We start from the raw sequence: 230,686 nt of genomic DNA on the forward strand, positions 1-230,686 counted from the left end.
TGAACCACATTATCATCCCCTTTCCTCTTCTGCTTGTAAGGGTAGCCTCAGGAAAAAAGTGCTTCCTTGTCCTGGTGTGCTCAAAACGTCGATCTTCCCACCATGGTCTTTGGCGATGCCAAGGCTTACAGACAGCCCCAAACCGGTACCTTTTTCACGGTCTTTAGTCGTATGAAAGGGATGGAATATGAAGGGCAGGCGTTCTTTTTCAATCCCTGTTCCGTTATCAGTCACCTGAACCACCAAGAACTCGTTTTCTGAATAGGTAGTGATCGCAATCGATTTTTTCGTTTGTTCGGACTCATCCAATGCGTCCTTTGCATTCAATAGCAAGTTGATGATGATTTGTTCGATCTGCGGCTGGCTGCCCTTTATGTAAGGAAGGTCTTCCTGAAGGGTAAGATGGAGGGATATCTGCTGCTTCCCAAGTTGGAACTTCAAAAGGTTCAGGACCTGGTGAATGGCTTCGTTAATAGAGTAATACTGGAATCTATACTCATCCTGCCTTGAAAAGGTAAGCAGGCTTTTCACTATTTGCCTGCATCGGTCCCCGCAAATCTTGATATCGTCCAATAGCATATAATCGAGATTGTCCTGAGGGGTTTTCCGCAATAAAATTTGCGAGTTACCAAGAATGGCCGTTAATGGGCTATTCAATTCATGGGCAATCCCTGCTGCCATTTCACCAATCGCCCCAAGTTTTCCGGCATGTAATAGCTGGACTTCCATCTGTCTTCTTTCGGTGACATTTTTATAATAAGCAATGACCCCATATACTTGTTGCTCATTATTCTGAATCGGGTAAGCGTGCATTTCCAAGATGGCATCATGTTGAAGGAGAATTTCCTGAAACCCTGGCTTATTAAATGAAAAGGTATCTTGAATCAGAGATTGGGATTTTTCAATTAAAGCAAGCAGGTCGGAAAAGTCCCTTGCTGAATCATTGGATCGATAGACGGTTCCTTTGTGATCAAAGACGATGATCATGTCTTCAACTGCCTTGAATGTATCCTCCCATTCCTGTTTGGAATGAAGAACTTCCTTATAAAGCTGGGCATTCTCCAAAGTTAACGCAAGCTGGTTGGATAGTTGTTCAAGAAATTCGAGTTCATCTTCAAGCCATGTTTTCTTTTTCTTCCTGCCGAAAGTCCAGATTCCGATTTTTTTACTTTTTCCGTATAAAGGGACTAATAGAAGTGATTCGATCTCAAGGGATAATAGACGTTCTTTTTCCCGGAAGTCCGGTAACCGTTTAACTTCCACTTGAATCGGCTGTTTATCCTTCAAGGCTGACGAGAAATCCTGAAAAGGGTGTAACAAGTTTTTGGTATCCATTTCAAGTTCGCAGTGACCATTAGGGCAGATGTGAAGCAGGGCAGGTTCTTCCTCATACAATATGACAAAATGACTGTCATCGAAGGTAATGAGATGCTTAAGTTTTGCAATAACATTTCGGAGAATCTCTTGGATGTCGATGTCCATATCCATATTTTTTGTGATGTCATTCATGATTTCAAGCTGCATATTCTTCTTTTTCAGCTGATCCACGGTTTTCTTAAGTTCCGTGTAATACGTTTTCTTTGCAGATTTCACACCTGTCATTAAATCTATCAATTCAAGTTTGTTCATGCGTTTCACCTCTTAAAGGGCTGTAAGAAGCAGCTGATTAATCTGTTCTAATGACATATCACGAGGATTCGTGATCATGCAGGCATCCTCAAGAGCGGTCATCCCAATGGGATCTATCATTTCTTTCGTAATGCCGACATCACTTAAACTTTTGGGAGCCCCTATATCCTGTGATAATTCCCTTACGAAGCTAATGGCTGCCATTCCTGCTTGCTGCTCGGTCAATGCCCGTGTATCGATGCCCATTATGTTTGCAATCTCGCTGAATCGCCTTGGTGAGGCAATTCGATTGAAGTCCATGACATGGGGAAGAAGTATCGCATTGATTTCTCCATGCGGAAGGAGGTACTTGCCGCCTATGGCATGTGAAATGGCATGGGCAGCTCCCAAAATGGCATTGGAAAAAGCCAGACCAGCCTGCAGGCTCGCCATGGCCATCGCTTTTTTTGCTTCCTCATTATGCCTGGATGCAACAGAGGGGCGTAAGTGGCGGGCAACGATGGAAAGCGCGTTTTTAGCTTGTACATCTGTCAATGGTGTCGCAGCGATTGAAACATAGGATTCAATTGCGTGAGTTAAAACATCCATTCCCGTGGCTGCGGTCAAATCCGGTCCCAAGGTGGTTAAGGTACCAGGGTCGACTATTGCAATATCGGGGACGAGTGATTTTGAAATGATCGTCATTTTTTTCTCGCGGAATGAATCGACGATCACCGAAAACTGTGATACTTCCGAACCCGATCCTGCAGTGGTCATGATCATCACCATGGGCGGGAGGGGAGAGTGGACTTTATCAACACCTTCATAATCACTGATGATGCCGCCATTCGTTACTAAAAGGGCGACCCCTTTGGCGACATCCAAAGCACTGCCTCCACCCAAACCGATGATGGCATCACATTCTTGTTCTTTAAATGCCAAACAGCCGGCTTCAATCTCCCTGTCCTTCGGATTGGTAGTCATTTCAATGAAGGTAGCAAAAGCAAGGCCTGCATCTTTGCAGGATTCACTGACTATTTCTAACCAGCCGGCATTGGCCACGCCTGAGTCGCTGACTATCAAGGCCTTTTTGGCGCCTAGCCGCAAGCATGCCTCGCCAGCTTGTTCAATCGAACCTTTTCCAAAAATCACTTCCGGCATCACGAATTTAGTTATCGACATATTTGCGCCTTCTCCCTGTAGAAATTCTATCTCTTCTGTATTATTTTCCCGAAAAAGAGCGAAAATCCTGTTTGGATTACAGGTATTTTTATATAATATGACAAAATATCGATTGATAGAGAACTTTTGGCATAAGTCAGAAATCCTGTTAATTTCTTTAATTTGTAAATTTGTTACTTTAGTCATGTGTGAATAAGGATAAACCTACCTAGTTGAGATTTTCTATATATTGTAAAATTATGATGAAATCTATTAAACTGGGAGGCAATCTATGAAAAAACAATTTCTATCGGTAACCATGATCGCAGCATTGACACTCGGGACAGCAGGGTCAACCACCGCTTTAGCAGCGCCACATTCATCGACGGTGCTATCTGCGCCATCCACGGACAAGCAAGTCATTAAAAGAATCGATGCCGATAAAATCTACAGGAATATTGAATACCTCTCACAAACACCTCGGGTGGCCGGTACGGATTCTGAGTATAAAGCCGTCCAATTCATCAAAAAGCAATTCCAATCTTATGGCTATAAAGCCGATATTGAAGAGTTCAATTTTTTATCTTATACAGACCCAAATCTGGTCGAGCTGTCCGTTGCCGGAGTTGATGGCGAAATCAAAGCGAACCATTTAACCTATTCAGTTAATGGGGACCTATCCGGTGAAGTGGTATATGCCGGTTTAGGAACGAAAGAAGAGCTTGAGGAAACCGACGTTGCAGGGAAGATTGCCCTTATACAAAGAGGCAGCCTCACTTTTGCAGAGAAAGTATTGAATGCAGCAGAAAAAGGAGCAGTGGGTGTCATCCTGTTCAATAATGCCGATGGGGAATTAAATGGGACACTCGGAGGGGCTAATGACAAGTATATTCCATCCGTCACGATCACCAAAAAGGATGGGGAAGCCCTGCTGGGAAAACTGAATGCCGGAGTTAAATTGACAGCATCATTAAAAATCGAAGGAGCTTATTCCGGAGAAAAAACCTCTTATAATGTAGTGGCAACGAAAAAGGCAACAAAGAACAATAAAGCAAAAAAGAGCGATATCATTTACATTACTGGACATCATGATTCCGTCGCGGGGGCACCCGGAGCGAATGATGATGCATCAGGAACATCCGTCACCCTTGAACTTGCCCGTGTTCTGAAGAATCTTCCTACAGATACGGAAATTCGCTTCGTCACCTTTGGGGCAGAGGAAAATGGATTGCTAGGTTCAGAGCATTATGTGAGCAATCTCCCTGATGATGATATCAAGCGGACCATTGCCAACTTTAATCTCGATATGGTGGGAAGCAGGGATGCCGGGGATTTGGTCATTTTGACTAATGATGGAGAAATGAACCTTGTAACCGAGCTTGCCCAGGCATCAAGTACAAGACTGAATGGTGAGCCGACTCCATATGGACAAGGCGGGAGAAGTGACCATGTATCCTTTGCTGAGGCTGGAATACCCGCTGCTTTATTCATCCACAGTCCATCAGAACCTTGGTATCATACTCCTGATGATACCATTGATAAAATCTCAAAGGAAAAGCTTCAAGATGTTGCTGAAATTGTCGGCACCGCCGTCTATGACCAAGCTAAAATCGAAGCTAAAAAACCTGATCTCAATCATAAAAAAGGGAAAAAGGTGAAGGTTCCACATTTATTTGACGAAAAGGAATACAAATAATGCAGTAAGTATTTAGAGGGTGCAGCCTGCATCCTCTTTTTATGTTTAAAAATGGAAAACAAGGGGTAATAAGTCTAATCCGGAATTGGTGCCTATGGGAAGGATTCCCTAAATACCTAGCGTAAATAGCTTATTTATCCCTATTTAACTCTAAGACTATAATCCTTATAATGAAAATTATGAAAAATATGACAGTCTACATAATGAGAAAAGGTATGTATGAGGTGATTTTTTAAGTGTATGCAAATTCATTGAGTGAAATTCACTCTGCCCTCTCCAGTAAAATGTCCGATGTGAATGAAAAAATCAATCGTTTGGAGCAGGCTAAAAGACAAATCAAAGACGAACAGAATGCTTGTCTGGGGGAAATTGCTAAAATTAAAAATCCGGACTTGGGTAAAAGCTGGACGGGAAACCGTGCAGAAGACTTTCAAGATGCCCGCAGTGATGCATACAAGGCAATGTCAACGATCATTCATGATGATTATGACGACTATCAAGAGAAAATCGACGGTAAAATCATGATGCTTAATATAGAAAAAAAGGCTCTGAGTGCAGCAGGCACCATAGCACATGAAGCGGATGTTCTATTAGGTAAAGGGGAAGCCGTCATAGATCAATTGGAAAGTAAAATATCATATTTAAAAGGGTGGTTGTTTTAATGACGACAATCAAACTGAATCATCCTGCCGTAATGAAGCAAGTAGATCAGGTGAAGACGGCACTTGGTACAGTCACGCTTGGAAATTTGCCGGCAGGCGAGCTTGGCAGCAATAAATTGGAATTCACCTCGAAATGGATCGATCGGGAAACGAACCTGGAAAAGGTCTTTGAGCAATATATTAAAATCGTCCAGAAAAATGTGGAAGATACCCGAGCCAACATTGACTTATTAAAAGAACAGGATGAAGCCATCGCCCATACGTCTTCACATGGGTATCCTACGCGATGAAAATATATGAAGCCAAGACATTGACGGCCGCAACCAAGTCGCGCGCCAAGCAATATGAAGAACTAAAGAAGGAAGTCACAGCCCTGAAGAAAGAATTTCAGGGCATCGTCGGTCTGGATAACGAGTTTCAAGGAGCCGGTGCCGCCGCCATCAAAAGCTTCTATGAAGCGCAAATCGAGGTGGCGGACGCCTGGATGGAACTATTCACGACCCAAATCAGTTTTTTGGAAAGCATTCCAGCCACCCTGGAAGAGGCGGACCTCTACGGAAACACGGTGGTCGAGGTTCCCTTTTTAGATGGGGAAGTCTCGAACGGCATCAACCAAGCGAAGTCGCTTGTCGATCAACAAGCAAACGATCTTCAAAGGGTCCTCGACAGCATTGACGATATCCTGCCTCTTGATATGTTCGACCAAAAGGACTTTAATGAAAAAATCACGCTGGCAGGGCACAGGCTGGATGACACCGTGACAAAGGTCGAGAATGTCGACCGGCAATTGGTCGAGGAATATGATGTATCCGTCGGGCAGGAAAACGTGGCCGTTGGCCTCTTCCGCGCTTTGCTCGATGCCACCAAACAGGACGGCAACGTTTCGCCGATGACGTTCAACCAATCGGCATTCAAGAACAGTGACGTCTATCAAGTGAAGGATGAAGTCGCCGGTCAGATGAAAGACTATCAAACCTTCAAAAAGCAGCAAGCCGAAGCGCGGAAAATCGAACAGGAAATGGAAGAACTTGAAAACCGCCCATGGTACGAAAAAGCCTGGGATACGACAAAAACCTTTACAGGGGAATTCACGGGATATTATGATTCAATCAGGGCCTCGACCGGAGTCGATCCAGTAACGGGCCGCAAGCTGTCCGATGCCGAACGAATCGCAGCAGGCGCCATGGCAACCGCTGGATTCATCCCCGTCGTCGGCTGGGCCGGACGGGCCATCAAGGGCGGCAGCGCCATCTACAAAACGGCCAAAGGAATCAACGCAGCGAACCACGCGCTCGATGCCTATAAAACGACAAAAGGCTTTAGCCTCCTCCAGAAAACCGAATACGGGATATACGGGCTCCTCGCAGCCAACGGCCTCGGTGAAGCAGTCACCGGCAAGGACATGTTCGGCAACCAGCTGACCGAGGAACAGCGCCAGAACGGACTGTTGATGGCACTCGGAATCGGCGGTGTGGCAGGTGCGGCCAAGGTCGCTGATAAAGTAGCGAGTGGTACAAAGTTCGTCCCTTACAGCAAGGAATTTGCGCAAAAGCAGGTTCAGAAGGTTCAAGCTACAATAACAGACATAGCTAGATCAGGAAAATCCACGTTAAAAAATATAGGTGAAGAAATAGGTAAAAAAGAAATTCCTAAACGTATAAGTGTGGAACAAGTTTCCCTCGCAGGAGGACCAAACCTTCCCCAAGTAGTGATGGAAAAACAGACAATTAAGGAAGCCTATCAAAAATTTACGGTGAAGGATAGCAAAGTAGAGGGTGTTTCAGGGGAGAGTATTCCTAAGGGGACGAGTAAAGTTGAAACCTTTGGTAAATATTCAACGAATATCGATGAAAAGGTTAAAGTAATTGAAAAAGTAGATTTACCTGATTGGATAAGTGAATCATTTACTGATGGGATTTATAGAACTGTAATTACAGAAGAAAATATTACATTTTATAGAACTTATGGTGGTGGAGCAAAAGTTAATGGAGCATTTGTCACTACTAGCCCAGCTGGAAATAGAATAAATGCAAAAATAAATACTGCATTAGTACCTGATTGGAAAAATTCTAGACAATATGAAGCTGTTATAGAAGTACCGAAGGGACAAGTTTTAAATATAGGTAGAGTTGAAAAGCAATATACAAAATCAGGAGCATTACTAGAAGGTGATGGAGATCAAATACTATTACCCCAAGGGTGGTCTTCAGAATGGATAAAGGAAATTAGAGGGGTTCCAAGTAGATAGGGGGATAAAATGGATAAGAAAAAGCAGTTAATCAACCAAATAAAAGTTGTAATAAATAATCTTGAAAATGATTATTATAATGAAATTACTAGTGGCGTTTTACAACTTATATATAAAAGATATAAGAATGCATTGTCAGTATTGGAGAATAATAAAGATATAAGAGAGTTAAATATAATTGGTGGCATAAGGGCTTATATGGATAGTTATAGTGACTATCAAAACCCACTATTAGGAGAGTTACATAAAGCTGAAAAATTAAATAAAGAATTATTATAAAAATAGTTGTTACAAAAGTAACTAGAGTTAGCTTTATGCCTTACTTAGACCTTGATTGGATATTTATGCCATTCAAGGTTTTTTAATGAAATTGACAGTATAAATTTTTGTATAAGAAATATAAGCAAGTAATTTGAAATACTTTATGATTTTTCCTTAGTGATTAAATGGAAAAATATTATAGGGGTTGTAGTATAGATGTTAGTATAGAAGCACATTTGAATTAATCAAGGAGTACTTAAGGTGTTCTTAAAAAAAGTAGGTGTAATGAATGACAGGCAGAAGAATGGTAGACAGATGGGAAGACGATAGTAAAAGTTTTTTGAGATTTAATCTAAAAAAAAGAATGTTACCAAGTCTGTATGGCAGTATTATTGGAGACATGCTCGGTGTCCCGGTTGAATTTAAAAAAAGAGGGACTTTTATTATTAATGATATAACGGGATATGGTACCTATAATCAGCCGCCAGGCACTTGGTCGGACGATACTTCATTAACTTTATGTTTAATTGAAAAATTAATTGAAAAAAGCGATTCAGCGGAGCTCATGCAAAAATTCGTTCAGTATATGGAATCTGGTTATTGGACACCACATCATGAAATGTTCGATATTGGCAGAACGACTAGTGAAGCCATCATCAAGTTTAAAAATGGAACGCCAGCACAAGAATGTGGCGGAGATGCCATGTTTGATAATGGGAATGGGGCTTTGATGAGGATCGCCCCAGTGGCATTTATCCTTTTTAATAGCTTTAATTTCATTGAAAAAATCCAAACCATTAAAAAATATACGGAAGTTACCCATGCACATCCGCGTTCTGTGGTAGGTTCTATTATTTATGTCGAGTTTTTACTTAGACTTTATTATAATAATTCTCCTGAAGTTTCAAAATGGGAAATAAAAGAACTTTTTGATGAGAATTTTGATAAAGATCATATATACCAAAAAGAGCTGCAATCCTATTCAAGAATTTTTGAGGACGATTTCTTTTCATTACCACAAGAAGAAATTCAGTCAGATGGATATGTCGTTCATACGTTGGAAGCAGCCATTTGGTGCTTAGGAAATTCAGATTCGTTTAGCGATGCCGTTTTAAAAGCAGTGAATCTAGGGGATGATACGGATACAGTAGGTGCCATTACGGGAACAATGGCAGGTATGTACTATAAAATGGACGACATTCCTAAAGAATGGTTAGAGAAAATCACAAGAAAAGAAGATATTGATCAATTAATCAAGCAATTCCATAGTTTTTGTGCAGATAAAGCAATTAAAGAAGAGTATGGGGATTGATGGAAATCACCCATATAAAAACCCCCTATAAAAGACTTTTATAGGGGGTTTTTATGTCCAGAGTCCAGTATATGCTATGTTAAACGGGAAGCGAAGCAGTTTGAATTTGGGTGATAGAAAATTAAATAATGGAGTGGGAAAATGATAAGAAAAGGTGAGTATACGATCTATAATGGAAAAGAGTATAGATTCATAGAATCTGATTCAGTGGAAGCTATTGAATTAATTAGTAATGATAAAAATGAAATGGACAATGGATTTACTTATTACAAAAATAATATTTACACGAAAATGGTAAGTGTAAGTGAAGTTAAAGAATTATATTTTATTCATCCCTATGCTGTATATAAGGGAGAGGTGTTTCCAGCATCTGAAGAAAGAAGAACTGGAAATGTATTGTTGGCTACAACAAACACTGAGCTTGCTAAAAAGATGGGGTTTGAACGGACAGATAAATATATGTACTCCAAATCAGTGGAATGGGATGAAGTGGAGATTATCGAGGAGAGGAAACCCTATACATTAGATTAATTTCCTGATTTAAAGCGCCAACATAAAGTAAAAGCGATTATTGTTCAAAAAGTGGGTATAAAGTATTAAGCGGTCTTTCATTTAATATCTAGCACTAAGTTTTCTTTATGTTGAATAAGGAGAATTTGGTGGGAGGTGATTAAATGAGGAAAGCCTATGGTATAAAAAGTTTGATGATTTACTTTGAGTCGGTAAATTATCCAATTACCGAAGAGGAAATCAATGATCTAATAGTAAATAAAAAGATACCCCATCTCAGACCCATCGATAATTTGCTGATTTTTAATTTAGATCATATTGATGGCTGGCTTAGTGATCAGCAATTCAAGCCTTAGTTAATTGAAGCCCTGCTTTAAGTGGGGCTTTGATGAATATGTTGTACAAAAGGAAAAGCTAGCCAAGGTGTTTCTTGAAACCCTTGGCTAGCTTTATGTTTAAAAAAGGCTCTTTCGTAAAGGTTGTTGTTTTTAAAACGAAACGATTTAAGGTTGATTGGAGCGGAAGTGCGAGACTCCTGCAGGAGCAGCGGGACAGGTGAGACCCCACAGGCGTTCACGCCGAGGAGGCTCACCGCCTGCTCCGTGGAAAGCGAGCATCTGGAGGGGAAATCAACCACACCGCATTATTGGGTAAATAGCAACAAAGTATGCGAAAACAGCCTTAAAAAAAGAGGGCCCTGCATATTAACGGCATACTAACTATAACGAATCAGCACCAGTTGATTTGGTAACGACTGTATACTGCCGTTATGCCTGGATTATAATAGCCTAAGCAGAGCCTGTGCCCCTGTTAGGATAAGCCCTATGATAAAACCACAGACCGCCCCATTCACGCGAATCCATTGCAAGTCTTTTCCTACACCGTTTTCCATCATGTCAATCAGCGTTTCATTGTCTAGCTTATCTAAGTTTTCTTGTACAAGATTGCCAATTTGCGTATGATTTTTTTCAATGAGAACAGTAATTTGTTTCTGTATCCATTGATCGATGCGGGTGCTATTTTCCTTAATATTGTCCAGTATATGATGAATCATTGGAGTCAGGTAAGCATCCATGAAATGTTCATCATCGACGAAATCCAATGCTTCTTGCTGAATTTGTTTTAGGATTCCCTCTATTGTCGCCTCAGGCTCCCATTTTGTCAGAAGTTGATTTTTCCATTTTTCAACTCCTTCCAACAGTTCCCGGTTATGGTTAATGCCTTGTATCTCTTTCCTGATATATAAGATTAAAGCCTCTCTATTTGGTTCTTTCTCGTTTTGTAAATTATTTACGACACTTAATAACAGGTTTTGGATGATATTCCCAAGTTTCTCTTCGTTAAGTAGACTTTGAATCGATTTAACGGCGAACTGAAGCATACCTTCCAGTTCAATCTTGCTGAGCACATCCATGGAAACAGTGCCAAGTCGGTGACTGGTTTCTTTTTTTCCTAACCAATCTTCCGCTTTTTTCAAAACATGATCCAAAGCCTTCTTATCGAACTCTTCGTTAAGTAACTCTGAACTTACCAAATGTAGAATCTTGCTCATGTCTATGCCAGAAAGTGATGCTTTAATTTTTTTTGCAACGAAAGGTGTAATCTTTTCTATATCCATATAACCAATCATTTGCTTGATCAGTTTAATCAGGACTTTTCTAAAAGTATCACTTTGAATCTCTTTTTCTAAAATAGGGATCAATTTTTCAGTAAAAGGAATATGTTTTACTTTGTCCTGAATGCTTTCCTTAGAAAGCCAGTCGTTTTTTAGCATCGAAACAAGTGCATTTGTCATTCTTTTACGATTGTTGGGCAAAAGGGCTGTATGGGGGATTGGTAATCCAAGCGGATGGCGGAATAATGCAGTGACTGCAAACCAATCTGCCAATCCGCCGACTAAACCAGCCTCAAACCCTCCATGTAATAAATCTAACGGCAGTGAACCTTGAAATGGAGTGGTTGCAATATAACCTGCCCCCATGATAATTAGTGAATATCTAGCTATTTTTCTTGAAGATTTTATTTTTGGTGACATTATATTCCCTCATCCTTAAAATGATAGTCAATTACTATAACCCGAATCATTAGCAAATTTTATAACTTACTTTCATCTAGTAGTATAGCAGGTAGTACAAAAAAATAACCACAACAAGGCAGTAAGTTCATTATTTTTGGGCTTTGAATATTGTCATTTTCCCTTGAATGTTCAATATTCAGATGGTTAATTCACAAAAAAAAACCGATTTATTCAATCGGCTTTTTTTATTGGTTCATCTCCAACCTATTATGATGCGTCTGTTTTTATCGAATTATTTTTATCGGTGCCTACATTTTTTTTATCTTTCATGAGACTGAAGATATAGGCCAGAACGGAACCTGATATGTTATGCCAAACACTGAAAATGGCACTAGGAACAGCGGCCAAAGGCGAGAAGTGGGCTGTTGCTATGGCTACACCTAAACCAGAGTTCTGCATACCGACCTCCATTGCAACAGCTTTCTGTTTAGCTAAATCCATTCCGCATAAACGAGCAAAGAAGAAGCCGAGTAAAAAACCAAGAACATTATGAAGAACGACGACTGCAAAAATCAGCAAGCCTGTTTTAGCCAGCTGAGCCTGGCTGCCAGCTACTACGGCAGATACGATCAGAACGATGGAAATGACAGATACTAGAGGTAAAGCCTTTGCACCGGCCTCTGCTTGTTTGCCGAAAAACTTTTTAACAAGAAATCCTAGTATCAGTGGGATAATCACCACTTGAATGATAGAAATGAATAATGACCCAATACTGATATTGACCCATTTACTTGCCAAGAGCAGAATAAGCAGGGGCGTTACGATTGGCGCTAGAATAGTGGAAACAGAAGCAATGGCAACTGCAAGCGCAACATTTCCTCTCGCAAGAAACACCATGACATTTGAAGCCGTTCCACTAGGGCAGCATCCTACCAAAATAACACCAACAGCGACTTCTTTGGGCAAATCGAACCCTATTGCTAATCCGAATGCCAATAAGGGCATAATGATAAAATGACCTGCTACCCCTAGTGCGACCTCTTTCGGCCGTCGGAATACTTCTTTAAAATCCGCTGCTGATAGTGTAAGTCCCATGCCAAACATGACAATTCCTAATAATGGAACAATATAGTCTCCGATCCATATAAACTGATTAGGTAAGATATACGCAATAACTGCAAATAAAATGACCCATAAGGTAAACGTTTTACCAGCAAATCCGCTGATTTTCTCTACTACTCCCATAGTGACCCTCCTAGATGTTTTAAAATAAAACAATTATAGTTTATATTCAGAATATTTTAAACCTTCTTTTTGAGAAATCAATACATTCTAAACGTCCTTTTGGGTATTTTCATATGGGCAGTCATTAAGGTGATTGTTTGAACTGTATTTCTCAAGCACTGAAATTTGAAGATTAACAAAGAAAATGGCGAAAGTTTTTAGAAATTCTGTCCGTCTTTACTCTTTTCGTAAAGATTTTTTTTAAAAAAAACGAAACTATATAAGGTTGATTGGAGCGGAAGTGCGAGACTCCTGCGGGAGCAGCGGGACAGGTGAGACCCCACCGGCGTTTACGCCAAGGAGGCTCACCGCCCGCCCCGCGGAAAGCGAGCATCTGGAGGGGAAATCAACCACACCGCACTACTTGGTAAATAGCAACAAAGTATGCGAAAACAGCCAAAAAATAAGAGGTTCTGCAAAACTAATTATATGGAAGGTAGATCAGGAATTAGTATTTGTTGTTTTACAGGATTGATTATTGCTATTGTATGTTTAGCAAGGGCTATAAAAGAAGTGGAGATGTGGTTTCTTTGATACATATATTAATTGCGGATGATGACCTGCATATTCGGGAGTTGCTTAAATTTCACTTGGAAAAGGAAGGGTATATGGTAACGGAAGCGAAGGACGGGAATGAAGCTTCCTTGTTACTGGAGAAGGAACGGATCCATCTGGCTGTTGTCGATATTATGATGCCGTATAAAAACGGGCTGGATCTTTGTAAGGAAATCCGGGATCAATATGATCTGCCCGTCATTTTATTGACAGCTAAAGATCAACTTATCGATAAGGAAAAGGGGTACTTTGCAGGTACGGATGATTATCTCGTAAAGCCATTTGAGCCAAGGGAACTTCTATTTCGGATAAAAGCGCTATTGCGAAGGTACCGTATGGTGAATTCTGAATCCATCTCATTGAATCAAACGGTGATTGACCGTAAAAGTTACGAAGTTCGAATTAAGGGGAATACGCTGCTCCTGCCGCTTAAGGAATTTGAGCTGCTGGCTCAGCTGGGGAGTTTTCCTGATCAGGTCTTTACGCGTGAGCAGCTTATTGAACTGGTGTGGGGTGCTGATTTTGAAGGGGATGATCGAACGGTTGATGTCCATATTAAACGATTGAGGGAACGTTTTGCCGGGCGGACCGATGATTTTGTCATAACGACTGTCCGTGGCTTAGGTTATAAACTGGAGGTCAACAAGAAGTGAAAACACTTTATTTCAGGATAGTTATTCAAACCATTTTGATCATGGTGCTTGCCAGTGTCATCGCTTTTTTAATTTCCAATGTCTATTATCATCAGGTTCAAAAACCCTACAATGGTGAGAAGATAAGCAAAGTCGCAAGTGAGATCGTTTCCTTATATGAGGAGAATCCTGATCAGGATATTGATGCGTATTTAAATCATATTGCAGGTTTGCACTATCAAATGTATCTATTTAATGAGCAGGGTGAAGGAACTTTATATGGTGAGCCGTTTCGGGACACGAGTTTGGATCGCGACACGATTTCAGGAGTTTTGAATGGGAATACCTATCAAGGGATCGCCAATTATAATAATGGGTTATTTATTACCGGTTTTTTTGAAGATGTTTTAATTAATAGCATTGGGGTCCCGATGAACGTGAATGGCGAAAAGCATGCATTGTTTGTAAGGCCGAATATAGAGCTGCAGTTTGGTGAATTTCGCTTTTTCCTTGCTGTTTTGCTCGTACTGACGCTACTTCTTAGTTTTTTATTTGTGATCATTAATACGCGTTTCCTCGTAAAGCCGATTACGAAATTAACGGAAGCTACAAAAAGAATCGCCGATGGGGATTATAGTAGTGAATTGAATGTCTCCCGAAGAGATGAAATAGGGGACTTGGCACAGCATTTCTCGAAAATGACTCAAAGTATACAGCGGTTAGATGATATGAGGCAGGAGTTCGTATCGAATGTATCTCATGAAATTCAATCTCCGCTTGCATCCATCCAAGGTTTTTCTCAAACCCTTCAATCGGAGGAATTAACAAAAGAACAAAGAAATCAGTACTTGTCCATCATTGAAAAAGAAAGCAGGCGCATGTCGTCGTTAAGCAAACAGCTGCTCATGCTTGCTTCGTTGGATAAAGTAGATGATCCGCTGCAACGGTCCAATTTTGATTTAGCACAGCAAATCCGGCAAGTGTTGTTCATGCTGGAATGGAATTGGCGGGAAAAAGATATGGTGATCGAAATGGATTTGCCGTCAACCGTCATTTCTGCAGATGAGAAACTTTTAAATCAAATTTGGACGAATTTGATAACCAATAGCATTAAATACTCGGAAAGCGGCAGTTCGATTAATATTCGGATTAAAAGTATTGGCAGTACTGTTGAAGTGATGATCGCGGATACGGGCATCGGAATTCCAGAAGAAGACCTCCCTTATATCCTTGATCGCTTTTATAAAGTAGACAAAGTGAGGAATAGGAGTGAAACAGGCAGCGGATTAGGACTTTCGATTACGAAGAAGACGGTTGATCTTCATGGGGGAACGATCGAAGTTCAAAGCGAACTTGGTAAAGGGACCACTTTTTATATACGGCTGCCCCTTATGTAATCAGTTGTTCATCTTCCATTCATATTGATTGTTTACAATCGAGTCATACCGAATCAAGTAGGGCTTGATAGGTAAAAAAGGAATGGGAGATGAAATAATGTTTTTGGCAATACGTGAACTAAAGCATTCAAAGTTACGTTACCTGCTGATTGGACTGATCATGGTATTGGTCGCTTTGCTTGTCTTTATCATTTCAGGATTAGCTAATGGACTTTCTTCGGATAATGCTTCATCCATACAAAACATGAAGGCCGACTATTTCGTAATGGAGCATGACTCCAAAAATAAATTGAACCGATCGATCATATCCATGGAAAAGCTGGATGAAATCCGGGCTTCTGCGGATGTTAAAGCAGCCGAAGGTCTGGGGCAAATGATGATCACATTGAATAAGATCGGCTCATCGGAGAAAACGGATGTCACCATTTTTGCGACCGATGCCAGTGGTATTTTAGCACCGAAGGTCATTGAAGGTACGAATTATGACAATGAGAAACAAGGTGAAGTCGTAGCAGATCGTTCTTTAAAAGAAGTGGGTTATAAATTGGGTGATTCACTTAAAGATGACCTATCAGGTAAGGTTTTCACCATTGTTGGTTTTACTGAAAAGCAGTCTTACAGCCATTCACCTGCAGTTTACATGAATGTTAAGGGATGGCAGGAGATTCATCCTGGATTGAAAAATCAGAAGAAGAATTCAATTAGCACGATAGCCGTGCAAATGGATTCCAAGGCAGAAGAAAAGGTACGTAAATCATTGCCTGAAGGCTTAACGCTCATTTCGAAAGAAGAATCGCTTCAGAGTATACCAGGGTTTAAAGAGGAACAAGGTACATTGACGATGATGATTGCCTTCTTGTTTGTCATTGCTGCATTCGTTTTGGCTGTATTCTTTTATGTGATTACCTTGCAGAAGACGAATCAATTTGGAGTTCTTAAAGCACTCGGGGCCAATACGGGCTATCTGGCAAAAAGTATCGTTGGTCAAGTAATGCTGCTTGCCGTGACATGCATAGCCATCAGTGTTGCCCTGACATATGGCGTCACTTTAATCATGCCAGAAGGAATGCCATTTGAATTGAGTACCGACTTGGTCATTAAATATTCCGTGTTACTTTTGGTTGTATCCGTATTAGGTTCGCTGTTATCACTATACCGAGTGGCGAAGATAGACGCAATCGAAGCAATAGGGAGGGTATCATGATGGGGAATAAACTATTATTTGAAAACGTCAGTAAGATTTATGGGGAAGGCGTTAATAAGGTGACAGCCCTTGATAATATTTCCCTGAATGTGAGAGCGGGGGAATTCGTCGCGATCGTGGGTCCTTCAGGCTCAGGAAAAAGTACTTTTCTTTCAATAGCGGGCGCGTTATTATCTCCGAGTGAAGGTCGCTTACTGCTGAATGATGAAGATATAACAACACTATCACCAAAGGAATTGACTAGAGTTCGCCTTGAAAAGATCGGATTTGTATTCCAATCGTCTAATCTTGTACCATATCTCACCGTACGAGATCAGCTTCTGCTACTTTCTGAACTGATTGGCAAGCGAGATAAAAAAACTGTGAAAAAAGCGGACGAATTGCTTAGCCACCTTGGACTTGGACATCGGGCAGATCACCTGCCAGAAGCACTGTCGGGCGGTGAGCGGCAGCGTGTAGCCATCGCCCGTTCGCTAATGAACGATCCAGAAATCATTTTAGCGGATGAACCGACCGCAAGTCTTGATTCCAAAAGAGGCAGGGATGTTGTTGAAATGCTTGCACATGAGGTGAGATCAAGAAATAAAGCGGCCATCATGGTAACTCACGATGAAAGAATGTTAGATTTATGTGATCGAGTGGTCAATATTATGGATGGCAAGGTATTTGGATGAAAGTTATACGTAAATGGCCGCCGCCTCTCCAATGGAATTAGGAGTGGCGGCGGCCTGAATTGCCTGAATGGGAACCTGGTTAATCGACAGTAAGCGGTTGGAATACAGTCGTTACTTTATATAAACGATTTGCATTATGTATAATTTTTTGCTTGTATCCCAGATGGTCATCTTCGGATTAATCATGTTTTTTTATTTTAGTCTGTTTTCGCATACTGTGTTGCTATTTACCAAGTAAAGCGGTGTGGTTGATTTCCCCTCCAGATGCTCGCTTTCCGCGGGGCGGTCGGTGAGCATCTTCGGCGTAAACGCCTGTGGGGTCTCACCTGTCCCGCTGCTCCCGCAGGAGTCTCGCACTTGCGCTCCAATCAACCTTAAATCGTTTTGTTTTAAAAACAACAATCTTTACGAAAAGAGCCTTATTTTAAAGAACAAACAGTGATAGGTTGCTTTCACACCTGATTCATTTCGGTAGTCTGTGTCGTATATGTTGATTAACTCTCGAAAAAAGGATGGGCGCTGGCAGTAGTTTTCTTTGTTGCTGTTCGCAGCACCAATCTTTTTAATTGAAGTGAAGAATTCACGTACTGTCTGAAAGTACTCCAGTTCAACCTTTTCCATTTTTGTAACCTCGATTGGAACTGCTGATGAATAGGGCATTGCTGCTTCACAAACTTGTGATAATTCATCCAGAGTGTAAAACATCTGGCCTGGTGAACTATCCATGGAAAGCTGAAGCTTTTCTTTCGCATGTTCATATGACCTATGAAGCTCTTGAAAGGTATCGATTCCGAACGTTGAAAATATCAGGCTTCCTTCAGCCGTTAATCGTGTACACAGTTTTTCAAGGGTTGCAGGAAGATCATTCAGCCATTGAAATGTTGCATTGGAAATAATCAAGTCGTAATTTTCATTTAGCGCCATTTCTTCAATATCCGTACATAAAAATGTAACACGGTCTCCCTTTGTCATTCCTTTCGCCACTTCAACCATTCCTGGTGCAATATCAACAGCCGTAATGACGGCATTAGGGAATATTTTGACGAGTAACCTGGTTAAGTAACCGGTGCCGCAGCCAATTTCAAGAATATTGATTTTATGATTGGTGTTTTTTTGAGGAAGCAAATCCACTAATTGTTTTGCCATGTTTTTTTGAACATTGGCATATGCATCATATGTTTTCGCGCGTTCACTGAACCGCTTGCTTAACAATCGTTTATCTATCATGAACGTACTCCTTTTGAATAAATGTTTTTATATGCTCCGTACATTCCTGTGGTTTTGTGAAAAATGGAATATGACCAGCACCTTCAATAATATGAAGCTCGGCTTTCCCACCAAGATTTTCTTTAATGAAGGAGGAGGCTTCAAATGGACAAATTTTGTCTTCCCTCCCATGAAGCAATATAAAAGGGGCTTCAATCCGGTTGAGTCTTGCTCTAGCATCTTTCTGAAGTAAATAATCCAAACCAATCAGAAGCGAAAACACATCATCTCCTTGAAACTCGCGTTGAATGGTCTTGATGAATTGATGATAAAAACCTGCTTCTTTTTCAGCATCGGAAAACATGGCTTCATAGAAGGAAGTCAAAGTCTTCTCTTTATTGCGCTGCAGTTGTTTTTTCATGCGCTCGACCATTCGCGGATCCCAGCCAAATGAATAATTTTCTCCTGTGGTGAACCGACTTGTTGCACCAAAAAGGATAAAACCTTTTATTTTTTCCCGATACGAACTTGAAAGTTCAAGTGATACTAGTGATCCTAATGACCAGCTCAGTAAATAAACAGGACCATCGAGGGAAGTGATTGTGTCTATGACTCGTTCTTCAAAGTCATTTAGTGCCTTCATATCTCTCCAATCTATAATTGAAAGGTGAAATAGTTCTGACAGCGGTTGGATTAACGGTTGAAACACCTCTTTTTCCATTCCCCAGCCAGGAAGCACGACTAAATTCGGCTGTTTCATTCAACAACACCCATTTCCTTTCCAATGATTGAAACTTTTTCAACTGCCCAATCAAGATCTTTTTTATCGTGGAGAGCCGTTACGGTAAACCGGATTCTCGCTTCATTTTCAGGAACGGTCGGCGGCCTGACAGCAATAGCCGCAATCCCTTCTTTCTGCAAACGTGCAGCAAATTCCATCGCTTTTTCGTTTTCGCCGATGACGATAGGAACAATTTGTGATTGGCTTCCGCAAATATTAAACCCGTAATATGTGAGTTCTTGTCTAAAGTGTTCTGAGTGTGTTTGGAGCAGTGAGCGGCGTTCCGGTTCTTGCTGTACAAGTTCAATCGCTGTTTTTATAGCACCGAGTATGGCCGGGGGGAGTGCAGTTGAATAGATGAATCCGCGCATGCGATTTTTTAAGTAGTCGATAAGCCATTTTTTCCCGACAACATAGGCACCGAATGAACCGAGCGCTTTACTGAATGTACCCATTTGGATATCTATATTATTTTGAAGATGGAGGTGACCGGCATAGCCTTCACCGTTTTTACCGTAGATGCCGCTTCCATGTGCTTCATCTGTCATTAACAGTGCGTTATAACGTTCCTTTAACCGAACAAGGTCTTCAAGAAAAGCGAAGTCACCATCCATACTGAAGACCGTATCCGTCACGATTAATTTACGTGCTTCAATCGGTGATTTTTTCAAAAATGCTTCTAAATGATCTAAATCATTATGACGATAGCGCATATGCTTTGCACGGCTTAAAAGAGCTCCATCGACAATGCTTGCATGATTCAGTTTATCGCTATAAATAATATCGTTACGGGACAGAAGGGTGGAGATTATTCCAAGGTTTGCGTTATATCCACTGTTGATGATGAGTCCTGCTTCGGCTTTCTTCCAATTGACAAGAGCTTGTTCCGCCTGCTCGTGAAGAGGATGATTGCCAACAATTAAACGTGAAGCCGTTGCTCCTGCACCATATGTATGTACGGCATTAACCATAGCCTTTTTCAGCCGCTCATCTCCTGCATATCCTAAATAGTTATTAGAAGCTAGATTAAGCATCCTGCACCCGTTGATCGTAAGCCAAGGCTGCTCGGCACATACAGTTGATACGAGTTCACGCTTTTGCGAAATCTCTTCTAAATGAGCCAGTTCATTTTTTATTTTTTCTTCCCAACAAGGTAATTGTTTTTCACTGTACATGGCCATTCTCCTTTTTATATGTCAACTAAAATTGATATAGGTTAACATATAGAACATTCTAATTCTGACTCAATGAAACTGTCAAGCTTTGAAAAGGTGCATGAGCATAAATTAATAATCCATTAATCTCGGAGAAATCTAGGAAAAAAGCTGGCTGGTTATAATAATGATCCAAGCCAGGAGCATTTAAGGAGAAACGGTCAACGGCTTTGTTAAGCTAATGTATAAAAAAGCTTAATGAAAATTGGTGCCTTTATGTATTAAGCTCGTTCATTGAAGATAATCTAACTTGCAAGGTAGTCTTTTTGTTAAACCTTCAAATCTTTGAAGGATTAAATGGAATTCCATGTTACTATAGAGCAGTGAAATTTAACAGAATTCACATTAACCATTACATAAAGGAAGGGTATAAGTATGAAAAAGATTTCTTTGGATGTTTTCTTTATATTAATAGGAGCTTTTATTTTCGCTTTGGCAATAAATCTTTTCGTCATTCCCAATGAGCTTGGTGAGGGAGGAGTCACGGGGATAACCATCATTCTGTTTTATCTTTTTGAATGGTCACCAGGGCTGTTAAGTTTAATCATTAACGCTGTCCTGCTCATTGTCGGTTATAAATTTTTGTCGAAAATGACAACGGTATATACAATCGTAGCTGTTGCATTTAATTCACTTTTCCTTCATTTAACCGAAAGTTGGACGATTTCTTCAGATGAATTGGTCATCAATGCGATATTTGGCGGGGTTTTTGCCGGTGCCGGAATTGGCATGATCATCCGTGTGGGAGGCACTACTGCCGGTACGACGATCCTGGCGCGAATTACGAATAAGTATTTGGGATGGAGCTTAAGCTATGGACTTCTGTTTTTCGATTTAATCGTTGCGTTCTCATCTTATTTCATCATTGGTGCAGAAGGCCTGATGCTCACTATCCTTATGCTTTATATTGGTACAAAAACGATGGAATTCATCATTGAGGGATTGAACCCGAAAAAAGCAATTACCATCATTTCAAATGAAGCGGACCAGATTGCAAAACAAGTAACCGAATTGATGGATCGGGGCGTCACTGTTTTTAGTGGGCATGGATACTATACAAAAGCATCCAAGGATATTTTATATATCGTTATAAGTAAGCAAGAGGTACTAAAGTTAAAGAGAATAGTGCAGTCAACGGATAGCAATGCTTTTATAGCCATACATGACGTTCGGGACGTATTTGGTGAAGGGTTCCTGGATATCTCGAAGTCCTGATGGCAATAAGGTATTAACGAAATGAAAAGGCCTAATTAGGCTTTTTTATTTTGCAATGCAAAAAATCTGTAAATTTAGAATAATTTGTTATATTATGTAAGTAAGAAACCACACACCCTGAGGAGTGCAGCCATTAAATGTGGAGGTGTCCAAGATGATCCTTTTAAAAGTGGATGACAGAAAGTTTGGGAAAAGCAATATCAAGTACAGTGTCGTTGATAAGGAAACGAATGAATTGATCATTAGCGGTGTGTTTAAGGAATTTGGACAAGCAAGCGATAAATATTATGAATTGAAGGATGAATACGGTCCTTCCAATGTGAAAATGATATTGAAGTGAAAAGGGGGGACCGTCGGGTTTCCCTTTTTTCGTATAATGCCAGGAATGAAAATGGCCCGTACGATAAATAATCGGATAAAGGAATAATCAAAGGTTTCTGAATCATATAATTAGATTAAGAGAGTTCCTAACATCCTTTTTTTACAATATACTACAATTTTATTGTAAAGTATGGAATTTGGTGGTAATATAAAGCGCATAAATGTAAACGTTTGCAATGATTTTTGTGAGGAGGTGATGTAAAAAAAGTACGCTAGACTATCAATTTTATAGAATGAATGGCTTTTATTTTACTTATTTTATGCAAACGTTTTCTTAGAATTGCATGAATATTATGAGAAAAAGGGAGTGTGTAGGCATGAGGCGTAAAAAATGGTACGGGGGAATTCTTACTGTTTTATTGATTTTTAGTGTGATTTTGGCTGGATGCTCTTCTTCAACTGGCGGAAACAGCGACTCAAAGGATGTCGTGACGCTCGATATATTTCAATTCAAGGTAGAATTCAAGTCGCAATTCGAGACATTGGCAAAACAATATGAAAAAGAAAATCCAAATGTGAAGATCAAGGTATCGACAGTCGGCGGCGGAAATGATTATAAATCTGCCATAACGGCAAAGTTCGCTTCAGGTGAGGAGCCAGCGGTTTTTAACATTGGCGGACCGGTAGATGTCGCACAATATAAAGATAGATTAACAGATTTAAAGGACACGAAGGCTGCTGCTGCAGCGCTTGACGGTACTCTGGATGGTGTGGAAGAGGACGGGCAAGTCCTTGGACTTCCATTTAACCAGGAAGGATACGGCTTGATTTATAACAAACGAATATTTAAAGAAGCCGGAATTAACCCTGATGAAATTACAAGTTATGAAGCCTTAGAGGAGGCAGTTAAGAAAATCGATTCACAAAAAGACAAATTGAAGATCGAAGCAGTTTTCGCATATCCGGTAAAAGAGAAGTGGGTGACAGGAAACCATTTATCCAATGTATTCTTATCACCGGAGTTTGATGGGAATGTGTTAGAAGCAAGTAAGGCACCAACGGTTAAATTCACGGATGGTGACAAGTTTAAACAATTGGTCGATATCCAAAATGAGTATTCCGTTCAGCCGACAGCGAGTCTTGATTACTCCCAGCAAGTGGAGGAGCTGTTCTCGCTTGAAAAGGTTGCAATCATTCAGCAAGGTAACTGGGTGTATAACACAGTCTATGATATGGACCCTGAGTTAGCTGAAAAGGGAATTGGCATCATCCCGATTCCTAATGGAGACAATGCAGGCATGCCGGTCGGCGTACCAAACTATTGGGCAGTGAACAAAAAATCGGATGAAAAGGTACAAGAAGCAGCAAAGAAGTTCCTCGACTGGATGTATACATCCGAAGCAGGGAAAAAAGCCGTTTTGGAAGACTTTAAATTCATTCCTGCTTATGAAGGATATGATGTAGAAAAAATTGCCGATCCAATTTCAAAAGAAATTTATAAATACTCCCAAGAAGGAAATACGATTGGATGGGTGTTTAATGGATATCCGGTCGGTTGGAATGATGATCTTGGTGCAAGTGTCCAAAAATACGTAACTGGTAAATTGACTTGGGAGGAACTTGTCCAACAGAACATTGAAAATTGGGAGAAGATTCATAGTAAATAAGTGTTTGGGAAAGGCAAGTGACCAATCGGCATGAAAAATGTGTCGATTGGTTGTTCCTTATTATAGAAAAGCCCTAAGGGGATTTGCCTCAACAAGGGATTCATCAAATAACACAGTCATGATCTAAATCCATTAACTATTAAATCATTTCAAGGAGGTCGGTTTCGTTGAGAAATCGGGATGCCGCATATTGGCTGTTTTTGACACCTGTTCTTGCTGCACTCATTTTGGTTGTGATCGTGCCGCTCATCTACGGATTTTATTATTCCTTTACGAACTGGAACGGTTTAGGGACTCCGGATTTCATTGGTCTTAAGAATTATATTGACTTGTTTACCGATAAAGGGTTCCTTGATACATTTTGGTTCACCATTAAATTTTCCGTAGCGGCAATTGTGGTAATCAATATCATCGGATTAAGTTTGGCCCTCATCGTGACTTCGAAAATTAAATCAAGCAACATATTACGGACGGTTTTCTTTATGCCCAATTTAATTGGCGGCTTGATTCTCGGCTTTATTTGGCAGTTCATTTTTATTAAGGTCTTCGGTGCGATTGGCGATTTGACTGGGATCGAAGCATTTAATGGGTGGTTATCAACGACTGATACAGGTTTTTGGGGATTGATCATTTTAACGTCTTGGCAGATGGCCGGATATATCATGATCATTTATATTGCCTATCTGCAGGCTGTTCCTGAAGACTTGATAGAAGCGGCAAAAATTGACGGAGCGAACAGCTTCCAGCGTTTTCGCCATATAACTTTTCCACTAGTGGCACCTGCTTTTACCGTCAGTTTGTTTTTGACGCTTTCCCACTCGTTCAAGATCTATGATCAAAACCTTTCTTTGACGAATGGAGCTCCCTATAATTCAACTGAAATGGTTGCGATGAACATTGTAAAATCCGCCTTCACCGAAAACGATATGGCATATGCACAGGCAAAAGCCGTTATCTTTTTCGTAATCGTGGCGGTCGTTTCGCTGACACAAGTCTATATCAATAAAAAACGGGAGGTTGAGCTGTAATGAGGGGAAAATGGAAATTGTGGCTGATTGGATTCATCGGATTCATTTTGGCCATATTATGGCTCACTCCGTTTTATTTAATGCTTGTCAATGCTTTTAAAATGAAACGGGATATATTTGCCGATACACTGGGACTGCCTGAGACCTGGACATTCGAAAACTTCACTCAAGCTTTCGAGCAATTGGATTTCCTCCGGACTTTATTCAATTCTTTATTGATATCGGGCGTCAGTGTAGTCATCATCATCATCTTTTCTGCGATGGCAGCATACGCTCTTTCCCGAAACAAAAGTAAAATAAGTTCCCTGCTTTTCTTTGTGTTTGTAGCAGCAATGCTAATCCCGTTTCAGTCTGTGATGATACCTCTCGTTGCCCAATTCGGACAGCTGGGGATGTTGAACAAGGCAGGACTGATTTTCATGTATTTAGGTTTTGGCTGCAGTCTTTCCATATTCCTTTATCATGGTACTTTAAAAGGGATTCCCCTCTCACTTGATGAGGCAGCAAAGATTGATGGTGCAAACCGCTTTCAAGTATTTTGGTATATCATATTTCCATTATTGAAACCGATGTCCATTACAGTTGGGATTTTAAATGTCATTTGGATATGGAACGACTATTTGCTGCCATCCCTTGTTATTGGCGGCGCGGGATCGGAGACCATCCCACTTAAATTATTCTTCTTTTTCGGTCAATATACGAAGCAATGGCATCTTGCCTTGGCTGGACTTACTTTATCCATCATTCCAGTCATCATTGCGTACTTTTTTGCTCAGAGGCAAATTATCAAAGGAATTGCAGATGGAGCCGTTAAATAACTATTTAAATATAGGGAATATTAAACCATGTGCGGTGAACGGGGAGTGTTGATGAATTTGTCTGTTACTATAAAAGACGTTGCCAAAAAAGCAAATGTCGCTCCATCAACGGTATCGCGTGTAATCCATAACAGCCCGACAATCAGTGAAAAGACAAAGCGTAAAGTACGCAAGGTATTAAAGGAAATGGGCTATCATATGAATGAAAATGCCCGGAACTTGGTCACGAAGTCAACTAAGGCCATAGGGATCGTCATGAAAAGTTCCGCAAGAGAATCACTTTATAATCCCTTTTTTCCAGAAGTGATCCGAGGAATCGGGGATTTCTGTAATAAAGAAGGGTACAGTCTTTCCCTGACAACCGGCGAGACGGAGGATGCCATCTTTGAGGATGTCGTGAAAATGGTTCAGGGCAGAAGAGTGGATGGCATGATTGTTTTGTACTCTAAAAAGGACGATAAAGTGGTGCCGTATTTATTAAAGCAGGGTTTCCCGTTCGTGTTGATCGGGAAGCCAAGTACGAACATGAGCGGAATCACGTTCATTGATAACGATAATGTTCAAGCGGCCAGGGAAGTATCGGAGTTTGTAATAAGTCTTGGACATGAGAGAATCGCCTTTTTAGGGGGCAGTCCCGAGTTTGAGGTGATCCAGGACCGCTTGACAGGTTTTCAACAAGCGATGGAACAGGCCGGGCAGGATGTGCGACAGGAATATATCAAATTGATTCCTTTAAATCGAATGGATGGAATAAAGGCCATTGACGAATTGCTGGAATTGAAAGAGGCACCAACCGCATTTTTGGTTATGGATCTTTTATTGGGTGTTCTCTTGCTTGGGGTGTTAGCTGAAAAGAATTTAAAAGTGCCACAGCAAATAAGCGTCGTCTGTTTTAACCACTCAGAATTCATAGAATTTTTAAGTACACCGCTGACAACGGTTGATATCCATACGTATCAGTTAGGGTATGAGGCGGCAAAATGTGTGTTCGATTTAATTGCAAATCCGGAAATGATGGAAAAGAGTATCAGTATTCCTACCAAAATCATAAAGCGGGAGTCACATTTTGTTGCCGAAAAGGAAATTAAATGAAAAATGTAGAAATGTTTTACCAATTAAAGCTTGATTTTTGCTAACATAAATTTACAATATAGATTATCACTATTATTTTTGAAAATTCATACTTACTGAAGTCAATAAGTATGTTCTTATATTTTGATCACACCGAACGCAAACGTTTGCGTTATGGATAAAGAGGTATAGTTTAACATACAAAGCAAGTTGCCTTGAAATGAATCTTGAATGGAGGAGGGTGTTCATGAGGGTCCTGGTTTGGAATGAGTTTCGCCACGAGAGAACAAAGCCTGAAGTAGCAAAAATATATCCGGATGGTATCCATGGTGCAATTGCAGGCTTTTTACAAAGTGAGCAGGTCGAGGTGAGGACGGCTACTCTCGATGAAGAAGAGCATGGATTAACCGAAGAAGCATTGGAACGAACCGATGTACTACTTTGGTGGGGGCATGTTGCACATGATGAAGTTCAGGATGAAATCATTGCAAGGGTCCACAAGCGAGTACTCGAGGGCATGGGTCTCATCGTCCTCCATTCCGGTCATTTTTCAAAAATCTTCAAACGGCTTATGGGCACGACTTGCGATTTGAAATGGCGGGTCGCGGATGAAAAGGAACGGCTTTGGGTTGTCGATCCCAGTCATCCTATTGTTGATGGAATCGGAGAATATATAGAGCTTGAGAAGGAAGAGATGTACGGGGAACATTTTGATATTCCTGCACCAGATCAATTAATATTCGTCAGTTGGTTTGAAGGCGGGGAGATATTCAGAAGCGGTTGCACATATCAGCGGGGAAAAGGGAAGATTTTCTATTTCCGTCCAGGGCATGAAACATATCCTACTTTCCATAATCCGGAGATTCAACGAGTAATTAAGAATGCCGTTGATTGGGTCAAGCCGGAATCTGGAGTCGTAACGAAATATGGGAAAGCCGAACCGTTGGAATCCATCTCAGGCAAAGAGTTGAAGTGAAGGAGAGAACAAAATGGGCAAAGTGAAGGTAGGAGTCATTGGATGCGGGAGTATCGCGAAAAACAGGCATTTTCCGGAGTATGATGCACATCAGGAAACGGAGATCATTGCCGTTTGTGATATTGTGCAGGACCGGGCGAATGCAGCAGCACAAAGGTATGGCGCCCAAGCATATACTGATTATATAGAACTTTTGAAGAATGAGGAGATTGAAGCGATCAGTGTATGTACACCGAATTACCTGCATGCACGCATTACGGTTGCGGCCTTGGAAGCTGGTAAACATGTCCTTTGTGAGAAACCAATGGCCACTTCTTTGGTGGACGCTGAAAAAATGAATGCAGCAGCAGCGAAAAGCGGCAAAATACTAATGATTGGTCATAATCAGCGTTTTGTTCCTTCTCATCAAAAAGCGAAACAGCTTATTGAGAGCGGGGAGCTAGGGAAGGTCTATAGCTTCCGGACGGCTTTTGGACATTCCGGGCCGGAAACCTGGAGCGTGGACGGACTGGAAAGCTGGTTTTTTAAGAAGGATCAGGCAGTCATTGGTGCAATGGGCGATTTAGGCGTTCATAAAGCTGATTTATTACGGTATATCCTTGGAGAAGAATTTATTGAAGTGGGAGCCTTTGTGGAAACGACTGCCAAGAAAAATACAGACGTTGATGACAGTGCGGCCTGTATCCTCCGGACGGAGAGCGGTATCATCGGAACTCTTACCGCCAGCTGGTCTTATGCAAAAGAAGACAATGCTACGGTCATTTATGCGGAAAAAGCGGTATTGCGCCTTGAAGACGATCCGAAATACTCACTGATCATCCATCATGATAATGGAAAGACAGAAACCATCCAATTAGGAAGCATCCAGACTAATGACTCAGAAGGACAGCATGATTCCGAAGTGATCAGCCACTTTGTAAAGTGTGTGGTGGACAATGAGGAGCCTCTTGTCTCAGGAGTTGAAGGGTTAAAATCATTAAAAGTCATTCTTGGCGCGATGGAATCAAATGCATCCCGAAAAATCATCCGCTTATAAAGGGGTTAAAAGTCATCATGTACAAATTAAAAATGGGTATTATCGGTGCTGGCGGAATTGCCCAAAAAAGGCATATCCCAGCTTTTCAAAAATTTCAAGATAAAGTGGTTTTATACGCCATTCAGGATATAGATGAAATGAAGGCGCGAGAAGTGGCGCGTGAATTTCATATCGAAAAGGTTTTCACCAATTATGAAGAAATGTTTGCTGAAGTGGATGCTGTTACGATTGCAACGCCAAACAAGTTCCATGCGGAGATTTCCATTGCTGCTCTGCAAGCGGGTGTTCATGTGTTATGCGAAAAGCCGATGGCCATTACAACTGAGGAATGTTTAGCAATAACCGAGGCTGCAAACATATCGGGTAAAGTGTTATCAACTGCTTATCATTACCGCTTCATGAAAGAGGCCCAGGCTGCAAAGAAAATGATTCAGGCTGGTGAAATCGGTGAACCGTATGTAGCGCGTGTACAGGCAATCAGACGACGCAAAGTTCCTGGCTGGGGAGTTTTTACAAGCAAGGAATTGCAAGGCGGGGGAAGCGTGATCGATTACGGCTGCCATCTGCTTGATTTGGCATTATGGCTGATGGATGACCCAGAACCGATTGAAATCGTAGGTTCGACATATAATTATGTCAGTAAGGGTGTCGATCAGGTCAATTTATGGGGGAATTTCGATGCCTCGGTATTTGAAGTGGATGACCATGCCACGGCATATATCAAATTTGCCAACGGAGCATCTCTATTATTCGAAACATCATGGGCAGCGAATATCCGTGAAGAAGCAACTGTTTTGAGTTTATCCGGAACGCAGGGCGGACTTGATGTGTTCCCTTTAGTCTTGAATCAGGCTAAGCACGGCATGCTTTTAAATAGTGAAGCAGTATGGATGCCAGGGGAGGATACACCAGACCTGCAACAGGCAGAGAACTTTATCAATAGCTGCCTGGGGTTGGCAGAACCATTGGTAAAACCATCGGAAGCCATGAAAGTATCAAAAATAATCGAAGCCATTTATCAAAGCTCGGCAAGTGGGAAGGTCATGAGTATAAATTAATGAAAAGGTGAGGTGGGGCATGTGAAATTAGGGATCTTTACAGTGCTATTTGCTCAAAAATCATTCGAGGATATGCTTGATTATGTCGCGGATTCCGGATTAAAAACAGTTGAAATCGGTACAGGCGGGTATCCAGGGAATATCCATTGTCCACTCGATGAACTGCTGGAAAGTGAAGAAAAGCGCCAAAAATACCTCGAAGCCGTTCAAGCAAGAGGGTTAACGATCAGTGCATTCAGCTGCCACGGCAATCCAATCTCTCCAGATGAAGCATTCGCTAAAGAAAGTGATGAAACACTGATTAAAACAATCAAGCTTGCTTCCTTACTGAACGTCCCGGTCGTCAATACCTTTTCCGGTACAGCAGGTGATCACGAAGGAGCTAAATATCCAAACTGGCCCGTCGCCCCATGGCCGAATGAGTATACAGATGTGCTCAAATGGCAATGGGAAGAAAAATTGATCCCCTATTGGAAAAAGACGGCCGCCATCGCCGATGAACACAATATAAAAATCGGCCTTGAACTGCATGGGGGCTTTCTTGTGCACACACCCTACACCTTGTTAAAACTTCGGGAAGCTACATCTGATGCAATAGGCGCCAACCTTGATCCAAGCCATCTTTGGTGGCAGGGCATCGAACCAGTCGGGGCCATCAAAATCCTCGGGAAAGCGGGAGCAATCTACCACTTCCATGCAAAAGACACATACTTGGATCAGGATAACATCAATATGTATGGATTAACCGACATGCAGCCATATGGAAATATCCAGAGCCGTGCCTGGAACTTTCGCTCTGTAGGATGCGGCCACAGCCTGCAAGAATGGTCCGACATCATGAGCGCCCTTCGCACATATGGTTACGATTACGTCGTCAGCATCGAACACGAAGATCCGCTGATGTCAGTTGAAGAAGGGTTTCAACGGGCTGTAACCAATCTGAAAACTGTACTCATCAACGAAAGCCCAACTGATTTATGGTGGGTATAATTTAGAGCCGATAACGAGCAGCCTAATGCAGGTTGCTTTTTATTTTTTCGCCCTTACTCGTGAAAAAGAGGAATTCACGAGTAAAAGTGGAAAACTCACGAGTAAAAGCATGAAACTCACGAGTAAAAGCATGAAACTCACGAGTAAACAGGATAATTTACATCGGATGTATCCAATGGAGAGAGCTGATTTTTTAAAAAAATCAATTTGACAGTCACCCTACTGCGTGTTACAGCATACCTTGTAGTAAGTAACACAAGATACCAATATCACCGAGTAGTGAAGTTGCAAAAATATTTTTAAGAAAAAAAGTTGACACCTCCTCTACTCAGTGTTACAGTTTAGTTGTAATAAGTAATACTGAATAGTGTGATTACATTTCCAAAAGCTATTCAGTATAAAAATTCCTCTCGGAACACGTTATAATATAAGTCACAAAATAGAGGAGGCTCTGAACTTGGAAAATTTAACTGAAATGCTGAAAGGTTCGCTGGAAGGCTGCGTGTTGGAAATCATCAGCCGCAATGAAACCTATGGCTACGAGATTACCCGCCGCCTGAACGACCTTGGGTTTACTGAAGTCGTGGAAGGGACGGTCTACACCATACTCGTGCGATTAGAAAAGAAAAAACTGGTGAACATAGAGAAGAAACCGTCAGATATGGGGCCGCCCCGTAAGTTTTACTCACTGAATGAGGCTGGCCGCCAGGAACTTGAAATTTTTTGGAAAAAATGGGATTTTGTATCATCGAAAATCAACGTCTTAAAGTCAATCTAGCTTCATAAGATATTCCGTACGATATTTTGGGAGTGTCTTGTTCAGCTTTATCAATAAGGAGGAAAATTAACATGTTGGAAATGTTCAAAAAAATGATTGGTGATAAAAAAGAGTATAAAATGATGATGGCACGAGTTGAAGCCCTGCCAGAGGACTATCAGTTTGTATTTAAGAAAATTCAAAGCTACATGTGGAATTTCTCAGCGGGCAACGGGATGGATATGCTGCACATGCAGTATGAATTAATCGATTTGTTCGAAGCCGGTGCGGCGGAAGGCAGACAAGTGCTGGAAATCACTGGGGACGATGTGGCATCCTTTGCCGACGAACTAGTGGCAAATGCTAGAACCTATTTCGCCAAGTATCGTGAAGATTTGAATGAAAGTATCATGAAGCGATTGGGAAAAAATAAATTCGATAGATAATTCCGACTGAATAGCTGGTTACAAATGTGAATTGCCACCTTCGCTATTCAGTTATATTTTTAACTCGGTAGTAAGTAATACAGATTATCAGTCAGACTAAATAGAAGAGAATAGGATAAGGAGGAAAAAAGTATGAGCATTGCAGCGATTTCTGTAAAAGGGTTAAAAAAATCCTTTAAAGACAATGAAGTTTTAAAGGGGGTGGATTTTGAGGTACGGCGTGGCGAAATTTTCGCACTGCTGGGCTCAAATGGAGCGGGCAAGACGACGATGGTCAATATCCTCTCGACGCTGATGAAGGCCGATGGCGGCGAAGTAGGCATTTGTGGCTTTGACGTCCAGCGTCAACCGGATCATGTTCGCCAGAGCATCAGCCTGACAGGGCAGTTTGCAGCTTTAGACGGTATGCTCACCGGGCGGGAAAACCTGATGATGATCGCCAAGTTGAGGGGAGTTTCCAATCCTGCTCAAGTCGCCGACAATCTGCTTGCGAGATTCAGCCTTACTGATGCGGCCAACCGCCGGGCGGATAAATATTCCGGCGGGATGAAGCGCCGTCTTGACATCGCCATGAGCCTTATCGGGACGCCAGCAGTCATTTTTCTCGACGAACCGACGACAGGGCTTGACCCCGAAGCGCGGATTGAAGTCTGGGATACCGTCAAGGAGCTTGCCGATGGCGGCACGACAATCTTGCTGACGACCCAGTACCTGGAGGAAGCCGAACAACTGGCGGACCGTATCGCCATCCTGCATGGCGGAAAAATCATCTCGACCGGGACCCTTACCGAACTCAAGGAGATGTTCCCGCCAGCGAAAGTGGAGTACATCGAGAAGCAGCCGACATTGGAGGAAATTTTCCTCGCGATCATTGGCAAAAAGGAGAAGATGTAAATGAAAAGCAAAACATGGGTATTACTAGGACGTTTAATGAGCAACATCATGCGCAGCCCGGATACAATTATCACGGTGGCGATTACGCCGATTATGATGCTGCTGCTGTTTGTCTACGTATTTGGCGGCGCCATTGAAACAGGCACGGACAATTACGTCAATTATTTATTGCCAGGAATTTTACTGATGGCTATCGCATCCGGGGTCGCTTACACTTCCGTGCGGCTGTTTACCGATGTCAAGAGCGGTCTGATGGCGCGTTTCATTACCATGCCCATCAAGCGCTCGTCCGTATTGTGGGCTCACGTGTTGACCTCGCTTGTTTCCAATGCGCTTACTGTCGTGGTGGTAATCCTGGTCGCGCTCTTAATGGGCTTCCGTTCCAACGCTGATATCCTGGATTGGCTCGCGGTAGCTGGGATACTCGGGCTGTTTACGCTAGCGCTGACATGGCTTGCTGTCATACCCGGATTGACAGCGGGGTCTATGGAAGGTGCTACAGCCTATTCATATCCGCTGATTTTCCTGCCGTTTATCAGTTCGGCCTTTGTCCCCACCGAAACGATGCCTAAAATTGTTCGTGCGTTCGCTGAGAACCAGCCCGTGACTTCAATCGTGAATGCGATTCGTGCCCTCTTGTATGAAGGGTCTGTTGGCAACGATATTTGGATCGCGCTTGCCTGGTGCGTCGGCATAATGGTCATCGCTTACTTCTTCGCCAGTAAAGCATTTAGACGCCAGTTAGGGTAAGAACAAAAAAACGAGTAAATCCGCAAAACTCACGAGTAAAAGTGCAAACTCACGAGTAAAAGTGCAAAATTCACGAGTAAAACAGCAAAATTCACGAGTAAAACCGCAGAATTCACGAGTAAAAGTGCAAAACTCACGAGTAAATTCCCAAAACTCACGAGTAAAGTAGAATTCACGAGTAAAAGCGTGAAACTCACAAGTAAAATCGCCAAACTTACGAGTAAATCCGCAAAACTCACGAGTAATCGTTGCAAACTACACTTGCTGAAGATTCTTCTGATTAAAAAAACGATGCCCCCGGAACTCTGGGGGCATCTTCATTATCATCTTTGCCTTGGGGTGTAATCCAATTCATTAAATAGTTCTGTCAATTCATCCTCGGTCAGGTCGCGCCATTGTCCGTTCGCCAGTCCGTCCAGATGGATGTTCATGATCCGGATTCGATGTAAATCACGGACTTCATACCCCAGTGCGGAGCACATCCGGCGGATTTGTCTGTTCAGTCCTTGCATCAAAGTGATGTTAAATGTATATTTGGTCAACTGCTCAACCTTGCAAGGAAGTGTTTTCGTATCCAAAATCTCCACTCCGGAGGACATATCTTGTATGAAGGACGCGGTAATTGGCTTATCCACGGTTACGATGTATTCTTTTTCATGCTTGTTTTCTGCCCGAAGGATTTCATTTACGATGTCTCCGTCATTTGTAAGAAGGATCAGACCGCTTGAGTCTTTGTCCAGCCGTCCGATATGAAAAATGCGAAGCGGATGATTTACAAAATCAACGATATTCCCTTTAATGTGTTTTTCGGTCGTACTTGTAATCCCTATCGGTTTATTCAATGCAATATAGACATTTTGCTGTTCGACTTTTATCGGCTTGCCGTCTACACGGACATCATCGCCGGGTTCAGCTTGGCTGCCGAGCTCAGCTACAGTGCCATTAATCGTCACACGGCCCTCGGCTATCCATTTGTCTGCGCCTCGTCGCGAGGTAATTCCCGATTCACTGATATATTTATTGATCCTCAACTAAAGCACACCTTTACATTCAGATTTTCTTCTTTAAAGAATAACGTAAATCATGGTGCATAGACAAGGGGAAAAGACAGAAAGCGTTCGTTGGTGAGAATTACTGGATGTTCTTTACATGTTCTTCGTGACAGCTGCCGGATATGCCTTTTTCTTTTTGCTTGTCAGGTAGACGCCAATAAAGACAAGGATGCCACCGATGATTTGGATGATCGTAATCGCATGACCTAAAACTAGGCTAAGGATGGCGGTAAATACAGCAATCAGATTCAGGTAAATTCCAGCCTGGCCGGCATTAATATGGCGAAGGGAGATATTCCAGAAAATAAATGAGCCGACAGACGGGAAGATTCCTATATATAAGAGACCCGTGATGGCTTTACTGCTTAAATCAAGGTTCATTCCCGAGCCAATGGCAAATGGAGCGACGAGAATCAATCCGAGAAATACAGAAACGGCAGTAGCAGAGATGATTGGAATGCTTTTCAGTTTTTTACCGGTTATTGAATAGAAGGTCCAAACGAGAATCGCCAGGATCATCAATAGGTCGCCTTTATTGTAAGTGAGCTGGAAAATATCTAGAAGGTGTCCTTTTGTCAAGACTAATAAAACGCCGAATAAAGATATGATAAGTCCGAGTGCATGAAGGAATGAAATTTTCTCCTTTAACAGCAAAGCGGAAAAAAGGACAATTAAGGCAGGGTTCATGGAATTGACAAGAGCGGCATTCATGGAAGTTGTATAGGTCAAAGCCCAATAAAGGAAAAAGTTATAACTGATGATTCCGAGCACACCCAAGACTAATAGTAATTTCCAGGCTTTCCATACACTCTTCCAGTCTGGCCTTTCAATCCATTGGGCTAAAGGAAACAATAAGAAAATGGCAATTAGCCATCGCATGAATGTTAGCTGGATCGGGGAAAGCTCGGTCACAACGTACTTTCCGAATATGTAATTACCGGCCCAGAACAAATTTGCCAAGATAAGAAATAAAATAACAATAGATTTTTTCATCAGACTGCCTCTTCCTTAATTTATGGAATATTCACTAAATATAACAAAGTGGAAGTACCTAAGCAATATAGAGAGCCTAGCAATCAATTTTTGTACAAGGATGAGCCACAGAGCAGGATAAAAAGGCCGTTCAGCAAAATCTGAACAGCCTTTTCACATCTCTAATTAAGCGAAAATGGCACTGATTTCGGCGATTTCATCCATGGTTAGATCGACATCCAATGCTTGTAAGTTGCGTGTGACCTGTTCTGGCTTTTTCGCTCCGGGAATCAGTACATCGATCGAGTGCCGAGTTAAATACCAAGCTAGTACGACATCGGCGACTTCGGTATGCTTCCTGTTGGCAATCGCCCGCACTTCTTCCACTTTTTGCAGGTTGCTTACAAAGGCTTGTCCTTGGAAAAGCGGACTTTTTGCCCGGCCGTCCTCGAATGTTGATTCCTGATTATACTTGCCGCCGAGCAGACCGGAAGCAAGGGGGAAATAAGGAATGAAGGAAATATCATTTTCGGCTGTATATGGCAGCAGGTCTTGTTCTGCCTCCCGTTTGAATAGATTGTACTCGGATTGCAGGACATCGACATAGCCGTCTTTATTCGCTTCCTTCAATTGTTCGTACGAAAAGTTCGAGACGCCGATTGACTTGATTTTGCCAGCATCCTTCAATTCCTTTAAGGCACCTACTGCTTCATCTTTAGGGGTATCGCCATCGGGGAAATGGATATAAAATAAGTCGATGTAGTCCGTTTGGAGCCTTTTTAGACTTGAGTCCACGGCATTTTTCAGAAAAGCCGGAGAGTTATCAAAGACGATGCTGCCATCGACAAATTTATGTGCCCCTTTAGTGGCAAGGACTATGTCATCGCGTCTGCGGCTCTCTTTAAGGATTTCACCGATAAGTTCTTCTGAACGCTCAGGACCGTAAATGTATGCTGTATCCCAAAAGTTGATTCCCTCTTCCAATGCCGTTCGCAAAACATCCCTTCCTGTATCCTCGCTTAGATTAGGGAAGAGGTTATGTCCTCCAATTGCATTCGTGCCAAGTCCAATCGGATTTACATACAGATCTGTTTTACCAATACGGGTTTGCTTAGACATATTACTTATCATCTCCTTTGACCCCATCATAACAAAAAGTGGATGCTGATTTCTAAAATAAAGCAATGCAGGCGTGCACAAAATAAGCAGATGATCTGTAAAATCACCTGCTTACTTCATTATTATAGTGTCTCGATTTCCAACTCCTCAGCTGGAGCTGTTTGTCCGATTTGACTGAGCAGAACGCCAAGGGCTGTACCGACGAGAGCAGGGATGATCCACTCCATGCCATAGGCGGAAAGGGGAAGGATATCACTCAAGGTTTGCACGGGTCCTAATTGTAAGCCGAAAGCATTCAGTCCGTCCATCAAGGCGAAAACTCCTGTGAAAGTCATTGCACTGCGATAAACCTTCTTCGGGTTTTTGAAATGACGGCTGAAGAATGTCAGGATAATCAAGACGATCGTTAACGGATAAGCCATTACAAGGAATGGTACCGATACTTTCAGAATTTGATTCAGACCCATATTTGAAAGGATGAAACCGACGATTGTTACGATCAGAATGACGGTTTTATAGTTTAGCTTCGGGAAAAGTTTTGAGAAATACTGTCCGCAAGCAGTCGTCAATCCGACGACGGTGGTGAAGCAGGCTAAAGTGAAAATGATGCCAAGAAGGACCTTTCCGCCAGTTCCAAGTAAAAGGGTCGATGCGACAGTGAGGATATCCGTTCCGTTTTCGAATGAACCATCGGCTGCCATGCGTGCCCCGATTACTCCTAAGGAGATATAAACTAAAGAAAGCAAAACACCAGCGATGAGACCCGCTTTTACTGTATATCTCGTCAATTGCTTTCGTTCGGAAATCCCCCTTTGCTGGATTGAAGTAAGGATGACGATCCCAAAAGCCAGAGAAGCTAGAGCATCCATCGTGTTGTAGCCTTCAATGAACCCTTTTGAAAATGCTCCTGCAGCATATGCTTCGGTTGGAGCTTGGAAAGGAGCATCAAGCTTTACGAACCCAACGACACAGAGAATGACCATCGACAAGAGAAGAACGGGTGTAATCCAGCGTCCCATGAAGGTTTCCATTTTTTCCGGATTCAACGAAATGGCATAAACGATGATGAAAAATACGGTTGTGAACAAGAATAGAAATAGTGATTGATTCATTGAATCGCCAAGATACGGCTTGAAGCCCATTTCATAGGCAACATTCGCATTCCGAGGAATGGCCAGAAACGGCCCGATGCTTAAATAGATGGCAACCATGAACAACGTGCTGAATAGTGGATGTACACGGGCACCGATGGTTTGTGCCCCGCCTTTAACAAGTGAGACTGCAATAAGCACCAAAACTGGCAGGCCGACTCCGGTGGCGACAAAACCGGCAATGGCCGGCCAGAAAGAAGTTCCTGAGGATGCTCCTAAAAATGGAGGGAATATAAGATTTCCCGCTCCGAAGAACATTGAGAAAAGCATAAGGCCGATAAATAATGTGTCTGTTTTTTTCATGGTGATTTCTCCTTTTTTTAAAATGATAACTCTCGCCGACTGGCCTGAAAAAGGCTAATGAAAGTGTTTTGTGCAAATAAAAAACTCGCCCCTGAAAATCAGGGACGAGTTTGTGCTCGCGATACCACCCATATTCCGCACTACAAAGAAGCTGCGGCACTCAGTCAACGTACGAATTCATACGTGATCCATTGTAACGGCGGAAACCCGTCAAAGCCTACTGCATTTTCAGCTTTGCATCTCAGAGATGATTTTCGGATAGGCCTTGGACATCGACTTCCACCACATGTCGACTCTCTGTGGAACAGGGTTCTCATCTTACTCTTTCTCTTCATAGATTTTATAATATAAAGACAATTTAGCAAATTCTGATTATGAAGTCAACATAATTTATCATTAATCCTTTAAAAGGAGCAGGAAATTAGTCCCTCGTTGGCGAAATTTCCTTTATCCAGAGGATTTTTTAAAGAAGAATGGGCTATTACTCCCTATTATCTTTCTAATCGCAACTATATTATAATAGAAGGCAGAACACTAAAGGAGACAACAGTATGTCTGAAAATAAAAAATTAAGCCTGGCGGATGCAGTCAAACAAAAACTGGCTCAAAAGCAAGCGGGATCAAGTAAAGATAAACTGGAAACAGGCGTTGTGAAGAAAACGAAACAGCTTAAAAGCCAGTTGACCAAAAAGCCGAATAACCAACGTAAGCGTACAGGGGTATAATCCTAATTTGTCAAAGGACAAGTACTGTTCGGAGCTTATCAGTGAGCAGTTACCTTTTATGAATGAGGGTACTGCTTTTTTATATGGATGAGGCAGGGTGATTTTGCTTTTTACCGTTTATAGGTAAGTTGAAGGGGTGGGCTTCTGGTAATTTAGAGGGATAATGAATGGTGCGCTCACCTCTAGAAAAAACATATTTTCTCGAATATGGAAATGACATCTTTGTATCGGTTTATTAAAAACATTACAGTTCCAATTGTTTCTGTTTTAAAATTGTAAGAGTGGTGACATGTTGTTACCATATTGTTTTGCTAAAATAACATTTTAAGGTTTTGTAAATGATTTTTTAACTAAAGGAACCTATAGATTGAATGTTAGGTCTACTAGAAGGCTTATAGAATCAGTGATTATCCTTTAATTGAAAATATGAAATATATCGGGGGAATAAAGATGGACGAACGTCTGATCGGAAAAAAATATTATGAAACGATGATTGAGGATACAAGGAAGCACCCCATTCAAGCTTTGGGTGAAATGTTTCTCGTGGAACAAAAAAAGGAAAGAGCGGATTTAACCGCAATTCGATTTGCTCAAGGAGAAGTATATTTTCAGCATCATGACTATGAGGCAGCCATTTTTAAATGGGAAAACATAGAAGGGGAACTTGGTTCATGGGCGAAGAAAAACATCGCTGATGCTTATTTTGAACTGGAAATGTATTCAACCGCAGAGGATATCTATAAATCCGTCGATACGGATGAAGCGGTCTTGAAAACAGAGGTTCTCTTGCAACTGTTTTCCCTGTACATAGTGGAATCGAGAAATGACCTGGCTTCCAATGTCGTGAAAGAAGCAGTCGAGTTCCAACCGGACTACCCGAATGTCACGGAAATTGCACGCGCCTTTTTTGAAGAGCAAAAGGATTGGAACAGTGCGGTTGTATTAGCGGCGAATGAAAGTATCCGTACAGAATCAATGGGCTGGTTCGATGTGCTGAAAACGTATATCCAGCAAGGTGTTGCCCAATCGATGGATCCGGATTATTTTTCAACCGTCCTTGGTTCGCTATACAACCTTGACCAGGAACGTTTCGAAAAGGTGACGGTTGCCCTGTGGAAAAACTATAAATATACGGATTCTTATTTTGAATGGCTGAGAGTGATTAATAACTTGATAGATACCATCGAGTTGAACCATGCGGATGTATGGGATGAGCTTTCCGTCTATTACAGGGATGCATATGCAGGTCTTTTAGAAGGAACGCACCTAATCAAAGATTTAAGTCCTGTCGTGCCAAGGTTGCTGGAAAACTGGCTCAAAATCGCAGACGGGGAGCTCTCGCTGTTTGCAGCGGCATCCGCGTTGTCCTGGAATGAAATCTTCCCGGATACAATCAATGCCTTGGTCATTCAGGATGCAGAGAGCCTGCTTTCGAAATCACCTAAATTGGGTGGCGGACTGGAAGCGGGAGAGAAACTGTTCAATTCCATTATCCAGTGGGCTGAAGATAATGATTTAAAGGTTGGCAATAAGCTTAAATGGATGGTAGACGGGCTTAAGGATACCCGGAATTTCAATCTTCTTCTTGCAGGAAGTACAGGAAATGGAAAGACATCCTTTATTCAGTCAATCGTTGGCGAGAGCATTGCCGCTGAAGATCATTCGTCACTAGTCAGTGTTAAAGATGGAGATGATCTGGAAATCCTTGAAATTACCGATACAGATAGCAAGGTTGTCATGGAGCTAACTGATTTGGATGAAACACGCCGCCAGCGCGGGACTATTGTCGATGTGACCATAATCAGTGACTACCTAAGAAATAATCATCTGCGCTTATTGGATACTCCGGGGTTCAATGGGGAACAAAGCGTGGAATCCGATTTCCAGGGCTATTTACATGGCAGTGATGGTTTGATGTTCGTTCTTGACGCCAGGGCGCCTTTCACCGGCAGCGAACGGGATCTGTTATTGGAAATTCAAATGATGGCTCCGAAACTGCCGATTCATTTCTTATTAAATAAAATGGATACGATATACAGTGATCAGGTCGCAGTCCGGATGGAAGACGAAACATGGGATAAAGTGAATGCATATTTCCCGAATGCGAAAGTATTCGCTTTCTCTAAACATTATGACAGCCGACAGCAATTGAAGGACCTTTCAGCCTTCCTTCAATCGAATTATCAAGATGATAATTGGAAGGAAAGAAGATCTGAAAAAATCCTGGCATTCATTCGTAAAACTTTATCTTATCTATTAGAAAAACGGGCAGCCAATGAGCGGAAATGCGAGCATTCCATCTCTTGGAATGAACAGATGGAAGTCAAGCTGAATGGAGCGGTCAATCAACTGGCTGATTTGGAAAAAGAAAAAAGTGAAAATATCATAAGGTCGTATCGTTCGCTTAAGGACGAAGTGAAAAATCAGCTTTATTCAAAAATTCCTGAATTACTGAGGGATTGCTCTAAATCGTTAACGGAAAGCAGTGATTTCAGTCAGGTCCATGTACAGTTAAACCAGGAAATGAATGAGCGGATTCAGAACTTCATTTCTGACAAAATCATGCCTCAATATTACCGTTCTCTTCAAGACTGGATTGCCAGTTCCCAAATGGAGTTCTCACAAAGCCAGCAGTTCATGGATGAAATGAGTGCCGGATTCAATGAATTATACAAAGAAGAACGGATTACACTGGCAGGTGACTTCAGGGTATTGGATGACTGGCGCCGTGATGCCGACCGGATGACAAGCAGTATCCGCATCGAAAACGTCAATATCCTTTTGCGCAGGACTCCATCACAATTGCTGCTTAAAGGAGCAGGGAAGCTATTTGGGGCGATACCGCAAAATAAAGCCAATATGTACAATCGTTATAAGAAATACCTGGAAAGTGAAGATTACCTGGATGTTGCGGAAATGATCACGGAACGTTTCCTTACCCAATTTGGATTGTTTGAAAAATCATTGGATCGTGACATCTCCCTTTTCTATCGCGGTTCATTTGCCTTACTTCAAAAAACGATAGAGCAAACGCAGACTGAAATTAAAGACTACCAGGCTGCATTGGAGCATATGAAAGAAAATCCGGAAGTTTACCGTGACCCTATCACCTTGTTCGAAGTGAAATTAAGGCAGTTGGAGCGGCTTGAAAAGATTGAGAAAAAGCGTCTAGCCCAGCTACAAAGAAAATAAAAAATAACGGGGAACATTTCAAATATTCAAAAATCTATTGACTTTACGACTATATCCCTATAAAGTGATAATTACGAAAACGTAACACATATATCTCTTATCAAGAGTGGCGGAGGGACTGGCCCTAAGATGCCCAGCAACCGTTCCATTAGGAATTGGTGCTAAATCCTGCAAAACAGAAATGTTTTGACAGATAAGAGAGGGACAAGTCTGCAAAACAGCCGATTAAACCTCTCTATATTAGAGAGGTTTTTATTTTGGGATTTACACCAACTTAACTGATAAGACTAATAAGTAATAATGGAGGGAAACAAAATGAAAAGGTCTATTAAAGGGATATTCATTTCAACCATCGCTTCGGCTTTGCTTTTAACGGGTTGCTCTACAGGTCAGAGTTCCACAGAGTCGAAGAAAGAAGAAAAAGTATCATTTGAAAATGTTCCGGAAAGATTTGCTGATGGAGATGGAGCCAGAATCAAAGTGATTCGTAAAATTGGCGGTGATGATCATACGGCCCAATACCTGGCGGGGGCGAAGGAAGAAGGAGAAGCACTGGGGTTTCAAGTGGATACGTACACAGCCAATGGTGATACGGCTAAATTCCATGATGCGATAGCGCAGGCTTTGGAGGAAGATTATGACGGCTATATCATTTCACATGGTGATGATGCCGCAACTGTGAATGACGTTCAAAAGTTGGTTGATGCAGGAAAAAGTGTTGTTACATTCGATTCAATAAGCGATCTATCTAAAATAGAAGGCGTGACATTAACTTCACAAGATGATGAAGCGTTGGCAACTCTGGCTTTTGATAAACTGATAAAAGAACAGAAAGGTGAAGCGTCAATTGCCTATCTTTGGGTGGATGGATTTCCTCCAATGGTACGAAGAAATGCAGTCTATCAGGAAAAATTAAAAGAAAATCCTGGGATTAAAGAAGTTGAAAGATTCGGAGTGGCCTCTGCTGATACTTCGGTTCAGACACAAAATGCTGTAGCAGCCATGCTGAATAAATACCCTAAAGGTAAATTGGATGCCATTTTCGCAACATGGGATGCCTTTGCTATCGGTGCAGCCCGGGCGATTAAAGAGGCGGGCCGAGATGAAGTTAAGATATATGGAATAGATGTTTCGAATGCAGATCTCCAGGAAATTCAATCGGCTGATAGCTCATGGTCCTACACGGCAGCAGTCGATCCCAAGTTGATCGGTGCAGTGAATATGAGGATTCTGGCTAAAAAATTAGCGGGCGAAGAAACGCCGCAAACCTATGACTTGGAGGCTTCACTTATTTCACAAAAGCAAATCCAAGCGTCAAAAGAAGCGGTGAACATGGCAAATCTATCTGGTATTGTCGATGGCTGGGGTGTATCGACTGAATTTGAAGAAGATTGGATGAAAGTTTTGAAAGATCATTATAAGAAGTAAAAAGAGACACTCTCTTTCCAGTGAAGGGAGTGTCTGTTCAATAAGGAGGAATGGACATGGGCAAGCAACTAGAAATGAAGAAGATTTCGATTGAATTTCCGGGGGTGAAGGCACTGAGTGATGTTGATTTTTCCGTAAAATCAGGGACAGCCCACGCATTGGTCGGTGCAAACGGAGCAGGGAAATCGACGTTAATGAAAGTTTTATCCGGAGCCCATGTTCATTATTCAGGTGACATTTTTATTGATGGGATGAAGCGGGATATCCGCTCGCCAAAAGCGGCTCAAGAACAAGGCATTCAAATTGTATATCAGGAAGTGGATACCGCCCTCATCCCTTATTTAACGGTTGGGGAAAATGTAATGTTGAATGATATGGTTCAAAACATGGGAAAAAAACAGATGGTCCAATGGAAAGAGCTGCACAACACAGCGGCTTCTATTCTTGAAGATATGAAAATTCGTGTCCCTTCGAAAAAGCTGGTAAGAGACCTTACTTTGGCTGAAAAACAGATGGTCCTGATAGCAAGAGCCGTTTCGACAGAATGCAAATTCCTGATTCTCGACGAGCCAACTGCTCCGTTAAGTCATACGGAGACGACAGAACTTTTTCGAATTGTAAATGAATTAAAGCAAAAAGGCGTGGGAATCATTTTCATTTCACATCGTCTGCCCGAAATTTTTGAAATCTGTGAGGAAATTACGATCATGAGGAATGGGGAGCGTGTCACTTGTCGAAAGACGGAAGACATGACCCGTACCGATGTGGTAGAGAGCATGCTTGGGAAAACCATGGATGAACAGTTTCCTGAAGTGAATGCTTCGATTGGCGACGTTATTCTGGAAGTGAATGGATTGTCAGATGCGGAGAAAGTTAAAAATGTCAGTTTGAATATTAAAGCAGGCGAGATAATAGGCTTGGCAGGGTTGGTCGGGGCTGGGAAAACGGAGCTGTGTAAAACCCTTTTCGGTCATACCTCGATCACAGCTGGTGAAGTCATCCTGAATGGTCGAAAGCTTTCCTTGAAATCACCGCACGAAGCAGTGAAAAGCGGTCTGGCACTTGTACCTGAGGAACGCAGGAAAGAAGGGGTCCTTGTTCAGGAATCAGTCTCGGCTAACTTGACGGCAGCTAGTCTTGGCAAATTCTCCAAGACATTCAGCTTCGTGAATCGCCAGGCGGAAAAGGAAAGAGCGAAGGAAATGATCGCAAGTCTCGGCATTAAAACTCCTTCTGGGGAAGTGAATGTCGAAAACCTTTCAGGTGGCAATCAGCAAAAAGTTGCCATCGGGAAATGGCTTATGGCCGATGCGGATGTATACATATTCGATGAACCAACGAAAGGGGTCGATGTTGGAGCCAAGAAGGATATATTCGAATTGATTGCAGAGCTTGCAAGGAATGGGAAAGCGATCATTTATGCATCATCAGAGCTTTCCGAAATCATTGGCATTACCAACCGGACATATGTGTTATATGACGGGAGCACTGTCATCGAATTAGAAACAAGTAAAACGAATGAAGAAGAACTACTATTCTATTCAACAGGAGGAAAATAGAATGAGCATACCCATTCCTGTTACAAAGACAGCGAAAGCGAAGAAAAGGGTGGAACTATTCGACTTTTTCTATAAATACGGCACCATATTGACGATTATCATTCTAATTGGAATTTTTGCCGTTTCCAACCCATCTTTCATTCAAACTACGAATCTGGTCAACATCCTGCGTTCCATTTCAATCGTGACCATCATTGCGATCGGCATTACGATATCCCTGACCTTGGATGGCTTCGACCTTTCGGTCGGCTCCGTCGCATCATTGGCCAATGCCATCGTCATCTCGATGTTTGTCTGGTTTTCACAGGATACATTAATTGCTATATTAGCTGCAATCGGCGCTTCACTTGTCGTAGGGGTTTTGAATTCATTCATGATCGTTAAATTGAGAATTCCCGACATGCTGATGACATTGGCTACCATGTTCATTATCCAGGGAATTGCCCTTACTTATACAAAAGGGGCAACGGTTTCGCAAAATATGGTCATGCCCGACGGGACATTCGCAACAGGACTGATCAGCCCATTTTTCGCCAAAATTGGTCAGGTGCCATGGATAATCTTGATCATGGCCGTCATTGTGATTGCGACCCATATCTTTTTGACTTATACGAAGCACGGTCGTTATATGTACATTATTGGGGGAAATAAGGAAGCGGCGAGACTTTCAGGGATATCGGTCAATAAATACAAAATCCTTGCCTATCTGCTTTCGGCACTATTAGCTGCAATCGGGGGGATCGTCCTTGCTTCAAGGGTCATGACATCGGAAATCAATTCGGGGTCCCCCTATTTAATGGATGCCGTCGCGGCAGCCTTCATTGGATCATCCGTTTTAGGAGCGGGAAAACCGAATGCCTTTGGAACCTTTGTCGGAGCAGTCCTGATTGGAATCCTACAAAATGGGCTGATCATGATGTCCGTTCCGTATTATGCGATGGATATCGTCAAAGGAACAGTGCTGGCCCTTGCGCTCGCTGTAACTTATTACAAACAAAAACACTAAAATGAATCCGTTACGTTATTGGGGAAATCCAAAATAATAAAAAAATCCTGTTGAATATGCAACAGGATTTTTCCTTTTTAAAAAGGGATGGGTTATGGGTATACATTATCTCCATTTTTACTTAATAATATTTATTAACGCTAATATGGGCAGCCACGGTAGCAAAATTTTATAGGAAACTTACTTTACCTTTCAATAAGATTGATTATGATCTATTGTAAAGTATGAACATTCATATCCTATACTTAACCAAAGGAGAGAGGAAACTTATGCGCGAAACCTGTGTTCCGACTGGCGTGAAACCAAATGACACTGGCTTTGGATATACGTTGTCCTTAATAGGCGGCAAATATAAAATGATCATTATGTATTGGCTGTCTGAAAATAAGGTTATGCGGCATAATCAGCTGAAGCGGAGTATCGGTACCATTTCCTTTAAAACGCTAAGCATCATGTTAAAGGAGCTGGAGGCAGACGGTCTTATCATACGCAAGGAATTTCCCCAAATACCTCCGAAAGTAGAATATTCATTATCTGAACGCGGTCTATCTCTCATTCCATTGTTAAATATGATGTGCGAGTGGGGAGAGAAAAACAGTTTGCCAGCTCAGGAGACTGTACGGCCGTAGGTGTAGCGATTTTGATTAAATCAAAAGAAGTATTTCCCTAACAAGGAAATACTTCTTTAATGAAACTGCCTATTAAAGGTTGTCGACAAAATTCAAATAATCTTGTGCGCTGCTTTCCAATTCACTTGCGGACGGCTCATTTTCAGCACCATAAAACGCAAAGAATGAACGATAGTCTGCATTGCAGTACTGGAAGGTAGTTTCAAAGGGAGATAATAAATGTTCAAGTGTATAGCGATATCTTCCCTCTTCACTATAATCCACTTGGTCAATTCCGGCAGATACAGCTAAAGCAGCTTTGCGATTCTTTAATTTATCGCCTCCATTTGAACCATATGCCCAACCATAAGTAAAAACATCGTCAAGCCATCTTTTGAGGAGTGGCGGACAATTGAACCAATAAAAAGGGAACTGTAAAACAAGATTACTATGCGATTCGATTAATTGCTGTTCTTTTTCCACATTAATGTTTCCGTCAGGGTAAACCCTATTCAATTCGTGTACTGTATACTTTTCCGGATATCTCTTGAGTTCTTCCACCCATCGCTTATTTATGACCGATGTTTCAAGACTTGGGTGTGATACGATAACAAGGGTTTTCAAAGATTTCTCCTCCTTAATTATTATTTATTTTAAGTATAAAGTGCACTCTGCAAGTACGTAAGTATGCACTTTTAGTATAGGTACTTACCTAAAGGAGAGTGTAAAGCAGGCATAAAACATTCAATCTATTGGATTAGTTAATCATTGGGATATTTGATATATTATTTATTCGGAAAAAGAAACGAATATTAATAAACTTGAATTTTCACGTTACGTTAGGAAATTAAAAGTGGTAATACCGGTTTTCTTTATGAACTGACGAGTGGTGAGATCAGGGCTGTCTTTAGACAACTGAGTTTGTAGACAAAAGGATATCCATCTAAATTTCAAAGCAAAGTTGATTGGAACGGAAGGTCGAGACTCCTGCGGGAAAAGCGAGTCCAAGGGAGACCACGCAGGCGCAAAGGCGCCGAGGAGGCTCCCGGACCGCCCGCGGAAAGCGTGTGCCTGGAGAGGAAATCAACGATTTTTGCAAACTCAATTAATATCGAGATAGTCACCCCTTGTGGTATCACTCGTCACTTCCAGAGTTTCTGCATTAAATGTTATATCATTAATAATTGCGTAACAGGATGTTCTTGCTACGATATACCTTACTATTTAGGAGCAGAATCTTCTTAATGATCAGTAGCGATCGTTCTTTGTCGTTCAGCTCTTTTTCTTATGGGTTTAAAGGAATCGGAAGTTGCATAAGATTTTTTTTGCTTTATAATTAGTACCAGGTGTTAATATCAAGTTATAAAATGATGCAATTCATACACACGAGGTGGCTATTCTATGTTCAAATCCAAAGCACGTATTACTGCAATAGGTTCGTATGTTCCTGAAAAAAGGTTAACAAATAAAGACTTAGAAAAAATGGTTGAAACCAATGATGAATGGATTGTTAAACGTACTGGTATTAAAGAGCGAAGAATTGCACATGAAGAAGAGTTTACTAGTGATATAAGTTATAAAGCTGTAAAGGATTTAATGGAACGGTATGATAAATCTGTCGAAGATGTTGATATGATCATTGTCTGTACCTTTACACCTGATTTCAACACTCCAAGTGTAGCTTCTTTAGTCCAAGCGAAGCTTGGTATTAAGAATACTGGAGCTATTGATTTAAACGCTGCCTGTGCAGGATTTACTTATGGGCTGCATGTAGCTAATGGATTAGTAACATCTGGCTTAAACAAGAAAGTTCTTGTTATTGGAGCTGATACTTTATCTAAACTTATGGACTATGAAGATCGAGCCACTTGTATTTTATTTGGAGATGGCGGAGGAGCAGTTCTTGTAGAATATGATGAAAAAGAGCCAAGTTTTATTTCTTCACATTTATATTCTGAAGGAGAAGGCGGGAAACATTTATATAGTACAAACCTATCGACACGTATAAATGGTGAAGACTTGAATAATAGTGGCAACCTTGTACAAAATGGGCGTGAGGTTTATAAATGGGCTGTTACGACTGTTCCAAAAGGAATGCAAACTGTGATGAAAAATGCTGGATATCCATTGAATGATGTTGATTGGTTTGTACCGCATAGTGCAAATTTAAGAATGATTGAGTCTATATGTGAAAGAAGCGGCTTTCCAATTGAACGAACTTTATATAGCTTAGTGGAGTATGGAAATACTTCTTCAGCAACCATACCATTAGCTTTAGATCAAGGAGTAAGTGAAGGAAAGCTCAATAATGGTGAGAAGGTTTTATTATATGGCTTCGGCGGTGGATTAGCTCAAGCTGGATTGCTTATCAATTGGACCTTATAACACTTTTTTCTACAACTGATAACTGAGTTTGTACTTTAAGAAGGCCTCTCATTGGGGGCCTTCTTAAAGTATGATTCTTTGCAGAATTATATATTCAAGATAAGGTAAAAAATATCTTTAAAACGATGCAGAAACATGACCTTCATTTGAACTGCAAATAAAGAGGAAATGATATCTATATAGAACAGTTTCCGTTATGTTTTTTACTCACGGAATCATCCTGAAGATGGGGAATTGCAAAAGCCACAAGAGCAAAAAATGTTTCGTGAAATTAAGGAAGCGATCTTACAAGGCTTTCCTCTGCCACTTTCGTGTTAACTGGCTGCAATTTTTAATAATTTCACCTTTCTACAGCAGTTCCGGAAAATTAAGCTGATTCCCTTGATATATCTAGGTTTTCTTCGGTGTCACCCTTAAGTTGCATAGTAATGCGCTTATTACTATCTTTACTTTGCATAATTCATCTCACAATACTAGGAGTAGGAAAGGCGATGAACTGATCATGATTTTTAGCGAACGATTAAAAAAAGAACGGGAAAAAAGAAATTGGTCACAAAATGATCTTGCAGAGAAAATTCATGTGAGTCGCCAATCTGTGTCCAAATGGGAAACGGGAAAAAATTATCCCAGTATTGAAGTACTCATTAATTTAAGTGATTTATTTCAAATTACGGTAGATGAATTATTAAGGAGTGACGAGGAATTGAAAGAAAAAATAATAAGGGAAAGTAAGCAGTTAGCATTTCCAAAAAGGAAAATGTTTTTTGATATCCTGTTAATAATAGGAGCAATTTTGTTAGTGTCTAAATTGATTATTTTTGGACTTAATAAATTTGCCGGCACAGATATTACCATATTAAAAAGCATGCCAGTTGTATCGAATTTTTTACCATTAGCTTTGATGGTTATTGGCGGTATCGGTTCAGATTCTTTGAAGGATAAATATGTAGATTGAAAGAACTTGCTTATAAAACTTTATAATGAATGACAAAACGGAATCTTGTATTTCCCTTTTATCGGGGGCAGAAAACTTTTTGATTGAACTTGATCATAAAAGAACAGAACCTTTGAATTTCAGGTTCTGTTCCTATTTCTTATTTGAACTTTTGCACTTCTTCTCGTCCCTCGAATTTGTTATCTTTTAAAATGCCGATTTCTTCAATATGGTTTCGTGCCGTTTCATCCCCTAATTTATAAATGAGGGCATAAAGCCTTTTCATGGCTGCATCGTATTTATCATTTGCCCGGTCATGATGATAGAGAAGGTAGGGCACATGTGAACGGGCATATGCCTCCAGGTCATCTGTCCGGTGTTCCTCCAAGCATTGTTTCAATTCTGCAAGTTCCTCATCAGTTGCATGTACAGTGAAGCTTGGATTCTCTTCAAGTTTTTGTCCGAGTACGTCGCCGCTGACCAAATCGACATGATAGGTCTGTTTTTCCTGTATCATTCTGTGATCATCCTTTCAAGCGTTTATCTATTCTGTACCACTATTTGTAAAAAGTTAATCATCAATGTAAACATTTCCTTAATGAAAAAGATAGGAAATAGAGGTATCGGATTTCTTATCAAATGGTATAAGATGAATTTACAGAATAATATGGAAAATCAAGGAGTGATATAGTGAAGAGGTCAATCATGATTATTTTTTTGGTGTTGATTGCTTCAGGCTGCGTAACAAGGAATTATGATTCCAATATGGATTTAGGGAAAAGTCAGTTGAATGAGGAAAATTATTTAGAAGCCCATGAGGCATTCGAATTAGCTTATAAAGAGGCAAAAACACCGGAAGCAAGGGAGTTAATGGATCTTTCAGGTTTTCTGGCGAGTGGAATGAAGAAATACGAGGAACAGGATTTTGATTCAGCCAAAAGCGAATTTGAAGAAGCAACCGCATATAAAGCGAAATACCGGGAAGGTAAACGAATGGTTTCAAAGGCGGTGGAAATGCAACCGGTATCAGATTCCGCCACGATAGAAGCAGTAGAGGGAAATGACGAGGCGGAGCCGGCGAAGGAAGCAACCAATGGATCCAAACTAGAAGATGAGGCGGCAACGGGTACAATAGGCAAAGAAGATAGTAAGGCTTCGGTTAGTACATTAAGTAAATCTCAGGCAGAGAAGCTAGTGAAGGATTATGTGGACATGGAGAATTTACCTAATTTGCATATTGAATATGATCATGATGCTGAAAAGGGAGATTACATTTTTCATGTTTTCGAGGTGGATGAACCTAGTCAGAAAAGTGGCCACAAAACCACTTGGGGCTGGTATGGCGTGAATAAGAAGACTAAAGAAGTTTATGAAGTCTTGTAAGGATAACTGTATGGACGAATTGAAGGCCCCTGTTGAGGCCTTTTTCTTTTGCAGCCCGGCAAAGTACAGGATTCGATAAAATTTTATACTTTTTGTAAAAAAGTCGACCTATTCTTTATTTCTTAAGAATTTTTTAATATTTCCTGTTTATGATGGACTCAAGTAAAGGATAAAGGACAATCATAGGAGGGATAAAGATGGAAAATTATAATGGTGATGAGCAAGTCAGAGTGAAGGCAGAACGGAAAAAGGGTAAGTCTCTTTGGCTAACTAGCCTTGTTTCCGGAACGGTTGCTGCTATGGTTACATCGTCTGTATTTCTATTTGGCGGGGACTTTATAGATCAAGGGAATAGTTCAGTGAATGAGTCAACCGAAACGGCAGGTGTACAGCAAACTGAAAGTGTTGAAAAAGATAAAAGTGTCACGGCGGAAAAGTTATCGACGAGTACGGATTCAAATGATAGGGCAGAGATGGTCGAATCAGCATCCAAATCGATTGTCGGGGTCGTGAATTTACAGGAGATGCAAAACCAGAACCCGTATCAGCGGCAAAGCACGGAGAGCGAAACGGTTGAGAGCGGCACTGGTTCAGGGGTCATTTACAAAAAAACTGGTGGGAAAGCCTATATCATCACGAACAATCATGTTATTGAAGGAGCTAAGGAAGTCGAAATTTCATTGTATGATGGACAAAAGACAACGGCAGCTGTTGTCGGGGCTGATGCTTTGACGGACTTAGCGGTTTTGACAATTGATGCCTCGATGGCACCTGAGGGAATTAAATTCGGGAATTCCGATAGCATGCGTCCAGGTGAAGAAGTATTGGCAATTGGCAATCCTCTTGGACTTGATTTTTCACGATCGGTTACACAAGGGATCGTCAGTGCGACTGGACGCTCCATTTCAGTCGATACAACGGACGGGGAATGGGAACTTGATGTCCTTCAAACAGATGCAGCGATCAACCCCGGCAACAGCGGCGGTGCATTGATCAACACCGCTGGGGAAGTGATCGGGATAAACAGTTTGAAGATTTCCGAAAATGGTGTGGAAGGCTTAGGGTTCGCCATCCCTAGTAATGATGTGATTCCAATTGTTACGGAACTGATTAAAAATGGAAAAATCACGCGGCCATATTTAGGAGTCAGCTTGGCCAGTATAGAAGAATTGCCACAATATTACCTTCAAAATGTTCCAGAAGCTGCAAAATCCGGTGTAATGGTGATGAGTATAGAGGCGGGCTCGGCTGCGGCGAATGGAGGGCTTATGCAACAGGATATCATCGTTGAGATTGATGGAACGAAAATAAATTCTGCTGCAGCATTAAGGAAATACTTATATTCAGATAAGAAAATTGGCGATAAAGTAAAGGTTAAAGTATATCGAGGCACTGAAGAGAAAACGGTAACGATGACCTTGCAAAAACCATAGAAGGAGGTAAGGCCCCTGATTATTCATCAGGGGTCTCATTTTTTTAGACAAAAGTGGTTCGAAGTTAATAATTCCCAAGCATTTTTTGAACTCTCTTTGAATTTTAGGCGATTTTTGGAACTTACCATGTCCGTTTGGTCATCATCTTTAAATTAAAGACAGCGAAATTAAGCATCGCCTGCATCGACAATTTTTTTAGTCTTCTTGAAGTAGTCCAACATATACCATACTTTTCTTTTGTACCAATAAAGATTTAGGCAAAAAGTTTTTATCTAAAAGTTAAAACAATGATTGGAACGAAAGCTGCGAGACTCCCGCAGGGAAAGCGAGTGCCCTACGTTCCAATCTTTGTTTAAATTAAACACTCTTCTATTTAAATAGGATACAAAAGGTTAATACCAGAAAAAAAGATAGTGTATTTGCACTGTTTTTGCAGTTTGTTCATATAGTCTTTAATGCCTAAAAGTGAATGGTGGCGCCTTCTATTTGTCAAGGTTTTCATCGTGGATATGTTAAAAAATAGAAAAGATTTGACAAATTTGTGAAATGTCATAAAATAGAAAGAAAGGGGATGAAATTATGGAAGCTAATCAGAAGATGTTAGATGCAGTGAAATGGGTATCAGGCACAGGTTGTGTAATCGGAATTATTATTTTTGCTTTAAGTTTCTTTGTAAGCGATTACAATAAGGATTATATATTTACCGCTGTTGGAATCGCCATCACATTAAGCGCAGCTGCCATTTTTCTAGTTGGTATATTTTTTGTCCTGACAGAAGAAATGGTAATGAATACACATAAAGGAAAAAGAATTGAACCGGAAACGACTAAAATCATAAAAATGAAAACAAAGGCTAAAGCTCCAACAAACAGAAGTACAGAATTCAGTAACTAAAAAGAGGAATATAGCGCAATATACTGTTTTTCTAAACAGAACTAGTCGTTCCTTTGCCTAACTTGCTGAATTTGAGTAAACTTGATCTCAATCAATGAATGCGCTTTCATTTTATATTATCAGAATCGAATTTTAAACTATATCCACGAGAAAAGGACACTTTTAAGAAGTCCTTTTTTTGTGGGTTTTTTTCTATGTACCTTTAATTAAAAATTCAAAAGGGATACAGGTATCAATAAGGGGTTATAGGTCAGTGGGTTTTGCTAAAGGACGATTTGATAGAACCACCAAACCTGAATTACTTCTACCACGACTATTGCTACACGGCGGTTTAAAAATACCGACAGGGCATAAGGATTTGTGAGAGAACCGATTTCAAACTCGTTGTTTCCTTATATATATATAATATTGACCTGCGCTGGATCATAAGGGGATTGAAGCATGGATACAACATCGTGTCCAATGTGTCCACCATTTACCAACCTCCATGGCTGAGTGAAAAAATTCCGTTTTAAATCATGTTTTCTAACGATAAATACCTAATTGACAGGATAGGTAATATAATTCATAATCTTTATGAGTTTTGAGGCAATATACACGGTGAATATAATGTGAAATTTTTATTTCATTATATTAGAGTAATATTAAACGGAAAGAGGATTGGTACTATCTGCAATACTGTACTGATAAGTGAATTTTCATAGGCAAGATATGAAACATTTATTATATTTCATTTGCTGAAGATTTTCGAACATTTCAGTTCATTTACCATCTTCTTACTGCTCTTTAATGAACTTTATGTGACAGATGTCACTTTGTATTGTCTTTTTTTAGACTTGGGATTAATATTGGTATGTCGGGGTTTGTGAACATGGTAACACTTTGTCCGAATAATTACCAATTGGAATTTTATTATGTAAGAAAGGGGTAGTACTATGAAAATAAAATGGGCTCTATTAACTATACTTTTTACTATTGCCACTGTGCTAACCGGTTGCGATAACCCATTAATGGTCTTGGACCCTAAAGGGCCAGTAGCTGCAACACAAGCAGATGTTATTATGATTTCGATATGGACAATGGCCTTTGTCGTTCTTGTCGTTATGGTACTGTATATCTTCATGATAATGAAATATCGTGCTTCCAAACAACGTGATGATTATGAACCGCCTCATATTGAAGGAAGTAAGGTTCTTGAAATAATTTGGGTTGCGATCCCAATTTTAATCGTCGCTTTCCTATCCGTTGTTACTGTTAAAACAACAAATGAAGTTGAGGCAACACCTAAAGGATACGGAGATCAAGAACCTTTAATTATTTACGCTTCATCTTCCAACTGGAAGTGGCATTTTAGTTATCCGGAAGAAGATATCGAAACAGTCAACTATCTGTTTTTACCTACTAACCGACCAATTGAATTTAAACTTTACTCATTCGGTCCAATCTCAAGTTTCTGGATTCCGCAACTTGGAGGACAAAAATACGCGATGTCGGACATGGTCAATACGTTGCACTTAGCAGCTGATGTACCAGGAGAGTATATGGGTCGAAATTCAAACTTCAGTGGTTCAGGTTTTGCTCAGCAAACGTTCAACGTTAATGTTCTGTCTGCTGAAGAATACGATAAGTGGGTAGATGAAATTAAAGCTACTGCTAAACCGATCACTGAGGAAAAATTCAATGAATTATTAAAACCTGGTCATGTGGGACAATCCACTTACACGGGAACTCACTTAGAGTTTTCACCAGCTCCTGAAGGGGAAAATGCTGGTCATGACCACGGATCTTCCGATACGGAAGAAAATGATTCCAAGGATTCACACGAGGAACATTCAGAACACAGCAACATGAATCATGATCACTAAGAATTAATTTCGTTCGATAAAACAACTAGGTTTACAAGATAAGGAATATTTTCCTGAAAGGAGTCACAAAAGTATGGATTACTTTGATCGATTTGCCGTACCTCATCCAAGTCCTGCGATTTATGCATCCATGGTTGCCATTGGTTTAACCATGATTGCGGTTGTTGCCGGAATTACCTATTTTAAAAAATGGGGTTACTTATGGCGTGAGTGGTTAACAACGGTTGACCATAAACGTATCGGTATCATGTACATCTTGGCAGCACTGCTTATGCTTTTCCGTGGTGGCGTCGATGCTCTTATGATGCGTGCTCAAACGGCTATTCCAGATAACGGTCTTTTGGATGGACAGCATTATAATGAGGTATTTACAACACACGGGGTCGTCATGATCCTGTTCATGGCTATGCCATTTATCATTGGGTTAATGAACATTGTTACACCATTGCAAATTGGAGCGCGTGACGTAGCATTCCCACGTCTGAACGCAGTAAGCTTCTGGTTATTCTTCATGGGGGCAATGCTATTTAACATCTCTTTCGTAGTCGGTGGTTCTCCTGATGCAGGTTGGACATCTTACTTCCCGCTGGCAAGTAACGATTTCAGTGAATCAGTAGGTTCGAACTATTACGCGATTGCAATTCAAATAGCTGGTATCGGTACATTACTGACTGGTATCAACTTTATCGTAACAATCTTGAAAATGAGAGCACCAGGCATGAACTTAATGAAAATGCAAATGTTCACATGGTCTATCTTGATCACAAACTTCATCATCGTTTTCGCTTTCCCTGTATTGACAGTGGCACTTGCGTTGATGACAATGGATCGTCTATTCGGAACTCAATTCTTTACGATGGCCAATGGCGGTAGCGATATGCTTTGGGCGAACTTGTTCTGGGTTTGGGGACATCCTGAAGTTTATATAGTAATTCTTCCGGCTTTCGGTATTTACAGTGAAATCATTTCGACATTTGCACGTCGTAACCTGTACGGGTATAATTCGATGGTTATCTCCATGGTAGCTATTTCTACTCTATCTTTCATTGTATGGGCTCACCATTTCTATACAATGGGTCACGGTGCAATGGTTAATGGTATCTTCTCGATTACCACGATGGCAATTGCCGTCCCGACCGGTGTTAAGATTTTCAACTGGTTGTTCACACTTTGGAAAGGTAAAATCGTATTTACCGTTCCAATGCTTTACTCTTTAGCTTTCATTCCGATTTTCACGCTCGGTGGGGTAACAGGGGTTATGCTTGCAATGGCAAGTGCTGACTACCAATACCATAATACAATGTTCTTAGTAGCTCACTTCCACTACGTTTTAATCCCTGGTACTGTATTTGCCGTACTAGCCGGTTTCACGTACTGGTGGCCAAAAATGTTCGGTTTCATGTTGAGCGAAAAAATTGGGAAATGGTCGTTCTGGTTCATTACAATCGGCTTTAATGTAACATTCTTCCCGATGTTCATCACTGGTTTAGATGGGCAGGCACGCCGTATGTATACGTACTCTGAATCAACAGGGTATGGTCCATTGAATATGCTCTCTTTCGTTGGAGCGATTGGCTTGGCAATAGGTTTTGCACTTATTGTGTACAATATCTATTGGAGCACTCGTTATGCGTCAAGAAATATTTCAAACGATCCATGGGATGCACGTTCTCTAGAGTGGGCTACACATACACCAATCCCTGAATATAACTTTGCAGTAGTGCCAACAGTTGACTCTACAGAAGCATTCTGGGATTCAAAGAAAAAAGGCTTTAAGTTATTTGGCGGTAAAGTAGAAAAAATCCATATGCCAAATAACAGTGGTGTGCCGTTTATCATGAGCTGTATCTTCTTCGTTTGGGGCTTTGCGATGGTATTCAGCATGTGGATCATTGCAATCATTGCAACGATCGGTATCTTTGCTTGTATGATTCACCGTTCATTCGAAAAAGATCACGGACGTTATATCTCTGTTGAAGAGATCGAAGAAACTGAAAATAAATTGCGAGGTGCTAAGTAATGAAAATAGATAACTCGCTGCCACTAGAATATAGCACGGAAGAAAATCGCTTAAAGATTTTTGGATTCTGGATTTTCCTAGGAGCAGAAATAGCTCTTTTCGCTACACTGTTCGCCACTTATTTTGTATTAGTTGATGGAACTGGAAATGGTCCAACGGGAGAACATCTTTTTAAACTTCCAACCTTGATGTTCCAAACAATCTTTCTTTTAACCAGTAGTTTTACCATAGGTCTTGGAATCAATGCAATGAGACTTGGCAGACAGAAAGCAACGATTGGTTTCTTCATTATCACCCTTATTCTTGGTTTAGGCTTCTTGGGAGTCGAAATTTATGAATTCGTAGAGTATGTTCATGAAGGAGCAACCATTCAAACAAGTGCTTTCTTATCTAGTTTGTTTACATTACTAGGTACGCATGGAGCTCACGTTACACTTGGTTTATTCTGGGGAACCTTCATCGTCATGCAGATCAAAAAGCGCGGTATGACTCCAGAAACAACAAACAAGGCTTTCATCTTTTCACTTTACTGGCATTTCTTGGACGTTGTCTGGATTTTCATCTTCAGTTTCGTCTACCTGAAAGGAATGATGTAATATGAAAGAATTATTCCCACGGGGCCAAGTTATGGGATTTGCGTTTTCTCTAGTCCTGACTTTGGTCGCACTATCAGTTATTATGTATGATCTCTCACTAAAAATGGCTATGATCATCCTTCTTGTTACAGCTTTCATGCAAGCTGCACTGCAATTAGTTATGTTTATGCACGCAGGTGAGTCTGAAGATAAAGCATCGATTTACACAAACGTTTATTACGGATTGTTCGTTGCATTGGTTACAATTTTCGGTACAATGCTAACAATGATTTGGGGATATCAATAATCGATTCCGGAAAAGCTGGGCGTCTTGATGACGCCCGGTTTTTTTGTATTTTAATAAGTATAAATTTGTTAAGAAGGATTTTGATGCATTTAGTTTAGTATAACCATTTCGGAACATTATATTTATAAAGTGGAAATTTGTACAATGTTTTACCAAAGTAAAACGTTAATAGAACGGACACATCTTCTAAGAAAAACTGCCTGCCATATTGATATAATAAGTTATATAAGAAAGAATTAATTTAAAATGTAGCGGAGATGATGAATTGACATTACCGGTTTTGATTTTGACAATTATCTTAAGTTTGTTAAAAATATTGGTTTCCTGTCTTCCAACCGATGCTGTTAATTGGATTATCAGCAAATTTAAAATACACTCAGAAATTAGTGGCGGGAATGCGATCGTATCCTTTGACGGAAAACGTTTGGAAGGTGATGAAAAAATTCAAGTTATTAATCATTTTAATAACGCCAGATTTTTGAAGAAAAATCATATATTCCCGGGTAACGAGCAATTGTTTTTACATCCAGAGGACAGTGGGACTCCATTAGTCATTGATACTAAAAAAGGCAAAATTGATGTTAAGTTATTTGTGTACATTTACAATGACCGCGTGGATGTAGTTAAACAGTTCAAAAAGAAACTCATTTCTTATAGTCTGTTTTCCGATAACCTCCAAGAACGTTCCATGCCATTAATAAGAAATTTAGTTTAAAAGAACATTAAGAGGACGTTCCTTAAAAGAACCTAAAATCAAAACAATGTTGATTGGAACGGAAGGTTGCGAGACTCCTGCGGGAAAAGCGCTGAGGAGACTCCAGCTCCCGGGCCGCCCGCGAAAAGCGAGTGCCTGGAGTGGGAATCGGCGTTCGAGGTTTTATAAACCTTCATAAAAACTGAGACATACTTGATTTTCATCGAGTTTGTCTACAGTCTGAAAGAAGGCCCTTAAAAAGACCGTCTTTTTTTATAAGTCTTTTATTGTATAATCCCATTTCATTAAGGTGCTTAGTTCATTAAATAAAATTATAAATTACTTGTTATTCAGAGGTTAACGTACACAAACTGACGACTGAATGTTAGTGTCTTTGTGTTTTTTAGTAGGAGGGAATTGCTGCAAGAGGGTCTTTCATCGTGCATATGAAAAATATTTCGGATATGATTTAATGGTAATAAAAAAGCAGGTATCTATTGCGATGCCTGCTTTTTTATGCTTTCCATTGCTTTTCAACTTGATGAAGGGCTTGTTGTAAAATTACTTCATGATCTGTACCCGGTTTAGTAAGGACGTTAGTTTGATAAGATTTTCCTTGGAAATCAACTGTTACTGTAACTTTTACCATTATGCATCTTTCCTTTCTTGATTCAGAATTAAATGAGGTGGTTGTCCCTATTTCTTTAATACCCGTGGCAGAGGATTTTTCAAACATTTCAAAAGCTGTAAAATCTAAAGAATTAATATTCAAAATTATCTGATATTTTTATGGATGTGTCAACACTTTTTTTTACTACCTCATTTCACGGTTAAATAAAAAACGACCTGGCTTTTACAGATGGCAGCCAGGTTGATTTTTTATAAACGAACTATATTCATATTTTAGTTAAAATAATACCGATTAATGCTGCAAGAACACCGGCAATTTGATAGGTTTTTAGTTTTTCCTTGAATAAATAACATCCAGCGAATACGACAACTAAGCAGTTCAGGCTGACGACAGGAAAAATAATGCTTGCGATTCCGGTGTTCAATGCAAAGAAATAACATCCATAGCCTATCATGCTTAAAAAACCTACTAATGAACCGATTTTGACTTCCTTTAGCTTGATTTTTTCTTTTTTAAAGGCCAGAGCCGAAAGAAGATAAAGCATTCCGCCTCCATACATCGATACTAAGATATCAAGGGAGTTTAAATGAAGACGTGTTGATGTCGTCATTAGAATTCCGAGCACACCAAATGATAAGATGGAGAGTAATGTGTGCATGATCCAAGGGACATATTGATGGTTACCTTTGGCGTTAGGTGTATACTGGATGACTAATGTAGCGAGAAACATGCAGACTATTCCACTCCACTGCAAGGAAGAAATATGTTCGTGAAAAATTAAAGCTGCACAGAGTATGGGGAATATTGCATTCGCTGCGATTAATGGTGATGTCAAGCTTGCCGGCCCTTTTTCAAAGGCGCTTGCCATCTGGATGTTACCATTAGCGTTCAGTACACCAATTGCTGCACCAAGCATGATGGACAGCCAGTTCAGTTGCAAACCATCCATAAATACTCCATAAACAATGGACAAAATAAAAGCTGAAAAATAAAAGAAAAATTGGATATGTATCTTGGAATAGCCTTTTCCGCTGCTCCATTTGAAAATGCTGTTATTGATTCCGAAACATAAGCTGGTGATGAGTGCTGCAAAAATCCACATGTGTATATTCTCTTCTTTCTAATAGGTTGTACTGCTTTTTTCATTTTAAACTGAAAATATAAACGAATCAAACCCAATTTAAGAGAGTTGCATTGACAGATTGACTATTTTTTTTTATATTTACTAAGACAATTTTAAAATATTTCCCGATAAACGGGAGAGGTTCATAGCATCACCCTCTTAAAAAAACTATGGCTTTGATATTTTTCGCGAATCAACCATATCTTTGAGGAGATATGGTTTTTGTTATATAGAGGCCCATTTTATGAATCTCCCTGAAACGTGGGATTAGGAGGACTTTTCATGTCTGGAAGAAAAGAAGAAGAATTAAAAAAAGATATCACACTGCTTGGGAATCAAGGAACAAAATATACATTTGACTATGCGCCTGAAATCCTTGAGTCATTCGATAACAAGCATCCGAACCGGGATTATTTCGTCAAATTCAATTGCCCGGAATTCACTAGCTTATGTCCGATAACGGGCCAGCCGGACTTTGCTACCATTTACATCAGCTATATTCCCAGTGTGAAAATGGTGGAGAGCAAGTCTTTGAAACTTTATTTATTCAGCTTCCGCAATCACGGTGATTTCCATGAAGACTGCATGAACATCATCATGAATGATTTAATCGAATTGATGGATCCTAAATATATTGAAGTCTGGGGCAAGTTTACACCTAGGGGCGGAATTTCCATCGACCCTTACACGAATTATGGAAAACCAGGTACGAAGTATGAGGAAATGGCGGATTACCGCTTGATGAACCATGACTTATACCCGGAAACCGTGGATAATCGCTAAAGAAAGGGAGAGACAATGGGCATATGCCCGTTGTCTTTTTCTTTGTTTTAGCCATTCTTGATCAGCCTTCATGATGATTTGTCCTTTTTAAAAATACAAATGTCCTTCTATAATGGAATTTCCACTTGATTGTTTCGAGAAAAAGCGTAATAATAGGGAGAGTTGATTTTGACAGAATATTTACGAAAATAGGGGATGTCTAGATGAAAGTTGCAAAGTTTGGTGGAAGTTCACTTGCGTCAGGTGAACAGTTGAGGAAGGTATTCGAAATTGTGGTTTCTGATCCAGAGAGAAAGATTGTAGTCGTTTCGGCTCCAGGGAAACGCAATTCCGATGATATAAAGGTGACGGATTTATTGATTGAAGCTGCGGAACAGCAGCTGCGCGGGGATAACGGAGAGCATTTGATAGAAGATGTCGTATCCCGCTATGCGAGCATTGCTGAAGAGCTGGATATATCGGAGAGTGTCATCACTGGGATTCATGAAAATTTAATGGCACTGCTGCATGCAGACCAAACTAATCCGAAGCGCTATCTGGATGCCTTGAAGGCCAGCGGCGAGGATAATAATGCGAAGCTGGTCGCAGGCTATTTCCAAAGCCGTGGTGTAGAGGCGCAGTATATAAATCCAAAGAAGGCCGGCTTGATCGTAACGGATGAAGGTGGATTTACCAAGGTGCTGCCAGAGTCTTATGATCGGTTATATGCTCTGCGTGATGAGCCTGGAATCGTAGTATTCCCAGGGTTCTTCGGTTATACGTTAGATGGTGATGTGTTAACTTTCTCAAGAAGCGGGTCCGATATTACTGGTTCGATTCTTGCGAATGGGGTCAAAGCTGATTTGTATGAGAACTTTACGGACGTTGATGCCGTTTACGCGGTGAATCCAAATGTGGTTTCCAATCCGAAGGGAATCCGGGAATTAACCTATCGTGAGATGCGTGAGCTTTCTTATGCAGGTTTCTCGGTATTTCATGATGAGGCGCTTATTCCGGCATTCCGTGCGGGAATACCTGTGCATATCCAGAATACGAACAATCCGGCGGCACAAGGGACCCGCATTGTGAGTACACGGGATAATACGAACGGGCCCGTTATTGGGATTGCGAGTGATAAAGGATTTTGCAGCATTTACATTAGCAAATATTTGATGAACCGAGAAGTTGGTTTTGGCCGGAAACTGCTGCACATCCTTGAAGATTATGGAGTTTCATATGAGCATATTCCATCAGGCATCGATGATGTGACGCTAATTCTAAGGCAGGACCAGATGAAAGGTGAAGCCGAGAAGAAAATCATTTCCCGAATCAAGAAAGAGCTTCATGCCGATGAAGTGAATGTGGAGCATGATCTTGCCTTGATCATGGTTGTAGGGGAAGGAATGCGTCATAATGTCGGTACAACGGCAAGAGCGTCAAAAGCCTTGGCCGAAGCTAAGGTGAATATTGAGATGATCAACCAGGGCTCTTCGGAGGTAAGCATGATGTTCGGTGTGAAAGGGCATAACGAAGAGACGGCAATTCAGGCGTTATATCACGAGTTCTTTTGAGTATCGGCGTACAGGGACCTCGTTGAAATGAAAGGCACCCCATTGTTAGACATCATTTAACAAGGGAGGTGCAGTTTTCCTCTAAAAAAGAATAATTTATATAATCATCTTTCAGGCATTATGATAACCGGAATGCAACATTTCCCCGCTAATCATTGTGTTTCTCATAAAATATAAAAGGAAAGCCTCCAATTTTCTATTTGGAGGCTTTCCTTTTATGTTAGTCCATAATGGTCAGGAGTTGATTGATCGCGTTCCTTGGACGCGGGGCAGGGATCATATCCGGATAGCCAACGTGAAGGCTGCCGACGATCTTCTCGCCAGGTTTCACGCCTAAAGCTTCACGAAACTCGATGCTGTGTATCATGCCGTATGTTTCCCATATCATCCCGATTCCCTGTTCCCAGGAAAGCAGGCTGAAATTCTGGATCAAGGCACTTGTAGCCGCATAATCTTCTTCACGTGTCAGGGGATTCGGATTCTCTTCCATGATCACTGCGACAAACATCGGTACACCTATAAGTTTATTATATCCTCGCTGTCCGGCTGCTTTTTTCTTTTCAGGGTCCTTCTCTTTGCCTTCCATGAATGCACGGGTTGCTTCTGCGAGTTTTAAGCGGCTATCACCTTGCACTAAGACGAAGCGCCAAGGTTGGGTCATTTTATGGTTCGGTGCCCATGTTGAAGTTTCCAATAATGATTGGATGGTATTGATAGGAACAGGAATGTCCTTAAATCGTTTGATGCTGCGCCGTTCTTTAATGATATCTTCTAGTTTCATGATCATCCTGCTCCTTTATTCATATATGTAAGTTTATAGTTGAAAAAAAATAATCCCCGGCTGCCTAATATGCTTCCAACGTGAATAAATTACTTGAATAAAGAGGGGGCAATATTCTAGTGACTTGCATTCGCTAATGAGCATATAATTTTACTAGGCACAGAGAAGCCGGGGCGACATTGTATCTATGTACAATATCAAAAGGGTACGATAAGAGAATATCGTAATTGCTTATCAAATTTCAGAGATCGATAATGAAATTGAAAATCATTATCAATTAGAATTTTCGCTTATTTCCTGTTATTTGTCAAGGGTATTTATAAAAAAAAATCAAGATATTTACCAATCTCTTAAAACAGTTAAATTCTTTTAAAAAATCTGTATAAAAATGTATAATGAGAGGATAAAAAAATGCTATCTACATAAGAAGAATCGAAGGTGTCATAGATGAAAAAATTGTCCTCTTTTCTTAAGCCGTACTGGCTTTTGATCATTCTTGCTTTATCCTTAATGATTGTCGAGCTCGGGGTAGAGCTGTTACAACCTTTATTTATAGCAAAAATAATTGATGATGGCATTTTGCAGAAAGATTTATCGGTGGTGATTAAATGGGGAAGTGTCATGGTTGGGCTTTCCGTTTTTTCATTTCTTGGCGGGATCGTTAATTCCTTTACGGCATCACATGTAAGCCAAAGCTTTGGACATGATGTGAGGAAAAGCCTTTTTGGTAAAATACAGGCGTTTTCTTTTGCGAATTTGAATAATATCCCGACATCCTCGCTGATAACAAGGATGACAAATGATGTGACACAACTTCAAAATACGGTTTTTATGGGCTTGCGTATCATGGCAAGGGCGCCATTGATCGTAATCGGCGGAGCAATAATGGCAATTGCGGTGGATTTGAAACTATCACTTGTTTTGGTCATTTCAATTCCGGTTCTTGTTTTCTTCCTGAGATGGGTTATGAAACGAGCAGCCAAGCTGTTTAAGCTCGTACAGAAAAAACTCGATAATGTCAATGGCGTCATGAGGGAAAACCTGATAGGCATGCGCTTGATCAAGGCTTTTCTTCGTAAGGAGCATGAAATCGGCCGATTTGACGATGCGAATGAAGAGTTGAAAAGAAAGACCGTCACTTCGCTTCGTCTAATAGAAACGACAATGCCTGTACTGATGCTGGTCATGAATGTGGCGATTCTGATCATTCTCTGGCTTGGAAGCGAATTTATAACAACGGGAGATATACAGGTAGGGGAAGTTGTGGCGATTGTCAACTATGCCACAAGGATTGCCGCTTCCCTTTCCGTTTTTTCATGGCTGATCATGGTCATTTCCCGTGCAAAGGCTTCAGCGGAGCGTGTGACGGAAATATTTGAAACCCCGATAGATATTGATGAAGGTAAGGCGGAAAGCAAGAGCGGGTCCGTCAATGGGGGAGGCATCAAGTTTTTGGATGTATCTTTCCGCTATCCTGGATCCGATACACCGATATTGAAAAACCTGACCTTTTCCATCGATCCGGGAGAATCGCTTGCCATCTTAGGGGCGACAGGATCGGGGAAAACATCTCTGTTTCAGCTGATTCCGAGATTATACGAAGTTGAAAGCGGCTCCATTCAAATTGATGACCAGGATCTGAAAGATATTCCCTTGAATTCGCTGCGGAAAAGGATTGGCTATGTACCGCAAGAGGCGCTGCTTTTTTCAGGAACCATAAAAGATAATGTCGCTTGGGGAAAAGAAGGTGCCTCGATGGAGGAAATCATGGCAGCGGCAAAGCATGCTCAGGTGCATGAGACCGTAATGAAACTTCCGAAGCAATATGAAACCCAGTTAGGTCAAAAAGGGGTGAATCTGTCCGGAGGGCAAAAACAGCGCTTATCGATCGCAAGAGCATTGGTGCGCAGACCGAAGATTCTCCTTCTGGATGATAGTACGAGTGCGCTTGATTTGAAAACGGAAAGTAAATTGCTTGCCGCTTTAAAGGACTATACATGCACAACACTCATCATTACACAAAAAATCAGTACAGCCATGGAGGCGGACAAAATCTTGTTGCTGGAAAGCGGTCGGGTCCTTGCGCTGGGGAAACATGAGGATTTGCTTCAAACAAGCGATCTTTATCGAAAAATCGTTCACTCACAGTATGGGGAGGAGGGGATTTCGCTTGAGTCAAAGAATAGTTCCCGATAAGGCAAAGTCTAAGCCGGTCAACTCCTGGAATACGATAAAAAGGATCATTCCGTATTTAGCGACGAATAAAAGCCTGCTATTTTGTGTCCTATTCATGGTTCTGATCAGCTCGGTTTTGGGATTGCTTGGTCCCTTTCTTGTGGGGATGGCCATTGATGATTTTATTGTCACAAGAGATAGCGGGGGGCTGATCAGCCTTCTTTTCGGACTTCTCGGAGTCTATATATTCTATTCGCTATCCATGTGGCTTCAGAATTATTGGATGATCGGAATCGCGCAGGATACGGTTTATGAAATGCGCAATCAATTATTCAAAAAGCTTCACCAGCTGTCCATCCCCTTTTTTGACAGGCGCCAGCATGGGGAATTGATGAGTAGGGTCACGAATGATATAGAAAATGTCAGTTCCACTTTGAATAGTTCCGTCATCCAGATTTTTTCAAGTGTGCTGACACTGGTCGGGACGATCGGAGTCATGCTTTATTTGAGTCCTTTATTAACTGTTTTAACCTTATTCATCGTTCCTCTTATGTTCTTCGGCCTGAGGTGGATAACGAACCGGACGGGAAAGCTTTTTAAACAACAGCAGAAGAACCTTGGGGAACTGAATGGGTTTATAGAAGAAACGATTTCCGGACAACGGATCGTAAAGGCTTTTTCACAGGAAGATAAAGTGATCCGGGACTTTATCATCCGGAGTGAAAACTTGAAGAAGGCCGGCTTCCTATCACAATCATACTCTGGGCTGATTCCAAAACTGATGAATTTACTGAACAACTTAAGTTTTACCGTAATAGCTGCTGTCGGCGGGTTTTTGGCGCTGAGTGGCATAGGAACGGTCTCCATCGGGGTTATTGTCATCTTCACAGAGTATTCAAGGCAATTCACGCGTCCGCTCAATGACCTGGCTAACCAATTCAATACACTCCTCTCAGCTGTTGCCGGTGCTGAGCGGGTTTTCGCCATACTTGATGAAGGAGAAGAGGAAGTGGATGAGAATCAGGCCTCTGAACTTCGTGATGTCCGCGGTGAGGTGGTCTTTGAGGGTGTGTCCTTTTCGTATAATGATGAGGAGCAAACGATATATGATGTTAATTTCCATGCGGAAAAAGGGGAGACCATCGCGCTTGTAGGTCCCACTGGTGCCGGTAAGACTACGATCATTAATCTTCTTGCCCGTTTTTACGAGCCGAACAGCGGCCGGATAATGATTGATGGCCAGGATATCCAACAGGTGACGAGATCCAGTCTCCGTAAGCATATGGGCTTCGTTTTACAGGATTCCTTCTTGTTTCAAGGTACGATTCGTGAAAATATCCGCTACGGCCGACTGGAGGCGGAAGATGAAGAAGTGGTGAATGCAGCCAAGCTTGCCAATGCCCATTCCTTTATCATGAAACTGCCAGATCGATATGATACCAACTTGAATCAAGATGGCAGTGGAATAAGTCAGGGACAGCGCCAGCTATTATCGATTGCCAGGGCTATTTTAGCCGATCCCGTTCTATTGATTTTGGATGAAGCGACAAGTAGCATAGATACGATTACCGAACTAAAAATCCAGGAAGCATTACACCGCTTGATGGAGGGAAGGACCAGTTTTGTCATTGCCCACAGATTGAATACAATTCAGCAAAGTGATCAAATCCTTGTACTTGATGAAGGAAGGGTCATTGAAAAGGGATCCCATGATGAATTGTTGCGGCAGAGGGGTTTTTATTACGACCTATTTCGTAGTTCTTTAAGGGGAAATCAGATTGGATGAAGAAAGGATGTGTGCCGTCAGGCGCACATTTTTTTGTGTTGGTCCCATAATAAGTACAACTTCCATTTCATTCAATGATGCACCTTCCGAAAATGTTTTTTTGCCTGATGCGGTTTTTATAAAGAGTGTAAATTCAAAAATCCATATTGGTGGGAAAAGAGGTAATTATCGACAAAATAATGGAAAATACTTTACAAATTGACTAATTTGCTATTGCTAAAAATCCTTATGGTAACATATAATTCAGAATATATATAAAATTCTTTAAATTTATTGGGCGTGGGGTGGAATACAGTCCAGGCCCCTTATAAATGAAGGTTTTTATAGTTGTAAAATAGTTCAATGGAGGGGAGATGGAAAAAATGAAAGCGCTTAAGTCGGTTATACTTTGGGGAATCATTTCTGCTTTGGGTGCGGTGAGTTTTGGTTTCGTCGCGCTAAACCGGGGGGAAAGCATCAATGCCATGTGGATTGTCACTGCAGCACTCTGTGTTTATTCAATTGCATACCGCTTTTATAGTAAATTCATTGCACGGAAAGTGTTTGAGCTAGATGACAATCGCCAGACCCCATCGGAAGCGAATAACGATGGGAAGGATTATGTGCCTACAAACAAATGGGTATTGTTTGGCCACCATTTTGCGGCAATTGCCGGAGCTGGCCCTCTCGTAGGTCCCATCCTTGCAGCGCAGATGGGATATTTGCCAGGGACGCTATGGCTTGTAGTCGGAGTTGTATTGGCTGGTGCCGTACAGGATTTCATCATTCTCTTCGGTTCGATGCGCCGTAACGGCAAATCATTGGGAGAGATGATCAAAGAGGAAATTGGACCGATTACTGGATTGATAGCGATGATCGGTATCCTGGGTATCATGATCATTTTATTAGCTGTACTTGCCCTAGTTGTCGTAAAAGCGCTGGTGGGCAGTCCGTGGGGGATGTTCACGATTGCCTCGACCATACCGATCGCGGTCCTTATGGGCATTTACATGCGTTATATAAGGCCGGGTCGGGTTGGTGAAGGATCGATTATCGGAATCATACTATTGATGCTGGCTTTATATTTAGGCCGCTTTGTAGCTGAGAGCGCAACATGGGCGCCAATGTTCACATTCAGCGGGGAAACGATTGCCATCATGTTGATTGTATACGGATTCGTTGCCTCCGTTTTGCCTGTATGGATGTTATTGGCACCGCGTGATTACTTAAGCACATTTTTGAAAATCGGTACGATCATCGGACTTGCACTTGGTATCTTCATTGTCATGCCGAGCCTTGAAATGCCGGCCGTCACTCAATTCATCGATGGAACAGGACCTGTATTTTCCGGGAATTTATTCCCGTTCCTATTCATTACGATCGCTTGCGGAGCGGTATCCGGATTCCATGCACTCGTTTCATCAGGTACAACTCCTAAAATGATTGAACGTGAATCGCATTCACGTCCAATCGGATACGGGGCGATGTTGACTGAATCCTTTGTAGCCATCATGGCGATGATAGCGGCCTGTGTATTGACGCCAGGGATCTATTTTGCCATTAACAGCCCGGGCGCCGTTATAGGAACGGAACCTGCGCAAGTGGCTGCAACGATATCGGATTGGGGTTTCATTTTGACGCCTGAGATGATTACCGGCCTTGCAGAGGATGTTGGGGAAGAGACCATTATATCCCGTACTGGAGGAGCTCCAACCTTTGCTATCGGCATGGCCCATATCTTCTCGCAAGTGATTGGCGGAGCGTCCCTGATGGCATTCTGGTATCATTTCGCGATCCTGTTCGAGGCATTGTTCATATTGACCACCATTGATGCGGGAACCAGGGTAGGGCGTTTTATGATACAGGATATCATCGGCACCTTTTACAAGCCATTTGCCGAAACGAATAAATGGCTGCCCAATATTATTGCGACTGCCATTTGTGTAATCGGTTGGGGGTACTTCCTTTATCAAGGGGTCATTGATCCTCTTGGCGGAATCAATACCCTTTGGCCGTTGTTTGGAATTGCGAATCAGATGCTTTCCGCCATTGCATTGCTGCTTGGGACGACGGTCCTTTTCAAAATGGGCAAAAAAGCGTACACATGGGTCACACTCGTTCCTACTACATTCTTATTGATAGTGACCATGACCGCTGGATGGCAAAAGCTGTTCCACGAAAACCCGGCGATAGGCTTTTTAGCGCATAAGGATAAATTTAAAGCGGCCTATGATAATGGGGAAGTTCTTGCTCCGGCAGCCAATCTGGCCGAAATGAAGCGGGTTATCGTAAATGATTATGTGGATGCTGCCCTTTGTGCCATCTTCATGATCGTGGTGATTACGGTCCTGATTTCCGCCATTAGGTTATGGATAAAGGTCTTGAAGAACCAGAAAATAGATTTACATGAAACACCTTATGTTTCAAGGTCATCATAAGGGAGGGAAGGCAATGTTGAAAAGATTAATTAAAATTCTAAGCTACAGGAAGCAGTTCGTCAGTTTGCTCGTCGGCGTGCCAAGTTATGATACGTATGTGGCACATATGAGAATGCATCATCCTGGGGATCCCGTGAAAACCAGGAAAGAATTTTTCTGTGAAGCCCAGGATGAACGGTATAATGCAAAGGGTGGGAAAGTGTCTCGTTGCTGTTAATTGAATATTTTTTGTGGGTCCTCTATAGGAGGGCCCTTTTTTTATTGAAGCGGGACATAAGTAGAGGGGGAAATGTAACAGTGATGGAGTCGTAAAAATGTGGAAAAGTAATTATAAAACCAAAAAAATCAAATTATCTAAGTCTTTATTCATATTGATGTTATATAACCTAACATTTTTTTGAAAAATATAAAAATTAAGTTGAATTATTAGAAAATTAAGTATATGATAAAAAACATAACATAATAGTGTTAATAAACATAACATATACAAAAAACAAGGGGGAAAAGAACAGTATGGAAATGGCAGATTCGGTATTCATGTTTTTGGCGACAATGATGGTTTGGTTAATGACTCCAGGGATTGCCCTATTTTATGGAGGGATGGTAAAAAGTAAAAATGTCCTGAATACGGCAATGCATAGTTATATGCCATTGGCTGTCATTTCGATTCTTTGGGTTTTGATTGGGTATTCATTATCATTTTCACCTGGTAATACACTTCTGGGCGGTCTGGACTGGGTTGGCTTAAAGGATGTAGGCTTTGCACCTGGACCATACAGCGAAACAATTCCTCATAGCTTGTTCATGTTATTCCAAATGACTTTTGCCGTTTTAACCGTCTCGATCATTGCAGGTGGCATTGCCGAGCGGATGAAGTTTTCAGCATTCCTGATTTTTACGATCCTTTGGTCTTTATTCGTATACGCTCCCGTTGCACACTGGGTATGGGGAGGCGGCTGGCTAGCGGAACTGGGTACACTTGACTTTGCAGGCGGCAACGTTGTTCATATTTCTTCAGGGGTTGCAGGTCTGGTTTTAGCGATCATGTTAGGTAAAAGGAAAGAGTCGGGGGTCAGTGCGCCGCATAATCTTCCTTTAACATTCCTTGGCGGATCATTAATTTGGTTCGGTTGGTACGGCTTCAATGTCGGAAGCGCACTGACAATCAATGAAGTGGCGATGAATGTATTCGTCAACACAGCTGTTGCAGCCGCTGCTGGTATCATAGGCTGGCTCATCGTTGAATATATGGCTAATAAAAAAGCAACATTGCTAGGTGCGGTATCCGGAGCTATTTCTGGCTTGGTGGCCATAACACCTGCTTGCGGATTCGTAACCCCTGCCTCTTCCATCATCATCGGGGTCATTGGCGGTGCCGTATGTTTCTGGGGCGTATTCTTCCTGAAGAATAAACTGGGTTACGACGATGCACTTGATGCTTTTGGATTGCATGGGATCGGCGGGACATGGGGGGGCATCGCTACAGGTTTATTCGCGACCACTTCCGTTAACGAAAACGGTGCAGATGGTTTATTCTATGGAGATTTCAACTTGTTGTGGAAGCAGCTTGTAGCGATCATTGCGACATATATCTTTGTTGCCGTGGTCACTTATATCGTTGCTAAAGCCATTAACCTTTTCGTACCGTTGCGTGTCAGTGAAGAAGATGAGTCAATGGGGCTTGATCTAACACTTCATGGAGAAAAAGCTTATCACGAATCCATTTAAAAGGGGGTTGCTCATATGTCCGAGGTTTTAACGAAAATAGAAATCATTACACGTCCGATCAAGTTTGAACAATTCAAAGCGGAACTTGCAAAAATAGGGGTAAGCGGAATGACTGTATCGGAAGTAAAAGGAACGGGTCTTCAGAAAAGTTATGTGGAAACCTATAGAGGCAGAAATCGTGAAATGTCACTACATGACAGAATGAAAATCGAAATCGTCGTATGTGAAGTGCCAGTTCAGGATGTTGTGGATGTAGCAAGGAAATTCTTGAGTACAGGTAAACCAGGGGATGGAAAAATATTCATTTATGAATTGGCGAATGTTGTGAATATCCGTACCGGTAAAGAAGGTCATGACGCGTTAAAGAATGACATCTGATGCTGTGATTATTTCGGCCGAATAAGCCGGATACAGTAGATTAAGGAAAGGGAGCTGAAAATGGGGAGACTGGTCCGAATTGTTAATGCGAAAAAACAGAAGATCGTTAATACGCTCATTTCAGAGGATGTATATCAACCTGATGACCGACCCTTTTTATTGGAATTGCCACTAAAAAACTTAGAAGAGATATTATCCCTTCGAATAAAATCCTCGTTTCAAAATCCCCGTTTTAAAAAATAACCTTTCGGCCGTTATCCCATTTTGGGAGAGCGGCTTCTTTATGCGTATGATGCCCAAACCCGGCTGTGGAGTTTAAATGTTAGCCATAAGGAAACCTTTTTCTAGAATCCCCCATGGAAATCAGGGAGCTTTCCAACTATAATAAATAAGGATATAAATTTTAATACGATTTTTTTGCTTTTTTTGACACTTTTCGCTTAGTTACTTCCATTTTTCTTTATTTTACGAAAAGTAAATTCAAAAAAATGTAAGTTTTCCAAAAAACGATGAATTATTTCATGCATGCCCTGTTTAATAATAAGGGAAATTATTAATATGTTCTTTTAAGAGGTGAAAGGAAATGGATCAATTTACGGTCGAATCCGTTTTGAATATCATCAGGGAGTTTGTACCGAAGGATGCTTCAATTTCTGTGGCTGATTCTGAAAAATACATTTATTATCAACCGAGCAAACAAGTTGACTTAAGAATAAAACCGGGTGATTTATTCAGTGAAAAAACAGCGACATATAAAGCGCTGAGCGTTCGTAAAAAAATAGGGGTGCAGGTTGAAAGCAATGTATTTGGCGTACCTTACTATGGGCTGAGTGTTCCTATCATGGACGAGGGCAATCCTTTAGGAGCGGTAACGGCCATCTTGCCGTCAAAGCCATTAATCTTACCTACATCATTCTTGACCATTAAAACAGATGACCGCTGGATACCGCTTCCATATGATGAAATTATGTATTTGGAAGCTCAAAATAGGAAAACTAAGATTCAGTCCGAACGTGTGAGTGGATTTCATAAAATGAACTTAAGTGAATTGGAATTCATTTTACCTAGTGATTTATTCATTCGTGTGCATCGTTCGTACATCGTCAATATAAATTATATACAAGAAATCCTTCCCGATTTTCATTCTACATTTTTATTGATAATGAAAGACAACTCCAAAATCCAGGTCAGTCAAACTTATGCGAGTCAATTTAGAAGGGCTTTGGGGTTTTAGTGATTCTCCTTTGTGTGAAAAAAATGCTGGTTTATGCTCTATTTAAGGCTTTTCATTCAGAATCGAATGTGATGATTACACAGGATTGGTAAAATTAAGTGTAAGAAAAGCGAAAAATGGGGGTCTTTTGTATGAACGAAAGCGTTTTCAAAAAAATTCGCAATGAACAATTTAAGGGGAAAGTCGTTACAGCGGAAGAAGCAGCTTCATGGATTAAAGATGGAATGAAACTCGGTATGAGTGGATTTACCCGTGCTGGTGATGCTAAAGTTATTCCGATGGCTCTAGTTGAAAAAGCAAAAACTGAAAAATTCAAAGTTGACGTTTATACTGGTGCTTCATTAGGACCGGAAGTCGATCAACATATGGCGGAAGCCGGTATCATAAACAAACGTTTGCCGTTCCAAGCGGATAAAGGCATTCGCAATAAAATAAATGCTGATGAAGTCACTTATGTAGACCAGCATTTATCACATACAGCTGAACAAGTTCGTCAAGGCATTGTCGGACCTATAGATTTTGCAATCATCGAAGCATTGGCGATTACGGAAGAAGGATTGATCATCCCGACAACTTCTGTAGGTAACTCAGCCATATTCGTTCAAGAAGCTAAACATGTAATCATTGAATTGAACGTGTCCCATCCAGAAGGATTGGAAGGGATGCATGATATATATACACCAGCTGAACAAGGGCAACGCGAACCGATTCCTATGACTAAAGCTAGTGATCGCCTTGGATCGATCGGTATTGCGGTTGACCCTGAAAAAGTAATGGGAATCGTCATTTCTACAGATCTTGATGCACCTTCTACAATCGTGCCTCCGGATGAAGAAACTGCAACAATTGCCAACCACCTCATTAACTTCCTTCGTGAAGAAATCAAGGCTGGCCGTTTAACTGAAAGCCTTGCTCCGCTTCAGTCGGGTGTAGGTTCAGTGGCAAATGCAGTATTCGCTGGCTTCCTTGATTCTGAATTTAAAGATTTGGAAGTTTATTCAGAAGTGCTGCAAGATGCGGTTTTCGATTTAATCGATGCTGGAAAAGTTAAATTCGCTTCAGGTTGTTCGATCACATTAGCTGAAGAAAAAGGTAAACAAGTTTACGGTGAGCTTGAAAAATACCGTGATAAACTAGTTCTTCGTCCACAAGAAATATCTAACCATCCTGAAATCATCCGCCGCCTTGGCTTGATTTCAATCAATACAGCGTTAGAGTGCGATATCTATGGGAACGTGAACTCGACACATGTTTCTGGGACAAGAATGATGAATGGAATCGGTGGATCGGGAGATTTTGCCCGTAACTCACGCCTAGGCATTTTCGTAACGAAATCATATGCAAAGGGCGGCAAGATTTCCAGTATCGTTCCATTCGTTTCTCATGTGGATCATACTGAACATGATGTAGATGTATTAGTGACAGAGCAAGGGATTGCTGATTTACGTGGTTTGGCACCAAAAGAGCGCGTAGAATTAATCATTGAAAATTGTGCGCATCCAGACTACCGTCCACAGCTTCGTGCATACTTCACTGAAGCTGTTGCGCAAACTGGCGGGCATCAAACTCCACACATTCTTGAAAAAGCATTTTCATGGCATACAAACCTAGCTAAAAACGGTACGATGCTTGAAGCAGTACTTCAAGATCAGAAATAAGACTCAAAACCACCCCGCCAATACGGCGGGGTTTTTTTATTTGGGACCGTTTCCCGTATTGGGTGGAAAACCATGAATCTTTCAATTTGCATGATGGTGCATATTAGTTTTTTTCCTCTTACATATAAAAGATTTAAAGTGTAAAATGATGCTTAACCATCAAAAAGATAGGGAACTGTATCTTTAGGCTTTTTCTTTTATTTTTGTATATAATTATACATTCAAGTTATAGAAGTATGGTAAACTGCTAACAATGAAGGATTATCATACATAGATTTTTTCGTTTCCTTAGAAATAAGGAGTCATATAGAATGCTTATAGTGGAGGAGATTATTTGTTCAAGCAAAAACTGCATTTTTGGACGTTAGAGTTATTACTATTGTCTTTACTTTTTTATGTTGGTACAAAGATTTCTTTTCTTTTTGAACCAATCGTGATTTTTACCTCGACATTGTTCTTTCCAATCTTGATTTCAGGTTTTCTCTACTTTTTGTTCAACCCTACCGTCGATTTCCTCGTTAAAAGGAGAATGCCAAGGGGATTGGCGATTTTATTGCTTTACGTATTTTTCCTTGGGTTGATTAGTTTGTTGGTCGGTCTGGTCGGCCCGTCATTGTCCAAACAGGTTACGGATTTAGTCAATAACCTCCCGGATTATTTCAATCAAACAAGGAAGTTCATTGAAGATTCAGCTGAGTCAAAATGGTTTTTGTGGACGGTAGAACAAGATTATGTACCACTGCAAGAAGTAGGGGATTCGCTGCAAAAATATTTGACGAACTTACCTAGTAATATAACGAACAGTTTAACTTCCGTTTTCAGTGTGGTGACGAATATTACGTTGGTGGTCGTGACGGTTCCTTTCATCTTATTTTATATGTTGAAGGATGGGGATAAGCTTCCGGCCGCCATTATGAAATTCGTACCGGTTCGCTATAGAAAACCGGCTTTAACAGTACTTCAGGAAACTGGCGGGACTCTTACCACATACATACAAGGGCAGATGCTTGTTTGCATGTTTGTCGGGATCGGAACGTTCATCGGGTATTTGATCATTGGTTTGCCTTATGCGTTCTTATTCGCGCTGATTGGTGCTGTAACCAATATCATTCCATATGTAGGTCCGTTTATCGGAGCCGCACCTGCCGTCATTGTGGCGTTGATTCATTCACCGACCGAGGCGTTATTGGTCATTCTCGTTGTAACGGTCATTCAGCAATTGGATGGTAATTTCATTTCTCCATTAGTCATCGGGAAGAAATTGAACACACATCCGCTTACCATCATCATCCTTTTGCTCGTCGCCGGAAACATTGCCGGTATCATCGGTATGATTTTGGCGGTTCCAACTTACTCCGTTGTTAAAACGATTGTATTGAATATCGTAAAATTCATCAGGATCCGAAAAGAGGAAAAGCTTGAAGAGGATATATTGGAATGAAAAAACGGGTCCGACTCAATTGAGTCGGGCCCGTTTTCAGTGCGCCTAAATAGGTTACAAACCTAAGGAAATATATTTTACTTCCAGGAATTCTTCGATGCCTTGGTGTCCGCCTTCACGGCCGAGCCCGCTTTGCTTGAATCCGCCGAATGGTGCTTGCGGTACGGAAGGAAGTCCATCGTTCAAGCCTACAATTCCGAATTCAAGTGCCTCGGTGAATTTGATGCCCTTGGTGATATTTTCAGTGAAGACGTAAGCTGCCAAACCGAAGATGGAGTCATTTGCCCTCTTGATTGCCTCTTCGTCAGTCTTAAAGGAGGCTATAGGAGCTAGTGGACCAAATGTTTCTTCCTTCATGCAGAGCATGCTGTCATCAATGTTGGACAGTACGGTTGGTTCAAGAAAAAGGCCGCTTATTGATTTACCGCCAGCTTCGAGCTTGGCTCCGCTGCTGATTGCTTCATCTATTTGTTTTTGAACCTTATCCACTGCATTTTGATCGATAAGCGGGCCGATATCGACGCCATCTTCCAGTCCGTTTCCTACCTTTAGTTCCTTTACCTTGGCAACGAGCTTTTCGATGAAGGCTTCTTGAATGGCTTCGTGGACATATATGCGATTTGAACAGACGCATGTTTGTCCTGCGTTACGGAATTTTGAACTGATGATGCCATCAACCGCTTTATTAAGGTCGGCATCCTCAAGAACGATTGCTGGTGCGTGACCTCCAAGCTCAAGCGAGATTTTCTTTACCGTGTCAGCTGAGCCCTTCATAAGGGTTTTGCCAACTTCTGTAGAACCGGTAAACGTCAATTTACGAACCCTCGTATCTTGAAGCCAAGTTTCACCGATTTCTGACGATTTTCCTGTCACGACATTGATGACTCCTTTTGGTATGCCAGCTTCTTCAGCTAATTCAGCCATTTTTAAAGCTGTTATGGGAGTCAGGTTTGCCGGTTTAATGACGACTGTGCAGCCGACGGCAAGCGCTGGTGCCACTTTTCTTGTAATCATGGCTGCAGGAAAGTTCCAAGGCGTAATGACAGCTACAACTCCGACAGGCTGTTTAGTCACGAAAAGCCGCTTATTGGACACGGAAGCAGGAATCGTTTCGCCGTACACCCGTTTTCCTTCTTCGGCAAACCAAGATAAAAAGCCGTTTGCATATGTCATCTCACCAAGAGCCTCTTTAAGGGGCTTGCCTTGCTCTTCAGTCATGATTTTCGCCAGTTCTTCTTTATTTTCATCAATCAATCGATGCCATTTCCAAATTAGTTCAGCACGTTCGTAGACCGAGAGTGCGGCCCAGCCCGTAAAGGCCTCATATGCGGCATCTGCAGCCTTTGCCGCTTCAGTTGCACCGCCTTTAGGAACGGTGGCAACTATTTCATCCGTTGCCGGGTTTCTCACTTCAATTTTATCCAATCCAAAATCCGACCACTCACCGTTAATAAATAATCCGTAATCCTTCATGATAAAACCTCCTAATTTGGTTAAATCCATCAAACTACTAAAACTTTTAACTTTATACTTTTACCAGTTACATAAAAGTATAAACACTTTTCACTGATTCTGAAATTTATTTGATTGGCTATTTATAGAAAATTGGCTAATTGATAGAAAGGGAGCAAAGAAAAAAAGAGGTGCAATTTGCACACCTCTTCATTCAGGGTTCGATTATTTTTCCGATGAGACGGCCACTTCACTCATATCACCTGAGATGGCTTGGTTTGGATTGAATTCACCTTCTGATTTAGAAATGACAACTGTAGCAACACTGTTACCGATTAGATTGGTGATGGCACGTGCTTCAGACATGAAGCGGTCTACTCCCAGTAATAATGCCATTCCTTCAACTGGAATCATTGGGAAGGCAGCTAATGTTGCAGCAAGTGTAATGAAACCGGATCCCGTTACACCGGCAGCTCCTTTGGATGTTAACATCAAGATTCCTAGAAGGGTCAATTCCTGCCAGATGCTTAAATCGACACCATAGGCTTGGGCGATGAAAATCGCTGCCATGGATAAGTAGATCGATGTGCCATCGAGGTTGAAAGAATAACCCGTTGGGACAACCAACCCGACTACCGATTTTGAGCAACCGTATTTTTCGAGTTTTTTCATCACGCTTGGCAGAGCGGATTCCGATGAAGATGTTCCTAAAACTAAGAGGATCTCTTCTTTTATATAGGCTATGAACTTGAAAATATTAAAGCCGTAGATTTTTGCGATCGTTCCAAGGATAAAAATGATGAATAGTGCCATGGTGATATATACACTACCCATTAATTGTCCTAACGAGGTTAAAGAACCAAGGCCGAACTTACCGATTGTATAAGCCATTGCTCCAAAAGCCGCCAATGGAGATACTTTCATGATCATACCGACGATGCCGAAGAATATATCGGCAATATGCTGAAAGAAAGATACGACTGGCTGCACTCTCGGTCCCATTGCCGCCATTGATAATCCGAATAATACGGCAAAGAATAGAATAGGGAGTAAGTCTCCGCCAGCCAGTGCTGCAACGGCATTATCAGGAATGATATTAGAAATGAAAGCAACGGCGCCATGTTCCGTTTCGGAAGCGGCTGTTGTATATTGTGATACATCTCCGCCCTCGACTGAATCGATATTAAAGCCTTTACCAGGTCCCAGCAAATTGACCACGATGATTCCGATGGCAAGTGCGAAAGTGGTAACGATTTCAAAATAGAGCAGGGCCTTTCCGCCGATGCGGCCAACCTTTTTCATATCACCCATACCGCCAATTCCAATTACGACGGTTAAGAAGATGATTGGTGCAATGACCATTTTAATCATTTTAATAAATAAATCAGCTAATATCTTCAGTTGTTCACCGAAAGCAGGGAAGAAGAAACCGACTGTTATACCCAGAATGATACCGATGATGACCTGAACTGTTAGATTTTTTAATATTTTCAAGGTGCATTCTCCTTTGTTATATGATAGCGCTTTCTAAACTTTGTTATAGTGTAACAGAAGGAAGAATCAGAATATTCTTTTGGTGATATTGTTTTCTTTTTGTTCTTTTTGGTCTTGGGATTTTTAATAACTGAAGGGTGGGAGAGGGAATAAAGTGTCTATTAGGGTTCATGATAGATTAATAAACTGCAATAAAAAAATACCGGTGGGGCGCCGGTATTGGGGAAAATCAATTTTCGAATGGTTTTATGAGTGCATAAAGGGTTCCAATCACAGGAAGTTTCAAACCTGCCTTGTCGGCAAGCCGCAGTGCACCGCCCTGTAAATGTTCCACTTCCAGGGTTAGGCCCTTCCGGCGGTCCTGGTGCATGGAAGAGGTGGATTCGTCAGGTAAACCTGCCATGTTTTCCAACGCTTGAGCAATATTCTCCACAGTAATACCGACGTCATAAGCATTTGCAAGCTCCTTCATTTCAACAAGGACCTTTTCTAGCAATCCATTGGTTTCCGGGAATCTCCGTATCGTGCCGATAGGGAGGTTCGATGCAGTTGTCACACCGGAAAAAGCGGTGATGAACATATATTTGATCCACATCCTGATCAATATGTTTTCCGTTCTGCTTGCCTTCATGATAGCTGATCCGGCCGCCTGTTCGAATTCATCACAAATCTTGTTTTGTGAAGGATGAAGCGGGCCATAGATTAAATCGTGATTTTCATTGGAGTGAATGACATGACCTTTTTCATCAAGGGTAGCTATGATGAAGGCGCTTCCTCCCAAGACGGCTTCTTCGCCCAGTTTGTCCTGTAAAATGGATACATGCTCCAACCCGTTCAAAAGCGGGAGGACCTTTGCGCCCTTTTCAACAAGGACCTGTAAATCTGTAAGGGTGCCTTGCAGATGCTGTCCTTTCACCGCAAGAATCACGAGATCGACCTTTTCTATATCATTTACATTCTCTGTGATATGAAGGTCGTTGAATTGGTAGTTTCCATGTGGGCTGGTTATGCTGATCCCGTTTTCTTTCAATTGTTTGGCGCGGTTTTTTCGGACAAGGTATTGAACATCCTGCCCGGCCTGCTGCAACCTGCCCCCAAAGTAGGAGCCGAGTGCCCCAGCCCCTATAATGACAATATTCAAAGCGCACACCTCTCTTTTGATTAAGATGTACTAATCATAACATTGACTGAATTTTCGGTAAATGTTATGCGGGTTTTTAGTTACATTTTATTGTTTATAGGGCGTGGCTGCCTAAGTCAATCGGTCCTCTTGACTGTGGTCAAAAATGGAAATTTAGAGTATGATTGCTTTACCATTATATTTAGGAAAATCCTGTTTAATAGATAATTCTGCACAGTATCACATGGATACTGTGTTGTTTTAGTTGACAAAAGGAAAAGGCATTTGTGATTTTATAGTGAAATAGATTCGAGGAATGCCATCGAAATTTATATTGTTCCAGCCTTATGTATTTCATATCTCTAATTCCTATTGCCCTTCGAGATCTAGCTGTTAATTCGTAAATTACCTTAGTTTATGTAGGGCGGAACAGTAAAATTGTTCATAAACGAAATTGAAAGGTTATTACTACATGTAAACTTCAGGGGATTTTAAAAAGTGTTGTTTTTTCGATATAAAAAGAGTATGAAATGTATTTTATAATCAATTCCAGGTAAGTTATAGATCGTTTTCAACCACTTATGATTAAATTTGAAAAATAATGAAATGACCATGGTATATTTTAGAAGAAGCGGAGGAGGCTTATGCAAATTAAGCTAATAATCGATGAAAAATATGTCGAGCCAGAAGTAGTAATCCATGCAAATGAGTATAGCGGCAAAATAGAACAACTTATGAAGTATTTGAAGGCTACGAGTACAGATGTAATTGACGGATATTTACAAAAAGAAATTTTCATGTTGAAAATTGTCGACATTTACTTTGTATTTTCAGAAGGAGCTAAGGTTTACTTTCAAACAGAAGAAAATGAATATGAATCAAAGCGTAAGTTATATGAACTTGAGGAGTTATTAGAAAAAGATTTTGTCCGTGTAAATAAATCCACACTTGTGAATGTAACGAAAATTTCCTCTATGAAGGTTGAGGGAATGGGGATGATGCAGCTCGTGATGAATAATGAAACGACTGTCCTTGTTAGTCGTTCGTATTTAAAAGGTCTTAAAAAGAGATTAGGAATCGGGAGGGATACATGATGAAAATCATTATGCAGGTTTCCCTTTTAGGAATGGTAATCGGACTAAGTATTTCCTATACAATCATTACTATTATCTTATTACAAAATCCAACCCATAATATAGACGGTCAGGAGTTATTTTTAGAATTTCTTTTAGCTATTATACTTGGGTTTGGCTGTGGTATAACTTTACTTGTTTTTTACATTGAGCGATGGCCGATAACGGTCAAACTATTCATACATTATGCCGTTTCTTTATTGCTTGTACTTGCTTGCGGTGCAAAAGGGCAATGGTATGAAAGCCCATTTGAGAATCCTATGGCAATCATTGTGTTCTTTATTATTCACCTTGCGATATACCTTGTTATTTTATGTGTGATTTATTGGATCAATTTCCAGGAAGTGAAAAGCATTAATGAAAAATTAAAAAGACGATAGAGGGATAAAATATGTCACAAAATAGATATGAGAATGCAAGAAAACGCGTAAAGGAATTAAAGTTATTATATGTTCATTTAGTTTGGTATATTTCTGTGAATGTTATGTTAATTTTTATTAATATGATGACTAGCTCCGGCAGTTGGTGGTCAATTTATCCTTTAATGGGATGGGGATTGGGTATTGTCGCACATTGTTTATATACCTTGGTACTAAGTAGATGGGGCAAAGAATGGGAAGAGAAAAAGATAAAGGAATACTTAACTAAAGATAATGAATAAATTAATCATGGCCGATATATTTCGTTAGCTCAAGGATATGAGTGAACCATGGAATTCCTAAACTGAACGACCAATTATTGATTATTATGGATACATAGTATTATAAATGTAATAACAATCTGTAAAAGTTACTAGTTAAAAACTAGTGAAATATTATTTTTTCTTGCGAAATATATAACTGGACAAATTATCACAGTCGATGGAGGTTTGATGATCTAATACCTCCAGTATAGATTGAAGAGGGTGAAGGAATGCCGGAAGAACAAGCCATTATTAAGGTAACGAATTTGCAAAAAAAATACGGTTCATTTGAAGCAGTAAAAGGGATATCCTTTTCCGTGAAAAAAGGGGAGCTATTTGCCTTTCTGGGAACCAATGGGGCAGGCAAATCGACAACGATCGACATCCTGTGTACGCTGCTAAAAAAAACCGCTGGGGATGTCATGATCGATGGCTGTACCCTTGGTGAGGGAAAAGGAAACAACTCGATTCGCGATAAAATCGGGGTTGTATTCCAGGAGAGCATATTAGATGAACGTTTAACGGTTTATGAGAATATTATGAACCGGGGCCACTATTATAATTTGAGCAAAAGTCAAATTCAAGAAAACTATCATTTTGTTTCGAAATATTTGAACCTGGATGATATAAAAGCTAAAAACTACAGCACTTTATCAGGCGGGCAAAGGAGGCGGGCGGACATTGCCCGTGCCATTATCCATAAACCGAGTATATTATTCCTGGATGAACCGACGACGGGGCTAGATCCGCAAACGAGACTATTTGTTTGGGAGGCCATTAAGAGGTTACAGGAAGAGACGAATATGACCATTTTTCTAACAACACACTATATGGAAGAAGCGGCCGTGGCTGATCATGTAGTTGTCATAAAAGAAGGGCGTCTGGTCGCAAAAGGTACACCTAGTCAATTGAAGGATGAATATGCATTTGATAGTATGCATTTAATATTTAACCAGGCTTTTGATCCCCCGTCATGGTTTAAGGAGAAACGATTATCCTATACGTTGAAAAATTCAACGTACACCCTTCGCCTGCCTTCTACGTTAGATGCGTATGGCATTTTAAAAGAACTGGAGGGGGAAATAAAATCGTTTGAGGTTATAAAAGGAAGTATGGATGATGTCTTTATCAACATTATAGAGGAAAAAGGGAGTATCTCACAGTGAAATCCTTGTACCACTTAATCAGTAGGAATAACAAAATATACCGTCGCGATCGTACACTATTGCTTCTTTCCTTATTGTCCGTTTTCATTGTCATTCTATTGTATGCGGTATTCTTACAACAAACCCAAATCGACACAATAAAAGAACTTGTCGGAAGCACGAAAGCATCCAAAGCGATGGTCAATGAATGGATGGTCGCAGGGTTATTATCGATTACTGCAGTAACGACAACTCTAGGTGCATTCGGGATTATGGTCAAAGATAAAGAAAGCAAAAAAACAAATGATTTTTTAACGGCGCCATTATCAAGATCAACTATACAGTTAAGCTATGTTATAAATTCATTTGGAATTGGCCTGTTTTTCTCGTTACTTGCCTTCGTGGGCTGTGAGCTATTTCTTGTCTTGGCAGGCAGTGAAATCATGAGTGGTGTGAAGATTTTAAAGGTATTGGGCATCATTGTTCTTTCGGTTGCCTTATCCAGTTCAATAAATTTATTCTTGACGCTTTTCATCCACACGCAAAACGCATTTTCCACACTGAGTACAATCGTCGGAACGGCCATAGGTTTTTTATGTGGGGTGTATGTCCCTATTGGCGGTGTCCCCACTTTTGTGCAGAACATCATCATGTACTTCCCGATAAGCCATACGGCCGTCCTCCTGAGGCAAGCGTTCATGACGGATTCGGTACAAACTGTATTTAAAGATGCGACTCCGGAACAGATCTTGGAATACAAGAAACATTACGGTATAGTATACGAAATGAATGATAAGCTTGTGACATCCGCTTATAGTTTATGGATGATCCTAATTACGATGGTTGCCTTCACTATAATATCCCTCATCGTATTCAAAAAGAAAAATAAATAACCATGAGGATCTTTTTATTGAATATATAAATAAAGAGATAAGCATTTGGGGATATTCAGATTACTCAGCTTGAAATTAATTAATTCTGGGTGAATGACAAAAGCAACCGATGAAAGAGTATTGAACGTATTACATACTTGTTAAACTCTCCGAATCAACTGAATAGGTTACCAAACTCAATATAAAATCCCCCCTCTACGGCTAGAGGGGGGATTTTTTTCCTTAAAGAAACTTTTATTCATCGTTTTATTCAATATAGATAAGGATGAACCGTAACTTGGGAAAGTCTAACAAATTTTGCTCTTCTTTAAATTTTTATATATATATAAAACTATTTTTATATATATATAAAGTTATTTTGGTTTAACGTACCAAATAAAACAAACAGGAACAAAAGACCTAAAAAAAACCAAAATTTTTACCCAAATTTATATATATATGTTAATATATAACTTAATGGGAATATTTTAATGAAAAATATGGTAATTAATGAGTCTTATTTCATGTTTTTTAATGAGAGTATTTAAAAAGGTGATCCTTTTGACTTATTAATAAAAGTATTAAAAATCATTTGGATTATTTTAAAGTTTTATTTAAATAATAGTTTGTAATATGAAAATAAAATCTTGAAAATACTTTATAATCTTTTTGCATAAAAATTGATAAAACAGTAACAACTTTTTTACGGTTTGAAAAATATCATTTTTAAGGAGGTGATGAATAGATGTTGAAGGCAAAAATCCTAGAATCAGAAGGAGAAAAAAATGAACTTTACTCAGTTAGATATAAGGTTTTTGTAGAGAATGAAAAAACCGTACCTGCTGAAGAATATCCGAATGGATTACTAAAAGATAAGTGTGATGAACATGCTTATCATATAGGTTGTTATGAAGGTAATGTATTAGTGGGCTTTTTTTCTTTAATTGTAAAAATAAAAGACGAGTTATTGGAAGTTGAACAAACCCATAACTTAGTATCGAAGCATGATGAAAAATATGCAGAGGTAATGAGATTAGTAGTATTGGATACTCCTTATACTAATAGTATTTCTCTGAAAGGAAACGTTTTGAATCTTTTGTTCGATAGGTTGAAAGATATCATAATTTCTGAAGAAATCACTCATTTACTTTTACAGAGTAGAGAAAAATCAAAAAAGATGTATGAGCGTATAGGTTTTTTACAGGTGGGTGACTATAAATTATATAGAGGTACATCCTATCAATGTCCTATGAAACTTGATGTCATGCAAGTAAATCAAAGAATAGTAAATATAGCAAACAATAAATGATGAAGGATGAGATTTTTAATGAATATAGAAAAAAAAGAGAAATTGGTTGAAATGATTGCAGAAATTTTGGAGGTTGAAATTGAAGATATAAAAGACGATACGGATTTAGTAGAAGAACTAGACGCCGATTCAATGATGGCTTTAGAAATTCTAGCTAGTGTGGAAAAAGAGTTTCAAATTAAGATAGCAGAAGAAGAATTACAAAAGTTTACATCATTAAACAACATTATTTCTGTCATTGAAGAAAAGAGCAAGGAATTAGTATGAACTTTTTAACGCATGATCATGTATTAAATACATTACCTCAAAAATATCCATTCCTTATGGTAGATAGAATAGTTGAGTTTGATAATTCTAAGATAGTTTGTATGAAAAATGTTAGTGGGAATGAACCATGTTTTCAGGGACACTTTCCTCATAAGAAAATTTTTCCTGGTGTTTATATAACCGAGGCAATGGCACAATCTACTATCCTTTTGTTTTCATTATTAAATGAATCATCGATAGAAACTGTAGAGGCTTTACCCCTTCTATATCATACAAATGTAAAGTTTAAAAAAGTAATTGTGCCCGGGGATCAGATGATGATAAGTATAAACATCGTTAAAAGAATAAGTAATGCCGCTATCGTTCAAGCAGTAGTGAAAGTAAATGATGAAAAATGTGCATACGGTGAGTTGACTTTTACTCTTAGGGGAGATGAATAATTTGAAGAGAGTAGTTGTGACAGGAACTGGAGCTATCACTTCCATAGGTCTTAATTCTAAAGACTTTTTAGAGTCCTGTTTAAAGGGGAAGTCAGGTATTTCCTTAATAGAGAAGAAGGGATTACAATTAGTCGGTCCTAGTTATGGAGGCCAAATTAAGAATTTTGATTCTTCTGAATTCATTAAGGTGAATGATTATCAATCAATTGGGAGAGGTTCGGCTTTGCTAATAGCTAGTATGTATGATGCTATTAGCAACGCGAATTTAGATTGCCATACATACCAAAAAGCAGACTTATTCGTTGGGACGACTATGGGAGAAATAGCTATTGAGACAACAGATAATAACCGTTATTTGGGAGTATCAAGTCCAGAGAAATTACTTGACCAATCCTTTTTATATACGTTATTAGCCAATGCTTGTAGAGAATTTTCTTTACAAGGAGAGACAATGCTGATTGCAAATGCTTGTTCTGCTGGAAATTATGCTATTATTCAAGGTTTCGAGAAGATAAGGAAAGGAGAACAATCCATTTGTTTTACAGTAGGAGAGGATCCCTTTTCAACAATAGCATATTATGGATTCAATAGATTGAAAGCAATTGCTTCAAGTAAGTGTAAACCATTTGATGAAAATAGGGATGGTATGCTTGTTGCTGAAGGAGCAGGGTGTCTAGTATTAGAAGAGTTGGAACATGCTAAAGCAAGAGGAGCTAATATTTTGGCGGAAATAACAGGGTATGGAGTTTCTTGCGATGCCTATCATATTACAGCTCCCCATCCTGAATCTAAGGGTGTAATACGAGCTATGGAAAAAGCAATACATAAAGCGAACATTAAATTAGAGGATATAGATTACATCAGTGCTCATGGCACAGGAACTCAGGCAAATGATAAAGCGGAGTCTTATGCAGTAAATAACTTATTTAAGAGGAAAGTACCAATGAGTTCAATAAAATCTATGATAGGCCATTCCATGGGGGCTGCGAGTTTATTGGAAGCTATTGTTTGTTGTAACGCTGTGGATCAAAATATTGCTCCCCCCACTATAAATTTTGAAACAGAAGATGAAAATTGTGACGTTGACTGCATACCGAATAAAGCACGACAATTCAATATTGAGTATGCAATGAATAATTCATACGCATTTGGTGGCGCAAATTCCAGTATAATTTTTAAAAAATTCAGGGAGAATTGAATTGATAAAATGAAAGGATGAGTATCAATATGAATATTATTGGTGTAGGTAAGGTTCTTCCTCGAGAAATTAGCGCTGATAGCATAAAAAGTGGAATCGAAATAGAAGGCATTTACGAACCGGAAGATTTTGATATAAAAAAATTCATTAAATATAAAGGACTTCGTTCTTTGACAAAAGCTACAAATTTGGCGATTGCTTCTGTTAGTGAGGCTATAAAGGATGCAGGAGAAAAATATGAATTGCATCCTTCTGAGAGAATTGGAGTTTTTGTAGGAAGTACGCTAAATCCAACTGATGCTGCTTTTCATTTTATGTCAGATGTGTATGAAGCCTCAGCAGACTTTGTTAGTCCATTAAAGTTCTCTAGTTCGGTATTGAATAGTATTTCAGGCTGGACTTCTATTGTCTTTGGGATAACGGGATTAAATTCCACTGTTATATCCGGAAACTTATCCGGTATTGATGCGTTAAAAATGGCTACAACTTATATAAATAATGATGTAATTGACATTGCAATAGTTACAGCTGTTGAAGGAAATGAAGAAGGATCTATTTATCATATGGGTAATAATTCGTATAGCATTAATGCCATCGCAGGAGCTATTACGGTGATTATTGAGAATAATGAAGGTCATGCTGCAATTAACAAGATTCATAGTTTTCAACATTATGAAAAAAACAGAGAAAAAATAATATTCAACTTAGAACAAGAATTAAAAATTGGTAAATGTAAAAATATTATCTATGGATCAACTAATAGTAATGATGAATTGATTTCCGAATATTTGAGAGATAATATGTCGACTCATGATATTAACATTATTAATACTTCTAAAAGTATAGGAACTTCTAATTCACTATCTGGATTCTTAAAATTAATCACTTCATTAGATTTAGAAGGGGAAACATTAATCATTGAAACTAATGAGGTTGGAAATGATAGTATTTTAAAAATAAATTCAGGGATAAAGAGGACCTAAAATGAAAAAAACAGTAATTATTACAGGTGGGACTGGAGATTTAGGCCAGTCAATAATCGATAAGTTTTATAGAAATGATTACAATGTTTATTTTACATATTTCGGTAATGAGACGAAGGCTAGACTAATTGAAGACAATAATCCTGGTGTTACTGCAATTCATGTTGATATTAGAGATTATAATCAAGTAAGAGGATTTATAGAGTCAATTTATTTAAAAAATGAAAGAATTGATTGTTTAATTAATAATGCAGGAATCAAAAAGGATAAAACCATTTCATTCATGAATCAAAAATCTTGGCAGGAAGTAATTGATACCAATTTAAATGGTACATTCAACTGTTGTAAATTTGTATCTAAATATATGATTAATCAAGGTCACGGGAACATTGTTAACATTTCTTCAGTTTCTGGTATCAAAGGTATAGAAGGTCAGACAAACTACAGTGCATCAAAAGCAGGAATCAATGGATTAACAAAAACTTTGGCAAAAGAGTTAGGGAAATACAATGTACGGGTCAATGCTATATGTCCAGGTTTTATTCAGTCAGATATGACAAGTAATCTAGACGAAAATAGACTGTTGGAAATGATTCCTTTAAGACAATTGGGCGGTCCGGATGATGTAAGTGAACTAGCTTATTTTCTTGCTGAAAGAAATTCGAAATATATAACTGGACAAATTATCACAGTCGATGGAGGTTTGATGATCTAATACCTCCAGTATAGATTGAAGAGGGTGAAGGAATGCCGGAAGAACAAGCCATTATTAAGGTAACGAATTTGCAAAAAAAATACGGTTCATTTGAAGCAGTAAAAGGGATATCCTTTTCCGTGAAAAAAGGGGAGCTATTTGCCTTTCTGGGAACCAATGGGGCAGGCAAATCGACAACGATCGACATCCTGTGTACGCTGCTAAAAAAAACCGCTGGGGATGTCATGATCGATGGCTGTACCCTTGGTGAGGGAAAAGGAAACAACTCGATTCGCGATAAAATCGGGGTTGTATTCCAGGAGAGCATATTAGATGAACGTTTAACGGTTTATGAGAATATTATGAACCGGGGCCACTATTATAATTTGAGCAAAAGTCAAATTCAAGAAAACTATCATTTTGTTTCGAAATATTTGAACCTGGATGATATAAAAGCTAAAAACTACAGCACTTTATCAGGCGGGCAAAGGAGGCGGGCGGACATTGCCCGTGCCATTATCCATAAACCGAGTATATTATTCCTGGATGAACCGACGACGGGGCTAGATCCGCAAACGAGACTATTTGTTTGGGAGGCCATTAAGAGGTTACAGGAAGAGACGAATATGACCATTTTTCTAACAACACACTATATGGAAGAAGCGGCCGTGGCTGATCATGTAGTTGTCATAAAAGAAGGGCGTCTGGTCGCAAAAGGTACACCTAGTCAATTGAAGGATGAATATGCATTTGATAGTATGCATTTAATATTTAACCAGGCTTTTGATCCCCCGTCATGGTTTAAGGAGAAACGATTATCCTATACGTTGAAAAATTCAACGTACACCCTTCGCCTGCCTTCTACGTTAGATGCGTATGGCATTTTAAAAGAACTGGAGGGGGAAATAAAATCGTTTGAGGTTATAAAAGGAAGTATGGATGATGTCTTTATCAACATTATAGAGGAAAAAGGGAGTATCTCACAGTGAAATCCTTGTACCACTTAATCAGTAGGAATAACAAAATATACCGTCGCGATCGTACACTATTGCTTCTTTCCTTATTGTCCGTTTTCATTGTCATTCTATTGTATGCGGTATTCTTACAACAAACCCAAATCGACACAATAAAAGAACTTGTCGGAAGCACGAAAGCATCCAAAGCGATGGTCAATGAATGGATGGTCGCAGGGTTATTATCGATTACTGCAGTAACGACAACTCTAGGTGCATTCGGGATTATGGTCAAAGATAAAGAAAGCAAAAAAACAAATGATTTTTTAACGGCGCCATTATCAAGATCAACTATACAGTTAAGCTATGTTATAAATTCATTTGGAATTGGCCTGTTTTTCTCGTTACTTGCCTTCGTGGGCTGTGAGCTATTTCTTGTCTTGGCAGGCAGTGAAATCATGAGTGGTGTGAAGATTTTAAAGGTATTGGGCATCATTGTTCTTTCGGTTGCCTTATCCAGTTCAATAAATTTATTCTTGACGCTTTTCATCCACACGCAAAACGCATTTTCCACACTGAGTACAATCGTCGGAACGGCCATAGGTTTTTTATGTGGGGTGTATGTCCCTATTGGCGGTGTCCCCACATTCGTGCAGAACATCATCATGTACTTCCCGATAAGCCATACGGCCGTCCTCCTGAGGAAAGCATTCATGACGGATTCGGTAGAAACTGTATTTAAAGATGCGACCCCGGAACAGATCTTGGAATACAAGAAACATTACGGCATAGTTTACGAAATGAATGATAAGCTTGTAACATCCGCTTATAGTTTATGGATGATCCTAATTACGATGGTTGCCTTTACTATAATATCCCTCATCGTATTCAAAAAGAAAAATAAATAACCATGAGGATCTTTTTATTGAATATGAATTCCATTCATAAAACAGATTTTCATAGTTTGTGGGATACATGTTTGTCAGAAAATAGGGCTAGGTATATCAATAGTTCAAGTCAATACAGAAAGCAAACTATATTTGCAGGAGATATACTGTTGCGCTATGCTTTATTGAGTGAAAAATTAGATATTTCAAAAGTTAAGATAGGTTACGGCAAAAATGGAAAACCTTATATAAAAAATGGTGGGATTCATTTTAATTTATCTCATAGTAAGAATTTAGTTGTTCTAGGAATAGGAAAACAAGAATTAGGTATCGATATTCTATGTGAAAGAAAGATAAATAAAGAATTAATTAAGTATTTTTTTAGTGAAGAAGAACAGAGATACCTCCATCACTTAAAAGAAGGAAAACAGGATTATTATTGGAATGCGTTATGCTATAAAGAGGCATATATTAAATGTAGTGGTGGTAAAATAATAAATATGAAAAACAGGCTTGTGTGTCCTAAGGATTTACAGTATGGCAAAGTAAACAGAGTGAAACAGGAAAGAGAACAGATTGAAAGCATATTCTTCAAAGCTTCAAATTACCATATTTGTATGATTTCCAATAATATATCAAGGAAATTAAATATTGAGATTTTAGATATGGATATAATACATAGGAAAATTGAAGGTTTGATTTCATGATAAGCATGATATTCCAAAAATAACTTGATTTTTTTAAACGATCATAGGCTTCTTTTATGTCGAAGTGTCGGCATAAGGGGAGTCTGTTTTTTGTTTTATAGTTTACAGCATCCAATACCGTTTTTATAGTGATCTTTGTATGGAATCTATTGACCTTCCGGAAAAGAATTGCAAAAAAAAACAGCCCTGTGTATCCAGAGCTGATCAGATTCTACTATCATTATTTATAGATTTTTACTTTAACGGTTTTTCTGCCCCAATTGATAGCTTTTGAGTGAGAAGAGTAGAAGACGTCAATTTTATTCCCTTTGATTGCGCCGCCTTTATCTGCCGCAATGGCATCCCCGTATCCTTCTACATGAACTTTTGTTCCAAGTGGAATGACTTTAGGGTCAACTGAGATGGCTTTTACGTTAGGGTTTTTCTTTAAGTTAAGACCCGATGCTGTAATCCCGCTGCAGCCTTTGCAGTTCGCTGTGTAAGCTGTTGCCTTCACCGTGATCGTTTTATATTTTTTTGATGATGATGATGTTTTAGCTTTAGGTTTAGCGGCGGTCGATGTTTTCTTGACCTTTAAAACTTGTTTTGGATGGATGTTATCTTTTTTCAGGTTGTTCCAACTTTTGAGTTGATTGACTGTTATATTATGTTTATTGGCGATACCCCATAGTGTGTCGCCGCTTTTAACTTTGTATGTAGTAGTAGCAGCCGATGAAACTCCGGAAAAACTAAATACCAAAAAGAAAGCAGTGAATAGTGGAAGTAGTATTTTTTTCAAAATGAATAGTCTCCTTTGTTTTAAATCGTAGACTTAGAATAACAGGTCTTTATGACAATAATGTTTCGGTGGAATAGTAATTGTGTTACAAAAAGGTTTCCCTTGATAAATAAATGTAATATAAACTAGGTCAAAAGTACTTGTCTGATAAATGTAAATATATTATTTATTATGTCAGTATAAGCGTATTTTTGCTAAATAGTGTTGATATAATGGCGTATCCTGTTTAATGAGGTAATATATGGATGTTAAATCCCTGGTTTTAAAGTCCTGAATATTTTGTAAAAAAACAACGTAATAAAAGACAATTGAATGCTGTTTATTTTAGTAGGAGAGGATATTCGGAACATGGAAATAGCCGGCATCTATGTGATGCCGGCTACAGTTATTTTGAGAGTATGTAACATTTCGAAGGTTGATTTCCATTCCAGGCACCTGCTTTCCGCGGGCGGTCCGGGAGCCTCCTCGGCGCTTTTGCGCCTGTGGGGTCTCCCTTGAACGTGCTTTTCCCGCAGGAGTTCATGCACCTTCCGTTCAAATCAACTGTGTTTTATAATTGAATTCCTAATTGTCTTCAAACGGATCAGACATCTATGTGATGCTGGCTTTTTTCATGTTTTGGATTAATGTAAAACAAATTCAGAAGCGAAATCGACTAGCATTTTTTGATAGACTGCCACCGATTCAAGATTGACGCATTCCCTATCTCCATGCCAGTTCTCACCTTTTGGTCCGAATTCAATCGCTGGGATATCATATGCCGCAAAAAAGACGGTATCTGCGGAGCCGTGTTGTCCAAAAATGACAGCGTCTTGCTTGGTGTTTCTTTCGATAATCGGACGGAGCAGAGTGATGAATGGGTCTGACTCTTCGGTTTTTACAGGTTTACTGTACATATTGAGGTGAACATTATTTCCTGTCACACTTTCGATCTGAGCAATGATATCTTCCATTGTTTGCGTAGGAAGATAGCGAATATCTAGACTTAGCAAACAGGCATCCGGTACCTTATTATAGACCTCCCCGCCTTTTATTTTTGCTAGGTTAAGTGAAGGGGAAGAGTAAAGGGGAGTATGATCCCGGGTGAAAGGAAGTTCCTTTATTTTTTGATAAAGATCATAGGCCTTTTCAATTGCATTCACGCCTTCCCATGGACGGCTTCCGTGTGCGGACTTGCCGGATACTTCAATATCGAGACGAAGGGCACCTTTTGCCTGGAGCCCGATTCCCAATTGCGTCGGTTCCCCACAGATCACAAAGTCCCCTCTATAACCATGTTTCGCTAAATATCCGGAACAGTTCAACCCGCCAATCTCTTCATCCGATACGATCTGAAGCTGGATTTTCAAACCTAAATCCTTATCTTTCAGTTCGGTAAATGCACACATCATCCCTGCAACCCCGGCTTTCATATCGGCTGTCCCGCGTCCATATAAGTTTCCTTCATGAACCTCAGGGAAAAATTGATCCGGCGTTCCGCTGACAACATCGACATGGCCATTCCAAATTAGGGTTTTATCTCCGCTGCCAATCTCGCTTACAAGCATCTTATAACCGTTATTTACGATCACATTCACGGTAAGTCCTTGATCTTTAAGCCAGTCCGCACAGTAATCAACTGCTTGGTTAGCTCCTTCTTTCGATGAACTGTCGATGGATACTAAATCTTTAAGTAACTCGATGAGCAAAAAGAAAACCTCCTAAAAATATGCATACTATGATTATATATACCCTTTCTGAGAAAGGGTTAACTCAAATTTTTTTTCCTGTTAAATAACGTTTAGCACTTTCATCCTCTGGGGTATGTAAAGGGGGAGCGACAATTTACATTCTTTAAGGAGGATGATAGATATGGATAAACGTATAATTGGTGTATATGAAACTGGAGAAGAAGCCATAAAGGCTGTTGAGTCATTACAGGCACAAGGATATGATCGTGAAGATATTTCAGTGGTAGCTAAAGATAAAGAAGAATTAAATGCAGTGAATGAAGAAACGGGTACAAAAGTTGAGGAGGGGCTCGCAGCTGGTGCGGCGACCGGAGGTATTTTGGGCGGTGCTGCCGGATTATTAGCTGGTGTGGGTGCGTTGGCGATTCCGGGAATCGGACCGGTACTGGCAGCTGGACCGCTTGCTGCAACATTAGCCGGAGCGGCTGTAGGTGCTGGTACAGGCGGATTGGCCGGTACATTAATCGGTATGGGCATACCTGAAGACGAGGCGAATCGTTATGAAGCGGATGTAAAGAGTGGCAAGCTGCTTGTGTTAGTCGATTCGGATGCGAGAAAATCCAGTTCTTCTTACTCAGGAATAACGGAAACAGATGAAACGCTAACGAACGGTAGAAGAACTCTATAGGCCGTAAGTTAAAAAAAGGACGGGTCCCTTAGGACCCGTCTTTTTTGTGATTAGAATGTGAACTTCTTTATTTCTTTGTGCATTTCCTGAGATAGGGCATCCAATTCACTAGCCAGGGCATTTAATTGTTCCATGGAAGCATTCGTTTGTTCTACGGAAGCAGATACTTCTTCAGTTCCTGCTGCAGTTTCCTGACTGATCGAATTTAATTTTTCTGCATTGCTTGCCATCCTTGTGACCTCGTTTACCATATCGTTCATCATCTTTTTGATTTCGTCAAAATTGCTGAATGTGTTCGCGATGATGGATGCAATGTGACTGAAGGCATTTTCCGTATCCGTTACAGAAGTATCCTGAAGATGGATTTTTTGATTGACTTGATCAATCAAATGCACGGTATTGGTTGTATCGGTTTGCATGGCTTGAATGATTTCAGAGATTTCTTTCAGTGATTTTTCCGTCTGTTCGGCCAATTTCTTCACTTCATCGGCAACAACTGCAAACCCTTTTCCGTGCTCACCAGCCCTGGCTGCTTCGATGGCAGCATTCAGAGCGAGTAAATTCGTTTGACCTGCAATCCCGCTTATGGTCTTTACGATCGCACTAATATCATTGGATCGTGCATCCAATGATTTGACTGCCGTACTCATCTTATTGGATATCTGGGACGTTTCATTGAATTGTTGTTTCAGGCCTTGTACTTGAGTGATTCCGTTTTCGGAGGCCTTGAACATATTTTCGGATTCCGTGGCCATTTTGCCCGTTTGCGCCTCAAGATCATTGATTTTGTCAGCCAATAGCTTTACGGCCATTTCGTTATTCTGCCCGACCTCGATTTGGTCTATGGCACCGGCCGCTATTTGTTCCATCGTCATGGCCACTTCGTTAGCTGCCGCTGAATTTTCATCGGCACTAGCCACTAGCGTCATGGAGGAATCCGATACTTTATCGGAAAGGTTGTTGACAACCCCTAACATATGACTCATATTCCTGGTCATTAAGCTGGTGTCTTCTGCAAGTTGGCCTATCTCGTCTTTCCTTGAAATGGAATTCTTGGAGGTGAAATCGCCGTCAGCCATTTTCCTTATGGATTCCTGCAGCTTTTTAATGGGATTCGTTAAAGAACGTGTGATGAAGATGGCAGATAGTGCAGTGACGGTAAAGACGATCAAAAGGGTGATGATATTATCGATTATCATCGGGCTTGCACGGACTATCACTTCATTTTCATCCATTACCCCTGCTATTTTCCATCCGGTGGTAGGGTTTGTGGCGTATCCGACGATCCTGCTTTGCCCTTCAAATTCCTCGATCATTGATCCGGATTCACTTTTCATTTTTTTGAAAATATTTTCCTTTGATATATCCTGTTGAATTTTTTCCTTGTCTGGATGTGTAACGAATGACCCTTTCTTATCCAGCAAAACCGTATAGCCCGTTTCGCCGAATTTCGTTTGATTGACCATTGTGATCAATGTATCGATCGAGATGTCGACACCGAGCACGCCTATTAATTCATCGCGATCATCATAAAGGGCTTTTGCTGCCGTAATGACAAGTGTATTCGTCGCCTGATCAGTATAAGGTTCCGTCCAAATGGTCTTGTTTTTTTGTTTCAATGCAGATTGATACCATTCCCTTTGTCTTGGGTCGAAGTCAGCCGGCAATTCAGCTTTTGGGTATATCAATGTTTTCCCATCTTTCTCCGTGCCAAGGTATAAACCATTTATTTCAGAACTGCTTGACTGTGTATGGGAAAACTCATCCATGATGGATTCCGGGTTCTTGTCATAAGAGCTCATGATGGGATACTTACCGATCCTATCCAATTGACTTTCCGTTTTTTGAAAGAAGATTTCAAAGGAATCGTTCATTGACTTGACTTGTTCTTCCGTCGTTCCGGTAAGTTCCTTTGTCGTCAACTCGATACTATTTTTATAGCTCATGTAGGAGATGGCCATTCCGCTTATCATGATCAAAGCTAAAAAAGGAATCAATATTTGTTTTTTTAGCGAATTAAAATACCAGTCTGTCAGTCTTCTCATTTGGATCAATCCTCCTTCTTATATACCTCAAATTAATTTTGGCTTCTATAGATATTTCGGTCTGCTTTGACTTTTTTGAAGTTTCAAGTTAGAAAATTCCCAATATTAATTTCAAGGTGAGTTGGCGACATCCATTCAAGGTGTGAGGGGGATATAGACGATAAAAAAAAGAGCTGACTGCCGTCGTCAGCTCTTTCGTTCCATGATAACTATTCAACTTGGATATTTTTTGTCCTGTCCATATACCATGTGTAAAACTCGTCTGCATATTCAACGGATACATCTTGGAGCTTGGTATGGTGTACAGGCTTGGAGCGGTTGATCGTTTCAATTGTGGCAAGCCCGAAAAGCTTTTGCAGCTTCGAACGTCCCACCTCAATTTGAATGACCTTGCTTCTTTTGGTTATGAATAGTGATGTTTCCAAACTTCCGGCTTTGAACTGAATGAACTCATCATTTATTAAGTAACGGCTATTTTTGTAATCCATTATTCTCAATGTATAAATGAGGATGAGTAGAATCAGTGAGATATACCATAGCGAGGCATTGAAATAATAGATCGCCAATGTTGTGAGAATCCAGAAAATGCTGGGCCGCAGCATTCGGATTTTGAAGGCCTGTTTCGATAGTGACTTCATTGACCGTTCCACTTTATAAGCGGGTAAAATCTCTTCTATCATCCCATATGCCCGTTCAATTGATAAAAAAGGATAGAGGGTGTTCGTTTCCAGCTCTTCATCACCGGTGCTTCCTGCACTGATCAGTTTCACTTCTGCCAACCCCAGCAATCTTTTAATGATTGATTGGGTGATTTCGACTGCTTGTACTTTTTCTTTCCGAATGGAAAAAGCAGATTCGTCCAGTACGCCTTTCTTGATATATATGCGCTCGTGATCGGATGAAATTTCATATTTTCCATATTTAACGAATGTTGAAGCGATTCCGAAGGCAACGGCGACACAGATGAGTCCTGCAATAACGATGGTAATGATCCACCATGTATCCAATAACTTGGCAAGAAACCCTTCGGCATTCTCCAAATCGATAAAATCATCGAGTGTATTATATAACGTAGCCAATATCGGGATAAGAGCCAGAAAACTGAGTGATGTAAAGGAAGCTTTCAGAACATCTTGTTTGCTTGGCGTGAAGTGGATCGTTTTTTCATTTGCTGGTTCCGTATCCTCCGCAATTCGTTCTTCGGGAATATCCGCTTCGATTACTGGAAGTTCTTGTTTTGAAGCATATTCCAACTCAAGCCGTTCGGCCTCTTTTCGGGAAATCATCTCGAAAGGTACGCTCCCCTGATCACCGGTCATCCCCGTTTCGAATGTTAAAGAGGTCAATCTGAAAATCTTATGAAATAACGTCGTTCGTTGCTGGACATTCTGAACCTTATGAAGCGGGACAGTTCGATACGATTTCGAGACAAGCCCTGAAGTAATATGTAAGGTACCTTCTATGATTTGGTATTTATATGTATACCATTTAAGGATGACAGAAATGACTTTCCAAATCAGATAAACTAGAAAGCCGATTTGGAGTACCTTCATATACATCTTTTCAGAACCGAAATTAAGGACATAAAGCATGATTATGAAAAATAGATTTCCTTTCAGCAATTTCCAAAATTCGAAAGGGATTTTGAAAGGGTGTAATCGTTTTGCCTGTTCTTCCATCATTCATCCACTTCCTTAATTTTTGCGAAATAGGCAATTTTATCTCGTAATTCATACGCCTCTTTCTCGGGGATCGCTGGTATGTCATGAGAGTCGCCCATTGTTCCGATGCTTAGGGAATAAAGGTTATACTTTCGCAAAAATGGTCCTTGGTTCAATTTGACGGATTGAACCTTCGTCATCGGAATGAGTTCATGCGTTTCACTCCAGGCTCCGCGTTTTGTTTGAATGAATTCTTCGTTCACGTCGTAACGCCAATACTTTTGCAAAAGTATCGGTTCAATGAAGATGGACCAGATAGCATGGAAAAAAGATAATACGATGAGTCCGTTTAAAATCCATCCAATCCATTCTTTCCAAGTGAAATAATCATCAACAAATAATAGGATGCCAAGGATGGCGAGGATAATGAGATTGGTAATGGCTTCAGTCATCCGCCACACCTTCACTGATTCTTTGGATATTTTCTTCGTTGGTGGCTGTATCTTGGAATACATAAATTCACTCCTTACTATGTCTTTATACTTATACGGATGATCTTGCAAAAAAGTTCCCTAATATAGGTATATGTAAGGCAATTATGCAGCCGCATACCATGGAGTGGCGGCCGAATAATCCTGCAGTATCCCGAGTATGTATAAATAAGGAGTTTTCTTGTGGACCTTTTCTTTTATATGACCGAAAAATGGACAAGATAGAAGTGGTGAGTTTCTAGAGTGGGAGTGATAGGTTTGACGTATAAAAGGAAGTTGAGTTTTATTTTCTTCCTGTTTTTGATTTGTTTTTTTAATGGAGAATCGATGCAGGCTGCGAATGATGATTTAAACCTAGGGCAGGAAATTCAACGAATATTGGAGCATTCGCCAGGATTGGCTGGGGCGTTGACGGGAATTTCCATCCGTTCAGCTGAAACGGGGGAAATGATTTATGAACGGGGTTCGCAAACGAGATTGCGGCCTGCTTCGAACCTTAAGCTTTTGACTGCAGCAGCAGCGCTGGAAACTTTAGGGGAAAATCATGCTTTTCAAACGGAACTATACATAAAAGGGGTGCAGGTTGGCCAGGTTCTGCAGGGCAATGTATACCTGAAGGGAAAAGGAGATCCCACATTATTGGAAAAGGATTTTAATGAGCTGGCAGCTTCACTGAAGCACAGGAAAGTTAAGTTCGTTCACGGGGATCTTATAGGCGATGATTCTTGGTATGATGATGTTCGTTATTCCCAAGACTTAGTTTGGAGCGATGAACAGGAATATTACGGTGCAGCCGTTTCAGCTTTAACCGCTTCCCCGAATGAAGATTACGATACTGGTACCATCATCGTGGAAATGACCCCTGGGGAAAAGGCTGGGAAGAGGGCAATGGTGAAGCTGGAGCCGGATACCGATTACGTGAAGGTCATCAACAAAACGAAAACTGTATCGGCAGACGCTAATAACAAAATTGAAGTCGAACGGTCTCATGGCACACAAGTCATTACGGTGACCGGGACCATTCCGGAGCATTCCGGTTTGACCAAAGAGTGGATTTCGGTGGAAGATCCCACAGAATATGCGCTGAGCCTATTTGAAAAATCAATGAAAAAACATGGAATTAAAGTGTTGGGAAAAAGGAAAAAAGGGAAAACGCCAGTAGGAGCGGACATGATTGCCACTCATCAGTCCATGCCGCTTTCACAGCTGCTTATTCCTTTCATGAAATTGAGCAATAACAACCATGCCGAGGTTTTGGTAAAGGAAATGGGCAAAGAGGCAGAAGGGGAGGGAAGCTGGAAGGATGGTTTGAAGGTTACTCGAAATCAGCTGAAGAGTATGGGTCTCGATATGCAAACGATCATGATGCGTGATGGATCTGGAATTTCCCAAGTCAATATGATTCCGGCGAATGAAATAACGAAGCTGCTGTATGCCGTTCAGGAAAAAACGTGGTTTCCTGCTTATTTGAATGCTTTACCGATTGCAGGCAACGAAAATCGGATGGTGGGCGGTACGCTTAGAAAGAGGATGAAAGGGACACTTGCAGCCGGGAATGTTCGCGCTAAAACAGGGACGATTTCAGGAACGAGCTCCTTGTCAGGTTATGTGACGACCAAAAGAGGGGAGAAAATCATATTTTCCATCATCTTGAATAATTTTGTAGAAGAAAAAGGCATTACGGCAATCCAGGATAAGATAACCGTAATGCTCGCAGAACAGGAAAACCTATTGGGAAGCGGCCATTCGTATCCATGAAAGGCTAAGTTGAATTTCAGGATCTGCGAGAAACAGGTCGATATCTGTCAAATCATTTTTATATAGTTTCCCAAATGACTGTTAGTGAGACGCCTATAATCCAAGAGGGGTATACCCTGTTCAGCTTACTTCTGTTCGAGAGTCTTAAACGTTTTTCTTTAGTGAAGGACCTAATCTCTTATTTGTTTGAAACTAATAACAGTACGATTTTTCATTTTATCCCCTCAAGGAAGGAATTTAAGGGAGGAAGAATAGAATTAATAGTATAGGGGGAATGCATATGAACTTTCCAACACTTAATGGACCGTATACGATTAGCAGTCTTATAGCTGAAATTCACGAAATTTCCAAAGAACGATCTCTCTATATATTGGCCATAGATGGCCGCGGCGGGTCTGGAAAAAGTACACTCGCTGCCCGTATCCAAGCAGAATGTCCGGGCAGCGTGGTCGTACATATGGATGACTTTTATTTGCCATCATCGGATAGGGCTCAACTGCCTCCATCCCAAAAGCCGATTGGAGCGGATTATGATTGGGAACGGGTTTGTAACCAAATCCTAAAACCGCTTACAGAGGGGGAAGAAGCAAGATATCAAAGGTATGATTGGGAAACGGACACGATGGCCGAATGGCATGAGGTTCCTGCTGGGGGCCTTGTCATTATAGAAGGAACTTATTCTATCCGCAAAGAATTGGCAGCGTACCATGATTTCACGATTTGGGTGGAATGTCCCCGTGATCAGCGTTTGAAACGTGGCCTTGAGCGGGATGGTGAAGATGCGCGTCAAATGTGGGAGGGTAATTGGATGGTTCATGAAGATCTCTATGTGGATGCGCAAAGGCCTCAAGAAAGAGCGAACCTTGTTTTGGACGGAACGAGCTGAGTCAGAGGATATTTTAATTGTAGGGGTTTACCTATAAAATATAGTGTATATGTTTAGATAAATTTCTGGGGATTCGGAAACAGGGGGGAATCTATGTTTACTAATGAAGAACAAGCTGCCGTATATAAAGCCATTTATAACCGAAGGGATATCAGGAGTTTTTTGCCAAAGCCCATTTCAAAGGATATACTCCGCAGAATTTTGGATGCTGCACATCATGCGCCGTCTGTAGGGTTCATGCAACCTTGGAGTTTCATCGTAATTTCATCTCAGGAAACCAAGAACAGTTTGGCATGGGCAGCGGATAAAGAAAGAAGGGCACTCGCTATTCATTATGAAGGAGGTAAAGAAAATAAGTTTCTTAGTTTGAAAGTGGAAGGATTAAAAGAAGCACCATACACCATTTGTGTTACATGCGACCCGACACGGGGCGGCTCCCATGTCTTAGGGAGGAACTCCATTCCGGAAACCGATATTCTATCCACGGCCTGCGCCATTCAAAATATGTGGCTGGCTGCCTGTGCGGAAGGATTGGCAATGGGATGGGTAAGCTTTTATAAGAAAAATGATATTCGTGATATTTTAGAGATTCCGCCACATATAGAACCCGTTGCACTCCTGTCGATTGGCTATACGGATCAATATCCGGATAAACCCATTCTTGAACTTGCTAATTGGGAAAAAAGAAGGCTGATGGATGAGCTTATTTTCGAAGATAAATGGGGTAATAAATAAAACGATATATGTAGATTCCAAAACTGTTTATTAAGCCCCTGGTTCAGGGGTTTTTTGTTGTGAGGAAAATATAGAAGACTCTTACGAAAGATACTTCTTTTGAAAGAGTCTTTTTTAAAATTTGCTTTGATTTTAAAACCTGCGCCGTTTTGAAGATCCCGGTATACCGAGATCTTCACGGTATTTTGCAATAGTACGGCGGGAGATCTTCGTTCCTTCATTCTCGAATATTTGACAAAGTTTCTGATCCGAAAAAGGCCTTATCTTATCTTCATCGGCAATCAATACCTTTATTTTTTCTTTGATGGTGGTCGTTGATTCGGTTGCTTGGCTGTTCACGCGGTGTAACCCTCTAGTGAAGAAGTTTCTTAGTTTAAAGAGGCCATGCGGTGTCTGGATATATTTATTGCTAGTCGCCCTGCTGATCGTTGATTCATGAAGCTGAAGTTTTTCCGAAATGTCTTTCAGTGTCATAGGTTTTAATCCCGTAATTCCCTTCATGAAAAACTCTCGCTGTTCGTCCACGATTGATGCTGTCACTTTGTAAAGTGTCATTTGCCTTTGTTCGAGCCCTTTTAAAAGTAATTGGGCATCATTTATGTGCCCTTTTATATAATCTTTAGCTGGATTAACAGAATTCATAGCAACGTGGTTCTTGTAGTAAGGATTGATGGACAGTTTAGGTGTGCAGCTATCGTTGACCGTTATCAGAAAACCCTCTTTATCTTTTTCCACGTAAACGTCCGGAACGATGTAATGAGTCATATCATCTGAAAAGTGACTGACTGGACGCGGGTTTAACGTACGGATGAAATCCGAGGCCTCTTGTACTTCCTGAACGGTAACTCGGTAAAGACTGGCAATTTTCCTGTAGCGTTTTTCTGCTAAATCCGTTAAATGCTTTTTAACGATCTTATATGCCAATTCATTGTAATCCTCATGCTCACGTAGCTGAATGAGTAAACAGTCGGTCAGATCTTTAGCCCCGACTCCAATCGGGTCAAGGGACTGCAATACTTGAATCATACTTTCGATTACTTCCACGGACACGGAAAAATGCGAGGCAGCCCAATGGGCATCCAATTCAAGAAATCCATATTCATTTAAGTTCCCAATCAAGAATTGGAGAATTCTCTTTTCAAATGCTTTCAACGAACTTAGTAAACTCAATTGTTCCAGTAAATGGCTTTCCAGTGTTTCTGTGTTGATTGAATAATTGTTGATATGGTTGTAATCATTGTCTCCGTTGAAACTTTTACTTTTATAGGACCGTATCTGAGAATTTATTTTATGTGTATGGTTGCTGGATTCAGAAAGTGATGCGAGGGGTTCTTTAAAGCTAATTTCGAGAACGGGATTTTCATAAGCCTGTCGGTTCATGAAATCTAACAGTTCATGGGCGGAGTATTGGAGGATATTGATCGATTGCTGTAATTCAGGGGTTAATGATAATTTCAATGTTTGTTTTTGGTACAGTTCAAATCCTATCTGCATATATATCAACTTCTTTCGTTTAGATTAACATAGCGGCTCAAAAGGAATGAAAAAATATTAACATGATAATAATACAAATCTTCCGAAAGTTCAATATTTTGTGTCAGGTTTTGTAACATCAATCAGAAGATAAAGAGGGGATCCAAAAACGCGTGTAAATTAATATTTAATTTAATGAATGGGAGTTGAATGATCCAAATTCGAATCGAATGATTTGAATATGAATCAACATGTGCTCCTAATGATTCGGATGTGAATCATATTACCTTGAATACCTTTAATATAAGGCACATATAATTTGGCATGCATCTTGCAATATCTAAATATATAAATAAAAAAATAAACGAGCTAGAAAAAAATCCATACATGAGAAGGGTGTTTTTTACATGATTAAAGAGACGACGGGTATTCAGGAATTAATCGATTTGGATAAAAAGCATTTTATCCATCCGACTACGGCAATTGAACAACAGCAGGCAGATGGTCCAAGTTTCATCTTTAAGGAAGGAAAGGGAATATATCTTACGGATGTCACGGGCAGGACTGTCATTGATGGCATGGCTTCACTTTGGAATGTGAATATTGGACATGGACAAGAAGAGATGGCTGATGTCGCGAAGGAACAAATGGCGAAGCTGGCTTTCACCTCAAGTTTCGCCACTTTCAGCAATGAGCCGGCAATCCGGTTGGCAGCCAAAATCGCTTCCATCGCTCCTGGGGATTTAAATGCAGTTTTCTTCACTTCAGGTGGATCGGAGTCGAATGATACGGCTATCAAGCTTGCTCGGCATTACTGGCTTTTGAAAGGGCAGCCTAATCGTCAAAAAATCATTTCCCGCTCGAAATCTTATCATGGAGTGGCAATGGGAGCCACAAGTGCGACTGGCCTGAAACCGTTCCGAGACTTCACGAATTCAATCGCACCGGATTTTTATCATGTGGACGGTTCCTCCATTGAGGAGTTGCGTAAGGTCATAGAACAGGAAGGACCGGAAACGATTGCGGCATTTATCGCTGAACCGATTCAAGGGGCAGGTGGCGTGAACCTTCCTCCTGAAGGCTATTTTAAAGAAGTAAGGGAGATTTGTAATGAATACGGCATTTTAATGGTAACAGATGAAGTCATTACAGGTTTCGGAAGAACAGGGACTTATTTTGGAATTGAACACTTTGGTGTTGTACCTGATATGATGTGCTTTGCAAAAGGTGTGACAAGCGGATATGCACAGTTAGGCGGGGTCGTCCTGAATGATAAGATGCATCAGGATTTCATTGCCCTTTCAAAAGGCACGCTTTTACACGGCTACACATACAGTGGCCATCCTATGGCTTGTGCGGTTGCTTTGAAAAATATTGAAATAATTGAACGTGAAAACCTGATAGAAAACTCGAAAAAGCGTGGTGAAGAGTTGCTTGCCGGCTTTAAGAAGCTTCAAAGCAAACACCCGATTATTGGTGATGTCAGGGCACTTGGATTAATTGGAGGCATCTCCATCGTAAAGGACAAACAAACAGGCGAAGGCTTTGAGACACAGCTTGCTCCAAGACTGGTTGCTGAAGCGGCGAAGAATGGTTTGATCTGCCGGTCTGTTACGTTTGATCAAGATACACTCGTATTCGCACCTCCTTTAATCATTACTAAATCGGAAGTCGAAAGAATAATTGAAATCCTTGATGAGACATTTACTGCTGTCGAAAAAGAAGTTTTATAAGAGGTGAAAGTGATGGTCATGACGGAAACGCTGAAAAAGAAATTATTCATTAATGGTAAATGGCAAGAAGCTGAAAAGTTCACGACACTAAAGTCTCCTTATAGCGGGGAAGTTCTAGCGGAGATTCCTTCGGCAAGCCTTGAAGATGTCGAGTCGGCAATAGAATCAGCCTATCAAGCTAGAAAAACAATGGCAGCTTTACCTAGTCATAAACGTGCTGCCATACTTGAAAAGCTTGCGAGCCTTTTGGAAAGCCGCAAAGATGAGGCAGCTGAAATAATTGCTAAAGAGGCAGCGAAACCGATTAAAACGGCTATGGTTGAAGTATCCCGGACGATTGCCACATATAAATTTGCAGCAGAGGAAGCAAAACGGATCCATGGAGAAACATTGACGATGGATGCTACAGCTGACGGAGAAGGAAGAATAGGATACACAGTCCGTGAGCCTCTAGGTGTCGTGGGTGCGATTACGCCCTTTAATTTTCCGATGAACCTGGTTGCCCATAAAGTAGGCCCGGCGATTGCTGCCGGAAATACACTTGTCCTGAAACCTGCGAGCCAAACACCGCTATCTTCGCTATTTCTTGCTGAACTATTAGCCGAAACGGATTTGCCGGCAGGTGCGTTTAATTTAGTTACCGGAAGCGGCTCGGTAATCGGTGATAAATTAGTCACTGATTCACGGGTGAAGAGCATTTCATTTACAGGAAGTCCGGCTGTCGGAATCGGGATCCGGAATAAGGCCGGTTTAAAGAAAGTGAGTCTTGAACTAGGTTCAAATGCGGCTGTCATCGTTGATAAAGGGATCAATATCGATAAAATCATCCAACGCTGTGTATCGGCAGCATTCGCTTTTCAAGGGCAGGTCTGTATTTCCTTACAGCGTGCATATGTTCATGAAGAGGTTTATGATGAGTTCGTCAAAAAGTTCATAGAAGCAACGAATGGTTTGAAACTTGGAGATTCTTTGGACCCGTCAGTGGATATTTCGGCATTGATCAGCGCTGGAGATGTACAGCGAAGCCTGGATTGGATCGATGAGGCTAAACAACACGGTGCGATTGTTGCAGCAGGAGGCAAATCTGAAGGAAATATCCTGCACCCAACTGTGTTGCTGGAAGTGGATGCAGTGCTTAAGGTATCTTGTCAGGAAGTCTTCGCTCCAATTGTTTTGATCAATAAGGTTTCTTCCGTTGAGGAAGCGATTGAGCTGGTCAATGATTCCGAATTCGGATTGCAGGCCGGGATTTACACAGAAAATATCAATCTGGCTCTTTCTGCAGCAGAAAAATTGGAAGTCGGCGGTGTTATCATTAATGATATTCCAACTTATCGTGTCGACAACATGCCATATGGCGGAGTCAAAAAAAGCGGAACTGGCCGCGAAGGGCTGAAATATGCCATTGAAGAAATGACGGAAATGAAATTGGTCATTATTAACCGGAATTAATCAGAAAAGAGGTGAGCAGCTGCTCATCTCTTTTTTTCTATGAATCTTAAAAGAGGTTGGCCCATGAGCTATGCAAAAATGAATAGGTAATTCACGGCTGAATTTAAATGAGACAGGAAAGGGCAAAAAACCGTGAGTTACCTAATATTTCAAACTGGCATGAATCTTGCTCATATCTAATGTATAGGTAGATAACTTAAAACCGAGGAGGAAATTACATGCAGGAAACTTTGCAAAATAACAAGAAAAAAGAAGGAACGGGAGCACTGGACTTAAAGATGTTCATCAATGGGGAATGGGTGAATTCGACTTCAGGTGAGAAGAGGGATGTATTGAATCCGGCAACAGGCGAAGTTATTGCCAAAGCTGCGGAAGGGACACAGAAAGATGTGGATGCAGCGGTCGAGGCAGCAAAATATGCTTTCTATGAAGGTGGTTGGTGGGGAACTCCTGCAGTGGAAAGAGCTCGCATTTTATTCAAAATAGCCGATAAAATAGAAGAAAAAGCTGAAGAACTAGCTGCGTTGGAAACATTGGATAATGGGAAACCATTGCGTGAGGCTCGGTATGATATCGCTGATTCAGCAGCCTGTTTTAGATATTATGCAGGTTTGGCTACAAAACCGACAGGTCAGACTTTTGAAGTTCCTGATGGCCAGCAAGCGATGGTCGTAAGGGAACCGATCGGTGTATGCGGGCAGATCGTTCCATGGAATTTCCCTCTAATGATGTCAGCCTGGAAACTGGCTCCGGCGCTTGCAGCAGGAAATTCCGTTGTATTCAAACCATCTGAGATCACTCCGGTGACAGCAGTCAAACTATTTGAAATCATGGATGAGGTCGGATTGCCAAAGGGTGTCGCAAACCTTGTGTTAGGAGCGGGGCCAGTTGTCGGACAAGCCATTGCCGAACATGAAGAAATCGATAAAGTAGCCTTTACAGGAGGAACGGCAACAGGACGTAAGATCATGGAGGCTTCACTTGGTAACCTAAAGAAAGTGACATTGGAGCTCGGCGGGAAATCGCCTAATATCGTATTTGCGGACTCAGACTTTGAGACTGCAGTTGATTATGCTCTATACGGGATTTTCTGTAATCAAGGACAAGTGTGCTCAGCAGGCTCCCGTTTACTATTGGAAGAGTCCATTTACGATCAGTTCATTGCAAGTCTTACTGCGAAAGCGAAAAAGATCAAAGTGGGTTCAGGTTCTGATGAAAACAGCCAGATGGGGCCTATCGTTTCAGAAGCCCATATGAACAAAATATTATCGTATATCCAAATCGGAAAAGAAGAAGGTGCCAAATTAATCGTCGGTGGAAATCGAATGAAAGAAGAAGGTATGGATAAAGGTTACTTTGTTGAACCTACTATTTTTGTTGATACGACACCGGACATGCGGATTGTACAGGAAGAAATTTTTGGGCCGGTGCTTGTCGTTCAAAAATTCAAGGATGAAGCGGAAGCTCTTCGACTGGCCAATGATACGAAATATGGTTTAGCGGGAGCGGTGTTCACGAATGATATCGCAAAAGCATACCGTGTCATTAAAAAAGTGCGTGCCGGCATCACGTGGATTAACTCATACCATCCAACTTATAACGAAGCTCCTTGGGGAGGGTTCAAGCAAAGCGGAAATGGACGCGAACTGGGAACTTTCGGTTACGAAGCTTATACGGAAGTGAAGCAAATCAATAACAACTTGGATATCCAGCCAACAGGCTGGTTTGATGAAGAGTAAATAGCTTGACGAAAAGGCTGTTCCTTAGGGAACAGCCTTTTTTTGTGGAAACGGAGATATAATCCGGAAAACGGAGATATAATCCGGAAAACGGAGATATAATCCGGAAAACGGAGGAATAATCCGGAAAACGGAGATATAACTCCGGAATCGGAGATATAATCCGGAAAACGGAGATATATTTCTGAAATCGGAGCTATATTCAAAGATCGCTCAACGTTGATCTACTCTTTTGGACTTTTTCAAGATCCACCCGTCCTGAGAAGAAAACGGCGCCATTGCCCATATCTGCCAGGCGATCTGGGGTAAGGGAATTGATGTGTTGCTTCGTTTCGGGCGTATTCTGCCACAACCCTTGGCTGACAAGAACGCCTGGTAACACATTTTCACCGGGAGCAGCGGTAAGCAAACATTCACCGCGACCGTTCCAAATTTTAACGATATCTCCGGGAGCTATCCCCATTGTTTGGGCATCAGCTGCATTCATGTGCAGTTTTGGTTCCTTTTCCATGGAGATATGTTTGGCATTATTTGAAAAGGTTGAATTCAAGAAATTGTGATTAGGCGCCGGAATGAATAAAAATGGCAGGTCGCTGTCTTTAATGATGGGCGTATATGTTGGCAAAGGCTCGTATCCATCCCGCTTCATCCGTTCGGAATAAAGTTCGATTTTACCGCTTGGTGTCGGGAGTTTGCCTGGGAACAACGGCCGCATTTTGGCTTTGACAAATTGATTTCTTGAAAGGGAGTCATAGTTGATGCCTTCCAAATGCGGGTTGTCGGGAAAATCCAGCGCCTGCCGTATCATATCTTCCTCTGAATCTCTAAACTCTTGTTCCCCAAATCCCATCCCATCAGCTAACAGTTTGAACAATTCAACATTTGATTTCGATTCGCCATATTTTTCGACTACAGGTTTTTGTATTTGGACGTAATTATGCCAGTATGAATTATAAAAATCCTCCGTTTCATAAGATGACGTGGCAGGAAGGACGAGGTCGGCAAACATTGCCGTTTCGGTTAAGAATAGATCATGGACCACTGTGAATAGATCTTCCCGCATTAGACCTTCCTGTACCTTATTTGCATTCGGAGCGACAAGTGCTGGGTTGGAGCCGTATACTAACATGGAGCGAATCGGGTTTTCTTTTTGCAGAAGAGCTTGACCGATTTGGTTCATATTAATGGTCCGGGTTGCTTTATTTTGCAATAAATCCGGACGTCTTAAGGCATGTGTATTAAACGCGAGATATCCTGAATTCCCTTTGATGGCTCCGCCGCCTTCCGCCATCCATTGGCCGGTAAGTGCAGGCAGGCAGGCAATGGTGCGTACTGCCATGCCGCCATTGTCATGGTGCTGCAGGCCATTGCCTATCCGTACAAATGATGGACTTGTCGTGCCGTACATCCTGGCTAATTCATATAGGTCATCAATTGGAACGCCAGTGATCGCGGAGACCGTCGCAGGGTCATATTGGCGGACGTGTTCGCGCAATTCAGCAGCACCCACTGTGTATTCATCGAGAAAGGGCTGGTCGACTAGATTCTCGGCATATAAGATATGCATTAATCCGAGGGCGAGCGCACTATCTGTACCAGGCAGAATCGGAATGAACCAATCCGCCCACTTGCCGGTTTGGTTTTTATGTACGTCAATGACAACTACTTTGGCCCCGTTTTTTCGGGCTTGCTGTGCAAGCGTAACTTGATGCATATTTGTGCTCACAGCGTTAATGCCCCACATGATGAAAAGCTTTGTATGAATCGTTTCTTCGGGGTCGGTGCCAAATGAACCACCCATTGTATAGCTGTATCCGACTGAGCCGGCCGCGTTACAAATGGAACGCTCGAGCATGCTTGCACCTAGCTTGTGGAAAAAACGGCGGTCCATCCCCTCAGCGCTAAGATTGCCCATGTTTCCGTAAAAGCTATAAGGAAGGATGCTTTCCGGCCCGTGCATTTCGATCAGGTCTTTCCATTTGGATGTGATTATGTCAATGGCCTCTTCCCAGCTGATTGGAGCGAATTTCCCTTCACCTTTCGGACCGATGCGCTTTAATGGCTGCTTTAAGCGATTGGGATCATATAGACGGGCAGTCATGTTGCGGACTTTGTTGCAAATATTCCCTTTTGTGACTGGATGATCAGGGTCTCCTTGAACTTTAATGATTTTCCCGTCTTTTTTGTGCAGCAGTAAACCGCATTGATCAGGACAGTCAAGAGAGCAAACAGAGGGAAAGACTCCATCTGGCTGATTGATATAGGGTTGCATGGCGTATTCCTCCTAATAATTTAATCTAATAAAATGAATTTTCTTAATTATATTGAAAGTGAAATCGATGAAAGGTGCAAGAACTTCTTAACATATGTTTTTTTTTCTGATAAGCTTACAAGATGAAAAATTAACGTAGGGGGATTCATTTTTGGATTACGGAATTATAATATCAATTGGAATATACATGGCCGGCATGCTGTTAATTGGTTATTTGGCCTATCGGAAAACGGCAAACTTAACCGATTACATGCTTGGCGGACGGAACTTGGGCCCGGCTGTAACTGCATTGAGTGCAGGTGCTTCCGATATGAGCGGCTGGCTGTTGATGGGACTTCCTGGTGCCATGTACATAAGCGGGTTGAGTGCTGGTTGGATTGTCGTCGGCCTGTGTGCAGGGTCTTATTTAAACTGGCTATTCGTGGCACCAAGACTTCGGACATATACGGAAGTGGCCGGCAATTCGATTACGATTCCCGACTTTTTGGGAAATCGGTTCAAGGATGGCTCCCGGGTCTTAAAAGTGGTATCGGCATCGGTCATTTTAATTTTCTTCACCTTTTACACATCTTCAGGCATGGTAGCAGGCGGTGAGCTTTTCCGCACGGCTTTCAATTTGGATTACCGGTGGGGCATCTGGCTGACGGCGAGCGTCGTTATTCTTTATACATTATTCGGCGGATTCCTTGCTGTTAGCTGGACGGACTTCGTACAAGGTACGATTATGTTCATTGCCTTAATTCTAGTACCGGTTGTCACGATTGTAAATATTGGTGGCTGGGATCCCACCTTCAATGAAATAAAATCAATCAACCCGAATTTATTGCATGTTTTTGAAGGAACATCAACCATTGGCATCATATCTCTTCTGGCTTGGGGTCTTGGTTATTTCGGACAGCCTCATATAATCGTTCGATTCATGGCGGTTTCATCTGTTAAAGATTTGAAAAGCGCACGTCGAATCGGTATGGGCTGGATGATTTTTGCCATCGTCGGAGCGATGTTCACCGGGTTGGTGGGGATTGCTTATTTTAACCTGACAAGCAGTCCTTTAGGGGAAAAAAATGCTGAGTCCGTCTTCATCATTTTAGCTAAAGAACTGTTTCCTTCCCTAATTACAGGCTTTTTGTTGGCTGCGATTTTAGCAGCTGTCATGAGTACGATTGCATCTCAGCTGTTAGTATCGGCAAGTGCCCTGACCGATGACTTCTATAAGCAGTTCATTCGGCCGAAAGCATCTGATAAGGAATTAGTACTGGTAGGTCGGTTTGGTGTATTGGCGATATCTGCCATTGCCTTATTATTGGCGTTTAATCCGAGCGGTACGATCCTTAAATTAGTGGGGTATGCATGGGCTGGCTTCGGAGCGGCATTCGGTCCTGTCATTCTATTAAGCCTGTACTGGAAAAGGATGACGAAATGGGGAGCCTTAGCGGGAATGATTGTCGGTACGGCAACCGTGATCGTCTGGGATATGATCGATAAGTTCGCTGAAGTATACGAAATCATTCCTGGTTTCATTGCTGGTTCAATAGCGGTGGTCGTTTTCAGCTTAGTATCGGCCAAGCCTACAAAAGATATAGAAGAAGAATTCAATCAAGCCATTAAAAACCTCTCTTGATCATTGAAGATCGAGTTAAAATGCTCTGGATTTTTTAGCGATATAAAACAATGATTGCAATATATATGGTACAATATCGATAGAGTCCTTATGTTGAAAACATGAGGGCTTTTTTTGAGTGATTTGGGAATAATAAACCAAAAACAATACAAAGGAAAGAATATGAACCAATCTCATAAAATTGCATGTAAAGTGGCTTTTATATATATAATCATTGGGGTCTTATGGATTGTCGTTACGGATTACATCTCTATGACACAGGCAAGGGCGGATGTTCAGATATATGCAATGTTTCAACATTCCAAAGGATGGATGTTCATTTTCATAACAGGGCTTTTCCTATACTTCATAATCAGGTATTGGACGGGGAAAATGTTGAGGTCCCAACAGGAATTCACTCTGAAGGATGAACAATATCGGTCGCTGTTCAAGCATAACCCGGATTGTGTCCTTGAGCTGAATCTCGAAGGAAATGTAGTATCGCTAAACCCGGAAGCTGAGAAACTGTTGGGGCATAATAGTGCCAATGTGAAAGGCAAGAATGCGAATCATCTCCTCAACTGGAATGAAAGTGATAAAGTATCTGAACTCTTTTTACAGTCCCTTCAAGGGGAGGCTGTTAAATTCGAAACGACCATCCAGAATAGCAGTGATGAAAAAAGGATAATCCGTGTGACTTTTTTACCGATCATCGTTCATGCTGAAATGCTAGGGGTATATGCAATCGTTAGGGATATTACTGAATTGCGGCGCGAAGAGGAATTGATGATCATGTCTGAAAAGCTATCTGTTATCGGACATCTGGCTGCCGCCGTCGCACATGAGATAAGGAATCCTCTGACATCGTTAAAAGGATTCGTACAGTTAATGGATATGACCCAGGAAGTGAACCCGCTGCATTCCGATATCATGTTGAAGGAAATTGACCGAATCAATATTATCTCAAGCGAACTTTTGGTTCTTGGGAAGAAACAGGATGTCGCATTTCGCAGGATCGATCTTGCTGACAGTTTACAGCAGGTATTCACGTTAATGAAAGCAGAAACGAATTTGAATAATATCGAAATGGGGTTCAGGGTTAAAACTGCCGATCCGATTTATATTATGGCTGATTCAATTGAACTTAAACAGTTGGTAATCAATATCATAAAGAACAGCATTGAAGCGATAAAGGATAATGGGGAAATTGAAATTTCGCTGCAAATCATCGATGGACAAGCTGTAGTCAGCGTGCGTGATAATGGCATGGGAATGGGACCTGAGCGCCTTGAACGAATTGGTGAGCCTTTTTACTCCACGAAGGAAAAGGGCACAGGGATCGGGCTTGCAATTTGCCGGAAGATCGTTCATCGCCTTCAGGGGGAAATGCATTTTGAAAGTGAGATAAACAAAGGGACGACGGTTACAATTCGCATTCCGTTGGCTACTGGCCAAGAATAAATGGTACTATGAAAGATAGGAAAAGTTTTATATTAAAGGAGAACGATATGAGCGAATTACCTGCATTGATAAACGATAGAAAACCATATATACAAGAGGTCTGGAAAAAGTCCGGATTCGGACAACTTACCCCGATTCAAACGAAAGCGATTCCCGTGATTGTCGAAGGAAAAGATATCATGGCCGAATCACCGACAGGTACAGGAAAAACATTAGCATATTTACTGCCATTGCTGGAAAAGATAGATCCTGAAAAAAAATCGCCCCAAGCCTTGATTTTGGCATCATCACGAGAACTGGTCATGCAAATCAATGAAGAAATTCGCATTTGGTCAGAGGGAAGCGACATTACGGGTGCAGCATTCATCGGCGGTGCTAATGTGAAAAGGCAGTTGGACAAACTGAAGAAGCGTCCACAGGTGATTGCTGGAACACCGGGACGGATTTACGAATTGATTGCCCAAAAGAAATTGAAGATGCATGAAGTTAAGACGATAGTCCTTGATGAAGGTGACCAATTGATCACTCCGGAGCATATGGGAACAATCAATAATATTATCAAAACAACGCTAAAAGACCGGCAAATCATGGTGTTTTCAGCAACCCTGCCGGAGGAAACGGAAAAAGCGGCAAGGGGATTCATGAATGAACCCGAAATGATCAAGGTTGATAAGCATGAAAAAATGGAATCAAAGGTGGACCATCTTTACTTTGTTGTTGAGAAACGGGAAAAGTCCAAGATTCTCGAGAAAATCACAAGACTTAAAGATGTGAAGGCCCTTGCCTTCCTGAATGATATAGCAGAGCTGAGCGTCTTACATGAAAAGCTGAGCTATAAAGGTATTGAAATGGGCGTGCTTCACGGCGAATCCAATAAAGTCGACAGGGAGAAAGCGCTGCGCAAGCTTCGTTCCGGAAAATCCCCGATGCTGATAGCAACGGATGTAGCGGCAAGGGGGCTAGATATTAAAGGCCTTACTGCGGTCGTCCATATTGATATGGCTGACAACATCGAACAATATATCCATAGATCCGGGAGAACTGGGCGTGCAGGTGCAGATGGCACGGTCATTTCAATCGTAACGGAAAGAGAAGAGCGAGAGTTGAAAAAAATGGCTCGTGAACTGGAGCTGCCATTAACGCGAGTAACCTTCTATGGTGGAAACATCGTAGTCGATGAATGATTCGGGAAAAGGGACGGCCATGACGGCTGTCCCTTTTTTTCGAATGCCCGTAGGTAAATCCAACTCTCCAGAAATCATATTATATTTACTAAACTCAGGGGTTCATTAATGGGTGATAATCATGAATGAAAACGCTTCCTTTATATGGGTTTTTGACATATGATAGCAATAGACATAGGTTAGGAGGAGACGGTATGACAGGAAAGTATAAACAGTTTGAAACGGCAGTCATCCATGAAGGATATGACTCGAAGAAGCATTTAGGAAGCTTGGCAACACCCTTATTCCAAACCTCAACATTCACTTTCGAAAATGCCGAGCAAGGGGAGAGGCGTTTCGCCGGTATGGAAGATGGATATATATATTCACGACTTGGAAATCCAACGGTACAGGTGCTTGAAGAAAAGATTGCCGCTTTGGAAGGCGGGGAAGCTGGCCTTGCTTTCGGATCAGGCATGGCTGCCGTTTCAGCTGTGCTTTTTGCATTAACGAAAACAGATGATCACATCCTGTGCTCACAGGGGTTATATGGTTGTACATTTGGCCTTCTGCAGCTAATGAAAAATAAATACCGCATCACTCATGATTTTTGTGAAATGGATACAGAAGAACAGGTAAGGAAAATGATCCGGCCGGAAACGACCTGCATCTATGTAGAAACCCCGATCAATCCGACGATGAAAATGATTGACTTACAGATGGTAGTGAAAGTTGCGAAGGAATATAATGTGACGGTCGTAGTGGATAATACGTTTTCAACGCCATACCTACAGAGACCGCTTGAATATGGCTGTGATATCGTCCTTCATAGCGCTACGAAATATCTTTGCGGGCATGGGGATGTCGTTGCGGGACTTGTCGTCGGTAAGAAGGAATTCATGAATCAGGTAGCTGGGACTACACAGAAGGATATTGGTGGTATCATTTCACCATTCGATGCCTGGTTACTATTGCGGGGGTTAAAGACCTTGCCTGTCAGGATGGACCGTCATTCGGCCAATGCAATGGCAATCTTTCAAGAACTTAAGAAACAACCAAATGTGAAAAAGGTATATTATCCAGGTGATGAAGCTTCACCGGATCATTATATCATGCAAAAACAGATGAAACATGGCGGCGGCCTTATCTCTTTCGAATTGCATGGCACAAAACGGGATGCACAGGAATTCCTCAATAAATTGAAACTTATCAAAATTGCCGTAAGTCTTGGGGATGCCGAAACATTGATCCAGCATCCCGCTACCATGACGCACTCTGCCGTTCCTGAAGATTCCCGGAAACAAATGGGCATCAGTGACCAACTGGTCCGTCTCTCAGTTGGCCTAGAAGCTTGGCAGGATGTCTGGCAAGATCTTCAGCAAGCATTTTAAGCTACCATTTTCCTTCTATTTTTAATGAAGATGGTGATGGATACGATAAAAGTGATGACTGCCAGAATATAAGAAATGTCCGTAATTACCGGATAGACGGAGCTATTTCGTATCCCGATGCCTATGAACGCCCAAACGAATACGAGAGGATAGCACCAATCCCGGTTTTTACCTGCAAAGACTAAAGCCAGGATTGTTGCTGCAATCAGCAGGACGATCGTCCAGGCTAAACTTGAAACCCCAAAACCGTCCCATTTGATATACGTGAGGTAATAAGAAATGTCAGCGATCGTTGCAACACTTACCCAGCCTGTATAAACGGAAAATGGAAATAGGTCGAAAGGAGTGTGCTCCACCTTTTTCATGCATGTATAAATGACCATTAAAGTAGCCAAAAGAGCAATGATAATGAGTACGGATAACAAAAAGTGTTCATAGTGCCAAGCCAAAAGCCAAGCGCCATTCAAGACACAGCTTAAAGCGAACCAAGGGAAGGCTGCCTTATAAGCAGGACTGTTTTGATGTTTGCTTAAGAACTGCCTGAATACCCAGATGGCGAGCAGGAAATAGATCAAGCCCCATATGGAAAATACATATCCGGCAGGAGTGAAAAGGACATCAAGTTTATCGGAAATCTCTCCTGATGTCTGGCCGTTCAATGGCAGGAAATTAGCTAAAAAATTCATCGTGACGACGAACAGATAGAAAATCAAGTTGATGATGGAAATAAGCATAAGGCTTCCTCCTTATATGAATTGTGATTCTCTAACCCTATTCCACAAATTTAGCCTGATTAACCTCTTTGGAGCACATCGAGGACCTTGGAGGTCGCTTTTCCATAAAGAGAGAAAGTTTCTGTAACAATTGAACCATTTAAGGTTAGAAATTTTACATCTTCACTTTATGGTGATAAACTATTCAAAGATTCATATTATTTTAGTCCTTCGGGGTCGGGTGAAAATCCCAACCGGCGGTGATGAAGAAATTCTAAGCCCGCGAGCCTGTTAAAGGCAGGATTTGGTGAGATTCCAAAGCCGACAGTAAAGTCTGGATGGGAGAAGGACGTGTGGAACCCAAGTGTATACGTACGCCTAATTTTTCAAAAATGAAAATATTAGGCTTTTTAGGTATACAATTTTTTCACTCATTTCTCCTGCTAACTCCTTAGGTCATCCTAAGGGGTTTTTTATATTTTATAAAAGGGGGAAAAACATGTTTACGGGAATCATTGAGGATATCGGGACCGTACATTCCATGAAAAAAGGAAAAAGCAGTATGGAGTTATCGATTCGTTCTGAAAAAATCCTTGAAGATGTTCATCTGGGGGATAGTATTTCAGTCAACGGGGTCTGCTTAACGGTAACGTCCTTCACGAAAAGTCTGTTTACGGTCGACGTGATGCCGGAAACGGTTAAAGCTTCCACGATCCGGGCATTGAAATTGGGATCATCTGTGAATCTTGAACGAGCCATGAGTGCACAGGGAAGGTTTGGAGGCCATTTTGTTTCAGGTCATATCGACGGAACCGGAACGATCATAAAAAAAGAACGGAAAGAAAATGCCGTATATTATGTAATCCAATTGGATGAGGGGCTCAGTGCCTTTTGCATTCCAAAAGGATCCGTGGCCATTGATGGGACGAGCTTGACGATATTTGGGATCGAAAGAAACCTATTGACTGTATCACTGATTCCATTGACTCATCAGGACACCATATTGGGACAAAAAGCGGCTGGCGATATCGTTAACATTGAAAACGACATGATAGGGAAATATATAATACATCAAATGAAAAATGGCAATCCAAAACCAGGACTGAATTTAGAGTTTTTGGCAGAGCATGGATTCTAATAAAAGGGCGGTGTAATGATGTTCCATACAATAGAAGAAGCGATAGAAGATTTGAAGGCTGGCAAGGTAGTAATCGTATCCGATGATGAAGACCGTGAAAATGAAGGGGATTTTGTAGTGCTGGCCGAAAAGGCCACACCGGAAGCGATTAATTTCATGGCGACGCATGGACGTGGTTTGATTTGTACAACCATCACTGAAGAACTGGCAGCGAAATTGAAACTGCATCCTATGGTAGGAGAAAATACCGATCATCATGGCACTGCTTTTACGGTAAGTGTCGACCATAAAAGCACCTCTACAGGAATCAGTGCTTTTGAAAGGTCCTTGACCATCCTTGAGCTTCTTAATGAAGATTCGGTCGCTGAAGATTTCCAAAGGCCTGGTCACACTTTTCCGATAGTCGCAAAAGAAGGCGGCGTATTAAGAAGGGCAGGACATACAGAGGCATCGGTGGACTTGGCGAAGTTATGCGGTGCCGCTCCAGCTGGTGTCATTTGTGAAATCATGAATGAAGATGGATCGATGGCCCGGGTATCCGATTTAGAAGTCATCGCTGCTAAATTCAACCTGAAATTCATTACGATAGCCGATTTGATTCGGTATCTTCAACAAAATGATACGATCGGGAAACAGGAGCTTGAACTGAACATCCCGAAAGCTTGAGGATTTAAGGAATTACATCTTAACAAAACAAAAAAATAATATTGTTTTTTAAAATTAGGAGGAATTGGACATGGGGAAAACTATTGAAGCACAATTAATCGGATCAGGATTGAAAGTCGGCATCGTGGTAGGGAGATTTAATGAGTTTATCACAAGCAAGCTTTTAGGAGGGGCATTGGATGGCCTTAAGCGTCATGGCGTTGATGAGAATGATGTTGACATCGCTTGGGTCCCGGGTGCTTTTGAACTTCCGTTAATTGCTAAGAAACTTGTGAATACAGGTAAATATGATGCGGTAATCGGTCTTGGAACGGTAATCAGGGGTGCCACTTCACATTATGATTATGTCTGCAATGAAGCAGCTAAAGGCATGGCTTCCGTTTCCTTGGAAACAGGTGTACCGGTTATCTTCGGTTTGCTGACAACTGAGAATATTGAACAAGCGATTGAACGTGCAGGAACTAAATCAGGTAACAAAGGCTATGAAGCGGCCGTTAGTGCCATTGAAATGGCCAACCTTGGAAAATTGATTGAACAGTGATTTGGCATAAGGAAGCCGCAGGGAATAACGTCCCTGCGGCTTTTTTGATGTACCGGTTCATTTGTCGGAATGGGTCAGCTTTCTTAAGCCATTAAGCAATTTCTTCAAAGTTGGGTAAAGTTCCTAGCTATTTGATCGATTAGTGAATGCTGATCTTCAACTCTCGCAGCAACCTCTTCCATGAAAATACCTCGATTTCAAAGTAATGTGTTTTTAGGTATAAATCATGGAAAATAAAGAATCATTAGGGTTTTTTCAAAAAAAAAAATGAACAAAAGCATCACGTAATGGAAGCATGATAAAATATGCGGATATGATTATGCTACAATTGTAAAGATTGCAATTGAAATTCATGTCTTTAGGGAAAAGTAAATTTATTAGTTACTAGGAGGGGTTTGTGTGTACCATCTCTTTACACATAATGATTTAGATGGAGTCGGCTGCGGGATTATAGCTAAGCTGGCCTTCGGAGAAGAAGTAGTGGTAAGTTATAATTCAATTGGTCGCCTTAATCAGAATGTAGGTGCATTTCTTGAGCAAGCCAAGCTTGAAGATACATTGATCGTTACTGATTTATCGGTTGATGAAGATAACGAAAAAATGATTACTCAGTTTGTGGAAGATGGAGGCAAAGCGCTGCTGATCGATCACCATAAGTCAGCATTGCATTTGAACGAACATGATTGGGCATCTGTAACTGTCGAACAGGAAGATGGTAAACAGACGGCAGCGACATCATTATTCTATCAGTATGCAGTTGAAAATAAATACCTGGAACCTTCAAGCATTGTCGCTGAATTCGTTGAATTGGTCCGACAATACGATACTTGGGAATGGGAAGTCAATAAAAATGCAACGGCAAAACGGCTCAATGACCTGTTTTTCATGATTCCGATTGAGGAATTCGAAATGAAAATCGCAAACAAGCTGTCGACTGCTGGTAGCTTTACTTTTGACGAAGTGGAGCAAACCCTTCTGAATGTTGAAGAGAGTCGGGTAGATCGGTACATAAACAGGAAAAAAAGAGAAGTCTACCAGGCTACGGTCGGTCCCCATACAGCTGGTGTGGTCCATGCAGAGTCATATCACTCAGAATTGGGTAATGAACTGTCGAAAGAGTTCTCGCATCTTGATTATATAGCGATCCTGATGGTTGGAAGTAAAAGAATCAGCTTCCGGACAATTCACGACGATATTGATGTTTCTGAAGTTGCTGGCAAGTACGATGGAGGCGGCCACCAAAAAGCGGCAGGTTGTACCATGTCCGAAAAGGCATATAGCCAATATGTCGAAAAGACCTTCTTTGCCGAGCCCCTTAAACGAGACGCACATAAGAATCAACTGAATGTAAAGGACTCCCCAGAGGGCTGCTTATATTCAACGAGAGACAAACAGGACATATTCATCTATGAAGATGAAGAAGAGCAATGGATTATTGAAATCAACGGAAAACAACAGAAAAAAACATTCGATACATTTGCGGAAGCGGAAAAATACATGAAGCGGAAATACGCGGCATGGCTGGCCCATGATGAAAGATATGAAGAGTTCGTCAATAAGGGGTGAATAGGAAAGCGGCTGTCCATATGGGACAGCCGCTTTTCTATCTTTTGTCGTAATTCATGATTTTACCTTTTAAGCGGGACAGGATGGACGATCGTGCGGGACGGTTTTTTTGGAATGGAGTTTTGGCGATGAAGAATTGCATTGATTTCTCCGCCGATCACAAAAATCAGACCACTCAAATACAGCCACAGCATCAAGATGATGACGCCTCCTAAACTGCCGTAAGTGGAAGAATAGTTGGCAAAGTTACTGACATAGAATGAAAATCCAAGTGATATTCCCAGCCAAAGTACAGTTGCGGTCACTGCCCCAGGGATGACATGTTTAATGGGAAAACTTTTATTCGGTGCAAAGCGATATAAAAAGGCCAGGACAAGTGAGATGACCACAACGGCGATAACCCACCGCAATAAGCTGAATAATATTTGCGTTTCTTCAGGGATCGGTATGACTTGCTGTACTAAATCGATGATGACTTTCCCGAAGACGGGGAGACCCAACATGACGATGAATGCTACAACCAGTCCTAATGTCAGTATAATCGAAATGAAGCGGGCTTTAATGAAATTCCTTGTTTCTTCAACATCATAGGCGATATTCATGGAATGGATGAACGCATTCATTCCATTGGAAGCGGACCATATGGTGCCAAGGAAACCAAAAGTCAATAAGCCGCCGTTCCGCTCAGACAATATGTTGATGATATTTTTCTCGATGACTTCCATCGTTTCCGCGGGCATGAAGGTTTTAATCGTGTCAAGGGCTGTCTGAATATCGATGTTCAGATAAGGCAATAAGGACAGCAGTAAGATGAGCAAAGGGAATAGTGCCAGTAGATAGTAATAAGCTTGTTCAGCTGCCAGCCCGGTTACACGATCTTCCTTTATTTCTTTAATCAGATTCTTTGAAAATTTTATCGACTTATTCATCTGGGCATCACTCCTGAATAGTTACTTAGGTTATCTGCTTCTTTTCCCTCTGTTACTGTAAGTTAATCCTCAAAAGAAAAGAAATTGAAAGGCGCTTCCTAAAAAAGCATTTCCTTTCATTTCTAATCCGTGAGCTTGCAGAAGCTTGTGACAAGGATATAGCCTGCAACCACTCCAGTGATCGAAAGTAACATGGTTGAACCATTTGCACCGAAATAACCGAAAACAAATTTGGAGAGAGGTAAATCAAATTTAAATGCTTCAGTAAAGTACAAAATCGGAATGATGGATAGGTAAAGAAAGGGCAAGCCAAGGATGACCAATCTTAGCCAATTCACTTTCCAATGCCCTCTTTTTGAAAAGTTTTGCAGAAGCCGGGGAATGGCAAACATCATGCCTAGGAAAACTGGGAGCGAAGATTCGTACAGCAAGTATCCCTTAATCTCGTAAGTTTCGCGACTAACTGTAAATAGGTGCTGTTCATATTTCAAGCCTATGAATAATACGCCCAACACTACTACTAGGTATGTTAAATAACCAATGGTTCTTTTTAAAGAAAGATTCATGAATTATGCCCCCTTTATAACAAGTATATAATTATCCGGTAAATTATGGAATTTAATTATAAAAGGTAAACAGAAAACGGCCAGACATTGCTGTCTGACCGTTTTTTCTCTATTGCACTTCTTTTCCCTGTTCCTTTTGAACCTTCGGAGGGGTCCATTTAAATACTTTATTTAGGAGATTATAGATGTGTTTGGATTCTTTGGTAAGGATCGGCCCTAGAATCGCCAAGGTTAAAACATAAAGTGCCGCAAACGGGGTTAGTATAGGCATTAAACCGCCTGCAATGCCTAAGTTGGCTAAAATGATGGAGAATTCGCCACGTGAAACGATCGTTAAACCGATGTTCGCGGAAGCTCTGTGCGATAAACCGGATTTGCGTCCGGCGATCATACCAGCTGCAAAGTTACCGATTATGGTGATGATGACGGCTCCAAGAACCATCCAGACTGCTCCGCCAAGGGTCGTCGGATCGATACTCAAGCCAAAGCTGAAGAAAAATATGGCCCCGAAGAAGTCTCGAAAGGGAATGACAAGTTTCTCGATCCTGTCGCTATGTTCCGTTTCAGAAAAGACTAGGCCGAGCAGTAATGCACCGATGGCTTCCGCAACATGAATCGTTTCCGAGAAACCGGCAATGAAGAATAGTAAGGCGAAAACGACGATGATAAAAATCTCATCGGAGGATATATTGAATAATTTGTTAAGGACCCCAGATGCTTTCCGGGCGATAACGAAAAATATCAGCATATACCCAATCGCGATAAATGTAGAAAGTAATGTTCCCCAAACGGAACCAGAAGAGCTTAATACCAATCCGGATACGACTGATAAGTAAACAGCGAGGAAGATATCTTCAAACATGATGATGCCAAGGATTAGCTCCGTCTCATTGTTACCGGTCCTTTTAAGGTCCACAAGCACCTTTGCCACAATGGCACTTGAAGAAAAACTGATGATCCCGGTTAATATCAGAACCTCTTTCAATGGAAGACCGAGCAGGAAACCGTACAGCATGGCCATTCCCACGTTGATTAAAATGTAATAGGTTCCGCCTGTCACGATATTTTTCCCGGATTTCATAAGCTTTTTGACGGAAAACTCTAGCCCTAGATAAAACAGAAGGAATAAAATACCTACCCGACCGAGGAATGCGATGATTTCATCGCTTTCGATGAAACGCAGGTCAATTAATCCGAAGTGCGGGGCATGGGGGCCAACGAGCATCCCGATGATAATTAATAGTGGAACATTCGATATTTTGAATTTACCTGCTACGAGAGCGGCTAATGCCACTAGAAGTAGGGCAGTTCCCACTTCAAAGACTAAATGGTCCATATGAGCTTAGTCACTCCTTTCGTCGGTCAATAATTCTCTTGTGAGGTTTCGGATATCTTTTCTTTCACCTGATATCACAAGGGTGTCGCCTGTTTCGATGATGGAGTCAGGACCAGGATTATTCAGTTGTTTTTTTCCTTTTTTAGAATGGGCGATGACGGTCACGTTATAATTGCTCCTGATATCAATCGAACCGATCGTTTGATTGATGGCCTTTGAACCTGGTTCGACTTTGAACCATTCAATCACCAAGTCACCCAATGACATTTCAATCGTTTCAAGTGCTTGCGGTTTATAAACCATGCCGCCTATGATGGAAGCCATTTGCCGTGACTCCTGATCGTTAAGGGTGATGCTCGATATGACGTCCTCATGTTCATTATCAAAATGGTATAATTCCCGACGGCCATCATCATGAATGACGATTACTAACTTTTCATCATTTCTCGTTATGATTTCGAATTTTTGGCCAATACCAGGAAGTTCACTTTCTCTAATTCTCACTGGAATTCCTCCTTAAAATGTTGGTTAGAGTTAATAGAAGATAGCAATAATGTTTATAAGTTAACGTCAATATTCGTCTTGAATTTCTTCTCCTTTGATATGCCGATGTATTTTAATGTCTCCGATGGACTGGAATGATGGTAATGCTTCTGTATCAATGCCAGTGACACTCCTTGTTTATAGGCATGATAGCCAAAAGTTTTACGCATCGAACTTGCTCCGAATTTGCCTGTCAGCCCTGCACCTTCCACAGCATCATGGATGATTCGGTGCGCCTGTTGACGTGTGATCGGCTTTTTTGTCTTAGGGGAAAGAAATAAAAATTGACCTTCGATAACCTTCGAGCCTTTAAGGTACTCTTGTAAGGCGGTACGGACTTTCAGGTTCAAATAAATTTGATTTACTTCGTCATTTTCCGTCCGCTGCTCATAGAACTCCTTGATTTTACCCGTTTCATCCAGAACGCTGGAGACGGTGATTTCGAGCATTTCATTTATCTTCATACCTGTATTGATGCCGAGGACAAACAATAAATAATCCCGACTGGAGTGAGAGCGTAAGTATGTTTTTATTTTGCTGATTTGATTGATATCCTTAAAGGCTTCTACATATTCCATAGATCTTCTCCTCTTGCCAATGTAACATAATTACATTATAACACAAGTTATGTAACATTGCATGCGTTAAGTTCTGTTAAGTCCTATTAAGGCTTCTCAAAAAAGCAAAGTACTGTTAAACCAAAAAAGCTTTTTCTTATTCTCTACACAATCAAGTGAAAATATATCAGTTTCTTTTAAAAGCAAAAAGGGGTTTGTCTACATTTTTTTTATGGCTTGTACAATGTGGGCGTGGTTGTAACGAGAGGCACTAAGCTTTCCAGAGGCGGTACGGGAGCCGCATCGGCTTTCAGCGAGGCTACTGATAAACTAACGGTTTTGAATGAATTATTGTTTCTTAAACAAAAATAGATCACTTCCTGTACGATAATGAACAGGAAGTGATCTATTTCTTTCATATTTAGTTACTTTTCTGCTTTGATTTTCGTGAAAGTTCGTTTGAGGTTGACTGCGAAAATGGCTGTTGCTCCTTGAATTCTCATGCCAAATAGAGACCCGCTGATGATGCTTCATCACACCCGTGTCTGTGTAGTCGGATAACGATTTGAAATGGCGTTTTTCACAGGATAAATCGTTATTATGTATTATTGATATGTTTAACTATGGAATTAAACTTTATATGCCACTTTCTCACAAGGAAATGAAACGTTAATTTAAATAACTTAAATAAAATGAAGTATCCTAATAATGTCCCTGATATATTAAAGATTACATCATCAATATCAACAAATCTAAAAGTATATCCTGCATATAAAGCTGTTAGTAGTTGACCTGATTCGAGAATTATTCCAGTTAATACACCAGCTATTAAAATTTTCTTAAATGAGGCTTTAAATAAGAAGGGTAATCCAAAGCCTAGTGGGACAGTCATTAAAATATTAAAAAAGCTCAATTTAGTAAATTCATATTTAAATGGGATTAAATTCATTTCTCTCCAAACATTTTGCCCCCCAAATGCTTCTCTTTGATCATCATCTAGATAAATGGGAAATTGAGTGAGGTTTATAACATTACATAAATAAACATACATAATTGTATAGAATAAAAGATAGGTATAACTTTTTTTGAAACTTAATTTTAGTAATAGTGCCAAAATGATATATAAAATTATAAAACTGTAAAGAATCCAACCGGTGAAATGATAAACCATTTTAGAGACTCCTAACGTAAAAATATTATATTAATAAAGAAAGAACTTATAAAGAATTATAAGCTCTTTCCAGTTGTTTAATTTGATATTTTTCCTGAACCTTTTATATTTCTACCGTCATCAACTCTAAAAATTTGCAAATAATACTTAGTACCCCCACCTAGACCAGAATAGCTGCCTGACACACTAGAAGAAGTACCATTTTTATTAGGTGTAGCTTTTATTGTACCAAAACTGTTACCTGAGGTCTTATTCCATAATTGATAAGTTATGGGGTTAGGACCTACAGGGCTAGGGTCAGAGCTATATTGATAATGTGTACCACTTAATTTTGCAGTTCCTTTATTTAATTTAAAATATTGACCGTTTTTACTTCCATCAACTATACGAAGATTCATTGTAAAGCTATAAGCGTTAGTTGCTGCAAAAGCAAAAGAGGGCATTGCTATTATAATTGATAATACACATAATACTGAAACTGAAAATAATTTAGTTTTCAATAATTACACCCTTTCCGTTTTTTTATGTGACCATATATTACCTATTTGTTAACAAGGACTATAGTATCGTAAATATCCAAAATTTACGTCTCAATTTTGAAAAGTTCTGTTTCAGAAAAGAATAATAGTATAAAGAAAATAAATGATGAAATGATGATTGAATATTTAATTTTATTTTAAAATTCATGGTGAATAATGATTGTAAGCTAATGAACAACAGGTGTATTAAAGGAAGTGGTTGTATCGCAGATAAATCAAGTTTATCGAGGTGAGGTATAACCATGAAAAAACAATCTTTTACATAATCAATATGTTCAAAGAAATTAAGGTGAAATTAATGATGTTGAGTGTTAGAAATCTGGGCTATGTGTCTAATATCAGTATTTATGATAAGCCTAAAAAAGTCGCAATTTGAGAAAGCGTTATTAATAATCAGCAACCTGCATTAAATGGACAAATTGTTGCTAAATATGACGTAATTAATAAAAAAATTATACAAAAGATTTATATGGTCATGGAACTTCAATTGCAAGCATCATTGCTGCAAAGGAAAATGAAGAAACTGTGCAAGGAATTAACCCTTTAGTGATGGGTTCGATACGAGTGTTAGAAGAAATAATAAATAAGTTAAAAGCATCATTAATAGAATTGAGATGCGAGTCAACATGGGCTAGTACCACTCTTGGTGATGATCAAACAGCAAATGTTTATTATTTTCACGCTGACGAGAATGCAAAGAAAATTATAAGATTGATTACAAAATCTTTATGCCAAATTCACCTGAAGATTTGTAATTTTTAAACAAGGAAAGTTTTGGTTTGGCAACTTCTTCGCATGAAAAACAATGCTTATTTATCCTGAAAATGATACCGAAGCTTCTAGGATTAAGGATATTGAAGGCTTAAGAATTCAAAAATTGGAAGATTAACAAATGGGAGTTTTCCTTGATAATAAAATAAGGGTGAATCCTATATTATTTACAAAGCATGAAAGAGTCTCAACTTAAATGTTGAGGTCTTTTTTCTTTGTATTGGATACGCAAAAAAGGTTGCTGGAGGACGGCGCTATGGGGATAGGCATATCACCTAAGAATTACGTAACCAAGTTGCTCGCATCAAGTGTAATTTTGTATAGGATGAAACAAGTCCTTCCTTTCCATGTTTTAGATAGCGACCCATCTTTTCAGTGGGGGTAAACCTCATGTCTTTCTTGTTTTTTTTCTTCTAAGTACTCTAAAACTGCATTTGATTTTTGGTCTGTCGTATATTTAGGAAAAAAACTGCACCTCCAATTGTTAAATGTTGACTAACAATTGGGGTGCAGTTCAAAGACAACCATTTATTTTTAGTATACGGCTTTTTGTAATTTGTGAATGACCTCAAGTGAAAGACCTGTTCCGATGGCAACTGATTCAAGCGGGTTATTCGCAAGTTGGACTGGGACGACGATTTCATTCGTCAACCATTCTTGTACCCCGTTGAGAAGTGCCCCCCCGCCGGATAAGATGACACCTTGATCGACGATATCCCCGCTCAATTCAGGAGGACAATCTTCCAAAGTGGCCCTGATTGCTTCCAGTATATGAAGAAGCGATTCCTGGATGGCTTCCTGGACGTCAGTAGATGATATTGTAATCGGCTTTGGAAGACCCGTTACAAGATCGCGGCCCCTGACTTCCATGGTGATCACAGAATGTTCAACGAGTGCGTAGCCGATTTCTTTTTTTATTTCCTCGGCTGTTCTTTCCCCAATCAGCACATTATGTTTTTTTCTGACATATTGGCTGATATCTTCATCCAATTGATCTCCGCCGATTCTGATTGAATTGCAAGAAACGACGCCGCCATAAGAGATAATTGCGACCTCAGTCGTTCCGCCGCCGATATCAACGATGACATTGGCAACTGGCTCTTCAACAGGCAGGCCTGCACCTATTGCTGCTGCTACTGGTTCCTCGATAAGGTGGACCTGTTTCGCTCCACAGCTTTTGACTGCATCCTGAATGGCCCTTCTCTCAACTGATGTGGAACCTGATGGTGTACAAACCACTACACTAGGTTTGCGAATCGATAATCCTAGGGCCTTACTTGCTTTTTTCATGATTTCCCGAAGCATTTGTGCGGTCACATTAAAATCCGCAATGACACCATCCTTAAGCGGACGTATTGCCACAATATTTCCAGGTGTTTTCCCGATCATGTTTTTTGCATCCACACCGACTGCCAATACTTTATTAGTCTCTATATCAATGGCCACCACAGATGGCTCATTAAATACGATTCCTTTATTTTTACTATAAACTAGCGTATTTGCAGTTCCTAAGTCAATGCCTATTTCTGTATTTGATAACATCTAGTCACCCCTCCATAAGAGTTTGACCCCTATATACTCATTCTACCTTTTATAGCGAATTTGTGGGGGTGGGAAATCTAGTAAATAGTGGAAGTGCCGGGCTGTTCCTTTCATAGAGCGAAAACATGATGAAATATAAACATGCACTGGAAAGGGAGGCTCACCAAAAACGGCAAATGTCCAATTGACATACTGACACTGGAATGGTGAAAACAAGCGTGGATGCAGCTTTGAATCCGCCTATTTTATGTTAAGATAAAGAGGAAAATCCGCTTAAATAAAGAAGGTAATTTTGTGAGTGAAAATTTAATCGAGAGTAAGAGTTTTAGAGTCATCTTTACTGCTTTTCTAGCTTTCCTGGGTGGTTATGCGTTTGATAGCCTTGGAATATACCTGCCATGGATGCTTGGACCATTATTCGTCGTGATGATTGCTAAAGTGAAGTTAAGGAAGTACTTGTATTGGTCTAAAACCTTTAGAAGTACTGGATTGGTCATCCTAGGTTTACAACTGGGCAGTTCATTCACGAAACAATCGCTAAATGAGATGATTGAATATCTGCCTGTTATGCTTTTTACGACAATTGCAATCATTTCATTTACAGTGTTGACTGGCTGGTTTGTCGGAAAGCGAATGAACTTATCCTTGGGCACATCGATGCTTGGCAGTTTTCCGGGAGGCCTTTCCCAGATGGTGGTCTTAAGTGAGGAGATGAAGGATAGTGATGAAACGGTTGTAGGTTTCATGCAAACACTTCGTGTCATCCTGGTGATATCCATTGTTCCTTGGATTGTGACCCATGTAATGTCAGTTGAATCAGGTGCGGTAATGGCCGTATCGGAGCGGCCCTTTTTCTTATTTGAATATGATGGGAAATTAGCACTCATGATGTTGGTAACATTGCTGATATTCATCTTCATCACAAAGAAAGCGAATTTTCCGCTGCCCTTTTTGCTAGGACCTCTCATGGCCGCAGCACTATTCAATTTAGCGGGCCCAGGTGCCCCGCAGATTCCAGACTTTTGGTTGAACTTGTCGCAATTGTTGATCGGCGCACATTTAGGCTACACACTGAAGGTTGATAACCCCCGACTTTTCAGAAAGATGTTTGGGGCCGTATTCGTCAGTAATGTCCTATTGATTGGATTTTGCTATTATCTTTCCATTCAGTTTGCTCCAATCCTATCTTTACAGGCGAACGAATTATTTTTGAGCATGGCGCCAGGCGGCGTCGCCGAAATGGCAGTCACAGCCATGTCTGTGCATGTGGATTTATCCGTTGTCACAAGCTTTCATTTATTCAGGATCTTATTCATTTTATTTTTTCTGTCACCCATCATAAAATGGCTGGCCGGAAGAAACCACGGGAAACAAAAACAGGGACAAAGCTGACATGCTTTGTCCTTTTGGCGTTAAGCGGAATTCACGAGTAAAAGTGCGGAACTCACGAGTAAAAGTGCGAAACTCACGAGTAAAATGCTGAAACTCACGAGTAAAGTGCTGAAACTCACGAGTAAAGTGCTGAAACTCACGAGTAAATGCGCGAAACTCATGAGTAAAATGCCAAAACTTACGAGTAAACCGCCAAATCACGAGTAAAAGCGGAAAACTCATGTGTAAAAGTGCGAAATTCACGAGTAAACCGCCAAATCACGAGTAAAAGCGGAAAACTCACGAGTAAAAGTGCGAAATTCACGAGTAAACCGCCAAATCACGAGTAAATGCGCGAAACTCATGAGTAAAATGCCAAAACTCACGAGTAAATGCGCCTATTCCAGACGTATTGAGATAATTTCGTACGTAATAGGCTGGTAATTCCATTCTCGAAAGAAGATTGTACCCAAACCTGTGAAATGTACTGTTGGTTAAGCTCATCTAGGTAATAAAGTTGGAAGATTTTGTGGTGATTTAGTGAAAATTGAAATCGAATAGTAAAATAATCCTCACTTTTTTTGAACTTCATCCGATATAAGGAGGAGACGAGACTTTAAATGAATGGGTGAGTATTATGGATATAACATCAGTTTTGGGCGTAGTTCTGGGTATCGTGGCCATCTTGGTCGGAATGGTGTTGAAAGGCGTTAGTGTGACGGCGCTGATTAACCCGGCGGCTATTTTGATCATTATTGTAGGGACGATAGCTGCTGTCGTAACGGCTTTCCCTTTGTCGGAATTAAAAAGACTACCAAAAATATTCAAGATTTTATTCTTTGAACAAAAATTGACAAAGCCTGAAGAATTAATAAAAACCTTTTCTGAATGGGCGGTCATTGCCAGGAAAGAAGGCTTATTGGCATTGGAAAGCATTTCGGATCAAGTGGATAATACTTTTTTGAAAAATGGCTTGAATCTTGCAGTCGAAGGTCAGAGTGCCGATTATATTCGTGATATTTTAGCAGAGGAAATAGATGCGATGGAAGAACGTCATCTAAGCGCGGCAGCGATTTTCAGTCAAGCCGGTACATATGCACCGACGCTGGGTGTATTGGGTGCAGTAATCGGGTTGATTGCTGCATTGGGGAATATGGCCGATACGGAGGCTTTGGGACATGCTATATCTGCCGCGTTCGTCGCAACCTTGATGGGGATTTACACGGGGTATGTGTTATGGCATCCATTTGCCAATAAGCTAAAACGGAAGTCGCAGCAGGAAGTTCGAATCAAAGAAATGATGATAGAAGGTATTTTATCGATCATCGAAGGGGAAGCGCCGCGAACGATTGAACAGAAATTAACATCATATTTGCCTGCTGGAGATCGTAAAAAGTGGTTAGAAGGCGATGTGAGAGAAGATGGCTAGGCGCAAAAAGAAACAAAGACATGAAGAGCATATCGATGAATCATGGCTGGTTCCCTACGCCGATATCTTAACATTGCTGCTCGCGCTTTTTATCGTCTTGTTCGCTTCAAGTTCGGTAGATGCAGTAAGGTTCCAGCAGTTGTCCAATGTATTTAACCAGGTTTTTACAAGCGGAACGGGTTTTATGGAGTTTCCAAGTGATTCCCCCAGCAATGAGCCAACGTCACCAGAACAAAGAACAGGTGCGGAAGATCTTGAGAAGCTAGGGAAAAACGAGCAAGAAGAACTTACGGAAGTTCAGGAGCGTGTAAATGCCTACATCCAAAAGAATGATTTAACGGATAAATTGGGAACGAACCTTACGGATGAAGGCATGTTGATATCAATTAGGGAAAACGTGCTGTTCGAATCGGGTGTGGCTGAGGTGAGAAGTGAAAATCGAAAAATCGCCAAGGAAATCTCGGATTTGCTGGTCATGGATTTACCCAGAAACATTATCGTAAGCGGACATACCGATAATATTCCTATAAAGAATCACCAGTATGAATCCAACTGGGATCTGAGCGTGATGCGATCCGTGAATTTTATGAAACTTCTCCTTGAAAATAAAGAGTTGGATCCCGAAATGTTCAGCGCTAAAGGACATGGGGAATTCAAGCCGGTTGCTTCCAATGAAACGAAAAAAGGAAGGGCGAAAAACCGGAGAGTTGAAATCCTGATTGTTCCACGGACAGCGATAAATGAGTGAAAACCTGTCAGGAATGGACGGGTTTTTCTTTTTAAGGAGAATATATGGAAAGAGAATATACAAATGTGATGGAAGAAATTGTTGTGACTTGGGTGCAGGTTTTAATGTCAGGAATGGAATACCAAACATTTTGTTCATGCGGTAAATGTAAAAATGACATCATCACATTATCATTGAATAACCTGCCTAATTACTATGTAACCACGGAAGAAGGGCGGAAACGGATATTTGGAAATTTGAATACAGAAGAAAACAGGAAATGGATCAATAAAAGAATCATCAATGCGATACACGTTGTTGGCCAGTATCCTAAACATTGAGTTGCTTTGGGAGTAGGCTAAATAAAGCAATAACATTAATTATGTGTTTTATTTATGGTGGGAGAGGGAACATAAATAAAGTGCAAAGTAGGTTCATTCGATCAAAAATTGAGGAGATGAATGTTATGGGTAAAAATATCGCATGTGTAATAACGAATATGTTTGAAGACTCGGAGTATAGTGAACCGGCGAAGGCATTTGAAGAAGCCGGCCATACGGTAACGACGATTGAAATGATTAAAGGGAAAACTGTTAAAGGGAAGCAGGGGGAGGTGGAAGTCGAGATTGATGAAAGCATCGACTCAGTGAAACCGGAAAATTTCGATGCATTATTCATCCCCGGCGGGTTTTCGCCTGATCAGCTGCGTGCTGACGAACGTTTCGTATCTTTCGCCAAATCGTTCATGGATGATAAAAAGCCTGTATTTGCGATCTGTCATGGACCGCAATTGCTGATTACAGCCAAAACACTTGAAGGACGCCACGCAACAGGATATACATCCATTAAAGTCGATATGGAGTATGCAGGTGCCACATATTTGGACAAGGAGGTTGTGGTTTGCGGCAACCAGCTTGTTACCAGCAGGACACCTGAAGATCTTCCGGCATTTAACCGGGAATCGCTCAATCTATTGAAATAATGAAAAATCCCGGCAGCTGCCGGGATTTTTCATTTTAAAGGATTCATATACTTCCATCTTTGCAGTAAAATAAAAGGAGAGACGAAATAAAAAAGGAAGTGTCACGATTGATCGTATTAAAATCTGCACGTGAAATTCAAGCGATGCATGAATCGGGAAAAATTTTGGCAGCTTGTCATAGGGAGATTGCTAAGTTGATTGTTCCTGGGGTGACAACATGGGAAATAGAAGAATTTGTTGAAGGATTCTTAAAAAAACATGGTGCGAAGCCGGAACAAAAGGGTTACAAAGGTTATGAGTATGCGACATGTGCCAGCATCAATGAAGAAATCTGTCATGGTTTCCCACGGAAGACCCCTTTGAAAAATGGAGATATCGTAACGATTGATATGGTGGTCAATTATAACGGGGCCCTTGCCGATTCTGCTTGGACGTATACGGTCGGTAAGGTTTCAAAGGAAACCGAGCATCTGGTTCATGTGACGAAGGAATCTTTATATAAGGCGATTGAAGTATGTGTGGAAGGCAATCGGATTGGAGATATTGGTCATGCGATACAAACATATGTCGAGGCGGAGGGCTTCTCTGTCGTTCGTGATTTCATCGGCCACGGGATAGGAAGTGTCATTCATGAAGAGCCGCAAGTTCCGCATTATGGACTTCCGAATAAAGGTCCGCGTCTTAAGGAAGGCATGGTATTCACCATCGAGCCAATGGTAAATGTAGGTACATATAAAGCAAGCCGGGATCCGAACGGATGGACGGCATCCACTGCAGATGGGAAATACTCGGCTCAATATGAGCATACGATTGCCATTACGAAAAACGGTCCGCTTATTCTGACCGAACAATGAACATGAAAAAACAGCATCGATTATGATGCTGTTTTTTCATGTTAATCAATTGGCCGTTCCAATGAATACAAATCCTCTTCAATATTTCCTAATCTGTCCTCCATGACTTTTTTAGCATCTTTGATACCTTCATTATAAATAAATGGAGCAATATTTTCGAAAATGAACTGCAAGTGATTCTCAGCAGCGATTTCTCCGATTTCCTTGCCATGTTCCTGATACACATATTCTTGGATACTTTCGATCATCTTGCGGCGTTTTTCTATGGGAAATTGAATGAACATTGTGGCCTCCTTCATATTTGTTCTAAAAACCATTTAATGAATGATTCCGAATCCAAAGGGAAGACGGGTACAGAAGCATGATTCCTGGTTCGTTCCAGACATTCGGGCCAAGCCACCGCTGCTTTGACATTAGTAAGCCGTTCCAATAACACGAGGTCACTTTCTTCCTTGATTAAAATGACCTTAGGAAAGTCCTCTTGCTTATAACCCTCAATTAAAATCACATCAGGGAGAAATAGACACAGTAATTGAATCAGCTCAGTAATAGGGGCTTTCCCCTTGAAATTGCCGAGCAGCTCGATTGTTCCATCACCTTCAACAAGAGAAGCTGCGGCCCCAGCTTGAAAGTGTTTATTGGAATCCTTCATACCGTTGACATCCGGTTTTCCGCCATGTCCATGATGTTTTAAAACGGCTGTCTCCAATTTGGCTTTGCGAAGCTTTTCGATAATATTCGTTATGAAGGTCGTTTTTCCTCTATTTTGGTAACCAACCACCTGAAAAATAAAAGGCTTCACCAAGGCCATTTGCATCCTTCTTGGTCTTCAAGGAGCAGGATGTCCACGAGATCTCCAGTTTGGAAACCACGGGTCCCTCCAGGTAAGACGGTCAATGAATTGGCACCTGCCAAGCTTGTTGTAATATTGGATTTATCCACACCGCTAGGAATTACCTTCAACTGGCCGGATTCGTAAAATAATCGGGTCCGAAGCAGACGTGAGAATGGATTCGGTTTTAAGAAGTCTTCTGCCAATCGTGCCGTCTCTTTTCGTAAATGCGGAAGTTTCGAAAACAGCATGGTGCGGATGATTGGTCTTGCAAATAGTTCAAAGCCGACATAACTGGCGGAAGGATTGCCGGATAAACCGAATAAAAATTTGTTATTATATACCGCTACGGTCGTCACGCTGCCGGGGCGCATTGCCACTTTGTTGAATAAGACTTCAGCGCCCATTTTTTGATAAATATCCGGGAGAAGGTCAAAATCTCCGACAGAAACCCCTCCAGTTGTAATGAGCAAATCAACTTCCTCCAAGGCAGTTGAAATGGCCTCGTAGCTTAATTCGAATTCGTCCTTAAGCTTTCCATAAAAGCGGACTTCTCCTCCGGCCCTCCGAATTTGGGCGGAGATGGCATGTGAATTGCTGTTGCGGATTTTCCCAGGCTGCAACGGTTCGTTAACATCAAGGAGTTCCGAACCCGTAGCGAATAATCCGACGACAGGTTTCTTGGCAACTGGGACTTCGGCATATCCGAATGTTGCCAGCAAGCCGATGATCCCAGGATTGATCGCTGTTCCTTTTTTTACAAGAACATCGCCTTTCTTTGCATCCTCTCCTTGAAAAGAAACGTTTTCGCCTTCTCTAAGTGAGCGTTTAAATGATATGTACTTCTTTCCGTCCTTTTCGAATTCCTTTGTGAGCTCGAGCATGATTACGGCATCACACTCAGCTGGCATCTGAGCTCCAGTCATGATTCTCGCCACTTGATTTTTTTGTATAGGTATAGTCGAGACCATCCCCGCAGCAAGCTCTTCAACCACTTCGAACTCAAGAGGGTTATTTATGGAACCCTCTGCCGTATCCTTGGACATGAGGGCGAACCCATCATATGGAGAGCGGTTAAAATGCGGAACATCATTTGTAGCTACAATATCTTGAGCCAAAAACCGGTCTTGGCTTTCCTCGAGGGGAATCAGTTCCGCATGTCCTATTAATTTATGCTTCATCACTTTTTCCACTGCTTCTGCAATACTTATGGGTGTTCTTCTTTCTACCATGCTTACAACTCCTGTCGGTTTTCAATTTCTATATCAAATGTATCAGAATTATTTTATAAATGAAAAAAATCCTCACCGGTATGGGAGGATTTGAATGTTATTTATTACGCAGTCTTCCAAGTTCTTCGGCGATCGCTTCCATTTCACGGACACTGAAATTCGTTTTTTTCATCACCATTGTATAAATATCGTGAAGCTCTTCGTACATTTCGATATCAAAATGGGTTGATTTGATTGCACCGAAGTTCATCACTTTTAATTTATCCTTGATTGCTTCGATCATAAACTCGACACTTTCGGCTGTGTTTTGCGTTAAATCCATTTCCTTCATCCTTTCATACGTTCCTAAATTATTTTCATCTTTGCATGATTACCGCTGGAAGTCAATGAATATTACGAAGCTTGATCCCCAATATACTTGGTCATCTCCACGTTTTAAACTGAGATAGTTTGGGAAAAGATAGGAAAAAACTTTTTTAAACATTGTATAATGGAGATAGCTACCATTATCCATCAACTAATATATGACGAGGAGGAGAATATATGAGCAACATTCGAGAAGAATATAAGTGTGACAAGAAAAGTAAATTTATGCAAGCGGTCTTTATTGGGGCATTAGCAGGGGCTGCGATAAGCCTATTTGACAAGGATACGCGTTATTCTGTATTGGAAAACAGTAAAAGCTGCATGAGTAATATGAAGGAATTCGTGAAGAATCCCAATGGGGTGCTTACACAAGTACGTGAAACATCATCCAAGGTCCGTTCCACTGTTGAAAAAATTTCCGATGATGTATCCTTCATTTCCCAAAAGGTGGAGGAAATGAAAGATATTCCATCGCAAGTTGCCCAAGTGGTGATGGAGACGAAGGAAGTTTTTGCTGCAGAGCAAGATGAGTCATCTTCAAGTCAACATGAACGGATTTCCTTAAATTAGAAAATGGGGTGGAGGTATGGCCAATAAAAAAGAATGGCTGAAAGGCTCATTCTTCAAGGCTTTCATAAAACGGTTACAGATGGATGATGTGTCGGGGCTTGCCGCACAGCTGTCTTATTTCTTCTTACTTTCCCTGTTTCCGTTACTTATTTTTTTATTCACTTTATTGGCCTATCTGCCATTTTCCCAAGAAGATATATTAAATACCGTCCGTACATATGCGCCTGACGATTCGATGAAAATCATTGAGGCCAACCTATCTGAAGTAATGGAAGCGAATGGGACTTTATTGTCGATTGGTGTCATCGGAACGATATGGTCGGCATCGAATGGGATGAATGCAATCATTAAAGCATTTAACCATGCATACGATGTAAAAGAAAGTCGAACTTTCTTTATTTCCCGGGGAATGTCGATACTTCTCACTTTAGCGATGATTTTTGTTTTTATTGTCGTTTTATTGCTGCCGGTATTCGGAAAACAGATCGGAGTATTCCTATTTGCCGAAATAGGACAATCCGATGAGTTTCTTACGATTTGGAACCAGCTTCGCTGGGTGATCAGTACGCTTGTATTTTTAATTGTGTTCACTATCCTTTATTGGATTGCCCCCAACATAAAGCTGAAATGCATAACCGTACTGCCCGGTGCTGTTTTTGCAACGGCAGGATGGAGTCTTGTTTCCTTTTTGTTTTCTTTTTATGTGGAGAACTTCGCTAATTATTCCGCAACATATGGAAGTCTTGGAGGAATCATCGTATTAATGGTCTGGTTTTATTTATCGGGGCTCATCATCATACTGGGAGGGGAAATAAATGCGCTCATAAGTGAAAGGCAAAAACCAGAATGTGCATGAGCTTCCTGGAGTTCCCGTAATAGCGGACAATCATGCTGCAGATACTATTCAAGAAATAACAACTTTTGAAGAGGAGGAGTTTTTTCATGAGTAAAAAGGATGGCAGCACAAAGCAAAAAGGAAAAAATAAAGGTTCGAACCATAAAACATCAGGTTCTGCAAATGGTAAGAACGGATATCACTAAATGAAACGATCATAAAAAAAAAGGAGCCTTGGAGGGCTCCTTTTTCATGCTTAGTTTCTCAAAAGTCTTAAGCTGTTCAGTATAACGAGAATTGTGCTACCTTCATGTCCAATGACGCCGTATGGAAGGTCAAGGAATTGAAGGAAATTGGATGCGATCAGGATCATGATGACCGAAATTGAAAAGATGACATTTTGTTTGATGATTCGATTCATCTTCTTGGATAATTTGACTGCTTCCGCGATGCGCGGCAGGTCATTCTTCATTAAAACAACATCCGCTGTCTCCAAGGCAACATCCGTGCCTTCACCCATTGCAATTCCCACAGATGCTGTTGCTAGTGCAGGTGCATCATTGATGCCATCCCCAACCATTGCTACAGTGCCAAAATGTTCTTTCAGCCTTTTCACTTCAGTCACTTTGGTTTCTGGCAGGCATTCGGCAATATATGCATCAATATGGCTTTCCGACGCAATCGCTTTAGCCGTTTTTTCACCATCGCCTGTCAGCATGACGGTATGGATGCCCTCATTTTTCAAAGCTTCGATGGCTGTAATGGTTTCTTCACGCACGACATCCTTCAAAGTGAGAATACCGGCAATCCCTTGATCATCCTTTGCATAAACGATTGTCTTACCTTGTTCAGCCAATGTCAGTGCAATGCCATTTTGGAATCGTTCTGCTTCACTGCGACCGACGAAATCAGCTTTTCCGACTTTCCAAAGCACGCCATTGATGTATGCTTGAACCCCATTGCCTGAGATATCTTCCATGTTATCCGGTTTAATGATGTCTCTTTGCAATTTTGTTTTGGCATAACGTACGATCGATGTTGCCAAAGGGTGGTTCGAATAATTTTCAACAGATGCAATATGAAATAAGAAATCAACTTCGTTTAAATCTTCGCGGATAATGATATCCGTTACCTCCGGTTTTCCTTTTGTCAATGTACCGGTTTTATCTAAAGCAATTGCCTGCAGGTTACCTAGATTCTCAAGATGGATGCCGCCTTTAAATAAAATGCCATGACGAGCACCATTTGAAATGGCAGAAAGCGTAGCTGGCATAATAGAGGCCACAAGTGCGCAAGGAGAAGCGACAACGAGCAGGATCATCGCTCTGTAGAATGTTTCGGTCCAGCTCCACCCCAATATGAAATGGGGTACGAACATCATCAAGCCGACAACGGTCAACACCACTTTTACATAAGTCCCTTCAAACCGTTCAATGAACAGCTGGGAAGGGGACTTTTCACTTTGGGCGGATTGAACGAGAGTGATTATTTTTTGAAATAATGTTTCACTTGCTGGTTTGGTGATTTCCACGGTAATCGTACCACGGAGATTAACAGTTCCGGCAAATACTTCATCATCCAATGATTTGCTGACCGGTATGGATTCACCAGTGATGGCGGCTTCATCGATATTGGTACGGCCGTCGGTGATTTTTCCATCTGAAGGAACTCTCTCACCTGGTTTCACTAAAATGAGATCTCCGATATGCAGCTGTGAAACGGATACGGTTTCCTCATATCCGTTAGTGATGCGCAGTGCTTCCTCAGGCTGTAAGTCCATAAGTGCCGAAATTTCTTTATGGCTTTTATTCATCGTGTATGTCTCAAGGGCACCGCTTAAAGCGAAGATGAAAATCAATATGGCACCTTCCGTCCAGTATCCGATGACCGCAGAACCGATGGCCGCAAAAATCATCAGCATCTCAACATTCAATTCCCGGTCGGCAATCGTATCTTCTATTCCTTCTTTTGCCTTGGCATATCCGCCAATCAAGAAAGAAGCTAAGTATATGACGATGGAAGTGGACTCCATTCCGTTCTTTGATAGGACCCAGCCCAACACTATTAATAAACCGCTGAATAATGCAGCAATAAGTTCTAGATGAGGTTTTGCTTTTTCCAACCAAGTGGTTTTGCATGTTGCCGGTTGGGTTAAATGTTTAGTATCTGTAGTCATAAGATTCCCTCCCACATTCTTCTCTATTTTGTGTAAATGATATAGATTATCATTTGTTTGATACCTAATTGAGAAAGATAATCAACGTCATTTCTCTGGATAAAATATGAAAGCTGCCATCGTAATTGCGATGACAGCAATGTTTTCAAAGGTTTTTAAACGTAATGTCCCTTTTGTTATTATTATAATACCACATATCCTATTCGGAAATAAAGAAGAATGATTCTAATCTAGTAAAAAATATAAAGTATCTCCTATCCAATATAAAGTCTATTGATAAAAACAGTTCAAATTGAAAAATAAAAGAAGTAGTCCAGATAAAAAACTATACTACATAACTGCAGCAGGCATTTTTTCCTTAAACAAGGCCAATGATATGAAGACAAGGAAAAGCATGATACTGATCATATAGAAAAAGTTCCCTCCATCAATGTGTTCTATAACCAGGCCGCCAAAAAACGGACCGCCGATGCTGCCGAGGCTAAAGAAAATACTGCATAATAAATTTCCAGCAGGTAATAGGTTGCGAGGCAAAAGGTCTGCCATATAACTGATTCCCAGCGAGAAGGTCGAACCAACCATCATTCCACCAAACATAAAGCAAATGAATAGACCAAGCACCGAATAAGAAAAAATCCCTGCAAGAGTGAATATGGCAAACCCTGAAAAAAGTATCGTCAGCAAGGTCTTTCGCCGGCCAAAACGGTCACTTATCATCCCCAAGGGAATCTGGGTAAGCAGGGTCCCCGCGGAAAATGCCGGAATGATGATGGATACTGCGGTTAAATCGATTCCGGAGCGCAGGGCGAATACGGGAAAATTACTATTCAATGATGCTTCAAGCACGCCAAATGTGAACGGAAGTAAAAAAGCGACCCAAGCTATGCGGCTAACTTTCGTAAACCTTTTGAGTGTGCCAAGAAATGATGTGCTTTCAGAATCATCCTGTTCAGGAAGCTCATTTCCAATAAGGAAAACAGTGGACCAAGCTAGAAGACTAAGTATGGATGTGATGATGAAAGGCAAAGACTGATTAATCTCGAGAAGCTTCGTCATCATTGGGCCAACCATGAAGCCAAGACTGAAGAAAAGTCCATAAATGGCAAGATTCTTTCCGCGCTTCGTTTTTGGTGAAATGGCAGTGATCCATGTCTGGGTAGCAAAGTGAAGTGTATGATCGCCAATTCCAATGAAGAAACGCAGGATGAACCAAAACCAGAATGATTTCCAAACAGGAAATAAGGCAAGCGATAGAATGACCGTTATCCCGCCAAATAATATCAATGGCTTATAGCCGTATTTACGGAGCGGGGCTTCCATAAAAGGGGAAATCAACAGAATTCCAATATAAAGCGAGGCTGCATGAAATCCGTTTAGGGATGAGCTAATTCCGTCATTTTCAAAAATGATGGCTATGATCGGCAGAAGCATCCCTTGAGAAAACCCCGATATGCCGACAATTAAGATTAAAACGCTAAAAAGCAATTTATTATTCATAAAATCATGTCTCCTAAGAAATGTATGCCTTCTTGATGTTACATCTTAGGAAGAGGATTAAGCAATAGAAATTTGGGTAAATATTGACAAGAAGAGAGAGGATGATAAAATTTTCCTTTGTCATCGCCGGAAGATTATGTATGATAGTTTTTGTTACATAATAAGAACTATAGGATTGTGAGGAGAAGTATCGTGAATAAAATATTTTTGGGGCTTGTCCTGTTAGGCGTCCCTATATCAGTCATTGGGTCATTATTGCATTGGCCGAGTGTGATCATGTTCATCGTATATTGCTTAACCATCGTCGCGCTAGCAGGATTCATGGGCCGTGCGACTGAAAGCTTAGCGATCGTAATGGGACCAAGGATTGGCGGTCTCTTGAATGCAACCTTTGGAAATGCAGTGGAATTGATCATATCCATCTTTTCATTAAAGGCGGGGCTTGTGGGGGTCGTGTTGGCTTCTTTGACTGGTTCCGTATTAGGAAACTTATTGTTGGTGGCAGGACTTTCATTCTTTGTCGGAGGGACTAAATACAAAAGGCAGAAATTTAATGTATTCGATGCGAGGCATAATGCCGGTCTATTGATTTTTGCAGTTATTGTAGCCTTCGTCATACCTGAAGTATTCACACAAGATATGAGTGAATCAAGCACGATGTCGTTAAGTGTAGGAATTTCCATTATATTGATCTTATTATATCTTGCTGCATTATTCTTTAAATTGGTCACTCACCGAGGCGTATATCAGCATACGGAGAAACCCGAGGAACATGAAGAGGAAGTACCGGAGTGGAGCAAGAAAAAGGCAATTATAATACTTGCTGTCGCTACATTGGCCGTTGCGTATGTATCGGAGAAACTTGTTCATACGTTCAGTGAAGTGGGGGAAACCTTTGGATGGTCTGAGTTATTCATCGGTGTCATTATCGTTGCAATCGTGGGGAACGCGGCAGAGCATGCGTCAGCCGTCATAATGGCCTATAAAAACAAAATGGATGTCGCAGTGGAGATTGCCGTTGGTTCCACGCTTCAAGTAGCGATGTTCGTAGCTCCTGTACTCGTACTTATCTCATTAATGTATCCAACGCATATGCCGCTTGTTTTCACAATGCCAGAACTGATATCAATGGTTACAGCAGTCTTTCTGATGATCATGATTTCGAATGACGGGGAAACGAACTGGTTTGAAGGCCTTACCTTATTGGCCGCTTACTTCATTATGGGAATTGGATTTTACTTATTATAAGAAATGCAGGCCTTCCGATGCGGGAGGTCTTCTTTTTTGGCTCTTTTCGTAAAGATTGTTGTTTTTAAAACAAAACGATTTAAGGTTGATTGGAGCGCAAGTGCGAGGCTCCTGCGGGGGTGGATCCCACAGGCGTTTGCGCCGAGGAGGCTCACCGCCCGCCCCGCGGAAAGCGAGCATCTGGAGGGGAAATCAACCACACCGCTTTACTTGGTAAATAGCAACACAGTATGGCGAAAACAGCCATTTTTTTTACTGAAAAATAAAAATGACTCTGCTCAGGTTAGATTTAGCAGAGTCATTTCTATATTAGTAAATTACCATTCATAAGTTATTCCAAAATTTTTCATCATGCTTTTGTAAAAGTTGAGAAAATATTCTAGAGTGTCACACCATCCTTTTACATCAGATTTAAGTATAGGCGAATTCGTTTTCTGTCATCCTTTAAAAGGGCGTCATGGATTGTTCGATAAGCATACCTCCTGAAGGTTTAATAGGTATGAACGATTTTCGCCTCCTTTTTATAATGTAAAATAAGTATAACCGATTCAAATAAAAAAGTAAATATTCTGAACTTTACAAATTCATTACAAAATCGAAATAAGAATGAAATGTATAGAATGTTGGCTAAAAACAAAATCTATAACAAAATGATTGAACCCCTCAAAAGGAGTGCGACAGCATGAGAAGAACAATTCTTATTACGATGATTGCCCTGATTGCCTTCATTCAGGCGAATGTAAGTTTTGCAGCTGATATTCCAGAAGGCAAAGCTAATCCCAATAAGGTGAATATCCCACCTTCCGTTTTGAATATTGCAAAGGAGAATACGTATCCGAACCCAACCCAGGATCTTCCAATGCTGCAGCCGAGTAAGCTTGCCGAACAATTGATCGACTCGTCGGATATCAAGATTGAAAATCCAGAACTCATCCATATGTTGAATGAATCGGCAATTGCGAAAGCTCCGCTTGCTTTTGGTTACAGGGCGACGATTTACCTTGGCCATTGGGCATTGAATTATGAGTCTTCGGAAACGGCGCCAAACTGGGAATACCAAAAAATCAATACGAATTACTACGATAATCGCGGCGGTGAGGTTCCATACAGAATCCGTTATGTCCAGGAAAGTCAGAAGGCAGTGAGTGGCGGTCTCACAGCAAAAATCCCTAAGACAGAGGATGTTCAAAAGATGATGCTGTTAAAAGCCACTGAGAAAACGAATTTGCCACTGGCTTTTGAAACGATCATTGGAGCTGGTACGAAAAAAGATGAAGTATACAATGTTGCTTCTAATAGGATAGGTTACTTATCCAGTTATGCTTCCGCCGTCAATGAAAAAGGGAAGGTCACATATGGGGAAGTGTATTTGAACCTAAAAGGAAATAAAAGAACCATTACGATAAAGAACATCACTTCACAAGGCATCGGTGCATGGATACCGGTTCAGGACCATGTTTCCTTCAGCTTTACAGTCTCGCAGCAACCTAGGTAAATTGAAAAACTCGCCGGATTGGCGAGTTTTTTTCTTCATATGGTTGATTTCCTGGTCCTGAAGTCATCCTTCGGGTAGTATGCATTTTTGACGAGAACATTGGGGCCTAGACATTTGACTGCCGGACAGTGGCAATTCAATTCATTGGCAAGTTTCGAATTCATCCATGTTTCATAGGATTCGGTCAAGGGCTGGTCTTTGATATTCCCTAATGTAGGTGCGTCCCCAAAATCGGTCACGATCACTTCCCCTGTGAAAATATTGATGTTCAACCGGGAACGTCCATCAGGGTCATTACGAACCGTCACTTTATGTGAACCATATAGGCGTTGAAGCAGCTTTATATCCTCTTTATTGTTATTGCAAGGATAAAATGGCAGGGTACCGAAAAGCATCCAAACATTTTCATCACGGATATCAAGCAAATGATGAATCGCTTCACGCATTTTGTCCAATGATAAAGTTTCAAGTGCCGAAGCGAAATCGCTTGGATACATAGGATGAATTTCATGCCTTTGACATCCCATTTCATCGACGATCTGTCTGTGAATATGCTCAAGATGCGGCAATGTCCGTTTATTAAGCATCGTTTCTGCAGAAACCAGCACACCAGCCTTTGTCAGGGCCCGGGAATTTTCGATCATTTTATCAAATAATTTCTTTCGCTGTTCCCGAGATGGTTTTCGGTCCATCATGGCAAAGCCGATATCAATGAATTCATCGATTGTTCCCCAGTTATGGGAAATGTGCAGGACATCCAAATAAGGAATGATTTCCTCATACCTTTCCAGGTCAAGGGTCAAATTGGAATTGATTTGTGTCCGGACCCCGCGGCTACGGGCATATTTCAATAGAGGCAAAACATAATTCTTCACTTGTTTTCTTGAAAGCATCGGCTCCCCGCCAGTGATGCTAAGCGAGCGAAGCAAAGGGATCTCTTCGAGGCGCTGAATCAGTAATTCCAGTGGAAGTGCATCCGGGTCCTTGGGCTGGAGTGTGTAACCGACGGCACAATGCTCACAACGCATATTGCAAAGGGTGGTGGTGGTGAACTCCACATTGGTAAGGCTGAGTTTTCCATATTGTTCAACGTCCATATATGCTTCCCAAGGGTCATACTTGGGTGAAATTGGTGTTAAAAGATCTTGCTTGATTATTGACATATTTAAAACTCCTTACGTAATAATGCACTAACCCATTATGAACAATGGGGACAAAAATTGTCAAATGGCGGAGAGCTGCATTTATAGCTTGCCATTGCACTTTCAAGCAGATTTCGTTACGATGAAAGAAGAACGGAAGGAGAGTGCCTCATGGGAAAATCCATTACAGGTAAAAACGAACAATTAACATACTTAAAAGAACGCCTCACGATGTTCATGGAAGTTCTTGATCATATCGAACCGGAAAATACGGAGTTGGAAGATATAGACCGTTTAATCGGCATGTTAGATGATTTGGAAGGCAAAGTGGAACAATTCAAAACCCGCGAAGACTAATATCTGTTTCGATAGTATGATTTTTTCAATGTTAATATTCATGAAGGGATGACGGGAAAACTTCGTCATCCTTTTTTGATGGAAATGATTGGTGATTAAATTTAACTCATGGGCTATTTCTGGCGCTTTGCTCATTTCTCTCGAAATTGCTTTTCATTATGAAAAATAATTACTTGTTTTCGAAAGATTATGTTAGATGTATAATAAAACGGGTGTTATATCATTCGCTATTTATAGAGAAGCAGGGAAATGATTAAATCTAAACTAGGGGAAATAAGAGGGGGAAGAGAAATTTGGATATTCAAAAATTCCAAGAAAGTATGTACAGTCTAATCGTTGAAACTTCAACGAATCTTCCAAAGGATGTTCGTCGTGCGGTCAAAAGTGCAAAACAACGTGAAAATGCAGGTACTCGTTCTGCATTGAGCCTGACCACCATCACGAATAATATAACAATGGCTGACGACAATGTATCACCGATTTGTCAGGATACTGGTCTGCCGACTTTCAAAATAAAAACTCCAGTTGGCGTGAACCAACTTGAAATAAAAAAAGCAATCCGGAATGCGATCATCTTAGCGACAAAGGGCGGAAAACTTCGTCCAAACGCAGTTGACTCTTTATCTGGTGAAAATAGCGGGGATAACCTTGGGGAAGGTCTTCCTGTCATTAAATTCGATCAATGGGAAAAAGACTATATTGATGTTCGTCTTATCTTAAAAGGCGGCGGCTGTGAAAATAAAAACATCCAATACAGTCTGCCTATGGAGCTTGAAGGATTGGGAAAAGCGGGCCGTGATTTGGACGGAATCCGTAAATGTGTCCTTCACTCTGTCTACCAAGCACAAGGACAAGGCTGCAGTGCCGGCTTTATCGGCGTTGGTATTGGAGGGGACCGTTCATCCGGATATGATCTGGCTAAGGCCCAACTTTTCCGCAGTAATGAAGATGTGAATCCGAATGAAGACCTTCGTAAACTTGAAGATTACATCATGAAGACAGCTAATGAATTGGGAATCGGCACGATGGGCTTTGGTGGCGAAACTACATTGCTTGGATGTAAAATCGGCGTCATGCACCGTATTCCGGCAAGCTTTTTCGTATCCGTTGCGTACAACTGCTGGGCGTTCCGCCGTTTAGGGGTGAAAGTCAATCCTGAAACAGGCGAAATCAATGAGTGGTTATATCAAGAAGGGGAGAAAATCGACTTTGCTTTGGAAGCAGAAAAAGCAGCGAAGGATGAAGTGGCAGCAGCTGCAGAATCGGACGTTGAAGCTTCCCGTGAAATCACCCTGCAAGCACCAATCACGGAAGAACAAATCCGTGAATTAAAAGTTGGTGACGTCGTTCATATTAACGGCAGAATGTATACAGGCCGTGACGCCATCCACAAGCACTTATCTGAAAATCCTGCTCCAATCGACCTGGATGGACAAATCATCTATCACTGTGGACCAGTTATGCTGAAGGACGAAGAAGGCAAATGGCATGTGAAGGCTGCCGGACCGACAACGAGTATTCGTGAAGAACCATACCAAGGCGATATCATGAAACGATTCGGTATCCGTGCAGTTATCGGTAAAGGCGGAATGGGACCAAAAACTCTGGAAGCACTTAATGAACACGGCGGCGTTTATCTAAATGCAATCGGCGGGGCTGCTCAATATTATGCAGACTGCATCAAATCCGTCGAAGGCGTGAACTTCACTGAATTTGGTATTCCAGAAGCGATGTGGCATCTGAATGTTGAAGGCTTCACTGCAGTAGTAACTATGGATTCACATGGAAACAGCCTGCATAAAGACGTTCAGCAATCTTCATTGGAAAAATTGGCACAATTCAAAGAACCAGTATTTAAATAAATGTATGGAAAAAGACGCTCACCAAACGGTTGGCGTCTTTTTCCATAGCTTACTCTTCTATTTCCGGCAGTGGATCGATCCTTGATGCATCCTCTAAATTCAGTCCACTTTTCACAAAATGAACAAACACTCCACCACTTAAACCAAGACAACCAACAAAGCCTAAAGTGATAACCCATTCCAGCATTTCATTCCCCCCCTGCTAATGTATATGAAAAAAAGGCGAAAATTACCTCAGAAAAGTACAATCTTTTGGAAAGGTCGCACATACATTAGAAGAGAAAGGGGGGATTTTCATGCAGAATAACTACTTCTTATTCTTTATGGCCATGCTAACTGGTTTTGCTTTCATCAAACTTCCTGTGGCAAACACGATTTTCTCCGGACTTGAAACATTCCTTGACGTAATCGGAATTGTAATCGTTCTCATTTTCGCTATCGCCATTATTTGGAAGGCGGCACAAGCGTTATTTAAAGGATAAACAAAACATGGAGGGCCGATCCTTTTCGGAGGAGAGGTCCTTTTTTGCGTCGGATTATAGATAAGAATTCGGCCTCCGGTGCGTAATTCGACCGTCGTCGGCGATAATTCGGCCGACGTCGGCAGTAATCCGATCCACGGAGCGAAAAATTCGACCGACGTCGGCAATAATTCGACCCACGGAGGGGAAATTCGACCGACGTCGGCAGTAATCCGACCCACGGAGCGAAAATTCGACCGACGTCGGCAATAATTCGACCCACGGAGGGTAAAATTCAACCGTCGTCGGCGATAATTCGACCCACGGAGCGAAAATTCGACCGTCGTCGGCAGTAATACGACCTTTGGAGACGAAAATTCAACCGACGTCGGCAATAATTCGACCCACGGGGGGAAATCCAACCGACGTCGGCGATAATTCGAGCTTCGGAGCGAAAAATTCGACCGACGTCGGCAATAATTCGACCCACGGAGGGGAAAATTCGACCTTCACAATATCATGCATATAAATCTCCATGTTCCAAACAATAAGAAAAAAGGACATGGGGGATATTCCAATGAAAAAAATGGTGATTTTATCCGCTTTTATTTGCTTGATATGCTCTTTGGCAAGCCCGGCTTTTGCAGAATCCTATAACTGGGGTTTCAATAAAGGAAAAAATGGGACACCTGCCGATGCCGGTAAAAAATTCAATGAAATGCTGCCTGAATATGAAGCGATTTATAAGGGGGATACAAAGAAAAAAGTCGTTTATTTAACATTTGATAACGGTTATGAAAATGGCTATACGGCTCAAATTTTAGATGTTCTGAAGAAACATGGTGCTCCTGGAACTTTTTTTGTCACGGGGCATTATTTAAAAACGGCACCTGAGCTTGTTGTCCGTATGGCTAATGAAGGGCATATCGTAGGAAACCATTCATGGAACCATCCGGATATGACCAGCGTGACGGACGATGTGATTCGCACGGAGCTTGAGAGGGTAAAAGAAGCAACGGAAAAATTAACGGGGCAAAAGGGAATGAACTATTTAAGGCCGCCTCGTGGGGTATTTAATGAGAGAACAATGAGGGTTGCAAAAAAAGAAGGGTATTACCACATCTTCTGGTCACTGGCATATAGAGACTGGATTGTTGATCAACAAAAGGGTGCCGCGTTCGCTCACGATGAAGTGCTTAAGCAGATTCATCCCGGTGCGATTTTATTATTGCATACCGTATCGAAGGATAATGCGGAAGCATTGGACTCGATTCTGACGGATCTTGAAAAACAAGGGTACGCTTTCGGTAGCCTTGATGATTTAATGATTGAGAAGCAGTTGCCGAACCGAATGCTTTATTAAATGAGAAGCGGGTCCTGAAGAGATAATTCAGGTCCCGCTTTTATCCATTCTCCTCAATTTCAAGTAATATTTCAGGAAACATGCTATAATACGTGGAAAACTGCTAAAGGATGGATCGCTTGTGTGGACAGAAAAATTACAGGTTCAAGGACCCTATAATTTCGATCTAGTTCTCGAACGATTATCGTTAGACCCACTTCAGGTAGTTGATTTTACTAACAGGACGGTAAAAGTTCCGCTATATATAGAAAAAGAGCCAATCGTTTTGCAGGTTCAGGCAATAGGAAATATCGATGAACCATCTTTTATCATCAAAGGTCATTCAGAGGTATACAAGTCAAAAGCAATCGAACGGTTAAAAAAGGTTTTTCATTGGCATCAGCCATTAGAAGGCGTTTCCCGGCATTTCCGGGAATCCGATTTGCGGGAAATCTTCGAAGAACACCGCGGTACTGCCATAGTCTTGGACTTCGATTACTACAGTTGCCTCGTCAAATGCATCATACATCAGCAATTGAACTTATCCTTTGCCCATACGCTTACGGAACGATTCGTTAAAACCTTCGGCTACCAGATGGAAGGTGCCTGGTTTTATCCGACGCCGGAAACAACCGCCCAACTTAAAATCGAGCAATTGAGGGCCATTCAATTCAGCGGGCGGAAAGCGGAATATGTCATCGGACTTTCCGAGCAGATCATTCAGGGCCATCTCAACCTTGATATAATGGAAAGGCTATCCGATCAAGAGGTTATGGATACACTAATAAAAATACGCGGTATCGGTAGATGGACGGCTGAAAACTTCCTGCTTTTTGGACTTGGCCGGCCGAACCTATTTCCTAAAGCCGATATTGGCATTCAAAATGCCTTGAAAATATTATATGGCTTACCGCAAAAGCCAACCCAAGAAGAAATGGAGACCTATAGTGAGAAATGGGCTCCATATCTAAGCTACGCTTCCCTCTATTTGTGGAGAAGCATTGAAAAACGGAGTGAAAAGAAATGACAAACATTCAAGATACAAAACTGGAAGTGAACCAAACCCTTCCCCTTACGATTAAACGGCTTGGCATTAATGGAGAGGGAGTCGGTTATTTCAAAAAGAAAGTCGTCTTCGTTCCAGGAGCATTGCCTGGTGAAGAAATTGTAGCTTTAGTCACAAAGGTGCAGCCAAACTTCACCGAGGCGAAAATAAAAACCATCCGTAAAGAATCACCGCACCGCATTGCAGCGCCATGTCCGGTTTACGCTGAATGCGGCGGATGTCAGTTACAGCATTTAAGCTATGACCAGCAGCTTATCGAAAAGCGCGATATCGTCATTCAAGCGATGGAGCGCCATTCAAAATTACCAGTTTCTTCATTAAATGTAAAAGAGACAATTGGTATGGAAGATCCTTGGAATTACCGTAATAAAAGTCAGTACCAAGTCGGCCAAAAAGATGGTAAATTGATTGCTGGCCTTTACGGCTTGAATTCCCATAATCTGATCGATATCCCGAATTGCCTTGTACAGCATAAGGCAACAAATAAGGTAACACGTACAGTGAAAAAGATACTAAAGAACCTGAACATCTCGATATATAACGAAAGAAAAAGAAAAGGTGTTATTCGTACGGTCATTACACGGGTAGGCTTTGAAACAGGTGAAGTGCAGGTTGTCCTTGTTACGGGTGCAGAGGAAATTCCACAAAAAGATCAATTGCTAAAACAAATTCGGGACCAATTGCCAGAAGTGAAATCGGTCGTTCAAAACATCAACAACCGGAATACTTCACTGATATTTGGCGAAAAAACGATTCACCTGGCAGGCGAAAAAGTCATCAACGAAACATTGGGTGACCTATCATACGAACTATCAGCCCGTACATTCTTCCAGCTTAACCCCGTTCAAACGGTTCGCTTATATGATGAAGTGAAAAAAGCGGCTACCTTAACCGGCACGGAAAAAGTGGTTGACGCATATTGCGGTGTGGGAACCATTGGGCTTTGGCTGTCTGAAAATGCCAAGGAAGTCAGAGGAATGGACGTCATTAAAGAATCCATTGAGGATGCCAAGAAAAATGCCAAAAAACATAAACGCGACAATGTATACTATGAAACAGGCAAGGCCGAGAATATCCTTCCACGCTGGAGCAAAGAAGGCTGGAAACCGGACGTACTTGTCGTCGACCCGCCAAGATCCGGCTGTGACCAATCGTTACTGCAGACAATCTTGAAAGTAAAACCGAAAACCATAGTGTACGTTTCATGCAACCCTTCCACATTGGCGAAGGACATACAAGAATTGAGCACTTCTTATCGCGTGGAGGCCATACAGCCTGTGGACATGTTCCCGCAGACGAGCCATGTAGAGTGTGTCTCGCAACTCATTTTAAAAGAAGGCAACTAACGAATTGCTAGTTGCTTTGTATAGAGATTTTACACTGATGTAGATGGGTAAATATATTGGAATCACGTATTGATAATAAGGGAATAAAATACTGATTTTCTGAGAACATGTTTTATTAAAACATGTTCTCCTATTTTTTATTCTTCTTCATAATGGAATTCTGGTGGGTTTGAGCTATAAATACGTTTTGGGTATTCAGGTCCGCCGTCAATTCCATTCAGGACCGAAATTCGTTAAAATAAACATTGAATAGTTTTTCACAATTATAAATGTCCAAAATGTACTTGTGTTTGATAATGAGTTATTAAGCATGATATAAGTGTAAAAGAAGTGGAACAATTGACTTTATATTTTTTGACCGAGTGTTTGAAGTTGTATCCATAGTGAGAGGATTTGAGTTAGAAATGATAGATAATTTTTGGCGTGATTTACCACGACCATTTTTTGTACTTGCACCAATGGAAGATGTGACAGATGTTGTTTTTCGTCACGTAGTAAGTGAAGCCGGTCGACCGGATGTATTTTTCACAGAGTTTACAAACTCGGATAGCTATTGTCATCCAGAGGGCATGAAAAGTGTCCGTGGCCGTTTGACTTTTACAGAAGATGAACAGCCAATGGTGGCACATATTTGGGGGGATAATCCCGAATATTTCCGTCAAATGAGTATTGGCATGGCAGAGCTGGGATTTAAAGGCATCGATATCAATATGGGCTGCCCTGTCCCGAATGTGGCATCGAGAGGGAAAGGTAGTGGCCTTATTCTGCGTCCAGACGTTGCGGCAGAACTTATTCAAGCAGCAAAAGCGGGCGGACTGCCTGTCAGCGTGAAAACACGACTTGGCTATAATGATGTAAATGAGTGGGAGGAGTGGCTGACGCATATTTTACAACAGGATATTGCGAACCTTTCCATTCATTTACGTACAAGAAAGGAAATGAGCCAAGTAGATGCGCATTGGGAGCTAATTCCGGAAATCAAAGAATTACGTGACCGTATTGCACCAAATACGCTACTAACAATCAATGGAGACATTCCTGATCGTCAAACTGGGCTGCAGCTTGCTGAACAATATGGTATTGATGGCGTTATGATCGGGCGAGGTATTTTTAAAAATCCTTTTGCTTTTGAAAAAGAGCCAAAAGAGCATAGCAGTAAAGAATACCTTGATCTTTTAAGATTGCAGCTTGATCTTCAAGATCAATATGCGGAAGAATTGCCACGTTCAATCACAGGGCTTCATCGCTTTTTCAAAATTTATGTTAAAGGATTCCGTGGAGCTGGAGAATTAAGAAATCAATTGATGAACACGAAATCAACAGATGAAGTGCGTGCATTGCTTGATAACTTTGGAAAAGAATATTGATGGGAGCAATAAGCAGAGTGATCCGGGAATCTGGAAAAGGTTCTCGGATTTTACCCTGCGTTTATTTCCATCCATTTGTGAAATAATGAAAGTACTGTGAATAGAGAAATACATAGGAGGTTTTTGGATGCATAATCATGATATATTAATTCGATTAAGATATGCGCTTGATATTAAAAATAAAGATATGGTAGAGATATTTAAACTTGGGGAGATCGAAGTGACAATGGAAGAAGTCATGCAGATGCTTACAAAACCAAAAGATGATTATTATGATGAATATGAAGAATATGATGATATGGATGAAGAGGAAGATGGGATAACCTGCAATAACATGATGTTAGAGTCCTTTTTAAATGGTTTGATCATTTTTAAAAGAGGGAGACAAGAGCCAAAACCTGGTCAGCCTCAAAGTCAGGCGCCTGCTGTAAAGAATAAGGAAAGTGTGAATAATATCCTTCTGAAGAAACTGAAAATAGCCTTATCATTAACCAGTGAGGATATGATTGATATTTTGGAAGAAGCAGGAGTCATGATAACCAAAGGGGAATTAAGCGCTATACTAAGAAAAGTAGGTCATAGGAATTATAAAGAGTGCGGAGATCGATACGCGAGGAATTTCTTAAAAGGATTAACTTTGAGATATAGGGGATAAGGGTTCAGTAACTGTTTCTATCATGCACATCATTACAATTAGGCCTTGATTTCGTGAAAAGTACTTTTCCGATTTCAGGGTCTTTTTTCGTATGAACGTTTGGAAGGGATAGAAAGTGCGAAATAGTAAAAAAACAGAAGGCGCCGTCAAGGCACCTTCTGAATCATTAATCTTTTAAAAAGTCTGGTTTTGCGAAATTGGGGTTGGGATATTTATAAAAGCCTTCTCCAGCTTCTCTTCCGGTTTTCCCTTTATCGATATACTCTGTTTTCAATAAGTTAGCCAGCTTTTCAACCTCTGGATCACCTGTCGCTTTCGCTTTTGCAAGTGAAATATTATAAGCGGTATTGATTCCTACCACGTCCAATATGGCGAAAGGACCAAGAGGTGCCCCTGTTGCGACCATCCACGTTTTATCGATGGTTTCCGTATCAGCCACTCCTTTTAATAAGAGCATTTGGGCAGCATCCAAAAGAGGAACCAATAAGGAATTTAGAATATAGCCTGGCTGCTCTTTATGTAAAGGCAGAGGAACCATTCCAATCGCTTTTGCAAAATCAATCACTTCATCGAACACTTCACTATCCGTTCCAGGATGCTTCATGATTTCTGCCGTATTGTTTTTCCAGATTTCATTAGCGAAGTGTAACGCCAGGAATTTTTTTGGACGACCTGTCGCTTCGGCAAACTGGCTTGGTAATAATGTAGAAGAGTTCGTGGCGAAAATTGTTTTTTCAGGTGCCACTTTTCCTAACTCTGTGTAAAAATCGGTTTTGATTTGAACCACTTCCGGAATCGCCTCAATCACAAGATCAGCTTCGGAAACGGCAGCAGATAAATCACTGTGGAAAGAAATGCGGGAATAAGCAGTATTAAGATCTTCCTCCGCAGCGCCTATGTCTTCTTTATAGTATGGCTTTAAATTAATGATCCTATCTTTTGCACGTTCTAACGCTTCATCATTGATGTCATATACTGATACGTTAAATCCTTTGAATGCGGTTTGAAATGCAATCTGACTTCCTAAAACGCCGCTGCCGGCAATCGTGATATTCTGATAATTCATAGTCATTCTCCTTTATTTCTTTTGGATATCTATACTTGTTAATTATTTCACTTAGCTTGAAAATAGATGCAGGAATAGCTTAGGATATATATTGTTTTCCCTTCAAGGGACCCGATAAACGCATTTTAAAACGTAACACCCCTTCTTTGATGCAGGGGTTTCTTCATACCTTCCTATCATTTTGGCTTGATGATAGCTTGTACGTATTGCTCATTTCATCAGTTGCCCATTGCATTTCACCCGTAACCACATAGTTTATAATAAAAGGTTGGACGAGGTGCAAAAATGGATGATGACCAAAAAGTGATAACCATTCTTGGGAGTGCAGGAGGGGCCGCAAAATCAATACTTTCCATATTGAATAAATCAGCTATTGATAAAAAGGATCCAATCCATCTTTTTATATCCAGCTGTATTATTCACTTAATTGATAGTAAACAAAAGGAAGAAAAATATTATCATGAATTATTTCCACAGCTAAAAGATCAAATTGTACTGCATCAATTTGATTTAAAAGATACAAAGCGGTTTATTAAGCATCTTGAAAGCACAAAAACATTATGTGTCATTGATCTTTCATGGGCGGATACGGTTGAAATGCTGCAATGCTGCGACGCATTAGGCATTCATTATGTTAATTCCGCTTTAGAAAATACAATGATCGATGAAAATGAAGAATTGTATTATGGGTTTCCTCTAATTGAACGGATCAGGCATTTTGAAAAGGTTAAAGATCAATTTTCCAATTCTACAGCTATCATTGGGTCGGGAATGAATCCAGGGGTGGTCCAATGGATGGCCATTGAGCTGTTAAAGAGTGATTCAGAGGAACGGCCGCTTGGCTGTTACATTGTAGAGCATGACAATTCGTTTTTTAAGGACAAATCGAAGGCAAAGAATGATGTCATTTACACAACCTGGTCTCCCGAGTGCTTTCTGGATGAAGCTATTTCAAGCTATCCAATGTTTATGAATCATCATACCCCGCTCTTTTTATATGAAAATGTTTATGATGTCGAATTTAAGGTCACATTAGGGGACAAACAGTTTTACGGTTGTTTAATGCCACATGAGGAAGTATATACTTTAGGTAAATTGTATGATATGGAAGGCGGCTTTTTATATAAGGTAAATGACCATACGACGGAGTTAATCCGCTCGAATCTGGATGACACCGATCAATTATGGAACCATGACATGAAGGTTCTGGATCCGCTTGAAGCCGAACTTGACGGGGAAGATCTAGTTGGTGTCCTTATTGTTTATCAAGATAAGGAGCGTTATATGTATAATACATTAAGTAATCGCGATATCTTTTCCAAATACAAAACCAATGCAACATACTTTCAAGTGGCCTGCGGGATATATGCTTCATTATCGGTGCTGCTAATGGATCAAATCCCCAAAGGGGTATACTATGTGGATGAGTTATTGTTAAATACCAATAATCATTACGGTCAGTATTTGACCTATTATATGACGAGTTTTGTAATTGGGGAAAACAATCATTCAGATGGTCCTTTACTTCACAGAATGAAAAAGATGAATCAATAATTTTCAACTATATAAAGTTGTGCACAAGGTGGGGTAAAGGAAAAAGGAAAAATCCTTATTTTTCAAATTTCCCTTCTGAATGTGCATAACTTTTTTGTTTTTTGATTTTCTTTTTACGTGAACGTTATGGCAATATCCGGAGCTGATCAGCAGCTCTTTTTTTATTGTTGTAATGGACTTTAGCGTCCGTAAGTACAATGTAAAACAGACAAAAAAGAGGATAATCAATCCCCTTGGTTGTCTTCATTTGTTTGTTCATCAGATTTTTGGACGATTTCTTTTAATTCACCAATGTCACCTTTTGCATTGATAATCTCAAAAATTTCATTTAAGCCTTCTGAGGTTTTTTCATCTTCCGTTTTCACTATACCCCTCCTTAATTAGGTTAATGGTTAAGGTCTCCAAAAAACCAGTAGATAAAACATCAGCTGCCTTGGAAAATTGATGAAATTCTCTTCGCGATTTCATTGATATAAACGCATTTTAGGCTGATGTTTATTGTAAAAACTACAAAAATTCAAATTTTTTTGTCCATGCAATATGGACAACAATAAAATTATCTATTATTATGATTGTTATAAGACTTAGTATAAAGGGATTTTTGTTAATATTGAGTGTGTTTTTGGGGAAGACACGTGTATTTTTGGAAAAAAGGAAAATATACAATGTTTTTTAAATTGGGCTAAAACATAAAAAGATCCTGCATTTATTCCAACCATCAATGAGGGGGTATATTAAATGTCAAGTGAAATATTAAATAAATTTTTGAAAGAAAATTTGGAAGATTTAAAAGAAAAGGGGCTTTATAACGTTATTGATCCGGTGGAAGGTCCGAACGGTCCGGTAATCACCATTGCAGGCAGAGAGCTAATTAATTTATCATCCAATAATTATTTAGGTTTAGCAACAGATAGACGATTAATAGAGGCTTGCATAGAAGCGACGAAAACATATGGAGTCGGTGCCGGTGCGGTCCGTACAATCAACGGAACGTTAGATATTCATGTCAAATTAGAAGAAAAGCTTGCCGAGTTTAAACATACAGAAGCAGCCATTGCTTATCAATCTGGATTTAACTGTAATATGGCAGCGATTTCAGGAGTGATGGATAAACATGATGCCATTCTTTCAGATGAACTGAATCATGCTTCAATCATTGATGGTTGCCGATTATCCAAGGCGAAAATTATTCCCTTTATCCATTCCGACATGGACGATTTACGGACAAAAGCACGTCAAGCAAAGGAGTCCGGATTGTATAACAAGATCATGATTATTACCGACGGAGTGTTCTCCATGGATGGGGATATTGCCAAGCTTCCCGAAATTGTGAAGATAGCAGAAGAGTTCGATTTAATCACGTATGTTGATGATGCGCATGGTTCGGGTGTATTAGGTAATGGTGCAGGAACGGTAAAACATTTTGGATTATCGGATAAAGTGGATTTCCAAATAGGAACATTATCCAAAGCCATTGGTGTTGTTGGTGGCTATGTAGCAGGAAAGAAAGATTTGATTGATTGGTTAAAAGTGAGAAGCCGTCCATTTTTATTTTCAACGGCTGCCACACCAGGAGCAGTTGCAGCTAGTATAGAAGCCATCGATATATTGATGAATAGCTCAGAACTTCAAAATAAGCTGTGGGAAAACAGCGATTACTTGAAAAAAGGCCTAAAAGAATTAGGGTTTGATATCGGGGAGAGCGAAACACCGATTACACCTTGCATTATAGGTGATGAAGCAAAAACGCAGCAATTCAGCAAGAGGCTGAATGAAGAAGGTGTGTATGCCAAATCCATCGTATTCCCTACCGTTCCAAAGGGAACAGGAAGAGTAAGGAATATGCCTACTGCTGCTCATACAAAAGAGATGCTGGATCGTGCAATTGCCATTTATGAAAAAGTAGGAAAAGAGATGTCGATCATATAAGAAATTGCTTGTTTCGGAGTTTAATACATGGGGAGGGATTTTTGATGAAAAAGGTCTTGGTAACGGGGGCTTTAGGTCAAATTGGTTCAGAATTGACGCTGAAAATGAGAGAGATTTATGGAGCTGACAATATCATTGCAACAGATATTCGAAAAACGGACAGCGATGTTGCTCAATCAGGTCCATTTGAGATATTGGATGTTACGGATGAAAAAGCGATGTATAACATGGCAAAAAAACATGAAGTGGATACGATTATACATTTAGCCGCTTTATTGTCGGCAACAGCTGAAAAGAAGCCGCTTTTAGCTTGGCATTTAAACATGGGCGGATTGGTCAATGCTTTGGAATCTGCACGAGAATTAGATTGCCAATTATTTACACCTAGCTCCATTGGTGCGTTTGGTCCAACCACTCCTAAAGATTGGACACCGCAAGACATCATTCAACGGCCGAACACGATGTACGGTGTGAACAAAGTATCCGGAGAGTTATTATGTGATTATTATCATCATAAATTTGGGGTTGATACGAGAGGTCTTCGATTCCCGGGACTGATTTCGTATGTAACACCTCCTGGCGGCGGAACTACCGACTATGCAGTTGAAATTTACTATGAGGCGATTAAAAACAAGCGATATACATCTTACATTGATAAGGGAACGTATATGGATATGATGTATATGCCGGATGCTTTAGCAGCCATCATTACATTAATGGAGGCGGATGCCTCAAAATTGAAACATCGGAATTCTTTCAATGTTTCTGCCATGAGCTTTGATCCGGAGCAAATTGCAGCCGAAATTAAAAAGCATATTCCGGAATTTGTCATGAATTATGAAGTCGATCCTGTAAGACAATCCATTGCAGACAGTTGGCCAAATACAATTGATTCAACTTGTGCGAAGGAAGAGTGGGGATTCAAGGCGGAATATGATTTGGAGAAAATGACGAATGATATGTTGTTAAAGCTGAGATTAAAGTCCCTTTTAGTAACAGCATAATAAACCTGCCAGCCGAATAAAAGAGTTGCAATACTCTTTTATTCGGGTTACCTTATACAGGGGAATTTTTAATGTTTAAGGGGTGAGCTGTTATAAACGATAAAAAGTAAGCGCTTTCTATGAAACCTTGAACAGAATTAAGAAATAACATGAAATTTGATAATGATCTTTCTAACTGTCAGGAATGCTTAAAAGTGAAGAATGATTTTATGAGGCAGCTTTAAGAAAGGGTAAAAAAAGTGGAGCCTGCTATATCATTTCTATACTAAATAGGGAGTGTATTAAGCATCTTGAAAAAATTTCGACTATTAGTAGTGTAGGGGGAAATGGAATGGCAAACAAAGATTTGAATAGGGACTTGAAAGGTCGTCATATTCAGATGATCGCTTTGGGCGGAACGATTGGTGTCGGTTTATTTATGGGTTCAGCCAGCACGATCCAATGGACAGGCCCGTCTGTAATGTTAGCTTATGCGATCTCTGGGCTTTTTATATTCTTGATCATGCGCGCAATGGGGGAAATGTTGTATTTGGAGCCAAGTACAGGCTCATTTGCAACATTTGGTTATAAGTACATTCATCCATTGGCAGGGTATATGACAGCATGGAGTAACTGGTTCCAGTGGGTTATTGTCGGGATGGCAGAAATTATTGCAGTGGGGACGTACATGCAGTATTGGTTCCCTGATCTCCCTGCTTGGATTCCAGGTTTAATCGCAATGGTGATTCTTGGAGCAGCGAATTTAATTTCCGTTAAATCCTTTGGGGAAATTGAATTTTGGTTTGCATTGATTAAAATCGTGACGATCATTTTAATGATCGTAGCAGGATTTGGACTTATCTTCTTTGGAATCGGTAACGGGGGGGAAGCCTTAGGATTATCGAATCTTTGGGAGCATGGCGGTTTATTTACAGGTGGCTGGAAGGGCTTCTTCTTTGCTCTTTCACTGGTGGTTGCCGCTTATCAAGGTGTAGAATTAATTGGGATTACGGCTGGTGAAGCAAAAAATCCGCAAGAAACGATAACGAAAGCGATTCAAAGTACCATTTGGCGTATTTTAATCTTCTATATCGGTGCGATTTTCATTATTGTAACCGTTTACCCTTGGGATCAATTAAGCGAGATTGGCAGTCCATTTGTTGCGACTTTTGCGAAGGTTGGTATTACGGCAGCAGCTGGAATCATTAATTTTGTCGTAATCACGGCTGCTATGTCTGGCTGCAATAGTGGCATTTACAGTGCTGGACGTATGCTTTACACATTAGGGATGAATGGACAAGCACCAAAATTCTTTGCTAAAGTATCTAATAGCGGTGTTCCTTTATTCGGTACGTTCGGAGTGATAGTCGGGTTAGGAATTGGGGTTGTTTTAAGTTATATTGCACCAGAAAATTTATTTGTGCATGTATACAGTGCGAGTGTACTTCCTGGAATGATTCCATGGTTTGTCATTCTGATCAGTCAAATTAAATTCAGGAAAATCAAAAAAGCTGAAATGCACAATCATCCATTCAAGATGCCGTTTGCACCTGTTACAAACTACCTGACCATCGCTTTCTTGGTCATGGTATTAATCGGTATGTGGTTTAATGATGACACACGTATATCACTTATGGTTGGAATAGGTTTTCTGGCTATCGTTGTGATTAGTTATTTCGCTTTTGGAATAGACAAGCGTGTACAAGCCAATGCTCAGGCAGAGGCTCGGGAAGATAAAGTGGGTTAATCTATCATTCACTTTGGGGTTTACAAAGGGTTGCTGCGGCAGCCCTTTTCCAATGACACCAAAAAGGCAGTTCAGTTTTAACAAGAGATGATAAAATGGAATAAAATGATTGCTTCATTGTGAAGGGTGAACCTTTTATGTTCGGACTTAAAAATCATAAGAAAAGGGGAAGTTGACATTGACAACTTCAAAGAAGAATATGAGGACTTGCGAAAAGGGGCACAAATACTATAAATCCAGCGACTGTCCGACCTGCCCCGTATGTGAGCAGGAACGAAAACCTGACCAAGGATTTCTTTCAGTGCTCTCGGCACCAGCCAGACGTGCATTGGAATACAATGGGGTAACCTCTTTACAACAGCTCTCAACATATAGTGAAAAAGAGATTTTGAAATTTCACGGTATGGGACCAGCTTCTTTACCTAAACTTAGGGCTGTTTTGGAAACAGGCGGGTTATCATTCAAAGATTAATCACTTTACGTGGATAAGGGATCAGGAACATCTTTTTTATGATCATCATCCTTGTTAAACTGATAGTAACTCTAAAAAGTGAGGTAACGAAAAATCATGAGTTCCTATACTCCCTATTTTGAATTCAATCGAGAAAAGTGGGCATCTCTGCGAAACCATACTCCTCTTCCTTTAACTGAAGAAGAATTGGATAACTTAAAAGGAATAAATGAAGAAATATCCATTGTGGAAGTAGAAGAGGTTTATTTGCCCTTGACTCGTTTGATCAATTTACATGTTGAAGCATCTCAGCAGCTTAACACAGCCACCGCTTCATTTTTAAAAACTGATGCTAAAAAAGTACCTTATATCATTGGGATTGCAGGGAGTGTTGCTGTAGGAAAGAGTACGACAGCAAGGTTGCTTCAGACTTTATTATCTAGATGGGATAATCACAGAAACGTAGGTCTTGTCACTACCGACGGTTTTTTGTACCCAAATGATCTTTTAGAAGAAAAAGGACTCATGAAAAGAAAAGGGTTTCCTGAAAGTTATGATACTCAAAAATTAATTAATCTTATCGGTGATGTAAAAGCAGGAAAAAATAAAGTGGAAGTTCCAATCTACTCACATTTGAAGTATGACATTTTGCCAAATGAAGTGCAGACTATCTGTAATCCGGATATTTTAATAGTGGAAGGTGTTAATGTTCTTCAAGTTGACAAGGAAAACCAAGTATTCGTCAGTGACTTTTTTGATTTCTCACTGTATGTAGATGCAGATGTAAACGACGTAGAACGATGGTATGTTGAAAGGTTCCTTTTACTTCAAAAGACCGCATTTCAAAATCCTGAATCCTATTTTCACCGTTATATTAACTTGTCTAAGGAACAGGCCATTAAACAAGCCACTCAAATTTGGGAAGAAATTAATTTGAAAAATTTGCATGAAAATATACTGCCGACAAAAGGACGGGCAAAACTCGTCTTGAAAAAAGGATCAGAACACAAAGTTGAAAATATCTTTTTGCGAAAATAATAAAGATTGTGTATTAGAATAATATTTTTTTGTAATAGCAATAAAGTAAGGAATTTTATTTATAAGGGACTGTGCGATTAGTCTTAAAATTAGCAATATGACCAATGTTCTTACCTTATATTGGTTTAATTATCAGTAATTATTGGTATTGTTATAATATCTAATAATTGGGTGAAATTTATGATACAAGCTAAAAAGGTAGGAGTTTAACATTTTCAGGAAGGTCCTTATTTTTTAGGGAAATGGTTACAGATCTTTCTAATTTCACTTCTGATTTTGTCAATAAATGTGTATTTTCGTCGCTTTTTCCGATCTGTCAATATTATTTCACTAACAGTTTCTTCCTTCAATAAGGGGAAGTTGCTGAAGAAATCTTTTAATGCGACTATCAGGGCGGATAAGTTTAAGCTAATTTCTTCACAAAATCAATATTTTAGCAAAAAAAGTAATAGTAGAATATTTTAATCTATGAAATAATGATAATAGACTATGATATAGTTATAAGGAGACAGAAAAGGTGTGTTCCTTGTTCGTGCCTGGCTTTTTGTGACACCTAAGCAGGAGCGCCTACATCTTTTTTGAAAATATAGGGGATAAGGAAGGTTATAATGAGCAACATACAGAAACAAACAGACGTTATCTTAATTGGCGGCGGAGTCATGAGCGCGACTTTGGGATCATTACTGAAAGAGTTAGCACCGGAATGGGAAATCAAAGTATTTGAGAAGCTTGCAAACGCAGGAGAAGAAAGCTCTAACGAATGGAATAATGCGGGTACGGGTCATTCTGCACTGTGCGAGCTTAACTATACATCCGAAAAATCTGACGGATCTATAGATATAAGCAAAGCAATTAAAATTAATGAACAGTTCCAAGTTTCATTGCAGTTTTGGTCGTACCTTGTAAACTGTAAGCTGATTGATAATCCGCAAGACTTTATCATGCCATTGCCTCATATGAGTATGGTACAAGGGGATAAAAATGTAGCGTTCTTAAAGAAACGTTTTGAAGCGCTGTCAAAAAATCCTCTGTTCCAAGGTATGGAGTTTTCCGATGACCCAGCAAAACTGATGGAATGGATTCCACTTATTATGCAAGACCGTCCATCAAATGATTCTATAGCGGCAACAAAAATAGATTACGGTACAGACGTTAACTTTGGTGCTTTGACACGCATGTTGTTTGACCACCTAAAGACTAAAAACGTCGATATCAAATATAAACATAGTGTCGATAATGTTAAACGGGCTAGCGATGGCACATGGGAATTAAAGGTGCGTAATGTCGATACTGGCAGCGTAGAACGCCACAATGCTAAATTCGTCTTTATCGGAGGCGGGGGCGGAAGCTTGCATTTGCTGCAAAAATCCGGCATTCCTGAAGGGAAGCATATCGGCGGTTTCCCAGTTAGCGGATACTTCATGGTATGTAATAATCCGGAAGTTGTTGCGCAGCATCATGGAAAAGTATACGGAAAAGCTAAAGTTGGTGCTCCACCAATGTCTGTTCCGCATCTTGATACACGTTTTATCGACAATAAAAAATCGTTGCTATTTGGACCATTTGCGGGCTTCTCTCCGAAGTTCTTAAAAACAGGTTCAATGTTCGATTTAATAACTTCCGTAAAACCGAATAATGTTTTAACTATGTTGGCGGCTGGCGCAAAAGAGATGCCATTGACAAAATACCTGATCCAGCAAGTTATGTTATCGAAGGAACAGCGCATGGAAGAGTTACGAGAATTCATCCCGAACGCTAAGAGCGAGGATTGGGATTTAGTAGTAGCTGGCCAACGTGTACAAGTTATCAAAGATACTGCTGAAGGCGGCAAAGGTACACTTCAATTTGGTACGGAAGTTGTCAGTGCATCCGATGGCTCGATTGCAGCATTGCTAGGTGCTTCTCCAGGGGCTTCTACTGCTGTTCATGTTATGCTTGAGGTAATTAATAAATGCTTCCCGCAACGTATGAAAGAGTGGGAACCGAAAATTAAAGAAATGATTCCTTCTTATGGAGAGTCACTAATGGAAAATACAGAGCTTCTGCACGAAATTCAAACTTCAACATCAGAGACGCTTGGTCTAAGCAAAAAAAAAGAGTTAGTTTATAGTTAATTTTTGGATACTGAAGCAACATTGAAATTAAAAACAACAGAACCTTTAATCTATCATTGATTGAAGGTTCTTTTTTTGTTTTAAAGCTTATTCAATTAAGGATTCTTACTTGTAGGCAAACTCAAGGAAAATTGAGTTTGCCTATATTTTTTTATGCGAAATCTTTTGGGATGCTTTAATTGCATCCTCAGTTTGTAGATGAAAGGGCTCTATCTAAAAGTTAAGACTAAGTTGATTGGAGCGGATGTTCGAGACTCCTGCGGGGAAAGCGCGTCTAGGGGAGACCCAGCAGGCGCAAGCCGAGGAGGCTCCCGGACCGCCCGCGGAAAGCGAGTGCCCTTCGTTCCAATCAACGTCCAAATTGTACAAGAGCTTCTAATGCATCTTTGAATTTATTTGGGAAATGGTCTCTTTATTGCAAATAACGAAAAGCTGTGCATCATCAGGAATTCGTGCATCTAATTTTTGGTTTATGTTAAGATCACCACGATCCGCTACCAGTGTGGCTCCTTTGTTAAGAAGATCTATAAACGCATCACGATAGGTTAGCCATTCATCTTGTTTAGGAATCTCATACATAGTTTCTTCATATTTTGTGCTCATAAGTTCTGAATACATGTGGGTGACTCCATGAGAAAATAATGATCGTACTGCAGCGTGGGAGATCATTTCTTGCGTAGGAATAAACTCATCCACCATTACACGCTCGAATAAACGAATATGCTTTTGATTGATCACCTCGGCTGTGACATGGATGGGCGTATTCGTCCTTTCTTCAATGGCCGTTATGGCAGTGGCAACTAATAATGTCTTTCCATCGACAAGTAAAGGATCCTTTGTAGCATAATTATCTTGTGTTATTTGGTCAGCAAAAATGATAACTCCTTTTGCTTTAGGCAGATTTGCACGGAGTAATGTTTCTTCATCGGTGGCATCCCCGCGAACATAAAACAGACGCTCCTCCATCATAGGAGCTTTTTCCAAGTTATCAATGATTACAATATCAATGGTTTCATCAGATTTAAAAATTTCTTGGATTGCAGATTTTGACTTATCACTCCAACCAATCAAAATGATATGATTTTTACCTGTATATTTCATTTTTCCACCAACTTTACGTTTTTCGATAAGATATACAGATTTAATGGTTTTTCCAATAAAAAGACTAACAAGCCCAATACCCGTGATGTAAAGTCCAATGGTAAATGCTTTTCCAAGATCGGTGACCGGTGCATAGTCCCCAAAACCAACCGTAGCAAGAGTTGTAAGAACCCAGTAAACTGAGGTTAAATATGATTCGAACGTCTGTGGCTCAATAGAAAAAGCAACATATGCAGCAACTAATATGTATAAAATGGCAAATGGTATAAAGATTCTACCTCTTAATTTAATCAGGTAATATATTATTTTTTTTACCTTAATTCTCATCATACCCATCCTAGTTTTCAAGTCATCATCGATTAAATTTATATTTCCCCAATTAAACAATTAAATAAACGTAAGTGTAAAAAAACTATTTTTTACCGAAGAAGTGTGCAAGAAGCAGAAGAGAACTATTTAAAATAACGTTCAGTTCTTTTTCTTATGAAAAAAAAAGGGTTTCCATTAAAGCTTAATGGACCACACAACCAGTTTTAGTTTTTTGCAGCAGAACCATGCATTTTGCTATTAAATTCAGCTCTAATTTTAATATAGATTATAAAATGGACAATATTAAATGAATCTTTGTAAATAAATTATAAAATTATCATCAAAAAATAAAATTATTATTAGAATTTTCAGTATACAATGAATGTTAAATAACGGGGAGGTACAATGAAAGCGGATACAATGAATGGAATAACTACTTTATGAAGTAACAGGATTGCATACAAAAGGCAGTACTCCCCATATTAATGAACGACCGGAATATAGCTGAGCACCCAGATGGCGGTGTAAGGCAAGATTGGAACGCGGCACATAACTGCGAGTGTTTTGCTTCGAATCCTCAATAAGAGCTGGAAGAGGGTGAAAAATCTGGGGAATCCTCGTGCATCACGGGCAATGGGCATTTGTGAAACAGGATTGGCCCATGAATAAATAGTTTCAAGACCTTTCCTCCCATATTTGTCTTGTTAGGCTATGGGGGGCGTGCCAAATTTGGATATTTTTAAACGATATGGCGGCAAGCGGAGAACTAAAAGCCCTATCGTAATCGAATGTTGTATTCTGGCCCTGTTGCCTCACTAAATCGTGAGACAGAAGCGATAAAGAGAATCGGATATGGGTATGACGCCAAGAATTTACCCAGCATGCAATTATATAATAGGGGGGAATAATTATGGGATCACCAAATGTGGCGACAAATACGAAACAAGAGAAGCCGCAAATTCAATCAACTACTAATATACTGAAGTTCATAATATATAGTTTAATAGGAAGTTTTATGTTTTTTATTCCTATTACCATAAATGGTGTTTCAAGCATACCGATTGATCATATAGTAACCTGGATCAAAGTAACCCTGCCGTCAGCCGTTCCTATTTATGCTCTTATTGTCATTCTATTAGGAGCTATTTATCCATTTATTTCAAAAATTTGGAGCAAGGATAAGGTATCAATCGTTTTTTCTTTCTTAAAAGTAATAGGTGCTGTTGTTGCGATCTTAATATATTTCAAGATTGGGCCAGAATGGTTAATGGCCCCAAGCATGGGGCCTTTCCTATTCGAAAAACTTGTCATACCCGTTGGGCTTGTCGTTCCTTTTGGTGCTCTATTTTTGGCGCTTCTCATTGGATACGGGCTTCTCGAATTTTTGGGTGTACTGATGCAGCCAATCATGAGGCCGATATTTAAAACGCCGGGGCGTTCAGCAGTTGATATGGTCGCTGATTTAGCAGGAAGCTACTCCATTGGTATGCTTATTACGAATCGACTCTATAAAGAAGGAAAATACACGCTTAAAGAAGCCGCTATTATTGCAACTGGTTTTTCAACCGTTTCAGCAACGTTCATGATCGTAGTAGCAAAAACTCTCGGGCTTATGGATATATGGTCCCTTTTCTTTTGGGTTTCTTTAGGGATCACGTACCTTGTCACTGCCATTACCGTACGTATTTGGCCATTAAATAAAATGAGCGACGATTATTATTCGGATAATGCCGATCCAGAAGAGGTTATCAAAGAAGGACTTCTCAAAAATGCCTGGAGCAGTGCGATGGTGGGAGCGAATAATTCCGTAAGTCTTGGCAGAAATTTATGGGATAACTTAAAGGACGGTTTTCTTATGACAATGAGCATTCTGCCGTCCATTTTATCCGTTGGTCTCATTAGCCTTGTATTAGCGGAGTATACTCCAGTATTTAATTTACTTGGCTATCTTTTTTACCCATTTACTTGGGCATTGCAAATACCTGAACCATTTTTGGCTGCAAAAGCTTCAGCTATAGGAATTGCAGAAATGTTCCTGCCGGCGCTTCTCGTAGTTGAAGCACCTCTTGTAACTAAGTTCATTATTGCCGTGGTTTCTGTATCATCCATATTGTTCTTTTCAGCGACGATCCCTTGTATCCTATCAACCGAAATCCCAATCAGCATTACGAAGTTGATTGTAATCTGGTTTGAACGGACGCTCATCACGTTAATCATTACTGCACCTATCGCAATATTGCTGCTTTAGTACAAACGAATTTTAATTCGATCACAAATCGAATGGGTGCGTTCGTATTATAAGGTCGACCAGTAAAAAGTACTGGTTGACCTTTTTTGATAGAATCTTTTATAACAGTAGGCATGGTAGGACGTAGTATAAATTTTATTTGGAGTAGCATCATCACAGAAAAGGATATTGAGTTTATATGTTTCTAACATAACATTTTTATATCTTTCGAGAATTTCGACATTATATTGACAATAATATAGTTACTCATTAGAATTGAAAATGATTCTCAATATGGTACTGGAGGCACCAATGTTATGTCAAAAAGAAGATACAGCAAACAAGTGTTATTTATATCCGCAATCGTTTTAATTTTATCAACGCTTTTACTTGGATGTACAAATGAATCAAAAGAAAATTCAACTTCAAATAAAGACAGTAAAGACATGCTTACTTTGGCTTGGCCTAGGGATATAGGTGAAATGAATCCGCATGTCTATAATCCTTCTCAATTATTCGCTACATCAATGATATATGAACCTTTGGTTAGCTACCAAGATGGAGGCGAGCTGAAACCGCATTTAGCTGAATCTTGGGAAATTTCCAAGGATGGGAAGGAATATACGTTCAACCTCCGTCAAGATGTGAAATTTTCTGACGGTACAAGCTTTAATGCTGAAATTGTGAAGAAGAACTTTGATGCTATATTGAAAAATGTTGATTTACATAGTTGGTTGGGCTTTATTCCGAAAGTGGATCAAACGGAAGTAATTGACCAAAATACATTTAAACTAACATTAAAGGAACCATATTATCCTACTATTCAAGAGTTAGCCGTCGTTCGTCCAGTCCGATTCTTGGGTGAGGCTGGATTCCCTAAAGATGGTGACACTTCAAAAGGTGTTACAAAACCAGTCGGTACAGGTCCATGGGTTTTGGAAGAATATAAACCAGATGAATATGCTATTTTCAAACGCAATGAAAATTATTGGGGTGAACTCCCTAAAGTAAAGAAAATCAAAGTCAAGATCATTCCTGATGCTGAGACTCGAGTTCTTGCTTTTGAAAAAGGTGACCTAGACCTTATTTATGGTGAAGGTGTTATCAGTCTAGATGCTTTCAAACAATTAGAAACAACAGGTACCTATGAGACTAGTATTTCTGATCCGGTTGCGACAAGACAACTAGTTATGAATACGAAGAAAGAACAACTTTCAGATTTACGTGTTCGTCAAGCATTACAATATGGATTTAATAAAAAAGCAATGGTTGACGGAGTTACTTCTGGGTTGGAAGAGAAGGCAGATTTTATTTTACCGACAAACTTCCCTTATACTTCAGACATTGATGTAACAGCGATTGATTATAATGTTGAAAAAGCAAAAGCTTTATTAGATGAAGCAGGATGGAAGCTTCCAAAAGGCAAAAACGTTCGTGAGAAAGGCGGAAAACCACTTGAAATCGAGTTAATGTACGACTCTGCAGAATCAATTCAAAAAGCAATGGCCGAAACATTACAATCTGAGTGGGCTGCACTAGGTGTTAAATTAAATATCGTTGGAGTTGAGCTTACGGTACAAATTGAAAGATTTAAAGCGAATGATTTTGAATTGAATTTCTTTAGTAACTATGGCGCACCATATGATCCACATACTTTCGTAAACATAGTTGGTTCAGAAGGATTTGGTTTTAACGAAGCCATTTCATCTTATCCGAACAGAGATAAGTTGTTAAAACAAATTGCAGATGTTCCTAGAACAACAGATGAAAAAGAACGTCAAGAACTTTACTCAACTATTTTGGAATCACTGCAAGACCAAGGAGCGATTGTGCCTATTTCTTATATTAAGAAAATAGCTGTTTACCAAAAAGATGTATCTAATTTTACATTCCCTGCTAACCGGGATGAACATCCATTCACAGGAATTAGCATCGAGAAGTAAGTTACAGGAGGGTTTTCATGGGCACTTATATCTTGAAAAGAATTATGGCCATTATTCCCATCTTTCTTTTGGCCACTCTTCTAACGTTTGGAATGATTCACCTTTCACCCGTGGACCCAGCTGAGGCATATTTATCTGCAGCACATATCCAATCTACAGATGAAATATTGGCTCAGAAAAGACATGAGTTTGGCTTAGATCAACCTCTCCATGTTCAATATGTAAACTCTATTATTAAGATATGCCAATTTGATTTTGGCATATCTTATCTTTCGAATAAACCTGTTTGGGACGAGGTTACATATCGAATGCCAGCGACCATTCAGTTAGCTTTAGGTAGCATCATTTTAGCTATCCTGGTCAGTGTCCCTCTTGGATTTTTGGCAGGCATAAAGAAAAACAGTGGTATTGACCATTTTAGTCGCCTTCTCTCTTTTTTCGGGGCATCCATCCCCTCTTTTTGGCTTGGTTATTTATTGATTTTTTTCTTTTCTGTTAAACTCGATCTATTCCCTGTCGAAGGAATCGGGACTTGGCAGCATCTGGTTCTCCCTTCCGTTACTTTAGCTTTGCCATTAATAGCTTTGTATACTCGACTGTTACGTGCTAGCGTTCTTGAAAATTTACAGGAACCTTATGTCCTTTTTGCTCGTACAAGAGGGATTGATGAAAAAGTCATTATGGGAAAACATGTATTGAGAATAGCCATATCTCCTATGATTACTGGACTAGGAATGAATTTAGGAAAGCTTCTGACTGGAACCATTATCGTCGAAGCGGTCTTTTCCTGGCCAGGATTTGGTCGTTATTTCATTGAAGCCATTTTTAATCGGGATGTTCCTGTCATTCAATGCTATGTGCTTTTAGCTGCTGGACTATTCATTTTTAGCAACTTGATTGTTGACCTAATCCAAATGTGTATCGACCCACGCATCTCCAGAAAAGGAGGGCAACGTCAATGATAACAAGTCTTCGTATTATGATGAAAAGTCAGAAAGTGATTGTCCTTTGTTCGATAATATTGAGCTTCCTATTTATCATCACAATCTTGGCACCTTGGATTGCACCTAATGATCCTATTGCTGTCAATTTAGCTAATAAACTACAGCCCTCTTCCTTTGAGTATCCATTAGGAACTGATCATTTAGGAAGATGTACGTTATCACGCATCTTATATGGAGCTCGCATTTCGTTAGGATTTGCCACATTAATCTTTATTTCATCATTAGGCATCGGTTTGATTGTTGGAACCATTGCTGGTTATAAAGGTGGATGGGTGGATCAGGTGCTAATGAGACTTTGTGATGGTGTTATGGCATTTCCTAATCTTTTGCTCATTCTTGGACTTGTTGGTATATTGGGACCTGGCCTTAAACAGGTCATTTTAGCATTGATGCTTGTGCAATGGGTGTATTATGCGAGAATTTTCCGAGGAATGGTACTTAGTCTGAAAGAACAAAACTATATAGCGGCAGCTAAAATAAGCGGTTCTTCTCAATGGAAGATAATAAAGAAACATATTGTTCCAAATGTTCTTCCCCCGCTCGCTGTTATGGGTACCTTAGAAATGGGTTGGGCCATCATGGATATATCGGCCATGTCGTTTCTAGGTTTAGGTGTGCAACCCCCTACACCAGAATGGGGAGCAATGATCCATGAAGGGAAATCGTATATTCGGACGAATCCAGAATTAATGCTATATCCAGGTTTGATGATTATGCTCGTTGTCGTCACCTTCAATTTATTAGGCGAAGCGCTATCAGAACGTTTTGGAGTCAAACGTCGTTAATAAAAAGGAATGAGAAGATTGGGAACAGAACAGTCGAATGTATTAAAAGTGAGCGATCTGCACGTAAAAGTACAAACAAAAGATGGTGCTTCCACCCTCGTTCAGGATATTAATTTGGAGCTGGAAAAAGGGAAGGTATTGGGTCTTGTTGGGGAAAGTGGGAGTGGTAAAACCGTTACGAGTATGTCCATTCTACAGCTTCTTGATCGGAGAACAACGACCATTGAAGGTAGCATTACCCTCCAAGGACGAGAATTGAATGGTTTAGACGATAAAGAAATACGTGAAATTCGCGGCAAGGATATTGCCTTTATTATGCAAAATCCGATGAATGCATTTACGCCTGTTTTTACAATTGGCAATCAATTTATCGAAACGATTAGGTCTCATACCTCATTGAATAAAAAACAAGCAAAAGAGCTTGCCATCGATGCGATGCAAAATGTAAACCTGCCAGATTCCGCGAAACTATTAAAAAGCTACCCATTTCAATTGAGTGGAGGGATGCTTCAACGCGTGATGATTGCGATGGCCGCATGTTTAAATCCTACCGTTATTATTGCTGATGAGCCGACAACTGCACTCGACGTTCATAACCAATTACAAGTACTTCGCCACTTGGATAAAATTCGTTCTGAATATGGAACATCCATTTTACTCATTTCTCATGATCTAGGAGTCATTTCTGAAATGGCAGATGATGTAGTCGTTATGCAACATGGCAGAATTGTAGAAACAGCAAATGTGTTTGAACTATTTGATAATCCGCAGCATGAGTATACAAAGAAACTGCTAAATGCCCGCCTTAGCATTAATCATGAAGAACCTATCACCCATATGTTGTGATATATAGACTGCATTCTATTGGGGGGGAACAAATGAGTTTATTACAAGTAAAGGCAGTAACTCATAGCTATAATTCTCATACGTTTTTTAAATGGAAAGAGCATTCTAAAAAAGTACTCACTGACATTTCCCTCTCTATTGACGAAGGAACATGTTTAGGGCTACTTGGCACGAGTGGAGCTGGAAAAAGTACATTAGGAAAAGTGATTCTTGGCTTAGAACGTCCACAGCAAGGACAGGTTCTGTTTCAAGGGCATGATATCTATACTGCTGATAAGCTTACTCGACAAAAGATACGCCGAGATCTACAAGTCGTCTTTCAGGATTCGTATTCATCTGTCAATCCACGAATGACAGCCGAGAGTATTATAGGCGAGCCATTAGAAAACTATGAAAAACTAACCGTAGCCGAACAAAAAAGAACGGTTATTGAGTTATTGGAAAGAGTGGGCCTAAGTGAAAAGGATTTGAAAAAATACCCACACCAATTTAGCGGTGGACAATTACAAAGAATCAATATCGCTAGAGCAATCTCTCTTAAGCCACTGCTAATCGTCTTAGACGAATCCGTAAGCAGTCTTGATATGGTTAATCAAACACTAATTTTAGAATTATTAAGTGAGCTGAAAAAAGACTTCGGCTTATCTTATCTTTTTATTACACATGATATTAAAGCGGCCTATTCAATCTCTGATACTTTGGGTGTACTGGAAAAAGGAAAATTAATCGAGCTTTACGACTCTAAAGATCAGTTTTTCTCGTCAGAACATCCTGTCATTATAAAGATGAAAGGCTCTATCCTTGCTGAGCATCCACGTTTTCGTTCTCTTCCGATGAGGACGAACTAGACCTAGTCTAGAATCTATATTTATTGATTAGAGGGCCTCGATTTCAGTTTGATAATCGAGGCTCTTGTTTATATTTCTTCTGAAGAACAAATTGGAGGGCCTAAAAGGAACCATAAATTGTCCCTTTTATTTGTTGCATCGATACTCAAGCTTCCAATGATCTTAAAGGGTTGTCTCCTATTAGGGATTTAAAACTGACCTGGTAAACTTTATCCTTTTTCTATTTTCCATCACTGAAACAATATTAGGAAAAACATCCATAAACATTATTTGAAGAAAATAATGTTTATTCTAAAAATTCATATTATAATACTTTATTCTTATGCTATATTATAGGGAGAATTATTTATTATCACGTAAAATTTAAGAATTGGAGTGATTTGAATGAAGAAACTTGGTTTACTTAGTATGTTTTTGATTCTAACTATCTTTATCTCGGCTTGTGGAACCAATGAAGAAAAAAATGCAGGTGAGGAAAAGAAACCTGAAAAGGTATACAAAGTTGGTGTGGATACGACTTATCCTCCTTTTGAATTTAAAGAGGGGAACGAATATAAAGGCATTGATATTGAATTGATCAATGCAATCGCAAAAGACCAGGATTTTAAAATCAAATTGTCTCCAATGGATTTCGGCGGAATCATCCCGGCTATGCAAGCCAATCAGCTTGATGTGGCCATTGCGGGAATGAGCATTACAGAGGAAAGAAAAAAGGTAGTGGATTTCTCAACACCGTATTTTGATGCAGGATTAACGATAGTTGTTAAAAAAGAGAATACAAGTACCAAAACTGTTAAAGATCTTAAAGGAAAAACCATAGCAGTGAAAAAAGGAACAACAGGTGCTAAATATGCACAGGATAATGCTACGAAACTAGGAATTAAAGTTGTACAATTCAATGATAGTCCAGCGATGTTCCAGGAAGTGGCCAACGGTAACGCCGATGCCCTTATAGAAGATTACCCGGTTATCTCCTATGCGATCGCCCAAAAAGATCTTGGGTTGAAAATCGTAGGTGACCGTTTGAATGGTGACCAATATGGAATTGCTGTATTGAAAGGGCAAAACGAGGATTTATTGAAGAAAATAAATGATGGTCTTGCTAATCTTAAAAAAGACGGCACGTATGATGAAATTATAAAAACGTATCTTGGTGAATAAACAATAGATTAAAGCTCAATAAGCGCGCTTATGGCGCGCTTTCTTTTTCAAAGGGGTGAAAGAAATGGATATCATTGTTGCGGCATTGCCAATTTTATTAAAAGGACTTCAGGTGACACTTTATATCTTTGTGATTGCCATTATCTTAGGTTTTTTGATTGGTTTACTTGTTGCGTTGCTGCGACTTGCCCCCATCAAAATCTTGAACTGGATTGCAAAGGTTTATGTGGATGCGATACGAGGGACACCGTTCATCGTTCAGTTATTTTTTATCTATTTTGGTGTGAATTCACTGAATTTGATTTCTTTGGACAGTACAACAGCTGGTATAATTACCGTTGCAATCAATGCAGGGGCATATTTTGCTGAAATAATAAGGGCAGGGATACAATCCATCGATAAAGGACAAACGGAAGCGGCTAGATCCATCGGGTTCACTGGAACTCAAACAATGAGATATGTCGTGCTTCCGCAAGCTTTCAGAAGGATGCTCCCTACCATAACGAACCAATCGATCATCAGCTTGAAAGACACTTCTCTATTATCGGTCATTGGTATAGCCGATTTAACCCAGCAAGGTCAGATTCAAGCTTCGGCAACCTTTGAAGCATTCAAGATTTGGCTGGCAGTTGGTGTGATTTACTTTATCATCATCTATTTGTTGACCCTAATTGCTAATTTCATAGAAAGGAGGGTACAAGTTCGATGAGCATCATTACTGTAAAAAACCTGAGAAAATCATTTGGAACTGTCGAGGTTTTAAAAGATATCAATGCAGAAGTGCAGGAAAAGGAAGTAATTTGCGTAATAGGCCCTTCTGGATCTGGAAAGAGTACCTTCCTGCGTTGCCTAAATCTCCTTGAGGAAGTCACGGGCGGTGAGGTGGTCATTAACGGACATGATATAACCGACCCTAAAAGGAAAATCAATATAAACAAAGTCCGGCAAGAAGTTGGAATGGTTTTTCAACATTTCAATCTATTTCCACATAAAACCGTTTTGGAGAACATAACCTTGGGTCCTATTAAAATTCGTGCCACCGATAAAGCGGAAGCAGGAAGATTAGCGCTTGAGTTATTGGATAAGGTTGGTCTAAAGGAAAAAGCAAATAGCTATCCAGGGGAACTTTCCGGCGGACAAAAACAGCGGGTCGCCATCGCAAGGGCATTGGCGATGAATCCGAAGATCATGCTATTTGATGAACCGACTTCGGCCCTTGACCCTGAAATGGTCGGCGATGTTTTGGAGGTAATGAAACAACTTGCAAAAGAAGGCATGACAATGGTCGTTGTTACGCATGAAATGGGCTTTGCCCGGGAAGTCGGGGACCGGGTGATATTCATGGATGGAGGGTATATCGTGGAAGAAAATGAGCCGAATGAATTATTCGGTAACCCTCAGCACGAAAGAACGAAAGCGTTCTTGAGCAAAGTACTTTAACGGGATGCCCTATAAGAGATCATGGTAAATCATGAATGAAGTTGTGCATGAAGTGTGGACAAAGGAATGCGGGAAATGAGGGGAAACCCAAACGCATGAGCCTTTCCCTCGTCTTTGTGCACAACTTTTTTGGTTTTTAGAGCAGGAATCAGTCAGGTGATGGCCTCAATTGGCAAACATCAAAAAAAGAAACCTATGCATTCGACACATGCATAGGTTTCTTCTTTATTTACTTGGCACCGTAACTAAGCAAGTTCGTCATGATTCGATATCCGCCTGGAACCTGTCCTTGAATTTGCCTGTATAGCACAAGGTTGGTGTAGAGGTAGGTCCCATTACCGTATTTAGCCATGAGGATTCCACCATCAAATGGTTCTTCATTTGGATCAGCCATGGAAATGAATGTTTCATACCGTTCATCCCATTCCATTGGAAAATACAATCCTCTTTCTTGGACCCAATTGCTCCAGTCTTCGCTTGTTATTTTATTTGGATAGTTAAAAAGAGCTGATTCTGGTTTCGACACGTTTACCGTGGCTTTTTCATCGGTTACCCGCCAGCGAATGGAAGGATTCCCGAGGGTAAGAGGATATGGAGCTGTCTTCATGGCATCCCATCCATCACCCGGTTTATGGTATTGAACGACGAGATGACCGCCGTTTTCCACATATTCAAGTAAGTGCGCGTTATTTGCCTTTAAATCTTCCCTTGATAGATAGGCACGGATGCCTGTAACGATTGTGTCATATTGACTTAAATCACCTTCAGCTAAATCAGCTGCAGTTAACTTCGTGATGTTCAGCCCTGCATTGCTTAAGTAATCTGCCACTTTATCGAATCCGCTTTCAATGTACCCCACTTTTAATGAAGCTGGCTTCAAAAGTTCAAATGCAACGGTGTTGATAGCTGCGGGGTATTGGTAATAGAATGTTCCGATATGGTCGTAGGAAATTTCCTGAATGGTCGAATCAAAGGTTTTTCCATTGACAGTAGCAACTGCTTTCACCTGATATTCACCATTTTGAACTGCCTTCGGCGGTCTGAGGGTGAACTTCACTTGTTTTTCTTCCGATTTTTCTTTAAATGATACAGTGGCATTTTTTGGATGGACCCCCCAATTTTCAGGGACTTTTAAAGCGATCTTAGCTGATGCTTTTCCTTCTGTATAGTTTTTCAAAGTAACCGTCACTGGGATTTCCTCTTTTACATCTGCTGTATTTACGACGATATCTTCAGGAGATAGGGTAAGGCCAACGTCGGGAAGGACAGCGATCGTTCCATCCAATTCTTCCTTGATAGCCGTTTTTGTACTGCCGTATTTATAAGAAATGCTCGTTGTAATGGTTGATTCATCATAGGCATGGTAATAGGCAGCATCATCAGGAACTTCAACCAGATAGGTCATTGTCGCTGATTTATTTGGTGCTAGATTGACATCTTTAGCTTTTGTTTTGGTTTTCCACCCTTTAGGCACGTTCAATGCAGCAGCGACTTTTTTCAAGGTTTGTTTCCCGTTATTCTTCACGGTTACGGTTACGTACGTTTTTTGACCTTTCGTGAGGATCGTTGAAGCTGCTTTAGCTTGAACTTCGAGTCCTGAGGAGACATAACTGACGTTTTGCAATTGCTCTTCTTTTAATGAGAGCTTATGAAGCAAGTCGTTCTTAATGGCAGGGCTTAGTTTTGCCCTTTTGACTTGCGCAGTAATTGACCGAACATTGGAGAGAGCTGTTTGGGATGTTGAAAAAACTCGTTTTTCATATGGATAAGCCTCAATAACGGTGTCCAAATTCCGTTGCAGGTATTTAAATTCACCTTTTAATTTTGAAGCGGAGCGGGGGAGTTTTTCAGCCCATTCAGTAAAATTGTAAGGTACACCTGCAAAAAGGTCCGACTGTTTTTTTGTATCAACGGCGCTTTGCTTCAAATCCAGATGGATCTGACGAGGTGCTGCCGGGATATCAGAACCCATGCCTTGGCTTTTATGCAGATAGCGGGATTTTTCTCCAAGCTGTGGGTAAGTCATATTGTATATTGGGTCATATTTACCGATTTCAATTGAAGTGGTTGCTTGATCTGCCGAGGAAACGGGCAAATATAACTTCTTCACTTGCCATACTGATAGCCCTTGTTTCAAATGTTGAGGAAACACAGTTGGGTCAGCCGCATCATTAAAGGCACGTTCACTTAAGATTGTCATCGTTCGGTGATGTCCATGCTGGGTATCATCATTCTGAAAGGATGGCATCAATATATCCGGCTGATACGTCCGAATAAAGCGGATAAGCCGTTCATAGGTGAGTTCTTCGCCCCATTTTTCTAATGTTTCCTCTGGTGTTTTAGAGAAGCCGAAATCATAAATGGGATCTGAGGTAGTTTCACTTAGATGATAGGCCTTCACCCCGGTGATTTTTGCAGCTTCAATCATTTCCCTCGAACGGATGATTCCAAGAGCATTGTCCAGTTCATCCCCAATTTCATTTTGTCCGCCTTCACCACGGTTTGCAATCAGGCTGGATGTTTTCACCCCTAACCCTCTGGATAGATAAGCGAGAAAGTCACTGCGTTCATCATCTGGATGGGCACCGCTATTCAAGAATGTCACGGTCGTCTCGAGCGGCTTGACCGCATTCCATAACTCAACTTTGGCTTCCTCAGGATTTGCAGCGCTACCTCCAAGCGGCAATAATGCAAGAACCAACAAAAGGGAAAGCAACGATAACAGAGCTTTTTTCATTATTCCTTTAACCCCCTTCAACTTTATAAGACACTTAAAAAAATGTAGGTTAGTAATATTTTCTAACTAACCACACGAAAAAACTTATCTAATAAATAGCATTAATGGTTATAAATGTAAATGATTCGAAGTAACTATTAAAAGTTGAACATTTTAAATGTTCGGAAAAATAACTTGTCTGTTGAAATTTTTTAAGTTATATTTTTACTTAATTAGGAAGATTTACTAACTAAATGAGGTAAGGCCGTGATGTGATGAGTTTTAAAAGACCACCCAGTCATCAAAAATATGTCAATAAAAAAAGAATCATTCAATGCATCCAGGAATGTTCGCCCATTTCAAGATCTGAAATCGCCGTTAAGCTTCAGCTAAGTAAACCAACTGTTTCTCTGGCTGTGGATGAACTTATACAGGAGAAATGGGTAATTGAGAAAGGAATAGGAGAATCCTCCTCTCAAGGCGGGAGGAGGCCCATCCAGCTCTTTTTTAATGAAAAGGCAGCCTATATCATTGGGGTCGATATAGGCGGGACGAAAGTGAAAATCATTTTAAGTGATTTAAGCGGCAACATTATCGCCGACACTAGTTTTTCAACAAACACTTATTTACATTCAGGGCTTCTTAAACAAATGGCGCTAGAAACGGAACGGTTAATTGCAAAGAACCAAATTGCGAAAGGCAGGATATTGGGGATGGGAGTCGGGATTCCTGGTATAACGCAAACGGCAAGCGGATTAGTAATAGAGGCACCGAGTTTGGGCTGGGTACAATATCCGTTTATAGCCGAAGCGAAGCGGTATTTTGATTTCCCCATTTTTCTGGACAATGATGTAAACGCGGCTGCATTAGGTGAACAGTGGCTGGGTAATGCCCAAAATAAGCGGAATTTGCTGTTCATTGCGGTTGGCACGGGGATTGGAAGCGGCATTATCTTGAATAACCAGTTATACAGAGGGGCCTCCAGTGCAGCTGGGGAAATGGGATATATGGTAACGGACAAAGAGGATATGAAGCGTGAATTCAAGCCGATTTTCCATAGATACGGCTATTTGGAAAGTGTTGCAGGTGGAAAGTCGATTGGCGGTCATTTTACAAGGGAGGTCCTCAAGGATCCTCATCATCTTTTATTCGAACGGGCCAAATCTTCCGAATTATCGGGGGAGGATGCCTTTTTGTTAGCAAAAAAAGGAGACACGACTGCTATGGCTGTCATAAATGAAGCCATCGAACATTTAGCGTGCGGAATTGTCAATGCAGCTAGTTTGCTAAATCCAGAAGTGATCATTTTAGGAGGTGGTGTATTAAAGTCATCTGAATACATTTTACCTAGAATTCGGGAGATCGTTGATCGATATCTTCCAAGTTTAGTAGAAATGAAAACTTCACAACTTGGAGAAAACGCAGGAGTACTAGGAGCGGTTTCCTTATTCTTAAGGGAGCATGATGGCATTTTGAATTTTCGGGATGAGGGGGAGTATTAGTGAAAAATAGGAAAAAGTCGTTTGTTTCAGTAATGGCCTTATCGGCAGCACTATTGATTTCGGGATGTAACGGTACAGATACGAAAACGAATTCGGATGCTGGCGGTGCCAATGGAAAAAAGGGTGATCTGGAGGATAAAATCGTTGTTTATTCACCGCATGGCAAAGATATTTTATCAAAATTCGAAAAGCAGTTCGAAGATGAGTATGGCATCGATGTTGAGTGGCTTGATATGGGGTCCCAGGAAATCCTTGACCGCGTTCGATCAGAGAAAAGTAATCCACAGGCAGACGTTTGGTGGGGGGCACCTTCCACGAACTTCAATCAAGCAAAGGGTGATGGGCTGCTGGCTGCTTATAAGCCTAGCTATTCCGATAGTCTTGATGAAGGATTCCACGATCCGGAATGGTATTGGACGGGAACGAGCCAGACACCGGAAGTCATCATGTATAACAGTAAAGAACTATCAAAGGACGAGGTACCGAAAGATTGGGATGAGCTGCTTGATCCGAAGTGGAAAGACGAAATCATCATCCGCTATCCGTTAGCCTCCGGAACGATGAGGACAATTTTTTCTGCGATGATCTATCGTACGTATAAGGATACAAATGATCCAAAAGAAGGGTATGACTGGTTAAAGAAGCTCGACCAAAACACAAAGGAATATTCAGCAAATCCGGAAATGATGTATAACAAGGTAGCCAAAGGAGAGGGCTCACTTTCCGTTTGGGCAATGCCGGATGTTGTCATGCTGAAGGAAAATAAAAATTATCCGTTTGAGTTCGTCATTCCGGAAAGCGGAACACCTGTATTGACAGAAGGTATCGCCATCGTTGAAGGAGCCAAGCATCCAAAAGCGGCTGAAGCCTTTTATGAGTTCGTGAATTCACCGGAAGCCGCAAAAACTTTGGCAGAAGAATTTTACAGGATTCCGACCAGAAATGATGTGAAGGATTTACCTGAATGGATCACGGAAACGGAAATTAAAGCGATGGATATTGATTGGAATGCTTTCGAGGAAAAAGGTGACGAGTGGATGAAATACTGGGACGAAAATATTAAAAGTGGAGATAAAGAAATTAAAGAATAAGGAAGTGTCGTTGGGATGGCGTCCATAAAAATAGAAAATGTCCAAAAAGCCTTCGGGAAAACGATAGCTGTCGACCATTTAAATCTGGAAATAAAAGAAGGGGAGTTTTTTACCTTTCTTGGTCCAAGCGGCTGCGGTAAAACGACAACGCTTCGGATGATTGCCGGTTTTTATTATCCGACAAAAGGTGTCGTCCGATTTGGCGACAAAGATATGACGCGTGTACCTCCGGAGAAAAGAAATACAGGCATGGTTTTTCAAAACTATGCCCTCTTTCCCCACATGACTGTTTTTGAAAATGTAGCGTTTGGCTTGCGTGTAAGAAAAGTTTCTTCGGCTGACTTAAAGAGGAGAGTGCTGGATGCCCTCCAAAAGGTCAGGCTGGAAAGCTACTCGGATCGTCAAGTGAGCCAGTTAAGCGGAGGGCAGCAGCAGCGGGTGGCCCTTGCGAGAGCACTGGTCATTGAACCGGAGATATTACTGCTGGATGAACCATTAAGTAATCTGGATGCCAAGCTTCGTGATGAAATGAGAGTGGAAATCTTAAGGCTGCAGCGTGATTATAGAATTACCACCATTTATGTCACGCATGATCAGGCAGAGGCATTATCCATGAGTGATCGGATCGCTGTGTTCAATTATGGTGTATGTCACCAGGTCGGGACACCGGCAGAAATTTATAATCGGCCGGCCAATGATTTTGTGGCAAGTTTTATAGGCGAGATTAATCTATTGCCCGTTCAAGTCGAAAACGTTCAACAAGAGAATATAGTGGCTGCCCTTAAAAATAGTGAACAACCGATTAAATTGAATGTAGAAAATCAAGCTGGAGAAGGCATTTCAATCTTACAGACTGATGATGACCTTGCTGTTTCGATTCGTCCTGAAGCAATCAGAATTCTGGATGTAGCCGAGGAAGGAAAGAATATTTTTAAAGGTCAAATAAATTCCGTCCAATTCTTTGGATCTGTTGTGAATGTCATCGTGGATGTTCAAGGCGTGTTACTAAGGGTCGACGTATTCAACACTCATGATTTTGGATACTTTTATCAAGGAAAGGAAGTGTATGTCCAGCTTCCTGAGAAACAGCTGCGTCTTATCCCTGTCATAAGCGGTGATGCGCCATGATTAAAAATCGTGATACGAGATTGACGCTTTGGCTCCTTATACCAGTGGCATTGGTGCTCATAGCTTATGTTCTATACCCATCGTTGAGGACCTTTATCGAAAGTCTGCAAAAAGACGGAACGATATCCCTTGGAAATTATCAGGACTTCTTCGTGCAGGAATCGAAAACGAACCTAGAGGCGCTATGGAATTCCGTTTATATATCCTTATTGAGTGTATTGGTCAGTGCCTTGATTGGCATTCCGCTCGCATTTATTTTTAACCGTTATGATTTTCCCGGCAGAAGCTTCTTTTCATCAGCAGCGATTTTGCCGATTGTCCTTCCATCATTGGTAGGGGTGATGGCCTTTATGTTTTTATATGGAGAATCGGGTTTGATTCCAAATGCCATCAAGGACCTGTTTGGTCTCGATAAAGTTCCATTCAAGATTGGCGGGGTATCGGGAATCCTTATCGTGCATGCCTATACGATGTATGTTTATTTTTATATGACTGTATCCGCTGCAATCAATAAAATAGATCCGTCCCTTGAAGAAGCGGCTTATAACTTAGGCGCAAATAAAATCAAGGTTTTTTGGAAGGTTACATTTCCATTATTGACACCTGCCATCGTTGCCGCTTCTCTACTTGTTTTCATGATATCGATGGCTTCTTTCAGTGCCCCGTTTTTATTAGCTGGCGGATACAGGGTGTTGAGCCTGCAAATTTATTTTTCAAAAATCAATGGTGATATGGAAATTGCCGCTACTCAATCCGTCATTTTATCCATCGTTTCGATTTCATTTCTATTATTCATGCGTTGGTATCAGAATAGGAAGGATTATCGCATGGCTTCGAAAGGAATTGGCGCACACAGGAGTGAAGTAAAGAACCCGTTTATGAAATGGGTGTTGGTCTTAACGGGGATCATCGGCGTAATTATTCTGCTTTTGCCGCACTTTACGATTCTATTGCTTTCACTAGTGCCGGATGGAACCTGGACATTTCAAACATATCCAACAGTATTTAATATTGAAAATTACCGGCTTTTGTTTGAAGACCCTAATATCTTCAAACCGTTACGAAATAGTTTACTGATGGCGGTTATTGCTACGTTGGCAAATCTGGTGTTTGGGGTCATAGCGTCCTATGTGCTTGTCAAACGGAAATTTGTCGGGAAAAGCTTTGTCGATATTCTAGTCATGATTCCTTGGGCGTTGCCTGCAACAGTCATAGGGATGAACTTGATATTCGCCTTCAATGAACCTAGCGTTTTTTCCTTTGGTCAAATATTGGTAGGAACATTTTGGATTTTGCCTCTTGCCTATTTCATCAGGCATATTCCACTCGTTGTCCGCTCGACCAACGCCGTTCTGGAGCAGCTCGATGATTCGATTGAAGAAGCAGCCAGAAACTTGGGGGCAAAGTGGTTTTATACCTTCAGAAAGGTCATATTCCCGATTATTATGCCTGGCGTTTTATCAGGGACATTATTGGCATTTATCGAATCTGTGGGGGAATTCCCGACCTCGGTCCTGTTGTACACAATTTCAAACAGGCCCATATCCATTGAAATCATGAATCAGCTTCGGATGTTCAATATGGGGCAGGCAGCTGCCTATGGGATGATTCAAATCACGCTGATTGTCATCGTTCTCTTTATTTCAAACAAGTTTTTTGGAATCAAGGCGGAAAAAGCTTTATAAATCGGAGGTTCAAAGATGAGCAGGCTTGAAGAATTTATCAAAAATGAAGGTAGTGTCTTTCCCGGAAAAACATATGCTACAGAGCTTCTGATGCCTGTTTTTAATGATCAAAGAGATTACTTATTTCATGCAATGTTCGATATTCATCGGGCGCATGTCATCATGCTTTCGGAACAAAAGATCATTAAAGCAGAAGAGGCAAAAACCATGCTTGATGGGATTCGGAAAGTGGCCCAAACAGATCTCAAGCAGTTGACCTATCAGCCCCAATTCGAAGACTTATTTTTCATGATGGAGGCAAAGATCGGTGAGGAAATCGGTCAAGAACTTGCAGGAAAGATTCATATCGGCCGCAGTCGTAATGATATGGGAGTCGCGATGTACCGGCTTGTTTTGAGAGGCCATCTGCTCCAATTGATTGGCTATGCAAACCATTTGAGTGAGGCTTTCCTGGTGCAGGCTGAAAAACATACAGAAACCTATATAACTGGTTACACGCATACCCAGCCGGCTCAGCCGACTACGATAGGACATTACTTTTTAGCCATTTATGATGTGCTTCAAAGAGATATTGGCCGGTTATGGGCCGCCTATGAAACGGTTAACCAATCGCCTTTGGGCGCTGCCGCGTTAACGACCACCGGTTTTCCAATCAGCCGGAACCGTACGGCCGAACTGCTTGGGTTTGATTCGGTAATCGAGAATTCCTATGACTCGATAGGCGGGGCGGATTATTTATTGGAAACCGCAACGGCCATCATGACGTGCATGGTCAATGCAGGGAGATGGATTCAAGATTTCCTGCAGCATGTGACAAGGGAGTTTGGAACCTTTCATGTGGCGGATCCTTATGTTCAAGTGAGCAGCATCATGCCGCAAAAAAGAAATCCAGTTTCCATTGAACATTCCCGTTCGATTGCAAGCAGTGCGTATGGTGATGCACTCGCTGCAATGAATATGATCCATAATACACCATTTGGTGATATCGTCGACACCGAAGATGATTTACAGCCTCATTTATATCGGGCTTTTTCGAATGCAGGACGTGTCATGAAACTAATGTATGCCGTCATGTCGACTTTGAAAGTAAATGAAGACCACACAAAGAAAATGGCCGCAAAATCCAGTATAACGGTTACTGAATTAGCGGATACCCTATCAAGAGATTACGACATATCTTTTAGAAAGGCCCACTCCATAGCCAGTCATATTGCAAAACGGTCGATTAGTGAAGGGAAGGAGCTATATGATTGGGACACACAAGAAATCAACAAGATCATCAATGAATTCGTTTCAGTGAACATAGCAGAAGATGAATGGAAAAAAATAATCTCTCCCGAATATTTTGTGGAGATTAGAAGCATTCAAGGCGGGCCCTCCCCAAAAGAGGTTACGAGAATGATTGTAAATAGAAAACAAAAACTGGAACAAGAGATGCAGGAATACAAGGTAATGGTCAAAGCATTGAATGATGGCAGGAAGGCTTTAGTGGATTACTGAAGGTATGGGGTTAAAGAAAAATGAGTCTTAACGCGCATGAAACTCACGAGTATATGCGCCAAACTTACGAGTAAAAGTGTGAAACTCACGAGTAAAAGCGTGAAATTCACGAGTATTTGCGCCAAACTCACAGTAAAAGCGTGAAATTCACGAGTATATGCGCCAACTCACGAGTAAAAGCGTGAAATTCACGAGTATATGCACCAAACTCACGAGTAAAAGCGTGAAACTCACGAGTATATGCGCCAAACTTACGAGTAAAAGTGTGAAACTCACGAGTAAAAGCGTGAAATTCACGAGTATATGCGCCAAACTCACAGTAAAAGCGTGAAATTCACGAGTATTTGCACGAAACTCACGAGTAAAAGCGTGAAATTCACGAGTATTTGTACCAAACTCACGAGTAAAAGCGTAAAATTAGAGTATTTGGCTCGGAAGCATTACGATGCATTTTATTTGCCAACTGCGAAAGCTCATAATTCATGATATATAGTCATTCTTTATTAGGGTGGCTATTTATTTTGAATTTTCATCAATGATAATAAAAAATACATAATGTAAGGCGGAATGCTAATGTCAAATAGATCTCAGTTCGGTTTTATCCTGATTTTAATAGCTTTCGTAATATCGATTACTTTTTGCTTTAACCCTAAATTATTAATACCTAGAGGATATGATTTAGGTATTGATGGCCTCGTAGTATCCAGAAACTTGATGATTATTTTTTCGTTGTATTTATTAGTTAAAATAGGGGATTTGATTATAAACAAAAAAGATCAATAGCCTGAAATGAGATTCCTATAATCAATCTTGAGATGCTTTGGGTGTCGATAATAAAGAAGGCTCAGTCTTTTGACTGAGCCTTCTTTATTATCCAAAATAACCGGTTTCAAATTAGCTTCATATATCGTTAACGGATTTAGGTTCCAACAGAACCGTGTGCTTTCTGAAAGCAAGACTTACCGTGATCATCACAATGAAATTGACTGCCAATGCGATGATTCCCACATTCAAATCTTTCGCTGCTTGCGGCAAGGATGGAAACAAGGTCCCTATTGTCGAATGACTGAGTGTAATGCAGATTACGATGGCCAATCCTGTAATGATGCCGGCGATTGCGCCAAATTTATTGATCGGATTATTCCTTCTCAGACTAAAGAGAAGGGATGGGAAAAGCTGTGTGATGAGGCTATATCCCATTAGAATTAATGCGGACATCGTTTCGCCGCCGTTTAAGGTGAAGTAGACGGCTATAAGGGCAATGACTGGAACAAGAAACTTTGCCAATCGTACAACATGGCGATCTGATACTGCAGGTGCAAATTCCTTATAGACGTTTTTTGCGAGCAGTGTGGCGACGCTCATCAAAAGCATGGATCCCGGCACCAAGGCAGTCAGCAATCCAGCTCCGCCGATTATGCCTATAAACCATGGATCAAAGGTCTCGATCGAAAGGCGAAGCAATGACAGGTCTGCATCTGCCCCAACGAGTCCGGGCACTTTCAATATAGCTGTAAACCCAACGAAAAAGACGAATAACAGCATGAGAGTATATAAAGGGCTGATGATGGCATTTTTTCGAAATACCTTGCCGCTGCGTGCTGAATAGACTGCGCTGAAAACCTGGGGCCACATATAGAAACCGAATACGAGCAATATTACCGTGGAGATGAACCATGATACGCTAAGTCCCTGATCTGGGAACTTTAGAAAACCAGGCTTGGCCGCATCAATCGCTTCAAACATCGGCTGAAATCCGCCAAAGTAATGAATCGGCAGATAAATCCCCAAAAATCCTATTATGGCGACCATCATGATATCTTTAATGACCGCTGTCCAAACTGAACCGTGTATACCGGAGATCATCACATAAATGGTAAGGCTGATCGCCCCCATCCAAACTGCCTCAGACATAGAGATGGCACCATAAGATGCTTCTGAGACAATGATCCCCAATCCTTTCAGCTGCACGACGATCACAGGAATCATCGACACCACACCGACAAGCGCAGCCAAAATTCCTAAACCGGGACTCTTATATTTGCTTACAAAGAAATCGGATTGAGACATCAGTTTATTTTCTTTGGCATATCTCCATATTTCCGGTAGGAGCCAATAGGATAATACGTAAGACAAAGTAATGTAAATTAGAACATATAGAGCGGGTGCGCCCTTGCCATAAGCCCAGCCGCTGCCGCCAAGGAAGGAGAAGGTCGTATAGATTTCCCCGGCCATCAGCAGAAAGACGAATATCGCACCAAAACCGCGTCCGCCAACCGTCCATTGTTCCAAGTCCATATCTTTTCCTTTTGAAGAGCGTAGGCCTAAAAATATCGATAGAAGTAAAAATGCTAAAATGATTAAGAGAGCGATATTCATTCCTGGTCACCTTCCCGATTCCTGGGATCCAGCTTATACATGATGCCCAGTATGGCAGAGGTAAGGACCACCCACATAGCCATCCAGAACATATTGAAAGGCATCCCTAATACATATGGTTCTATTTTATTAACAAAAGGCAGAAATCCTAGTATGCCTATAAAAGGAACTAGAGTAAGAATATATATGATCTTCATAAAAAACCCCTCCGTTTTAATAAAGTGAAACGCCCATCAATGGGGTTTATTCTTCAATGCCACTGATGGATGGGTGAACCAAACCGGGATGAAAAATTCATACATGACGGAAAAGGTCCGATAATATATATTAGCTTACACTATTTTGATATAAAATTTAATGCAGTTGCCTGATATATTTGTGCAACAGTGCGCCGACAGCCGAACCCTTGATATGTTCATAAGACAGATAAAGCCATGAATTCATAGTGAGTTCAAGGCTTTATTTCCTTTAGCTATATTTTTTCCGAGTATTATATAGTATCACCAAGAGTAGGAACCAGATCGGGGTCAAGAGCAGTGATAGTCGTGTAGCTTCAGCGAATAGCATGACAATAAGGATGAACAGGAATAATCCTAAAATGGCGTAATTGACAAAGGGTGTAAAAGGAGCCTTGAAAGTCGATTTTGCTCTTAGGTCAGGCCTTGTTTTCGAATATTTGATATGGGAAATCAAGATAATGCTCCATACCCATATGAAACAGATGGCACTGATGGTCGTCACGACGGTAAACGCCTGTTCCGGTATCAGCTTGCTTAATAATGCCCCTATTGATACAACGATTGTGGATGTTAATAAGGCATTGCTCGGAACGGCCTGTTTATTTAATTTTTCCAGTTTAGCAGGGGCTTCGCCATTCCTGCTTAACGTATAAAGTATTCGGCTCGTTGAAAATAAACCGCTGTTGCATGCAGAAGCAGCGGATGTCAAAACGACGAAGTTGATGATCCCTGCAGCGACAGGAATGCCGATTAAAGCAAAGACCTCTACAAATGGGCTGCTCGTGGCATCCAGTTGTGTCCATGGGTTGACGCAGAGAATGACGAATAGTGCACCAACATAGAAAAGTAAAATCCGGACAGGGATTTTATTGATGGCAGATGGAATGTTCTTTCTCGGGTTTGCCGTTTCTGCTGCGGAAACCCCGACCAATTCGACACCGACAAATGAGAAGACGACCAGCTGTAAAGATAATAGGAATCCGGAAATGCCATTGGGGAACATACCCCCATGATTCCATAGGTTCGTTACGGAAACCGTTCCGGTATTGGTATTGAAGCCGATGATCAAAAGGACGATTCCCACGATGATCAAGGCGATGATCGTGATTACTTTAATGATGGCAAACCAGAATTCCAATTCACCAAATAACTTAACGGTCAATAGGTTCAATCCTAATAGAATGACTAGGCATATTAGAGCCGGAATCCATTGAGGGATATCGAACCAATATTGCATATAGACGCCGACAGCTATGATATCGGCCATTGCGGTCATGATCCAACAGAACCAATATGTCCACCCTGTCACGAAGCCGGCCCATGGACCGACATATTCGGTTGCAAATTCAGTGAAAGATGTATACCCTGCATTGGATAAGAGCAATTCCCCTAGTGCCCTCATTACAAAAAACAAGGCAATCCCTATTATCAGATAGGAAAATAATATAGAAGGTCCTGCCAATTGTATGGCTTTTCCGGAACCTAAAAATAATCCGGTGCCAATGGTTCCTCCTATTGCGATCAGTTGTACATGTCTATTTTTTAAATCTCTTTTTAATTCTTGTTTTGCCAATTCTTACGCCCCCGTTTTTATAGTCTTGGTAGTAATTGAGTTTACCTGCATGGTTTTGGAGAGAGGGACGTGATTTTTTTCGTCCAGCTTGCCTTTTCCATTGGTTTTAAAGCTGTTGTTTTTAGTCCAACCACAAAATGGACAATAAAAAAAGAGATTGGATAATACCAATCTCTTAAAGGGCTCAGAATAACAATTTTATCATTCGTTACTCTTCTGTCCTTTTGCCTGAGATTGTGAATCCTTCGGCGCTGCATCTTGTACAGTCTCTCCAGAAGCTGCTCCTGCTATAGTGTCATCCATAGCATTCATCGCTTGCTTGTATGCGGTTGTAAATGAATGTCGACAGTGATAATCTACCACTGCTGAATCATTCATTATGCTTATAAAATAATATTGGAATTCTATCATCTATTTTTCGGAAGGTCAACAAGTTTTTTTGAAGTGAAAATGGCAATAGCTACAGTTTTATAGTGGTCTTAATTTTTATTAACGTACTTGAAAAATTTGTTTTTTGGATGATCACTATTATGAAATATTGAACATCATTTTTTTGAAATGATATTTTTAGATAAGGGAAATTACCAAGATATATTTGGTAACTGTTTATTTCAAAAATACAATTGTATTTTTACAGAATATTTACTATTATAAGATAAGAAAACATAATTGAAGTGTTATTGATATTTTTTTCGATGGAGCATTTCTAACCGCAATAATTAATAGAGAGTCGTTCGTGTTAAGGATGGAAAAGCATTACCGATATTGCATCTGGGGGAGTTAAACATGTCGAACAAGGAATTAAAGAGAGGGCTGGAAGCACGTCACATTCAAATGATAGCTTTGGGCGGAACCATCGGTGTCGGGTTATTCATGGGATCGGCGAGCACGATCAAATGGACCGGGCCCTCTGTAATGCTTGCTTATGCCATCGCAGGTATTTTTATATTTTTCATCATGCGTTCCATGGGTGAGATGCTCTATTTAGAACCGACTACAGGTTCTTTTGCAACCTTTGCGAGCAGCTATATACATCCTTTGGCAGGTTATATGACTGCTTGGAGCAATTGGTTTCAATGGGTAATCGTCGGAATGTCCGAAATCATCGCGGTTGGGTTGTATATGCAATATTGGTTCCCGGATTTACCGGCTTGGATACCAGGTGTGGTCGCCATGATCATCTTGGGGGCGGCCAACCTCATTTCAGTTAAATCCTTCGGGGAATTTGAATTCTGGTTTGCGCTAATCAAAATCATAACGATCATATTGATGATCGTTGCCGGCCTAGGCCTTATCTTCTTTGGAATAGGGAATGGCGGGGATGCGATTGGATTATCGAATCTATGGGAAAATGGCGGCTTCTTTACGGGAGGCTGGACAGGATTCTTCTTTGCGCTTTCCCTTGTCGTGGCATCCTATCAAGGCGTTGAGCTTATCGGCATCACAGCCGGAGAAGCGAAAGATCCAACGAAGACCGTAACAAAAGCTATCCAATCAATCATATGGCGTATATTAATTTTCTATATTGGTGCCATATTCGTCATCGTGACAGTCTTCCCTTGGGATCAACTGGATGACTTAGGAAGCCCATTCGTTTCAACCTTTGCCAAAATAGGTATCACAGCAGCAGCAGGAATCATCAATTTTGTCGTAATCACTGCGGCCATGTCTGGATGCAACAGTGGGATTTTCAGTGCAGGGCGTATGCTTTACACACTGGCATTGAATGGCCAAGCTCCGAAAATCTTTGCTAAAGTATCTAAAAATGGAGTGCCGGCATATTGTACGATCGCTGTACTTTTAGGATTGGGCATCGGGGTTATCCTGAACTACCTTGCACCGCCGCAATTATTCCTTTATGTGTACAGTGCGAGTGTATTACCTGGGATGATTCCATGGTTTGTCTTACTTATCAGTGAGCTTAAATTCAGAAAGGTAAATGCCGCTGAAATGGAGAAGCATCCGTTCAAGATGCCGTTGGCCCCTTTCAGTAACTATGCGACAATAGCCTTTTTACTGATGGTGCTGGTCGGTATGTGGATCAATCCTAGTACAAGAATTTCCTTGGTTGTCGGAATCGTTTTCCTAGCCTTGGTTGTAGCAAGTTATTACATGCTGAAAATGGATAAACGAACACCATTGGATGTTAAATCCGATGATGAAATTTCGAGATAAGAAACTCTATTAGAAAGCCCTTCTCTTAATTCGAGAAGGGCTTTTTTGTCTTTGAGGATCAATTGTTGGAATTCAAGAGTAAAACAGTGGAATTCACGAGTAAAGTAGATGAATTCACGAGTAAAACAGCGAAATTCACGAGTAAATGCATGGAATTCACGAGTAAAGCTAAATTGACCCCATTACAAGTGAGGGACAGCAAGGGGAATGTGTCTTCCTGACAGATTTTTTCATAGGATGTAACATCATCTTTACCCGAGGAAGGGGTTATATTTTGGAAAGAACAAAGCTTACGGGGCGGGTCGTTACACCTAATGATGCTGAGTATGAGCATGCCAGGATAAATAATAACTTAAGTTTTTCTAAATTCCCAAAGGTCATTGTGTTTTGTCAAAATTCCAATGATGTGTTGAATTCATTGAAGTGGGCCCGGGAAAATCATACACCTTTCCGGGTAAGGAGCGGCAGGCATAGTTATGAAAATTTTTCATTAGTGAATGGCGGTTTAATCATTGATATAAGTGAAATGTACAATATCAAGGTCAACCGTGAAAAAATGATTGCAAAAATCGAAGCCGGAGCTGATTTAGGTCAAGTATATAATACGCTATGGAAGTATGGCACGACGATTCCGGCTGGGACCGAAAGCAGTGTTGGTCTTGTAGGCCTTACGCTCGGCGGTGGAATAGGTATGTTATCGAGACGCTTTGGACTTACTTGCGACAATTTGCTTGAAATAGAAATGGTAAGGGCGTGCGGAAAGAGGGGCGCCAAACTCATTAAAGCAAATAGGAAAATAAATAGTGATTTATTTTGGGCATGCTGCGGGGGAGGAGGGGGAAACTTTGGCATAGTCACATCTCTTACCTTCAGGGTACACCCAGTATCAAGGGTATCTATTTTCTCCGTCACATGGGGATGGAAAGATTTTGAAGAGGTGTTTGAAGCCTGGCAGGATTGGGCCCCTCAAGTTGAAGAGTGTTTAACTTCTGAAATCGAATTCAAGTCAAAGGAAGTAAACCAAATTATCGCTCAAGGTGAATTTGTTGGGCCATCAAATAGGCTGCAGCAGCTTCTAAAGCCTTTGACGAGAGCAGGTTCTCCAACAAATATCATGATAAAGGAAGTCCCGTACATTGATGCTGTGCAATTTTTTAATGATCCAAGTGGAAATCGACCGGCCTATCGCAAGCGGTCGGGGTCTTTCATTGAAAAACATTTTCAACGGCAAGCAATCTTGACGATGAAGCATTTTCTGGAAAACGCTCCAAATGAAAATGCCGCCATTTGGCACCAATCCCTAGGAGGGGAAGCTGGCCGTGTGGCCCGAAATGAAACGGCTTTTTATTATCGGGATGCCATCATCGCCCAGGAGTATCTGGCTACATGGACGAATCCAGAAGAAGAGCGGCAAAACATCCAGTGGATCAAAGAACTTAAATGCGCTTTGTCACCATATACTACAGGTGACTACGTGAATTGGCCGGATATCCTCATCGAAGATTGGCCAACTGCGTACTATGGAGAAAATTTCAAGCGGCTTCGGGAAGTGAAAACGAGATATGATCCATACAATACGTTTATATTCCCTCAAAGTATACCGCCTTTTAAGAAGTGGGTCTGAAAGAAGTTCCTATAGATTTAGTTCCAATATCACAATTAAAAGAATAGAAGGAACCGGATGAGCTCTGCTCTTCCGGTTCTTTGTGCATCAGTTAGCTGCTGGAATCAAACCTTTATGAATGGAGACTTCCTTAATGGCACGATAGACGGTTTGGACCATGAAATCGAGTTCCTTTTCTGACATGGAAAGGATCGGCATCATCGTGATGACTGGACCAAGTTCCCGAATGATCAGGCCATTTTCCCGTGCTGTATGGATGATTCCGGAAACGACATTCTCTTGAAGGGTGAACGTTTCTTTTGTTTGGCGGTCTTTAACGATTTCCACTCCAATCATGAAGCCGCGCTGGCGGATATCGCCGACTATCGGGAGTTCGTATAGCGTTTCCAGTTTTTCGGATAGGTATTTTGATTTTTTCTGGATGTCTTCAATGAGATTGCGGCTTTCCATTAGCTCGATATTCTTCAGGGCCAGTGCACAGGCTAGCTGATTTCCTGTATAAGTGTGGCCGTGATAGAAGGTTTTATGTTCTTCTCTTTCCCCCAAAAAGGATTGAAAGATTTGCTCAGTCATGATGGTGGCTGCGAGTGGCATATATCCCCCAGTGATCCCTTTGCCCATGCACATGATATCAGGGACGACATCTTCCTGTTCGCAGGCAAACATTGTACCGGTGCGACCGAATCCTACGGCCACCTCGTCACAAATTAAGAGGATATTGTACTTTTTGCATAATTGTTCGACCTCTTTCAAAAAGCCATGGGGATGGGTTATGATGCCTGCTGCCCCCTGCACGAGCGGCTCGATAATCAATCCTGCAATTTCCTCTGATTGTTGTTGCAGTAACTTCTCCAGTTCCTTCAAGCAATGGTTTTTTACCGCTTCTTGATCTCCATACTCAGTCATGTGATAGGCATATGGTGAAGGGGCGGAAATCCGTTGGAATAAGAGGGGCTTAAAGATTCTATGGTAAAGATCCATTCCGCCCACACTCACAGCTCCGACAGTATCGCCGTGGTATGCTTCGTCAAGGGAGACGAATTTGTTTTTATTCTGATGCTTGATGGGGTCGATATTCTGCCAATATTGATATGCGACTTTAAGGGCGATTTCAACAGCGGCAGATCCCGTGTCTGAGTAAAAGACTTTCGATAAAGAACCAGGAGTGATCTCGGCCAGTTTTTTTGCCAGTAAGATCGATGGTACATTCGCAGATCCAAGCAGTGTGGAGTGCGCGACTTTATTCACTTGTTCAATTAGGGCGCCGTTTAATTCCGGCTCGTTATGCCCGTGCACGTTCACCCATAATGAAGCATAGCCATCAAGGTAGCGTTTGCCCTCCACATCAATTAGGTAGCTGCCTTCGCCGCTTTCGATGATCAGCGGTTTACTTTCCCGATACGTTTTCATTTGTGTGAACGGATGCCATACATATTCCTTATCCCATTGTTCTAAATCCTGACTGTTCATGCTTTGAACACCTCTTTCAGTTGTTGGGTATAATTTTGATCACTAAGTAAATCAAGGATGCAGATCCTCAAGTCTTTTCTGACATCGGCCAGTGTTGGGATGCAGGCGAGGCCATTCAGCCCAGTGAGCTTTTCAATGGTTTCGATATTATCTTGATGAATCCGATTTTCCGGCCGGTAATGATTATACAAAATGGCTTTCACGTTTATATCATGGACTTGGGCATATGAATGGGTCGTCACGACATCATGAATCGCCCCTAAACCGCTTGTGGATACGATGAGGACAGGCATGCCGCAATCCTTTATGAAATCCGCCGTCATATAGAAACCTTCCGTTCGTTCAATAAGCGGCACAGCCAATCCGCCAGCGCCCTCGACTAATACGATGTCATACATTTCCTCAAGTTCATGAACCCTTTCCACGACTTTCTTCTCATCGATAAGACTGCCGGTCAATTTAATCGCCAAATGTGGGGAGGTTTCGGGTTTCAGAGTGTAAAACCCTGAGTCCTTTACACCGAGTTCCTGCTCAAACCAAGAAATATCCGGGTATGTATGATTTTCCTCATTGATTCCAGTTTGAAATGGCTTGAAGATCGTGACGCTTTTTCCCAATGTTTGAAGAGACAGATAGAGTGCACTCGTGACGATGGTCTTTCCAATATCCGTGCCAGTTCCGGTTATAAAGTAGGCTTGGCCCATGGATGATTCAGCTCCTTTACGTTTATATATCTTGCAATGCGCGGACGTACTTGTTGAATGATGACAGCACATAGAATGCATAGTATTAAATCACCGGGTACAGGTAACAAGAAGCCGTAAAGAATTGTCTGGTTGATGGAAAGCGGCGTTTCAACAATCCACTTCATCGCACCATACAGCCAGATGCAGCCGAAAAGGTAAACTGTCAGCAAAGAGGCGGCATTAGCATAAAATATGGAACGAATCGTGGAGAGGGAAAACCGGTTGATCAGCCATCCGTTTACATAGGCTCCCAGTATATATCCGAGCAAATAGCCGAATGTAGGTTTGAATATATAGCCGAATCCCCCGCCTTCAGCAAACACGGGCACCCCGATAAGTCCGATCAAGACGTAGCATAACTGACTGAGCATTCCAAGCCGGGGCCCCAATAATGCGCCTGCCAAATAGACTGCCAGAATTTGCAGTGTAAATGGTATGTAAGGGATAGGTATTTTAATAAAGGCGCCAATGGCAGTTAACGCGGTAAAAAGGGCCACATAGGAAATCGTCCTTGCTTTCAAGTTTTCAACCTCCTTTTTTGAAAGTGCAGGCAAAATGCCCACTATTAGTTTGCCTGATTCTCATTTTATATGTCAACTAATTTATAAATTTAGTTAACATATTAAACACCATCTTTCCTAGGATTTAAAGGACAGACTAGGAAAATATTGAAAAAAGACCATTGAATAATATTTTGTTAGTATGTTATTATTCTATCGATATGTTAACTTAAAATATTTAAGGTTAACAAATTTAATTGCATTGCTAAATGTTAAGTGCTCCCCAATGTGGTTGATGGTGCACATGCGACCACTTGGTTGGAAGGGAAAATGGCTTGGAGATGGAGACACCCGCGGTTGGAGCAACAGGATATATTGCAGGCAGCTGGTCTTTATTTACCAGACTGGGTTATGCTCCTTTTCTAGGAATTGCATAGTCAAGGAATCCATAAACCAGCGATTCGGCACACAATAAAGAAAAGAGGGATAGGTTTGGAAACACTGATAAAGGATTGGAAGATGTTAGCAGAGAACGTTATCAAAGGATATAAAGTGACGGAGGAAGAGGCATTATCCATCGTACAAGCCCCAGACGAAGAGGTTTTGGAAATTTTGAATGCAGCCTACTTGATACGCAAGCATCATTATGGGAAAAAAGTTAAATTGAATATGATCATCAATACGAAATCAGGATTATGTCCCGAAGATTGCGGCTACTGCTCGCAGTCGATCGTATCGGAAGCCCCGATTGATAAATATGCTTGGCTGACGAAAGAAAAGATTGTCGAGGGAGCGCAAGAATCAATTCGTCGCAAAGCGGGTACTTATTGCATCGTTGCGTCTGGCCGTCGTCCGACCAACAGAGAAATCGATCATGTCATTGAAGCGGTGAAAGAAATCCGCGAAACGACGGATCTTAAAATCTGCTGCTGTTTAGGTTTCCTTAATGAGGAACATGCGGGCAAACTAGCGGAAGCAGGCGTTCATCGCTACAACCACAATTTGAATACATCACAGGAAAACTACAGTAAAATTACATCGACGCATACATATGAAGATCGGGTAGATACAGTCGAAGCTGTGAAAGAAGCCGGAATGTCGCCATGTTCTGGTGCCATTTTCGGTATGGGGGAATCTGAGTCGGAAGCGGTGGAAATCGCCCTATCCTTACGCAGCCTTGATGCAGATTCCATTCCTTGTAATTTTCTCAATGCAATTGACGGAACGCCGCTTGAGGGAACTTCCGAGTTGACTCCCACTAAATGCCTGAAATTGATTTCGATGATGAGATTCGTTAATCCGAGTAAAGAAATCCGTCTGGCCGGCGGTCGTGAGGTCAATCTCCGTTCCATGCAGCCCATGGCACTTTATGCAGCCAATTCCATCTTCGTCGGCGATTATTTAACGACAGCGGGTCAAGAACCCACAGCCGATTGGGGAATCATCGAAGACCTTGGATTTGAAATTGAAGAATGTGCTCTTTAATTGGAATCTTTTAAAAAACACCCTTCAGGGTGTTTTTTTCAGTTTGTCGATAAAATACTGTTTTATGAAACCTTTACTGAATTCAAGAAATGAACTGAATGTTTTTTGGGGGGAGTTAATATAGAATGTTGATTTCCTCTCCAGGCACTCGCTTTTCGCGGGCGGTCCGGGAGCCTCCTCGGCGCTTTGCGCCTGTGGGGTCTCCCTTGGCCTCGCATTTCCCGCAGGAGTCTCGCGCCTTCCGTTCCAATCAACTTTTTTTAAAAAATTTAGATAGAACCCCATTTTTCGACAAAAGGAGGTTCGGATTGATCTCACCCCGAACCATGATAATAAAACAAGACCAGATTACACTTAATGTTTTTTTCCTGTAATCTTCATTAGATTGAAGAAATTTGCGAGACTCCTGCCGAAAAACTGGCTAGCCGAGACCCCACAGCCGCTTGCGGTGAGGAGGCTTGGCAGACAGTCGGCGGAAAGGGAGCGGGTTTCTGAAATCAACTGAACACTTTTCAAAAACTGCAGGGGAACCCGTTTTCTTCTTTAGTCTGGGTGTTTTATGATTTTGCTGTAAGCGGGCCATTGGTCTGGAAATCTTTACAAAAATAAAAAAATAATTGATAAGTGAAAATAGTGAAAAAAAAATGCTAAATTGTAAGGAGAGGTTTTTTAACGAATTACCTCAATATAATAATATTTGCAGCATTGTGGTAAATGATTATGATAAAGGGAAAGGATCGGTATTGGTAATATCAATAATGAGAGGATAGTTTTGTGTGATGCATATATGGCTGATTAGTTTTATTATTTTATTATTGCTATTAATCTTTTATACGATTATCCCAACCGTGGTTATTCGTGTATGCAGTCTGGGAATAACAAAGAAAATCAATTCGAATAATGGGATTGCGCTAACATTCGATGATGGCCCAAACCCTGAATATACAATAAAATTACTTGATCTTTTAAAAGAGTATGAGATAAAGGCCACATTTTTTGTTGTTGGCAGTAAGGTGAAAAGTAATCCTGAGATTATTAAAAGAATGCATGAAGAGGGACATACTATCGGTATCCATCATTTTCATCATGTTTCAAGTTGGGTGTTATCACCAATCCATCTATGGAAACAGTTGGAGATGACTGAAAAGGCGATAAATGAAGTTACGAATGAAAAGGTTGTTTTTTATAGACCGCCATGGGGTCATTTTAATCTATTCACCCCACTTTTCAGTAAGAAATATAGAGTGATAATTTGGTCCGGCATCTTCGGGGACTGGAAGGCCGAAAATTGCAGAAATACTTTGCTTGATCAACTGCGAAGCACTTCGACGGAAGGTTCCATCCTGTTGCTTCATGACTGTGGTGAAACCTTGGGAGCGGATAAAGAAGCACCAGGCTATATGATTGAAATGTTAAAAATTTACCTGCAGGAGAGTAAGGAAAAAGGAATACACTTTATTACTTTAAAAGACTTATAACTAATTCTGGGGGTATTATGAATATAGATACGCTTTTACATTTTATTGATACATATGGATACCTGATCATTTTTCTTTTTTTATTCTTCGGCATTGTGGGAGTGCCTGCTCCAGAAGAATCACTTTTATTTCTGATTGGGGTGTTGGTAGCACAAGGTAAGCTCTCACTGGGTTTGGCCATGCTGTGTGCAATTCTCGGTGCCTTTATCGGAATGCTTGCAGCTTATGCATGCGGAAAATATGTGGGGTATCCATTTATAAATAAATATGGAAGATTCATTGGGATTACGACTGAACGCTGGGAGAAAGCAAAGAAAAACTATACGGATAATGCACAAAAAACCTTAGTATTGGGATTTTATATTCCGGGAATAAGACAAATCAGTCCATATTTCGCAGGAATCTCTTCTATACCTTTTCGGAAATACTTTCTATTTTCCCTATTAGGCACTATTCTATGGACCGTCCCTTTTATAGTGGCCGGTTATTATATCGGGGATGCTTTTAATGTTAATCCCAAATATGTTCCATATTTAGGGCTTGTATTTTTAGTGATTTTTGCACTATATGTTACTATCAAATATGTGAAAAAGAGAAAACTAATGTCCAAAAGTTGAGTCGGCTCCTTATTATAAAAAAGTTGGAAATTTATTGTAAGAGGAAGATATCATGAACTATATATTTTGTATTTTCAGAATGATTTCTTAGGAGATGACACATATGAAGAAGATTTTGTTTTTACCTCTCTTTCGAATGCAATCGGGACATCATCAAGTTGCAGAGGCATTAATGGATATGTTAAAAAAGCATTCAAATGGGATTACTTATAAGAAAATCGATCTAATCAGTTATACCAATACCTCTCTAGAAAAAATCATTGTAAATAGTTATCTTACATGGATCCGTTATGCGCCGGAAACCTATAATCTTGCCTATAAGAATCTGTTTTATGTGCACACGCCAAAGGAACGGATATTTAAGTGGTATCAGCAATTATTCATGAATAAATTGGAACAATTGATAGCAGAAGAAAAGCCTGATTTAATTGTGTGTACACACGGTTTCCCTTCCTATCTTTTAAGTCAGCTAAAGATGAAAGGGAAGTGCGGCACACCGGTTATAAACGTGTACACGGATTACTTTATTAATAATGTGTGGGGAAGAGAAGGAATAGATGCCCATTTTCTGCCTTGTCAAGAAGTGAAAGAAAAGCTGATGAGTAAGCGTCAAATACCAAAACAAACGATGATGGTCACTGGCATCCCCGTGCACGAGGAAATCACTAAAAATGCCCGTGTCCAAAGAAACACAGCACGGCCAAAAATTTTGATATCCGGAGGAAATAGCGGTCTGGGAGGGATTTTAAACTTAGGTGATGAGTTAAAGAATTCAACCGACTTTGATTATTTAGTCCTTTGCGGAAATAACAACAAGCTTTATGAAGAAATCGAAACATGGAACTTACCACATATCAAACCATTGCCTTATATCTCATCAAGGTCTGAAATGAATAAGCTTTATGAAGAAGTTGACGCAATCGTTACGAAACCGGGCGGTGTCACGATCAGCGAAGCATTGCGAAAAAGGCTTCCCATTTTTGTTCATTCGAGGCTTCCCGGGCAGGAGGAAATTAATCTGCAATATTTAAAACAACAAGGACTTGTATTTAAACTTAATCAGAAAACGCCTTTTGAAAAACAATTGCTGAGTATATTGAAGGATCCGAAAAAAATGAAAAAGTGGAACACATCCATAGAAGCTTATCATAAGGAAATAGAGTTGGAGAAACCTGAGGGAATAGTGGAGGTCATGAAATTGATCCTTAATCTTAATCAAAATGGAACACCTTCCTATCTAACCCGACGGCCCAAACTTCTTTATAGCTGATCTCAGTAAGAAAGGCCTTTTATGCTAGTGAAGTCATTGACCATAGTTTAATGCATACTTAACAGGAAGGCTGCTGAATCAGTAGCCTTCCTGTTTAAAATGTCTCGTAAATGATAGAGCCTGTCTGAGAAATATCATAATCACCTAAAGCTTTGATTTCAGCTTGAAATGAATTCGATGATAAAATGCGCTTAACAACGTTTATGAGCTGTTCGTTTTTCGGAGATTTTAAAATAACAAGGTCATAACGCTCTGTGATTAATGGGACAAAGTCAATCCCAACGATTTTTGCAGCTTTTTCAATTCCAACACCCACATCCGCTATTCCAGCAGAAACAGCTGAAGCCACACTTAAGTGGTTGGTCTCTTCGTTTTCATATCCCTTAAGTTTTTTAGAAGATATACTGTGAATTCTTAGTTGCTCATCAAGAAGAATTCGTGCTCCCGATCCTCTTTCTCGATTGATGATGGCCAAGTCTTTATGTTTTAAATCAGTCCAAGTTGTGAGGCCAAAAGGATTTCCCTTTTTAACATATAAACCAGCTTTCCTTGAAACAAGATTAAGTAAAATATAAGGATAACCCACCAAAATCTTTTTTATATAAGGAAGATTATATTCCCCGGTATCTCCATCAAACATATGCAAACTAACGATATCGGAGTCCCCATTGTACATGGATATAAGACCGCTTAAACTACCTGTATTAGATCGTAATGTTTTATAGCTGGTGTCCTTCTGAATGTACTGCCCTAGTATATCTAACACCATGTCTTGACCGCTTATGACAAGGGAATCCTTAACTTCGTTTTTAGGGGAATCGGCAACAGGAACTGGGGATGTACTGGACTTATGGTTATTAATATACAACTCCAAGTCTTTTGCATCCATTCTCATCTGCCTTCCCACACGGAATATTGGGAGGTCCCCTTTTTTAACAAGATCATAAATTGTCAATTTAGATACCTTTAAAAGCTGTGCTAGTTCCTCAATCGTATAGGAAAGCTCTTTTGACATGTGCATCCCTCCGTTCTTTATTGTATCTTAGAGTCCTTAAAAAAGTAAATTCACAGCAAAAAAGGGCATTGATTAAAACCTTTCATACGTCTTATACTAGTTATAATTAGATATAACTAATTATAACTAGTGAGGAAGGAAGAGGGACTTTGAAAAAAATATACCTTATGATTTTTTCAATAATGATGCTTGTGATAGTAGGGGCAGGGTGTTCAAGTGATGAAGAAAAGGGTATAGAAAAGCAGACGGAACAAGCTGACGAGAAAGTGGAACTGACGATTTCGGCAGCTGTAAGTTTGCAAGATGCCTTAAATGATATAAAGAAGTCTTTTGAAAAAGAGAATGCAAATGTAGAAGTTCATTATAACTTTGGAGCCTCTGGAGCTCTTCAGCAGCAGATATCCCAAGGCGCACCTGTTGATCTGTTTCTCTCAGCAGCAGAAGATAAATTTGATAAATTAGTAGAGGAAGATCTTATTGATGAGAAAAACGGAATCGATTTAGTCGGCAATGACCTGGTGCTGGTGGTGCCAAAGGATTCCAAAAAGAAAATCGGATCACTGGAAGATCTCACAAAGGCCGCTAAAATTTCGATTGGGACTCCAGAGTCTGTACCGGCTGGGCAGTATGCGAAACAAACTTTGGAAAACATGAATCTCTTTAAAGAGGTTGAAGATCGATTGGTATATGCAAAGGATGTCCGGCAAGTGCTTACATATGTGGAAACGGGGAACGTGGACGCAGGCCTCGTCTATAAAACGGATGCACTCAACTCATCGAAAGTTGAAATCATTGCGGCAGCCCAGGCAGATTTACACGATCCGATCATATATCCTGTCGGAATGATCAATGACCTGGATCATGCTAAGGAAGCCAAGCTATTCTATGACTATCTCCAAACGGAAGACTCCATGAAAATCTTTGAAAAATACGGATTTAAAGATTTATAAAAGAACGTCGATTTACACTACAGGCACTCGCTTTCCGAAGGCGGTAGGGGAGCCTCCTCGTCGCCTTGCGCCTGCGGAGTCTCCCCTTGACGCGCTTTCCCCGCAGGAGTCTCGTACCTTTCGTTCCAATCAACTTTGTTTTGGAATTTTAGGTAAACTCCTTTTTGCCTACAAACTGTAACCACCAATCTGGTGGTCTTTTTTTTTAGTATCCACAGTAATATTAGGTATATTTTCCTTTATATTGAAACATTGTCTCACTTTAAACGTAAGAATTAAGGACATGCATGAATTCATCACTCAACAAATCCGGATAATTCGCCCTACACGTCAATAATTCGGCTGCTGCGTGAAAGTAAAAAAGAAGGACAGAAAATTACTGTCCTTTGGCTTGACTGTGAATGGTTCCATTCTTATTGAAAACTGTGTAAAACAGCTTAATCGGCAGGTATCCTATAATCCCGCCAAGAGTATTCAGGATCATATCATCGGTATCAAAACTTCCTAATTCAAATAAAAGCTGAAGAACCTCATAGGTGAAGCTAAAACAGAATGTTGCAATCAAGATCGATTTAAGTTGGAAAACCTTTTTGATAATAATGGAAGCATCAAGCCAAAAGGTACAAACCCGATGATATTCCCCGCTATGTTCTCAATTCGGATGGATGTATTTACATCCGCTAAGAAGAGGTAATGGAAAATGGTTTTAAAAGGGATGAAGTTATGGGACCGCCAATAACGGCCATTGAAGGAAAAAATAATATGATCATTCATTTCGGTTATCGAGAGAGTTTTAAATAAAATGAGCTTTGTAAGGATTAATAGATAAAGAACCAAAAATAACGATAAAACAATTTTTACAAAAATTTTCATGATACAACTCCAATATAAAAGTAGGAAATATTTATCATTTTATCGTAAATGGTATATGATGAGTTTATTGTAATATTTTACAAGTTTTTTCAGAACAAATGGCCAAGGAGGAGTAAAAAGTGGAGGAAGCAATAATTGATTTTCTCATTGCAGTCATGTTAATTATTGGTTTCACATACGGTCTCATTACGCAATTTAGACAATGTGTCAGTATCAGGAATGGAAGTAAATCAGATTATGCACATTACAAGAGGGTACTGATTGGAAACTATCTGATTTGCCTATCCTATTTGGGTTTTCTTTTTTCCTACATTTTGAATTCATTACTATCATCTCGTATTATACCGGCTTCATTTATTACAAGTGATAATACTAGTTTTTGCTGTTTTAGTTTTCTTGCGATTCTATTAATCGCTAAATTTGGAATTATTCCTAAGGAAAATGAACAAGTTGGATTACAAGAATACATAGTTGAGAAAGAGGAAATATGAAGAAAATTCCGCTTACTTTATTAATCGTATGTATATCGATCACCTTTCTATTGAATTTTGCCATGCCTGAATTTGCTGGCAAAATGAAAGACAATATAAGTTCCATGAATATCCTTTATTCATACAGTGTCACAAAATCATTCTCGGAACAAACCCAAGAAACGATCGAAATGGCATCCGTGCCTTCAGGGAAAACTGAGACCAGGAAAGCCGATTTTCGAAGTGATGTCAAGCTTGAGGGAACGCCGCTGAATATTAGAGGTGTAGTGGAAGAGAGCTTGAACGAGCCCCAATATAATAAGACTAAAGAGAAATTAACCGGTCCCAAAAAAGGGTTTTCATACCGGAAATATTATCTTACCAAAAATTATGATAAAGGAAGATATACAGTCATCCGAACGAATAAAATAACCGGAAAAGAAAAGGTGTATGTCGGAACTTATTATGAGCCGAGTACGCAAGATCCGATCGTCAAATGGTCACGTGATGAAAAATGATGGCTGATACTATCTTTTACATGAAAAGTTGAGTGATTATATGGGGGAAACAGTAAAGATCGAAGATTATAACCATAATTGGGTAAATGAATTTCAACAGGAAAAAGCGAGGATAATGAAGGTTTTAAAGGACTATTCCCTTTGTGTTGAGCATATTGGAAGTACTTCCGTCTTAGGGTTGGGGGCAAAACCAATTTTGGACATCATGGCTGGTGTACATCAATTAGGAGAAGCTGACACGTTCATTGAACCATTGAAATCGATCGGGTATGAATTTGTCCCGCATAAGGAGTTTCCCGAAAGGCGTTTCTTTAGAAAAGGCCAATGGAGAGCGGGGACACACCATTGGCATATCTATAGATTCGGAAGTGAACAATGGAAGAACCAACTTTCATTCAGGGACTATCTAAGAAGCCATCCTGACGTACGGAAACAATATCAGGAATTAAAATTATCCTTAGCTCAAAAGCATTCTGGGGATGTAGTGGGGTACACGAAAGCGAAAGCTCCATTTATATTAAATGTCATGAAGAAAGCGAAATATCTAAAGGAATGTACATGAAAGGGAGGCATACATGAGAAAGGTCGAGGTCGTACCATATAAAAAAGAATGGTCCAAGCTATTTCATGATGAATGCCAAAAATTACAGGATATTTTCGGGCCTGGATTGATAAAGTTATATCATATTGGCAGTACGGCCATCCCGGCCATCCATGCCAAGCCAGTAATAGATATTTTGGCAGTGGTAAAAGATGTGGAATGTATGGCTGATTTTAATAAAGAGATGGAAGAGATAGGGTATGCTGCCATGGGGGAGAACGGAATCGCTGGACGAAGGTTTTTTCTTAAAGGCGGGGATGAGAGGTCGCACCATATTCACATGTTTCAAAAAGGACATGAAGAAATAGCCAGACACCTCGCTTTTCGGGATTATTTGCTATCACACCCTGAGGAAGCACAAAGGTATAGCAGGCTGAAGCAGCGCTTGGCAGCGGAATTCCCAGGTGATATTAAAGGATATGTAAACGGGAAAAATGATTTTATAAAAGAGGTTGACGAAAAAGCGAAACATTGGGCGAAGCGTGGTGATCATCATGTTAATGAAGTGGATTAAATGCCAAGTGAATGAGGAAAACAAGCGTTCATTTTCAAAAGCACAAGAGAGATGGGGGGAATTGCGCCAATGTTCTGGTTTCATGGGACAAATCGGAGGGTGGAATAGAAATGACCCCTATGAAGCAGGCATTCTCTCCGTTTGGAAAGATCTTTATTCTTATCAAAGTTTCATGCAGCATCAGCATGATGAAATAATCGGGAAGAGTGACCAAGGTAGTGCATATACAAATATTTCTGTCGATATCTACGAGATAATATTCAATATAGGAACAGAAGACATTACGGAATTTTTTTGCAAGGGGAAATTACTTCGAGTGGCTGACTGTTCTGTTGAAGAGGATAAACATGCCCGTTTTGAGCAGGTGCTAAAAGAAGTAGGGAGCAAGGGCACGCTGTCTGGCGCATTCGGTAGTAAAAGGCAAAACGGCAGATACCTTGTCGCCTCAATATGGGACAGTGAATTTTCACATCAAAGGTATGCGGATAAGGAATTGCCTGCCCTGATAAACGAATTGGGAGTGAACGTTTCAACCCAAAGTTTAATTGAATTGCATCCAAAGTGGGTGGTCATTTAGAATCGAATATTATCAATCTATCAATTGGTGCTATGGCGTCTTGGATTGGAACGTTAAGGACATAACAGAGTTCTAAATATATTCTACAGAAGGTGATTACAAATGAAACTAGATTATGATTCACAGTACATCAGGGGCATCTACCTGAATAGGAATCGAATATCTTCGTATGACCATTTTCCTCTTGATCTGCCGGTTATCAGGCATCTTCAAGAAGTTGCTTTTCATCCCAGTGTTACGTATGTTATCGGGGAAAATGGAATGGGGAAGTCCACCTTGCTTGAAGGCATTGCGATTGCGTATGGCTTCAATCCGGAAGGCGGAACGTTGAATTTCAATTTTTCCAATTATGATTCACATTCCAATTTGGACGAATACCTGCGTTTGAAAAAAGGCGTGTACAAACCGACGGATCATTTTTTCTTTAGAGCGGAAACCTTTTATAATTTAGCTACGAATATAGAGGAATTGGACAGGGAGGCATCGTTTGGGTCGAAAATCATTGATTCCTTCGGTGGAAAATCACTTCACCAGCAATCTCATGGGGAATCGTTTTTTTCTGCTTTTGTAGAACGATTTCAAGGTAATGGATTGTATATCCTCGATGAGCCTGAAGCCGCTTTGTCACCATTGAGACAAATATCGATGCTGGCGAGGATAAATGAGCTTGCCAAACAAGGTTCCCAATTCATCATTTCCACCCATTCCCCGATCATCATGGCCTACCCGGATGCTAAAATCCTCCAAATTTCAGATGAGGGAATGAGTGAGGTGACTTTAGAGGAGTCCAATCACTATTTGTTAATGAAACAGTTTTTTGAAGATAAAGATCGTCTCCTTCATCATCTATTTCAATGAGATTTTAGCATCTCCTTTTAAAAAACCCCGACTGCACTGCGCATTCGGGGTTTTCATTTTCTGGAATTCATTGTTGACAGCTTAGGTGTATTACGGGTATAGTACATCTATAAAGTGTATGAACCACTTAGTACATACGCGTATTTCAGACTTTTTTAAATAAATAGGGGGTGGTTTTAATGAACGTAAATACCAGGGAACCGGTATATCTGCAAGTCGTTAGGCATTTTAAAGAACAAATAGCCATAGGCAAATTCGTAGCTGGACAGGAAATTCCCTCGCGAAGGGAACTGGCGGCTTCACTGAACATAAATCCAAATACCGCTCAAAAAGCGTATAAAGAAATGGAGGAACAGGGCTTGATTCATACTGAACGAAATTTCCCCAGTCAAATCACGACGAATGAAACGATTTTACAGGCTGTAAGGCAGGAATTGATTTTGGCAGCCGTCGATACGTTTGTCGATGCGATTCGTCCGATTAATGTACCAGTTGAAGAACTGCTGCGTGTGGTTAAAGAAAAATACTCGGAAGAAATAAGGGAGGAGGAAGAAAAATGATAGAAGTAAAAAAGATCTCCAAGAATTATGGGCGGAAAAAGATCTTGGATAGTGTTTCATTTACAGCCAATAAAGGGGAAGTCACCTGTCTGATCGGGATAAATGGTGTCGGTAAAACGACAACACTCAAAGCGATCATGGGCTTGACGCCATATAAAGGTGAAATCCTGATCGATGATCAAAAAATGACAAAGGAAAGTTATGAAAAAATCACCTTCATTCCAGACGCACCGACCATGCTTCCGCAAATGACCGTTAAACAGGCCATGGTTTTCATGTCGGATTTCTATACGTCCTGGAATCCGGAAAGAGCTAACCAACTAATGGGGTTTTTCAAGCTTAAAGAGGAGAGTCGCATTTCGGAATTGTCAAAAGGGAATACAGCTAAACTCAACCTGATGCTTGGTTTGTCCCTTGACGTCGATTATGTACTGATGGACGAACCATTTTCGGGAATCGATATGTTTAGCCGCGAGCAAATTGCCGATGTCTTTGCGAGCCACCTGATTGAAGATAGAGGAGTCATCATCACGACTCATGAAATTGGTGATATTGAACATTTGATCGATAAGGTCATTTTATTGGATAACGGTACAGTGCTTAAAGAGTTCAATACAGAAGAAATGCGGGAAGAGGAAGGGAAATCGGTAGTCGATGTAATGAGAGAGGTGTATCAATCATGATGCGATATATAAAACTAGTGAACTTTGAAATCAACCGTTTCAGTAAAATCTATCTTAGCTTATTGTTGATAACCTTGGTTTCGCAATTTGCTGGAGTGATCATCATAACGAAGAGTCTTCTTAAAGATGCCAGGGATATCATGGCGGAAGAAAGACTATCTGAAGCCGCTTATATTACCAATTATGGAGGCATTGATTTTAGTCATATTGCCCATACCCTCTTGTTTGTAGGACCGATTGCGCTGAGTGCGGTTGCCCTTATTTTTTACATTTTCCTTATTTGGTATCGTGATTGGTTTGGAAAGAATACATTCATTTATCGTCTATTGATGTTGCCAACATCCAGATTATCCATCTACCTTTCAAAAGCTACAGCCATCTTCCTGATGGTATTAGGGTTGATTGCTTTCCAAATCATTATTTTACCGATGGAAAATGCCCTATTTAATTCAAATGTGCCGGAAGCGTTCTTAAATGAAATGTCAATTTCCAACATAACAAAAATCAGTCAGGTTTTGTCATTGATCATCCCAAGCACGTTCACTCAATTCCTGCTTTCCTATGGCATCGGTCTAATGATCATGTCGATATTATTCACGGCTATCATGTTTGAAAGAAGCTTCCGCATAAAAGGAATCATAATGGGCTTGGTATATTGCGGACTCGCTGCTTTGTTGTTTTTAGCCCCAGTTTTAATGGAGATCGGTAATTTCTATTTCTATCCTAATGAATTATTTGGCCTGATGCTCGCAATAGGGATCATTTTGACGGGATTATCGGTTTGGCTTGGTGCTTGGTTATTGAAAAATCGCGTTACCGTATAACAACTTTAAAGGAGAGTGAACAAGGTGAAACGTTATTTATGCAGCATCATTATTGGAATGGTTGTCATCTTAAGCATCGGGACCTATTATGTCAAAGTAGCTTCCTCCGCTTCCAGCCTTCCAAAGTATACGTTCAAGACACTGGAAGGCAGCGATAAAGAGCTTGATCCGGTGATCATAAATGCTACGCTTCAAAATGGCAGTAATTTTTATGAACCATTAACAATTGAATCCAATACAACGACATATGCCAGCGAAAGGTCTTACTTGGAGAACTTAACTGGAAGACAAGATCATCTAATTGAAAGATTGGTAAAAGAACATCGTTCATTTATGCGTGGCAAGGATTCCATCAGTTCTTTATATGAAGACGATGATTTTCTTGCTTACGCTTGGGTGAATAGCGATATTACGAATAACGGAAAGATGGAAGCAAAGTTTGATATCGGTTTACTGGAAAAGAAAGATGAAGAGGAAACCTCTTTCCAAATTGAACTTCCGAATCAAGGGAGAATCATGAATATTGATGTCAGGGATGTGCAATTGGTTCATTCAAAACTTCAGGTTTTAACGATGAATGATGTGAATTCCAACAATGAGAAGCAGACAAAAGAGGTTCATCTGTATACAATCGATGTAGCCAATAAAAAAGTCTTGAACGATAAAACCCTTGTATCTGAAACCTTTACTGACCCAAATCAAGTTGATTTTGAGATGCCAATCGATGTTGCTCCCTCCCAGCCTAACAACATGGTTTTAATTTCGTTAATGAAAGGGGTAAATCATGAGGATGGCTTTAAGGAAAAATTAAAGGAAAGCAAGTTGCTATCTTATAATTATGAAACGGAAACATTAGAAACGGTTAAAAAAGGATCACTTAGCCTGGACATGGCTAGATCAGGATATGCAGACGGAAAAAACCTTTATGCAGTTGAACTGAAATCAGGTAAATATCGCATTAAAACGTTTGACCTCAGCAGTCGAAAATTAACGAGTGACACGGAGCTGGATATAGCTGCTAATAAAGAAGAGCAATATGCCGCTGCCTTTAAGAACGGGCGTGTGTACTTCCTATTGAACGGAATGAATCAGGAGGGCTTATTAACATACAAACCTGCCAAACTTCTGATTGCAGATATAAAGACTGGAAAGACTTTATATAAAGGTGAAACAGTCATTAATAAAAAGAACAGCAAAGGTTTTGAACTTTTTATCGAGGACTTGGAAGTAAAATAAGGATCACTATAACTAGATCCTGTTTCAAAAAGCTTTAAATGAAAAAGGGATATCCTCCAATAGGATATCCCTTTTTCATTTAAATGGAAGCCAAGTTCGTTCTGGCTATACGTTCCTTCTTGCCGTGCAAGAAGTAGTAAAGGACGGAGGTTAAGATGACCACAACGCCCAGGATGACATAAAGTGTGCTATAACCTGTTACCGGAATGATGAATCCGAGAATATAAGGGCCGAATCCAAGTCCTGCATCAAGCATGATGAAGAAGGTGGACGTTGCCATCCCCATTCGGTGAGGCGGTGTTAGTTTAACGGCAATCGCCTGCGAGCTTGATTGCATATTACCGAATCCGAGGCCAATGAGGAAACCAGCTGCCAGTAAAGTGAAACTATTGGTTGTCATACTTAGAAGCAGCAAGCCGATTCCGAAAATCATGAAAGCCGGATACATAATGAAGTTCGATCCTTTCCGGTCCATCAATGGTCCTGAGAAAGGACGTGATAACAATACGGCTACTGCGTACACTACAAAGAAGAAGCTTGCCGTATTGACCAGATCGATTTCGATGGCATAAAAACTGATGAAAGAAAGGACACTGGAATAACAGAATGCCAATAACAGAGTGATGATTGAAATGGGCAGTGCCTTAGGTTCAATGAAATTGGAAAGCTTGAATCCTTTGCTTTCCGTAACTTTGGCCGTCACTTTCAATGCCGGGACATACAGGAAGAATGCAGTAATCAGGCTGATCACACCTAAAGCCAGACAGAAACTGAAAATGACTTGGAAGCTTGTATGCTGGGCCATATACAGACCGATGAAAGGGCCGATTGCCGTCGCAAGTGTTGCGCTCATGCTGTAATAGCCGATGCCTTCTCCCTTTCGTGTTGCCGGGATGATCTGGGCGACGATCGTTCCAGTCGCAGTACTTGCCATCCCCATCGCCATCCCGTGGATCAGGCGGTTAACAAGCAGGAAGCCAATTCCAAGGTCCACAAAGTATAGAAGTGTTGTCAAAGTGAAAAAGATCAAACCTATGAATAATGTTTTCTTACGGCCGATTGAATCAATGAAACGGCCGATGAACAGACGTCCGATCAACGTCCCGATAATGAAAATACCCGATATGAGTCCGGCTTCGCTTGTAGAAGCATCCAATTCATTAACAGCATAGATGGCTAGTGTCACCATCAGTAAATAAAAGATTAATGTTATGAAAAAATTGATGGACGAGACGATGACAAAGTCTTTCGTCCACAGTCTGGCTCTGGATTGATCCATGTTATTATCTCCTTACTTTATAATGTTATTTCTTATTTCGCCCATGATGCGTATGGCTGCAAGTTGTTCCTCTTCCGTGATCCCTTTCAAGATATCCTGTTCATATTGATCGATTGTCACGCGGACTTCGCTGTAAATCTTTTTGCCAAGCTCTGTAAGCCGCATTCTTTTCTCGCGTTTATCTTTACTGGGCACATGCTCGACATACCCCAGTTCTTCCAAGCGGGCAATGGTCCTCGTAATCGTTGGTTTTTCCACACTTTGATAATTGGCAAGCTCTACAAGCGTTGCCGAATCATAATTGAATAAGAAATGTAAAATGGACCATTGCGCCCTGTGTAAATCATGCTTACTCAGTTGGATATTAAGATTATTTTCAAATGGACGGTACAGCAGCAAAAATTGCTGAAAGAACTTTTGGTAAATCTCTATCAGAAACACCCCTTATACACAATATATAGTTACCCTTAGTAATTGTTACCCTGAGTAACTATGATAGCAAAACAAATCCATTCTGTCCACTCGGATTTGTTTTGTTTAGTTAAATCAGGTTTTTAGTTAAAATGAATGGGAATATAGGAATAGGAGATGATGTGAAGCATGAATAAATCTATGATCGCGTTGATTGCCGCTGCAGCAATGCTATCTGCTTGCAATAATGACAAAGCCGATGAAAACGGGGAAAAACCTGTGCAAACAACAGATGAAAATCAAACCCAAACTGAAAATGAACAACAAAAACAACCCTCGCAAACAGAAACTCAAACAAGTTCTAAACATGAAAAGTGGTCTTCTTTGCCCGAATATGACAAAATCATCGAGCAAATCGGCAACGAAGAATATACATTCAATAAGGAAACGGATAACGATGGTAAACGAGTATTCCTTATTGAACTGAACGGTGAAAAACAATATAAAACCGTCTTCGTCAAAGATACCAATCGCCTGAAAATCATCAAAATAAATGGCGGCGGTGAGGTTTATGACGGAATCTTAAAATAAGTGGACCTGACCTGCGTAAGTGGTGATTGTAAGAGGGGGGAGGTAAAGGGCTGTAAACCTTTACTAAGGTTATCGCATTCCCTATCATAGGGGACGATTGGGTCTTAACCATCTAGCCTTTCACGCCACATCCCGGCATTAGGTTGATGAGATAGACAGAAAGTTAACGGGCAGAGGAGTTACCATCCTTTATCCCGACAAGTATTCAGCCGGAGGGAAGGATCATTATGCGGTATATTTCGAAGTTCACGATCGGATGAAGGTCGAACTAGTGGCCCCTTAGCGATAGTTGGCATAGCTATATTGGCCGTTATGTCCATTTTTGCCTTTCTCGGGTTGTTCGGGTTCTGGGCCAAGTGAAAAGGCATCGATCAATATAAATGCACCGAAGACCTGGGTCCAGCTTCCTAGTAAAAGAATTTGTTCTCCCATCCGTCGTTTTTCGTTTAAAATGAAGATATTTCCGATCGATTCCAAAAAAGAACCCGCTGCAATGAGTCCATTTCCCTTGATTTCAAGAGAGCGTGAAAAGGACTCCTCCGTCAATGATGCCCCGAATGCTTCAAATGCGGCACCTAGTCCTTGGATTCCACTGCCGAGTGCATCGATCCTGGTGCCCTCTTCTTCTGAACCACTCAACTGCATATCTATTCCAACTGCATTTGCGATATTGCCAATAGCCTCAAGCCAAGCACCGAATATGAAATAGGCTTCCGATCGTTCATTTTCCGGGTTCAGCATTTTTGAACGGCCTATTGCTTGCAGCGAATTTCCAACGGCTTCAATGCCATTCCCTTTGAGGACGAGATCCTTTCCGAGGTTAGTCCCCGTTAAAGTTTGCCGGGTTTGCCCGATTGCACCTACAAGTGTTCCAATGCCAAGTAACCATGCTCCTGAAATAAGGAGGTCTTCTCCATGAGTGATCATATCTCAAACGCTCCTTAAAAGTGTTAGATTATATTATTCAGGAAAAAGTGTTTGTTTACATATTGCTTTAACACCGTAAGCTCTGGTTGATTATCACCCATTTATTGGTATAATGACAGCTGGAGGAGATGATATTGACATTTAGGAATTTTTTACAAATGATTATCACTGCACTTTTCTTTATAGTTTTTACGTTTTGTACCTGGTACGAAGGCAGTGAAATTCTGGATAGACCTTGGGAATGGAGGTATTCCACGCATTTCACACAAGTTAATGATGATCAGGCGATGGATGCAGATGATATTTCGAGTTTTGATTATTTCGTGCATGCCGCAAAATTCAAGCCGTTATTTCCAGTTCTTATGGTCTTAGCCGCATCGTACTTTATCATACTTACAGGATATATCCTATTCAAAAGAAGGATTAAAAGAATGGCTCTATTCTTCTTGGGATTAGGTATCCTTTTTCTGCTTTCAAGTGGTTTTGTATCCCATTCCCCGACTGTCGGAGGAAATATCTTTACAGCAATTTTTCTGATAGGCGGAATGATAGCCATATTAAGTGGGGCTCTATATTATTTCCGGTTGCCAAGAGGATTCAATACGTTCATGAAGTAAGAAAGGCTGCCGATGAGGCAGCTTTTTTTGTGGAAAGATGACACAAAATAATGAAAAATAATAGTCAATTTCGCGAAATTCTTAGATTGAACTTCACTAAAATGTAGTTTATAGTTAAGTCGAAATTTAGTAGACCAGTTGCTATATTTACCGGTGATGAACCCTAATCGGTTGGGTATACAGTTAAAAGCAGCACCTAAATAAGTAAGGGTTATCCAGTGATTGGAGAATAAAGCGAAAAGGTGATAATATGTCAGGCAAAATCAAAATTGAACAGCCAAAGATTCCCCAAGACTTAACTCAGGCGAACTTTCAGGAAATATATTATCAAGATGAGCCTTATCTTGATTCCTGTATCATAACCAATAGCACGATCGATAGAGAAAAGATGGATAAAATCGTATTATCACAGATTGTTTTTAAAAATGTGACATTCAGCGATGTATCATTCAGGAATATCGAGCTGACGGATGTCATTTTTGATCATTGCGATTTGACGAATGCCGATTTCATGGGCGGTTCGATTCATCGGGTGGAATTCAAAGAGTCCAAACTTTTAGGCATTAACCTGTCTGACGCAAGTTTAGGGAATGTCTCATTTGAGAATTGCAACCTGAATTTAAGTGCCTTTGGATATTCCAGTTTAAAGCAAGTGAAGTTCGATCATTGCTCATTGGAAAGTGCTGATTATTATGAGTGTAAATTCATCAAAGTGAAGTTCGAAACATGCAGATTAAATGAAGTGAACTTTTCCCGGACACCGCTCAAAGGAATTGATATTAGCAGTTCTACATTTCAAAGGCTTACCGTATCCCCGGAGGATTTAAAAGGATGCGAAGTTTCCCCTGACCAAGCGATAGTCTTTGCAGCCATGCTTGGACTGAAAATTAAAGAGTGAACCTTTTTAAGATGTAAAATGAGTTAATGAGAGTAAACTGCGAGATCTTCAATAAAGCTGAAGCGAGGACCACCGATTTGGTGGTCCTTTTTGAGTTGGATTGTCGCTAATTAATTGGATATCTATTTTAAAAACAGGAAGGGTGAATAGAATTATATAAATTGTGAATAGTACCGGATGTTTGCACACGTGCAGGATGTATTTACAATATTTGTTAAGAGGAGGGGAATTGAACGTTGATTATCAATAAGGTCACTTTGTATAGTCATGTCTGGGATGAAATGCGGAGTTTTTACGTTGATGTGTTAGGATTCGAGTTATTTTTACAAACTGATGATGGTTTTGAAATTAAGGCTGGGGAAAGTATGCTTCAACGGGACTTTAAAAGAACATGTATCAAATGTTTCCCCACTTTTAGCCTCAGAAATATGATCTAGGAACAGCACATAGAATAGTATAGAAATACTGCGGCTAATGCTGGACATGGAGGGGATGTATTTATATGAGTACCAGAATAATCCGGCAGCTGATAAGGTCAAGGCAACAGGAATTAGTCGAACTTGCAGCTTCATTTATTCGAATTCCATCTGAAAACCCATCGCCCGAGTTTAAGAAGCGGTCAGCAGAAATGGGACGCCATATTAGCCGTTACCTAGCAGCAAAAGGGTTCTTGATTACCGAGCACCGCCGTAGCGAAAATGCGTTGGTTACCGTGGTCTGTGATGCTCCCTTAACCAGGGTACCTGGTCCGCGGCTCCTATTTTGTGGACATACAGATGTCGTACCTGCTGGCGATTGTTCACATTGGACCTTCGATCCTTTCTCAGGAGAGGTCAGAGCGGGTATGCTTTTGGGTAGGGGAGCCTCCGATATGAAAGGAGGCTTGGCATCACTGGTTTTTGTGGCTGGACTACTTCAGGAGTTCGCCCCCGCTCTTAATTTGAAAGGTAGCCTAGGAGTTATTGCCTCTCCGGATGAAGAGACTGGCGGCATTGAGGTGGCCTCGCTCCTGGAACAAGGATTGATTAAAGGGGATGCTTGTCTGATTGGTGAACCAACGGATCCCCACCATCCGAATGCCGGCGAAAAGGGCAAGGCATGGATGCAGGTGATCATACCAGGTCAGGCAGATCATGGCAGCCTACAACCGCTTTATGGAATCTCCGCCATACGAAGAGGGGCAGCCGCGGTCGAAGCACTAACCAAGCTATGTGAGCTCAAGGCAACGCCTCCGGCAGAGCCTTGTCAACTTTTGTACAATACTGAGTGGCTCCTATCTCAGTATCCAGGAAACCCCTTATTGTCACAGTTACTTTATCGTCCCTCTTACAATCCAGGTGTAATCCAGGGCGGAACAAATGTGAACGTCGTCGCAGACAAGTGTATCATTAAAGTGGATACGCGGGTTCCATTCGGTATGCAGTCCGAGTTTGTACTTGATGTCGCTAGGAATCTTGTTAGTGCTGTAGCGCCAGGTGCGGTTGTAGAGCCTATAGTACCCTGTACTAACCCGAACTGGACCTTAGAGAATCGTCCAATTGTAAGGGCCATAGAACTGGGAATCCAGCGTGTCCTTGGAATGGAGGAACCCGTCTTCAGCTTACTTTTGCTTGGTTCAAGTGATGCCAGTCACTTCCGGCGCCATGGCATTGACACCGTCCTTTATGGTCCTGGGCAGGAACAAACTATCCATGGGTACGATGAGCGGGTTTCAGTGGAGAACTTAGTGGAATCTGCCGAGATCTATGCTGAGACGGCAGTCAAGTATCTTAGATCATTTTAAATCTATTTTCATTAAACTTTATGCAGGTTAACGATGCAGGGTATACTGCATGTGCTACTGCTAATGTTCTCTTTCAAGGTGTATATGGCGGTGGTTATTGGTGGGAATATTCATATACTCGATGGTATTAATTCTTTAGCTAAACTAAATATATTGATAGTGTGTTTTGATCAAACTTTGTTTTAAATTTACATGAAGGCCAAAAGATAAAAAAAGCTTGGAGCAGAAAAACCGCTTCAGGCTTTTTTCAGTTTTGTGGCCAAAGAGGTTCGTAAGTGACACCCCGAACCATGAGGAGCGGACGGGTCGAAAAAAGTGCGTTAACGAATGAAAAAACATAAACAAGACCTGGTTGTACTGCCAAGCCATTTTTTCGGAGAAGAAGGGGTTGGTGAAAATAGAAGAATTATGGATGAGCAAAAATGGATGACAAAACTTCTATTGAGGGGACTATGGAAAACAGCAAATGGCTGAATTCAGTATAGTCATGGAACCGCTCTATTTTTATTCATCAAGGGGAAAAGTAAGAATTGATTCGGAAAAATAGATAATGCGAGAGAAGAAATCGAATTTTAAATTGAAAGCGGCTATTGTAGGGGTCGAATTTTTAAAAACATTTAACTTAGTTGATCAGCTAAATCAAATAACGTGTCCAACATTAGTGGCAGGAGGCCGTCACGATTGGATCACTTCTGCAGAGGCATCGTTTTCTTTGATGAAAATAGGGAATTCATTTCGAGGATTCCTCTTTCATAAATGAGAGATTTGGACTCCAGGAAAGGGCGGCTGGCTTAGCGCTAAGTATAATCGGGCAAGCGTTAGATAGTTCAGGATAAACCGTTTGTGCTGAGCAGGAATTAATTATATATTAATCCTTGAGTACATTAATTCATGGATTAAAGTATGATGATAAGAAAAGCCCGGAGGAGACAATCATGAAAAATATCAATACTGAACAGGAATACCGTGAACAAATCAACCAAGAGGGACTGACGGTCGGGATTTTTACGACTACATGGTGCCCGGACTGCAAACGTTTAGACATGTTCATCGATGAAATCACTCAAGAACATCAAGACAAACAGTGGTTTACAATCGATCGTGACGAGTTCCCTGAGATTTCCGAAGAGCAGACGGTAATGGGGATTCCATCACTATTAGTATTTAAAAATGGGGAAAAGGTTGCGCACCTGCACAGTGCAAATGCTAAAACTCCAGAAGCGGTCAATGAATTTCTAAAAGACCTATAAAAGACCTTGAAAAGGTGAACCCCTTATTGTGCTGTAATAGGGGTTCACCTTTTTTTAGGAATTTTTTCTAGAAATGACTTGATTTTTAAGGTGAAACGGGTTTTAATTATAGATACCGAATATCCATTATGGATATTAAATATCCACATACATACCAAATGAGGTGAACTGATTTGCAATTAACAAAAGGGGTCGAGCAAGCTATATGCATCATCGTTATCCTCTCTACCCAGGATAAAAATGTACCGCTTTCGTCTAATGAGATCAGCAGGCGATTAGAGGTTTCTCCTTCTTATTTGAAAAAAATCATAAGGAAATTGGTCGTTAAGCAGATAATCACTTCCGTTCCTGGTAATAACGGGGGCCTTACTCTTGCCAAAAGTGTAGATAAGATTAAAAACCTTGAAATTATTGAGGCGATGGAAGGTCCCATTTCGATGTTTCCGGATACAGGACTTATAGAAAAAGCGTTTAAAGATGGAGAGTATGCAGAGAAGGGGATGGACGTCCTTCGTCGGATGTTTTCCCGGGCGGATCAACTTTTGATAGAGTTCTTTTCCAGTCAAACAGTGGCGGATTTGCTGAAAGAAAGCTTTGGCACCACGGACATACCGACTCTTAATTGGAATTCAACGTCATTGAGTGATGTACTGCGTGAAAAGAAAGGTGAAAAGAAGTGAACATGCTTAAACAAGAATGGAAGCTTTTCCTTACAAATCGAAAACTGGTCGGTGTCGCGATCGTTTTACTGTTCGTCCCGATTATTTATGGGGGGTTATTTCTTAGTTCCGCTTGGAATCCATACGGAAATACAGGCAAATTGCCTGTTGCAGTCGTGAATAAGGATGTGAAGGCGGAATATGAGGGTAAAACCTTAACAGTCGGTAATGAGCTAATCGAGCAATTAAAGGACAATGATGATTTGGAATGGCATTTCGTAACGGAAAAAGAGGCGAAAAAAGGATTCGATGATGGCACATATTATATGGTCGTTACCATTCCGGAGGACTTCTCGAAAAATGCTGCAACCGTCATGGATGATAAGCCCCAAAAAATGAATTTGACGTATGACGTGAATCCTGGACGCAGTTTCGTTTCTGAAACGGTAGGAAAACAGGCAACGAATAATTTGAAAACGGAAATTGCCGAAAGTGTCACAAAGGAGTATGCGGAAGCGATCTTCTCCCAGCTGGATGAAATCGGAGAAGGATTCAATGATGCAGCAGATGGGGCATCAAAGCTGGATGACGGCGCAAAAAAACTGCATGATGGAAACAAAGAAGTGACGGAAAATCTGAATAAATTAGCTTCCAGCACATTAACCTTTAAAGATGGTGCGAATAAACTTCAAATCGGCGTCGGCGAGTTTTTGGAAGGAGCCAACAAGCTTGAAAGTGGCGCATCGGAATTAAATAAGGGAATTTCACAATATACTTCTGGTGTCGGTCAGCTGCAAAAGGGTGCGGACGAACTTGCATCAGGCACAGGGGAATTAACTAATAATAGTGAAGCACTTATTCAAGGTTCATCCCAACTTTCCACCGGTTTGTCCAAAGTGGTTCCAGGGGCGCAAACTTTAAATACCGGGTTGGCACAAGCTCAAACAGGCAGTGCGAATTTGAATGATGGGTTGAATCAATTATCACAAAATGCAAGCCAGCTGACGGACCAATCGACTGGAATTCCAAAATTGGCAGCAGGTCAGCAAAGTTTAAATGAGGGAATCCATAAACTGACTGAAGGAAGCCAGGCGTTAAATGACGGACTGAAAAAAATGGATGGCCAATTGCCCGCAGAAGAACAGCTGAATCAGCTTAAGCAAGGACTGACAAGCATTCAAAGCGGTGTAAATCAATTGCAAGAAGCGATTCCCGCAGGGAGCAGCACGTCCGGTACCGTTTCCGGCATTACCCAAGACCTCAATAACAGTCAAGCGGCTTTAACGGAACTACAATCAACCATTGCGAATAATGGTCAGAGCACGATCAATGCCGTTCAAAACACGGAAGCCTTCAAAAACATGACCAGTGAGCAACAATCCGAATTAATTGGAGCGGTTCAAAATGAACTTCAAAGCCAGGCGGAAGCACAAAAACAAATCGCATCGACTCTTGCTGCAAGTGTATCTGACTTATCAACGCAATTAACGGATAAAGTAATGCCTGTATTGAATGGATTAGGCCAGCTTCCGGAACAAGTGGCCAATTTAAATAATGCAGTGAATAAAGTCAATCCAAACGCCGTTTCAGCGTTAAACGGATATACCGCAATAAGGAATGCACTGGAAGAACAATTGATTCCTGGTGCGACAAAATTAAATGGCGGCTTGAATGGAGCTGTTGATGGCAGCAATCAATTAACGGCGGCAACACAAAGTTTAAATGAACGGACACCAGAACTAGTGAAGGGGATCAACCAGTTGGCACAGGGCGGTTCCTCGTTAAATAATGGCCTTTCAAAACTAACTGAAGGATCTGGTCAGTTGGTTAATGGAGTTTCACAACTTCAAGCAGGGGCATCCTCCTTTGGGAATGGTCTTGAGAAGTATGCATTTGGTGTTAGCCAAGTTGGCGAAGGGGCAAGCAAAATTGCTAATGGGGCCAATCAACTGAATGCCAACTCTGCGGCCTTGAACGAGGGCTCATCAGCACTTGTTAAAGGCACTGAACAATTGGCAAGCAATCTGCCTACTTTGAGCAATGGAGTCATCCAGCTTGCTGATGGCGCAGGTAAGATCAATGAAGGTTCATCAGCACTTGCTGAAGGTTCCGGTAAATTGGGTGATGGAATTTCCTCACTTAAAGATGGATCGGTCGAGCTCTCGGAAAAACTCAGTGATGGGGCAGAAGAAATAAGTGAAAATAAAACAACTGATGATAATTACAGCATGATTGCTGAACCGACACAGGTTAAAGAACAAAAAAGCAGTGACGTGCCGAATTATGGTCATGCACTGGCTCCTTATGTATTGTCTCTCGGGTTATTTGTAGGAGCTATTGCCTTCAATATGGGATTCCCGACAGGCTTGCCTTCTACAAGACCTACATCAGGAGTGGCATGGTGGTTCAGTAAATTTACAGTCCTATTTATCCAAGCGACGCTTTCTGCATTAGTGTTGGATGCAATCATGATTTGGGGAATGGATTTACAGGTCGAGAATATGGGGCAATTCATTGGGGTTTCCATACTGACTTCCCTTACCTTCATGTTCATCGTTACCTTCTTGACCGTAGGGTTTGGAAATCCAGGTCGTTTATTGGCGATGATATTCCTTGTACTACAGCTAGGTGCAAGCGGAGGGATGTTCCCTGTGGAACTGACCAATAACTTCTTCAGTCATGTTCACCCGTTCATACCGATGACATACTCTGTCATGGGATTCCGTCAGGCGATGAGTACGAGCCTTGGAGCGGATGCATTGACAACGAGTATCGTGTTCCTTACTGGATGCATCATTGTTTTTAATCTGCTGCTATTGCTGACGATGGTCATCAAGAAGCGCAAAGCGCACAGAATTGAGATGGATGCATAAACTAATGAAGAAAAACCCCGGTGCAATGCGCCGGGGGTTTTTTCATTAGGCTGTTTTCGTATACTTTGTTGCAATTCACCAAGTAATGCGGTGTGGTTGATTTCCCCTCCAATGCTCGCTTTCCGCGGGGCGGGCGGTGAGCCTCCTCGGCGGGACTGCCTGTGGGGTCTCACCTGTCCCGCTGCTCCCGCAGGAGTCTCGCACTTCCGCTCCAATCAACCTTAAATCGTTTCGTTTTAAAAACAACAATCTTTACGAAAAGAGCTTTTCATTATGATGGTTCATTCGTGTCCTTTTCTTTATCGATGACTTTCAATCCATTTTCCCCTGATTTTTCAATCACATGTTTAAGGATGGATAATTTGTTATCCCAAAATCGATCGTAAAAGGATAGCCACTGTTTCAATTCTGCTAAAGGTTCTGGCTGAAGCCGAAAGCGTTTCTCTCTGCCTACCTTCCGGCCACTGACCAATTCAGCTTCAGAAAGGATATGAAGATGCTTGGCAATCGCTGTACGGCTCATGGAAAAGTGAGAAGTGATTTCTGAAATGGGTAAATCCCCTTCAGCAAGCAATTGCAAGACCTTTCGGCGGGTGGGATCGGCGATAGCCTGAAATACATCATGCTTTTCTGCTGCAGACACTTAGCCCTCAACAACCTTTTTAAGTTTTGCATGAACGATCTGTTCCCAGCCATGATCCATTCTATCGCGGATCACTGAGCTTTTTTCATTCGGTTTCGGAAGAATCGTTTCAGGCTCTTTCCAACCACCGTGAATAAGGGTGAATTCCGTTTTGCCATCCAGTTCTTTTAAAATGAAGGAAATGAACCAACCGTCCGTATCCCAACTGAATGAAAGACGATGAGGAGCATCTAACTCCGTTACCTTACAAGGAGATGGACCAAAAGGTGATTGTACATGGAATTCATGTCCCACTTTCGGTTGAAAATCATTGGGCATGAACCATGAAGCAATGCCTTCTGCAGTCGAAACTGTATCCCAAACTTTTTGGATAGGTGCTTCAAGAATAACCGTCTTCTTGATATCCTGTAATGTATTTTCCATACTGATTCTCCTTTTTAAGTGAAAATATGAAACCAATTGGTTTTGCTTTGTTGATTATATAAAACCTTTTGGTTTCATGTCAATAATTTGTTTCAAGTGATTCCTTTTTATTCATTACAGAATGCTTAATTGCCCAACTCTTCTATTTGTTTTGCCAATCCTGTTATATTATCGATTGATTTCATTATCTCTGAATCTTCCAATGCCTTAGGATCAATTTGGCCATTCTCAATATTATTCAGATATAATTCAATGCCATCCGAAAGCTGTTGATTTGAGCTGACGATCTTCTCATGGATGCCTTCAGCGATTTGTGGTGGTTCAGTGGCATTGAATTCTTCAATCTCCGTTTTCATCAATACCAATTCTTTTTCAAGATTTGCTCTTGCTTCGTCATTCGTGACGGCGTCTTGTGACAATGCGGGCACTTCATTGGAAAAATCCTTAACGGTATTTACATACTCCGTCGCATTATCTGCATACTCCAATGATGAATTGACTTCTTCTAAAGCTGAGCATCCGGTTAATGTCAGGATGGACAGTAGAGCAATGGTCATTATTTTTTTCATATGTGCCTCCAATGTGATTTTTTATAGTATGGATCAGATGGGCAGAAATCTCTTTTTATAAATCGCTGCAATGGAATTCAGTATGAAGCTGGGGATCTTCTTCGGAAAAAATGACTTCGAATAAAAAAGGTGAAATGCACTTTTCAAGTCGTGCCACTGATTGCAGGATTTCACTTGCTTAAACCTTGCAACATCAATGATCTTCACCTTTTTTTCAGAAGTGATGAAGATGTTACGTAAATGGATATCCGAAGGATTCAATCCCTCTTTCCTTGCCAATTGCAGGGCATGGTCTATCTCCGCAATGTTTTCTTCCGTTATCGGAATTCCCAATGTTAAACATTCAAAAAGGGTGTTGCCTTCAATGTGATCTATAACCAGGTAATTTACTCCCGCATCATATAGGGTTGGATAGTATTCGATGGATTGGACGGTTTTGTATATTTCAGCTTCAACTTTAGCTGTGTGTGTATGATCCGGGAAAAACACTTTTAGTGCCTTATTGGTGGAATGTATTCGGAATACATATGCGCTTCGGCCTTTTCCGATCAGTGATAAAGATGGGGCGGCATCAAGCAATATATGCTTTTTATCATCGGAAATCTTAACGCTTTGAGCTAATTCATTATAGTTCTGCATACTTTTCACCTCTATTGTGCGATTTTTCGAATCAAAAAAGACGGTATAACCGATTAGTGGTTATACCGTCTTTTAAAATGTAAAAGACCTCACCAAATAATCGGCAAGGTCTTGCAAACAACTAAAATCAGTTGCCAATAAAGCCGAGGATTCAATCCTGTACTGACGACTTTATTGTATAGCTACTCCCCTTAACAGAAGGATTCTTATAAGTTATATACAGTAATTATATAGGGTATTGCCTCGATCCGTCAAATATAAGGATCGTGTGCTTACCCTTTATATATATTCGATTCAGTCAGAAAGATGCTCGTCTCATTAGTATTAATTTGAGGACGAATTAATTATATCAATATACTTTATAGTCATCATTTGCTTGTCGCAAAAGCATCATTGCAAATATTTCTATAAAATTACTTAAATGTCTATTAGTTTACTATTTTGTTACAATCGCTTTTATCTCCCTATAGATCTAATGGAATATGTTATATTTTAGACGAATGAGTATATTTGCCTATATTATTATACTAATATTAACCGATATTTAAATAAATGTTAAAAATATAATTCTTTAGTAGGGAGAACGAGATGAAGAAATTAATAATACCAACTTTCTGTTTTGCAGTGTTGTCTACGGTTGCTTTCGAAGAAAAAATATCTGCAGCTCCACTACATGCGGAACAGGCCAATATTGAAGACGTCATGTTTGTGCAGGTAAATTCCGGATCGCTCAATATGAGAAAAACCGGGGCGGAAGGTGCCAGCATAGTTGCAAAGCTGGCAAATGGCACACAGGTGACGGTGTATTCGGAATCCGAAGGCTGGGCGAAGATCAAAGCCAATGGAAAAGAAGGATATGTCAGTACCAAGTATTTATCGGCAACGAAGCCAGGGACTTTAACGAAAACTGCAGTAACCATTAAAACGACAACGAAATATGTGAATGTGAGCACAAATTCACTTAATATGCGAAAAAGCGGGAGTGATAGTGCCAGCATAGTCGCAAAGCTGACAAGGGGCGCACAGGTGACGGTGTATTCGGAATCCAAAGGCTGGGCGAAGGTCAAAGCCAATGGAAAAGAAGGATATGTCAGTACCAAGTATCTATCGGCAACGAAGCCTGGAGCGGTAAAAAAAGCTGCGGCGACCGTTAAAACGACTACGAAATATGTGAATGTGAGCACAGGTTCCCTTAATATGCGAAAAAACGGGAGTGATAGTGCCAGCATAGTCGCAAAGCTGACAAGAGGCACACAGGTAACGGTGTATTCGGAATCCAAAGGCTGGGCGAAAATCAAAGCCAATGGAAAGGATGGATATGTCAGCACGAAGTATCTATCGGCAACGAAGCCTGGAACAGTGACTAAAGCTGCGGCAACGGTTAAAACGACAACGAAATATGTGAATGTGAGTAATGGTTCACTTAATATGCGAAAAAGTGGAAAATCTACTGCAAGCATTGTTGCCATACTTTCAAAAGGGACGAAAGTGACGGTGTATTCCGACTCCAATGGATGGGCGAAAATCAAGGCCAATGGAAAGGATGGATATGTCAGCACCAAATATTTGTCTGCTTCAAAGCCAGGGTCGGGATCAACGGCAGCCACACCTGAAAAAACGACGACGAAATATGTAAATGTGAGCACGGGTTCACTCAATATGCGAAAAAGTGGAAAAGCTACCGCAAGCATAGTCGCCGTACTTTCAAAAGGGACGAAAGTGACGGTCTATTCGGAATCCAATGGATGGGCGAAAGTCAAAGCGAATGGAAAGGACGGATACGTCAGCACCAAATATCTATCTGCTTCAAAGCCAGGATCGGGATCGTCGGCCGTAACGCCTGAAAAAACGACGACGAAATATGTAAACGTAAGCTCTGGAACACTCAATATGAGAAAAAGCGGCTCGGAAAGCGCGAGCATAGTCGCAAAGCTTTCAAAAGGAACGAAAGTGACGGTCTATTCGGAATCCAAAGGTTGGGCCAAGATCAAAGCAAATGGAAAAGACGGGCATGTCAGTGCCGAATATCTATCGACAACGAAACCATCAACGGCCGTAACGCCTGAAAAAACGACGACGAAATACGTAAACGTAAGCTCTGGAACGCTCAATATGAGAAAAAGCGGCTCGGAAAGCGCGAGCATAGTCGCAAAGCTGTCAAGAGGAACTGAAGTGACGGTGTATTCGGAATCCAAAGGTTGGGCAAAAATCAAGGCAAATGGGAAGGAAGGGTATGTCAGTACTGACTTTCTTTCGACGACCAAGCCTGAAACGGACTCCAAACCATCCATACCTGAAAAAACGACAACGAAATATGTAAATGTGAGCACGGGTTCACTGAATATGCGGAATAAGCCGTCAGAAAGTGCTTCCGTCATTGTGAAATTGGCAAGGGGTGTAGAGGTAGAAGTCATCTCGGAATCAAATGGCTGGTCAAAAGTTAAAGCGTATGGCGGAGAGGGTTATGTCAATACGCAATACCTATCAGCAACGAAGCCTGGTCCTTTACCGGGGCTGAATCCAGACGAAGAAGGAAACACGTCAGTTAAATATGTAAATGTGAATGATGGCTCCAGTCTGAATATGCGGTCTGCTGCATCAGCTACCGCTTCAATTTTAGCCAAGCTTGTAAACAATACGGCAGTAACGGTTTATTCAGAGTCTAATGGCTGGTCAAGAGTCACGGCGAATGGAAAAACGGGATATGTCAGTACGCAATATTTAACGGTCAAAGCACCGGAAGGTCCGGGAAGTTCGAACGGATCGATAATCAGGATTGATAAAGAGTATGATCTTACGATGGAAAAGATGGTTGATATTCAAATGGCCGTAAATGGTCAAACGGATAAAAAGTATAAAACCTACATACGTGAAGATGGGTTAACTTTAACCAATTCAACAAAAGGTACGGTTAAAGGAACCGGATGGCGTGTCAGGGGCGGAGCAGGTTCTAATTATTGGGTAGTCGGTCCTGTCAGCAATAATCAATCATTGAATATTAAATCGAAAGTAAAGGGCTCAGATGGATACTATTGGTATGAGGTGGACTATAACAAGACATGGGTAAATGCCAGTCCGGAAGATATAGAATATAATCTTAACCCAAATAATTTTGTGAATGATCCAATCCATTCATTCCAGTTCGTCAAGCTCTCCCAAGTCACCAACATGAACGTTTCAGAAGTGAATAATCGAATCCTTTCAGGCAAAGGGATTTTACAAGGCCAAGCTGCAACCTTCACTGCGGCAGGGGAAAAATATGGAGTCAATGAAATCTACCTGATTTCACATGCCTTGCTGGAGACCGGGAATGGCACTTCCCCGTTAGCGACTGGCGTAAAGGTGAACGGGAAAACGGTCTATAATATGTATGGAGTGGGAGCATATGACGGAACGGCACTAAGCAGCGGCGCTCAATACGCCTATAATGCAGGCTGGTTCACTCCAGAAGCGGCCATCATCGGCGGTGCAGAATTCATCGCCAAAGGATATATCTCTGCTGGACAGGATACGCTTTACAAAATGAGATGGAATCCTACAGCTGCTGAAAAATATGGATATGCATCACATCAGTATGCCACTGATATTGGTTGGGCAACAAAACAAGTGAAACAGATTTATAATTTGTATAGTTTACTAGATTCCTATAAATTGACGATTGAAGTTCCTAAGTATAAATAAGAAAACAGGAAAAAACACATGAGACCGACTCATGTGTTTTTTTGCTAATTAGTTTTATCCTTTTCCAGAATACCTCTGACGACATCCTCAATCGTCACCACTCCCAATGCCTTTTCCAAGGCAAGTTCAGCAACTGAAAAGATAGGCTCTATTGTATCTTGTATATTTCTTCCAACAGTGCATGCTGGATTAGGATTTTCATGGATTCCAAATAATTCTTTATCGGAGACAACGTTGACAGCCTGATAAACTTCGAGCAAAGTGATATCCGATAATTCCTTGGCCAATGTCGCTCCTGCGATACCCGGCCGGACATTCACTAAACCTGCATTCTTCAGCATGCCGGTGATTTTTCTGATTAAGGCTGGGTTGGTGTTTACACTTTTTGCAATGAAATCAGAAGTGTTAACGCCTTCTTTGTTTATTTCTAAAAGAGATAATATATGGATCCCTACGGAAAAGCGGGTACTGATGGACATCTCTTTTTTCTCTCCTTTTAAATCTCAATTCTTATATAGTATAAATTAATTAACGTGTAATTCAAGTGGTTACAAGTTATAATGGCCTGCAAGAATAATATTTATCCATTAACCGTTTCCTTGTCAAGTCATGCCGTTTCTGCAAAGGCAAAAATAAAAGGTATGTGTAATTGACAAACCAGCATGGTGAATCTTATATTATAACGTGTAAATGAATCAGTTACAGGTGAAAGGTGCAGGAAGGGGGAACTGAAATCGGCCGCTATGGCTGGATAAGGAATATCGACACAACAACAAGTGATGGAGGTATATGATGGCTAATAAAAAAAAGGGTAATCAAAAACAATCTTCTGCATTCACGTTTTGGATCATCGGGTTAATCGCTGTAATCATTATTGGCTTTATATTTTTGGCAAATGGAAAGGGCGAAGATACAGCCGTTAATGAAATCGATTATAAAGCACAGCCTTATTTGGGAGAAAAATCGGCTCCTGTCCAAATAGTGGAATTTGGGGATTATAAATGTCCTGTCTGTAAGACATTCGAGGAGCAATTCTTTCCTTCTATACAAAGTGAATTGATTGATACAGGAAAAGCGCAATTTTATTTCATGAATTATTCGTTCATTAACGTCGATTCAACCAGATCCGCTAAATTCGCGGAAAGTGTTTATCAGGAATTAGGTAATGATACCTTTTGG

The 230,686-nt window shown here is 40.7% G+C and carries 212 protein-coding genes, 3 pseudogenes, 4 riboswitches and 1 other annotated feature (2 of these 220 only partly in view); of the genes and pseudogenes, 150 read left to right on the forward strand and 65 right to left on the reverse strand.

Annotation, left to right across the window (positions count from 1 at the left end; all coding sequences use genetic code 11):
* The 3 genes in view from MPH60_RS21595 to MPH60_RS21605 are tightly spaced (at most 12 nt apart) and all read right to left on the reverse strand, a layout consistent with a single transcriptional unit that may run on beyond the window.
* Nucleotides 1-8, reverse strand: the beginning of a protein-coding gene (locus MPH60_RS21595; protein WP_241590111.1) for a sigma-54-dependent transcriptional regulator. It extends 1,423 nt beyond the left edge of the window; 8 of the gene's 1,431 nt are visible here — the first part of the coding sequence; it begins with the start codon at nt 6-8; its stop codon lies beyond the left edge, outside the window.
* A 4-nt stretch (nt 9-12) separates the two neighbouring features.
* Complete coding sequence (locus MPH60_RS21600; protein WP_241590110.1) at nt 13-1,629, reverse strand: GAF domain-containing sensor histidine kinase; 1,617 nt, start codon at nt 1,627-1,629, stop codon at nt 13-15.
* A 12-nt stretch (nt 1,630-1,641) separates the two neighbouring features.
* Nucleotides 1,642-2,790, reverse strand: coding sequence for an iron-containing alcohol dehydrogenase (locus tag MPH60_RS21605; RefSeq protein ID WP_241590109.1), 1,149 nt, complete (start codon nt 2,788-2,790; stop codon nt 1,642-1,644).
* 271 nt (nt 2,791-3,061) lie between these two features.
* Here MPH60_RS21605 and MPH60_RS21610 point away from each other — a divergent pair, with 271 nt between their 5' ends.
* From MPH60_RS21610 to MPH60_RS21645, 8 genes are all read left to right on the forward strand, one after another.
* Nucleotides 3,062-4,465 carry a M28 family peptidase gene (locus MPH60_RS21610; protein WP_241590108.1) on the forward strand — a complete coding sequence of 468 codons (1,404 nt, stop codon included), beginning with the start codon at nt 3,062-3,064 and terminating at the stop codon, nt 4,463-4,465.
* 236 nt (nt 4,466-4,701) lie between these two features.
* The gene (locus MPH60_RS21615) at nt 4,702-5,127 is read left to right on the forward strand and encodes a YwqH-like family protein (protein ID WP_241590107.1); all 426 of its coding nucleotides are present in this window, start codon (nt 4,702-4,704) and stop codon (nt 5,125-5,127) included.
* Nucleotides 5,127-5,417 carry a YwqI/YxiC family protein gene (locus MPH60_RS21620; RefSeq protein ID WP_144478758.1) on the forward strand — a complete coding sequence of 97 codons (291 nt, stop codon included), beginning with the start codon at nt 5,127-5,129 and terminating at the stop codon, nt 5,415-5,417. The genes MPH60_RS21615 and MPH60_RS21620 overlap by 1 nt, the downstream gene beginning before the upstream one ends.
* Entirely contained in the window at nt 5,414-7,375 is a 1,962-nt protein-coding gene (locus MPH60_RS21625) for a ribonuclease YeeF family protein (protein ID WP_241590106.1), read from the forward strand. The genes MPH60_RS21620 and MPH60_RS21625 overlap by 4 nt, the downstream gene beginning before the upstream one ends.
* Before the next feature lie 9 nt (nt 7,376-7,384).
* Nucleotides 7,385-7,654, forward strand: a complete 270-nt coding sequence (locus tag MPH60_RS21630; RefSeq protein WP_241590105.1) for a hypothetical protein — start codon at nt 7,385-7,387, stop codon at nt 7,652-7,654.
* A gap of 271 nt (nt 7,655-7,925) precedes the next feature.
* Nucleotides 7,926-8,948: an ADP-ribosylglycohydrolase family protein gene (locus MPH60_RS21635; protein ID WP_241590104.1), complete on the forward strand. Its 1,023-nt coding sequence runs from the start codon at nt 7,926-7,928 to the stop codon at nt 8,946-8,948.
* Between the two features lie 141 nt (nt 8,949-9,089).
* Nucleotides 9,090-9,479 (forward strand): hypothetical protein, encoded by a 390-nt coding sequence (locus MPH60_RS21640; RefSeq protein ID WP_241590103.1) that lies wholly within the window; start codon nt 9,090-9,092, stop codon nt 9,477-9,479.
* Between the two features lie 143 nt (nt 9,480-9,622).
* Nucleotides 9,623-9,814 carry a hypothetical protein gene (locus MPH60_RS21645; protein WP_241590102.1) on the forward strand — a complete coding sequence of 64 codons (192 nt, stop codon included), beginning with the start codon at nt 9,623-9,625 and terminating at the stop codon, nt 9,812-9,814.
* 422 nt (nt 9,815-10,236) lie between these two features.
* Here the strand turns inward: MPH60_RS21645 and MPH60_RS21650 are convergent, their stop codons facing one another.
* Both MPH60_RS21650 and MPH60_RS21655 read right to left on the reverse strand, forming a co-directional pair.
* Nucleotides 10,237-11,493 (reverse strand): DUF445 domain-containing protein, encoded by a 1,257-nt coding sequence (locus MPH60_RS21650; protein WP_241590101.1) that lies wholly within the window; start codon nt 11,491-11,493, stop codon nt 10,237-10,239.
* A 249-nt stretch (nt 11,494-11,742) separates the two neighbouring features.
* On the reverse strand, nt 11,743-12,720 hold the full coding sequence (locus MPH60_RS21655) for a bile acid:sodium symporter family protein (protein WP_241590100.1): 978 nt from the start codon (nt 12,718-12,720) through the stop codon (nt 11,743-11,745).
* A 569-nt stretch (nt 12,721-13,289) separates the two neighbouring features.
* On the opposite strand from MPH60_RS21655, the gene MPH60_RS21660 reads away from it, so the two are divergent.
* The 4 genes from MPH60_RS21660 (at nt 13,290) to MPH60_RS21675 (ending at nt 17,221) form a co-directional block, all read left to right on the forward strand.
* The gene (locus MPH60_RS21660) at nt 13,290-13,967 is read left to right on the forward strand and encodes a response regulator transcription factor (RefSeq protein WP_241590099.1); all 678 of its coding nucleotides are present in this window, start codon (nt 13,290-13,292) and stop codon (nt 13,965-13,967) included.
* Entirely contained in the window at nt 13,964-15,343 is a 1,380-nt protein-coding gene (locus MPH60_RS21665) for a sensor histidine kinase (protein ID WP_241590098.1), read from the forward strand. The genes MPH60_RS21660 and MPH60_RS21665 overlap by 4 nt, the downstream gene beginning before the upstream one ends.
* Nucleotides 15,344-15,440: 97 nt before the next feature.
* Nucleotides 15,441-16,547 carry an ABC transporter permease gene (locus MPH60_RS21670; protein ID WP_241590097.1) on the forward strand — a complete coding sequence of 369 codons (1,107 nt, stop codon included), beginning with the start codon at nt 15,441-15,443 and terminating at the stop codon, nt 16,545-16,547.
* Nucleotides 16,544-17,221, forward strand: a complete 678-nt coding sequence (locus tag MPH60_RS21675) for an ABC transporter ATP-binding protein (protein ID WP_241590096.1) — start codon at nt 16,544-16,546, stop codon at nt 17,219-17,221. The genes MPH60_RS21670 and MPH60_RS21675 overlap by 4 nt, the downstream gene beginning before the upstream one ends.
* A 405-nt stretch (nt 17,222-17,626) precedes the next feature.
* On the opposite strand, the gene bioC is transcribed toward MPH60_RS21675, so the two are convergent.
* From bioC to bioF, 3 genes are read right to left on the reverse strand one after another with little or no spacing between them, the layout of a single operon-like run.
* Nucleotides 17,627-18,448: a malonyl-ACP O-methyltransferase BioC gene (bioC, locus tag MPH60_RS21680; protein WP_241590095.1), complete on the reverse strand. Its 822-nt coding sequence runs from the start codon at nt 18,446-18,448 to the stop codon at nt 17,627-17,629.
* Nucleotides 18,438-19,187 carry an alpha/beta fold hydrolase gene (locus MPH60_RS21685; protein ID WP_241590094.1) on the reverse strand — a complete coding sequence of 250 codons (750 nt, stop codon included), beginning with the start codon at nt 19,185-19,187 and terminating at the stop codon, nt 18,438-18,440. The genes bioC and MPH60_RS21685 overlap by 11 nt, the downstream gene beginning before the upstream one ends.
* A complete protein-coding gene (gene bioF / locus MPH60_RS21690) occupies nt 19,184-20,383 on the reverse strand; it encodes an 8-amino-7-oxononanoate synthase (protein ID WP_241590093.1) in 1,200 nt (399 codons plus the stop codon). Before bioF ends, MPH60_RS21685 begins: the two co-directional genes overlap by 4 nt.
* Before the next feature lie 414 nt (nt 20,384-20,797).
* Here bioF and MPH60_RS21695 point away from each other — a divergent pair, with 414 nt between their 5' ends.
* From MPH60_RS21695 to MPH60_RS21760, 14 genes are all read left to right on the forward strand, one after another.
* Nucleotides 20,798-21,637 (forward strand): YitT family protein, encoded by an 840-nt coding sequence (locus tag MPH60_RS21695; RefSeq protein WP_214773741.1) that lies wholly within the window; start codon nt 20,798-20,800, stop codon nt 21,635-21,637.
* Nucleotides 21,638-21,791: 154 nt separating this feature from the next.
* A complete protein-coding gene (locus MPH60_RS21700; protein WP_034305959.1) occupies nt 21,792-21,977 on the forward strand; it encodes a hypothetical protein in 186 nt (61 codons plus the stop codon).
* A gap of 358 nt (nt 21,978-22,335) precedes the next feature.
* On the forward strand, nt 22,336-23,625 hold the full coding sequence (locus MPH60_RS21705) for an ABC transporter substrate-binding protein (protein ID WP_241590092.1): 1,290 nt from the start codon (nt 22,336-22,338) through the stop codon (nt 23,623-23,625).
* A gap of 167 nt (nt 23,626-23,792) precedes the next feature.
* On the forward strand, nt 23,793-24,653 hold the full coding sequence (locus MPH60_RS21710) for a carbohydrate ABC transporter permease (RefSeq protein WP_241590091.1): 861 nt from the start codon (nt 23,793-23,795) through the stop codon (nt 24,651-24,653).
* Nucleotides 24,653-25,471: a carbohydrate ABC transporter permease gene (locus MPH60_RS21715; RefSeq protein WP_101224962.1), complete on the forward strand. Its 819-nt coding sequence runs from the start codon at nt 24,653-24,655 to the stop codon at nt 25,469-25,471. Before MPH60_RS21710 ends, MPH60_RS21715 begins: the two co-directional genes overlap by 1 nt.
* Nucleotides 25,472-25,528: 57 nt before the next feature.
* Nucleotides 25,529-26,563 carry a LacI family DNA-binding transcriptional regulator gene (locus tag MPH60_RS21720; protein WP_241590165.1) on the forward strand — a complete coding sequence of 345 codons (1,035 nt, stop codon included), beginning with the start codon at nt 25,529-25,531 and terminating at the stop codon, nt 26,561-26,563.
* Nucleotides 26,564-26,789: 226 nt separating this feature from the next.
* Nucleotides 26,790-27,518 (forward strand): ThuA domain-containing protein, encoded by a 729-nt coding sequence (locus MPH60_RS21725; RefSeq protein WP_241590090.1) that lies wholly within the window; start codon nt 26,790-26,792, stop codon nt 27,516-27,518.
* Nucleotides 27,519-27,531: 13 nt separating this feature from the next.
* The gene (locus tag MPH60_RS21730; protein ID WP_241590089.1) at nt 27,532-28,554 is read left to right on the forward strand and encodes a Gfo/Idh/MocA family protein; all 1,023 of its coding nucleotides are present in this window, start codon (nt 27,532-27,534) and stop codon (nt 28,552-28,554) included.
* 17 nt (nt 28,555-28,571) lie between these two features.
* Nucleotides 28,572-29,612, forward strand: a complete 1,041-nt coding sequence (locus MPH60_RS21735; protein ID WP_034305944.1) for a Gfo/Idh/MocA family protein — start codon at nt 28,572-28,574, stop codon at nt 29,610-29,612.
* A 21-nt stretch (nt 29,613-29,633) separates the two neighbouring features.
* Complete coding sequence (locus tag MPH60_RS21740; protein WP_241590088.1) at nt 29,634-30,602, forward strand: sugar phosphate isomerase/epimerase family protein; 969 nt, start codon at nt 29,634-29,636, stop codon at nt 30,600-30,602.
* A gap of 457 nt (nt 30,603-31,059) precedes the next feature.
* Entirely contained in the window at nt 31,060-31,380 is a 321-nt protein-coding gene (locus MPH60_RS21745) for a PadR family transcriptional regulator (RefSeq protein ID WP_241590087.1), read from the forward strand.
* 71 nt (nt 31,381-31,451) lie between these two features.
* Nucleotides 31,452-31,805: a DUF1048 domain-containing protein gene (locus MPH60_RS21750; protein WP_241590086.1), complete on the forward strand. Its 354-nt coding sequence runs from the start codon at nt 31,452-31,454 to the stop codon at nt 31,803-31,805.
* A 132-nt stretch (nt 31,806-31,937) separates the two neighbouring features.
* Nucleotides 31,938-32,699: an ABC transporter ATP-binding protein gene (locus MPH60_RS21755; RefSeq protein WP_241590085.1), complete on the forward strand. Its 762-nt coding sequence runs from the start codon at nt 31,938-31,940 to the stop codon at nt 32,697-32,699.
* The gene (locus tag MPH60_RS21760) at nt 32,700-33,449 is read left to right on the forward strand and encodes an ABC transporter permease (RefSeq protein ID WP_241590084.1); all 750 of its coding nucleotides are present in this window, start codon (nt 32,700-32,702) and stop codon (nt 33,447-33,449) included. It begins immediately after the preceding gene.
* 29 nt (nt 33,450-33,478) lie between these two features.
* Here MPH60_RS21760 and MPH60_RS21765 read toward each other — a convergent pair whose 3' ends face one another.
* The 5 genes from MPH60_RS21765 to brnQ all read right to left on the reverse strand — a co-directional run bounded on the left by MPH60_RS21765 (nt 33,479) and on the right by brnQ (nt 38,046).
* Entirely contained in the window at nt 33,479-33,703 is a 225-nt protein-coding gene (locus tag MPH60_RS21765) for a hypothetical protein (RefSeq protein WP_241590083.1), read from the reverse strand.
* 69 nt (nt 33,704-33,772) lie between these two features.
* Nucleotides 33,773-34,480: a 23S rRNA pseudouridine(2604) synthase RluF gene (gene rluF, locus MPH60_RS21770; protein ID WP_241590082.1), complete on the reverse strand. Its 708-nt coding sequence runs from the start codon at nt 34,478-34,480 to the stop codon at nt 33,773-33,775.
* 114 nt (nt 34,481-34,594) lie between these two features.
* The gene (locus MPH60_RS21775) at nt 34,595-35,494 is read right to left on the reverse strand and encodes a DMT family transporter (RefSeq protein WP_241590081.1); all 900 of its coding nucleotides are present in this window, start codon (nt 35,492-35,494) and stop codon (nt 34,595-34,597) included.
* 165 nt (nt 35,495-35,659) lie between these two features.
* Entirely contained in the window at nt 35,660-36,592 is a 933-nt protein-coding gene (locus MPH60_RS21780; protein ID WP_241590080.1) for an aldo/keto reductase, read from the reverse strand.
* A 122-nt stretch (nt 36,593-36,714) separates the two neighbouring features.
* Complete coding sequence (brnQ, locus tag MPH60_RS21785; RefSeq protein WP_241590079.1) at nt 36,715-38,046, reverse strand: branched-chain amino acid transport system II carrier protein; 1,332 nt, start codon at nt 38,044-38,046, stop codon at nt 36,715-36,717.
* 97 nt (nt 38,047-38,143) lie between these two features.
* Nucleotides 38,144-38,390, reverse strand: a binding site (T-box leader).
* A 207-nt stretch (nt 38,391-38,597) separates the two neighbouring features.
* On the opposite strand from brnQ, the gene MPH60_RS21790 reads away from it, so the two are divergent.
* The 6 genes from MPH60_RS21790 (at nt 38,598) to MPH60_RS21815 (ending at nt 46,585) form a co-directional block, all read left to right on the forward strand.
* Nucleotides 38,598-38,771, forward strand: a complete 174-nt coding sequence (locus tag MPH60_RS21790) for a hypothetical protein (protein ID WP_164468807.1) — start codon at nt 38,598-38,600, stop codon at nt 38,769-38,771.
* A 450-nt stretch (nt 38,772-39,221) separates the two neighbouring features.
* A complete protein-coding gene (locus tag MPH60_RS21795; RefSeq protein ID WP_241590078.1) occupies nt 39,222-41,963 on the forward strand; it encodes a GTPase domain-containing protein in 2,742 nt (913 codons plus the stop codon).
* 94 nt (nt 41,964-42,057) lie between these two features.
* A riboswitch (SAM riboswitch) is annotated at nt 42,058-42,163 on the forward strand.
* 115 nt (nt 42,164-42,278) lie between these two features.
* Nucleotides 42,279-43,391 (forward strand): sugar ABC transporter substrate-binding protein, encoded by a 1,113-nt coding sequence (locus MPH60_RS21800; protein ID WP_241590077.1) that lies wholly within the window; start codon nt 42,279-42,281, stop codon nt 43,389-43,391.
* Between the two features lie 56 nt (nt 43,392-43,447).
* Nucleotides 43,448-44,950: a sugar ABC transporter ATP-binding protein gene (locus tag MPH60_RS21805; protein WP_241590076.1), complete on the forward strand. Its 1,503-nt coding sequence runs from the start codon at nt 43,448-43,450 to the stop codon at nt 44,948-44,950.
* A 1-nt stretch (nt 44,951) separates the two neighbouring features.
* Complete coding sequence (locus MPH60_RS21810; RefSeq protein WP_241590075.1) at nt 44,952-45,956, forward strand: ABC transporter permease; 1,005 nt, start codon at nt 44,952-44,954, stop codon at nt 45,954-45,956.
* Between the two features lie 269 nt (nt 45,957-46,225).
* Nucleotides 46,226-46,585 (forward strand): winged helix-turn-helix transcriptional regulator, encoded by a 360-nt coding sequence (locus MPH60_RS21815; RefSeq protein WP_241590074.1) that lies wholly within the window; start codon nt 46,226-46,228, stop codon nt 46,583-46,585.
* Between the two features lie 72 nt (nt 46,586-46,657).
* Here the strand turns inward: MPH60_RS21815 and MPH60_RS21820 are convergent, their stop codons facing one another.
* Nucleotides 46,658-47,188: an NAD(P)H-dependent oxidoreductase gene (locus MPH60_RS21820; RefSeq protein ID WP_241590073.1), complete on the reverse strand. Its 531-nt coding sequence runs from the start codon at nt 47,186-47,188 to the stop codon at nt 46,658-46,660.
* 777 nt (nt 47,189-47,965) lie between these two features.
* Between MPH60_RS21820 and MPH60_RS21825 the strand changes: the two genes are divergently transcribed.
* Complete coding sequence (locus MPH60_RS21825) at nt 47,966-48,949, forward strand: ketoacyl-ACP synthase III (protein WP_241590072.1); 984 nt, start codon at nt 47,966-47,968, stop codon at nt 48,947-48,949.
* Between the two features lie 502 nt (nt 48,950-49,451).
* Nucleotides 49,452-49,904, forward strand: coding sequence for a helix-turn-helix domain-containing protein (locus MPH60_RS21830; RefSeq protein WP_241590071.1), 453 nt, complete (start codon nt 49,452-49,454; stop codon nt 49,902-49,904).
* Nucleotides 49,905-50,043: 139 nt separating this feature from the next.
* On the opposite strand, the gene MPH60_RS21835 is transcribed toward MPH60_RS21830, so the two are convergent.
* Nucleotides 50,044-50,400, reverse strand: a complete 357-nt coding sequence (locus tag MPH60_RS21835; RefSeq protein WP_241590070.1) for a hydrolase — start codon at nt 50,398-50,400, stop codon at nt 50,044-50,046.
* A gap of 188 nt (nt 50,401-50,588) precedes the next feature.
* Between MPH60_RS21835 and MPH60_RS21840 the strand changes: the two genes are divergently transcribed.
* The 8 genes from MPH60_RS21840 to MPH60_RS21875 all read left to right on the forward strand — a co-directional run bounded on the left by MPH60_RS21840 (nt 50,589) and on the right by MPH60_RS21875 (nt 59,075).
* Complete coding sequence (locus tag MPH60_RS21840; RefSeq protein WP_241590069.1) at nt 50,589-51,266, forward strand: hypothetical protein; 678 nt, start codon at nt 50,589-50,591, stop codon at nt 51,264-51,266.
* Nucleotides 51,267-51,463: 197 nt separating this feature from the next.
* Complete coding sequence (locus MPH60_RS21845) at nt 51,464-52,699, forward strand: S1C family serine protease (protein WP_241590068.1); 1,236 nt, start codon at nt 51,464-51,466, stop codon at nt 52,697-52,699.
* Nucleotides 52,700-53,278: 579 nt separating this feature from the next.
* The gene (locus tag MPH60_RS21850; protein ID WP_241590067.1) at nt 53,279-53,593 is read left to right on the forward strand and encodes a hypothetical protein; all 315 of its coding nucleotides are present in this window, start codon (nt 53,279-53,281) and stop codon (nt 53,591-53,593) included.
* Nucleotides 53,594-54,528: 935 nt separating this feature from the next.
* A complete protein-coding gene (qoxA, locus tag MPH60_RS21855; RefSeq protein ID WP_241590066.1) occupies nt 54,529-55,458 on the forward strand; it encodes a cytochrome aa3 quinol oxidase subunit II in 930 nt (309 codons plus the stop codon).
* A 73-nt stretch (nt 55,459-55,531) separates the two neighbouring features.
* Nucleotides 55,532-57,478 (forward strand): cytochrome aa3 quinol oxidase subunit I, encoded by a 1,947-nt coding sequence (gene qoxB, locus MPH60_RS21860; RefSeq protein WP_241590065.1) that lies wholly within the window; start codon nt 55,532-55,534, stop codon nt 57,476-57,478.
* Nucleotides 57,478-58,074 carry a cytochrome aa3 quinol oxidase subunit III gene (qoxC, locus tag MPH60_RS21865; RefSeq protein ID WP_241590064.1) on the forward strand — a complete coding sequence of 199 codons (597 nt, stop codon included), beginning with the start codon at nt 57,478-57,480 and terminating at the stop codon, nt 58,072-58,074. Before qoxB ends, qoxC begins: the two co-directional genes overlap by 1 nt.
* Before the next feature lies 1 nt (nt 58,075).
* A complete protein-coding gene (gene qoxD / locus MPH60_RS21870) occupies nt 58,076-58,360 on the forward strand; it encodes a cytochrome aa3 quinol oxidase subunit IV (protein WP_241590063.1) in 285 nt (94 codons plus the stop codon).
* Nucleotides 58,361-58,625: 265 nt separating this feature from the next.
* A complete protein-coding gene (locus MPH60_RS21875) occupies nt 58,626-59,075 on the forward strand; it encodes a YfmQ family protein (RefSeq protein WP_241590062.1) in 450 nt (149 codons plus the stop codon).
* A 493-nt stretch (nt 59,076-59,568) separates the two neighbouring features.
* On the opposite strand, the gene MPH60_RS21880 is transcribed toward MPH60_RS21875, so the two are convergent.
* Both MPH60_RS21880 and MPH60_RS21885 read right to left on the reverse strand, forming a co-directional pair.
* Entirely contained in the window at nt 59,569-59,826 is a 258-nt protein-coding gene (locus MPH60_RS21880; protein ID WP_241590061.1) for a BA3454 family stress response protein, read from the reverse strand.
* 124 nt (nt 59,827-59,950) lie between these two features.
* Nucleotides 59,951-60,787: an EamA family transporter gene (locus MPH60_RS21885; RefSeq protein ID WP_241590060.1), complete on the reverse strand. Its 837-nt coding sequence runs from the start codon at nt 60,785-60,787 to the stop codon at nt 59,951-59,953.
* Nucleotides 60,788-60,940: 153 nt separating this feature from the next.
* A riboswitch (PreQ1 riboswitch) is annotated at nt 60,941-60,986 on the forward strand.
* 104 nt (nt 60,987-61,090) lie between these two features.
* Here MPH60_RS21885 and queF point away from each other — a divergent pair.
* Entirely contained in the window at nt 61,091-61,591 is a 501-nt protein-coding gene (queF, locus tag MPH60_RS21890) for a preQ(1) synthase (RefSeq protein ID WP_061461394.1), read from the forward strand.
* Nucleotides 61,592-61,794: 203 nt separating this feature from the next.
* Nucleotides 61,795-63,141 carry an aspartate kinase gene (locus MPH60_RS21895; protein ID WP_241590059.1) on the forward strand — a complete coding sequence of 449 codons (1,347 nt, stop codon included), beginning with the start codon at nt 61,795-61,797 and terminating at the stop codon, nt 63,139-63,141.
* A gap of 220 nt (nt 63,142-63,361) precedes the next feature.
* Here the strand turns inward: MPH60_RS21895 and MPH60_RS21900 are convergent, their stop codons facing one another.
* Nucleotides 63,362-63,922, reverse strand: coding sequence for a nitroreductase family protein (locus MPH60_RS21900; protein ID WP_241590058.1), 561 nt, complete (start codon nt 63,920-63,922; stop codon nt 63,362-63,364).
* A gap of 447 nt (nt 63,923-64,369) precedes the next feature.
* Between MPH60_RS21900 and MPH60_RS21905 the strand changes: the two genes are divergently transcribed.
* From MPH60_RS21905 to MPH60_RS21950, 10 genes are all read left to right on the forward strand, one after another.
* Nucleotides 64,370-66,118, forward strand: a complete 1,749-nt coding sequence (locus MPH60_RS21905) for an ABC transporter ATP-binding protein (protein WP_241590057.1) — start codon at nt 64,370-64,372, stop codon at nt 66,116-66,118.
* Entirely contained in the window at nt 66,072-67,883 is a 1,812-nt protein-coding gene (locus MPH60_RS21910) for an ABC transporter ATP-binding protein (protein ID WP_405390640.1), read from the forward strand. Before MPH60_RS21905 ends, MPH60_RS21910 begins: the two co-directional genes overlap by 47 nt.
* On the forward strand, nt 67,876-68,085 hold the full coding sequence (locus tag MPH60_RS21915; RefSeq protein ID WP_241590055.1) for a hypothetical protein: 210 nt from the start codon (nt 67,876-67,878) through the stop codon (nt 68,083-68,085). Before MPH60_RS21910 ends, MPH60_RS21915 begins: the two co-directional genes overlap by 8 nt.
* 160 nt (nt 68,086-68,245) lie before the next feature.
* Complete coding sequence (locus tag MPH60_RS21920; RefSeq protein WP_241590164.1) at nt 68,246-70,300, forward strand: carbon starvation CstA family protein; 2,055 nt, start codon at nt 68,246-68,248, stop codon at nt 70,298-70,300.
* Between the two features lie 13 nt (nt 70,301-70,313).
* A complete protein-coding gene (locus tag MPH60_RS21925) occupies nt 70,314-70,517 on the forward strand; it encodes a YbdD/YjiX family protein (protein WP_241590054.1) in 204 nt (67 codons plus the stop codon).
* Nucleotides 70,518-70,813: 296 nt separating this feature from the next.
* On the forward strand, nt 70,814-72,028 hold the full coding sequence (locus MPH60_RS21930; RefSeq protein ID WP_241590053.1) for an ammonium transporter: 1,215 nt from the start codon (nt 70,814-70,816) through the stop codon (nt 72,026-72,028).
* 15 nt (nt 72,029-72,043) lie between these two features.
* On the forward strand, nt 72,044-72,406 hold the full coding sequence (locus MPH60_RS21935) for a P-II family nitrogen regulator (RefSeq protein WP_063235326.1): 363 nt from the start codon (nt 72,044-72,046) through the stop codon (nt 72,404-72,406).
* 583 nt (nt 72,407-72,989) lie between these two features.
* Nucleotides 72,990-73,640 (forward strand): LytTR family DNA-binding domain-containing protein, encoded by a 651-nt coding sequence (locus MPH60_RS21940; RefSeq protein ID WP_098370453.1) that lies wholly within the window; start codon nt 72,990-72,992, stop codon nt 73,638-73,640.
* 131 nt (nt 73,641-73,771) lie between these two features.
* The gene (locus MPH60_RS21945; protein ID WP_241590052.1) at nt 73,772-75,298 is read left to right on the forward strand and encodes an acetyl-CoA hydrolase/transferase family protein; all 1,527 of its coding nucleotides are present in this window, start codon (nt 73,772-73,774) and stop codon (nt 75,296-75,298) included.
* Nucleotides 75,299-75,632: 334 nt separating this feature from the next.
* Complete coding sequence (locus MPH60_RS21950) at nt 75,633-76,739, forward strand: AI-2E family transporter (protein ID WP_241590051.1); 1,107 nt, start codon at nt 75,633-75,635, stop codon at nt 76,737-76,739.
* A 54-nt stretch (nt 76,740-76,793) separates the two neighbouring features.
* Here the strand turns inward: MPH60_RS21950 and MPH60_RS21955 are convergent, their stop codons facing one another.
* The 3 genes from MPH60_RS21955 to MPH60_RS21965 form a co-directional block, all read right to left on the reverse strand.
* Nucleotides 76,794-78,212: an NAD-dependent succinate-semialdehyde dehydrogenase gene (locus MPH60_RS21955; RefSeq protein WP_241590050.1), complete on the reverse strand. Its 1,419-nt coding sequence runs from the start codon at nt 78,210-78,212 to the stop codon at nt 76,794-76,796.
* A gap of 204 nt (nt 78,213-78,416) precedes the next feature.
* Complete coding sequence (locus MPH60_RS21960) at nt 78,417-79,685, reverse strand: dicarboxylate/amino acid:cation symporter (RefSeq protein WP_241590049.1); 1,269 nt, start codon at nt 79,683-79,685, stop codon at nt 78,417-78,419.
* Nucleotides 79,686-79,914: 229 nt separating this feature from the next.
* Nucleotides 79,915-80,835, reverse strand: coding sequence for a ketopantoate reductase family protein (locus MPH60_RS21965; RefSeq protein WP_336275677.1), 921 nt, complete (start codon nt 80,833-80,835; stop codon nt 79,915-79,917).
* 614 nt (nt 80,836-81,449) lie between these two features.
* On the opposite strand from MPH60_RS21965, the gene MPH60_RS21970 reads away from it, so the two are divergent.
* From MPH60_RS21970 to MPH60_RS22035, 14 genes are all read left to right on the forward strand, one after another.
* Nucleotides 81,450-81,899, forward strand: a complete 450-nt coding sequence (locus tag MPH60_RS21970; RefSeq protein ID WP_241590047.1) for a LytTR family DNA-binding domain-containing protein — start codon at nt 81,450-81,452, stop codon at nt 81,897-81,899.
* Nucleotides 81,896-82,318 (forward strand): DUF3021 domain-containing protein, encoded by a 423-nt coding sequence (locus MPH60_RS21975; RefSeq protein WP_241590046.1) that lies wholly within the window; start codon nt 81,896-81,898, stop codon nt 82,316-82,318. Before MPH60_RS21970 ends, MPH60_RS21975 begins: the two co-directional genes overlap by 4 nt.
* 11 nt (nt 82,319-82,329) lie before the next feature.
* Entirely contained in the window at nt 82,330-82,599 is a 270-nt protein-coding gene (locus MPH60_RS21980; RefSeq protein WP_241590045.1) for a 2TM domain-containing protein, read from the forward strand.
* A gap of 251 nt (nt 82,600-82,850) precedes the next feature.
* Nucleotides 82,851-83,786: an ABC transporter ATP-binding protein gene (locus MPH60_RS21985; protein WP_241615863.1), complete on the forward strand. Its 936-nt coding sequence runs from the start codon at nt 82,851-82,853 to the stop codon at nt 83,784-83,786.
* Nucleotides 83,783-84,658 carry an ABC transporter permease gene (locus MPH60_RS21990; protein ID WP_241590044.1) on the forward strand — a complete coding sequence of 292 codons (876 nt, stop codon included), beginning with the start codon at nt 83,783-83,785 and terminating at the stop codon, nt 84,656-84,658. The genes MPH60_RS21985 and MPH60_RS21990 overlap by 4 nt, the downstream gene beginning before the upstream one ends.
* Nucleotides 84,659-85,382: 724 nt before the next feature.
* Nucleotides 85,383-85,946, forward strand: coding sequence for an N-acyl amino acid synthase FeeM domain-containing protein (locus MPH60_RS21995; RefSeq protein WP_241590043.1), 564 nt, complete (start codon nt 85,383-85,385; stop codon nt 85,944-85,946).
* 18 nt (nt 85,947-85,964) lie between these two features.
* Nucleotides 85,965-86,213 carry an acyl carrier protein gene (locus MPH60_RS22000; RefSeq protein WP_241590042.1) on the forward strand — a complete coding sequence of 83 codons (249 nt, stop codon included), beginning with the start codon at nt 85,965-85,967 and terminating at the stop codon, nt 86,211-86,213.
* Nucleotides 86,210-86,653 (forward strand): 3-hydroxyacyl-ACP dehydratase FabZ, encoded by a 444-nt coding sequence (gene fabZ / locus MPH60_RS22005; RefSeq protein WP_241590041.1) that lies wholly within the window; start codon nt 86,210-86,212, stop codon nt 86,651-86,653. Before MPH60_RS22000 ends, fabZ begins: the two co-directional genes overlap by 4 nt.
* Nucleotides 86,646-87,851 carry a beta-ketoacyl-[acyl-carrier-protein] synthase family protein gene (locus tag MPH60_RS22010; protein WP_241590040.1) on the forward strand — a complete coding sequence of 402 codons (1,206 nt, stop codon included), beginning with the start codon at nt 86,646-86,648 and terminating at the stop codon, nt 87,849-87,851. The genes fabZ and MPH60_RS22010 overlap by 8 nt, the downstream gene beginning before the upstream one ends.
* A 29-nt stretch (nt 87,852-87,880) precedes the next feature.
* On the forward strand, nt 87,881-88,834 hold the full coding sequence (locus MPH60_RS22015) for a beta-ketoacyl synthase N-terminal-like domain-containing protein (RefSeq protein ID WP_241590039.1): 954 nt from the start codon (nt 87,881-87,883) through the stop codon (nt 88,832-88,834).
* Nucleotide 88,835: 1 nt separating this feature from the next.
* On the forward strand, nt 88,836-89,549 hold the full coding sequence (gene fabG, locus MPH60_RS22020) for a 3-oxoacyl-ACP reductase FabG (RefSeq protein WP_241590038.1): 714 nt from the start codon (nt 88,836-88,838) through the stop codon (nt 89,547-89,549).
* Between the two features lie 32 nt (nt 89,550-89,581).
* Entirely contained in the window at nt 89,582-90,517 is a 936-nt protein-coding gene (locus MPH60_RS22025) for an ABC transporter ATP-binding protein (protein ID WP_241615863.1), read from the forward strand.
* Nucleotides 90,514-91,389, forward strand: a complete 876-nt coding sequence (locus MPH60_RS22030) for an ABC transporter permease (protein ID WP_241590036.1) — start codon at nt 90,514-90,516, stop codon at nt 91,387-91,389. The genes MPH60_RS22025 and MPH60_RS22030 overlap by 4 nt, the downstream gene beginning before the upstream one ends.
* 23 nt (nt 91,390-91,412) lie before the next feature.
* Entirely contained in the window at nt 91,413-92,075 is a 663-nt protein-coding gene (locus tag MPH60_RS22035) for a 4'-phosphopantetheinyl transferase family protein (protein WP_241590163.1), read from the forward strand.
* Nucleotides 92,076-92,295: 220 nt separating this feature from the next.
* On the opposite strand, the gene MPH60_RS22040 is transcribed toward MPH60_RS22035, so the two are convergent.
* Nucleotides 92,296-92,853, reverse strand: a complete 558-nt coding sequence (locus MPH60_RS22040) for a 3D domain-containing protein (RefSeq protein ID WP_101224913.1) — start codon at nt 92,851-92,853, stop codon at nt 92,296-92,298.
* Nucleotides 92,854-93,476: 623 nt separating this feature from the next.
* Nucleotides 93,477-94,541, reverse strand: a complete 1,065-nt coding sequence (locus tag MPH60_RS22045) for a M20 family metallopeptidase (protein ID WP_241590035.1) — start codon at nt 94,539-94,541, stop codon at nt 93,477-93,479.
* A 163-nt stretch (nt 94,542-94,704) separates the two neighbouring features.
* Here MPH60_RS22045 and MPH60_RS22050 point away from each other — a divergent pair, with 163 nt between their 5' ends.
* Nucleotides 94,705-95,211 carry a general stress protein gene (locus MPH60_RS22050; RefSeq protein WP_241590034.1) on the forward strand — a complete coding sequence of 169 codons (507 nt, stop codon included), beginning with the start codon at nt 94,705-94,707 and terminating at the stop codon, nt 95,209-95,211.
* 50 nt (nt 95,212-95,261) lie between these two features.
* On the opposite strand, the gene MPH60_RS22055 is transcribed toward MPH60_RS22050, so the two are convergent.
* The 3 genes from MPH60_RS22055 to MPH60_RS22065 form a co-directional block, all read right to left on the reverse strand.
* Nucleotides 95,262-97,256 (reverse strand): methyl-accepting chemotaxis protein, encoded by a 1,995-nt coding sequence (locus MPH60_RS22055; RefSeq protein ID WP_241590033.1) that lies wholly within the window; start codon nt 97,254-97,256, stop codon nt 95,262-95,264.
* Between the two features lie 209 nt (nt 97,257-97,465).
* Nucleotides 97,466-98,938, reverse strand: a complete 1,473-nt coding sequence (locus tag MPH60_RS22060) for a PH domain-containing protein (protein ID WP_241590032.1) — start codon at nt 98,936-98,938, stop codon at nt 97,466-97,468.
* Complete coding sequence (locus tag MPH60_RS22065) at nt 98,935-99,432, reverse strand: PH domain-containing protein (protein WP_241590031.1); 498 nt, start codon at nt 99,430-99,432, stop codon at nt 98,935-98,937. The genes MPH60_RS22060 and MPH60_RS22065 overlap by 4 nt, the downstream gene beginning before the upstream one ends.
* A 303-nt stretch (nt 99,433-99,735) precedes the next feature.
* On the opposite strand from MPH60_RS22065, the gene dacB reads away from it, so the two are divergent.
* The 3 genes from dacB to bluB all read left to right on the forward strand — a co-directional run bounded on the left by dacB (nt 99,736) and on the right by bluB (nt 102,787).
* Nucleotides 99,736-101,166, forward strand: coding sequence for a D-alanyl-D-alanine carboxypeptidase/D-alanyl-D-alanine-endopeptidase (gene dacB, locus MPH60_RS22070; RefSeq protein ID WP_442957027.1), 1,431 nt, complete (start codon nt 99,736-99,738; stop codon nt 101,164-101,166).
* A 280-nt stretch (nt 101,167-101,446) separates the two neighbouring features.
* Nucleotides 101,447-102,052: a uridine kinase family protein gene (locus MPH60_RS22075; protein WP_241590029.1), complete on the forward strand. Its 606-nt coding sequence runs from the start codon at nt 101,447-101,449 to the stop codon at nt 102,050-102,052.
* A 93-nt stretch (nt 102,053-102,145) separates the two neighbouring features.
* The gene (gene bluB / locus MPH60_RS22080; RefSeq protein ID WP_241590028.1) at nt 102,146-102,787 is read left to right on the forward strand and encodes a 5,6-dimethylbenzimidazole synthase; all 642 of its coding nucleotides are present in this window, start codon (nt 102,146-102,148) and stop codon (nt 102,785-102,787) included.
* 132 nt (nt 102,788-102,919) lie between these two features.
* Here the strand turns inward: bluB and rpoN are convergent, their stop codons facing one another.
* Nucleotides 102,920-104,281 carry an RNA polymerase factor sigma-54 gene (rpoN, locus tag MPH60_RS22085; protein WP_241590027.1) on the reverse strand — a complete coding sequence of 454 codons (1,362 nt, stop codon included), beginning with the start codon at nt 104,279-104,281 and terminating at the stop codon, nt 102,920-102,922.
* A 386-nt stretch (nt 104,282-104,667) separates the two neighbouring features.
* Here rpoN and MPH60_RS22090 point away from each other — a divergent pair, with 386 nt between their 5' ends.
* The 3 genes from MPH60_RS22090 (at nt 104,668) to MPH60_RS22100 (ending at nt 109,184) form a co-directional block, all read left to right on the forward strand.
* The gene (locus MPH60_RS22090; protein WP_241590026.1) at nt 104,668-105,993 is read left to right on the forward strand and encodes an aminotransferase family protein; all 1,326 of its coding nucleotides are present in this window, start codon (nt 104,668-104,670) and stop codon (nt 105,991-105,993) included.
* An 18-nt stretch (nt 105,994-106,011) separates the two neighbouring features.
* Nucleotides 106,012-107,445, forward strand: a complete 1,434-nt coding sequence (locus MPH60_RS22095; RefSeq protein ID WP_241590162.1) for an aldehyde dehydrogenase family protein — start codon at nt 106,012-106,014, stop codon at nt 107,443-107,445.
* 218 nt (nt 107,446-107,663) lie between these two features.
* Nucleotides 107,664-109,184, forward strand: coding sequence for an aldehyde dehydrogenase family protein (locus tag MPH60_RS22100; protein WP_241590025.1), 1,521 nt, complete (start codon nt 107,664-107,666; stop codon nt 109,182-109,184).
* Between the two features lie 202 nt (nt 109,185-109,386).
* On the opposite strand, the gene MPH60_RS22105 is transcribed toward MPH60_RS22100, so the two are convergent.
* Nucleotides 109,387-111,456, reverse strand: coding sequence for a molybdopterin oxidoreductase family protein (locus MPH60_RS22105; RefSeq protein ID WP_241590024.1), 2,070 nt, complete (start codon nt 111,454-111,456; stop codon nt 109,387-109,389).
* Between the two features lie 151 nt (nt 111,457-111,607).
* Between MPH60_RS22105 and putP the strand changes: the two genes are divergently transcribed.
* The 4 genes from putP (at nt 111,608) to megL (ending at nt 117,071) form a co-directional block, all read left to right on the forward strand.
* Nucleotides 111,608-113,077, forward strand: a complete 1,470-nt coding sequence (gene putP, locus MPH60_RS22110; RefSeq protein ID WP_241590023.1) for a sodium/proline symporter PutP — start codon at nt 111,608-111,610, stop codon at nt 113,075-113,077.
* 114 nt (nt 113,078-113,191) lie between these two features.
* Nucleotides 113,192-114,517, forward strand: coding sequence for an ATP-binding protein (locus tag MPH60_RS22115; protein WP_241590022.1), 1,326 nt, complete (start codon nt 113,192-113,194; stop codon nt 114,515-114,517).
* A 47-nt stretch (nt 114,518-114,564) separates the two neighbouring features.
* On the forward strand, nt 114,565-115,701 hold the full coding sequence (locus MPH60_RS22120; RefSeq protein ID WP_241590021.1) for a DEAD/DEAH box helicase: 1,137 nt from the start codon (nt 114,565-114,567) through the stop codon (nt 115,699-115,701).
* A gap of 194 nt (nt 115,702-115,895) precedes the next feature.
* Nucleotides 115,896-117,071, forward strand: coding sequence for a methionine gamma-lyase (megL, locus tag MPH60_RS22125; RefSeq protein WP_241590020.1), 1,176 nt, complete (start codon nt 115,896-115,898; stop codon nt 117,069-117,071).
* Here megL and MPH60_RS22130 read toward each other — a convergent pair.
* On the reverse strand, nt 117,068-117,805 hold the full coding sequence (locus MPH60_RS22130) for a TspO/MBR family protein (RefSeq protein ID WP_241590019.1): 738 nt from the start codon (nt 117,803-117,805) through the stop codon (nt 117,068-117,070). The genes megL and MPH60_RS22130 overlap by 4 nt on opposite strands.
* 202 nt (nt 117,806-118,007) lie before the next feature.
* Nucleotides 118,008-118,138: riboswitch (FMN riboswitch) on the forward strand.
* 145 nt (nt 118,139-118,283) lie between these two features.
* On the opposite strand from MPH60_RS22130, the gene ribE reads away from it, so the two are divergent.
* The 4 genes and pseudogenes from ribE to MPH60_RS22150 all read left to right on the forward strand — a co-directional run bounded on the left by ribE (nt 118,284) and on the right by MPH60_RS22150 (nt 121,695).
* Nucleotides 118,284-118,922, forward strand: coding sequence for a riboflavin synthase (ribE, locus tag MPH60_RS22135; RefSeq protein WP_241590018.1), 639 nt, complete (start codon nt 118,284-118,286; stop codon nt 118,920-118,922).
* 18 nt (nt 118,923-118,940) lie between these two features.
* Nucleotides 118,941-119,579: pseudogene (ribB, locus tag MPH60_RS22140) on the forward strand (3,4-dihydroxy-2-butanone-4-phosphate synthase); the annotation flags it as partial.
* A gap of 79 nt (nt 119,580-119,658) precedes the next feature.
* Nucleotides 119,659-120,129: a 6,7-dimethyl-8-ribityllumazine synthase gene (gene ribH / locus MPH60_RS22145; RefSeq protein WP_048685088.1), complete on the forward strand. Its 471-nt coding sequence runs from the start codon at nt 119,659-119,661 to the stop codon at nt 120,127-120,129.
* Nucleotides 120,130-120,528: 399 nt separating this feature from the next.
* Complete coding sequence (locus tag MPH60_RS22150) at nt 120,529-121,695, forward strand: DHH family phosphoesterase (protein ID WP_241590017.1); 1,167 nt, start codon at nt 120,529-120,531, stop codon at nt 121,693-121,695.
* A 62-nt stretch (nt 121,696-121,757) separates the two neighbouring features.
* On the opposite strand, the gene MPH60_RS22155 is transcribed toward MPH60_RS22150, so the two are convergent.
* The 8 genes from MPH60_RS22155 to mreBH all read right to left on the reverse strand — a co-directional run bounded on the left by MPH60_RS22155 (nt 121,758) and on the right by mreBH (nt 129,649).
* Entirely contained in the window at nt 121,758-122,624 is an 867-nt protein-coding gene (locus MPH60_RS22155) for a YihY/virulence factor BrkB family protein (RefSeq protein ID WP_241590016.1), read from the reverse strand.
* A gap of 122 nt (nt 122,625-122,746) precedes the next feature.
* Nucleotides 122,747-123,190, reverse strand: a complete 444-nt coding sequence (locus MPH60_RS22160; RefSeq protein ID WP_241590015.1) for a hypothetical protein — start codon at nt 123,188-123,190, stop codon at nt 122,747-122,749.
* Between the two features lie 109 nt (nt 123,191-123,299).
* Entirely contained in the window at nt 123,300-124,526 is a 1,227-nt protein-coding gene (locus MPH60_RS22165; RefSeq protein WP_241590014.1) for a cation:proton antiporter, read from the reverse strand.
* Between the two features lie 6 nt (nt 124,527-124,532).
* Nucleotides 124,533-125,030, reverse strand: coding sequence for a cation:proton antiporter regulatory subunit (locus MPH60_RS22170; RefSeq protein ID WP_137017835.1), 498 nt, complete (start codon nt 125,028-125,030; stop codon nt 124,533-124,535).
* A gap of 53 nt (nt 125,031-125,083) precedes the next feature.
* Nucleotides 125,084-125,647 carry a tyrosine-type recombinase/integrase gene (locus MPH60_RS22175; protein WP_241590013.1) on the reverse strand — a complete coding sequence of 188 codons (564 nt, stop codon included), beginning with the start codon at nt 125,645-125,647 and terminating at the stop codon, nt 125,084-125,086.
* 577 nt (nt 125,648-126,224) lie between these two features.
* Nucleotides 126,225-126,797, reverse strand: coding sequence for a VanZ family protein (locus MPH60_RS22180; protein WP_241590012.1), 573 nt, complete (start codon nt 126,795-126,797; stop codon nt 126,225-126,227).
* Nucleotides 126,798-126,874: 77 nt separating this feature from the next.
* Nucleotides 126,875-127,297, reverse strand: coding sequence for a hypothetical protein (locus MPH60_RS22185; RefSeq protein ID WP_241590011.1), 423 nt, complete (start codon nt 127,295-127,297; stop codon nt 126,875-126,877).
* Nucleotides 127,298-128,641: 1,344 nt separating this feature from the next.
* Nucleotides 128,642-129,649, reverse strand: coding sequence for a rod-share determining protein MreBH (gene mreBH, locus MPH60_RS22190; RefSeq protein WP_241590010.1), 1,008 nt, complete (start codon nt 129,647-129,649; stop codon nt 128,642-128,644).
* A 294-nt stretch (nt 129,650-129,943) separates the two neighbouring features.
* On the opposite strand from mreBH, the gene MPH60_RS22195 reads away from it, so the two are divergent.
* The 6 genes from MPH60_RS22195 (at nt 129,944) to map (ending at nt 135,012) form a co-directional block, all read left to right on the forward strand.
* Nucleotides 129,944-131,041 carry an AbrB family transcriptional regulator gene (locus MPH60_RS22195; RefSeq protein WP_241590009.1) on the forward strand — a complete coding sequence of 366 codons (1,098 nt, stop codon included), beginning with the start codon at nt 129,944-129,946 and terminating at the stop codon, nt 131,039-131,041.
* 616 nt (nt 131,042-131,657) lie between these two features.
* The gene (gene motA / locus MPH60_RS22200; protein WP_241590008.1) at nt 131,658-132,449 is read left to right on the forward strand and encodes a flagellar motor stator protein MotA; all 792 of its coding nucleotides are present in this window, start codon (nt 131,658-131,660) and stop codon (nt 132,447-132,449) included.
* Nucleotides 132,442-133,197 carry a flagellar motor protein MotB gene (gene motB, locus MPH60_RS22205; protein WP_241590007.1) on the forward strand — a complete coding sequence of 252 codons (756 nt, stop codon included), beginning with the start codon at nt 132,442-132,444 and terminating at the stop codon, nt 133,195-133,197. Before motA ends, motB begins: the two co-directional genes overlap by 8 nt.
* Nucleotides 133,198-133,241: 44 nt before the next feature.
* A complete protein-coding gene (locus MPH60_RS22210; RefSeq protein ID WP_230177842.1) occupies nt 133,242-133,517 on the forward strand; it encodes a late competence development ComFB family protein in 276 nt (91 codons plus the stop codon).
* A 125-nt stretch (nt 133,518-133,642) separates the two neighbouring features.
* Complete coding sequence (locus MPH60_RS22215) at nt 133,643-134,158, forward strand: type 1 glutamine amidotransferase domain-containing protein (protein WP_241590006.1); 516 nt, start codon at nt 133,643-133,645, stop codon at nt 134,156-134,158.
* Nucleotides 134,159-134,265: 107 nt separating this feature from the next.
* The gene (map, locus tag MPH60_RS22220; protein ID WP_101224883.1) at nt 134,266-135,012 is read left to right on the forward strand and encodes a type I methionyl aminopeptidase; all 747 of its coding nucleotides are present in this window, start codon (nt 134,266-134,268) and stop codon (nt 135,010-135,012) included.
* Nucleotides 135,013-135,053: 41 nt separating this feature from the next.
* Here the strand turns inward: map and MPH60_RS22225 are convergent, their stop codons facing one another.
* From MPH60_RS22225 to MPH60_RS22240, 4 genes are all read right to left on the reverse strand, one after another.
* Entirely contained in the window at nt 135,054-135,296 is a 243-nt protein-coding gene (locus MPH60_RS22225; protein ID WP_034305676.1) for a DUF2164 domain-containing protein, read from the reverse strand.
* Between the two features lie 11 nt (nt 135,297-135,307).
* Complete coding sequence (gene mobB, locus MPH60_RS22230) at nt 135,308-135,823, reverse strand: molybdopterin-guanine dinucleotide biosynthesis protein B (protein ID WP_241590005.1); 516 nt, start codon at nt 135,821-135,823, stop codon at nt 135,308-135,310.
* A complete protein-coding gene (locus tag MPH60_RS22235) occupies nt 135,811-137,076 on the reverse strand; it encodes a molybdopterin molybdotransferase MoeA (protein ID WP_241590004.1) in 1,266 nt (421 codons plus the stop codon). Before MPH60_RS22235 ends, mobB begins: the two co-directional genes overlap by 13 nt.
* Before the next feature lie 97 nt (nt 137,077-137,173).
* Nucleotides 137,174-137,398, reverse strand: a complete 225-nt coding sequence (locus MPH60_RS22240; protein WP_034305672.1) for a DUF1128 domain-containing protein — start codon at nt 137,396-137,398, stop codon at nt 137,174-137,176.
* A 221-nt stretch (nt 137,399-137,619) separates the two neighbouring features.
* Here MPH60_RS22240 and MPH60_RS22245 point away from each other — a divergent pair, with 221 nt between their 5' ends.
* Both MPH60_RS22245 and MPH60_RS22250 read left to right on the forward strand, forming a co-directional pair.
* Nucleotides 137,620-138,012: a YtxH domain-containing protein gene (locus tag MPH60_RS22245; RefSeq protein ID WP_241590003.1), complete on the forward strand. Its 393-nt coding sequence runs from the start codon at nt 137,620-137,622 to the stop codon at nt 138,010-138,012.
* Nucleotides 138,013-138,028: 16 nt separating this feature from the next.
* Nucleotides 138,029-138,868, forward strand: coding sequence for a YihY/virulence factor BrkB family protein (locus MPH60_RS22250; RefSeq protein WP_241590002.1), 840 nt, complete (start codon nt 138,029-138,031; stop codon nt 138,866-138,868).
* Between the two features lie 235 nt (nt 138,869-139,103).
* On the opposite strand, the gene MPH60_RS22255 is transcribed toward MPH60_RS22250, so the two are convergent.
* Both MPH60_RS22255 and MPH60_RS22260 read right to left on the reverse strand, forming a co-directional pair.
* Nucleotides 139,104-141,023, reverse strand: coding sequence for a heavy metal translocating P-type ATPase (locus MPH60_RS22255; protein WP_241590001.1), 1,920 nt, complete (start codon nt 141,021-141,023; stop codon nt 139,104-139,106).
* Nucleotides 141,024-141,353: 330 nt separating this feature from the next.
* Nucleotides 141,354-142,520: an MFS transporter gene (locus MPH60_RS22260; protein ID WP_241590000.1), complete on the reverse strand. Its 1,167-nt coding sequence runs from the start codon at nt 142,518-142,520 to the stop codon at nt 141,354-141,356.
* A 189-nt stretch (nt 142,521-142,709) separates the two neighbouring features.
* Between MPH60_RS22260 and cax the strand changes: the two genes are divergently transcribed.
* Both cax and MPH60_RS22270 read left to right on the forward strand, forming a co-directional pair.
* Complete coding sequence (gene cax, locus MPH60_RS22265; protein ID WP_241590161.1) at nt 142,710-143,768, forward strand: calcium/proton exchanger; 1,059 nt, start codon at nt 142,710-142,712, stop codon at nt 143,766-143,768.
* A gap of 682 nt (nt 143,769-144,450) precedes the next feature.
* Nucleotides 144,451-145,263 carry a YfkD famly protein gene (locus MPH60_RS22270; RefSeq protein ID WP_241589999.1) on the forward strand — a complete coding sequence of 271 codons (813 nt, stop codon included), beginning with the start codon at nt 144,451-144,453 and terminating at the stop codon, nt 145,261-145,263.
* A gap of 35 nt (nt 145,264-145,298) precedes the next feature.
* Here the strand turns inward: MPH60_RS22270 and yfkAB are convergent, their stop codons facing one another.
* Nucleotides 145,299-146,426, reverse strand: a complete 1,128-nt coding sequence (gene yfkAB / locus MPH60_RS22275; RefSeq protein ID WP_241589998.1) for a radical SAM/CxCxxxxC motif protein YfkAB — start codon at nt 146,424-146,426, stop codon at nt 145,299-145,301.
* Between the two features lie 150 nt (nt 146,427-146,576).
* Here yfkAB and MPH60_RS22280 point away from each other — a divergent pair, with 150 nt between their 5' ends.
* Together MPH60_RS22280 and MPH60_RS22285 are read left to right on the forward strand one after the other, a co-directional pair.
* On the forward strand, nt 146,577-146,762 hold the full coding sequence (locus tag MPH60_RS22280; protein ID WP_101224874.1) for an SE1561 family protein: 186 nt from the start codon (nt 146,577-146,579) through the stop codon (nt 146,760-146,762).
* 293 nt (nt 146,763-147,055) lie between these two features.
* Nucleotides 147,056-148,624: a fumarate hydratase gene (locus MPH60_RS22285; RefSeq protein WP_272492804.1), complete on the forward strand. Its 1,569-nt coding sequence runs from the start codon at nt 147,056-147,058 to the stop codon at nt 148,622-148,624.
* 49 nt (nt 148,625-148,673) lie between these two features.
* On the opposite strand, the gene MPH60_RS22290 is transcribed toward MPH60_RS22285, so the two are convergent.
* On the reverse strand, nt 148,674-148,811 hold the full coding sequence (locus MPH60_RS22290; RefSeq protein ID WP_170971547.1) for a hypothetical protein: 138 nt from the start codon (nt 148,809-148,811) through the stop codon (nt 148,674-148,676).
* A gap of 109 nt (nt 148,812-148,920) precedes the next feature.
* Between MPH60_RS22290 and MPH60_RS22295 the strand changes: the two genes are divergently transcribed.
* From MPH60_RS22295 to MPH60_RS22320, 6 genes are all read left to right on the forward strand, one after another.
* Nucleotides 148,921-149,106 carry a hypothetical protein gene (locus tag MPH60_RS22295; protein WP_101224872.1) on the forward strand — a complete coding sequence of 62 codons (186 nt, stop codon included), beginning with the start codon at nt 148,921-148,923 and terminating at the stop codon, nt 149,104-149,106.
* A 556-nt stretch (nt 149,107-149,662) separates the two neighbouring features.
* Entirely contained in the window at nt 149,663-150,448 is a 786-nt protein-coding gene (gene pdaA, locus MPH60_RS22300; RefSeq protein ID WP_405390283.1) for a delta-lactam-biosynthetic de-N-acetylase, read from the forward strand.
* A 121-nt stretch (nt 150,449-150,569) separates the two neighbouring features.
* A complete protein-coding gene (locus tag MPH60_RS22305) occupies nt 150,570-151,454 on the forward strand; it encodes a DNA-3-methyladenine glycosylase family protein (protein WP_241589997.1) in 885 nt (294 codons plus the stop codon).
* Complete coding sequence (gene rlmD / locus MPH60_RS22310) at nt 151,451-152,839, forward strand: 23S rRNA (uracil(1939)-C(5))-methyltransferase RlmD (protein WP_241589996.1); 1,389 nt, start codon at nt 151,451-151,453, stop codon at nt 152,837-152,839. The genes MPH60_RS22305 and rlmD overlap by 4 nt, the downstream gene beginning before the upstream one ends.
* A gap of 404 nt (nt 152,840-153,243) precedes the next feature.
* Nucleotides 153,244-154,206, forward strand: coding sequence for a tRNA dihydrouridine synthase (locus MPH60_RS22315; protein ID WP_241589995.1), 963 nt, complete (start codon nt 153,244-153,246; stop codon nt 154,204-154,206).
* Nucleotides 154,207-154,333: 127 nt separating this feature from the next.
* Nucleotides 154,334-154,861, forward strand: a complete 528-nt coding sequence (locus MPH60_RS22320; RefSeq protein WP_101224868.1) for a DUF1456 family protein — start codon at nt 154,334-154,336, stop codon at nt 154,859-154,861.
* Between the two features lie 166 nt (nt 154,862-155,027).
* On the opposite strand, the gene MPH60_RS22325 is transcribed toward MPH60_RS22320, so the two are convergent.
* Nucleotides 155,028-155,927: a 3-hydroxyacyl-CoA dehydrogenase gene (locus MPH60_RS22325; RefSeq protein ID WP_241589994.1), complete on the reverse strand. Its 900-nt coding sequence runs from the start codon at nt 155,925-155,927 to the stop codon at nt 155,028-155,030.
* Nucleotides 155,928-156,212: 285 nt separating this feature from the next.
* Here MPH60_RS22325 and MPH60_RS22330 point away from each other — a divergent pair, with 285 nt between their 5' ends.
* Nucleotides 156,213-157,481 (forward strand): S-adenosylmethionine decarboxylase related protein, encoded by a 1,269-nt coding sequence (locus tag MPH60_RS22330; protein ID WP_241589993.1) that lies wholly within the window; start codon nt 156,213-156,215, stop codon nt 157,479-157,481.
* A gap of 224 nt (nt 157,482-157,705) precedes the next feature.
* Here the strand turns inward: MPH60_RS22330 and MPH60_RS22335 are convergent, their stop codons facing one another.
* The gene (locus MPH60_RS22335) at nt 157,706-157,846 is read right to left on the reverse strand and encodes a hypothetical protein (protein WP_241589992.1); all 141 of its coding nucleotides are present in this window, start codon (nt 157,844-157,846) and stop codon (nt 157,706-157,708) included.
* Between the two features lie 373 nt (nt 157,847-158,219).
* Between MPH60_RS22335 and MPH60_RS22340 the strand changes: the two genes are divergently transcribed.
* The 6 genes from MPH60_RS22340 to MPH60_RS22365 all read left to right on the forward strand — a co-directional run bounded on the left by MPH60_RS22340 (nt 158,220) and on the right by MPH60_RS22365 (nt 165,743).
* Nucleotides 158,220-159,410, forward strand: coding sequence for a glycine C-acetyltransferase (locus tag MPH60_RS22340; RefSeq protein WP_241589991.1), 1,191 nt, complete (start codon nt 158,220-158,222; stop codon nt 159,408-159,410).
* A gap of 44 nt (nt 159,411-159,454) precedes the next feature.
* Complete coding sequence (locus tag MPH60_RS22345; RefSeq protein ID WP_137017813.1) at nt 159,455-160,414, forward strand: L-threonine 3-dehydrogenase; 960 nt, start codon at nt 159,455-159,457, stop codon at nt 160,412-160,414.
* 331 nt (nt 160,415-160,745) lie between these two features.
* On the forward strand, nt 160,746-162,140 hold the full coding sequence (locus MPH60_RS22350; RefSeq protein ID WP_241589990.1) for an amino acid permease: 1,395 nt from the start codon (nt 160,746-160,748) through the stop codon (nt 162,138-162,140).
* Between the two features lie 199 nt (nt 162,141-162,339).
* Nucleotides 162,340-162,612, forward strand: coding sequence for an RNA polymerase alpha subunit C-terminal domain-containing protein (locus tag MPH60_RS22355; RefSeq protein WP_241590158.1), 273 nt, complete (start codon nt 162,340-162,342; stop codon nt 162,610-162,612).
* A 96-nt stretch (nt 162,613-162,708) separates the two neighbouring features.
* A complete protein-coding gene (coaA, locus tag MPH60_RS22360; protein ID WP_241589989.1) occupies nt 162,709-163,629 on the forward strand; it encodes a type I pantothenate kinase in 921 nt (306 codons plus the stop codon).
* Nucleotides 163,630-164,237: 608 nt separating this feature from the next.
* Nucleotides 164,238-165,743, forward strand: coding sequence for a malate:quinone oxidoreductase (locus MPH60_RS22365; RefSeq protein ID WP_137017810.1), 1,506 nt, complete (start codon nt 164,238-164,240; stop codon nt 165,741-165,743).
* Nucleotides 165,744-166,118: 375 nt separating this feature from the next.
* Here MPH60_RS22365 and MPH60_RS22370 read toward each other — a convergent pair whose 3' ends face one another.
* On the reverse strand, nt 166,119-167,171 hold the full coding sequence (locus tag MPH60_RS22370) for a potassium channel family protein (protein ID WP_241589988.1): 1,053 nt from the start codon (nt 167,169-167,171) through the stop codon (nt 166,119-166,121).
* An 892-nt stretch (nt 167,172-168,063) separates the two neighbouring features.
* On the opposite strand from MPH60_RS22370, the gene MPH60_RS22375 reads away from it, so the two are divergent.
* The 9 genes from MPH60_RS22375 to MPH60_RS22415 all read left to right on the forward strand — a co-directional run bounded on the left by MPH60_RS22375 (nt 168,064) and on the right by MPH60_RS22415 (nt 177,407).
* Complete coding sequence (locus MPH60_RS22375) at nt 168,064-169,401, forward strand: YjiH family protein (protein ID WP_241589987.1); 1,338 nt, start codon at nt 168,064-168,066, stop codon at nt 169,399-169,401.
* Nucleotides 169,402-169,697: 296 nt separating this feature from the next.
* Complete coding sequence (gene nikA / locus MPH60_RS22380) at nt 169,698-171,323, forward strand: nickel ABC transporter substrate-binding protein (protein ID WP_241589986.1); 1,626 nt, start codon at nt 169,698-169,700, stop codon at nt 171,321-171,323.
* Nucleotides 171,324-171,340: 17 nt separating this feature from the next.
* Nucleotides 171,341-172,285, forward strand: a complete 945-nt coding sequence (gene nikB / locus MPH60_RS22385) for a nickel ABC transporter permease subunit NikB (RefSeq protein WP_241589985.1) — start codon at nt 171,341-171,343, stop codon at nt 172,283-172,285.
* Complete coding sequence (gene nikC, locus MPH60_RS22390) at nt 172,282-173,112, forward strand: nickel ABC transporter permease subunit NikC (protein WP_063234728.1); 831 nt, start codon at nt 172,282-172,284, stop codon at nt 173,110-173,112. The genes nikB and nikC overlap by 4 nt, the downstream gene beginning before the upstream one ends.
* 18 nt (nt 173,113-173,130) lie before the next feature.
* Entirely contained in the window at nt 173,131-173,958 is an 828-nt protein-coding gene (nikD, locus tag MPH60_RS22395) for a nickel import ATP-binding protein NikD (RefSeq protein WP_241589984.1), read from the forward strand.
* A 32-nt stretch (nt 173,959-173,990) separates the two neighbouring features.
* Nucleotides 173,991-174,806 carry a nickel import ATP-binding protein NikE gene (nikE, locus tag MPH60_RS22400; RefSeq protein ID WP_241589983.1) on the forward strand — a complete coding sequence of 272 codons (816 nt, stop codon included), beginning with the start codon at nt 173,991-173,993 and terminating at the stop codon, nt 174,804-174,806.
* 384 nt (nt 174,807-175,190) lie between these two features.
* The gene (locus MPH60_RS22405) at nt 175,191-175,967 is read left to right on the forward strand and encodes a transporter substrate-binding domain-containing protein (protein ID WP_137017804.1); all 777 of its coding nucleotides are present in this window, start codon (nt 175,191-175,193) and stop codon (nt 175,965-175,967) included.
* A gap of 64 nt (nt 175,968-176,031) precedes the next feature.
* The gene (locus MPH60_RS22410; protein ID WP_076370951.1) at nt 176,032-176,676 is read left to right on the forward strand and encodes an amino acid ABC transporter permease; all 645 of its coding nucleotides are present in this window, start codon (nt 176,032-176,034) and stop codon (nt 176,674-176,676) included.
* Nucleotides 176,673-177,407, forward strand: a complete 735-nt coding sequence (locus MPH60_RS22415; RefSeq protein ID WP_048685183.1) for an amino acid ABC transporter ATP-binding protein — start codon at nt 176,673-176,675, stop codon at nt 177,405-177,407. The genes MPH60_RS22410 and MPH60_RS22415 overlap by 4 nt, the downstream gene beginning before the upstream one ends.
* Before the next feature lie 229 nt (nt 177,408-177,636).
* Here MPH60_RS22415 and MPH60_RS22420 read toward each other — a convergent pair whose 3' ends face one another.
* Nucleotides 177,637-180,144 carry an NEW3 domain-containing protein gene (locus MPH60_RS22420; protein WP_241589982.1) on the reverse strand — a complete coding sequence of 836 codons (2,508 nt, stop codon included), beginning with the start codon at nt 180,142-180,144 and terminating at the stop codon, nt 177,637-177,639.
* Between the two features lie 254 nt (nt 180,145-180,398).
* Here MPH60_RS22420 and MPH60_RS22425 point away from each other — a divergent pair, with 254 nt between their 5' ends.
* The 5 genes from MPH60_RS22425 to argH are packed head-to-tail and all read left to right on the forward strand — an operon-like array spanning nt 180,399 to nt 187,029.
* On the forward strand, nt 180,399-181,625 hold the full coding sequence (locus MPH60_RS22425) for an ROK family transcriptional regulator (protein WP_241589981.1): 1,227 nt from the start codon (nt 180,399-180,401) through the stop codon (nt 181,623-181,625).
* Nucleotides 181,625-182,716: an extracellular solute-binding protein gene (locus tag MPH60_RS22430; RefSeq protein ID WP_241589980.1), complete on the forward strand. Its 1,092-nt coding sequence runs from the start codon at nt 181,625-181,627 to the stop codon at nt 182,714-182,716. Before MPH60_RS22425 ends, MPH60_RS22430 begins: the two co-directional genes overlap by 1 nt.
* 15 nt (nt 182,717-182,731) lie before the next feature.
* The gene (locus tag MPH60_RS22435) at nt 182,732-183,844 is read left to right on the forward strand and encodes an ABC transporter ATP-binding protein (RefSeq protein ID WP_241589979.1); all 1,113 of its coding nucleotides are present in this window, start codon (nt 182,732-182,734) and stop codon (nt 183,842-183,844) included.
* On the forward strand, nt 183,841-185,529 hold the full coding sequence (locus MPH60_RS22440) for an ABC transporter permease (RefSeq protein WP_241589978.1): 1,689 nt from the start codon (nt 183,841-183,843) through the stop codon (nt 185,527-185,529). The genes MPH60_RS22435 and MPH60_RS22440 overlap by 4 nt, the downstream gene beginning before the upstream one ends.
* Before the next feature lie 15 nt (nt 185,530-185,544).
* Complete coding sequence (argH, locus tag MPH60_RS22445) at nt 185,545-187,029, forward strand: argininosuccinate lyase (protein ID WP_241589977.1); 1,485 nt, start codon at nt 185,545-185,547, stop codon at nt 187,027-187,029.
* Nucleotides 187,030-187,929: 900 nt separating this feature from the next.
* Here the strand turns inward: argH and MPH60_RS22450 are convergent.
* The 3 genes from MPH60_RS22450 to MPH60_RS22460 form a co-directional block, all read right to left on the reverse strand.
* On the reverse strand, nt 187,930-189,408 hold the full coding sequence (locus tag MPH60_RS22450; RefSeq protein ID WP_241589976.1) for a sodium:solute symporter family protein: 1,479 nt from the start codon (nt 189,406-189,408) through the stop codon (nt 187,930-187,932).
* Nucleotides 189,405-189,605 carry a DUF3311 domain-containing protein gene (locus MPH60_RS22455; RefSeq protein WP_048685209.1) on the reverse strand — a complete coding sequence of 67 codons (201 nt, stop codon included), beginning with the start codon at nt 189,603-189,605 and terminating at the stop codon, nt 189,405-189,407. The genes MPH60_RS22450 and MPH60_RS22455 overlap by 4 nt, the downstream gene beginning before the upstream one ends.
* 271 nt (nt 189,606-189,876) lie before the next feature.
* A complete protein-coding gene (locus MPH60_RS22460) occupies nt 189,877-191,220 on the reverse strand; it encodes an amino acid permease (protein WP_241589975.1) in 1,344 nt (447 codons plus the stop codon).
* Nucleotides 191,221-191,426: 206 nt separating this feature from the next.
* Nucleotides 191,427-191,505, reverse strand: a riboswitch (glycine riboswitch).
* 501 nt (nt 191,506-192,006) lie between these two features.
* Between MPH60_RS22460 and MPH60_RS22465 the strand changes: the two genes are divergently transcribed.
* Entirely contained in the window at nt 192,007-193,395 is a 1,389-nt protein-coding gene (locus MPH60_RS22465) for an amino acid permease (RefSeq protein WP_241589974.1), read from the forward strand.
* Between the two features lie 274 nt (nt 193,396-193,669).
* Nucleotides 193,670-195,019, forward strand: a complete 1,350-nt coding sequence (locus tag MPH60_RS22470; RefSeq protein ID WP_241589973.1) for an FAD-binding oxidoreductase — start codon at nt 193,670-193,672, stop codon at nt 195,017-195,019.
* 87 nt (nt 195,020-195,106) lie between these two features.
* Here MPH60_RS22470 and bioA read toward each other — a convergent pair whose 3' ends face one another.
* From bioA to MPH60_RS22485, 3 genes are read right to left on the reverse strand one after another with little or no spacing between them, the layout of a single operon-like run.
* Nucleotides 195,107-196,489 carry an adenosylmethionine--8-amino-7-oxononanoate transaminase gene (gene bioA, locus MPH60_RS22475; RefSeq protein ID WP_241589972.1) on the reverse strand — a complete coding sequence of 461 codons (1,383 nt, stop codon included), beginning with the start codon at nt 196,487-196,489 and terminating at the stop codon, nt 195,107-195,109.
* Complete coding sequence (bioD, locus tag MPH60_RS22480; protein ID WP_241589971.1) at nt 196,486-197,193, reverse strand: dethiobiotin synthase; 708 nt, start codon at nt 197,191-197,193, stop codon at nt 196,486-196,488. The genes bioA and bioD overlap by 4 nt, the downstream gene beginning before the upstream one ends.
* Nucleotides 197,172-197,756 (reverse strand): biotin transporter BioY, encoded by a 585-nt coding sequence (locus MPH60_RS22485; RefSeq protein WP_241589970.1) that lies wholly within the window; start codon nt 197,754-197,756, stop codon nt 197,172-197,174. Before MPH60_RS22485 ends, bioD begins: the two co-directional genes overlap by 22 nt.
* Nucleotides 197,757-198,254: 498 nt before the next feature.
* Here MPH60_RS22485 and bioB point away from each other — a divergent pair, with 498 nt between their 5' ends.
* The 4 genes from bioB (at nt 198,255) to MPH60_RS22505 (ending at nt 202,585) form a co-directional block, all read left to right on the forward strand.
* Nucleotides 198,255-199,220, forward strand: a complete 966-nt coding sequence (gene bioB, locus MPH60_RS22490) for a biotin synthase BioB (protein ID WP_241590157.1) — start codon at nt 198,255-198,257, stop codon at nt 199,218-199,220.
* A gap of 779 nt (nt 199,221-199,999) precedes the next feature.
* On the forward strand, nt 200,000-200,698 hold the full coding sequence (locus MPH60_RS22495) for a polysaccharide deacetylase family protein (protein ID WP_241590156.1): 699 nt from the start codon (nt 200,000-200,002) through the stop codon (nt 200,696-200,698).
* Between the two features lie 17 nt (nt 200,699-200,715).
* The gene (locus MPH60_RS22500; RefSeq protein ID WP_241589969.1) at nt 200,716-201,315 is read left to right on the forward strand and encodes a DedA family protein; all 600 of its coding nucleotides are present in this window, start codon (nt 200,716-200,718) and stop codon (nt 201,313-201,315) included.
* A 103-nt stretch (nt 201,316-201,418) separates the two neighbouring features.
* Nucleotides 201,419-202,585 carry an MGDG synthase family glycosyltransferase gene (locus tag MPH60_RS22505; protein ID WP_241589968.1) on the forward strand — a complete coding sequence of 389 codons (1,167 nt, stop codon included), beginning with the start codon at nt 201,419-201,421 and terminating at the stop codon, nt 202,583-202,585.
* 94 nt (nt 202,586-202,679) lie between these two features.
* Here MPH60_RS22505 and MPH60_RS22510 read toward each other — a convergent pair whose 3' ends face one another.
* The gene (locus MPH60_RS22510) at nt 202,680-203,600 is read right to left on the reverse strand and encodes a helix-turn-helix transcriptional regulator (protein ID WP_241589967.1); all 921 of its coding nucleotides are present in this window, start codon (nt 203,598-203,600) and stop codon (nt 202,680-202,682) included.
* 149 nt (nt 203,601-203,749) lie between these two features.
* On the opposite strand from MPH60_RS22510, the gene modA reads away from it, so the two are divergent.
* On the forward strand, nt 203,750-204,550 hold the full coding sequence (modA, locus tag MPH60_RS22515) for a molybdate ABC transporter substrate-binding protein (RefSeq protein WP_241589966.1): 801 nt from the start codon (nt 203,750-203,752) through the stop codon (nt 204,548-204,550).
* A gap of 376 nt (nt 204,551-204,926) precedes the next feature.
* Here modA and MPH60_RS28010 read toward each other — a convergent pair.
* Nucleotides 204,927-205,423: pseudogene (locus MPH60_RS28010) on the reverse strand (VanZ family protein).
* Between the two features lie 119 nt (nt 205,424-205,542).
* Between MPH60_RS28010 and MPH60_RS22530 the strand changes: the two are divergent.
* The 10 genes from MPH60_RS22530 (at nt 205,543) to MPH60_RS22575 (ending at nt 212,264) form a co-directional block, all read left to right on the forward strand.
* A complete protein-coding gene (locus MPH60_RS22530) occupies nt 205,543-205,914 on the forward strand; it encodes a hypothetical protein (RefSeq protein ID WP_241589964.1) in 372 nt (123 codons plus the stop codon).
* Entirely contained in the window at nt 205,911-206,411 is a 501-nt protein-coding gene (locus MPH60_RS22535) for a hypothetical protein (protein WP_241589963.1), read from the forward strand. The genes MPH60_RS22530 and MPH60_RS22535 overlap by 4 nt, the downstream gene beginning before the upstream one ends.
* Before the next feature lie 40 nt (nt 206,412-206,451).
* Nucleotides 206,452-206,973: a GrpB family protein gene (locus MPH60_RS22540; RefSeq protein ID WP_241589962.1), complete on the forward strand. Its 522-nt coding sequence runs from the start codon at nt 206,452-206,454 to the stop codon at nt 206,971-206,973.
* A gap of 13 nt (nt 206,974-206,986) precedes the next feature.
* Nucleotides 206,987-207,526, forward strand: coding sequence for a GrpB family protein (locus MPH60_RS22545; protein WP_241589961.1), 540 nt, complete (start codon nt 206,987-206,989; stop codon nt 207,524-207,526).
* Nucleotides 207,507-208,103, forward strand: a complete 597-nt coding sequence (locus tag MPH60_RS22550) for a YdbC family protein (protein ID WP_241589960.1) — start codon at nt 207,507-207,509, stop codon at nt 208,101-208,103. Before MPH60_RS22545 ends, MPH60_RS22550 begins: the two co-directional genes overlap by 20 nt.
* A 102-nt stretch (nt 208,104-208,205) precedes the next feature.
* Nucleotides 208,206-208,961 (forward strand): AAA family ATPase, encoded by a 756-nt coding sequence (locus MPH60_RS22555; RefSeq protein ID WP_241589959.1) that lies wholly within the window; start codon nt 208,206-208,208, stop codon nt 208,959-208,961.
* A 179-nt stretch (nt 208,962-209,140) separates the two neighbouring features.
* Entirely contained in the window at nt 209,141-209,521 is a 381-nt protein-coding gene (locus MPH60_RS22560; RefSeq protein ID WP_241589958.1) for a GntR family transcriptional regulator, read from the forward strand.
* Nucleotides 209,518-210,204: an ABC transporter ATP-binding protein gene (locus tag MPH60_RS22565; protein WP_241589957.1), complete on the forward strand. Its 687-nt coding sequence runs from the start codon at nt 209,518-209,520 to the stop codon at nt 210,202-210,204. The genes MPH60_RS22560 and MPH60_RS22565 overlap by 4 nt, the downstream gene beginning before the upstream one ends.
* On the forward strand, nt 210,201-211,028 hold the full coding sequence (locus MPH60_RS22570; protein WP_241589956.1) for a hypothetical protein: 828 nt from the start codon (nt 210,201-210,203) through the stop codon (nt 211,026-211,028). The genes MPH60_RS22565 and MPH60_RS22570 overlap by 4 nt, the downstream gene beginning before the upstream one ends.
* A gap of 24 nt (nt 211,029-211,052) precedes the next feature.
* Nucleotides 211,053-212,264: a hypothetical protein gene (locus MPH60_RS22575; RefSeq protein ID WP_241589955.1), complete on the forward strand. Its 1,212-nt coding sequence runs from the start codon at nt 211,053-211,055 to the stop codon at nt 212,262-212,264.
* A gap of 79 nt (nt 212,265-212,343) precedes the next feature.
* On the opposite strand, the gene MPH60_RS22580 is transcribed toward MPH60_RS22575, so the two are convergent.
* Entirely contained in the window at nt 212,344-213,543 is a 1,200-nt protein-coding gene (locus MPH60_RS22580; protein ID WP_241589954.1) for an MFS transporter, read from the reverse strand.
* 12 nt (nt 213,544-213,555) lie between these two features.
* Nucleotides 213,556-213,975, reverse strand: coding sequence for a MarR family winged helix-turn-helix transcriptional regulator (locus tag MPH60_RS22585; protein WP_241590155.1), 420 nt, complete (start codon nt 213,973-213,975; stop codon nt 213,556-213,558).
* 168 nt (nt 213,976-214,143) lie between these two features.
* Between MPH60_RS22585 and MPH60_RS22590 the strand changes: the two genes are divergently transcribed.
* Together MPH60_RS22590 and MPH60_RS22595 are read left to right on the forward strand one after the other, a co-directional pair.
* Nucleotides 214,144-214,545 (forward strand): hypothetical protein, encoded by a 402-nt coding sequence (locus MPH60_RS22590; RefSeq protein WP_241589953.1) that lies wholly within the window; start codon nt 214,144-214,146, stop codon nt 214,543-214,545.
* A 76-nt stretch (nt 214,546-214,621) separates the two neighbouring features.
* Nucleotides 214,622-214,828 (forward strand): annotated as a pseudogene (locus tag MPH60_RS22595) (VOC family protein); the annotation flags it as partial.
* Here the strand turns inward: MPH60_RS22595 and MPH60_RS22600 are convergent.
* Nucleotides 214,825-215,472: a DUF6944 family repetitive protein gene (locus tag MPH60_RS22600; RefSeq protein WP_241589952.1), complete on the reverse strand. Its 648-nt coding sequence runs from the start codon at nt 215,470-215,472 to the stop codon at nt 214,825-214,827. The pseudogene MPH60_RS22595 and the gene MPH60_RS22600 overlap by 4 nt on opposite strands.
* Before the next feature lie 134 nt (nt 215,473-215,606).
* Between MPH60_RS22600 and MPH60_RS22605 the strand changes: the two genes are divergently transcribed.
* From MPH60_RS22605 to MPH60_RS22635, 7 genes are all read left to right on the forward strand, one after another.
* Nucleotides 215,607-216,089: a DUF4306 domain-containing protein gene (locus tag MPH60_RS22605; protein ID WP_241589951.1), complete on the forward strand. Its 483-nt coding sequence runs from the start codon at nt 215,607-215,609 to the stop codon at nt 216,087-216,089.
* A gap of 250 nt (nt 216,090-216,339) precedes the next feature.
* A complete protein-coding gene (locus MPH60_RS22610; RefSeq protein WP_241589950.1) occupies nt 216,340-216,987 on the forward strand; it encodes a pentapeptide repeat-containing protein in 648 nt (215 codons plus the stop codon).
* Nucleotides 216,988-217,489: 502 nt separating this feature from the next.
* Nucleotides 217,490-218,770 (forward strand): M20 family metallopeptidase, encoded by a 1,281-nt coding sequence (locus tag MPH60_RS22615; protein WP_241589949.1) that lies wholly within the window; start codon nt 217,490-217,492, stop codon nt 218,768-218,770.
* Between the two features lie 327 nt (nt 218,771-219,097).
* Nucleotides 219,098-219,244 (forward strand): hypothetical protein, encoded by a 147-nt coding sequence (locus tag MPH60_RS22620; RefSeq protein WP_241589948.1) that lies wholly within the window; start codon nt 219,098-219,100, stop codon nt 219,242-219,244.
* A gap of 413 nt (nt 219,245-219,657) precedes the next feature.
* Entirely contained in the window at nt 219,658-220,020 is a 363-nt protein-coding gene (locus MPH60_RS22625; RefSeq protein ID WP_371748549.1) for a thioredoxin family protein, read from the forward strand.
* Between the two features lie 173 nt (nt 220,021-220,193).
* The gene (locus MPH60_RS22630; protein WP_076370178.1) at nt 220,194-220,700 is read left to right on the forward strand and encodes an RrF2 family transcriptional regulator; all 507 of its coding nucleotides are present in this window, start codon (nt 220,194-220,196) and stop codon (nt 220,698-220,700) included.
* A 2-nt stretch (nt 220,701-220,702) separates the two neighbouring features.
* Nucleotides 220,703-223,552 (forward strand): YhgE/Pip domain-containing protein, encoded by a 2,850-nt coding sequence (locus MPH60_RS22635; RefSeq protein ID WP_241590154.1) that lies wholly within the window; start codon nt 220,703-220,705, stop codon nt 223,550-223,552.
* A 271-nt stretch (nt 223,553-223,823) separates the two neighbouring features.
* On the opposite strand, the gene MPH60_RS22640 is transcribed toward MPH60_RS22635, so the two are convergent.
* From MPH60_RS22640 to MPH60_RS22655, 4 genes are all read right to left on the reverse strand, one after another.
* The gene (locus tag MPH60_RS22640; RefSeq protein WP_241589947.1) at nt 223,824-224,195 is read right to left on the reverse strand and encodes an ArsR/SmtB family transcription factor; all 372 of its coding nucleotides are present in this window, start codon (nt 224,193-224,195) and stop codon (nt 223,824-223,826) included.
* On the reverse strand, nt 224,196-224,624 hold the full coding sequence (locus MPH60_RS22645) for an SRPBCC family protein (protein ID WP_241590153.1): 429 nt from the start codon (nt 224,622-224,624) through the stop codon (nt 224,196-224,198).
* A 119-nt stretch (nt 224,625-224,743) separates the two neighbouring features.
* Complete coding sequence (locus MPH60_RS22650; RefSeq protein WP_241589946.1) at nt 224,744-225,187, reverse strand: DUF6376 family protein; 444 nt, start codon at nt 225,185-225,187, stop codon at nt 224,744-224,746.
* A 33-nt stretch (nt 225,188-225,220) separates the two neighbouring features.
* Nucleotides 225,221-225,826 carry a protein kinase family protein gene (locus tag MPH60_RS22655; RefSeq protein WP_241589945.1) on the reverse strand — a complete coding sequence of 202 codons (606 nt, stop codon included), beginning with the start codon at nt 225,824-225,826 and terminating at the stop codon, nt 225,221-225,223.
* 588 nt (nt 225,827-226,414) lie between these two features.
* Between MPH60_RS22655 and MPH60_RS22660 the strand changes: the two genes are divergently transcribed.
* Nucleotides 226,415-229,507, forward strand: coding sequence for an SH3 domain-containing protein (locus MPH60_RS22660; RefSeq protein ID WP_241589944.1), 3,093 nt, complete (start codon nt 226,415-226,417; stop codon nt 229,505-229,507).
* 44 nt (nt 229,508-229,551) lie between these two features.
* On the opposite strand, the gene MPH60_RS22665 is transcribed toward MPH60_RS22660, so the two are convergent.
* Entirely contained in the window at nt 229,552-229,986 is a 435-nt protein-coding gene (locus MPH60_RS22665; RefSeq protein ID WP_241589943.1) for an Rrf2 family transcriptional regulator, read from the reverse strand.
* A gap of 313 nt (nt 229,987-230,299) precedes the next feature.
* Between MPH60_RS22665 and MPH60_RS22670 the strand changes: the two genes are divergently transcribed.
* Nucleotides 230,300-230,686: the 5' portion of a DsbA family protein gene (locus MPH60_RS22670; RefSeq protein WP_241589942.1), read on the forward strand. 303 nt of this gene lie beyond the right edge of the window; 387 of the gene's 690 nt are visible here — the first part of the coding sequence; its start codon is at nt 230,300-230,302; the stop codon falls past the right edge of the window.

Origin of the sequence: Peribacillus sp. Aquil_B1 (assembly GCF_022603275.1) — a bacterium.
Lineage (GTDB): Bacteria > Bacillota > Bacilli > Bacillales > DSM-1321 > Peribacillus.

Coding starts and splice junctions, on each gene's coding strand:
- MPH60_RS22540 (WP_241589962.1), top strand. CDS start 206,452: ATGGGGGAAACAGTAAAGATCGAAGATTATAACCATAATTGGGTAAAT.
- MPH60_RS21885 (WP_241590060.1), bottom strand. CDS start 60,787: ATGTGGATTTTTGCAGCACTCATCACCAGCTTATGTTTCGGAATCAAT.
- argH (WP_241589977.1), top strand. CDS start 185,545: ATGAGCAGGCTTGAAGAATTTATCAAAAATGAAGGTAGTGTCTTTCCC.
- MPH60_RS21970 (WP_241590047.1), top strand. CDS start 81,450: ATGCAAATTAAGCTAATAATCGATGAAAAATATGTCGAGCCAGAAGTA.
- MPH60_RS22365 (WP_137017810.1), top strand. CDS start 164,238: ATGAGCAACATACAGAAACAAACAGACGTTATCTTAATTGGCGGCGGA.
- MPH60_RS22235 (WP_241590004.1), bottom strand. CDS start 137,076: ATGGTAGAAAGAAGAACACCCATAAGTATTGCAGAAGCAGTGGAAAAA.
- MPH60_RS22440 (WP_241589978.1), top strand. CDS start 183,841: ATGATTAAAAATCGTGATACGAGATTGACGCTTTGGCTCCTTATACCA.
- brnQ (WP_241590079.1), bottom strand. CDS start 38,046: ATGAAAAAAACAGACACATTATTTATCGGCCTTATGCTTTTCTCAATG.
- MPH60_RS22450 (WP_241589976.1), bottom strand. CDS start 189,408: ATGAATATCGCTCTCTTAATCATTTTAGCATTTTTACTTCTATCGATA.
- MPH60_RS22560 (WP_241589958.1), top strand. CDS start 209,141: ATGAACGTAAATACCAGGGAACCGGTATATCTGCAAGTCGTTAGGCAT.
- MPH60_RS22610 (WP_241589950.1), top strand. CDS start 216,340: ATGTCAGGCAAAATCAAAATTGAACAGCCAAAGATTCCCCAAGACTTA.
- MPH60_RS21715 (WP_101224962.1), top strand. CDS start 24,653: ATGAGGGGAAAATGGAAATTGTGGCTGATTGGATTCATCGGATTCATT.
- queF (WP_061461394.1), top strand. CDS start 61,091: ATGTCTGGAAGAAAAGAAGAAGAATTAAAAAAAGATATCACACTGCTT.
- MPH60_RS22255 (WP_241590001.1), bottom strand. CDS start 141,023: ATGACTACAGATACTAAACATTTAACCCAACCGGCAACATGCAAAACC.
- megL (WP_241590020.1), top strand. CDS start 115,896: ATGACAGGAAAGTATAAACAGTTTGAAACGGCAGTCATCCATGAAGGA.
- MPH60_RS22295 (WP_101224872.1), top strand. CDS start 148,921: ATGCAGAATAACTACTTCTTATTCTTTATGGCCATGCTAACTGGTTTT.
- MPH60_RS22510 (WP_241589967.1), bottom strand. CDS start 203,600: ATGTCAAAAGAGCTTTCCTATACGATTGAGGAACTAGCACAGCTTTTA.
- MPH60_RS22090 (WP_241590026.1), top strand. CDS start 104,668: ATGATTAAAGAGACGACGGGTATTCAGGAATTAATCGATTTGGATAAA.
- MPH60_RS22665 (WP_241589943.1), bottom strand. CDS start 229,986: ATGTCCATCAGTACCCGCTTTTCCGTAGGGATCCATATATTATCTCTT.
- MPH60_RS22495 (WP_241590156.1), top strand. CDS start 200,000: ATGCATATATGGCTGATTAGTTTTATTATTTTATTATTGCTATTAATC.
- MPH60_RS22570 (WP_241589956.1), top strand. CDS start 210,201: ATGATGCGATATATAAAACTAGTGAACTTTGAAATCAACCGTTTCAGT.
- MPH60_RS21600 (WP_241590110.1), bottom strand. CDS start 1,629: ATGAACAAACTTGAATTGATAGATTTAATGACAGGTGTGAAATCTGCA.
- MPH60_RS22280 (WP_101224874.1), top strand. CDS start 146,577: ATGGGAAAATCCATTACAGGTAAAAACGAACAATTAACATACTTAAAA.
- MPH60_RS22065 (WP_241590031.1), bottom strand. CDS start 99,432: ATGTATTCCAAGATACAGCCACCAACGAAGAAAATATCCAAAGAATCA.
- MPH60_RS22420 (WP_241589982.1), bottom strand. CDS start 180,144: ATGAAAAAAGCTCTGTTATCGTTGCTTTCCCTTTTGTTGGTTCTTGCA.
- MPH60_RS22120 (WP_241590021.1), top strand. CDS start 114,565: ATGAGCGAATTACCTGCATTGATAAACGATAGAAAACCATATATACAA.
- MPH60_RS21605 (WP_241590109.1), bottom strand. CDS start 2,790: ATGTCGATAACTAAATTCGTGATGCCGGAAGTGATTTTTGGAAAAGGT.
- MPH60_RS22620 (WP_241589948.1), top strand. CDS start 219,098: ATGAAAAAACATAAACAAGACCTGGTTGTACTGCCAAGCCATTTTTTC.
- MPH60_RS22105 (WP_241590024.1), bottom strand. CDS start 111,456: ATGCAACCCTATATCAATCAGCCAGATGGAGTCTTTCCCTCTGTTTGC.
- rlmD (WP_241589996.1), top strand. CDS start 151,451: ATGACAAACATTCAAGATACAAAACTGGAAGTGAACCAAACCCTTCCC.
- MPH60_RS22025 (WP_241615863.1), top strand. CDS start 89,582: ATGCCGGAAGAACAAGCCATTATTAAGGTAACGAATTTGCAAAAAAAA.
- MPH60_RS21830 (WP_241590071.1), top strand. CDS start 49,452: ATGATTTTTAGCGAACGATTAAAAAAAGAACGGGAAAAAAGAAATTGG.
- MPH60_RS22035 (WP_241590163.1), top strand. CDS start 91,413: ATGAATTCCATTCATAAAACAGATTTTCATAGTTTGTGGGATACATGT.
- MPH60_RS22155 (WP_241590016.1), bottom strand. CDS start 122,624: ATGAATAAGTCGATAAAATTTTCAAAGAATCTGATTAAAGAAATAAAG.
- nikE (WP_241589983.1), top strand. CDS start 173,991: ATGAGTTTATTACAAGTAAAGGCAGTAACTCATAGCTATAATTCTCAT.
- MPH60_RS22350 (WP_241589990.1), top strand. CDS start 160,746: ATGGCAAACAAAGATTTGAATAGGGACTTGAAAGGTCGTCATATTCAG.
- MPH60_RS21795 (WP_241590078.1), top strand. CDS start 39,222: ATGGACGAACGTCTGATCGGAAAAAAATATTATGAAACGATGATTGAG.
- MPH60_RS22435 (WP_241589979.1), top strand. CDS start 182,732: ATGGCGTCCATAAAAATAGAAAATGTCCAAAAAGCCTTCGGGAAAACG.
- MPH60_RS22075 (WP_241590029.1), top strand. CDS start 101,447: ATGAACTTTCCAACACTTAATGGACCGTATACGATTAGCAGTCTTATA.
- MPH60_RS21815 (WP_241590074.1), top strand. CDS start 46,226: ATGCGCGAAACCTGTGTTCCGACTGGCGTGAAACCAAATGACACTGGC.
- pdaA (WP_405390283.1), top strand. CDS start 149,663: ATGAAAAAAATGGTGATTTTATCCGCTTTTATTTGCTTGATATGCTCT.
- MPH60_RS22405 (WP_137017804.1), top strand. CDS start 175,191: ATGAAGAAACTTGGTTTACTTAGTATGTTTTTGATTCTAACTATCTTT.
- MPH60_RS22355 (WP_241590158.1), top strand. CDS start 162,340: ATGAGGACTTGCGAAAAGGGGCACAAATACTATAAATCCAGCGACTGT.
- MPH60_RS21910 (WP_405390640.1), top strand. CDS start 66,072: ATGGGGAGGAGGGGATTTCGCTTGAGTCAAAGAATAGTTCCCGATAAG.
- MPH60_RS21895 (WP_241590059.1), top strand. CDS start 61,795: ATGAAAGTTGCAAAGTTTGGTGGAAGTTCACTTGCGTCAGGTGAACAG.
- MPH60_RS21825 (WP_241590072.1), top strand. CDS start 47,966: ATGTTCAAATCCAAAGCACGTATTACTGCAATAGGTTCGTATGTTCCT.
- MPH60_RS21940 (WP_098370453.1), top strand. CDS start 72,990: ATGGATCAATTTACGGTCGAATCCGTTTTGAATATCATCAGGGAGTTT.
- MPH60_RS22000 (WP_241590042.1), top strand. CDS start 85,965: ATGAATATAGAAAAAAAAGAGAAATTGGTTGAAATGATTGCAGAAATT.
- MPH60_RS21780 (WP_241590080.1), bottom strand. CDS start 36,592: ATGTCTAAGCAAACCCGTATTGGTAAAACAGATCTGTATGTAAATCCG.
- MPH60_RS21850 (WP_241590067.1), top strand. CDS start 53,279: ATGGAAGCTAATCAGAAGATGTTAGATGCAGTGAAATGGGTATCAGGC.
- MPH60_RS21620 (WP_144478758.1), top strand. CDS start 5,127: ATGACGACAATCAAACTGAATCATCCTGCCGTAATGAAGCAAGTAGAT.
- bioA (WP_241589972.1), bottom strand. CDS start 196,489: ATGAACAGTCAGGATTTAGAACAATGGGATAAGGAATATGTATGGCAT.
- MPH60_RS22370 (WP_241589988.1), bottom strand. CDS start 167,171: ATGAGAATTAAGGTAAAAAAAATAATATATTACCTGATTAAATTAAGA.
- qoxD (WP_241590063.1), top strand. CDS start 58,076: ATGAAAGAATTATTCCCACGGGGCCAAGTTATGGGATTTGCGTTTTCT.
- MPH60_RS21650 (WP_241590101.1), bottom strand. CDS start 11,493: ATGTCACCAAAAATAAAATCTTCAAGAAAAATAGCTAGATATTCACTA.
- MPH60_RS22650 (WP_241589946.1), bottom strand. CDS start 225,187: ATGAAAAAAATAATGACCATTGCTCTACTGTCCATCCTGACATTAACC.
- MPH60_RS21935 (WP_063235326.1), top strand. CDS start 72,044: ATGTCCGAGGTTTTAACGAAAATAGAAATCATTACACGTCCGATCAAG.
- MPH60_RS22320 (WP_101224868.1), top strand. CDS start 154,334: ATGCATAATCATGATATATTAATTCGATTAAGATATGCGCTTGATATT.
- MPH60_RS22260 (WP_241590000.1), bottom strand. CDS start 142,520: ATGAATAATAAATTGCTTTTTAGCGTTTTAATCTTAATTGTCGGCATA.
- MPH60_RS21945 (WP_241590052.1), top strand. CDS start 73,772: ATGAACGAAAGCGTTTTCAAAAAAATTCGCAATGAACAATTTAAGGGG.
- MPH60_RS22130 (WP_241590019.1), bottom strand. CDS start 117,805: ATGCTTATTTCCATCATCAACTTGATTTTCTATCTGTTCGTCGTCACG.
- ribH (WP_048685088.1), top strand. CDS start 119,659: ATGGGGAAAACTATTGAAGCACAATTAATCGGATCAGGATTGAAAGTC.
- MPH60_RS21805 (WP_241590076.1), top strand. CDS start 43,448: ATGGGCAAGCAACTAGAAATGAAGAAGATTTCGATTGAATTTCCGGGG.
- MPH60_RS21840 (WP_241590069.1), top strand. CDS start 50,589: ATGATTATTTTTTTGGTGTTGATTGCTTCAGGCTGCGTAACAAGGAAT.
- MPH60_RS21905 (WP_241590057.1), top strand. CDS start 64,370: ATGAAAAAATTGTCCTCTTTTCTTAAGCCGTACTGGCTTTTGATCATT.
- MPH60_RS21775 (WP_241590081.1), bottom strand. CDS start 35,494: ATGAAAAAATCTATTGTTATTTTATTTCTTATCTTGGCAAATTTGTTC.
- fabG (WP_241590038.1), top strand. CDS start 88,836: ATGAAAAAAACAGTAATTATTACAGGTGGGACTGGAGATTTAGGCCAG.
- MPH60_RS22535 (WP_241589963.1), top strand. CDS start 205,911: ATGAAGAAAATTCCGCTTACTTTATTAATCGTATGTATATCGATCACC.
- MPH60_RS22160 (WP_241590015.1), bottom strand. CDS start 123,190: ATGAATCTTTCTTTAAAAAGAACCATTGGTTATTTAACATACCTAGTA.
- bioD (WP_241589971.1), bottom strand. CDS start 197,193: ATGGGCCAAGCCTACTTTATAACCGGAACTGGCACGGATATTGGAAAG.
- MPH60_RS22215 (WP_241590006.1), top strand. CDS start 133,643: ATGGGTAAAAATATCGCATGTGTAATAACGAATATGTTTGAAGACTCG.
- MPH60_RS22290 (WP_170971547.1), bottom strand. CDS start 148,811: ATGCTGGAATGGGTTATCACTTTAGGCTTTGTTGGTTGTCTTGGTTTA.
- MPH60_RS22010 (WP_241590040.1), top strand. CDS start 86,646: ATGAATAATTTGAAGAGAGTAGTTGTGACAGGAACTGGAGCTATCACT.
- MPH60_RS22315 (WP_241589995.1), top strand. CDS start 153,244: ATGATAGATAATTTTTGGCGTGATTTACCACGACCATTTTTTGTACTT.
- MPH60_RS22410 (WP_076370951.1), top strand. CDS start 176,032: ATGGATATCATTGTTGCGGCATTGCCAATTTTATTAAAAGGACTTCAG.
- rpoN (WP_241590027.1), bottom strand. CDS start 104,281: ATGCAGATAGGATTTGAACTGTACCAAAAACAAACATTGAAATTATCA.
- MPH60_RS22325 (WP_241589994.1), bottom strand. CDS start 155,927: ATGAATTATCAGAATATCACGATTGCCGGCAGCGGCGTTTTAGGAAGT.
- MPH60_RS22590 (WP_241589953.1), top strand. CDS start 214,144: ATGAATAAATCTATGATCGCGTTGATTGCCGCTGCAGCAATGCTATCT.
- MPH60_RS21790 (WP_164468807.1), top strand. CDS start 38,598: ATGTCTGAAAATAAAAAATTAAGCCTGGCGGATGCAGTCAAACAAAAA.
- MPH60_RS21920 (WP_241590164.1), top strand. CDS start 68,246: ATGAAAGCGCTTAAGTCGGTTATACTTTGGGGAATCATTTCTGCTTTG.
- MPH60_RS22455 (WP_048685209.1), bottom strand. CDS start 189,605: ATGAAGATCATATATATTCTTACTCTAGTTCCTTTTATAGGCATACTA.
- MPH60_RS21670 (WP_241590097.1), top strand. CDS start 15,441: ATGTTTTTGGCAATACGTGAACTAAAGCATTCAAAGTTACGTTACCTG.
- MPH60_RS21675 (WP_241590096.1), top strand. CDS start 16,544: ATGATGGGGAATAAACTATTATTTGAAAACGTCAGTAAGATTTATGGG.
- MPH60_RS22465 (WP_241589974.1), top strand. CDS start 192,007: ATGTCGAACAAGGAATTAAAGAGAGGGCTGGAAGCACGTCACATTCAA.
- bioC (WP_241590095.1), bottom strand. CDS start 18,448: ATGATAGATAAACGATTGTTAAGCAAGCGGTTCAGTGAACGCGCGAAA.
- MPH60_RS22270 (WP_241589999.1), top strand. CDS start 144,451: ATGAGAAGAACAATTCTTATTACGATGATTGCCCTGATTGCCTTCATT.
- bioF (WP_241590093.1), bottom strand. CDS start 20,383: ATGTACAGTGAAAAACAATTACCTTGTTGGGAAGAAAAAATAAAAAAT.
- MPH60_RS21610 (WP_241590108.1), top strand. CDS start 3,062: ATGAAAAAACAATTTCTATCGGTAACCATGATCGCAGCATTGACACTC.
- MPH60_RS21995 (WP_241590043.1), top strand. CDS start 85,383: ATGTTGAAGGCAAAAATCCTAGAATCAGAAGGAGAAAAAAATGAACTT.
- MPH60_RS22240 (WP_034305672.1), bottom strand. CDS start 137,398: ATGGATTTAACGCAAAACACAGCCGAAAGTGTCGAGTTTATGATCGAA.
- MPH60_RS22175 (WP_241590013.1), bottom strand. CDS start 125,647: ATGGAATATGTAGAAGCCTTTAAGGATATCAATCAAATCAGCAAAATA.
- MPH60_RS22565 (WP_241589957.1), top strand. CDS start 209,518: ATGATAGAAGTAAAAAAGATCTCCAAGAATTATGGGCGGAAAAAGATC.
- MPH60_RS22425 (WP_241589981.1), top strand. CDS start 180,399: ATGAGTTTTAAAAGACCACCCAGTCATCAAAAATATGTCAATAAAAAA.
- motB (WP_241590007.1), top strand. CDS start 132,442: ATGGCTAGGCGCAAAAAGAAACAAAGACATGAAGAGCATATCGATGAA.
- MPH60_RS22180 (WP_241590012.1), bottom strand. CDS start 126,797: ATGGTTTATCATTTCACCGGTTGGATTCTTTACAGTTTTATAATTTTA.
- MPH60_RS22660 (WP_241589944.1), top strand. CDS start 226,415: ATGAAGAAATTAATAATACCAACTTTCTGTTTTGCAGTGTTGTCTACG.
- MPH60_RS22375 (WP_241589987.1), top strand. CDS start 168,064: ATGGGATCACCAAATGTGGCGACAAATACGAAACAAGAGAAGCCGCAA.
- MPH60_RS22415 (WP_048685183.1), top strand. CDS start 176,673: ATGAGCATCATTACTGTAAAAAACCTGAGAAAATCATTTGGAACTGTC.
- MPH60_RS22345 (WP_137017813.1), top strand. CDS start 159,455: ATGAAAAAGGTCTTGGTAACGGGGGCTTTAGGTCAAATTGGTTCAGAA.
- nikB (WP_241589985.1), top strand. CDS start 171,341: ATGGGCACTTATATCTTGAAAAGAATTATGGCCATTATTCCCATCTTT.
- MPH60_RS22210 (WP_230177842.1), top strand. CDS start 133,242: ATGGAAAGAGAATATACAAATGTGATGGAAGAAATTGTTGTGACTTGG.
- MPH60_RS21735 (WP_034305944.1), top strand. CDS start 28,572: ATGTACAAATTAAAAATGGGTATTATCGGTGCTGGCGGAATTGCCCAA.
- MPH60_RS21725 (WP_241590090.1), top strand. CDS start 26,790: ATGAGGGTCCTGGTTTGGAATGAGTTTCGCCACGAGAGAACAAAGCCT.
- MPH60_RS21640 (WP_241590103.1), top strand. CDS start 9,090: ATGATAAGAAAAGGTGAGTATACGATCTATAATGGAAAAGAGTATAGA.
- MPH60_RS21835 (WP_241590070.1), bottom strand. CDS start 50,400: ATGATACAGGAAAAACAGACCTATCATGTCGATTTGGTCAGCGGCGAC.
- MPH60_RS21845 (WP_241590068.1), top strand. CDS start 51,464: ATGGAAAATTATAATGGTGATGAGCAAGTCAGAGTGAAGGCAGAACGG.
- MPH60_RS21695 (WP_214773741.1), top strand. CDS start 20,798: ATGAAAAAGATTTCTTTGGATGTTTTCTTTATATTAATAGGAGCTTTT.
- MPH60_RS22055 (WP_241590033.1), bottom strand. CDS start 97,256: ATGAGAAGACTGACAGACTGGTATTTTAATTCGCTAAAAAAACAAATA.
- MPH60_RS21755 (WP_241590085.1), top strand. CDS start 31,938: ATGAGCATTGCAGCGATTTCTGTAAAAGGGTTAAAAAAATCCTTTAAA.
- MPH60_RS21980 (WP_241590045.1), top strand. CDS start 82,330: ATGTCACAAAATAGATATGAGAATGCAAGAAAACGCGTAAAGGAATTA.
- MPH60_RS21685 (WP_241590094.1), bottom strand. CDS start 19,187: ATGAAACAGCCGAATTTAGTCGTGCTTCCTGGCTGGGGAATGGAAAAA.
- MPH60_RS21730 (WP_241590089.1), top strand. CDS start 27,532: ATGGGCAAAGTGAAGGTAGGAGTCATTGGATGCGGGAGTATCGCGAAA.
- MPH60_RS22250 (WP_241590002.1), top strand. CDS start 138,029: ATGGCCAATAAAAAAGAATGGCTGAAAGGCTCATTCTTCAAGGCTTTC.
- MPH60_RS22600 (WP_241589952.1), bottom strand. CDS start 215,472: ATGATCACTCATGGAGAAGACCTCCTTATTTCAGGAGCATGGTTACTT.
- coaA (WP_241589989.1), top strand. CDS start 162,709: ATGAGTTCCTATACTCCCTATTTTGAATTCAATCGAGAAAAGTGGGCA.
- dacB (WP_442957027.1), top strand. CDS start 99,736: ATGCAGGCTGCGAATGATGATTTAAACCTAGGGCAGGAAATTCAACGA.
- MPH60_RS21705 (WP_241590092.1), top strand. CDS start 22,336: ATGAGGCGTAAAAAATGGTACGGGGGAATTCTTACTGTTTTATTGATT.
- MPH60_RS21750 (WP_241590086.1), top strand. CDS start 31,452: ATGTTGGAAATGTTCAAAAAAATGATTGGTGATAAAAAAGAGTATAAA.
- nikC (WP_063234728.1), top strand. CDS start 172,282: ATGATAACAAGTCTTCGTATTATGATGAAAAGTCAGAAAGTGATTGTC.
- fabZ (WP_241590041.1), top strand. CDS start 86,210: ATGAACTTTTTAACGCATGATCATGTATTAAATACATTACCTCAAAAA.
- MPH60_RS22330 (WP_241589993.1), top strand. CDS start 156,213: ATGGATGATGACCAAAAAGTGATAACCATTCTTGGGAGTGCAGGAGGG.
- MPH60_RS21645 (WP_241590102.1), top strand. CDS start 9,623: ATGAGGAAAGCCTATGGTATAAAAAGTTTGATGATTTACTTTGAGTCG.
- MPH60_RS22340 (WP_241589991.1), top strand. CDS start 158,220: ATGTCAAGTGAAATATTAAATAAATTTTTGAAAGAAAATTTGGAAGAT.
- MPH60_RS21955 (WP_241590050.1), bottom strand. CDS start 78,212: ATGAAGGATTACGGATTATTTATTAACGGTGAGTGGTCGGATTTTGGA.
- qoxC (WP_241590064.1), top strand. CDS start 57,478: ATGAAAATAGATAACTCGCTGCCACTAGAATATAGCACGGAAGAAAAT.
- motA (WP_241590008.1), top strand. CDS start 131,658: ATGGATATAACATCAGTTTTGGGCGTAGTTCTGGGTATCGTGGCCATC.
- MPH60_RS22165 (WP_241590014.1), bottom strand. CDS start 124,526: ATGGACCATTTAGTCTTTGAAGTGGGAACTGCCCTACTTCTAGTGGCA.
- nikA (WP_241589986.1), top strand. CDS start 169,698: ATGTCAAAAAGAAGATACAGCAAACAAGTGTTATTTATATCCGCAATC.
- MPH60_RS22655 (WP_241589945.1), bottom strand. CDS start 225,826: ATGCAGAACTATAATGAATTAGCTCAAAGCGTTAAGATTTCCGATGAT.
- MPH60_RS22555 (WP_241589959.1), top strand. CDS start 208,206: ATGAAACTAGATTATGATTCACAGTACATCAGGGGCATCTACCTGAAT.
- MPH60_RS22225 (WP_034305676.1), bottom strand. CDS start 135,296: ATGTTCATTCAATTTCCCATAGAAAAACGCCGCAAGATGATCGAAAGT.
- MPH60_RS22095 (WP_241590162.1), top strand. CDS start 106,012: ATGACGGAAACGCTGAAAAAGAAATTATTCATTAATGGTAAATGGCAA.
- MPH60_RS21760 (WP_241590084.1), top strand. CDS start 32,700: ATGAAAAGCAAAACATGGGTATTACTAGGACGTTTAATGAGCAACATC.
- MPH60_RS22580 (WP_241589954.1), bottom strand. CDS start 213,543: ATGGATCAATCCAGAGCCAGACTGTGGACGAAAGACTTTGTCATCGTC.
- MPH60_RS22015 (WP_241590039.1), top strand. CDS start 87,881: ATGAATATTATTGGTGTAGGTAAGGTTCTTCCTCGAGAAATTAGCGCT.
- MPH60_RS21900 (WP_241590058.1), bottom strand. CDS start 63,922: ATGAAACTAGAAGATATCATTAAAGAACGGCGCAGCATCAAACGATTT.
- MPH60_RS21930 (WP_241590053.1), top strand. CDS start 70,814: ATGGAAATGGCAGATTCGGTATTCATGTTTTTGGCGACAATGATGGTT.
- MPH60_RS22505 (WP_241589968.1), top strand. CDS start 201,419: ATGAAGAAGATTTTGTTTTTACCTCTCTTTCGAATGCAATCGGGACAT.
- MPH60_RS21810 (WP_241590075.1), top strand. CDS start 44,952: ATGAGCATACCCATTCCTGTTACAAAGACAGCGAAAGCGAAGAAAAGG.
- MPH60_RS22550 (WP_241589960.1), top strand. CDS start 207,507: ATGTTAATGAAGTGGATTAAATGCCAAGTGAATGAGGAAAACAAGCGT.
- bioB (WP_241590157.1), top strand. CDS start 198,255: ATGTTAGCAGAGAACGTTATCAAAGGATATAAAGTGACGGAGGAAGAG.
- mreBH (WP_241590010.1), bottom strand. CDS start 129,649: ATGTTATCAAATACAGAAATAGGCATTGACTTAGGAACTGCAAATACG.
- MPH60_RS22545 (WP_241589961.1), top strand. CDS start 206,987: ATGAGAAAGGTCGAGGTCGTACCATATAAAAAAGAATGGTCCAAGCTA.
- MPH60_RS21655 (WP_241590100.1), bottom strand. CDS start 12,720: ATGGGAGTAGTAGAGAAAATCAGCGGATTTGCTGGTAAAACGTTTACC.
- MPH60_RS22635 (WP_241590154.1), top strand. CDS start 220,703: ATGCTTAAACAAGAATGGAAGCTTTTCCTTACAAATCGAAAACTGGTC.
- MPH60_RS22500 (WP_241589969.1), top strand. CDS start 200,716: ATGAATATAGATACGCTTTTACATTTTATTGATACATATGGATACCTG.
- MPH60_RS22615 (WP_241589949.1), top strand. CDS start 217,490: ATGAGTACCAGAATAATCCGGCAGCTGATAAGGTCAAGGCAACAGGAA.
- MPH60_RS21635 (WP_241590104.1), top strand. CDS start 7,926: ATGACAGGCAGAAGAATGGTAGACAGATGGGAAGACGATAGTAAAAGT.
- MPH60_RS21800 (WP_241590077.1), top strand. CDS start 42,279: ATGAAAAGGTCTATTAAAGGGATATTCATTTCAACCATCGCTTCGGCT.
- ribE (WP_241590018.1), top strand. CDS start 118,284: ATGTTTACGGGAATCATTGAGGATATCGGGACCGTACATTCCATGAAA.
- MPH60_RS22060 (WP_241590032.1), bottom strand. CDS start 98,938: ATGATGGAAGAACAGGCAAAACGATTACACCCTTTCAAAATCCCTTTC.
- MPH60_RS22245 (WP_241590003.1), top strand. CDS start 137,620: ATGAGCAACATTCGAGAAGAATATAAGTGTGACAAGAAAAGTAAATTT.
- MPH60_RS21925 (WP_241590054.1), top strand. CDS start 70,314: ATGTTGAAAAGATTAATTAAAATTCTAAGCTACAGGAAGCAGTTCGTC.
- MPH60_RS21625 (WP_241590106.1), top strand. CDS start 5,414: ATGAAAATATATGAAGCCAAGACATTGACGGCCGCAACCAAGTCGCGC.
- qoxB (WP_241590065.1), top strand. CDS start 55,532: ATGGATTACTTTGATCGATTTGCCGTACCTCATCCAAGTCCTGCGATT.
- MPH60_RS22100 (WP_241590025.1), top strand. CDS start 107,664: ATGCAGGAAACTTTGCAAAATAACAAGAAAAAAGAAGGAACGGGAGCA.
- yfkAB (WP_241589998.1), bottom strand. CDS start 146,426: ATGTCAATAATCAAGCAAGATCTTTTAACACCAATTTCACCCAAGTAT.
- bluB (WP_241590028.1), top strand. CDS start 102,146: ATGTTTACTAATGAAGAACAAGCTGCCGTATATAAAGCCATTTATAAC.
- MPH60_RS21630 (WP_241590105.1), top strand. CDS start 7,385: ATGGATAAGAAAAAGCAGTTAATCAACCAAATAAAAGTTGTAATAAAT.
- MPH60_RS21975 (WP_241590046.1), top strand. CDS start 81,896: ATGATGAAAATCATTATGCAGGTTTCCCTTTTAGGAATGGTAATCGGA.
- MPH60_RS22050 (WP_241590034.1), top strand. CDS start 94,705: ATGGATAAACGTATAATTGGTGTATATGAAACTGGAGAAGAAGCCATA.
- MPH60_RS21700 (WP_034305959.1), top strand. CDS start 21,792: ATGATCCTTTTAAAAGTGGATGACAGAAAGTTTGGGAAAAGCAATATC.
- qoxA (WP_241590066.1), top strand. CDS start 54,529: ATGAAAATAAAATGGGCTCTATTAACTATACTTTTTACTATTGCCACT.
- MPH60_RS21985 (WP_241615863.1), top strand. CDS start 82,851: ATGCCGGAAGAACAAGCCATTATTAAGGTAACGAATTTGCAAAAAAAA.
- mobB (WP_241590005.1), bottom strand. CDS start 135,823: ATGGCCTTGGTGAAGCCTTTTATTTTTCAGGTGGTTGGTTACCAAAAT.